This window comes from Burkholderia sola (assembly GCF_905400185.1).
Classification (GTDB): domain Bacteria; phylum Pseudomonadota; class Gammaproteobacteria; order Burkholderiales; family Burkholderiaceae; genus Burkholderia; species Burkholderia sola.
This window is the reverse complement of sequence record NZ_FR989677.1, coordinates 57383-286627: the sequence shown is the minus strand read 5'-3', so window position 1 is coordinate 286627 and position 229245 is coordinate 57383. Positions and strand designations below refer to the sequence as shown.

Genomic DNA, 229245 nt, shown 5'->3' with positions numbered 1-229245 from the left:
GCATTGATTGGGGGCATCGATACCGGCGGTATTCCATGGCCGCTCCGGTTGACGAGGTTTTGCCCGATCGGCGTGTCGTGCACGGATTGATCCACCGACCGTGCCGCACGCCCATCCTTTCTTCAGCGTTCGTAATAGATCGCAAGCCAGACGGTTTGCAATTCGTCATGCGTCCATGCGACACGATGACGGCAATGCGGCTCGATCAGTACGTAATCTCCGGCGCGCATATCGAGCCGCGTCGCATTCTCTTCGAATTCGAGCACGGCCGCGCCGGATAGCAGCACGACCCATTCGGCCCGCGGGTCGTCATACCAGAACCCGGCCGGGCTCGCATGCCCCATCGACACGATTCGCTCGACATTCACGCGCGAGTTCTCGACGAGCATGTCGATTCGCTCGTCGCCGCCGCGCCGCCCTTCGACGCTGAATAAATTACCGGTTTGAAGTTGCATGGCTTCGCCTCGTCGTTGATCTTCGGGTAAAGGATGCAGATTTAAACGCGACGGGGAAATAGTCGCTGCAGCCTGACGTCGCCCAGGTTTGCGCGTGCATCGTTAAAAACCGTATCAAAAAGATGAAGAATGACGGCGACTTCATCGGCGCAGATTCGTTGCGGCGGTAAAGCACGCATCGGGATTCTTTTAGCGACGTGCGCGCGCCGGGACACGTCATTTCGATAAAAGCCGGTCGACATCCTGCCGCCCTATGCAGCGTCGGGCCAGGGCCGGTTCACGCTAATGGCGGGCTTGCGAACGCGTCTCCGCCAACGCATTTTCCGTTCGCTGGCTGGCATGAGCAAGCATCGGCAAGACCATGCATTCTCTATTTCGATTCGAGATGGCGTCTGCCCCATAAGCGACAATATCGTCTTGGGCGTCGATATCGATAGCGAGCGTCGACGAAGTACCGGCCCCCGTCAAACCCGCCCCCTCAACCACCCCAACAACGCCGCCTGCGCACTCCCGTCCGCCACCGGCGCCGGCGTCAACAGGTAGTAATCCGATCCATCCTCGACGAACCCCATTGGCGCAACCAGCACACCGCTTTCGATGTCGTCGCGCACCAGGTGCCACGGCCCGATCGCTACCCCCAGCCCCGCGACGGCCGCTTGCAGACTGAAATAGAAATGATCGAACTTCTGCCCGTGCCCGTTCACGGCCGGCTGATTCGCCGCCCCCGCCCACGCGTTCCATGCGTCCGGCCGGGTCCGCGTATGCAGCAGCGCAGCGTCGGGCTTCAACGTGCGGCCGCCGCGCCGCGACGCAAACCACGCACCGACCTTGTCCGGCCGGCAAACCGGCGCCACCCGCTCGGCGAACAGATGCTCGGCGTGATATCCCGCCGGCCACGCGAAATCGTTGCGACGAATCGCCATGTCGACACCGCTGTCGAACGAGAACGGCCCGCCCGCGGCGGCCAGATGGATATCGACGCCCGCGTGCCGCGCCTGGAAATCCGGCCAGCGCGGGATCAGCCAGCGCATCAGGAGCGTCGGCTCGCACGACAGCACCGAACGCCGCGCACGGGCGGCCTCGGCGCGCAACGCGTGGGCGGCGTGACGCATCAGGCCCAGGCCGTCATGGACGGCCTGCGCGAGTGTGCGGCCCGCTTCGGTCAGGAACACGCGACGGCTGCGCCGCTCGAACAGCGCCACGCCCAGATCGTCCTCGAGCAAGCGCACCGCGCGGCTGACCGCGCCATGGGTCACGCACAGCTCGTCGGCCGCGCGACTGAAATGCTCGTGACGCGCCGCGGCCTCGAAACAGCGCAGCGCCATCAGCGACGGCAGGTTCGTCCGAATCGATAGTGATTCAGACTCACCATTCTGGTCAGAAATCATCGTTTTTCCTGATGAAGCACGGTCGATACGATTGTGCCATCAACCTATCCTTCGCAGGAACAACGCCATGACCGAATTGATAGTCGTAGTCACCATTACGCTGCTCGCCGTCGTCAGCCCGGGGCCGGACTTCGCGATGGTCACGCGCAACAGCCTGATGCTGTCGCGTCGTTCCGGCGTGCTCACCGCATGCGGGATCGGGCTCGGCGTGACGGTCCACGTGAGCTACACGCTGCTGGGCGTCGGGCTCCTGATCCGTCAGTCGCTGTGGCTCTTCGATGCCGTCAAGCTGATCGGTGCGATCTACCTGGTCTACCTCGGTGCAAAGATGCTCATGACGAAAGCCGGCAGCGTGCAAGCCGACACGAGCGTCGCGCCGCTGTCCGATCTCGCCGCGCTGCGCACGGGCTTCCTGACCAATGCGCTGAACCCCAAAACCACGGTGTTCATCGTCAGCCTGTTCATGCAGGCAGTCCGGCCCGACACGCCGTTGATCGTGCAGATCGGCTACGGCGCGTTCATCGCGGCCGCCCATGCCGGCTGGTTCAGCCTCGTGGCGATCTGTTTCTCGGCCACGGCTGTCCGCGATCGCCTGCTGTCGCTGCGGCACTGGATCGATCGCACGTTCGGATGCCTGCTGGTGGGCTTCGGCGTCGCGCTCGCCGTCGCACGCGGCGGGCGCTGACGCTCGACCCGCGCCGGGTGCACCGCGCCGGGTGCCCCACGCCAGCAACGTCAGAACGTCGGTGCGATCGCTCGTGCTTCGTCGATCGCCCGGCTCCGGTCGACCCGCCCGTCCGGACCGAACAACGTGCGCTCGACGACGATCCCCGTGATGTCCGTCACGCCCACGAACTTGAGCCACGTTTCCATGTAAGGGCGCTGCAGATCGAATTCGGCGGCCGGCGTAAACGAACCCGGCGACTGATAGGCAAGCCCGCGCGCGTAGACCACCGCCGCCTTTTTCCCGACCAGCTTGCCGGTGAAACCCGTTCCGTCGAACGTGAACAACACATCCTTCTGCGAGATCACGTCGATCAGCTGCTTGAGCTTGTACGGAATGCTGAGATTCCACAGCGGCACGCCGAACAGGAACTTGTCCGCTTCGTGGAACGGCGCCGCGAGCCGCTCGATCTGCTGCCACGCCGCCGCCTGCTCCGACGTCAACGCCGTGCCGCTCAGTCCGGCATATTTCGCGGCCAGCGCGGCGCCGTCGAATTCGGGCATCGGCAGATCCCAGATATCGAGCGTCCGGATCTCGTGATCGGGATGGGCCTGCCGGTACGCGTCGAGAAATGCATTGCACACCTCGATGGACGCCGAATAGGCCTTGTTGGGTGAGCCTTCGATATAGAGCACGCGTGTCATGGCGTCGGTCCTTGCCAAGAGTGACGACGGCGCGCCGGATGCGCGCTCGCCCACTTCGCTTCGAAGCCTATCGGGTCGTCCTATAATCCGGAAACGATATTAATTGATCAGATTAACCCGGATTGGTGATAAATGAATGCTCCCCTCGACACGGCGCTGCTTCATACATTCGTTGCGGTTGCCGACGTGCGCAGCTTCACCGGCGCCGGGCGTCGGCTGAACCTCAGCCAGTCCGCGGTCAGCGCGCAAATCCTTCGTCTCGAGGAACAGGTCGGCCAGGCGCTGCTCGTGCGCAACACGCGCAGCGTCACGCTCACCGGGCATGGCGAGACGCTGCTCGGCTACGCGCGCGCGATGCTCAATCTGAGCGAGGAAGCGCGGGCCAGGCTGGGAACGGGTGACGCCACCGACGTCAAGCTGCGGATCGGCGTGTCGGAGGACTTTGCAGGCGGCTGGCTGCCGGACCTGATGCGCCGCCATGGCGCCGCGCGGCGTGGCCTGCGGCTGGATCTGGTCGTCGACATCGGCGACAGCCTGTTCCGGCGGCACGCCAACGGCGAATTCGATCTCGTGATCGGCAGCCGGTGCGCGCACGCGGGCCACGGCGCGACGTTATGGCACGAGCCGCTCGTCTGGGCGTTCGCGCGCCACGAGCCGCTTCCGGAAGGCGACGTGCCGCTCGCCTGTTTCCCCGATCCGTGCCCGTATCGCGGCGCCGCCATCACGGCGCTCGCGCTGGCCGGCATGCGCTACCGGATCGCGTGCGAAAGCCCCAGCGTGACCGGCATCCGCACCTTCGCACGCGCCGGCATCGCGATCGCGCCGGTGCCGCGCAGCGCGATCGACGACACGCTTCGCGAACTGGGGTTGCCCGAAGGCTTGCCGGAACTGCCGGAGATGGAATTCGTGATGATGCACGACGCGCGGATGCCGGCGGCCGTCGAATTCGCGGCGACGATTCTGGACGAAACCGCTGCCCGCACGGGCGCGGGCAAGCGCAATCGGGTGTAGCGGTAGCGCGCGCGAGCGTATTACCGGGACGGGTACCGCGCCCCGCCGGGCTCGAATGGTTGCTGACGTGCTCCGTTCAAATCACCTCGAAGCGCAACCCGGCATGGCGCACCAGACGCTCGATATAGCGTTCGTCGAACATCGTCGCAGGTGTCCAGAACCCGCCACCGCGTCCGGTCTTCACGCCGTCACGGCTGCAATCGAGTGCGAGACTGATCGCGGCCTGACCGAGCATCTTGCCGGTGGAGCCATAGCCCGGATCGCGATCGCCGGTGACTTTCACACGCAAGGTTCGGCCGTCGTCGGCGCGGCCGAAGAAGCGCAAATCGTAGCGGCCGGCCTGCTGGGCATCCACGCTCGGCCCTTCGCCGGGCTTCGGCAGCAGGAAGCGCTCCATCAGGCCGCGCACCGGCCCGATGAGGACGCCGACCATGAATGCACCGAGGCCCGCCACCATCGTCAGCGCGGTCATGCGCCCCTTCAGGCCCGTGCCCGTCATCACGGCTTCGTCATAGGTAAAGCGGCTGCCGTACGCATGGCCGGCCAGCGCATTGGAGCGATGCACGACACGCTCGTTGATCGCCGCCATCACGAACGGCGCGATCCACGCATCGCAGTCGCGATCGAATTCGGCGGATCGAACCGCATGCTGCCGCACGGTGAAACCATGCCGTTGCGGGCACAACGAATAAGGATCGAGCAGTTCGCGGCGCAATGCCGGATCGGCCGCCGCTTCTCGCACCACGTTGATCACGCTGGCCACGGTGCCGCCCGATGCACCACCCTTCAGCGTTTTCACGCGCATCTTCACGTGAGCGGCCGGCACGCCCCACTGCTGCCGAGCCTGTTGCTGCAGGAAAAACACGCCCATGTCGGACGGCACCGAGTCGAAGCCGCAGCAATGCACGATGCGCGCGCCCGATTGGCGGGCCGCGGGCTCGTACTTGTCGATCATCCGCTTGATCCACTGCGTTTCGCCGGTGAGATCGCAATAGTCGGTGCCGGTCTGCGCGCAGACCCGGACCAGCGGCTCGCCGTACAGCGCGTAGGGGCCGACCGTGGACACCACCACCCGCGTTTGCGCGCACAGCGCCCGGAGTTGCGTCTCGTCGGCCGCGTCGGCGACGATGATCGGCACCGACTGCGCGGCCGCGCCGAGCGTATCCCTGACCTGCCTGAGCTTCGCGTCGGATCGTCCCGCGATCGCCCAGCGCAGCGTTTCGCCGGCACCGGCGTCCGACAGATAGTCGGACAGATAGCGGGCCAGGATCTGCCCGACGAAACTGGTGGCGCCGAATACGACGAGATCGTAGGTCGGTTGCGGCATGGACGACTCCTTCGGTGCGCGCACGTCGCACGCATCCGTATCGTTAGCGTGGCTTTCCGGGTTCATCGAAGGCCGTCAACGACGTCGGCAGATTGAGCACCAGTTGCGCATCCTTGACCACGTCGAGACGCATGATTGTGGATGCGCCGAGCCCGTCGAGCAACTGGCTGAGCGGCCCACCGTGCCGCACGAGTTCGACGTTGCGCGGCAACAGGCGCTGCGCGAACGACAGCATGTTGGTCTGCACCGACGCCTGATGCCATGCGCCGTCGATGCGGTTGACCATCGTCGTCGTGCCCATGTGCGATTGCGACGGCACGCTGGTCAGCACCGGCAGCGGCACGCTCAGGCTCAGATCGGGTCGGCCGCCCGGCCCCGCGACACGCGCGCGCGCCGTGGCGCCGATGTTCACGTCGGTATCCGCAAATCGGTCGTAGTACCCGCCCTCGGGCACGTCGACCGTGTGCGGCCCGAATTCGACCTGTGTAAAACGCCTGTCCATGTTCGTTGTCTCCCGTCGATGGTCGACCAGTGACAGGCGAGATCCGAAGCCTGCCGATTCACTGTCGTCGGCAAGCACTCTAAGCTTCAAGTCGACTTCAAGGTCAAGGCGACGAGTAGAGGAACCTGTCGAACTACGGCGGCGCACCTTTCAAGTCGGTCCTTTCGCGTATCAAACAGGACGATCATCGCGCATAGGGACGATCAGCCGCCGTCGGCAGCGTTGGCTTATAGTGCCGCTTGCCCATTCAACGAGGAGAACAGTCATGAAACTGCAGGCCAGCGGTCCGTTCGAGGTGAAGCTGAATCCGGAACCCCTGAGTCACGTCGCGGAAAGCAGCGGGCTCGGCCGCATGTCGCTGGACAAGCATTTTCACGGCGATCTGGAAGCCGTCAGCCAGGGCGAAATGCTCGCGTTTCGCAGCAGCGTTCAGGGTTCGGCCGGCTACGTGGCGATGGAAACCGTCAAAGGCGTGCTCGGCGGACGCAAGGGCAGCTTCGTCCTGCAGCACAGCTCCACCATGACGCGCGGGCAGCCGACGCAGTCGATCACGGTCGTGCCCGATTCCGGCACGGACGCATTGCTCGGGCTGTCCGGCACGATGCTCATCGATATCGATAACGGCCAGCACGCGTATCGCTTCGACTACACGTTGCCGGACGCACCGCAATAAGCGCACCCGTCACGCGAGCGCCGCTTCGCGCAGCCGGAACTGCGCGACCGCCGCGCTCAGCCGCGCGCCCTGTTCGTCGAGCGACAGTGCCGCGGCCGCCGCCTCCTCGACCAGCGCGGCATTGCGTTGCATCGTCTGCTCCATCTGGATCACCGCGGCGTTCACCTGCTCGATGCCCGACGACTGCTCGTCGAATGCCTGGCTGGTTTCGCCCATGATCGCATTGACGCGCTCGACCGCCGCGACGAGCTCGGTCATCGCCGAGCCGGCCCGTGCGACGAGGCCGCTGCCGTCTTCGACGCGTCGCGCGGAATGACCGATCAGCTCGCGAATTTCCTTCGCCGCCGCCGCACAGCGCTGGGCCAGCCCGCGCACCTCGGTCGCGACGACCGCGAACCCGCGCCCCTGCTCGCCCGCGCGCGCGGCTTCGACGGCGGCGTTCAACGCGAGGATGTTCGTCTGGAACGCGATGCTCTCGATCACGCCGACGATGCCGGAGATGCGCGTGGAGCTGGTCGAAATTTCCGACATCGTCTCGACGACGCGCTGCATCGCTTCGCCGCCGCGCGACGCGATGCCGGCCGCGCCCTCGACGTACGTGCGCGCATCGCGCGCGTTGTCCGCGTTCTGGCGCACGGCCGCCGTCAGTTGCTCGACGCTCGCGGCCGCCTGCTGCAGCGACACGGCCTGCTGCTCGGTACGCGCGGACAAATCGACGTTGCCGCTCGCGATCGTGCGCACGTCGCCGACGATCGTCTCGGTGCTCGCGCGCACCTGGCTCACGGTATCGACGAGGCCGTCCTGCATCCGCTTCAGCGCATTCAGCAGATACGCCATTTCATTGTCGCCCGGGACGACGACCGCGCCGGTCAGGTCGCCCTTCGAGATTTTCTCGAACTGGTCGACCGCGAGGTTGATCGGCTCGATGATCGCCTTCGCGAGTACGCGTTGCGCCACGAACCCGACGACGAGCGCCAGCGCCGCGACCGCGCCCATCCCCCACACGATCCGGTGGAAATTGACGCCGGCCGCCTCGTAGCGCGCCTTCTGGCGCGTGACCTGGAACGATTCGAGCGCATCGATCGCCGCCTGGTAAGCGGCGAACAACGCAGGCGGCGCCGTGCGCTGCGTATCGAGGAAGTTGAACGCGTCGTCGCCGTCGAGCTGCGACAGCGCCTTCAGGAACACGCGGTCGAGCAGCGCGCGACGGTGGTTCTGCAGCGTGTCGAACAGCGCCTGCTCGCTGGCGTCGCGCGCGTGCAGACGCGTGTACGCGTCCAGTTCGTCGTTGCTCTGCTTGAGCAGCGCGTGAAGTTGCGCGACTTCGTCCTTCGCGGGCTGGCCGGCACTGATGATCTGCGCGACGTCGCTCATGCGTTCGCGCAGCACCAGCATTCGCTCGGAGCTGGTCTTCAGGTGCAGCAGCGACGCGGTGTCGTCGCGGTACATCGCCTCGAGCGAGCCGTTGCCGACGTAGAGCGCCGCGATGCAGGCGCCGACCACCAGCACGAGCAGCACGGTATAGCCGGCGATGGTCGCGACGAGGCCACCACGGATAGTGAGTTGTTTTCGCATAACGTTCCCTTGAGCCGGCCGGGCACGGCCGGCGGCGGATGTGAATTCCGGAACACGAACGACGCGCGCCATCACGCAGTACGCGGCGCGGGAGCTGCGAACGGGTTAACGGCGCAGGGAACGGGCGGCTTTTATCCGCAAGCGACGCGAATCTTGACAATTGCGACAGGGGAAGGGGGAAGCAGCGCGGCTACCGGCCGCCGCCGAGCCTGGAGCGAATCTGCCGACAGGTCGCGCTGGTGCGTGGCGATCTGCCAAACGTTTCCGCACGCGTACTACCCCATTGCCCGCCTGTCGCCGTAGGGCATGTCGGCAGGCGGCTCCAGCGGGATCACCGGCATCGCGTCACGCGTCGGTCTCGTAAAACAGCCCGTATTCGCCGTTCGTTCGCCTGATTCGCGCGAACCCGAGCTCGCCCAGATGCATGCCGGCGATCAGCAGCCCTTCCGCGCTGACCCGATCCAGCAGCCGCGAGCGCGTGGTCGCCGCCTGCGACGCATCCTGGTCGAACGCAATCGACACATCCGGCCGCTTGATCTGGATATGCGGAAAATGCACGATATCGCCCCACACGAGCAGGCCCTGATCGCCGGATTCGAGCAGGTAGCCGGTATGTCCGTCGGTATGCCCCGGTAGCGGTATGGCAGCGATTCCGGGCAGCACCTCGCCTTCGTCGAAGGTCCGCAGCGCGTCGCCGTAAGCGTCGAATGCGTGACGCGCGATCCGGAAATTGCCGCGCGCGCGTTCGCTGGCGCGGCTCAGGTTGCCGTCGTCGCGCCAGAATTCGACCTCGCGTCGATGCGCGACCAGTTCCGCATTCGGAAACGCCGCGTGTCCGGCCGCATTCACCAGCCCGCCGACGTGGTCGGGATGGGCGTGGGTGAGCAGGACGGTGTCGATCGCGGCAGAATCGATACCGGCGAGCCGCAAATTGCCGTGCAGGCGGCCACCCCATTCCTTGATGCCGCCCGCTCCGGCATCGATGAGAATCGTGCGGCCCGCGCCGCGCACCACGTAGCAGTTGATATGCACGGCGGACGGCTGCTGCTGCCCGGCCGCGCGCTGCATCCCGGCAGCGTCGGTCGCGTCGATATTCGATAGGAAATCGAGGCTGGCCGTGAGGTAGCCGTCGCTGATCGCGGTGATCGTGAAATCCCCGACACGCCGGCCGGGAAACGTAACGTTGGACATCATGCTTCTCCGCAGCGACTAGTTACGGGCGTGAAGGTCCGGCGCGGCATGACCGAAGCAACGGATGCGCGCCGTCAGCCCCGTGCGGCGAACGATTGCTCGATCCAGCGCTTCCATGAACGCGTTCATGACCGCGGGCGGGCGAAACGACGCCACGCGATAGCGGATTTCCGCGAAAACGGGATGCCCGCAGCCGTGCCGGACCGCCACGTAAATGATGTGGACATTCCGCTGTTCCGCCTGAAGGACATCCGTACAGAGTTCGATGCAGTCGCCGGACAGTTCGGCGAGGCTTGCGTCAGGCGGCATGCGTTCCGCATCGATATGGAAAGTCACGTTAGGCATCGCGGGCGGCCTTCGTCAGTTGCTCGGTCATCGGTGCGTACAGATCGAGGTCGGCCGGCACGTTCCCGGCAAGCGGCGCATCGCTGTGCCGCAGGACCGCGAGCCAGCGGCGCGCCGGACACTGCTCCAGCGCGACGGCCTGCATGGCCAGCGGCTTCAGGCCCAGTTGGATCAGCGAGTCGGGCCCGCTGGCGCTCAGCACGAGCAGTTCGTCGGCATTGACCGCCGGCGCACGACCGATATCGCTATAGAGGTTGCGGTGCCAGTCGGTGATGTGCTGCTGCCACCGCGCGAAATTGCCGCCGCCCTTCTGCCGATATTCGTCGCCGGTCAGTACGTCGAGGCCGTCGATCGTGTGAACGGCCAGATAGACGGGGCAACCGTCGCTGATCGCGCTGAAACGCTGCGACGTGTGAAAACCGGCCACCGAGATGAGCGCCGGCAGCTTGTCGAGGTTGTAGAAGTCGTTCCATTCGGCTTCGCTGGCAGGGTCGGCGAAGCTGCATTCCACGGTGTAGATCATCGGCTTGTCCTTCGCTTCGAATGCGGGATATTCAGTGCAGTGACGTAATGCTAATCTGCGGCTTCCCGCGTAGATATCGACTTAAACTCAGCCTTCAGTGATATTTGATCAAGCTGACGGTCGAACGCACTCCCACCGGCGAGACCCCGATGCGACGCAAGATTCCGAGCAATTCCGCGCTTCTGGCCTTCGAGGCGGCGGCCCGACACGGCAGCTTCGCCCGCGCCGCCGACGAGCTGGCGCGCACCGAGGGCGCGGTCAGCCGCCAGATCGGCCGGCTCGAGGCGTTCCTTGGCGTGACGCTGTTCGAGCGCGTAGGCAACCGCGTACGGCTGGCGCCCAACGGCACGCGATACGCGGTACAGGTGCGCGAGATTCTGGATCGGCTCGAACGGGACAGCCTGTATCTGATGGGGCAGCCCGTCGAAGGCGCGAGCATCGATATCGCCGCGATTCCAACCTTCGCGACCCGCTGGCTGATCCCGCGGCTGAAGCGCTTTCAGGCGCGCCATCCGAACGTCACCGTGCATATCGCCGAACGGATGGAGCCGTTCCTGCTGGCCGGCAGCGGATTCGACGCGGCCATTCACTTTGCGCATCCGGCCTGGGCCGGCATGCATCTGCATCCGCTGCTGGAAGAGGTGCTGGTGCCCGTCTGCAGTCCGGCGCTGCTCGAACGCGCCGGCGCCAATCCGTCGCTGGATGCGCTGCCGCGCCTTCACCGGCGGCAGAATCCGGATGCGTGGCAGCGCTATGCGCAGGAGACCGGCATCGTGCTGACCAATTCGGCGGTCGGCCCGCGATACGATCTGCATTCGATGCTGATCGAGGCCGCGCTGGCCGGCCTCGGCGTCGCGCTGGTGCCGCGCCTTTACATCGGGGCCGAGCTCGAGCAGGAGCGTCTGGTCGCGCCCTGGCCCGACGGCAAGGCGGTGACGAAAAACTTCTGCCTCGTGCTGCCGGAGCCGATCGAATTGAGCGCGGCGCCGGTGCGGGCGTTTGCGGAATGGGTGCTTGACGAGGCGCGGGATTCGGCGTGTTGATGCAGTGCCCGACGTTCATCGCCACACGGATTCGGAAAATCCTGCCCTCCTCCGCTAATCGAGGTACGGCTCCAACACGCCCCCGATCCAGTCCATGAAAGCCCGCACGCGCGGCGAAAGATTGCGCCGATGCGCGACGACGAGCGACGCGGCAAGCGGCTCGGGCCGCAAGTCGGGCAGCACCTCCACGAGCGCGCCGCTTTCGATGTGATGCGCGAGCGCCGAATATCCGGCCTGGATCAGCCCGATGCCCGCCAGCCCCGCTGCGTGATAGGTCTGCACGCTGTTGACCTGCATCGCGCTGGGCAACGGCAGCCACGCATAGCCGTCGCCGTCCGGGTATTCCCATCCGGGATGCCGCGCGCCGAGCGTCAGCGTGTAGTGAATCATCTTGTGCCCCTGGCTGCGCAGATCGGCGAGCGTATGCGGCACGCCATGCCGCGCGAGATAGTCGGGGCTCGCCGCATTCGTCATGCGCAGTCTGCCAAGCGGCCGCGCGATCAGCGTCTCGTCGGCGATCGGGCCGAGCCGGATCACGCAATCGAACCCTTCCCGAACCAGATCGACACGCCGGTCGGTACTGGAAAGCTCCAGCTCCAGATCCGGATGCGCGGCCATCAGTTGCGGCAGCGCCGGCACCACGACGCTGCGCGCGAGTTCCGTGGGCATGTCCACGCGCAACCTGCCGCGCAGCGAGGTACCGCGCCCCGAGAACATCGACTGCAATTCCTGCACTTCGGCGAGCAAGTCGGTTGCGCGCGCATAGAACGCGCGTCCGTCTTCGGTGAGCTGCACGCGTCTCGTGGTCCGATGCAGCAGTGCGACACCCATGTCCCGTTCAAGCGCACGGATAACCGTGGATACCCGTCCTTTCTGAATGCCGAGGCTTTCGGCGGCACGCGTGAAGCTCGCCATTTCGGCGACACGGGCAAAAATCAAAAGCGCGTCAAGGTTCTGCATTGTTCATCCGGAAAGTAACAGAACGTTCAATCTGTCGTCGTTTATCACCCGATTGCGGCTCGGTAGAGTGGCTTCCCACGTCGTCTGAACGACAACCCGAACGAAAGGAAACCCTCATGGATCAACAACTCGACCCGCCGGTCAAAACGGTCGTCGTCTATCACTCCGGCTACGGCCATACGCAACGCATGGCCGCCGCTGCCGCGGACGGCGCCGGCGCCGCACTCGTCGCGATCGATGCCGACGGCAACCTCGCCGACGACGCGTGGCACACGCTGGCCGCCGCCGACGCAATCCTGTTCGGCTCGCCGACCTACATGGGCGGCCCGAGCTGGCAGTTCAAGAAGTTCGCGGATGCATCGTCGAAGGTCTGGTTCGAAAGCGGATGGCGGAACAAGATCTTCGGCGGCTTCACCAACAGCGCAAGCATCAACGGCGACAAGCTCAATACGCTCGAATACTTCTTCCTGCTGGCCGGACAGCACGGCGGCATCTGGGTCAGCATGGACATCAAGCCGGCGAATCTGAAAGCGTCGACGCGCGACGACCTGAACCGCATGGGCGCCTACATCGCGCCGATGGCGCAGACGCCGGCCGATGCGTCGCCGGAAGAGATGTCGCCGGGCGATCTCGAAACGGCCCGACGCTATGGCGCGCGCGTCGCGGGGATTGCCGGGCAGTTGCGGGCCGGCCAATCACGCGCCAACTAACATTCCGACGTTCATGCGGGGCGCCACCGGCCGACGCCCCGCATCGGGTCCGGCCGATTCTGAAGGGCGCTGCAATGAAATACAAGCAATTGGGCCGCACCGGCCTGTATGTGTCCGAGCTGTGCCTCGGCACGATGACGATGAGCGGCAACGCGGATGCCGGCATGTGGGCGGCGTGTCGGTCGCGCGGATCGCGCTCGCGTGGTTGCTCGTCAAGCCGGCGGTCACGAGCCTCATCATCGGCGCGAAGCGGATCGACCAGCTCGACGACAATCTCGGCGCGGTCGACGTCGTGCTGACCGACGATGAACTGGCGCGTCTCGATGCCGTGAGCGCGTTGCCGCCCTGCTATCCCGGCTGGATGATCGCGCGTCAGGAAGCCGGCAGGGTTCCCGCGCCGTTCACGCGCGGCGCGGCGCAACAGGATCGGCGGCGCATCACTTCGGAAACACGCCCTTGCTCATCGCATCGAGCTGCCGAACGATCTCCGCGCGCAATTCGGCCGATACGTCGACGCTGTCGAGCAACTCCGAAATCCACAACCCGTCGGCCGCGAGCCGGCAGATCATCAGCGTCGCGGCGCGCTCGAGCGGCACCGGGTCGGGCCGCGTCCATTCGCGCATCGGCACCGACCAGCGCGCGCGCGTGTCCTGCTCGGTGATCATCGACGCGACCAGCACGCGCAGCACCTCGATACTCGCGGCGGGATTGGCCGCATCGAGCACCGCATGCAGATATGCGCGCGCCGCCGCGCCGTCGCCGCGGAAATCGACCGCCAACCGCGCGGCCAGTTGCGCGCCGAACCGCTCGGTCGCCTGCCCGAACAGCGCATCCAGCAGCCCTTGCTTGTTCGCGAAGTGATATTGCAGCGCGCCCTTCGTCACGCCGGCACGATCGGCCACCGCGTCGAGCGTCAACGCGGCCACGCCGTGATGCGTCGCGATCTCCGACGCGGCCGCCAGCAATTGCGCGCGCACTTGGTCCGGCGCTTTTTTTCGCCGCACGCCGGCCACAGGTACGGCCGGCGCCGATGATCCTTCAGGCGCCCGTGCGTCGGGTGTTCCAGCCGGTTCGACGGGCGCGGACACGTCGCGCGGCGCGGGTTCGAGGCGTTTTTTCATGGTGCGGATGGTAGCATCCAGGCGTGTCGATATAAACATTCCGGCTGGATGGTATGATCCGCCGCATGAACAAAATGGCCCCCTCTCCCTGGTCCGCGCTCGACACTGCAATCGCCCGTGGACGCGACGCACTCGTACGCCTTCAGCAGCCCGACGGCAGCTGGTGTTTCGAACTCGAATCCGACGCGACGATCACCGCGGAATACATCCTGATGATGCATTTCATGGACAAGATCGACGACGTGCGCCAGGAGAAGATGGCGCGCTACCTGCGCGCGAACCAGCGGCTCGACACGCACGGCGCATGGGATCTGTACGTCGATGGCGCGCCGGACGTGTCGTGCAGCGTGAAGGCGTACTTCGCGCTGAAGGCGGCCGGCGACAGCGAACAGGCGCCTCACATGACCCGCGCGCGCGACGCAATCCTGAAGCTCGGCGGCGCGGCACGCTCGAACGTGTTCACGCGCATCCTGCTCGCGACGTTCGGCCAGGTGCCGTGGCGCGCGGCACCGTTCATGCCGATCGAATTCGTGCTGTTCCCGAAGTGGGTGCCGATCTCGATGTACAAGGTCGCGTACTGGGCGCGCACGACGATGGTGCCGCTGCTGGTGCTGTGCTCGCTGAAGGCGCGTGCGCGCAATCCGCGCAACGTGTCGATCCGCGAGCTGTTCGTCACGCCGCCGGAACAGGAGCGCGAGTACTTCCCGCCCGCTCGCGGCATGCGCCGGCTGTTCCTCGCGCTCGACCGCATGGTCCGCCCAGTCGAGCCGCTGCTGCCGAAGCGCTTGCGGCAGCGCGCGATCCGGTATGCGGAGACGTGGTGCGCGGAACGGATGAACGGCGAGGACGGCCTCGGCGGCATCTTCCCGCCTATCGTGTACAGCTACCAGATGATGCAGGTGCTCGGCTACCCGGACGACCATCCGCTGCGGCGCGATTGCGAAAACGCGCTGGAGAAGCTGCTGGTCACGCGGCCGGACGGCAGCATGTATTGCCAGCCGTGCCTGTCGCCGGTGTGGGACACCGCGTGGAGCACGATGGCGCTCGAACAGGCGCGCGGTGTCGCGGCGCCGGAAGCCGGCGAAGCGCCCGGCGCGCTGCGCGAGCTCGATGCACGCATCGCACGCGCGTATGACTGGCTCGCCGAGCGGCAGGTGAACGACCTGCGCGGCGACTGGATCGAGAACGTCCCGGCCGACGTCGAACCGGGCGGATGGGCGTTCCAGTATGCGAACCCGTACTACCCCGACATCGACGACACGGCGCTCGTCACCGCGATGCTCGATCGCCGCGGCCGCACGCATCGCGATGCGGACGGCACGAACCCGTATGCGGCGCGCGTCGCCCGTGCACTCGACTGGATGCGCGGGCTGCAATCGCGCAACGGCGGCTTCGCGGCGTTCGATGCGGACTGCGACCGGATGTACCTGAACGCGATTCCGTTCGCCGATCACGGCGCACTGCTCGATCCGCCGACCGAGGACGTATCGGGCCGCGTGCTGCTGTGCTTCGGCGTGACGAAGCGCGCGGACGACCGCGCGTCGCTCGCGCGCGCGATCGACTACGTGAAGCGCACGCAGCAGCCCGACGGCAGCTGGTGGGGCCGCTGGGGCACGAACTACCTCTACGGCACGTGGAGCGTGCTGGCCGGCCTCGCGCTCGCCGGCGAGGACAAGTCGCAGCCGTATATCGCCCGCGCGCTCGACTGGCTGCGTACGCGGCAGCATGCGGACGGCGGCTGGGGCGAAACGAACGACAGCTACCTCGATCCGAAGCTGGCCGGCACGAACGGCGGCGAGAGCACGTCGAACTGCACCGCGTGGGCACTGCTCGCGCAGATGGCGTTCGGCGACTGCGAATCCGATTCGGTGAAGCGCGGCATCGCGTACCTGCAGTCGGTGCAGCGGGAAGACGGCTTCTGGTGGCACCGCTCGCACAATGCGCCGGGTTTTCCGCGCATCTTCTACCTGAAGTATCACGGCTATACCGCGTACTTCCCGCTGTGGGCGCTCGCGCGTTATCGGCGGCTGGCGGGCGCGAAGGATGCGGGCGCAACCACGTCGTCCGCGTCCGGCGCACCCGCCGCACGCGCAACGGACAGCGCGCTCGCCTGAGCCGGAGCGCCGGCACGCGTGACGGCGTCCGGCGCGCTCAAAACGACTCCCGTCCCCTTCCTGCCTACGCGTCGCGCGGCGCCCGCATCCTCGCGAACGCATCGCGCAAATCCGCGCAAAACGCGTCGCCGATCATCGACAGCGGCTGCGACGCGGACGTCACCAGGTAGAAGTGATCGGGCACGGCCGGCTCGAACGGCTTGACGACCACGCGCGGGCCCGCGTATGCGGCGGTCACCGGATCGATCAGCGCGACGCCGGCGCCGTTCGCGACGAACGCGACGATCGTCCGCGACAGCTGCGCCTCGATCGACAGCACGCGCGACACGCCGGCTTCGACGAACACGCGGTCGATCGCGCTGCGCGCCTCGAAACTCGGCGGAAACGAGATGAACGATTCGTCGCGCAGGTCGGCCGGCTGCACGACGCGCTTGCGCGCGAGCCGATGCCCGCGCGGCACGACGCAGCACATCGCGCTTTCCGCGAGCCGCTCGCCGCGCACGGCCGGATGCGGGACGGGTTCGGCGATCAGCCCGACGTCGCATTGCCCCGACGCGACCTTGTCGACGACGGTGGACGCACTGTGCGCGAGCAGCGTGATGTCGACACCCGGATGCGCGTGCGAGAAGCGCGTGACGAGTTCCGGCAGCAGGTCGAGCGCGACGGCGGGCGAACCGGCCACGCGCAGCGTGCCGCGCCGCATCGCGCGGATCTGCTCGGCGGCCTGCGCGACGCGGTCGAGGCCGACGAACGCGCGTTCGACCTCCTCGTACAGCACGCGCGCCTGCGCGGTCGGCGTGAAGCGCCCCTGCTGCCGCTCGAACAGCACGAAGCCGATCCGCGCCTCGAGATCGGCGATCAGCCGGCTCACGGCCGGCTGCGAGATATGGAGATCGCGTGCCGCGCGCGTGACGGTATGGCGCTGCATCACCGCGCGAAACGCTTCGATCTGGCGAATCCTGAGCGAAGGCGTGGTCATAACACTGGATTATGGGTCGTTGATCAAGCTGTATTGGACAGCCCATTTTGCCTGTCCGAACATCGGTTCCGCAACGTACTGAAAGCAAGGAGCCGCGCCGCCATGGGATATAACACGCAACCGCCTCGCCCGCGACGCCGGAGCCGCGCATGACCGTGCGCTGCTTCGACGTGGTCGTGGCCGGCGGCGGTCTCGTCGGCATGGCCATCGCGTGGGGCATCGCGCGTCTCGGCCAGCGCGTCGCGGTGTGCGACGGCGACGACATCGCGTTTCGCGCGGCGCGCGGCAATTTCGGGCTCGTGTGGGTGCAGGGCAAAGGCGGCCGCTGCCTGCCGTATGCGCGCTGGTCGTGCGAATCGTCGGCGCGCTGGCATGCATTCGCCGCGCAGTTGCAGCGCGAAACGGGCGTGGACTGCGCGTTCGAACGCCCGGGCGGCGTCGAGCTGTTCGAGCATCGCGCGGAGCTCGACGGCGCGACCGAGCTGCTCGAATCGCTGCGCCGGCAGGACGCCGCGCTGTCGTACGAGGTGCTCGATCCCGCGGCGCTGCGGCGGCGCATTCCCGCGGCGTCGCCATCGCTGGCCGGCGCGCTGTGGTCGCCGAACGACGGTCACGCGAATCCGCTCTACACATTGCGCGCGATGCTGCACGCGTTCCAGCAGTGCGGCGGCGTCTATCTGCCGCGCAGCGAAGTCGCCGAGATCCGCCCGCGCGCCGGGCGCTTCGAGATCGACACGCGCGACGCGCAACTCGAAGCCGGGCGCGTGGTGCTCGCGGCCGGCCTCGACAACGCGCGGCTCGCGCCGATGGTCGACCTGCGCGCACCGATCTCGCCGTTGCGCGGCCAGATCATGGTCACCGAGCGCCTCGCGCCGTTTCTCGACTATCCGACGCTCGTCGTCCGCCAGACATCGGAAGGGTCGGTGTTGCTCGGCGACTCGGCCGAAGACGTCGGCTTCGACGACGGGCAGACGCGGCCCGCAATGGTCGACATCGCGCGCCGCGCGCGCACGGCATTCCCGGCGCTGGCCCATGCACGCATCGTGCGCGCATGGGGCGCGCTGCGCATCATGACGCCCGACGGCCTGCCCGTCTACGAGGCGTCGGCCACGTATCCCGGCGCGTTCGTCGCGATCTGCCACAGCGGCGTGACGCTCGCGGCAACCCACGCCGATCTCGTCGCGCCGTGGATCGCCGGCGGCGCCGCGCCGGCCGACCTGTCCGCCTTTACCACCGCGCGCTTCGCCGCGCCCACGGAAGCCCGGCATGTTTGAATCCCTCGTTCCCGCCGCCGCGACGCTCGAACGCGTGCGCATCCATATCGACGGCACGCCGCACGACGTGCCCGCGCACGACAGCGTCGCGGCCGCGATGCTCGCCGCCGGTTCGGCCGCGTGCCGCACGAGCGCGGTAAGCGGCGCGCCGCGCGGCCCGTTCTGCATGATGGGCGTGTGCTTCGACTGCCTCGTCGACGTCGACGGCGTGCCGAACGTGCAAGGCTGCATGACGCCCGTCGCCGACGGCATGCAGGTGCGCACGATGCACGGCAAGGCGAGGCTCGCATGACGCGCCGCCAGTGCGACCTGCTGATCGTCGGCGCCGGGCCGGCCGGCATGGCGGCGGCGACTGCCGCGCGTGCGACCGGCTTGTCGGTGGTCGTCGCGGACGAAGGGCGCGCGCCCGGCGGCCAGATCTACCGCAACGTGGCCGACGCGCCGGCGCCGCTCGCGCAATGGCTCGGCGCCGACTACACGGCGGGCCGCCCGCTCGTCGACGGCCTGCTCGCGAGCGGCGCGCATTACCTGCCGCGCAGCGTCGTGTGGCAAATCGCGTTCGAGCCGGAACCCGTCGCGATGCTCACGCAAAGCAGCCCGTCGCGCGGCACGCTCGAAATCGGCACACGTGCGGTGTTGATCGCGACCGGCGCGCAGGAGCGGCCGTGGCCGGTGCCGGGCTGGACGTTGCCCGGCGTGATGGGCGTCGGCGCCGCGCAGACGCTGCTGAAAGCGTCGGGCCTCGCACCATCGGCCGACGCCGTGCTCGCGGGGAGCGGCCCGCTGCTGTGGTTGTTCGCCGCGCAATTGCTGAATGCCGACCGGCGCGTGCGCGCGCTGATCGACACGACGCCGCGCGACGCGTGGCGCCGCGCGCTCCCGCATGCGCTGCCGGCGCTGCGCGGCGCCGACTATCTGCTCAAGGGCTGGCGCATGCTGCGCGCGGTGCGCGATGCCGGGATTCCCGTGTATCGCCGCGCGACCGATATTCGCATCGACGGCGACGACCGCGCCGAACGCATCCGCTTTCGCGACGCGCAGGGCGTCGTGCAAACGCTCGACACGTCGCTCGTGCTGCTGCATCAGGGCGTCATTCCGTCGACGCAGCTCGCGCGTTCGCTCGGCTGTGCGCACGCATGGGACGAATCGTCGGCGTGCTGGCGGCCACAGTGCGACGCGCGCGGCCGCAGCAGCGTGCCGCACGTGTGGATCGCGGGCGACGGCGCGGGCATCGGCGGCGCGCGGGCGGCGGCGCTCGCCGGCGAAGTGTCCGCGCTCGACATCGCCGCGCGACTCGGTGCACTCGACGCGCAACGGCAGGCCGCACGCGAACGTCCGGTGCTGCACGCGTTGCGCCGCCATCTCGCGGTGCGCCCGCTGCTCGACGCGCTGTACACGCCGCCCGCCGCGCTGCGCCGCCCCGACGACGACACGATCGTGTGCCGCTGCGAGGAAGTCACGGCCGGCGAAATCCGCCAGCTCGCGGCGCGCGGCTGCCAGGGGCCGAACCAGATGAAGGCGTTGACGCGCTGCGGGATGGGCCCGTGCCAGGGACGCTGGTGCGGCACGACGGTCGGCGAACTGATCGCCGACGTGCAGCAGCGCAGCGTCGGCGACGTCGGTCACTACCGGATTCGCGCGCCGATCAAGCCGGTCACCGTCGGCGAGATGGCCGACGCACTCGACCTGTCGAACGATTTTCAGCGCGGCGAATTTCCGAGCTGACGCGCCCGCCCACTCTTCCCCACACGAACGGAGCCTGACCATGAAGACGCGCCTCACGATTCTCCTTTCCGCCGCCGCAATGGCCTTCGCGTCGCTGGCGTCGGCGAAGGAATGGACGACCATCCGCATCGGCGTCGATCCGACCTACCCGCCGTTCGAGTCGACCGCGACCGACGGCAGCGTGAAGGGTTTCGACATCGATCTCGGCAACGCGCTGTGCGCGAAGCTGAAGGCGAAATGCGTGTGGGTGTCGAGCAGTTTCGACGGGCTGATTCCGGGGCTGCAGGCGCGCAAGTTCGACGTGATCCTGTCGTCGATGGCCGCGACCGAGCAGCGGCGCCAGCAGATCGACTTCACCGATCGCCTGTACCGCAACCAGACGCGATTGATCGCGCGTACCGGGTCGGGGCTGCTGCCGGACGCGGCGAAGCTCGCCGGCAAGCGCGTCGCGGTCGAACAGGGCACGATCCAGGAAACCTACGCGCGCGAGAAGTGGGCGGCCGCGAAGGTCGAGGTCGTGCCGTACCCGAGCTACGACCAGGCGTATGCGGATCTCGTCACCGGGCGCGTCGACGGCGTGCTGATGGATGCCGTGCAAGGCCAGCTCGGGTTCCTCGCGACACCGCGCGGCACGGGCTTCTCGTTCGCGGGGGGCGTGGTGTACGACGCGAAGATCATGGGCAACGGCGACGCGGCCGGCGTGCGCAAGGCCGACACCGACCTGCGCGACGCACTCAATCGCGCCATCGCGCAGATTCGCAGCGACGGCACGTACAACCAGATCCAGTCGAAATACTTCGACTTCGACATGTACGGGAACTGACGGCGAATACGGGCTCGGTTCGGTTAGCGTCGAACCGTCTCCAGGTTGAGCGGATAAGTCCTTTCAGGACATAATCTGTCAATCTTGAGTCCGATAAGGTCTGACATGCTCGACATCCGCCAGCTTCAGTACTTCATCGCGGTCGCGGAAGAGGAACACGTCGGCCGCGCCGCCGAACGCCTGCATATTTCGCAATCGCCGCTCAGCCGCCAGATCGCGCAGCTCGAGGAAAAGCTCGGCCTCACGCTGTTCGAACGCAGCCAGCAGCGCATTCGCCTGACGCGCGACGGGCGCACGTTCCTCAGCGAAGCGCACGCGTTCCTGCGCCACGCGAACCGGCTCGAATCGCTCGCGCGCCGGCTCGGTCGCGGCGACGAAGGCGGCCTGTGCATCGGCTACCTCGAAACGGCCACGCACTCGGGCGTGCTGCCGCGCGCGCTGAAAACGCTGCGCGCCGGGCGCCCGTCCGTTCACATCGCTTTGTACAACTATCAATCGGCCGCGCAGCTCGAAGGCTTGCGCGAGCGCAGCCTCGACATCGCGCTCGTCACCGAGCCGCCCGCGTCGGACGATCCCGAACTCGAATCGACGAAGGTGCTGGATGATCCGATGCTGCTCGCGATGCCCGACGGGCATCCGCTCGCGAAGAAAAAGACGCTCGTCGCCGACGATCTCGCCGCGCAGGCATGGATCGGCGTCACGCAGCAGGACAGTGCGCCGCGTCACGGCGCATTCGTCGCGGCCTGCGCGAAGGCCGGCTTCTCGCCGGACATTTCGGTGGAAGCGACCGAGCCGCTCGCGGCGCTCGGCCTCGTGGCCGCGGGGCTCGGCGTGACGATGATCCAGCAGAGCCTGCGTCACCAGGTGCCGGAAGGCGTCGTGCTGCGCGAGCTCCCGTGGTTCAGCTATCGCACGCCGCTGTGGGCCGCGTGGCACAAGGTCAACCTGCGGCCGCTGGTCGGCATCTTTCGCGAGATCCTGACCGGCGAGGAGGTCGTCGCGGCAGTCTGAAATTGAATCCATGAAAGCGCGGGGCGTTGTTGCAGCGCGACGCCTTGCGCGCCAGTGAAGACGGTGCCGATTGCTTCGCTACCCTGATCTTTGATGCGCGGTGCGCGACCCGTGATCGACGCGTGCCACAGATGCGACGCCTTCGCTCAGCGCGCTGGCCGGAATGTACGGCAACCAGCCGGGCAGCGACCCGAAGCCGCCGATCAGTTGCCAGACCGTGTCGGCCGACGCCGCGATCTCGATACCTGCATGGGCCTGCGCCATGTCGTCACCCTTCACGATCAACGCTCGGTCGGCAGCGGCGCATTGGCCGCGATCAGACCTTGTTCGCGCATCTCGCGCCAGAAGTCCGCCGGAATCGCCACGTTCAGCGCCGCCTGGTCTTCAGCGATTCGCTCCGGACGGCTCGCGCCCGGAATCACCGCGACGGTGGCCGGATGCGACATCGAGAACTGTAGCGCGGCAGCCTTGACCGGCACGTCGTAACGCGCGGCGATCGCCTTGATCCGGTCGACCTTCGCGAGGATGTCCGGCGACGCCTTCTGGTATTCGAAATGCGTGCCGCCCGCGAGCACGCCCGAGCTGTACGGGCCGCCGACGACGATCCCGACGTTCCGCGCGGCCGCCGCCGGCATCACGCGTTGCAGCGCGCGCTCGTGATCGAGCAGCGTGTAGCGGCCGGCCAGCAGCATGCCGTCCGGTTGCGGTTCGGCAAGGTCGAGCACCAGCTCGATCGGTTCGACGCGGTTCACGCCGAGACCCCATGCGTTGATCACGCCTTCCTCGCGCAGCTTGCCCAGCACGCGGAACGCGCCCTTGCGCGCCACTTCGAATTGCGCGAGCCATTCGTCGCCGTAGAAGTCCTGCGCGATGTCGTGCACCCACACGATGTCGAGGCGGTCGGTGCGCAGGCGCTTCAGGCTGTCCTCGATCGAGCGCAGCGTCGCGTCGGCCGAGTAGTCGTTGACGATGCGGTTCGGCCGGCCGTGTTCGAACAGGCCGCCCTTTTCGCCGAGATCGCGCGCCGACACGTCTTCGATTTCGTCGAGGATCAGGCGGCCGACCTTCGTGCTCAGCACGTATTCGTCACGCGGATGGTTCGCCAGCGCGTCGCCGAGGCGGATTTCCGCGAGGCCGGCGCCGTAGAACGGGGCCGAATCGAAATAACGGATGCCGTGTTGCCACGCGGCTTCGACGGTAGCCGCGGCTTCCGCGTCCGGGATGTTGCGGAACATGTTGCCGAGCGGGGCGGTACCGAAACCGAGGATCTTGTTGCCGGGCAGCTTGTCTTTGAGACTCACGATTTTCTCCAGGGAAAGATGGAAAGCGAGTTCAGTCTAGGCACGCGGGTTAAGTCTGTCCAAGACGGAATTCGACACAGTTGAGTCCCGCGAGGTCTGATTGGGCGATCAGCGGCCTGTTTCGATCCGCGGCTGCGGCGCGCTGTTCGGGCGAACGGCCCGACCGGCAAGGCTGCCGACCGAATTCACGTTCGATTCATGACTCAGGATCAAAAATGATTTGGCCGGGCGGCCATTTTTCCCGGCTGCCGCGATACCTATATTGGGTGCACTCGCAACGACATCGACGCGGTCGGCGTTGGTTGCGGCTCACTCAACCACACAGGTACCCATGATGAAAACGCTCGTTTCTTCCACCCTCGCCGCCCTGATCCTTTCCGCACCGGCGCTGTCGTTCGCGCAACCGGCCGACCATCAACCGACCCGTGCCGAAGTGAAGGCCGAGATGGCCCGCCTCGCGGCCGTCGGCTACACGCCGGCGCTGGATCACAACCAGTATCCGGCCGCGATCGTTGCCGCCGAAAAGCGCGTGCGCGAAAACGCCGTCGCGCAGGCAGCGCCGCACGCCGCCCCGCTCACCGATGAAACCGGTTACGGCAGCGAACCCCGCACCACCAGCGAATCCGGCCGCGCGATGATGATCAACGGCCGCGACTCGATCTATCGCGGTCATTGAGTCACGTCGGCGCGCACGAGAGCACGCCTTTCGATACGCGCACCCGCTCGTCCGTCCCCTCCGCATGGCCGGCCCGAATCGCCTGAACAGGCATTCGGGCCGCGCGCCGTCGCTGCACTTCCGCCCCCTTGCCCTGCTCCGCGAAACCGCTCGCGCGTCGCCGTTGCGGGCTGCGATTCGTGACTGCGCAGTACAAGTTCTTATGCCGCTTCATCGGTTTATCCGCCGCGCGCCGCACACGATACTTCGGACCGTCCGGCGCCATGCGCCTCACGAAGATCCCGATGCCTTTCATTCGTTGCTCCGGGAGCGAGACGGGCCATGCGGCGCACGTCCCGCGAGATGTCTTGCGTCGCAGTATCGATGGCCGGCGCCGGCGGCGGAAGGCGTGAATCACTCAAACAGTTTTGCGCGCGGCGGGATGATCGGCCGTGTCAGACGAATCCTTCTTCGACCAGCGTGCAGCCGTCGGCCGTGATCGCGTGCCGCTGGCCACGCGGCTCCAGCGCTCCGGTGCCCGGACACGCGCGTGCCAACGTTACCGCGCGTCGGCGTCGCCGAGCGACCCGAGAATCCGGTACGCGACCTTCACGCGATCCTCGATCGGCACATTGCCGTTCGCGAGCATCACGATTCCGATCCGCTTCGCGGGAATGAACGCGACGTACGTGCTGAAGCCGCCGGTCGACCCCGTCTTGTTGATCCAGGTCGCGGGGTTCGGCGCGAGCGGCGGCTGGATCGCGCTCGCCGGCACCGCATCGAACAGCATCTTCGGCGCGTTGCCCGCGAGCAGCGTCGGCAGTGCGACCGGGTATGGATACTGTTCCCAGATCAGATCCTGCGTGAGCGGCCCCGCGCGGAAATAGCCGGTGTGCGTGCGTTCGATCGCGCGCCGCAGGCGCGGCGCCGTCGGGATCATCTCCATGTTCGCCTGCACGAAGCGCAGCAGGTCGGCCGCCGTGGTCCGCACGCCGTACGCGGGCTGCCACAGCATGCCTTCCGTCATCCGCACCGGCTTGCCGTCCTTCGTGTAGCCCTGCGCATAGTCGGCCATGCGCGCGGCGGGCACGTCGATGGTCGTGTGCGTCATCCCGAGCGCGGCAAAGAGCCGCTGCGCCATCAGCGTCGCGAAATCCTGGTGCGTCGCCTTCGCGGTGAGCCAGCCGAGCATGCCGATCGCGACGTTCGAATACGTGCGGTGCGTGCCCGGCGCATACTCGGGCCGCCACGCGTCGAGATAGCGAATCAGGCCCGCGTCGTCGCGGATGCTGTCCGGCACCTGCAGCGGCGTCCCGCCGGGCGTATGCGTGCCGAGCTGGAGCAGCGTCACGACGCCGAACGGCCTGCCCTGCAGCTCGGGCAGATATTTGGCCACCGGGTCCGCGAGCGACAGTTCGCCGCCCTCCTGCGCGTCCGCGGCGAGCGTCGCGGTCAGCGTCTTGCTGACCGAGCCGATCTCGAACAGCGTGTCGCCGGTCACCGGCTTGCCGGTTTGCCTCGACATCACGCCGTAGTCGAACACGTACGGCTTGCCGTCGGCGACGATGCCGATCGCCATGCCAGGGATCGCGTACTGCTTCATCAGCGGCGCGACCTGGCGCGTGACGGTGTCGTGGAGCGCGTCCTGCGTGACGGCGGCCGCGCGACCGGCCGTGGCGGTCGCGCATGCGGCGACGAACAGGGTCGCGGCGAAGCGTGTCGCGTTGAATCGCATGGGTGCGGTTCCTTTCCTTTTCTAATGGTTGCATGGACAACGGATGCGGCCGCGCCGCGCGCAGCGCGCGTCGGCCGGCCTGTCGAAGCAGGACTATCCGCTACCGCCCGGCCGCCAACAATCGACGATATGTTGCGCGAGCCGAAAGAAAAACTTATGAGATACGCGGCAAGCAGGATGGGGCCGCGCCCCGCTCGGAGCCGCATGCCCGTTTTTCAGGAAAACCTGTCGGTTTCAACAGCATCGAATCCGGCCACCGAGTGGCGCCGTATCGAAAATCGACGAAAAAGAGATAAGTCTTGTCAGATCCGCGGGCGCCGGCCAGCGGCGCGATTGATTCATCCGCATGGATCGAAGTAGACTCGCGGAAGCAAAAAATAAAACCCATCCTGAGAGAAACAATGAATCGCCCTTTCCCGATCGCCCGCTCCCGCGTCGTCGGCTCCCGTGTGGTCGCGTGATTTTCACGCATCGACCGACCTGAACCGAAATACGCGACGCCGCCGCGTTGCTGCGCGCGCACGTTCGCCGTTTCGTCGTTGAGCCAGAAGAACCGCCAGGGTCCCGCGCACACCGCCTGCGCACGCCCTGCCCGACCGGAGAGTGAGCCCGTGACCGCAACCGTGGCCGCGTCGGCCTATCGGCCGCGCGATGTCGTCAATGCGCCCGACATCAAGGCGGCCATCGCGCGCCGCAGCGCCGAGCGCGGCGATCCGGCCGAGATCCTCGCGTGGCTCGGCAACCATTTCTTCCGCTGGGTCGTCGGGGCGTTCGAGCAGGCGCAGCCGCTCGCTTCGCTGGCCGATTACCGCGCGCTTGCCGGCGCCGACCGGCCGGCGCCCGAGTGGCTCGTGCGCCGGTTCCGCGCGCAATCGGCATCTCCGGCATCCGGCCCGACGCCCGATGCGGCGCTGCCGCCCGCCGCTGAACCGCCGCCGCTCTACTTCATCGATCCCGAGCACATGCTGCTGATCGACCGCGAACGCGTGCTGGTCGAATTCCTGCGCTCGCGTGCCGGCACGCGGCTCGCGCAGAAACTGCAACGCATCACCTGCGCGATGGCGCTCGACATGTGGGAGCGCGAGCACCAGCGGATGCAGGCGCGCCGCGACAAGGGCTGGGTGCCGAGCAGCGGCCTCGCGCTGCGCGAGGTGTTGCGCACGCCGAACGGGATCGTGTTCGAATTCGTCGGCGATCATCCGGCGCTGCGCGAGGAACTCGCGTACGAGTCGTACTACATGCAGCACTGTCTCGGCCAGTTCGCGGATCGCCGCCGGCTGCGCGGCGGCTACGGCGAGCAGTACGCGCAAGCCGCACGGGACGGCCGGCTGCGCCTCTTCACACTGCGCGGCGCGGGCAACCAGCCGCACGTGACGATCAGCCTGCAGGCGAGCGGCGACGGCCTGCGCATCGACCAGATCAAGGGCAAGCAGAACCGCCATCCGGTGCGCCGCTATGCGGACGACGTCCGCCAGTTCCTGCGCGCGCTCGCGCCGCGCGGCGAGCGTCATCCCGATTGCGAGGGCATGGGCCTCGTGTTCGAACCGGATGCGCCGGGTGCGGCCACCGGCGCGTGGACCTTCGTCACCGACGTGCGCTCGTCCGACCATCTGCTGAGCGTGATGAGCGAGAACTTCCACCTGATCGAGCATTTCGAGCAACCGCCGGCCGTGCTGCAATGGCTGCTGCTGCGCAATGCACCGTATGCGCTCGGCCAGTTGCGGCAGATCGATCCGGCCGTCGCGGCGGCCGCGCGCCATGCGTTGCCGGCCGATGCACTGCCGGCCGCGCGCGCACCCGACGCGCCGCCGGCCGCGACCGCATTCGAGATCGAAGGCATCGCGATCGATCCCGCGCTGTGCGCGGCGTTCGCGTTGCCTGCGCCGACGGACGGGAGCGCGTCATGCTGAAACTACTGCTTGGCGCGGCCGTGCTGGGGCTCGCGTGGTACGTGTGGCGCGCGTTCCGGGTCGCCGCACGGATGGTGCACGAAGTCGACGCCGACCAGGCCGCGGGCGCCGACAGCACGGTGCCGGTGCGCCAAACCGCGGCCGTCAGGCTCGCGCAGGCGCAGGCCGAGCAGGCGCCGCCGAACCGCCGCCGCTGGGCGCTCGCGCTCGCCGACATCCTGCTGATCCGCAACGGGCTGCGCTGCGATTGCGACGACCTCGTCCATGCGCTGCCCGACGCGCAGCGCGAACAGCTCGCGCGCCAGGTACGGCGCGAACTCGACCTGCCGGCCGACCTGCCCGAGTGGCAGATCGTGCAGCGCGTGCCGTCGATCCTCGCGGGCTGGATTCGCGGCGTCGGCCGCTCGCACGACGGCTTCTACGAACAGCTCGCCGCCGTCGGGCGCGTGCGCGACGCACTCGCGTTCGATTGCGCGCGCACCGCGTTTCTCGTGCGCTGCATCGCGCTGCTCGGCTGGGCGTCCGAACAGCACGCGTGGATCGTGCTGCTGCTCAATGCGCAGCGCGCGCAGGACAGCTTCGACAGCTGGGAAGACTTCGGGCTCGCGTATGCGCGGGCACGCCAGCAGTGGCTGCGCGGCAGCAGCCAGGACGGCCCCGCGTCGTCGCGCGCCACGCAGGAAGTGCGCGAATACCTGCGCAATCCGTCCGGAAACTGGCTTTCGCTGCCGTGGAAGCGCTACCGCATCTTCGACCCCCAACCCGTTTCGTCATGACCGCCGATACCGACATGTCCTCCGCTTGCGCCGACCTGATTCCGCCCGCGACGTCCCGCTGGTCCATTTGCGACGTCGACGCGCTGCTGCGCGCCGGCGACTATGCCGCGCTCGACGCGCAACTCGATGCCGCACTCGCCGCCAGCTTCGCCGATCGCACCGCCGAGGCGCGGTACGTCGACGCGCTGCCGGCCGACGTGCAGCCGTGTATCGACGCCGGCGCCGACGGCCTCGCGCGCCTGCGCGCATGGCAGGCCGCGAACCCGCGCTCCGCGCACGCGTGGCTGTGCGAAGCGCATTACTGGCACCACTGGGCCTACGAATACCGCGGCAGCGGCTGGGCCGAAACGGTGACCGAAGCCGGCTGGATCGGCGCGCATGCGTGCGCGACGCTGACGCTCGTCGCCGCGCTGCGCGCGCTGGTGCTCGCGCCGACGTTGTGGAGCGCGCCGATGGTGATCTTCACGAGCGTGTCGTCGTTCGGCGAACCCGAGTGGCTCGCGCAGCTCGTGCGCGAGCGCCGCTGGCCCGTCACCGAACTGCAGTTGAACGCCGGCGCCGACGACGCAGCCACGCGCACCGAACTGCAACGCATGTTCGCGCGTTCGGGACTGAACCCCGACGTGCCGGTCGCCTGCCCGCCGGAATTTCCGGACGCGCTGCCCGGCCCGGTCCAGGGCAAGAAGCTGCGCAAGGAGAAGTGGTACTGGATGGAAGCGACGCTGCACATCCACCCGAAGCTGTTCTTCCCGATGCGCACGTTCATCTGGTACATGCAGCCGCGCTGGGGCGGCTCGCACGATCACATCCGCGCGTTCGTCGCGTCCGACGCGTGCGCGCACCTCGATGCGGTCGAGAAGGACCGGCTGCTGCACGAGATCTGGCGCGACGACTACGCCGGCAATACGCTGGACGCGAATGACGACGACGACGATGCGCGCCACGCGATCACCGCGACGCTCGCGCGTGCGCAGGCGGCGCTGCATCCGTATCACCGTTGGGAAACGCTGAGCTGGCTCGCGCACAGCCATTACATGCGCGAGGACTACGAAAAAGCGTACGCCCGCCTGCAGGAAGCGGAACGCGACCAGCCGATCGACAACGACCAGAAGATGGCGATCGGCGTGCGACTGGCGCTCAGTCTCGATCCGCATGGCGACTGGCTGACCCGCGCGATCGAACGTGCATCGGACGCTCGCGCGTGCACGGCGGCAATGATCCTGCGCGGCTACGGACATCGTACCGGCACGTTCGGTTTCGCCCAGGACGACGCGCGCGGCGATGCATGGCTCGAAGCGGCACGCGTGAACGAGCCCGGCTCGCTCGCATGGAACCAGGTCGCCACCGCGCTGGAGTACGAAAACCGGCGCCCTGCCGATGCCGTCGCCGTCTGCAAGCTTGGCTACGAGGCAGGCGGCGATTCGTGCGATTACCTGCTCGGTTGCTTCTACAAGGACGGCACGCATGTCGAGGCCGACCCGTACCGCGCCGCCCACTACTTCCGCGAGTCGATGGAAGCCGGCGGCAACATGGCCGCGTATCGGCTCGGCTACACGTACTACCACATCGGGCAGACCAGCACGGACCGGGCCGAACGCGCGCGCATGCAGGTCGAGGCCGTCGAGGCCGCGCGCAAGGCGCACGAGATGGGGCATACCGACGGCCTCGAGTGCATGCTGATGTTCATCGGCGACATCGACGACTATCCGTCGCGCCATCGCTACGTCGACGAACTGCGCCGGCATGCCGAAGGCGGCCACCCGGCCGCAATGGCCGCACTGTCGTTCTTCCTTGCCGACGTCAACGACAAGTCGCTGTACGACTATCGCGAGAGCGTGCGCTGGATCATGGGGGCGCAGGCCATCGCGCCGGACGACGAGTACGTGCGCACCATCACGCGTGTCAGCCACGAGGACGGCATGCTCGGGAAGCTGCGCTACAAGCTGCAGCGCAAGCAGATCAAGGCGCACGAGATTCCCGGCGCCGACAACGCGATGGTCTGAACGCGGGCCGACGCACGCCGCCGCTCGTCCGCGGGCCGTGCGTCCTGCCCGCGTATCACCGTGGCAGCCGGTCGAGAAACGCCAGCATCGCCGCGTTGAACCGCGCGGGCCGCTGCAGCGGCGCGAAATGGCTCACGTCGGGCAGGATCGTCAGCGTCGCGCCCGGGATCGTCCGCGCGAGGTACGCCGCATGCTCGGGCCGGATGAATTCGTCGTGCTCGCCCTGCACGATCGCAACCGGCACGGCGATCGCCGCGAGATCCTGCGCGGTGTAATTCGGTTGCGTGCGCATCATTTCGCTGACGGCCGCGACGAACGCGTCGAACTGGTCCGGTGTCGCGGACAGTCGCGCATAGTCCTTCCGATGCCGCGCGAAACAGCGGTCGATCAGCGGACTCGGCGCCATCTCCTTCGTGCCGCCCGGATCCATGTTGCACGCGAAGAACAACACGCCGGCCGCGCGTTCCGGTGCGCGGGCAGCCAGCACGAGCGCGATGCATGCGCCGTCGCTCCAGCCGACGAAGCGTGCACGGTCGACGTGCAGCGCATCGAGGACGGCAAGCACGTCCGATGCCATGCGTTCGTACGAATAGGGGCGGTCGTCGCGCGTGCTGCGGCCGTGACCGCGGCTGTCGATCACGATCGCGCGGTAGCCGGCCGCGAGCAGCGCCGGCACCTGGTTGCCCCAGTTGCCGCCATGACCGAGGCCGCCGTGCAGCAGCACGACCGCCGGCCCCTGGCCGAACGACGCGTGCCAGATGCGCGCGCCGTCGTGGTCGAGCCATCCTTCGGCATCGGCTGCCGGCAGCGGCGTGCCGCCGTGCGCGTCGAAGCGAACGAGTTCGTCGTCGTCGAGTTCCGCGTTCATCGTTCAGCCGTCCTTGAGAGGGAGACGAACTGACGATTGTAATGCGTGCGGCCGACGCCGCCGCGGCCGCTCAGGCCTGCGTCGACACCAGCCCGCCCGACTGCGACCCGCCGGATTTTTCCAGCGCCGCGGCGAGTTGCGAGATCGCCGTCGCGAGCGCGGCCGAAATCGCGCTGGCTTCCGCGTTCAGCGACTGCTGCTCGACGGCCGCGGCCGGGTCGTCCTTGGCGCGCTGGGCCGCGGCGGCCATCTGCCGCTCCAAGGTCGCGAGCTGCTTCTGCAGCCGCTCGATCAGCGCCTTCAGCTGGGCGACCGCCGGGTCCTCCGACGATGCGCCGGCGGCGCCGGGCGTTGCGCCGGCGGCGCCGGTCGAATCCTTCGTGCCGGGAGTGCTCGACGTGCCAGTCACGGCGGTGGCGCCCGTTGGGCCAGTTGTGCCCGTCGTGCTCGCGGCATCCGTCGCGCCGCCGGTGGACGACGTCGCGGCCGGCGGGTTCGCGGCCACGCCGCTGTCAACGAGCGGCGATCGCGTGGTCGTGGAGAAATCGATCTGCATCGTGTCGGTCCGTGTGTCGGTAAACGAAGTCACAGGGGCGGAAATCGCCTTCCAGTCCGTTTACGGCATTCATCACACGAAACTTGAATATCGGGGTCGGGTGGATTGTCCGTTGATGATCGCAATTGATCGCGAAAGGGCCAGATTGGCAGCATGACGGCACTGGTAAAATCGCCGCTTCGCCGGCCGGATGCGCACGTCGGACGCCTCGTTCAGGCCCGACCGCGCGATGCCGCCGGCTCCGACTCCCGGACTTTCGAGGCACGGCATACAACGTATGCCGACGACGCCCTCGCAGCTTCCCCGAGTCGCCTTTTCCGTCTGCTTGCACGCGTACCGCACGGCGCTCACCGCCGAGCGGCGAACGCCGTGCGGCACGCATTCACTTCATTACGCATTCGAGGAACACACGATGGCCCGCATCGGCGCCTTCTGCATCACGACGTGGCTCGCCGCCGCGATTCTTTACTTCGGCCAGCACTCCGTCGCAATGATCGCGCTCAGCGGTGTCGTGGTATTCGGCGGGTTCGATCTGCTGCGTCCGTAACCGCGGTCGTGCGACCCGGTGCGGCCGTACCGCGCGCATCCCCGCGTGCGCGTCGCCGGCTCGCGTGCCCCTTCAACCCTTGAAGGGGCGCATGCCGCTCACGACCGAACGGCCCGCATCGTTCCGCGTGATCCGCGCCGCCGGCGTGCGCGGCTGACAACGCTTCGTCGAGCCGCGCGATGATGTTTTCCGCCATCTCGCAGCTGATCCGCAAGCCGCCGACCAGTCCCGCCAAGCCCGTCAGCGCGGCAACGTCCTCAACGAAGACGGCCCGCCCGTCAGCGCGATCCGCTTGCCCGTATCGCGCAGCTTGCCGCCATCGACCGCATACAGCGCAAGCTGCCGTTCGACGTTGAACTGCACGATCACGTGCCGGCTGTCGGCGGTAAACGCGATGCCCTGCGCGGCTTCGCCTCCCGGCACCTCGCTCACCTTCACGGCCTGCCCGTCGCGGATCTCGAACAGCAGCACCTTGCCGATCTTGTGGCGGCCCGGGTTGTCGGCCGTCAGGTTCGAGCCGTCCATTGCCTGCACGGCGATCCACTTCCCGTTCGGCGAAATCGCGACGCCTTCCGGCAGCGACGGCACCGTCAAATACTGAACCGTGCGGAACGGCACGCGCGACACGTCGATCAGCGCGACCGAATCGGCGTCGCCCGCGAGCGTGCCGGTATAGCCCGGCAGCCCGGCGAGCCCGACGTTGCTGACGACGGCCCAGCGGTTGTCGCTCGACACGTCGATCGTGTAAGGCGCGACGCCTGTACTCAGCCGCGTGCCGCTGTCGGTCACCTTGCCGTCGTCGACGTTCAGCACCGCGATGCCCTGCTCGTCGCGCAGCGACACGAGCGCGTGCTTGCCGTCGTGCGTGAAGCTGATCCCGGCCAGCCGCTTCTTGCCGATTTTCAGGTTGCCGTCGAGCGTCACCTGCGTGCCGTCGATGCGCAGGATCGATACGCTGCCGTCGACGTTGGCGACGATCGCGAGCCGGCCCGCGCGGTCGATCGCGATCCCTTGCGGATGCGTGCCGAGCTCGACGCGCGTGATCGCGGGCGGCGCGCTGTCGAGATTCACGACCTGCAGGAACGTGTCGAACACGAGCTGCTTCGCGGCCGTGTCGTAGCGCGTCGGCGCGCCGACCAGCGCGAGCTTCGCGTCGGGCGTGATCGCGACGGCCTGCGGCGGCCCCTGGATGCCGTTCTCGACGTCGACCTGCAAAGCAACCTTCGGCGGGAACGTGCTGGCGTCGAGCAGCGTCAGCGTGTCGGCGGGCGGGGCAGGCAGATAGGTGTCGCGGCCCTCGACGCGTTGATACTTGCCGTCGTTGCCGGACACGATCCAGTCGGCGGCGTGCACGGCAACGGCCGTCGTGGCGAGGGTCAGCGCGGCGAGCAGGCGCGCGCTGCGCAGGCGGAAGGGATTCGAATGCATGGCGGTCGGTTCTCCGGATCGGTTGCGGACGCAATGGATTGCCCGGCCCTGCTGCCCGACGGGCCGGCGCCATCGCATGATGCCCGAAAGCGCGCGCGCCCGGCGTCTCGCACCCGGTTCGGTTCCGTCAATCCGTGCGTCGCGTGCCCGACGACCACTCGACGATGTCGTCGAGCGGATACACCGGCCGCGCGAGCCGCTCGTAGCGAAACAATCCGTAGTCCGAGCTCGTCACGCCGCGGCTGTCGCATTCGACCAGCGCGGACGAAATCGGCACGAACACCGGCCGGCAATACATCCGCGACTTCAGCAACAGGAAGCGCGCGCGGCGCGGATCGACGCCGACGCTCTCGAACACGCCGAGATCCCACGGCTCCTGCGTGCGCTCGGTGACGACGAGCGTGGCCGTACCGATATCGAGCACGGCCGCGCGGCCCATGTACGCACGCTGCCCGGTATACGTCGGCCCGGTAATCACGTATTCGCCGTCGGTGATCGCGCGCACGATGCCCGTCGCGCGAAACGGTTTGCGCCGCACGCCGCCGTGCGACGGCAACCGGTTGCCGACCGGCACCGTGACGGTCGCGCCGACGCCCGCGTCGATCAGCGCCGCGACCGCTTCCGGGTCGCACAACGGCCCGCTGACGATTCCGTCGAGCCCGTGCGCGAGCGCGGCTTCGAGCAGGTCCATCGTGTCGCACGGGCCGCCCGACATGCAGTTGTCGCCGTGATCGAGCATCAGCACCGGGCGGTCCGCGCCGTCGGCGAGCGCCGCGGCCCGCGCGACCGATTCGGCGAGCGGCGCGCTGCGATAGACGAACGCGTCGCGCGCGTCCCAGATCTGCCGTGCGATGCGCTCGGCCACTGCGTCAGCCGCGGCGCGGTCGCCGTCGGCCACCACGACCACGCTGATGCACGGCGCGGGGATATCCGCGAGCGAGAAGCCGGGCAGGATCGACACCGCGAGCATGCCGTCCGCCTCGGCCGCGCGCGCGGCCTCCACCGCGCGCCGCATCGCGCCTTCGGCGCTCGCGCTGCGCAGCGTCGACGTCATCAGCGGCGGCTGCCGCCATGCGAGCACGGGCCGCGCGCGGCCGTGAATCCGGTCGAGCAACACGCGCGCCGCATGCTCGCCGGTCTCGACCATGTCGACGTGCGGATAGGTCTTGAAACTGACGATCACGTCTGCGTTGTCGATCAGCTTCTGCGTGACGTTCGCGTGCAGGTCGAGCGCGACCGCGATCGGCGCATCGGGCAGCGCCGCGCGCACGCGCGCGAGCAGGTCGCCCTCGCCGTCCGCGCTCTGCTCGGCGACCATCGCGCCGTGCAGGTCGAGCATCACCGCATCGCAGCCGGGCGCGGCGGCAACGATCGCGTCGCAGATCGCCGCATACGCGTCGGCCGCGACGGGCCCGCTCGGGTTCGCGGCCGCCGACACGGGCGTCACGATGTCCGCGCCTTCGCGCTCGGCCGCATCGATGAACGCGGCCATCGCGGTACGCATTCCGTGATTCGCGCGATACGCGTCGTCGCCCCAGTCGGGGCCGTGGCGGCCGAACGCGGCGAGGGGCGTCGGCACCGGCGAGAACGTGTTGGTCTCGTGGTTCATCCGGGCAATCAGGATCTTCATTGCGCGGCGCCCTCCGCGATCCCGGCCGCGCCCAGCATCGCGTGCAGCAGCACGTTGCAGCCGGCTTCCAGATGCACCGGATCGGCGTCCTCGATCTCGTTGTGGCTGATGCCGTCCTTGCACGGCACGAAGATCATCGCGGTCGGCGCGACGCGCGCGAGATACACCGCGTCGTGGCCCGCACCGCTGATCACGTTCATCGACGACAGCCCGAGTGCACGCGCGCCGGCACGGACCTGCTCGACCAGCGCCGGATCGAACGGCTGCGGCGGAAAGTACACGACCGGCTCGATGTCGATCCGCATCCCGGCCGCCGCACCCAGGTCCGCGCAGGCCGCACGCAGCTCCGCATCCATCGCCGCCAGCGTCGCGTCGTCGGCCGCGCGCAGGTCGACGGTCAGCGTCACGCGGCCGGGAATCACGTTGCGCGAATTCGGGTGCACGTCGACCCAGCCCACCGTGCCGCGTCCATGCGGCGGATGCGCACGCGCGATCTCGTTCACCTTGCGCACGAGATCGGCCGCGACCAGCAGCGCGTCGCGCCGCAGTTCCATCGGCGTCGGGCCCGCATGTGCCTCCATCCCGTGGACGGTCACGTCGTACCAGCGCTGTCCGAGCGCGCCCTCGACCACGCCGATCGTCGTGTCGTGCGCTTCCAGCACCGGCCCCTGCTCGATATGCGCTTCGAAATACGCGCCGACCGGATGCGCGCCGTGCCCGTCGTCCGCACTGCCCGCGTAGCCGATCGCGGCCAGCGCGTCGCGCACCGACACGCCGTCGCGATCGCATTGCGCGAGCGCATGGTCGAGCGTGAACGCGCCCGCGAACACGCCGGAACCCATCATCACCGGGACGAAGCGCGACCCTTCCTCGTTGGTCCAGACCGCCACCTCGAGCGGCGCGCGCGTGCGCACCCCGGCGTCGTCGAGCGTGCGCAGCACCTCGAGGCCGGCCAGCACGCCGTAGTTGCCGTCGAACTTGCCGCCCGTCGGTTGCGTGTCGATATGGCTGCCCGTCGCCACGGGCGGCAGGTCGTCCCGTTCGCCGGCGCGCCGCGCAAAGATATTGCCGATCGCATCGACGCGCACCGTGCAACCGATGTCCTGCGCCCACGCGACGAACAGGTCGCGCGCGTCGCGATCGAGTTCGGTGAGCGCGAGACGGCACACGCCGCCCTTGTCGGTCGCGCCGATCCGCGCGAGCCGCATCAGGCTGTCCCACAGCCGCGCGCCGTCGACGCGCAAGCCGGACGCCGCGACGCCCGGAGTCGAATCCTGTACTTGCATCGTTGCCATTCCTCGCATTGAAAGGGCACGGCTCATGCGACGCCGACGCCCAGGTAGCGGTCCTTCACGTCGTGATCGGCCGCGAACGCCGCGTTGCTGCCTTCGTAGACGATCACGCCCTGCTCGATCACGAAGTGGCGATCGGCGAGCTGCGTGCACACTTCGAGGTTCTGTTCGACGAGCAGGATCGCGACGCCGGCCGCCTTGATCCGCTTCAGTTGCTCGACGATTTCCTCGACGATCACCGGCGCAAGCCCCTCGACCGGCTCGTCGAGCATCAGCAGCCGCGGATGATTCATCAGCGCGCGACCGATCGCGAGCATCTGCTGCTCGCCGCCCGACAACTGCGCGCCGCCGTTGCGACGGCGCTCCTTCAGGCGCGGAAAGATCCGGTAGATATCGTCGAGCTGCCACGGCGAATCGCGACGCGCGCCGAGCCGCAGGTTTTCCTCGACCGACAGCAGCCGGAAGATCCCGCGATGCTCGGGCACGAAGCACAGGCCGCGCGCGGCGATCCGGTGCGCGGGCTGCCCGGACACCGGTCGGCCCGCGAACGTCACCGTGCCGCCGGTCGGCGCGACGACGCCCGCGATCGTCTTGAGCGTCGTCGACTTGCCCGCGCCGTTGCGGCCGAGCAGCGTCACTGTCTCGCCTTCGTTCACGTTCAGCGAAATGCCCTGCAGCACGTGGCTCTTGCCGTAGCACGCATGAACCTCTTTCACGTCGAGCATCATGCGCGGCCTCCGGTGATCATGTTGCCGAGATACGCGCTGCGCACGCGCTCGTCGCCGCGGATCGCTTCGGGTTTGCCTTCGACCAGCACGCGCCCCTGCTGCATCACCGTGATCGTGTCCGAGATGTCCATCACGATGCCCATGTTGTGTTCGATCAGCACGACCGTGTAGTCGTCGCGCAGGCCGCGGATCAGCGTCTTCATGTCGTCGAGATCGTCGATGCCCATGCCCGACGTCGGCTCGTCGAGAAAGATCGCGCGCGGCCGCGCCGCCAGCGCCATGCCGACCTCGAGCCGGCGCTGCTGGCCGTGCGACAGCACGCCGGCCGCGGTATCGGCGAAGCGCTGCAGGCCGAGCCGCTCGAGGACGTCGTCGACGATGCCGTCATGCGCGAGCGCACCGCGCGGCGGCGTCCACGGATTCAACGCCCGCCGCGATTCGACGCCCTGCGCGGCGACGCGCAGATTCTCGCGCACGCTCAGGTTCGGAAACAGGCTCGTGACCTGGAACGAGCGTGCGATGCCGCGCCGCACGCGCTTGTGATCGGGTTCGTGCGACACGTCGCGACCGTCGAACAGGATCGAGCCCGACGTGATCGGCAGCGTGCCGGTCAGCGTATGGAACAGCGTCGTCTTGCCGGCACCGTTCGGGCCGATCACCGAATGCACGGTGCGCGGCATGATGCGCAGATCGACGCCGCCCAGCGCGGTGAACTTGCCGTAGCGCTTGACGATGCCGCGCGCTTCGAGAATCGCTTCGCTCATTGCCGCTCCTTGACCGTGGCCGCCGCGCGATCGCTACGCCGCAGCGACGCCACGATGCGTTCGCCCAGCCCCCACAACCCACGCTGCATGACCAGGCTGACCGCGATCAAGACGAGGCCGAGCAGCAGCAACCAGCGCGGCCACAGCGTCGACAGCCAGTCCGCGAACAGCACGTAGAACGCCGCGCCGAGCACCGACGCGAACAGGTTGCCCGTGCCGCCGATCACCGTCATCACGAGGATCATCTCGCTCGTGTGGTAGTCGATGTTCGACAGCGGCGCGATGCCCGTCATCAGCGCGTGCAGCGCCCCGGCCAGGCCCGTGACCGCGCCCGAGATCACGAACGCCGCGAGCTTGAAGCGCTTCACGTCGTAGCCGGCCGCCGCCGCGCGCGCTTCGTTGTCGCGAATCGCGAGCAGCGTGCGGCCGAACACCGAGCGCGATACGCGCAGCAGCAGCCAGAACACCGCGACGAACAGCACCGCGACGAAGCCGTAGTAGCGCCACGGCGAAGCGAGCGACACGAGCGGTTGCCCGAATGCGGCGAGCGCCGGGCGCGGGATGTCGAGCAGCCCGTTGTCGCCGCCCGTCACGTTCGGCGTCGTATACGCGAGGAAATAGAACAGCTGCCCGAACGCAAGCGTCAGCATCACGAAATACGTGCCGCGCTGCCGGATCGAGAACCAGCCGACGAGTGCGGCCGCGACGGCACCGAGCACCGCGGCCGCGACCAGCGCGGCCGTCACGGACGCGACGCCGCGCGTCAGCACGAGCCCCGCCGCGTAGCTGCCGAGCCCGAAGAAGATGCCCTGCCCGAACGACAACAGCCCCGTGTAGCCGAGCAGCAGGTTGCAGCCGAGCGCGGCGAGCGCGAACACCAGCACTTCGGTCGCGAGCGAGCCCGAGCTCAGCACAAGCGGCAACACGCACGCGGCCACCACCGCGAGCCAGCCTTCCGGCCGCTGCAACACGCCGCGCCACGGCTGCGGGCGTTGCGACGCCGCCGCGCCCGGCGGCAGCGGTTTCGACGAATCGATCATGCAGCCCTCCCCAGCAAACCGTTCGGACGCAGCAGCAGCACGGCCGCCATCGCGACGTAGATCATCAGCCGCGCGCCTTCCGGCCACAGCGTGCTCATCAGGCTCTGCACGATGCCGACCAGCAGCCCGCCGACGAGCGCGCCGAGAAAATTCCCCATCCCGCCGACGACGACCACGACGAACGCGACGCCGAGCGCCTCGATGCCCATGAACGGATCGACGCCGCGGATCGGGGCGGCGAGTACGCCGGCCAGCGCGGCCGTCGCCGCGCCGAGCGCGAACACGAGGCTGAACACGCGGGTCACGTTGATGCCGAGCAGCGACACCATCTCCGTCGACTCGCTGCCCGCACGCACCGTACTGCCGAGCCGCGTGCCTTCGAGCACCCACCACAGCAACGCGGCGAGGACGGCCGTGAACGCGATCACGAACAGCCGGTACTTCGGGTAGACGAAGCCGCCCCAGATCACGACGCCGTTCAGCGCGTCGGGCGGCGGCACGTTGTCGCCGAGCGGCCCCCACGCGAGGATCGCGCACTCCTGCAGCACGAGCGCGAGCCCGACCGTCGCGAGGATGTGGAATTCATGCTGCTGCGCGTACACGTGGCGCAGCACCAGCTTCTCGACGATCCACGCGAACGCGCCGACGACGAGCGGCACGAGCGCGAGCGCGACCCAGAAATTCGCCGACCATTGCAGCGCCTGGTAGCAGAGGTACGCCCCGAGCAGGTAGAACGCGCCGTGAGCGAAATTCACGAAGCGCAGCAGGCCGAACACGATCGACAGGCCGACCGCGAGCAGGAAATACAGCATGCCCACGCCGATGCCGTTGACGATCTGCAGCAGATAGACGTTCATGGCTTCCGTGTCGGAAAGAAAGGTAACGGACGCCCGCGGCGCGCGATGCGCCGCGAACGCATGCACGGCGTCACGCGAGCTTGCAGCCCGTCTTGTCGAGCGGCAGGAACGACTGGCCGGCGCTGACGATGTCGGCATAGTCGTCCGCATTCTTCATCCGGCCCTTCGGCTTGCCCTTCAGCAGGTAGTAGTTCTTCAGCACCTGGTGGTCGCCCTTGCGGATTTCCTCCGGGCCCGTGAGGCCGTCGTACTTCATCCCTTCCATCGCCGCGACGACCTTCTTCGGATCGGCGCTGCCGGCCTTTACCATCGCGTCGATCAGGATCTTCGAGCAGATGTACGAACCCGCGAGGCTGTAGTTCGGGTTCGCCTTGAACGCGGCGTTCGCGCGCTTCACGAGATCGCGGTTCAGCGGCGAATCGATGCCGTGCCAGTACTGCGCGCCGAAATACACGCCGTCGCAGATGTCCGGCCCGAGCGCCTCGAACTGCTCGAGGCCCGATGCCCATGCGAGCAGGATCGTGCAGTTGCGCTTCATCCCGAAGCTGACGGCCTGGCGCAGCGTGTCAGACGATTGCGAGCCGAAGTTCAGGATCAGCAGCACGTCCGGCTGCGCGGCCGCCGCGTTCGTCAGGTAGCCGCTGAACTCCTTCTCGGCGAGCGAGTGGTAGCTGTTGCCGACGTGCTCGATGCCCTTCTCCTTGAAGACCGCCTTCGCGGCCGACAGCAGGCCGTCGCCGAACACGTATTGCGGCGTGATCGTGTACCAGCGCTTCGCCTTCGGCAGCATCTGGATCAACGGGCGCACCGTCTGCTCGATCGCGCCGAACGTCGGCACCGACCAGCGGAACGTCGCCGCGTTGCAATCCTTGCCGGTGATCTCGTCCGCACCGGCCGTCGTGATGAACACGCCGTCCGCCTTCTGGACTTCCTTGCCCATCGCCAGCGATTCGGACGACAGGATGCCGCCCGCGAAGAAGCGCACGCCCTTCTGCTGCGCGATTTCCTGCACGCGCCGCACGGCGGTCGCGGGCTTGCCCTCGGTGTCGAGCGCCGTATAGGCGAGCGGCGCGCCGAGCACCTTGCCGTATTGCTTGACGACGAGCTGCATGCCGAGATCGGCGTACTTGCCGTTGGCGGCGAACGGGCCGGACATCGGCACCGGGCAGGCAAGCTGGATGGGCGAGCCCTGCGCGAACGCGACCCGGGACGACATGCTGCCGAGCGCGCCCGGCACGGCCGACAGCGCGGCCAGTTTCAACAGTTCTCGGCGATTCAAGTTGAGCTCCTCATGAACGGGGACACACGCGATACGACCGACTGCCAAACCGTGCCCACGCCACTCCTGGATGCGCGCCGCCGGTTGATCCTATTTATCATGATAAATAGAATGAACCTGATGCTAGAGTTGATCAAAATTGGTGTCAATCAGGCAAAATTCCGTACCCGCGCCGGCACCGGTCGTCGACGATGACGCGGCGCGCAGCCACACAAAGGAGTCGTGAAGATGGTCATGGACCGAGCCAGGGCGGGCCTCGCGGTCGAAATCAAGCAGCCGAAGCGGGCCGATCTGGTCGCCGAGGAGATCAAGCGGCTGATCACCGAGAAGGACCTGAAGCCGGGTGACCGCCTGCCGCGCGAGGCCGAGCTGCAGCAGCTCTACGCGGTGAGCAAGAGCACGATCCGCGAGGCGCTGAAGTCGCTTGAGGTGCAGGGGCTCATCAAGGTCACGACGGGGCCGTCGGGCGGCGGGATGGTCGTCGAGGTGCCGCTCGACCGCACGCTTCAGCTGCTGCAGAACTACCTGTTCTTCAAGGACGTGACGATCGACGACATCTATACGGTGCGCAAGCTGCTCGAACCCGAGCTGGCCGCCGGCGCCGTGCCGCATCTAAGCGAGCGCGACTTCGCGGCGCTGGAGGCGAACATCGCGTGCTGCGACGGCGCGTCGAGCGTGCACGATCGCGGCCACATGCTGCGTCAGCGGCAGGAAGACACGACGTTCCACGACATCCTCGCGGCCGCGAATCCGAATCCGTTCCTGCGCTTCAGCTGCGAACTGATCAACGAGATGATCCGGCAGTTGATCGAGTTCCGGAACGACACGCCGCTCGTCGAGCACAAGCGCTTCGGCGAAGCGAACGTGTCGATCCACAAGGCGATCCTGCAGGCCGCGCGCGAGCGCGATGCCGAGCGCGTCCGGGCGCTGATGGTCGAGCACATGACCGAGGCGCCCAAGCACGTGAAGCGGATGAAAGGCAAGCTGCGCGGACGGTTGATCCTCGATTCCGAGATCCGCAGGCGCGCGGCCGCCGGTTCCGTTGCGGCACTCGATGCGGCCGCAACGGATCCGGAAGAACGCTGATCGGCGGCACACTCGCCGATGCGCTGCACCCGACCGAACGCACGCTGCGCCGTCGGCTCGACAAGGACGGCATCACGTTCCAGTCGCTGCTCGACGACGTGCGTCGCGACGACGCCGTGCGGTTGCTCGACGATCACGCGCTGACGGTCGCCGAGATCGCGGAGCGGCTCGGCGACAGCGAGCCGCGCAGCTTCCGTCATGCGTACCGGCGCTGGACCGGCAAGACGCCGCGCGAGACCCAAACAAACGGCAAATTGACGTAAATCGACTCGCGTAGAATGCCCCACCATCCATCCGAGCGGGGCCACGCTTCCATTCCACTCGCACCGGGCAATACCAACGACAACCGCGGCAATCGCGACGATCGTCGACCGACGAAGCCTTCATGAGCCAACCGATCCTGTACCTCCTCGCCGGCAACGGCAGCGCAGCCGACTGGTGGGACGACGCGCTGCCCCACTTCCGGCGCTATCGCCCCGTGCCGCTCGAACTGCCGGGCTTCGGCGATCATCCCGCGCCGCCGTGCGAGGATCTCGCCGCCTATGCGCAGGCGCTGCTGGACGCGACCGAACCCGGGCACGCGATCATGGCGGTCGGCGTGAATGCGCTGGTGGTCCTGCACGCGTTGCAGCGGCGCCCCGGCCACTTCGGCCGCAGCGTGCTGCTCGCCCCGGTCGGCGCGTTCCTGTGGGAGCGGCGCCTGCCGAAACTGATGGCGCCGAAGCCGCTGCGCAAGACCATCCACTGGCTGCTCGCGCACTACCCGGCGCTGTTCGCCCGCAAGTTCTCGAACCGGACCTGGACGTCCGCGCAGTATCGCCGCATGGGCGCCGGCTATGCCCGTTGCCGCGCGTTCGTGCCGCACTGGGATCTCGTGCGCGCCGATACCGCGCTGCCGCTGCTCGAGTGGGTCACCGATCGCATCGAACTCGTGTGGGGCGGCCAGGATGCGGTGCTCGGCGTCGGGCAGGCCGCCGCGTGGTCGGCGATCCTCGCGCGCGCCGACCTGACCGTCACGCTGGAGCCCGGCTGGGGACACTATCCGTGGATCGATGCGCCGGCGGCGTTCGCGCAGTGGCTCGAAGGAGACGACACGGGCTTCGTCGCGCATACCAAAGGCGGGCGCCTCGCGCTGGCCGCGATGGCCGGGCTGCCGGTGCCGCCCGCGCTGTCGCTGACCGCTGCCGACGATCCGCGCCTGCCCGGCTTTCTCGCGAGCCAGCCGGACGCCGAGTGGGCGATCCGGTCGTCGAGCCATGGCGAAGACCAGGCCGATGCGGCGAACGCGGGCCTGCACACGACGTTCCTGCGCGTACCGGCATCGCAAGCGGCCGCGCGCGTGGCCGAACTGCTCGACGGGGGCCTCGAGGAAGCCGTCGTGCAGCGCTTCATCACGCCCGTGCTGTCGGGTATCGCGTTCGTGCGCCATCTCGCGATCGAAGTCGAATGGGTCGAAGGTCACCTCGAAACGCTCGCCGACGGGCAGGCCAGCCCGCAGCGCGCGATTCTGTCGCGGCTCGGCGAGCCGTGGCAGCGCGGCACGTTCGCGACCGCGCACGGCCTGACCGCGCAGCAGCTGTGGGCGTTCCTGCAACGTGTGCTGCGCGCGTTCCATTACGTGCCGGGCGACGTCGAATGGGCGTGGGACGGTGAACAGCTGTGGCTGCTGCAGTACCGTCCGATCAGCACCTACGGCTGGCATCGTCACCTGACCGCCGCGAACATCGCGGAGATCCTGCCGCCGCAGCCGAGCCGGCTGGTCGAATATGCGCAACGGCGGGCGGCCGGCAGCATCCCGGCGATCATGGCGCGCTGGGACGCACGCGTGCTGCGCGACAACGAACCGTTCACCGCGCTCTACGGCGGCGCGTCGTACATCAACAACGACCTGTTCCTCGCGCGTCTCTCGGACTGGGGCGTGTCGGCCGCCCACTACAGCGGCGAGATCGGCGGTGCGACGCCGCCGCTGCGCTGGCGAGCGCTGCGCCTGCTGCGTGCGCTGCCGGTGTTCTGGCGGATGCTGCGCGTCGCGCGCGGGCACCTGCCGACGCTCGCGCGCGGCCTGGAACGCTTCGACCGGGAACTGGCGACGCTCGTCGAACGGCGCGCCGACGGCCAGCAACTGGCCGACTGGTTCACGCGCTTCTACGTATTCGTCGTGCAGGGCAACCTGTGCATCGCGTCATCGCTGGCGAGCAGCGGCGGCGCCCTGTGGGGGCGTCCGCCGACCGCGTACGGCCAGCTCGACGACAGCCCGCACCGCCTGCCGTGGGAAACCGATCCCGGCACCGCGCGGCCACCGGCCGCCGACCTGCCGCTGCAGCCGTTTCCCGACTGGCCGCTGCCGGTCCGCGTACTGCACGCGCTCGGCGCGCCCGGCATGCGCGGCTGGTATCTGCAGGTGCGCGAGTGGTATCGCGACAATCTGATGCGCGTGTTCTTCCGCCTGCATCACGCGATGCCGGCCGCCGACCGCGACACGTGGTTCGCACCGCACCCCGAGCGCCGCGATCGCAACGGCAGCTTCTGGCAGGACGGCAGCGAAGGCACCGACGAGGCCGCCGGCTTCATGATCTATCCGGGTGACACGCAGGGCGTGCTCGGCCGCGACATCCTGCTCGAAGACACGCTCGACCCGGGCCGGCACGCGCGGTACCAGGCCGCCCGGGCGGTGATCGCGCGCATGGGCGGCCGGCTGTCGCACGGCGCGACGCTGCTGCGCGAACTGCGCAAGCCGTCGGCCGTGCTGCCGCGCGTCGACGCGGCGTGGGTGGGGCGCGAAGTGCGGCTCAGCGACGGCCGGCTGACGCTCGTCGAATAGGACGCGCGCCGGCGTGGCGATCCGGCAACCGCATCGCACGTCGCGGTTGCCGCCTACCGAATCGGTACGCATCAGCGCAGCGGCGTGCGGATTTTCCCGTCGACCTTCAACGTGCGCCGGTCGCGCGCGACCTCGTATTCGACCGTCTGCGCGGGCGTGACCGCGCCATAGGACCGGCCGTTCACATAGACGACGCCGTCGCGCAACTCGACCCTGTCGCCGTTGACCGTCGCGGTGGCGCGGTCTCCCTGCAACACCGCGCCCGAACAGCCGGCGGTCGAGAAGCTGCGGACCGACGTGTCCGGCATCGCGGCGTTACCGCCGGCCTGATCCGCCGCATGCGCGGCGCTGCACGGCAGCGCGTCCATGGTGCCGGCCGCGTGGAGCGGCGCCGCCCCGATGCCGCTCCCGGCAAGCAACGCGATCGTCATCGGCAGCAGCTTGTTCATCAGTTGCTCCGAGAAACCCCGTCCTTCAGGACGGGGAGGAAAGGAGTGCAGTTGACAGGCAGCTTCTTCCACGGGTTAGGATCACTTGCATGATCCTTGTCTACCGCTACCGCGTGAAGTCGCTCAACGGACTGCTCAACAAGCAGAGCCGTGCGGTGAACTACGTCTGGAACTTCTGCAATGACACGCAGAAGCACGCGCTCAAGTGGGGCAAGAAGTGGCCGACGGGATTCGATCTGAACGTGCTGACGACTGGCAGCAGCAAGGAACTCGGCATCCACTCCGGCACGGTCAACGCGACGTGCGAGCAATATGCGAAGTCGCGCAGTCAGTACCGTCGGCCCTACCTGCGCTATCGCGGCAGGAAATCGCTGGGCTGGGTGCCGCTGAAGGGCCGCGACCTGAAGCGCGAAGGCGACGCGTTTCGCTTTGCCGGCAACACCTTCCGCGTGTTCAACAGCCGACCGCTTCCCGAAGGCAAGATCAAGGATGGAACCAACTTTGCGCAGGATGCGCGCGGCAATTGGTTCTTGAACATCGTGATCGAGATGCCGGATGTTCAGGCTCGTCCGATCCGTTCCGGCGTCGGCATCGATCTCGGCCTGAAAGACTTCGCCACACTTTCGACCGGCGAGAAACTGCCCAATGACCAGTTCGGTCGACGCGCGGCGGAAAAGCTGGCGAAAGCGCAACGGGCGCGAAAGCACAAGCGGCATATCGCGAAGCTGCACGCCAAGGTCGCGAATGCCCGTGCCGATTTTCAACACAAGCTCGCGCTCGATCTGGTGCGGCGGTTCGATTACATCGCGGTCGGCAACGTGTCGGCCGTCAAACTTGCCAGAACCAGGGTGGCAAAAAGCGTCTACGACGCGTCCTGGTCGTCCTTCCGGAACAAGCTCCGCTACAAAGCGATCGCGCACGGAGCCACGTTCGAGGAAGTGGACGAAAGCGGTTCGACCCAGTCCTGTTCGGCGTGCGGGTCGAAAGACAGCACGACGCGGCTGAAAGGTATCGCGGGACTGAGAATAAGAGAATGGACCTGCAGTGACTGTGGTGTCGAACATGATCGTGATATCAACGCTGCGCTGAACATTCTCCGATGCGGACGTGCATCGCCAGGTGTGGGAATCCTCTCCCTTTAGGGAGAGGAAAACGTCAACGTGATCTCCGTGGTCCGCGGTCGTCGATCGTGGGTCGATCGACACCCCTGTTCGCAGGTCGGCCCGCGCCGCCCAGTATGCGGCCACTTCGCCGCGTCGAAACAACCGATCCACGTGAAAATCGCCTTGCCCAAGTTGCGACCCGCAACTATTATTGATTGCGATACGCAACCGTTCGGGAGCAAACCATGGACCTCATCGACGCACCGGCCAAGCCGCGCGACGCAACCATCCTCGAGCTGCGCGACTTTTCGCGCAAACTGGTGCGCGAGCTCGGCTTCATGCGCGCGACGCTGGCCGACAGCGACTGGGCGCCGTCGGCCGTGCATGCGATCCTCGAGATCGGGATGGCGCCCGGCATCAACGCGAAGGATCTCGGCGCCATCCTGCGGCTCGACAAATCGAACACGAGCCGGCAACTCGCGCGGCTCGAAGCGGCCGGTATCGTGGAGCGGCGCGTGTCGACCGAGGATGCGCGTGCGATCGAGCTGTACCTGACCGCCGAAGGCAAAAAGCTCCAAAAAAGAATCGACACGTTCGCGACCGATCAGGTGTCGAATGCGCTGCGCCGCATGATTCCGGCCGACCAGCAGGCGCTGCTGCGTTCGCTCGCGCTGTATGCCGATGCGCTCGCGCAGGACAACGCGGCCAGGGCGAGCGTCGCGCCGGCCGATGCGCCGTCGGTTCGCGAAGGCTATCGGCCGGGCTGCATCGGCGACATCGCGAGCCTGCATGCACGCTTCTATGCGGAGCACTGGGGTTTCGGCGCGTTCTTCGAACAGCGGGTGGCGACCGAGCTGGCCGCCTTCGCGGGCGCGCTGCCGGCCGACGGCAAGGCGCTCTGGCTGTGCGAGGAAGACGGCCGGACGCTCGCGTCGCTCGCGATCGACGGCGACCCGGCGACGGGCGTCGCGCACCTGCGCTGGTTCATCGTCAACGACGCGTTGCGCGGCTCGGGCGTCGGGCGTCGGCTGATGACGCTGGCGATGCGTTTCGTCGACGAGCACCGGTTTCGCGAGACCTACCTGTGGACCTTCAAGGGGCTCGATGCCGCACGTCATCTATACGAGTCGTTCGGCTTTGCGCTGACGAGCGAATCCGCGGGCACGCAGTGGGGAACCGAAGTGGTCGAGCAGCGCTTCAGCCGGCCGGGGCCGGCTGGCGGTTGAGATCGGCGGACGTGATCGCAGCTGGCCGGACGGCGGACGCGAAACGGCGGGCAATGCGCGGAAACGGAAAAGGAAAGGAGAAAACGTCGATCCGGTACGGCGGCGAGGCCGGCGATGTCGCGATCAGGCCGGACACCGAATGAAAGACAGCCGGCCGGCCCGCCTGCGCGAACCGGCCGGCGCCGGATGGCCTTGCGGCGCGGCGGGCTTCAGCCCTGATCGTCGCCCGGCCACCAGGTCCTCGCCTCGCGGTCGACGGCGAGCGTGTCGAGATCCTTGCCTTCGAGCCATTTCGGCCGCGGGCCGCGCCCGGACCATGAGCGGCCGGTCGACGGATCGTAGTACTTGGCAGGCGCCTTGCGCTTGCGCTGGACGATGTAGCCGAGCGCGCTCAGCACTTCCTGCTGCGAAATTCCCAACAGTTCGACCTGTTCCTTGAAGGCCGCGAGCGCGGCTTGCTTCTCCTTCTGCTTCGCCTCTGACAGCTTGATGTTCAGGTCCCGAAGTTGTGCTTCGAGTTCCTGCAGGGCCTGGGTCATGTATTCATCCTCTTTGGGCATGTTTTTGCAAAAAGCTCCGATGGCCGAACCTACCACGAAGTTCCGCCTATAGGGGCTGTCAAATCGGTGAATCGTCCACCTGAGCCGGCATGATTTGCGCGACGCGCACCAAACGACGTCGTGCGTCACTGACAGGCAGGACCAGGCCGGCAACGGGCGGCACGCCGCGTACGCATGCACGGGACGAACGGCGGCGGCAAGTGATTCGCCGCCCCTGACACGGGCGCGGCATGGCGCGAATGATAGCAGTGCGCGGCGTCGTGTTGCAGAAGTCGCTGACCGGAGTCGATTCGGGCCCGACGGTTCAGCGGTTTTCGCTGCCGGCGTCCCATGCGATCCGGTCGAACAGCGTGCGCAGCTTCGCGCCGCGCGCCGCATTCAGCGCGGTCGCATGCGCGACGCGTCCGGCCAGATGCGCGCGAAAATCCGGATGCGCGTCGCGATTCTGCGACGCCGGGCCATGCCGGATGCAGTTGGTCAGGATGGCCTTCAGGCGATCGAACGCGTCGCGCGCCAGGTTCGGATGGCGGTTGACGAGCACGCCGGCCAGTTGCTGCCGCGTGCCGCGCGGCATCACGCGCGTCTTGCGCAATTGCAGCGCGAAGCCTTCCTCGAATGCGATCGCGGCGACCCGGATTTGCAGCCGCTCGACGTCGCGCGCCAGCGCATCGCCGCCGGAAAACGCGAGATCGTCCGCATAGCGCGTGTAGGTCGCATCGAGCGAACGCGCGAGCGCGGCGAGCCGCATGTCGAACCGGAACGCGCACAGGTTCGCAAGCGCCGGCGACGTCGGCGCACCCTGCGGCAGATGCCGTTCGCGATAGCGCTGGCGGCCGATCCAGTCGAACCGGTCGCGCAGGTCCGGCGCGAGCAGCCGTGCCGACGGCACGCGATTGGTGCACAGCCCGGTGAGCGTGCGCGCGACTTCGGCCGGATACCCGAGCGTCGCGAACAGCGCATGGACGCGCGCGGCGCGCACCGACACGAAGAAATCCGCGAGGTCGAAGCGCACGACGACGTCGCGATCCGCATGCGGCGCCGCGAACGACACGATCCCGTGCCCCTTGCGAAAACCGTGTACCGCGCCATGCGGCGCGATGCGATCGAGCAGCTCGTGCAGGATGCGGCGCTGCGCTTCGCGCAGCCGCCCTTTCGGGATTTCGACGAGGCGGCACCCGCCGCTGCGCTTGTCGACCGGGACGTACGTGTAGTGATGCAGCGGCGTGGCGCTGCCGCGCGCGTCGACGCGCCAATGATCGGACAGCCAGTCGAGTGACGGCGTGCTGATGCCGAGCCAGCCGGCGAGATCGCCGGGCGTCGGCCATTGCGGCACGTCGCAGCCGGCGAGCGGCGCCGGTGGCGGTCGCTGGACCAGCGGCCGGCGCACGATGCGAATCACCGCCGGCCGACGGTCGCCATACCATGCACGCACGAACGCGGGCGCGTCGGCAAGGACCGCCGCGAGCACGTCGGTGTCGGTATCGGCCCAGTTCGCGGCGAAGCGGACGAGCGCGACGTCCGCGCATTCGTACGTCCACGGCGACGCGTCGCCGAGCACGGCCGCCATCCGCGCGACGACGCCGTCGCGCTCGGGTGAACCGGCGAGCATCGCGTCGGCAATCGTACGGGTGGTGTCGCGCAGGGATGAGTGCATGGACGAAGGGGGGCGGGACGATGAGCCAACGTGGCTGGTACTGCGAGTGCAGTCGTTGCGCAACGCGCAACATGCGCACTTGCGACGCATCGGCGTATCGATCTGATCCACGGGGTAGCCCCGTAGTCCTGGAACATCGGCTGCCTGTTCCGGGCGTGTGCTTGACCCGCCGCCCCGCGTCGCGACTTTAATCGGCGACGACGCCAGGTGTCAAATCGAGCCGGACGACGCGCGATGCGCGGCGGCATCGCGATGCGGTCGCCCGATTTCCCGACGCGCCGGCCGAAGCGGCAAACGGCCCGCTCCGCCCAGCGCCACCCTGCTTCCCTACATGTTGCCCGCCAGATGAAACCGCGACGCCGGATGCCACAGCCTGACCGACGTGGCGACCTGCTCGCCGACCCACGTCCGGCGTCGCAGCAGCAGACACGGTTCACCGATTTCCATCACGAGATGCCGGCGCACCTGCGCATTGGGCTTCTCCGCGTAGATCTGGAACTCCGCACGCTGGATCGGCGCCAGTCGCACCATGTAATGGTTCGGCGTCTCGATCGTGAAGTCCTGCTCCAGATACGCGGGAAACAAGGCCGGATTGACGTAGCGATCCTCGAACTGGATCGGTTCGTCCTCCTCGTAATGCACGATCCGCGAATGAAACACGGGCCCCGCGCGCAGTCCGAGCGCGTCGATCGCATCCGGGTCGACGCTGCGCTCGATCATCAGCACGCGCGCACTGTGCCGATGGCCGCGCTCGGCGATCTCGTCCGCGATGTTGCGGATCTCCAGCACCGTCGATTCGTAATGCCGGCGCTCGACGAACGTGCCGGCGCCCTGGATGCGCGTCAGCACGCGCTCGGCCGTCAGTTCGCGCAGCGCGCGCGACACCGTCATCCGGGCCACGCCGAATTCCTTGACCAGTTCCGCCTCGGTCGGGATCGCGGCGCCGGGCTTCCAGTCGCCCTGCGCGATCCGCTCGACGACGTAGCGCTTGATCTGCTGATAGGCCGGCAGCGCCCGCGCCGGTACGGTGTCGACCGATGCCTTCGCAGGCCGTGCGGAAAGTCTGCGTTCCGTTTCGCTCATGCGCCCTCGACCGGATGAATGTGGGGTGATCGGCCCGTCCTCGACCGTCGTCACTGCAACGACGGCGGCGCACCGGCGACGATGCCGGCCGCGATCGCGATATCGTCCGCGAGCGGCCGGTCGTCGTGATACGCCGGCACGCGTTCGCGCACCTGCCGCCACAGCGCGTCGGTCGATGCGGCCCGCGCCGTTTCGGCCGGCTGCAGGTCGTACGCCTGCGCGGCGGCCAGCAGCTCGATCGCGAGCACGCGCGTCGTATTCTCGATGATGTCGAGCGCCTTCAGCGCGGCCGGCGTCGCGTGACACAGGTGATCTTCCTGCAGCCCCGACGTGATACCGCCGTCGAGGCTCGCCGGCGCGGCAAGCCGCTGATTCTGCGCGACCAGCGCGACCGCCGTGTACTGCGCGATCATGAACCCCGAGCAACTGCCGCCCGGCGCGGCAAGAAACGCCGGCAGCCCGCTGACGAGCGGATTCACGAGCCGGTCGAGACGCCGCTCCGCGATCGCCGCGACCTGGGCCATCGCCGCCGCGAGGCTGTCCATCGCGAGCGCGATGCCCGCGCCGACCGCATGCGCCTGCGAATGCACGGCCGGCGCCTCCCGCGTGCCGGCGACGATCGGATTGTCGGTGACGGACGCGAGTTCGCGATCGACGACCTCCGCCGTGACGTCGAACACGTCGCGCGCCGCGCCGTGCACGTGCGGAATCGTGCGCAGGCTGAGCGGATCCTGCGTATGCCGGCCGCTCGCCGCGACGAGCATGCCGCTGTCCGCCAGCAATGCACGCAAACGGGCGCCGACCTGCCCGATACCGGGCGAAATCCGCAGCGCGAGCGAAGCCGGATCGAATGCGGCGAGCTGCCCGCCGAGGTTCTCGAAACTCATCGCCGCGATCCAGTCGGCCCAGTCGAGCAACCGTTCGGCGCGAACCAGCGCGAGCGCGGCCAGCCCCGTGACGCACGGCGTCCCGTTGACGAGGCTCAACCCCTCCTTCGCACCGAGGACGAGCGGTTCGCGGCCGATGCGCCGCAGCGCCTCGTCGCCGCGCACGCGTTCGCCGCGATGGCGCGCGTGGCCGTGCCCGACGCAGACGAGCGCGACGTGCGCCATGTGGGTCAGGTACCCGACCGAGCCGTGCGCCGGCACTTCGGGCAGGCAATCGTGCTCCAGCAGCGCGACGAGCTGTTCGACGACGTCGGCCCGGACACCCGAATGCCCGTGCGCATAGTTGTTGATCGCGGCCGCGATGATCGCGCGCGTTTCGGCCGCGCCGAGCGGCATGCCGACGCCTACCGCATGACTCATCAGGATGTTGTGCGACAGCGTGCTCTGCTGGGCCGGCGATACGATCACGTCGCACAGCGCGCCGACGCCGGTATTGACGCCATAGGCGCGAATCCCGCGCGCGACGATCTCGTCGACGAGTTCGCGAGCGGCCACGACCCGCGCGCGCGCATCGTCGGCCAACGCCAGCGGCTCGCCGGCCGCCACCGCCGCCACCTGCCGCCAGTCAAGCGGCTGCGCCGCACGGAATACGGTCATGGCAGCCTCAGTTCGTGGTGCGGTCGTGGTGGCTCGACACGAATTGCCGGAAGCGCTCGGAGGTCTGCCCGCCGAACACTTCATTGGGCGTCCCGTCCGTATCGACCTCGCCCTGATGCAGGAACATCACGCGATTCGACACGTGGCGCGCGAAACCCATTTCATGCGTGACGACCAGCATCGTGCGCCCCTCTTCCGCCAGCGAGCGCATCACGCGCAGCACCTCGCCGACCAGCTCCGGGTCGAGCGCCGACGTCGGTTCGTCGAACAGCATCACCTTCGGATGCATCGCCAGCGCGCGGGCAATCGCGACGCGTTGCTGCTGGCCGCCCGACAGGTGTGCGGGATAGTAGCCGCGCTTGTCCGCGAGACCGACGCGTGCGAGCAGCGCCTCGGCCTCCTCCACCGCTTCCGCGCGACTGCGCTTCTGCACGCGCAGCGGCCCCTCGACGAGGTTGTCGAGCACCGTCATGTGCGACCACAGGTTGAAGTTCTGAAACACCATCCCGAGCTGCGAGCGAATCCGGTCGACCTGGCGCCGGTCGCTCGGATGCAGCTTGCCGTCGCGCGCGCGCTTCATCGCCAGCTCTTCGCCCGCGAGCGCGACGGAGCCGTCGTCGGGCGTCTCGAGCAGGTTCAGGCAGCGCAGGAACGTGCTCTTGCCCGATCCGCTCGCGCCGAGGATCGAGATGACGTCACCCTCGTGCGCGTCGAGCGAAATGCCCTTCAACACGTGATGATCGCCGAACGACTTGTGGATGTTTCTGACCGACAGCGCAACGGGAGCAGTGGTGTTCATCGGATTCTCTTTGAAAGGACGGGGCGCTCAGGAGGCGGCGCGCTGAGGATTGCGCGCCGCCGCGGCGGACGCACCGGACGGCTTCGGCGCACGCAGGTGCCCGGAGAGCCGCCATTCGAGCGCGCCGAGCAGGCGCACGACGATGAAGTTCAGGCCCAGATAGATGAGGGCCGCGCAGACGAACACCTCGGTCGTCCGGTAGGTTTGCTGAATGATCTGCTGCGCGACGCCCGTCACTTCCCACACCGTGACGAGGCTCGCCAGCGCGGTCGACTTGACGAGCAGCACGGCCTCGGTCGAGTACGCGGGCAGGCACTGGCGCAGCGCGATCGGACCGATCACGCGCCGCAGCAGCGCGAAGCCCGACAGGCCGATCGAATAGCCGGCCTCGATCTGCCCGACCGGTACGGCCATCAACCCGCCGCGCAGGATTTCGGCCGTATAGCCGGCCGTGCACAGCGCCAGCGACAGCACCGCGCAGACGTACGGCTCGCGCAGCACCGGCCACATGAAGCTGTCGCGGATCACGCCGAACTGGCCGAGCCCGTAATACACGAGGAACATCTGGATCAGCAGCGGCGAGCCGCGAAACACCAGGATGTAGGCGCGCGCGAAGCGGTTCGGCAGCCAGCTCGGCGACACGCGCATCGTGACGATCACGAGCGACAGCAGGCCGCCGAGCACGAGCGATGCGAAGAACAGGCCGAGCGTGGTCGGTACGGCCGCGAGCAGCTGACGCAGCGTATCGACGAGAAATGCGAAATCGATGGACATGCCCGTTCTCCGTCAGTTGCGCGCGAAATTGCGGCGGAACGACCGGCCGACGATCGCTTCCGCCCGGTTGAACACGCGGTTCGACAAGCCCGTCATCAGCAGATACAGCGCACCGCCCGCGACGAAGAACACGAAGTACTGGTGCGTCGAATTGGCGGCGATCTGGCTCGTGCGCAGCAGCTCGGCGAGACCGGTGACCGAGATCAGTGCGGAGTCCTTCAGGCTCAGTTGCCACACGTTGCCGATGCCGGGCAGCGCGAAGCGCAGCACCTGCGGCACCAGGATGCGCCGCAGCACCATGCTGCGCGGCATGCCGATCGAGCGCGCCGCTTCGAGTTCGCCCTTCGACACCGCGAGCACCGCCGCGCGATAGACCTCCGCCTGATAGGCGCCCGAGATCATCCCGACCGCGAGCGCGCCGATCACGAACGGCGGCACGCCGATGAAGCCTTCCGCGCCGAACCACTGGCCGACGGCCGTCACGAGCGTCGAGCCGCCGAAGTAGAACAGATAGATGACGAGCAGTTCGGGCACGCCGCGAAATACCGTCGTATACAGATCGCCGAGCAGGCGCAGGGTGCGGTAGCGCGACAGCTTCGCCGCCGCGATCGCCGCGCCGATCACCGCGCCGACCGCGAGCGCCGCGAGCGTCAGCGCGACCGTCATCAATGCGGCGAGAAGCAGCACACCGCCCCAGCCTTCGGTACCGAAGCCGAGCATTTCAAGAATCTCCATGCGTGCCTCCCTGCATGCGTTGAGTGAATCCGGCTGAATGCATGCCGCCGCGCGTCGTTCGACGACCTTACGCGGCGGCGACCGAACGTGCGCTTACGGCGTGACGTCGGTCTTGAACCACTTGTCGGCGAGCTTCTTCACGGTGCCGTCCGCGAGCGCCGCGGCGATCGCCGTATCGAACTTCGTCTTCAGGTCGGCATCCTGCTTGCGAAACGCGAGCCCCTCGCCCGGCCCCCAGATCGGGCCGCCGAGCTTCGGCCCCGCGAGCACGATCGATGCGTTGTCCTTCTTCGCGTTGTTCGCCGCGTAGTACGTGACGTCGTCGAACGATGCATCGATGCGCCCCGCGACCAGATCGAGATCGCGTTCGGGCGACGTCTTGTACACGCGGATCGACGCGATGTCCTTGAAGCTGTCGTTGATGAATTTCGTGTAGACGGTGCCCGACTGGATACCGATCGTCTTGCCCTTCAGCTGCTTGCGCAGCGTGTCGACGGTCGGCTTGTCCGCGTTGGCGTCGCCCGTCAGCTTGACGATCGGCGCGCCGGGCGCGGCCTTCGGCAGGATCTTCGTATCGGTGACGGCGAACGTCGCCGGCGTCGCCGCATACGGACGCGAGAACAGCAGGATCTTTTCGCGCTCCGGCGTGATGGAAATCGCATCCATCAGGATATCGAACTTGCCGGCCTGCAGGCCGGGGATCATCCCGTCCCAGTCCTGCGCGACCATGTTGCACTGCACCTTGATCCGCTCGCACACGTTGGCGAGCAGTTCCGGCTCGAAACCGCCGAGCTTGCCGCCCGGCAGCGTGAGGTTCCACGGCGCGTAGCCGCCTTCGAGCGCGACCGTCACCGTCTTCCATTCCTTGGCCTGTACCGGTGCCGCCAGAGTGGCCGCCGCAGCCGCGATGACGCCGATCGTCCTGATTGCCCACTTGATGCGCTTGCCGTTCACGAGATTTCTCCTTGCGTTGAGGTTCGCCATCCCTTCGGTGCAGCAAGCCGCCTCAGGAATTTGTCTATACAAGCATGCAAGAAGAAAAACAGCGAAGCAAGCCGTGGTCAATAAAAACCGCGGAAACGCGGGAAATCCCCTAATTTCAAGGGTCTAGCGTGCATCGTTGCGGGGAAATCCGGCACATGTTTGGTGCAATTCGACTGATCGAATCTCAAGGATGACTAGACAAATTTTGAATTCGATCGCCGCTGCGCTCGACCGTGAAACACGTCTGACGATCGGCGAGTGGATGTCGGCGAGGTATCGTGAGCCGTGAAGGACGCCGACCCTACCGCGCCTGCGGCGCATCGCGCAGCACGGACCGCAACGCAGTATCGAACGGCGTCGCGTAATCGATCCCGAGCGCGCGCACGCGCGCGGCATCCAGATGGCAGTCGTACGGGCGCGGCGTCGCGTCGGTCGGCTGGGCGATCGGCGCGAGCGACGCGTCGATGCCGAGCGCGGCCGCGATTCGCTGCGCGATGTCGTACTTCGTCATCGGCTCCTCGCTCGACCAATGGCGAATGCCCGTGACGGATTCACCCGCGAGATGGCGCAGCGTCAGGTCGCGGATGACCTGCGCAACGTCGGGCGTGTAGGTCGGGTAACGGATCGCCCATGCGTCCATGCCGACCGCGTCGGCGCCCGGCCGCGCCGACGCGACGACGGCCGGCACGAGGCTCGTGACGGCCGATTCGCTCCAGTCGGCGATCGGGCCGAAGAGCAGCGGCAGGCGCAGCACGCACGACAGCGGCGAGGCGGCCAGCAGCGCGGCCTCGCCTTCCAGTTTGGTACGGCCGTAGATGTTCAGCGGGTTCGGGGCGGCGTCCTCGCCGTAGGGGGCTGCCTTGCCGTCGAAGACGTAGTCGGTCGAGATGCCGAGCGTCCATGCGCCGTATCGCGCGGCAAGCGCGCTGACGCGGGCCGGTGCGGTGACGTTGATGGCGCGGGCGGCGGCCGGGTCGCGTTCGCAGACGTCGGGGCGGCGTTCGGCGGCGCAGAGAATCACCGCTGCCGGTCGGTGAGTTTCGAAAACGCGTTCTAGGGACGGCTGATCGAGAACGTCGAGCTCGGCGACGTTTTCCGGCGGCAACGCGAGCAGTTTCGCGCCGGCGGTTTGCGGGTTCCGGATGGTTGCCAGCAGCGTCAGCGACGATTCGCGAGCCAGGGTGGCCGCAACCGCGCGGCCGAGCAGGCCGGAGGCGCCGATGAGGAGGATGGTTTTGTGCAGGGTCGACGGAGATGGGTTTGGCATCGGTGCGATCAATCACGGGAAACGAATGGATTATCGAGCCTATTGAATCGCAGGAACGATCGCCGCGCAACGCTTCGGTCTACTGGCTCGCATCCGGTCGCGAACATATGCACCGATCTCTCCGTCGCCCGAAAAGGCAAAACCCGGCGCGCTCGCGCGCGCCGGGCTCCCGATACCGAACGGAAACGTCGCCCTGCGTTACTTCCGGTCGACCGAATACCGCCCCGGCCCGCTCAACGCGAGCAACAGCAGCCCGCCGACGATGCTCACGTTCTTGTAGAAGTTGATCATCGCCATGTACTGCTCCATTCCCTGCAGCGCCCAGTAGCGATGGCCGATCAGCGCGGTCGCGAGCGTATAGGCGGCGAACGCCAGCGCGAGCGGACGCGTATAGAAGCCGATCGCGATCAGCACGCCGCCCACCAGCTCGACCGCCACCGCGATCGCGGCCGCCAGCTCGGGCGCCGGGTTGCCGGTCGACGCCATGTACGCGACCGTGCCCGAGAAACCGGTCAGCTTCTGCCAGCCGAACAGCACGAACAGGATCATCATCAGCACGCGAGCGGCCAGCAGCAGCTCGTCCTTCTTCGACTCCAGCGAAACGTAACGCATAGCAATCACCCTTGAATTGACGGTTTGATGCGTCCGGTGCCGCTGCGCGCTCAATCGGCGCGCGATGCCGGCAACGGATCGCTCTTCGCGCAATCGGACGGCAAGCCATCTGGCCTGCCACCGAAGAATCCGTCCGGTGGGCGCCGCGACTGGCGGCACGCTCCGGACCGGTTCTGGCGAAGCACGGGTGCAGTCTACTGTCACGCCCGAAATCATCAATATGCCAAAACGTGATTCGCCGTCTCGAATTAGTGGACAATCGGCGAGGATCGATCCGTTGACCTGCCCCCAGCAAACAGGGCCAGCCGGAACCTAGTAAAGTTCGTTTTCGGAGAAGACGAACATGAAGAAACGCTTTTCGGAAGAGCAAATCATCGGCTTTCTGAAGGAAGCCGAGGCCGGCATGCCGGTCAAGGAGCTGTGCAGGAAGCACGGGTTCAGTGACGCGTCGTTCTACACCTGGCGTGCGAAGTTCGGCGGCATGGAGGTATCGGAAGCCCGTCGGCTCAAGGACCTGGAGAGCGAGAACGCGCGGCTCAAGAAACTGCTGGCTGAAGCGATGCTCGACATGGAAGCCCTCAAGGTGGTCGTGAAGGGAAAGCCCTGAGCCCACAAGCCAAACGCGAAGCAGTGGTGGCGATTCGGGAGAAGGTCAATATCTCCGAGCGCCGCGCCTGCCGGCTTGTCGGGCTTTCTCGCAGCGTGCTGCATTACGACGCGAAGCCAGATGCCGAGAATGAAGCGTTGATGGCGCGCTTGGTCGAACTGGCCCATGAACGCCGTCGGTTCGGCTACCGCCGACTGCATGCGCTGGTGGAGCGCGAAGGCATTCACGCGAACCATAAGCGGATGCATCGCCTCTACCGTGAGGCGGGACTGGCGGTACGGCGCCGCCGTCGGCGCCACGGGGTGATGATTGAACGCGAGCAGCTGAGTTTGCCGAGCGCGCCGAACGAGGTCTGGTCAATCGATTTCGTCATGGATGCGCTCTCCAATGGCCGCCGCTTGAAGTGCTTGACCATCGTCGATGACTTCACGAAGGAGTCGATCGATATCGTCGTCGATCATGGCATTTCGGGCTTGTATGTGGCTCGGGCGTTGGACCGAGCAGCGCGTTTCCGGGGCTATCCCAAGGCCGTGCGAACGGACCAGGGACCGGAATTTACGAGCCGTGCGCTCGACCAATGGGCCTACGCCAATGGCGTGACGTTGAAATTGATTCAGCCGGGCAAGCCGACGCAGAATGCGTATATCGAGTCGTTCAACGGCAAGTTCCGCGATGAATGCCTCAATGAGCACTGGTTCACAAGTCTCGGGCATGCTCGGGCGCTCATAGCGACGTGGCGCCAGGACTACAACGAGGAACGGCCGCATAGCGCGCTGAACTACCTGTCGCCAGCAGAGTTTGCTGCGAAACACCGGGCAGCAGTGGATGCTCCTGCCGCTTTCCAGGAGTTGGTTTAAAGGGACTTTGCTAGAAACCCATTGGCCCTATTGAAGGGGGCAGGTCACCGTCACACGACGTCTGCTGGTTCATCTCAAATAAAATCTAATCTGAAGCAAATAAATCTGAGCTTGCATTTTAAGACAATGAATATTGGTCCGAGCACTAGTCGCGGACACCCACAATGAGAAATAAATCTGTTCTCATACGACTAAATCATTGTAATTATTAGATGTTTTTTTGACATCAAACCAACCCCATTGACTGACTCAACGTGCTGACGAGGTGCTTCGCCTTCATGTTTGACGCTCGGATCACCTGCAGCCAAGAGAAGATGGTTCGAGACCTCCAGTAAAATCAACGGCTTCCGTTGTTTTTCGCAATAAAACATGGACTACACGTTCGCGTTTGCAAACAAAAGTTGTCCCGTGACATCCATCAAGATGGTTTTGTTGCGCTGAGCCCGAAACTTGCAATGTTTGTGTCTCGAAATGCGACCACCCGAAGAACCTTGAACTTACGACACATCGATACGGAGCAGGAGGTCTTAGTTTTGAATGGGATCACTCTATCGAACTCAGACCGTGACGTGTACTCGACGAGCAAAGAACAACTGTCTCTTCTCGTGGCGTCCCATTCCGGCTCGCAAGATCGACTGCCGGCCGGCGCTAGACAGTGACCACTCTCCTCCAATTCACCTCTAAGACTGTCGTGAAAGGCCTCAGCAATCGACGGCGTTTGCGAATATGCCAGCAATAGACTGACCCGACCGAGTTTGCCGACTGCCAGCCGATAGCGTTCTGGCGATTGTTCCAGATTGGATGCTTGATGCCGTCCAGTTCCCGTCGCGCGGCGGTTCTGTCGTCGAGCATGGGGCAGAACAGCCATTGCGCCTTCGGGACGGGCCCAGCCGTATCGCACAACCGTTGTACCAGCGCCGCGGCCAGTCCGCCGCCGGCACTTTGCCCTCCTATCGCGATTCGAGCGGGATCGACTCCGAGCCTCTGCGCCGCGGCAAGGAGCCACTGCCATGCGGACATGCAATCATCCAATGCGGCTGGATAAGGATGCCCTGGAGCCAGTCTGTAGCCCACGGAGACGACGACGATGCCCAACTCTCGGCAAACCGCAGTGCAACGTGCGTGGTCCTGAGCTGGCGCACCCACGACGTAGCCACCGCCATGAATCCAGACGAGCGCAGCGCCGCAGGCGTAATGGTCAGGCCGATAGACCCGCAAATTCAAGCTGCCTACGCGGATGAGTTCGAGCGTTCCTCCCTCGAATCCAGTCCGTCCGCCAAACCGGGACAGATTTCGAATGAGCCATCTTCCGCCTGCGTTCCCGTACGGCAAAGGCGGCATCCAGCGCACCAGGCTCCTTAGCTCGGGTGCTATCTTTTCGCGATTCACGCGCCTTCCTTCTATACGACGCCCGGTGAAGACGATCTTCCGACCGACTACCGGTGATTATCCAAAACCGATGAGGTTCTCGACATCTTTATTCAGCTGGCGTCAGGACATCTGGCTCCTGGTATGACGCGGTAATTTCATACTGATTCTCGCCTTCGCGACTCATCTGGCACCGCTCACATGTTCGGGTAATTCGGCCCGCCGCCGCCTTCCGGCGTGACCCACACGATGTTCTGCGTCGGGTCCTTGATGTCGCAGGTCTTGCAGTGCACGCAGTTCTGCGCGTTGATCACCAGGCGATCGCTGCCGTCGTCGTTCTGCACGAACTCGTACACGGCCGCCGGGCAGAAGCGCCCCTCCGGCCCCGCGTAGGTGCGCAGGTTCACGTTCACCGGCACGCTCGCATCCTTCAGCGTCAGGTGCGCCGGCTGGTTTTCCTCATGGTTCGTGTTCGAGATGAACACCGACGACAGCCGGTCGAACGTCAGCTTGCCGTCCGGCTTCGGATACTCGATCGGCGTGCATTGCGACGCCGGCTTCAGCATCTCGTGGTCCGCATGCTTGTGGTGCAGCGTCCACGGCACGTTGCCGCCCATCACCTTCTGCTCGAGCCCGACCATCAGCGTGCCGAGGTACAGGCCCTTCGCCATCCATTGCTTGAAGTTGCGCGCGCGGTACAGCTCCGTGTACAGCCACGATTGCTTGAACGCATCCGGGTACGCATTGAGCTCGTCCGACTGACGGCCGGCCTGCACCGCGTCGAATGCGGCGTCGGCCGCGAGCATGCCGGTCTTGATCGCCGCATGGCTGCCCTTGATCCGCGATGCGTTCAGGAAGCCCGCATCGTCGCCGATCAGCGCGCCGCCGGGGAACACCGTCTTCGGCAGCGACAGCAAGCCGCCGGCCGTGATCGCCCGCGCGCCGTACGACACGCGCTTGCCACCTTCCAGGAACGCGCGGATCGACGGGTGCGTCTTGTAGCGCTGGAATTCCTCGAACGGCGACAGGTACGGGTTCGTGTAGCCCAGGCCCACCACGAAGCCGACCACGACCTGGTTGTTGTCCATGTGATACAGGAACGAGCCGCCGTACGTATCGGACTTCAGCGGCCAGCCGGCCGTGTGGATCACGAGACCCGGTTTGTGCTTGGCCGGATCGATTTCCCACAGTTCCTTGATGCCGATCCCGTACGCCTGCGGATCGGCGTTCGCGTCGAGCTTGAACGTCGAGATCAGTTGACGGCCGAGGTGGCCGCGGCAGCCTTCGGCGAACAGCGTGTACTTCGCGTGCAGCTCCATGCCGAGCTGGAAGTTCTCGGTCGGCTCGCCGTCCTTGCCCACGCCCATGTTGCCGGTGGCGACGCCCTTCACGGAACCGTCGTCGTTGTAGAGGATCTCCGCAGCCGGGAAGCCGGGGAAGATCTCGACGCCCAGCGCCTCGGCCTGCTGGCCGAGCCAGCGGGTCACGTTGCCCAGCGAAATCACGTAGTTGCCGTGATTCTTGAAGTTGTCCGGCAGCGCCCAGTTCGGCGTCGTGACGGCGCTCTTCTCGGACAGGAACAGGAAGCGGTCTTCGCTCACCTCGACGTCGAGCGGCGCGCCGCGTTCCTTCCAGTCGGGAAACAGCTCGGTGATCGCGCGCGGGTCCATCACCGCGCCCGACAGGATGTGCGCGCCGATCTCGGAACCCTTCTCGAGCACGCACACGCCGATCTCGGTGCCTTTCTCGGCGGCCAGCTGCTTGAGCCGGATCGCGGCAGACAGCCCGGCGGGGCCGCCGCCGACGATCACGACGTCGTATTCCATCGATTCACGCGGGCCATGCCCTCGGTGATTCTCTTCCGCCATCCCCAATGTCTCCTCGGCTCCGTAACGTCGCCATGCTCGTCGGACTCTCGCCCTTCGAGGGCGCGATCAAGACGGGATCGCGTTCAGCGTCTCCCGCACTTGACAGCGCCAAGTATACATAAATGAATGTCGTGTAACAATATGAACGATCGAAGGTGTAACAACGGCACTGCGCGGTCGGGTATGTTCACATGGTTGTCGCCGGCTCAGAACGGTGCGCTTCGCAATACCCGAACATGCCGACGCCAACCGCGTTGCCGGCCCTGCAGTCAATCAGGATGAGCTATCCGCTCGCGATTTCTCGTAAGTGTCCGCGAGGCCAGGAAAAACCGCCCCGAAAGCAACGAAGCAGAACGGCGTACGCTATTGTCCAACGAGGTCGTATGCGGCGAGGGCCGCCACCTCCGTTACGCCACCGTCCACCGGCAAGCATGTGCCGGTGATGAACCGCGATTCATCGCTCGCGAGAAAGAGCGCGGCAGACGCAACATCCCACGCATCCCCTTCCAGTGGAAGCGGTGCAATTTTGCGGCGGCGCTCGCGCGCCGCTTCGTCGAGCATGCTGTGCACCATCGGTGTAAAGATATGCCCCGGCGCGATGGCGTTAGCGCGCACACGATCGCGACCATACATCACCGCCAACTCTCGCGTAAACGCAACCATACCCGCCTTCGACGAGCCGTACGCGGCTGACCCGTGACTGCGTATCCCGGCTACCGAACTGATATTGACGATCGCCCCGCCACCGCGCGCCACGATGTGCGGCACAGCGCCCCGGCTCATCAGAAACGCGCTCTTCAGGTTCACGTCCATCACGCGGTCCCAGGACGCCTCGTCGAGATCCTGCAACCGCCCCGGCGCGCCCGAAATTCCTACGTTGTTCACGAGTATGTCCAGCCCGCCATATCGGTCGACCGTCTCGTCGACGATACGCGCGCACACGTCCACATCCGTGATGTCGCCTGTACAGACGAAACCCTGCCCGCCGGATTCAGCGATCAATTCGAGCGTTTCGACCGCCCTTTGGTGCTGCTGATCGACGAGGCAAACCGAAGCACCCTCCGCCGCAAACAGGCACGCAATGGCTTTGCCCGTGCCGTAGCCCTGGCCGAGCGAACCGGCGCCGGTGACGATCGCGATCTTGCCGCGCAAACGCTGATAGAAAACTTTCGGAGAAGGCATGTGTAGTCGGTGATGTAGTCGCTCGCCACCGCAATGCGCTCGCGCGCACTGAGGCGACCGTGTCGATGGAGCTTAGTCTCTTGGGATCACCAATGCAACACGTAGTTGCATTAACGGCCTGCGTCTGTTCCGGCCCGGCCGTACCGTGACTCGATACCGGCGGATCGAAGCGCGCCGCGTAGACCGGGGTCGCAGCCCCCCCCCTCGATCGTCACCGGTAACGCCATGTCGTTCATCACAGCGGGTGCAAACGGGATTGCCCTCGCAATCGAGATTTGAAGGGCCGTACGATTCGTCGCACAAGGGGGCGCTCGGCCGCGACATCGGGAAAACCACACCTCATCGGTCGTTGCATATATTGAATGACGTGCATATAGTTGCCTTCATTCTCAGATACTTTTTTGGCAGGCAACTGATGAACCTCGCTGACGCACCCAGCCTGATTGATGGCATCGCCGGCACCGAACCAGCACGAGCGCTGACCCCGGAGGACTACCGAACGGAAGAAAGCGTGGCCTTCAAGATGAATCTGGTTCACCTGCTGCTCGGCAGCGAAATCGACCGAAAGCTCTCGGCCAGCGGGCTTTCCGCTCTTCAGTGGGGCATTCTGAAAGCGCTCTATGACGAGCGCGCGCGCACGCCGACCGCGCTCTGCCGCATCCTTCTCGCGGACAGCGGCGCGATGACGCGCAAGCTGGATTCTCTCGAGCGGCGGGGATTGATCGAGCGAATCCGAAGCATTTCCGACAGACGCAGCATCGAACTTGTCTTGAAGGCAAGTGGGCGGCAACTGCTGCGCGAAACACTGCCGCACATCGTTGAAACGAGCAACCGGCAGCTTCTCGGCTTCTCAGTGGACGAAGTCGCAACGGTCAAACGCCTTCTCGACCGAATGGTCGTCAACCTGAGCTGAGCAGCGACGGCCATGCCCGATTTGAGCAGCGGATCAGCCGGAGCTCAACGCTTACCTCAATTGAAAATGGAGCACTTCATGGAGCAGACCGAATCAATCGGAACGCAAAGCGGAACGCCGGCGCCTGAGAGCGCGCCGCTGTGCGTTCCTCACGTGTACCGCGGCCGCACGGTTACAGGAAGCGCGATCCGCCACGTATCACGAGATCTCGGGCAGGGCTTCTGCACGCCCTCGATCGAACTGGATGACCTCGTCTGGCCGCGTGCCGCATCGGGACCTGCGTTTGATTTACCGGTTGAGAAAATCGTGGATTTCCTCGTCGAACTCGGCCCTCGTCTGCATCTGGACGTCAATCCGCTGATGCAGGCGGCACTTGAATCGATGATTCAGGTGAGTCCCCTTGGACGCCGGATCCTTGAAAACTGCTATCGGGACATTCCGAACCTGTTTTTGCGCCACGTAATCGAGGACGAGTTGCGCGTGAGCCTTGGCGACGCGAGGCTCGTCGACGGCTGGGTGGAACGTACGCTGCGCAGTCGTCCAAGCCGTCTGCGCGCTTTCCCGCCGAGACTCGTTCATATTCTGGCAGGCAACTCGCCCATGGTAGCGGCCATGACGGTCATGAGAGCGGCGCTGACGAAGGGCGTGCACCTGCTCAAGCTGCCGTCGAACGACCTGTTTACGGCGACGGCGATTCTCCGGACGATGGCCGAAATCGACCCTCAACATCCCGTCACGCAGTCGTTCTCGGCAGCCTACTGGCGGGGGGGCGACGAAAGCGTGGAGTCCATCCTTTATCGCCCGCAATACTTCGACAAAATCGTCGTCTGGGGCGGTGACAGTGCGGTACGTCATGTCATGCGCTACGCCGGGCCGGGGCTTGAGCTGATTTCGTTCGACCCCAAGGTGTCCATATCGCTGATCGGCCGCGAGGCGTTCAGCTCCGACGAGGTGCTGCGTGAAGTCGCACGAGCCGGCGCCGCGGACGTATTGTCGTTCAACCAGGACGCATGCAACGCGAGCCGCTACCAGTACATCGAAGGCGACGAAGACGACGCCGACCGCTATTGCGAGCAACTCGCGCTCGCACTCGGCGAGGATTACCGATACGGCGACGGACAGGGACCGCTCGTGCCGAGCGAAATTCGCGAATCAGTGGACGTATTGCGCGAGATGGAGCCGATTTATCGCGTTTTCGGTGGCTACGAGGGTAAAGGTCTCGTCATTCGCTCGGACGAAATGGTCGACTTCCATCCGATCTGCAAGACCGTCAACGTCATTCCGGTGGGCAGTCTGCGCGACGGGGCACGTTACGCGACTGTCGCAACGCAGACTGTCGGGATTTATCCGCCGCATCGGGTAATCGAGGTGCGCGATGCCCTGGCATGCGCGGGCGTACAACGCATGGTCGCATTGGGCGAGTCGATTTCGGACGGCGTTGGCGGCTACCCTCATGACGGCATGTTCCCCATCCATCGATTCATGAAATGGGTTTCCGAGGAATCGGGTCCGAACCAGCATGAGGTACGATAATGCAGGCTCTTTCATCCCTTGTAAAACTCATCGATATTCAGGATCCCTTCAGAAATTTTCATGATGAACTCCACGCCGTTCAACTGCAGGCAGTCCGGGAACGCTTCGCACAGCGGCGTCAACAAATTCGCATTCTCGACAAGCGAGCTCGCGAGGCCGGCGTAACCGAACTGGGAGCGCTGGACGATGCAGTTCCGCTGCTTTTCGCCGACGCCGTTTATAAGAGCTATCCCGATTCCTTCATCGAAAGCGGCAAATGGCGTCATCTCACGGCATGGCTTCAAACCCTTACGACGAACAGGATCGACGGGCTCGACTACGGCAAGGTCGATAATCTCGACGACTGGATCAACGAGCTGCGTCGCAACGGACACTACGTGATGAGTTCGAGCGGCACCTCTGGCAAGCAGTCGTTCATCTACCAGAGTGAAACAGACCGTGAACTCGGTTGGCGCCTGCTCGACCAGGGCATTCGTTGGGCTGCGAGCGGCATGCGTGATCGGTCACGTCGCTATCCTGCTTATCTCTTGACGCCCTCTTCCGGCTCCTACACCGGCACCGAGCGCATGGCGAAGTTCGCCGAGTCCATTGCCCTGCCTGGCGATATTCACTACATGTCCGACGTGCCGCAAAGCGCTGCCCAAACCACGCGCATGGCGCGCGTGCGGCGGGCAATCGCCGACGGCACCGCGCTCCCCAGCGAGATCGCAGCCTTCCAGAGCGAGAATCGTGAGCGCACCGAGCGCGTGCAAGCCGACTTCCGGCGCTTCATCGACGAATTGCTCGAGCGGCGCCGCGAACCGATGTTCATCATGGGCATGATGGGCATGCTCTACCAGATCGTTGCCACGGCGCGCGAACGCGGCATTCCCGACGGCGCTTTTCATCCCGACACGATCATCAGCATCGGCGGTGGCAAAAAGGGGGCGAATTTGCCCGAAGATTTCCAGCAGCAGTGTGAACGCTTCTTCAATTTCAACCCGACCAATTTCAACGACGGCTACGGCATGGGCGAAGTATCGGGGTTCTGCCCGTGGTTCCATGAAGCGAAGGCGTGGACGGTGCCGCCGTGGCTCGTCCCGCTCGTACTCGACGCGACCGGCGAGCGGCTTCTGAATCCGCGCGACGGAACAGGCATCGTCGAAGGCAGGCTCGCGATAATCGACCTGCTTGCAGACGGCCGATGGGGTGGCGTCATCAGCGGGGACAAGGTCACCGTGGAGTTCGGTCACGGCATCGATGGGGTGCAGACGCCCATCATCCATAACGTGGTGCGCTACAAGGACCTTGCCGACGGTGACGACAAGCTGTCCTGCGCTGGCACGATCGACGCCTATGTCCGCGGAGAGATGGCGGACATGACCGAGGCGCGTACGGCCAAATAAGATAATTCTCCACAATCCTATGTAATCCTACCCACTCATGAGTGAGAAAATGACAAATCCAGCCGTTTGGTTCATCACGGGCGTTTCGTCCGGCTTTGGGCGGTCCCTTGCGGAAGCGGCCCTCGCACGCGGCGACAAGGTGGTCGGCACCGTGCGCAACACCGCGCAGCTCACGCCGTTCGAAAATCTCGCGCCAGGGCGAGCCTATGGCGTACTGCTCGATGTCACCGACACCACGTCGTTGCCTGGCGCCGTCGAGCAGGCCATTAGTCGCGCAGGCACGATCGACGTTCTCGTGAACAATGCAGGCTACGGACTGTTCGGTGCATTCGAAGAAATCTCCGATACCGAAGCTCGGCAGCTATTCGATACCAACGTGTTCGGCACGGCCAATGTGATCCGCGCCGTTCTGCCCCATTTTCGTGAGCGAAAGCGCGGGCACATCGTGAACTTCTCGTCGCTGGCCGGTGTAATCGGCATCACGGGTTGCAGCTTCTATTGCGCGTCGAAGCATGCAATAGAAGGCCTGTCCGAATCGCTCTCGCGAGAATTGAAGCCGTTTGGCATTCACGTGACCATCGTCGAACCCGGCGGTTTTCGCACGAATTTTTCGGGCGGCTCACTGAAGTGGAGCGAGATCGAATCCCCTGCCTACGCGGAAACCGTGGGCAAGATGCGCCAGATGATGCGTGGCTACCACGGCACGCAGGCAGGGGATCCAGCCAAGGCAGCCGCAGCCGTCGTGCGTGCGGTGACGTCAGAAAACCCGCCGCTGCGGTTGCCGCTCGGTCCGGATGCCGTCGACGCCGTCCAAAAGAAACTCGCGTCCGTACAGGACAATCTGGAAGCGTGGCTCGAAGTATCGAGTTCCACCGACTTCGATCGTTAACAGCGCAACTTCCAGTCCGAGGGCCGACATGTCCGCACTTGACCCATTCTATGCAATGCTTCGCGGTGACGCCGATCCATTCCGCGCTCACCCCCGGGATCTTCGCGATCTTCAACTCGCTGCCATGAAGGAGCGCTTCGCCGAGCGCAGCACCCAGATCAGGCTGCTGCGCCGCCGGGCGGACGATATGGGCGTTGAAACCATCAACCGCCACGCGGACATGATCCCTCTTCTGTTCGCGCATCAAATCTACAAGAGTTACCCGGAACAATTCATCGACAATGGCCGCTGGAAGCATCTGGCAACCTGGCTACAGACCCTCTCAAGCAACCCCGTAAGCGATATCGATATGACGGGCGTGGAAGATGTCGATGCCTGGATGGGGAAGTTGCGCGACGCGGGCCACTACGTGTTCAGCTCCAGCGGCACATCAGGGAAATGCAGCTTCATCAACCAGACGCGTACCGATCTCGACAGCGTCACCGAATCGTGTGTGAAGCTCGGTATTCACGGTAACGCGCTGCTCCACCGTGATTTCGGCAAGCGCCCTGTATTCCTGATGATGCCGCCTGCGGGTGCGCATCGCCATATCGAACCTGTGCTTCGCGCCGCGAAGCGACTCGGCGCCGAAAGCACGCTGATGTTCGACGAGCCGGTGCTTGCTTCCGCAACGATCGCGATGGGCCGCATGCGCCGCGCAATCGCCGACGGTTCCGCGAAACCCAGCGAAGTTGCCGCTCTGCAGGAACATGCAGCGGCACGGCAGCGCCATACCGGCGCCATGATCGACGGCTTTCTCGACAAGCTTGCTGCACGGCGCGACATCCCCGTTCTCGTGCAAGGCAACTGGTCACTGCACTGGACACTCGCGGAGCGCGCGCGTCAACGTGGCATCGATGATGGAATCTGCCACCCTGACACGGTGATCACGACCGGTGGCGGTTTGAAGGGCACGTCCGCGCCCGCCGACTATCGCGAACAGATCATGCGTTTCTACGGCATTCGCCCGGAGAACATTCAGAACAGCTACGGCATGTCTGAAATGATCGGGGCCGGCCCCTGGTCGGAGGTGGCGCAGGGCTACGCAATCTGCCCGTGGATCGTTCCATTCGTGCTCGACAAGACGGGGGAGCAACTACTGAACCCGTCGGACGGCCGCGGTGTTGTGGAAGGCCGCTTCGCATTTTTCGACCTGCTTGCCGACGGATACTGGGGCGGCTTCATCACCGGCGACAAAGTCACGGTGGACTTCTCGCCATCCGGCACTACCGACGGCCTCCAGGGACCGCTCATCAAACAGGTTGGCCGCTATGCCGACCTTGAAGAAGGCGAAGACAAACTCTCGTGCGCCGGCACGATGGAGTCGTACGTCCGTGGAATGATCAGCGTTTGATCCCTGCCTCGGGCACCGAGCCGCAGAGCATGGCATCATTGGCGCCCATTGGAGCGCATGAGTATACTGGTGCCTACTTCGTCATCCAATGCTCAACGATGTCCAAACCCATGGCAGTTCAGGCTCCCGCCGGAGCCTCGCGGCTCGCTGCAGCGGGCAAACCTCGAGCGGCCGGGCGGCCCAGCCACGAAGACGCACTCAAGTTGCGTGAGCGGCTGCTCGACGCCGCGAAATCGGTCTTCATGAGAGAAGGGTTCGGCGCCGCGCGGGTCGAAGAAATCGCATCGCTTGCCGGCGTCAGCAAAACGACCGTTTACCGCCAGTTCGGCACGAAGGAAGAGCTTTTTCGCGCCATCGTCTGGCGCGGGATGGCCGACTTGAGCGGCAAGATCGCCCAGCACCTGGAACCCGGCCGCGATTTTTCGACCAATCTGGCATCCCTTATCGATGCACTGGTCGAACACATGGCAACACCGGACAGCACGCACACTTCACGCATGGTCATTGGCGAGTCGATACGTTTTCCAGACGTCGCAAGGCAGTTCCTGCAGTTTGTGATGACGATGCTGGAGCCACTCACGAGCGCCCTCAAAACCGCGGCCGCGAATGGCGTGATCGATATCGACGATCCCGCGAACGCAGCGCACGATCTCCTTACGCTCGTCGCCGGCACAACTGAAGTGCTGCTCGCGATCCAAACCACGCGCTCGGAACGCAAGCGTCGGGCCGAGCGAGTTCATCGGATCCTGCTGATTGCGTGGAAGTATCGGGCGTCGCTGGACAAAGCCCGTGTCAAGTCAATGACGTAGCGTTTGCGGCCGGTGCGCCCCACGTGCGTTCCCGACATACTAGCCGGCAATTTCTCCCATCACCTGAAACTGCCCGGATGCCTGGGCGATGCACCTCGCATTGGCCCAGATCCGGCAATCCGAAAAAATCACGCGCTTCCCGGAACGCAGAACATCGACATGGGCCTCCACCCAGTCACCCGGCTCCGCGTTGCCCATGAAATTGACCGTCAAGCCCGTCGTCAACACCTTCACCGCCGGTTGACGCGAATACTTGCTTGCCCACGTAATAGCCGTATCCGCCAGCATGCAGACGGCGCCGCCGTGCATCATCTGGCCGAGGTTTCTGTGCGCTTCACGCACGTACATGCCGATGACGTGCCCGCGCTCGCTCTTGCGAAAGTACGTGGGACCGAACATCCGATGAAAGGGGCCGAACTCCGGCATCAATGAAAAACCCGCCGGAATGGGTTTTTCCCCGCTTTCTGCAGGCGCATCCACCGCCACTTCGTGTACTTGTTCCAATGCCATCCTCCTCTTAAGCGCCGCAACTAGCCAGGTGCCGATATTTCCTTTTTCATCAGCAAGACATGTCGTATCATTATACGCACACAAGTCACATATATGAATATACATGGACACTGGATCGCTCTTCACGCCTCTCGTTGTTCGAGACGTCACGCTCGCCAATCGAATCGTCATGTCACCCATGACGCGCGGTTTTTCCCCCGAAGGACTACCCGGCAATGACGTCGCGGCCTACTACAAACGGCGCGCCCAAGGCGAAACAGGCCTCATCATCACGGAAGGTGTCGGTGTCGATCATCCGGCAGCGCTCGGCGAAGCCGGGCTCGGCGAGGATTCAATTCCCGTGCTCGCCGGAGAAGAATCGGTGGCCGCGTGGCGGCGCGTGACTGACGAAGTTCATGCCAGTGGCGGCGTCATCTTTCCGCAGCTGTGGCATATGGGGCCAATGAAAGAGGCGAATACGGGCCCCTTTCCGGCCGCCGCTCCGCTGCGCCCATCGGGCCTATGGGGGCCGTCAGGGTGCACGACCTCGCTCAACGCGGGCTACATCGAGCGCGTCACGGCGCCAACGCGGCCAATGACAGACACCGAGATCGCGGACGTCATCGCTGCATACGGTCGAAGCGCACATCTTGCGCGGGCCGCAGGATTTGATGGCATTGCCATTCACGGTGGTCACGGCTATCTGATCGATGCGTTCCTGTGGGCCGAGACCAATCAACGCACGGACAACTGGGGCAAGGATCTCGCGGCACGCAGCCGTTTTGCCGTCGAAGTCGTGCGTGCGATACGCGAAGCGATCGGCGATGCGATGCCGATTACCTTCCGCTTTTCGCAGTGGAAACAGCAGGATTTCCGCGCGCGCCTCGCCAACGATCCGCACGAGCTCGAACAGATCCTCGCACCGATCGCGGATGCCGGCGTCGACATTTTCGAGGCGAGCACTCGTTATTTCAATCGAGCGGAATTCACGGGCTCGGAGATGAATCTCGCAGGCTGGGTAAAGAAAGTGACTGGCCGGCTTTCGATGACGGTGGGTGGAATCGGAATCAATAAGGGTTACTACGATTCAATGGCTGGAGCCGAGACATCGGCGCAGCCAGACCTCACACCGTTGCTGGATCGCTTCTCACGCGACGAATTCGATCTGGTTGGCGTAGGACGATCGCTTCTGCACGATCCGAACTGGGCGCGCCGCGCCCGCCTGGGGGAGCCGTTTCTCGGCTTCAGCAATGATTCGCTCGCACGCCTCACCTGACGAAAGGCGTTTTTGCAATTGACGCCTCTGCATCAGGCATCAGCTGCTGGAGATAGGCAATTCCTTAGTTCCGCCCGGTGACCGGAATCAACGTGCCGGTGACACCCGATGCTGCCTCCGAAGCCAGGAACAGAATAACGCTGGCGATTTCCTCGGGCCGCACCCAACGCGAGAAATCCGCGCCAGGCATGTCGTTGCGATTCTGCGGCGTATCGATAATGCCGGGCAGGACCGCATTGACGGTAATTGAACGATCCTTGAGTTCTTCGGCTAGCGCTTCCGTCAAGCGCATCACCCCCGATTTCGATGCCGTGTACGCGCCCATCCCCGTGGCGGCCTTGAGTGCGGAGCCGGCGCCGATATTGATGATGCGGCCGCCGCGTGTGCCACCGGCAAGATAGTCGAGCGCCGCTTTCGATGCCGCGGCCGCCGTGCGCACATTCATCTGGTACATCAGGTCCCACGTGTCGAGGCTACCGTCGGCCAGCGTCTCCCAGCGAAATCCCCCGGCCACATTGACGATCGCATCGAGCGCGCCGAGTTGCTCAACAGCCGCCGCCATCGCCGATCGCGCCGCGTCGAGGTCCGTCAGTTCGACGCCGCCGCGCCACCACGCCGCGTTCAGTTGCGCCGCATCTGCATCATCGGGAGCCGGTACCTTGTCGAGCAGCGCCACCTTCCAGCCGTTGTCAGAGAATACTCGGCCCACGGCCCGCCCCAATGTGCCAAAGCCACCGGTTACCACCACAACTCGTTGCATGTTCGCTCTCTCCGTCGCCGTATCCGGCGCAATAAGATCAACGACCCTTGAAAACCGGCTCGCGCTTCTCGCGAAACGCATTCACAGCTTCCTGATGGTCTTCCGTCAGATTCGACAGCGCTTCGTAGGCTATCGACGCATCGAGAATGGAATGCGCGAGTTGCTTGAGCCCGATGTTGATCGACGCCTTCGTCCATTGAATCGCACGCGCGGCTCCATTCGCCAGCCGCTTCGCCATGGCGTCGACAACGGCATCGAGATCTTCGGCAGGCACGGCATGATTGATGAGCCCGAGTCGCGCCGCCTCTTCCGCGATGAGGAGGTCACCCGTCAGGAGATACTCCTTGGCCTTCGCATAGCCCACGAGCTGCGGCCAGATCACCGCGCCACCATCGCCCGCCACAAAACCGACTTTCACGTGCGGATCGCCGATCTTTGCGTGATGAGCTGCATAGCTCAGATCCGAGAACAACGCGATCGTCGCGCCGAGACCAATAGCATGACCATTGATCTTCGCGATGACCGGCTTCGGACAATCGAGCATCGAAAAGACGATCTTCTTCGCGCGCTGCATGCCCTCGAGAAACAACGCAGGATTGTCGATGACCTGCTGCATGTGCTCGATATCGCCGCCCGCGCTGAACGCGCGCCCGGCCCCCGTCAGCACCACGACGCGGGTCTCGTCGTCCTCGGCGACATCGAGAAAGAGCCGCGACATCTCGATGTCCATCTGCTCGTCAAACGCATTCAACGTTTCGGGACGGTTGAACGTGACGGTGAGAATGCCGCCGTCGCGTTCGAGCAATAGCGCCTTATAGTCCGAAATATTCATGACCACCCTGTTCACAATGGAGAGGTTCAGCGGAGCGGCAATACGTCTCCCGCCTCCGCCGCCCGCAATGTTTGCCCGCTGCGTCAGTGCCGGCGGCACAACATCTGCCCCCCGGCATCCCGCACGACTTCGATTACACGTGCAGCGGAATGAACTTGCGGCCGTTGTCGTACATGATCTTGCGCGTGTCTTCTTCGCTGAGCCCGGCGCACGCTTCCGACGCGAAATCCTTCGGCTCCGGCACGCCTTCCGCGTGCGGATAGTCTGAGCCCATCAGAAGGAAATCCGACGAGCCGGTCTGGGCGATGATATTGCCAATGTCGTCTTCGGGATACGCGACCACAAACACGTTTTCCTTGAAGATCTGGCTCGGACGCATCTTCAGTTGACCGCACGGCCAATAGCCATTCTTCGCCATGCCCCGGCACTTGTCCATTTTCACGAGCATCGAAGGCACCCATTCGGCACCGTTTTCCGCGCTGCACAGCTTGACGCGCGGGAAACGCTCGAAGAAGTTGTAGAAAATGAACGACGACAGCGTTTCGACCACCGGTCGCTCACTGTAACCGTGCATCCAGATGAACGCTGTCTGACGCTGGCGCGACTGCTGCACCGGCTCGCCCCACACCGCCATGTGATCCTTCATGTAGATCGCTTCCGAAACGTGGAACGTGACACGCACGCCCGCCTCGTTGAGGATCGACCAGAACGGGTCGAAGTACGGGTCCGCCGGCGAGCGGCCATTGAATGGTCCCATCGGCATCAGGATCACCCGCACACCGTTCGCAACCAGCCATTTGGCCTCCACGATGGCTGCGTCGAAATCGTCGAGCGTCACGACCGGCGTCGTGTAGATTCGATCCTTGTAGTTGAAGCCCCAATCGTCGAGCATCCACTGGTTATACGCATGCAACACCGCATTGGCCGCGACGGGCTCATTCAGGTAGGAAATGCATGCGACCATTTCGCCGACGTACATCGTGCACGCTTCCACGCCGAATTCGTCCATCTTCTTCACGCGTGCGTCGCGGTTGAACATGTCCGGCGTCGGCGGAACACGCATGTCCACGTTATCCTTGCCGTCCTTCATCGCGCGCAGCCATTCATGCAGCTTGCCCGGCGGCGGTACGTGCCCCTCGGCCGAGACGTAGCCCTCGCTGATCTCCACCTTGCGATCGCCGACATACATGCAGCGGTTGCCATCCGCCGTGACACGGCTCGTGAACGACCAGTCCTTCTTGAACTTCTCGGGCAAGTGGCGGCTGTATGCATCCTCGACTTCGTAGAAGTGCGTGTCGGCGTCGTAGATCTTCCCTTGATACGTTTGCATGAACTCTCTCCTGATTGTGGGGAGCGCTGCTGGACGTGCGCCCTCGAGAGAAGTATCGGCTCAACCCATCAGCCCAAAAACTGCGATATCGAACCGGGAAACGTCGATATCGATTTGATATCGGTCGTCGCTGCCGCCGCTCCCGACGCCGGGATGATATTTTTTGAAAATATAGATACGAACATTGTTCGCATATGAGTATGCACGAAGGCGTGCATGAACTTGATACGTCAATCGCACGGGCGGGCGCAGGCTGTAACGCGGCCGCCCCGAGGGCTCACGATCGTGAGCCTTCTGTCGCAATGGCAACCTCGCCAACGCCACTCTTGTGCTCATTCGGCCCTGCCTTCGCGAGCACTCCGCCGTACAAGCAGATCGTCAAAACGGCGCACGTGCGGCAGAACAGGTAATGCAACAGGGCGCTCTACATCGTCTTCTCATGCTTCTTCGCGGTAGGCGCCCACGCGATATTCGCTCCACGCGGGACACGGCGGTGCGCCGTGCCCCGCCGACAGGGGAATGTTCGATATTCGTCTATCTACATCGCCTGGGGTTCGCTCACACGGCTGCTGTACGCTTCCATGCCGAAGCAGCACACCCCTTTTGATCGCCGTAGCGACCGATTCACTCGGCGCAGCATTGACGCGCCTTTCAACCGCGCGATACCCGCCACATACTGCAGCACACGCTTCGATATGTGACGGGCCGGCCAGTCACTCCACTTCGGCTTGGCCCAATGCCGACGCGCGTTGCGCCACCTTCATGATGTTCTGCTCGAGGTGCGGACGTTCGCGATCGAAACGCTCGAGTGGCGCGCCAATCGCCATCGCCGCGATCACGTTGCCGTTCGGCCCGAAGACCGGCGACGACACACCCGCCGAGTCCGGCAGCAGTTCGCCGCGGCTGACCGACAAACCGCTTGCAAGAATGCGGTCGAGTTCGTCACGCAGCGCCTTTTTCGTCACGATCGTCTGCGGTGTTCGACGCTCGAATTTGACCGTCTTCATGTAGTCGGCAACGAACGCGTCCGGTGCGTGAGCCAAGAGAACGCGACCGGCAGCGGTGCAATAAAGCGGGCGGCGCAAGCCGACGTGCATCGAGTAGCGCACGGATTGCTCGCTCTCGATCACGTCGACATAGGTAATTTCCTTGTGCTCGGCGTCGAGGACGCCGATGTACACGGTTTCATTGGTGCTCTTCGAGAGATCGATCAGGAACGGGCGCAGCATCTTCGAGAAATTCCATGCGGCCATCACACCCGCTGACAACCGGAAGATCGACGGCCCGAGCCGATAGCGGCCCGCGTCGTGCAACAAGAATCCTTCTGCGACCAAAGGTCTAAGCAGATTGAGCAGGCTGCTCTTCGGTGACTCCAGGGCGACATTCAGTTCTGCCAGCGACATCCCGTCCGGAGACTTCGCCAGTACATCGAACATTCCGAGGAGTCGGGTCAGCGAGCGCGGGCCGCTGACATCCCGGTCCGCCGGCGCCGAGGTCTCTTTCAGCATGATTTTCCCCATCAATTGACTATATGGATTATACGGAAAATTGTTCACATAGTTTTACAACGATCACGAGTCGGCACGCACTTGCGCCACACAAATTCGGGAATACGCTAGGGTACCCTCTGGCTCATGACGATATATAGTTGAACATCGTTCGTAAAATTGAAGCGATCGAGCGACGGTTTCCAAGCACGCACTCGGCACGCACGCGCGTCGAACAGCAGCGTCGACTCCACTTCCGGATCCCTCATGTATACGAAAAAACTAGCAGACAAGGTCGCCATCGTGACAGGAGGCGGGCAAGGCGTCGGACTCGGCATTGCCCGCTCGCTTGCCGCCGAGGGTGCGTGCCTGGTGTTGACGGGTCGCACGCAAAACAAACTTGCGCAGGCCGCCGAGGAATTGAGTGCCCTCGGTTCGCAAGTGCTCGTCGTGCCTGGCGATACGCGCGATCGTGCCAACGCCACGCGCACGGTCGAACGTGCGATCGAGCGATTCGGTCGCGTGGACGCGCTTGTCAACAACGCACAAAGCAGCAACCCGGGTGTTCCGCTCGAGTCGGTGAACGACGACGACTGGAACGACACGCTCGAGTCTGGCTTGTACGGAACGCTGTATTTCATGCAGGCCGTATTGCCGCGGATGAAGGCCCAGGGCCGCGGCACCATCGTCAATTTTGGCTCGCGCACTGGCATCGAAGGGCTCAAGGGATTCGGCGCCTACGCCGCAACCAAGGAAGGCATTCGAGGGCTTTCACGTGTTGCCGCGCGCGAATGGGGCGCATATGGCATTACCGTCAACGTCATTTGCCCGGCAGCGCTCACGCCAGCCGCTGAAGCGTACCTCGAAGCCAATCCCCAGGAACGCACGCGCTATCTCTCTGAGATCGCTCTTGGCCGCTTCGGGGATCCCGAGCGCGATATTGGTCGAACAGTTGCATTTCTGTGTAGTGACGATGCGAGTTTCATCACAGGGCAGACTATCAGTGTGGACGGCGGACAGTCAATGCTTTAGTACGTGTTCTTGAACACAGTGCAACTTCGGAAACGGAAAGTTGACATTCGCGCAGCCACAAACAATTTAATTGAACCAATGGTTGCATTATTGGGCTGCCGCGGAGAGCGGGCTCGCACCACGCGCATCAGGAAGAACGAGCGTGATCCGGTATTTCTCCTCCTGCACACTTCGCGAGAGCGTGTGGAGTTGTGGCCTTGGCTTCGGGACACCGAGCCAAGGTTTTTTTTTGCAACTCCAGCGGGGATCGCAGGCCAATCCGCGTGCAAGCGCAACCCGAACGGTTGCGCTTCGCCACCACTACAGAACTTTCTTCGTGCGCAAGGTCTCGATGTCGGACGGCGACATGCCCAGCAGATCGCGAAGCACCACGTCCGTATGCTGTCCGAGCATCGGCGGCGCGTCGTAAGCAGCGATCGGCGTGCCCGACATCTTGACCGGATTGGCGACCATGCGGACCGCCTCATCGGTCAGCGGATGTGCGACTTCGACGCACATCTCGCGCGCCTGGACATGCGGATCGGCGAACACCTGCTCCAGGTTGTTGATCGGCCCAGCGGGCACGCCCGCCGCATCGAGGGCCGCCAGCAGTTCATCGCTCCGCCATTCGGCGATCAGCGGCTCGAACACCTCGCCAAGCGCACGACGATGCTTCACGCGCAGCGCGATCTCGCTGAATCGCGGGTCGCCGGCGAGTTCGGGATGACCGAGCACGTTGCACATCCGCGCGTATTGCTCGTTGTTTCCGGCGACGATCATGATGTCGCGATCGGCACAGCGGAACATGCGGGACGGCATGCCGCCGTTCCCCTCCGTACCGCGCCGGATCGGAATCTGGCCCGAAACGAGGTACTGGCTCGCGTAATGCGATGTCGCGGCGATCATCGCGTCGAGCAATGCGAGGTCGATGTACTGCCCCTCGCCACTGCCGCCTTGAGCCGCGTCGCGATGGTAGAGCGCCGCAATGATCGCGGAAGCCGCATATTGACCACAGAGGATATCGGCAAGGCTCGGGCCGGTTTTCATCGGCCCGCCGCCCGGCACGTCGTCGCTGTTGCCGGTAACGCTCATCAGGCCGCCCATCGCCTGGAAAATCGAGTCGTATCCGGGGCGCGGGCTGTACGGGCCGGTTTGTCCGAAGCCCGTTATCGAGCAATAGATCAGGCGCGGATTGACGCGCTTGAGGCTCTCGTAATCGAGCCCATAACGCCCGAGGTCGCCGACCTTGTAGTTCTCGAGCAGCACGTCGCAGTGCGCGACCAGCGAGCGTATCAGCGCCTGGCCGTCCGGCGTCGATATATCGCACGTGATCGATTTCTTGCCGCGGTTGGCGCTGATGAAGAACGTCGACTCGCGCGTGACCTTGCCCTCCCGATCCATGAGAAACGGAGGGCCGAACTGCCGCGAATCGTCCCCCTTGCCCGGACGCTCGACCTTGATGACCTCCGCACCGAGATCAGCCAGCATCTGTGCGCCCCAAGGCCCCGCGAGAATGCGGCTCAGGTCGAGTACGCGAACCCCTGCCAACGCGCCTTTTGTCATATCAAACTGTCCCCTTGATTCTTGCCGGCCGCACCGCAAAACCCGCATCAGCGTCCGACGAACTTCGCCGCACGTTTTTCGATGAAGGACTGAACGCCTTCCCGTGCGTCTTCCGTGTTGTAGAGAAATTGCTGGGTCGACTGAATCGTCGCGTAGGCATCCTGCCACCCTTGCCCCAGAGAGACTCTCGCATTCTGCATCGTGGCTTGCACGGCGAGCGGCGCCTGCGCCGCGATTCGCTCCGCGATGGCGAGCGCGCGTGCGAATTCCTTGCCTGCCGGCACAACGTCCTGCACGAAATTCATATTCCGTGCTTCCTCTGCGGTGAACTCGTCGCCGGTGAGCAGCACCTTCATCGCGTTGCCCCAGCCGGCACGCTGGACCATGCGGAATGTCGCACCACAACCTGCCATGATTCCCCGCTTCACTTCAAGCTGGGAGAAACGGCAATTATCGGCAGCCACGGCCACTTCCGATGCAAGCATCAGTTCGACCGCGACCGTGAAGCAGATTCCCTTGAGCGCGATGACGACGGGTTTGGTCCGTAACGGCGCGCGCAAGTTGAATGGATCGACCTCGCCCTCCGGAAGCAAGGGTTTGCCCTCGCGGCGCAGCGGTGCGATTTTTGGCATGTCGAGCCCCGCCGTAAAGTGATCGCCCTCGGCGTAGACGAGCCCGCAGAACAGATCGCTACTCGTCTCGAGTCGCGTGTAAGCCCTGGCCAGTTCCGCGAACATCTTCGGCGTGAAGCCGTTGCGCTTTTCAGGCCGGTCGATCCCTATCAACAGCAGGTTGCCGCGCTGTTCGACGCGAATCTGTCCATCCTCGTGACGAGTCGTCATGCACTATCTCCTTGCGGGGTTTTCCGTTAGCCGATCTGACCATCGGCTCAATTGACAAAGCCATGCCACACATTCAGAATAATAAACGTCGTTCACAAAATTGGCAACGCGGAGCACAACCCCACGCCGCGAAGGCGGCGCGCCGCAGCCCCGGCGTCAGGCGATCGGATCCCAATGCTGGTTCAAGTGTTCACCCTGATTTCTGCGAGGAAAGACCATGGCCTACGAGACGATCATCGTCGAAATTCACGGCAAGACCGGCTTGATCAAACTGAACCGTCCGCAAGCCTATAACGCGCTGAACAACCAACTGACGGACGAGCTCACGGCCGCACTGGACGGCTTTGAGGCCGATCCCGCCATCGGCGCGATCGTGCTGACCGGCAGCGACAAGGCGTTCGCCGCCGGGGCCGACATCAAGATGATGAGCGAATGGACGTACATGGACGTCTACCAGAATCAGTTCATCACATCGAACTGGGAGCGCACGTCGCGTTGCCGCAAGCCGGTCGTTGCCGCTGTCGCGGGTCTTGCGCTCGGCGGTGGTTGTGAACTGGCCATGATGTGCGACTTCATCCTCGCCGCCGACAACGCCCGCTTCGCCCTGCCGGAGATCACGCTCGCGACCATTCCCGGCGCCGGCGGCACACAACGCCTCACGCGGGCGCTCGGCAAATCGAAGGCGATGGAAATGATCCTCACCGGCCGCAAGATGGACGCCGCCGAAGCCGAACGATGCGGGCTCGTAAGCCGCATCGTTCCCGTCGATACACTCGTCGACGAAGCGCTGAAAACAGCCGACGAAATCGCCCGCTACTCGCAACCGGTCGTCGCGATGGCAAAGGAATGCGTCAATCGCGCATACGAATCGAGCCTCGCCGAAGGCATCCTGTTCGAGCGGCGCATGGCGTATTCGACCTTTGCCACGGAAGACCGCAAGGAAGGCATGGCGGCCTTCGCCGAAAAACGCAAGCCGCAGTTTCGCGATTGTTGACGCGCCGGCAAAAGGCCACTTTCGCCATGGCGCGCCGAGCACACCAGACCGCGCACGTATAGCGCACCGCCTGGTACCCACATTCCCTACTCCGACTACAGGACAGACACGCGATGAAACCCTACGTCAATCGCATTATCGAATTGCTCGGGATTCGATACCCCATCGTTCAAGGCGGCATGCGCTGGGTGGCGCGGGCCGAACTGGCGGCGGCAGTGGGCAACGCGGGCGGACTCGGATTCATTTCCGCGCACACCCATGCAAGCGCCGATGCGCTCGCGCGCGAGATCGACAAGGTGCGCTCGCTCACGGACAAACCCTTCGGCGTCAACCTGACCGTTCTCGGCGCCAACGCCGGTCTCGATTACGACGGGTACGTGCGCACGATCGTGTCGCAGGGTGTTCAGGTGGTGGAAACAGCCGGCAGCAATCCAGCGAAATACATTGCCGAATTCAAGGCGCACGGCATCAAGGTCATTCACAAGTGCGTCGCGGTCCGGCACGCCGTGAAGGCCGAATCGCTCGGCGCGGACGCCGTCAGTATCGACGGTTTCGAGTGCGCGGGGCATCCCGGCGAAGACGATATCCCGGGACTGATCCTCATTCCCGCCGCGGCCGACAAGCTCAAGGTGCCGATTCTCGCCTCCGGCGGCTTTGCCGACGGGCGCGGCTTGATGGCGGCGCTGGCGCTCGGGGCGGATGGCATCAACATGGGTACACGCTTCATGCTCACGCAAGAGTCCCGGGTACACCCGGCGATCAAGCAACGTATGCTGGACGCAACCGAGCGCGATACGGTGCTGGTCGGTCGCTCGATCGGCGATTCGAGCCGCGTGATCAAGAACAGCGTGAGCCTGAGCGCGCTGGAACTGGAGCGCAGCGGGCACGTCGCGCACTCGGACCTTTACGCATTGACCGGCGCCAATCGCTGGATGGACGCGTTCGCCACGGGAGAAGTCGAGGGTGGCGCGTTCCCTGCCGGGATCGTGACAGGACTCATCCACGACATGCCGACCTGTGCGGAATTGATCGACCGCATCGTGAAGGAAGCGAGCGCGATCTCGCAACGCCAGCTCGGCTTCGGCGCCGCTCTCTCATGAAACTCGCCGGCCTCCGCGTGCTGGATCTGTCGCAGTTCATGCCGGGTCCGTTGCTCGCCGCCCATCTTGCGGATCACGGCGCGCAAGTGATCAAGATCGAACCGGTCACCGGCGATCCCACGCGCGGCGTGCCGGGGTCGGGCGACGCGTTCTTCGCCGCGCTAAACCGCGGCAAACACAGCATCGCGGTGGACTTGAAGCACCCGGACGGACGCGACGTAGCGCTCAAGCTGATGAATCAGGCAGATGTGGTCATCGAATCGTCGCGACCAGGCGTCGCCGCGCGCCTCGGCATCGACTACGAAACGGTGAGTCGCACGAACCCGCGACTCGTCTATTGCGCGCTGACTGCATTTGGGCAGCACGGCCCCCTCTCTCGACTGCCCGCGCACGATCCGGTGATTCAATCGTTCGCGGGAACGCTGCCCCGCGACAGCCGTGGGGCGCCAATCACGACAGGCACATCGCTCGCCGCGCTGGCCGGTTCGTTGACGGCATTGTCCGCTGTGTTGATGGCCCTCCTTCGCGCGCGAGAAACGGGACGCGGCGACTACGTCGACATCTCGCTGTTCGACGCGGCGCTGACGGCGCAGCCACACCTGAGCGGACGCCTGCTCAACGCGCCGTACGATCGATCGGCAGACGCAATTGAAGGCAACAGCGGCATCGCGCTGCTCAATGCCTATGAGACCGCCGATTCGAAGTGGCTCTGCCTCGGCGGACGGGAGTACACCTTCGCGACCAACCTGCTCACACCACTGGGCCGCCCGGATCTGATCAGCGATGCGATCGGCCCGGCCGGTGAAGGCCAGGCGCGCGTGCGGGAATTCCTCGAGCAAACCTTCCGGACCCGCACGCGCGATGACTGGCTGAACTGGTTCGAAGGACGCAACATCAGCGTCGCACCGGTACTCTCGCTCGCGGAAGCGATCAACCACCCGCATACGCGCGAGCGCGCAATGATTCAACGCGATCCATCGGGATGCAATCACCTTGCGAACCCGATTCATTTCCGCATGGAGCCTGCCTCGCCATCGCTCGCCGTTCCACACGTCGGCGAACACACCGAACGCGTGCTGCGCGATCTCGGCTACAGCGACGACCGGATCGCGGAACTCGTCTCGTCCGGTGCCGTGCGTGGGCCGTGCGGCGCGACCCCGGCCGTTGCGCAACCTATCCACTGACGCGAACCACACCATGCCCGTCCTGCTCGAGTCGAACTCGGTCGACTTCGCATCCATCGTTCGACCCGGTGATACCGTCACCTGGGGCCAGGCGAACGCAGAGCCCCTTCCGCTCACACAAAAACTCCTCGAGCAACGGCACGGCATCGGTGCATTTCGAGTGTTTCTAGGCGCGAGCAGTTTCGATACGTGCCGTCCCGAGCACGCCGACCGCATCGAGTTCGTTTCGTACTGCGGCACCGGCGCGAACCGCGCGTTGGCCAAGGCTGGCGCGCTCGATATTCTTCCGTGCCACTACTCGCAGTTTCCGCAGATGATGGAATCGGGCCGGTTTCCGATCGACGTCCTGTTGCTGCAATTGGCGCCGCCCGATTCACAGGGCCGCTACAGCCTGTCCATCGCGCACGAGTATTTGATTCCGGCACTCGAGCACGCCCGGATCGTCGTGGCGGAGGTGAACGAGCAGGCGCCGTGGACATATGGCGAGCGATACCTTCGTGACGACGAGATCGACTTCATCCTGCCGACATCGCGCGCGTTACCCGAAACCTCTCATGGCGCGGCGAGCGCGGCGGAACTGGCCATTGCACAGCACACGGCAGCGCTGATCGAAGACGGCGCGACGATTCAGCTCGGCCTCGGCGCGCTCCCTGAAGCCATCCTTGGTCGCCTCACCGATCGTCGAAACCTCGGCATTCATTCCGGCACGATCGGGGACAAAGTCGCCGATCTCATGCAATGCGGCGTGATCACCAACGCGCACAAGACCATCGACACGGGCAAGACCGTTGCGGGCGTGATCATGGGCGGTCGTCGCATTCACGCGTTCGCGCACCGCAACGATGCCATCGAGTTTCGTTCGACCCGCTACACGCACGACCCGGACGTACTCGCAGGCATCGATCGCTTCGTCGCCATCAACTCGGCGGTCGAAGTCGATCTGAGCGGTCAGATCAATGCCGAAATTGCAGGAGGCATCTACGTCGGCGCGGTGGGCGGCGCACTGGATTTCCTTCGCGGCGCGCGGCGCTCCCGTGGCGGCGTTCCCGTCATCGCACTGCCCTCGATAGCCGGCAAGGGCGGCAGCCGAATCGTCGCGTCGTTGAATGGCCCGGTCAGCACACCACGCAGCGACGCCGGCATCGTCGTGACGGAATATGGCGTAGCCGACCTGCGCGGACTGACGTTGCGCCAACGGCGCGAGCGCATGCTGGCGATCGCGCATCCGGACCATCGCGGCGCGCTCGATCAGATGGCGGGCGTGCCGTCATCCAGTCGCGCCTGAACTGCGATGCTCGCCACCTGAATCAGCACCTCGAAACCACGCAAGGAAATTTCCATGAAACGCGCAGCCATTGTCTCCCCTGTACGAACGCCCGTCGGCGCCTTTGGCGGAAGCCTGCGCGGCGTATCCGTCGAAGCACTCGGAGCACTCGTTGCGAACGAAACCATCCGGCGAGCGGGACTCGATCCCGCCCGCATCGACGACGTCGTTTTCGCACAATCGTATGCGAACAGCGAAACGCCCTGCGTGGGCCGCTGGATCGCGTTGCAGGCAGGCCTTCCCGTGGAAGTGCCGGGCATGCAACTCGACCGGCGCTGTGGCGGCGGCCTGCAGGCACTGGCCACCGCCGCAATGATGGTCCAGACGGGCGCCGCCGACGTGGTTCTGGCGGGCGGCGTGGAAAGCATGAGCAATATCGAGTACTACAGTACGGACATGCGCTGGGGTGCCCGTTCGGGCTCCGTGCAGTTTCACGACCGCCTGGCACGCGGCCGCGAGCGCTCGCAGCCCGAATCGCGTTTCGGCTACATCTCGGGCATGATCGAAACGGCGGAAAATCTCGCCACCGACTACGGCATCAGCCGCGAAGCCGCAGACGAATTCGCACTGCACAGCCATCGGCGCGCGGCGGCAGCATGGGAGTCGGGCCGTATGGCCGACGAGGTCGTGTCCGTCACCGTTCCGCAGAAGAAAGGCGAGCCCCTCCTCTTCTCCAGAGATGAAGGATTCCGCGCCGACGCCAGCATGGAAAGCCTCGGCAAGCTTCGCGCGTTGATGCCGGGCGGCACCGTCACCGCGGGCAACTCCAGCCAGCAGAACGACGCCGCGGCTGCGTGCCTCGTCGTCTCGGAAGATCGCCTCGAAGCGCTAGGGCTCGAACCCATGGCGTGGTTCACCGGCTGGGCTGCCGCCGGCTGCGAGCCATCGCGCATGGGCATCGGACCCGTGCCTGCGGTCCAGAAGCTCATGGCACGCACCGGCCTGTCGCTCGACCAGATGGATCTCGTCGAAGTAAACGAAGCGTTCGCATGCCAGGTGCTGGCCGTTCTCAAAGGCTGGAACTGGCACGACACCGACCGGCTGAACGTGAACGGCTCCGGCATCTCGCTCGGCCACCCCATCGGCGCCACGGGCGTGCGCATCATGACGACGCTCCTGCACGAACTGACGCGTCGAAAGGGGCGTTATGCACTCGAGACCATGTGCATCGGCGGCGGCCAAGGTATTGCCGCCGTATTCGAGCGCGCCTGATTCCATGTGCCGCGGCGCACGGCATGACGCCGTGCGCGTGCCGGCATCCTCAGACCTCCACCTCGACCATCACGAAGTCGGCCTTCGTCGCGCCGCACTCGGGACACGCCCAGTCATCCGGTATGTCTTCCCAGCGAGTGCCGGGCGCAATGCCCTCCGCAGGAAGCCCCGCTGCCTCGTCGTAATAAAAACCGCAAAACATACATTGCCACTTTTTCATGATTGCTCCATGAATCGTTGAGATGGGGTTGGTTCAAGGCGCGACGTCCCAGGCGAGCGGCAGATAGAGCATGCCATTGACCGAGCCCGAGCCGCAGCGTGGCTTGTCGCCCTCGCGAATGTGAAAATCCGGAATGCGTTTGAGCCATTCCTGCAGGAACACCTTGATCTCCGTGCGCGCGAGAAACGAACCCGGGCAACGATGCGGCCCGTTTCCAAAAGCCGCATGGATCACCGGCTTGCGCGTGAGATCGACGGCAAGCGGGTTGCTGAACTTGCGGTCATCGAGGCCGTGCAAGGCGTTCGGCAACTGGATCTGGTCGCCCTTCCTGAACCGGATGCCCTTGTATTCCATGTCCTGCGTGATGAGCCGCGCCGTGTTCGCCACGCCAAAGCGACGGATCAATTCGTCGACCGACGAAACCATCAGTTCGGGATTTTCGATAAGTTGCCGCCGGTGTGCCGGATTTTCGGCGAGGAACCGCGCGATGAAGCCCATCATCGAAGCAACGGTATCCAGTCCACCGAACAGCACGACGATGAACATGCCGAACATGCGTTCCTGGCTGATCAGCTTGCCTTCGATCTGCGCGTTGGCGATGAGACTGACGAGATCGCCACCCGCATCCGCCTTTCGCTTTTCCACCCACGTGGAGATATAGCCGACGAGCGCGCGCTGAGAGTCGTTGCGTCGCTCGAAATCGCCGCGCACGGCCCATTCCGCCCACTCCAGCAACTGCTCGCGGTCGCTCACCGGAAGTTCGGCCAGACGCAGAAAAATAACGATCGGAAGAATCTTCGCGAACTCCGCGACAAACTCGCATTCGCCTCGTGGAGCAATCTTGTCGAGCAGTTCGACGGCCAGGCTACGCACGTCATTCTCCAGTGACGCGATAGCTTGCGGCAGGAAGGCCGGGGTGATCAGGTTGCGGTACGCGGTATGCTCGGGCGGATCGAGCTCGAGCGGCACGATTTGCATTTCGTTGTTCGGAGGGATGTTGACGTTGCGATGCGAGAAGCGGGTATGGTCCTTTTGCATCGCCTCGATGTCCTCGCCGCGCGTGGCGATCCAGTGGCCACCATAGTACGGCGACCAGACGATGTCGGGCCCGGCGTGCAGCGACTTCCATGCCAGATGAACATCGTCCTGTGCGCCGGGGGGGGCCATATAGTCAAAATCGACCACGAGTTCTCGCGGGACATGGTCCGGCACGGTCCAGTCTTTCGCACGATTCATCTTTGTGTCTCCTTCCATATCGACGACTTCGAGGGAATGAATCGTCACGCTCGGCGTCACCGAGCTGACGTTCATATTATGCAACATCGTTCAGTTTTGCTATTATACCGAGGTGAGCTTCTCATACATCAACGCCTGTATCGAACGGAGACAAAAGTGAGCGATTTCGTCAAGGACAAGGTGGTAGTGGTAACGGGTGCGGGTGCCGGCATCGGTCGCGATTTCGCGCTGCAATTCGCGGCGAACGGCGCCAAGGTCGTCGTCAACGACCTCGGGCGCAATGCCGAAACCGGCGAATTCGCCGCGAAGCGCGTCGTCGGGGAAATCAAGGAGGCCGGTGGGCAAGCCGTTGCCTCGACGGACAGCGTCGCCGAGTGGGATTCGGCGCAGAAGATCGTCCAGGCCGCGCTGGACACCTTCGGCCGCATCGACTGCGTGGTGAACAACGCCGGCATCGTGCGGGACCGCATGTTCTTCAATATGAGCCTCGACGAGTGGAAGGCAGTGGTCGACGTCCATCTGAATGGGTCGTTCTTTGTCGCACGTGCGGCAGCGCCGCATTTCAAGGCGCAGAGCGGCGGCAGCTTCGTGCATATGACTTCCACGTCGGGGCTGATCGGCAATCTCGGGCAGGCCAACTACTCGGCCGCCAAGATGGGTGTCGTCGGCTTGTCGAAGTCGATCGCGCTCGACATGGCGAAATTCAATGTACGCTCCAACTGCATCGCGCCGTGGGCCTGGACCGCGATGACGGCGTCGATCCCGTCGGAAACGCCCGAACAGAAAGCGCGTGTCGAGATCCTCAAGCGCATGGAATCGCGCAAGATTGCGCCGCTCGCGGTCTATCTCGCGTCCGATCAGGCCGCCAAGGTGTCGGGCCAGATTTTCGGCGTGCGCGCCAACGAGATCTACTTCTTCAACCAGATCCGCATGATCCGCTCGCTGCATCGCGACGGCGGCTGGACACCCGACGCGATCGCGGAGCAGGTCATGCCGGCGTTCGAATCGAGCTTCTTTCCGAACGTGCCTTCCATGGCGCTCACCCCGTGGGACCCGGTGTAAGTTCAGTCGGACCCTGCCCGCGTCGCCGTGTTCAGCGGTGGCGCAGGCGGTGCGGCGGCCGCTCGTCGCACCGCTTATCCCTCGGCCGAGCCGTGCGTGCCTTCGGTCAAACCGACAATACGTCTTGCCTTGAGCAGGACCGGCAAGTCCACCATCCGCCCGTCCACGGACACTGCCCCGCCTGCTGCACGTTCGTATGCGTCTACAATGCGTCGAGCCTTGGCAATTTCATCGGCGCTCGGGCTGAATGCCGCGTTGACCGCGGCAACCTGGCGCGGATGAATGCACAGCTTGCCGCCAAAACCCAGCGACCGTGCCTTCGAAGAGTCCATTGCAAGCTGCTGTTCGTCGTCGATCGCAACCGTCACGCCATCCACCGGGGATTGAATTCCCGCCACGCGCGAGGCCAGTACGATGCACGAACGCGCGTGCAGCAACGCGTCCCATGACCCGTCGCAGTCCAGATCGAGCTCGAAATCCACGGAGCCGAAAATGAGGCGCTCGACACCGGGCATACGCGCCACCTCCCGCGCGTTCCAGACGCCGGTCGCGGATTCGATGATCGGCCATGCGGGTTTCGCCGTCGCGGCCGCAACGGCTGCCAACGCAGCCGTATTCTCCGCCTTGGGCAACACGACGCCATCGATACCTTCCGACGCCGCAAGGGAGAGGTCATCATCGAACCACGGTGTTCCGGCGCCATTGATGCGCAACAGCACACGAACCGGTGACGCCAGGAACGTTCGCGCCGCATCGGCGACATGAGCGCGCGCGGTTGCTTTCTCCGCGTCCGCCACGGCGTCTTCGAGGTCCACGATCACCGCATCGGCCCCCGCCGCGACCGCCTTGGCGAATCGCTCGGGCCTGTTTCCCGGCACAAAAAGAAACGAACGCATAAATCTCCAGTTCAAAGGCCGGTCCACCCGCGATCAGACGCCTTGGCGGACCGGATTCGACCCATCACACGAGCATGGCCGCTGCTTGCATGCGCAACGATCCGTCGCTGCCTGCAATCCACAGGCTCACCTTGCCCGGCTCCGATTCGTCCCGCTTCCCGCAGACATAAAAGGGTGATGTGTCCAGCACGGGCTTGATCGCGCGGAACGAGAATGATCCGACCCGTGCACTCGGAATTTCGGCGCTCAGTGAATCCATCAGGAGCGTGGCGAGCAGCGGCCCGTGCACGACGAGCCCGTCATACCCCTCTTCTCCGATCGCGTACGGCCGATCGTAGTGAATGCGATGACCGTTCAGAGTAAGCGCGGAATATCGGAACAGCAGCACCGGATCAGGGATGACCTCGCGCGCCCATTGGGCATTTGCAGGCGCTGCCTGTGACGCCGCCGGCTTTTCGCCTGAGGCGGGATGATCGCGATACACGATATCCTGGCGTTCGACGACCGCGACGCCGGCCGCATCGCTGACCTCGTGCTTGACGTTGACGAACACGAGATCGCCGGTGCGTCCCTGCTTATGCTCGACGCGCTCGATGCGCGAAAGCCGCGTGATCGCGCTGCCTGCCTTCAGCGGCCGTAGAAACTCGAGTTGGCTACCCGCCCACATGCGGCGGGGTAAGTCGACCGGCGGGAGAAAGCCTCCACGCTTCGGATGGCCGTCCAGCCCGATCATCGACTGACGAGGCACGGGCAGGAAATAAAGCCAGTGCCACAACGGCGGCAGGTCGTCGCCGGGCGCAGCGGGTGGGTCATCGCGATCGAGCAAGGCGCCGAGCGCATTCATCGGCACAACGGTGACCTGGTCGTGCACTTGCTCCGTGCGTCCGGTCCATTGCTGCAAATGCGCGATATCGATGACCATGATGGCGCTCACTCCAGGTCCAGCGCTTCGCGAATTGCAATCGCAATCGGCAGCAGCGGGTCTTCTTCCGGTGTGGTCGGGTTGAACAGCTTGTTATGGCAAATCGCCACCGCGAGCCCCGTATCCGGGTCTGCCCAGCCGATCGAATTTCCCTGTCCTGGATGGCACAACGCGCGCGGCGAACGAACCGTTGTCACCGGTGGATGGTTGCCGCCGAACCAGAAGCCGCCGATCGTGATCGGTATCGGGAAGCCGAACATCACGGGGTCGGGCTCGTCGCTGTTCGCACGCGGCGTATTGAGCGTGGCCACGAGCTCCCTGGAGAGTATCCTCACACCGTCCAGCTCGCCGCCGCACGCAAGCATTGCCCAGAAGCGCGCTTCACTGCGCGCATTGAAGATCCCGCCGACGCCGGCCACTTCCGCACGCTGCACGTCAGGACGCTCGAACACCTGCGGGGTCAATGCGACCTGTTTCGGCATCGAGCGCAGGAACAGGGGCGGCAGGTATTCCGCAGGTACGGGCACCATTGCATCGGTCAGTCGTGCGATGCGTGATTCGACTTCATCGGGAATGCCGATCCACAAGTCAGCGATACCGAGCGGCTTCGCGATTTCCTCCTGGACGAAGCGGCCCAGCGAGCGTTTCTCCGGATCCGCGCGACTCACCAGCTCGCCAACGATCCAGCCGAACGTCATCGACAGGTAGAGCGTCTTCGTGCCAGGCTCGGCGAGGGGCTCCAGGTTCGCGATGGCGCGCGTCATCCATTGCCAGTCGCACATCAGTTCCGGCGTCACGCCTTCCGGCATCTGCGGAATGCACGCGCGGTGAGTCAGAACGTCACGTACCGTCGTTTTGTCCTTCCCGTGTGCGCCGTACTCGGGCCAATAGCGCGTCACCGGCGCATCGTATTCGATGAGCCCGCGATCCACTAGAATGTGCAGCGCGGTGGCGGCAACGGCCTTCGTCACCGAATAGACGTTGAAGAGCGTGTCGCCGTCAACGAGGCGTCCCGTGGACGGATCGGCCACGCCGCTCCATGCGTCGATGACGAGCTTGCCATTCAGATAGGCCGCCACCTGCACGCCGATCTCGCCGCCTTCACGCGTGGCGCGGTCGAGCGCTTGTTGAACAAGCGTATTGCGCTCGGATAATGCTTGCACTGCGAGGGTCATGTCGTGTCTCCCATTCATGAGTGTGTCGCTTCGGGGAACTAGGTGTTGCCGGACTGTGCGGCAATACCGGCCAGCCCCTCGAGCGCGAGCCCATAGCCCAGTTCGTCGACCATGCGACGCTTGAAAGGCTGAACAAAGACCGCGCGGGTATGACGCAAGGTGTCGATCGGCTTGGCCGCGAGGCCGCGAGCGATTTCCCAGGCGCGATCGAGCAGCGCTTCGTGCGCGACGATTTCGCCGACCACGCCGAGTTCCCACGCGCGTTGCGCCGTCATGCGTTCGCCCGTGAGCAGAAAATGGCGTGCGCGGTTATGGCCGATCAACATCGGCCATACGATCTGTACGCCATCCGCCGGCGCGACACCGTGAACGAAGTGCGCCTGATCGGAAATTTCAGCGTGGCTGGACGCAAGCACGATGTCGGACAGCACCAGCAGCTCGGCGTGAATGAGGGCCGGGCCGTTGATCGCGCCGATGACCGGAACCGGTACGTCCAGCAACCGCATGAGCAGGTCTTGTCCCTCGCGCTGCAGGCGCGACCAGATTTTCGCAAGCGGTTCCGACGGCAGCTCGGCGGCGTTCATGGAATCGCAGAATGTATCGCCGGTGCCCGTCAGGATCACTGCGCGATTTTCCAGGTCGCGTGCGATCTGATAAAACGCTTCGCCCAGCTGACTGTGAATGCTGCCGTCGAGCGCCCCCCACTTGAGCGGGCCTTCATCCGTGTGCAGGCGCACTTGCAGAACGCCATCGCGTCGCTCGAAATCGATGTTCGCAAAGCGCCTGCCGTAGTCCTCGAGGCGGCTCATCGCGCATCCTCCAGGATCAGGCCGGCGGCGCGCCACGCCATCGCCATCATGGGGCCGTTGGTATTGCCGGAAATCATCGTGGGCGTCACGGAGAGATCCATCACACGCAGGCCTTCCACGCCCCGCACGCGCAGCCGCGAATCAAGCACCGCAAGCGGATCGGAGCCCATCTTGCAGGTGCCGCAAGCGTGGTAGCCGGACTGCCCTTCGCGCCGGAAGAGGTCGATAATCTCCCCGTCGGTCTGAACGGCGAGACCGGGACGCGTCTCTCCTTCCAGCAGGCTCGCCAGCGGGTCGGCGGCCAGCACGTTGCGCATGAGCCGGAATGCGTTGACGGACATCCGCTGGTCGTACGCATCGGCCAGGTAGTTCGCAACGACTTCGGGCGGCAAGCGAGGGTCCGGCGACTGAATCTTTACGTGCCCCTCGCTGCGAGGACGCAGCGGATAGCTGAAGAGCTGCATGCCCGGGAACGTCTCGAAAGCGTAGCTTGCGGCGCCGAAATCCATCGAGAACGGCGCCATCATCAGTTGCACGTCCGGGCGCTTCGCGTCGGGCGCCGTCTTGACGAAGCCCCCTACCTGGTACGAGCCGAGCGACATCACCCCGCTGCGGAACAGGAAATACTGCATCGCGTTGCGCCACAGGCGCAGGCCGCTGAACTGCCGGTTCTGCGAATCGCGCCAATGCCGCAGACGCGCCTGCACCATATACAGATAGTGCTCGCGCATATTGAGCCCGACACCCGGATTCGCGGCCACGACCGGAATGCCAAGCGAGCGCAGATGATCGGGATCCCCGATGCCCGACAACTGCAAAAGCCGCGGCGATTCGATCGCGCCCGTCGACAGGACGACTTCGCGACCCGCGCGGTAAACGATCTGCTGTCCCGCGCTTTCACACTGCACGCCAACCGCGCGCGACCCGTCGAACACGATTCGTACGGCCTGGGTGGCGGTAACGACGGTGAGGTTCCTGCGCGAGCGAGCCGGTTTCAGAAAGGCCTCCGCCGAACTCTGCCGCTGCCCGTTGCGTATCGTGTAGATCAGATATGCCATCCCCTCGTGATCGAGACGATTGATATCCTCTACCCGCCGAATGCCGAGCGACCGGCACGCTTCAAGGACGGCGTCGCCGATACGATTGCGCTGCGCGTATGGCGACACTTTCAACGGCCCGCCCGCCCCTCGCAATTCATCCGCACCGAGCGCGTGATCTTCGAGCTGCCGGAAACACGGCGCCAGATTCTGCCAGCCCCATCCCTCGACGCCGAGCTTGGTCCATCCGTCGTAGTCCTCGGGATGTCCGCGCATGTAAACCATGCCGTTGATGCTGCTCGAGCCGCCGAGCATCTTGCCACGGAGCCAGATTTCATTTCGGTGCCCGTTCCCGTCGTCGGGCTGAACGGGAATGAACCAGGCATGGGCAGGATCGCCCAGCAGCTTTCCGAATCCCTTGGGCATTCGGATCAACGGACTACGGTCCTCCGGCCCTGCTTCGATCAGCAGCACCGTGTGTCGTCCGCTTTGCGAAAGACGATTGGCGAGCACGCAGCCTGCTGCGCCGGCGCCAACCACGATAAAGTCGAACTCCGTCATCAATGCGTTCTCCACCGTCCGTGCGCGCGGTGCAACTCGACGCGGGAGCTGCCCGGCGGCACTTGTCTTGTCGGTCGGCCTCGTGTGCTGCGTTCGAGGCCGGCTTGGGTCTGGTTAGCCGAAGACGACGGGAATCGAATGCGGAACACGCATCATGATGCCGTTGATCTCTGGAGCCGGCGCGCCCGGGTCGAGGCGAAGATTGGGCAAGCGATCGAGAATCGCGTTGAGCGCGCGCGTCATTTCCACGCGTGCGAGGTGCTGACCAATGCACACGTGAGGTCCATACGCGAACGCAAAATGCCGGTGTGCCGGTTTGCGATAGATATCGAACTTGTCCGGATCGGGGAAGCGGCTGGGATCGCGATTGGCGCTGCCTGCCACCACGTCGAGAAATGCGCCCGCGGGAATCTCGACGCCACCGAGCGTGACGTCGCGCGTTGCCATGCGGGACTGCATCAACACGGGGCCGTCCCAGCGCAACGCCTCTTCGATCGCCTGCGCGACCAGCGTGCGATCGTTACGCACCGCTTCTAGCTGCTCGGGGTTGCGCAGCAATGCGAGCAGCAGCACGCTGGTCGCGCGATAGGTCGTGTCGCCACCGGCATTGACGAGTTGGCGCAGGAAGGAAATCACGACTTCGTCGGGCAGCCGCTCCCCTTCGACTTCGGCGGTCGCCAGCATGCTGACGAGATCATCTCCGGGGGTGCGCCGACGATCATCGATCAGTTTAGCGAAATAAGCGCCGAGCTTGGTCGACGCTTCCATGCCATGCGCGACGTCGATCGACACCAGCGTCTGGGCGATCGCCAGCTTGTGGAAAATCTTCACGTCTTCCGGCGGCAAGGCCAACTGGCGGTAAATGATATTGAACGGATAGTGAAGCGTGAACTCATTGACGAGATCCGCGTGCCCCCGATCCACGAACTTGGACATCAGTTCGCTCACCACGGGATCGACGAGCGTATCGCCCCACGCCGCCACGGTGTGCGGCAGAAACGCTTTCTGAAAAATGCGGCGGTAGCGCGGGTGCTCGGGCGCGTCCATCGTCGAGATGCTGCGTCCGAAGCTGATGCCGAGATTACGCTCGTACGACTTGTTCGAGAACGTGGCGGGATCGCCCAACACGTGCGATACCTCGTCGTACCCGAATACGCAGTAATGCGCGACGTCGGACATCGTCAGGTCCGCCGCACCGCCCATCAACACGCGATAGTCCCCTTCCTGGACCGTGCCTTTTTCACGCAGCTCGGCAATGCGCGGATACGGGTTGATGTCGGATCCGTAAGCGAGCGAATCCTCGAAAAAGGGGTTGAATGTCGAATCATCGAAGTCTTCGAGTCGCAGCGCGCCAGCCATGGTTCCTGTCTCCATTAGTCGTTCGATTGCAGGTACCGGCATTGCCAAAAGTACCTATATTTGAACTATGTTCGCTTTTGCACGATTGTGCAAGAACGTTTTATCATTCTGTGGAAGGAACCCCGGCCCTGACGGGCTTGCACCCGCAACGAAAGGGAAACCATGTCATCGAGGAATAACCAGGCCGCCGCGGCCCCGGCGACCGATCACAAGGCGCCCCGCGCTTCGGCTCGCAACACAACGCCCGAGCGCATTCTCGATACGGCTGAAAGACTGTTTGCGACGCATGGTTACTTCGGTACGTCGATTCGCGACATCATGCAGACCTGCGGCATGGAGCTGAGCCTCGCGCGCTACCACTTCGGCAGCAAGGACGCCCTGTTCCAGCAGGCAATCGGCCGCCGCGCGGCCATGATCAGCCAGCAAGTGATCGAATCGCTGGAGGCGGCGCTCGCTTCAACGCAAGGCAAGCGGCCGGATGTGGAAGCAATCGTGACCGCGCTTTCGGCGCCCGCCTTCGCGCATCTGAAAAGCGGCGACCCCGGGTGGCGAAATTACCTGCGCCTGCTGACCCAAAGCGGTTGCCTGCTGGAGCGCCCGGATCTCACGGCGCCGTTCTACGACCAATACGCGCCAGCGGCCGCACGTTACCGCGGCGCCTTCGCGAAGGCGCTCCCTCGCGCCACACCGGAGACCGTCGAACTCGTGCAGCATTTCGTCGAGTCCGTGTTTCACCTGGTACTCAACGAGCTGTATGCAAAGGAGGCCCGATCCGGAACGCGCGCACTCTCGGCACAACATGTCGAACGCATGCGCACCTACTTGATCCGCTTCGCGGTTGGCGGCATCGAGGCGATGGCCAACTCGGCGGCAGACCAACCCGGGGCCTTGGACAGAGGCCGGCAGCGCGGGGTTGACGAGCATTGACAGTCGCGCCAACCATCGTTCACACTTTAGAACATCATTCACAATAACTGAGGCCGCGGCGAATGCGGCCATGCGAGACGGAGTTCGCCTTATGACAGCTGTAGACGCTGAAAACACCGCGCTGATTGTCGGGGCGGGTCACGCTGCGGGAGAATGCGCGACCGCGATCCGCGAGCAGGGCTGGACGGGGCGCATCGTGATGGTGGGCGAAGAATCGCATTTGCCGTACCAGCGCCCCCCCCTCTCCAAGGCGTTCCTGTCGGGCGAGTCGACCGCCGAGCAGCTCTATCTGAAACCACTTTCGACTTACGACAAGGCACGCGTCGAGTTCATCCCGAATACGCGTGTGGAGCGCATCGACCGTGATGCGAAACGGGTCGCCCTCTCCAACGGCAGCGAAATCAGCTACGCGAAACTCGTTCTGGCCACCGGTGGCCGCGCGCGGCGTCTCGCGTTGCCGGGCATCGAAGCCATCGAGAAGTTGCCGAACTTTCACTACCTTCGCACACTCGATCATGTCGTGCACATTCGGAACCAGTTTCATGCTGGCGCGCGGCTCGTGATCATTGGCGGCGGATATGTCGGCCTCGAAGTGGCTGCCGTGGCCGTGAAGCGCGGCCTGCACGTCACCGTGCTGGAGGCACTGCCGCGGGTGCTCGCACGGGTGACCGCGCCCGAGCTTTCCACCTTCTACGAGAACGTGCACCGCGAGGCGGGAGTCGACATCCGCACGGATGCGATCGTGAGCGGATTCGAACTCGACGCGTCCGGCGACGCCGTCGCCGCCGTGTGCTGCGCGGACGGTACGCGCGTAGCAGCGGATCTTGTCATCGTCGGCGTTGGGCTGGAGCCGGCCACCGAGCTCGCGCAGGCAGCAGGTCTCATGGTCGATAACGGCATCTTGGTCGACGAACATACTCGCACCTCCGATCCGGATATTTTCGCGGTCGGAGACTGCACCAACCACCCGAACCCGACACTTGGCCGGCGCCTGCGTCTCGAGTCCGTGCCGAACGCGCTTGAACAGGCCCGCACCGCGGCAGCGTCGTTGTGCGGCAAGGAGCGCATCTATGACAGCGTGCCATGGTTCTGGTCCGATCAATACGATCTGAAACTGAAGATGGTCGGCCTGTCGCACGGTTACGACGCGTTCGTACTGCGCGGCAGTCCGGAAACGCGTTCGTTTTCGGCGTTTTATCTTAAGGACGGCGTCATGCTGGCGGCCGATACCGTGAACCGCGCGCCCGAATTCATGCTTGCCAAGCGATTCGTTGCCGAGAAAATTCCGGTCAGCGCTGCCGATCTCGCAGACGATTCGATCCCGTTGAAGAGTCTGCTTCCCCAGTCCAACTAATTTTTCAGAGGTCCAGAAGCCATGCCGCTCATTCGATTCATCCAGCCGGACGGCAGCGAAGCCAGCGTAAGCGCCAACGTTGGCGACTCCGTCATGCAAACGGCCGTGAACAACCAGATTCCAGGCATTCTTGGCGATTGTGGCGGAAGTTGCAGTTGCGCGACCTGTCACGCCTACGTCGACGCAGCCTGGACTGGTCACATGCCGCCGGCCGAGCCCTACGAAGTCGATATGCTCACCTGCGCAATGGACGTGCGTGAAAACAGTCGTCTGACGTGCCAGATCTTCGTGACGCCGGAACTGGACGGCCTGGTGTTGCGTCTGCCCGGCGCGACAGCTTGAGCGTCATGAGCACGAATATACCCCGCACGACCCTGATCACCGGCGCCGCTTCCGGCATGGGCGCCGCGCTCTCACGGCATTTGACGGCACTCGGCGAACGGGTGATCGGCGTGGATTTGAGCAACGCGGATATTTGCGCCGATCTGGCCGACCCGTCGCAGCGCGCAACGCTCGTCGCGCGAGTGGAGCAGATCACGCCGGCGGTGGACGCGGTGGTCGCATGCGCGGGTGTATCTCCGCCGGTGGCCGGCGATACGCTCGTATCGGTCAACTATTTCGGCGTCGCCGATCTGCTGCCGCGACTGTTGCCGCTCCTGCATCGAGCAACGCAGCCGCGCGCGGTGGTGATCTCCTCGCTGGCGTCGATCCATCCCGTCGACACACGCCTCGTCGAGATGTGCCTCGATGGCGACGAATTGGCCGCTCGACAACAGGCCGCGAAAATCGGCGCGCTATGCTATGCATCGTCCAAACGCGCGCTGACGCAATGGATTCGACGCACGGCAGTGCTGTCCGGCTGGGCAGACCAGGGCGTATTGCTGAACGGGATCGCGCCTGGCGTCGTGAAGACCCCGATGGTCGCACCGCTGCTGGCCAGCGCCGAGGGCCGCGAGGCGCTCGCCGCCGGCGTCCCCACCACCGTGCGTGACTATGCAAGCGCCGAGCAGATTGTTCCGCTCCTTGCATTTCTCGCTGGCCCGGCCAGCGGCTATATGGTGGGCCAGGTTCCGTTCGTCGACGGCGGCGCCGATGTGCTCTTGCGCGGGGAAACCGCGCTGTAACACAGCTCGCTCGGACAAGGCGCCTACGGCGCCTTCGTCAGCGCGTCTATGGTTTGCTGTCCGCTCGTGCCCCAGAACTCCGCCCACGTCGGAAAGCCTTGCGGAAGGCGCGGCTGGTACCGGTCGCCTTCATATTTGCCTGGCCAGTTCTGGAAGCGCGGCGCGCCGGGGCGTGTGAGCCAGTCCGTCGAATACCAGTGCTGTTCCTCGCGGCGCTCGAAGTACCATTGCCCGTCGCGCCGCACGTAGTGGTCGAAATAGCAGATCGCCATCACCACCCATGAGCCGTTGTCCTCGTGCTCCGCGCGGCAATAGACGCTTCCCGCCGCGTGGTCCGCATCGATGAAGTCGACGGCATGGCCGCAGATCTGGTGAATGCTGCGATAAAAGCTTCGCAGAATATGCTCGGAATCGTAGAACGTCTTCAACGCCGCGCGACCCATGCCCCATCGGCCGCAATCGACGTCTTCGTCGAACAATTGCACAAGGCTGTCCAGATCACGCGAATCAACCGCAAGCGCGTATCGAATCGGCAGTTGCTGAATGGCGAGCTGGGCCTCGATACGTTCGATACGCGCAAGAAGACTGGAATCCGTCGTCATGACATCCCCTTCGCCGCGTTAGCCGCGGCGGCAGCACGCGCGCGAATTTCGTCGGCATGGTACGGCTGGTGTGAAAGCAGTCCGCCGTCGACGTTGAACACTTGCCCGGTCACGAACGCCGCTTCATCCGACGCGAGATACACGACGGCATGCGCAATGTCCTCGGGCACCCCGAGGCGGGGCGTGAGATGGTGGCTCAACATCATTTCGCCCAGCTCGCCGGCGTAGTACGCGCGCGTCACCGGCGTGACGATCAGGCCCGGAGCGATCGCGTTGCAGCGTATGCCCTCCTTGCCGTACTGCGCGGCGATATAGCGCGTCAGATTTTCAATCCCGGCCTTGCAGACGCCATACGCGCTGTACCCGAGCGCGCCCGCCTGAGCGGCGCCCGAAGACGTATTGATGATCGAGCCGCCGCCGCGTGAGCGCATGAGCGGCAGCGCGCGCCGTGAAGCCAGCATGGTGCCGCGAAGATTGATGCGCATCGTGTCGTCCCAGACGGCGACATCGATTGCCTCGATCGCCGCATCGGCCGTACTGGACAGCGACGTGGCCGCAGCGTTGTTGTGCAGGATATCGAGCCCGCCCCACGTCTTGAGCGTGAGGTCGAACAACGCTTCGATCGAGCATTCGTCGCCGATATCGACACGCGCCGCCACCGCGTGGCCCCCCGAATCCGCAATATGGCGAACCTGCTCTTGCGCGCCTTCCAGATTCAGGTCCGCCACGACCACCGATGCGCCTTCGTGCGCGAGCCTCGCCGCGCAGGCAGCGCCGATACCGGATGCGGCGCCCGTTACGATGGCGATCTTTCCCTTCACGCGTTGCACGGCCTGCCCTCCCGGATCACGCCTCTACCGGCTTCCCGTTGCTTGCCGCAACGCGGTCGAGATGAAAATCGATATCGCCGAACATCTTCTCCATCATCGTCATCTTGCGGAAGTAATGGCCAACCGGATATTCCTCGGTGAGCCCCATTCCTCCGTGCAACTGGATGCCCTGCGCGCAAACGAAGCGATTGGCGCGCGCGGCAACCGCCTTGGCCGCCGAGATGGCGCGGCTACGTTCGGCTGCGGGCCGGTCGAGATGGGCGATTCCGCAGTACAACATCGAGCGCGCCTCCTGCGTGGCGACGAACATCTCGGCCATGCGGTGCTGCAGCGCCTGAAACTTGCCGATGGGCTGTCCGAACTGCGAGCGTCCCTTGATGTACTCCGCGGTGATTGCCATCACTGCTTCCATCATGCCGAGGCTCTCGGCCACGCTTGCGAGAATGGCAAGATCCGTTGCGTGCGTGAGCACGTCCAGTGCGCGGTCTGATCCGGCGATCAACGCATCGGCGCCGACCTCGACGTTGTGCAGGTCGATATCCGCGGCACGCGAGCCGTCGAGCAGGCGATACGATCGGCATGTGACGCCCGCGGCGCGGCGGTCGACAAGAAAGACGCCTGCGCCTTGCGACGCGCCTTCCATTCGTGCGGTCACGAGTAGTTGATCCGCGGATTCACCGGCGATCACCAACGTCTTCGCGCCGCTGATCAGGTAACCCGCGGCCGTTTTGCGAGCATGGGTTCGTGCATGGCAACCGACTGTGTATCGACTACCCGCTTCGCTATCCGCAAGCGAAAGCAGCAGCTTGCCTTCGATGACAGCGGGAAGCAGCGTCTCGCGCGGCGTCTTTGCATCGCCCCGCTCGACGAGCGTGGCGCAAAGCAGCGCCGTTTGCACGACCGGCTCGAGCACCATGCCGCGGCCGAGGGCCTCCATCAGGATCGCCATTTCGACAAACGAGCACCCGAGGCCGCCGACGTCCTCCGGCAGGGTCAGTCCGAGCCAGCCCAGCTCGGCGTACGCGCGCCAATGGTCGCGACTGAAGCCCTCTTGCTGCGCCGCGATGTGTGCGCGCGCCTCGAATCCATACTCCTGTTGGACATAGCGCTCCGCGCCATCCTTCAGCATCAGTTGTTCTTCGGAGAAGTTGAAGTCCATGGCTACAGTCCAAATGCCAGTTTGGCAATGATGTTCTTCTGCACCTCTCGCGCGCCGCCATAAATGGTGGACGCGCGAGCGATGAGATAGCCCGACGTGCGGCCACCCACGTAATCTGGCCAGCTTTCATCGATCGCCAGGTCGCCATGCTCGTCGGCGTGGTCGTCGAAGCGCACCACGCGGGGGCCGAGCGCATCCATCTGGAGCTGCGTCACACGCTGCTGCATTTCCGAACCGCTGATCTTGAGCGCCGACACGACGGCATCGAGGTTCCGCTCGCTCTTCTCTTCGGCGAGGATCCGCAGCACGGACCACTCAAGCGCCATGAGATCCGCTTCGATATCCGCGGCCTTGCGCGCAAACGCGGGCGTATCGATCAGCCGTACGCCGTCGACCATCTCCTGCGCGGCAATGTCCTTCGCGCGTTGCAACTCCCGTTTGTTGAAATACAGAAAGGCGCTTGCCGTGCGCTCCTTGTCGAGCAGATACTTCGCATAGGTCCACCCCATGCCGGCTTCGCCCACGAGGTGCGCCTTCGGAACGCGCACGTTCTCCAGAAATACCTCGTTCAGCCCCTTGCCGCCCTCGATCGAGACGATCGGCCGCACCGTGATGCCCGGCGTGTCCATCTTGACGAGCAGAAACGAGATGCCGCGTTGCGGCTTGACGGTCGTATCGGTCTTGACGAGGAAAAACCCCCAATCGGCGATCGTCGCGTCGCTGGTCCAGATCTTCTGGCCGTTGACGACGTATTCGTCGCCATCGAGCACCGCTGTCGTCTTGAGACCGGCCAGGTCCGAACCAGCGTTCGGTTCCGAAAAGCCCTGACACCAGAATTCGTCGCCACGCAGAATGGGGGCGAGAAAGCGTTCCCTCTGCCAGTCCGACCCAAACGCGATGATGACGGGCGCCACCATCTGCGTGGATTGCCAGCCGTAGTCCATGGCATCGGCGTTGTACAGCTCTTCCATGAATATGTGCTTGCGCAGCGCGCTCCAGCCGGTGCCGCCATGCTCGACCGGCCAATGCGGTGCACCCCATCCACGTTCGTACAGAATTCGCTGCCACCGGCGAATGTCGTCGCGCGCGGGCGGATGCACCCCGACGCGCCACCTGCGTGAAATATCGGCTGGAGCGTGCTCCGTGAAGAACTGCCCCACTTCTCGACGAAATTCTTCGTCTTCCTTACTGTAATCAAAATGCATGACTTGCTCCTGAAACTCTTGCGAACGCATATACCGCCCCGCCGGCACCTCGCGGCGCGCTGCCTCCGTCTAGCGGCCCTTGAAAGCAGGCGCGCGTTTCTCCTTCGCCGCCAGCCGGCCCTCCGCCGCATCTTCCGAATTCACTGCAAGTGCCACCGCGTTCAGTTCCTGAGCCAGAAACTCTTCCATGCTGCCGGTATTCAACCGGAACAACTGCTTCGTCAGACCGATCGAAAAGGTCGGGCCGGCAGCCAGTTCACCGGCCAGCTTCACCGCTGCCGTTTCGAGATCCCCGTCGTCGACGAAGTGACTGGCGAGGCCCATGTCGAACGCCTCCTTGCCAGTCAGCCTGCGATTCAGGTACATGATCTCCTTGGCGCGGAATTCGCCGCAATGGCGAGCCAGCAGATGCACCATGCCGCCCTCGGGTAGCGTCGCGCGCATCAGGAATGCGGGAATGAACTGCGCCGAATCGGAGACGATCAGCTGGTCCGCACAAAGCGCGAAGCTCCATGCGATCCCGACTGCAACTCCGCGTACCGCCGCGACCATCGGCTTGTTCAGGTTGTACAGCCTTAGCGCGATCTTCTGATAGACCGCCATCGACGCACGCGCATGCGCGACACTCATCCGCGGCGGCGCGGCGCCGCTGCCCTTGATGTCGGCGCCCGCGCAAAAGGCGCGGCCCGCGCCCGTGAGAATGACGGCGCGAATCTCCGCGTCCTGCTCGATGCGGTCGAGATAGCCGAGAATCAGCTCCAGCATCTCCGGTGTCAGCGCATTGAGCTTCTCGGGGCGGTTCAGGCTCAGCGTCGCAATCGCGCCGTTCAATGTGAGTTCAACGTCCATAATGTTCCGATCTTCGTTCGAGTGCCGTTCGTCAGTCGCCACGTGCGTGCAGGCGGATCATTCCATCGCCGAAAGGCTCGTCGCGTCGCTTGAGGGCTTCCTTGAGACCCACGGCCTCCATATCCGCCTTGAACTGCGCGCGGCGCGGCCCCTGGCTCTGATGGGCCCTGGAGTCGTTCTCGACAGCGAGCCGCTGGAGCGTGCGCGAACCGGACAACTCGAGCCCCAGGTTGACGATGCGCTTGTTGGCCGCAAGCAGATCGGCGTCGACAAACGACAGCCGGCGCGCCAGTTCGCCCACCTCCGCCTCGAGCTGCTCCGCGGGCACCGCATCCATGACTAGACCGATCTTCGCCGCGTCGCGTCCAGTGAGCGAATCGCCGGAAAGCAGCAGACGCTTCGCCCACTGCGGGCCGACGTGATAGAACCACATGTGCGCGGGAGGAGAACCGTTGGCGCGCGTGGCGGGAAAGCCGATTCTGGCGTTGTCTGCCGCGATCACCATGTCGCACGCAAGCGCGAGATCCGTTCCGCCTGCAAGGCAGTTGCCGTGAACCTGCGCGATGATCGGCTTGTGGATATCGGCCATCAGATTGACCGTCTCCGCCTGCCGCTCCATCGACCAGCAATCATCGTCGAAACTGCGAGTCGTGCCGCGATACTCGCCCGGATCGACGGCTTCCGCTGCCCGGTCCGTATATGTCGTCACGAGGTCGTACCCCGCACAGAAGTCGCGGCCCGCGCCCGCAAGCACGATTACGTTGACCGATTTCAGGTCGTCAGCCTCGAGCAACGCTGCCTTGAGTTCCTGCAGAAGCGGATTGTTGATGGCGTTGCGCTTGTCCGGGCGATTCAGCGTGATGCGCGCAACGCGCTCGGCGACGTCGAACTGAACGCACTCCGTACTCTTGAGCCATTTGGCCATGGTGAATTCTCTGTGATTGACGCGATTCCCGGTTCATCAGGCAAACTGCTTGCGCAGCATCACCTTGCTTATCTTTCCGGTTGGCAACCTCGGCAGTTCGTCGACGAACGCGATGGACTTCGGGCACTTGTAGCTCGCGATCAGCGCACGACAAAATTCGATCAGTTGTGCTTCGCTTGCTTGCTCGCCCCGGCGCAGCACGACGATTGCCTTCACGCATTCGCCCCACTGCGCATGCGGAACGCCGATCACGGCCACATCCACTACGGCCGGATGCTGCACCAGTACATCCTCGACTTCACGGCTGTAGATGTTTTCGCCGCCCGAAATGATCATGTCCTTTTTTCGATCGACGAGGAAAATGTAGCCGTCCTTGTCCTGGTAGCCCATGTCACCGGAGCGATACCAGCCGTCGCGCAGCGCTTCCACCGTCGCGACGCTGTTGTTCCAGTAGCCGCTCAGTTGCGTTTTCGAGCGCAGCCATACCTCGCCCGTCTGGCCTTGAGGCAATTCGTTGCCGTGGTCGTCGACGATCCGCAGATCGATACCGGGGCATGGCCGTCCGACCGATGCGAGGCGCCGGACCTCCTCCGGCGAACCATGCGGCTTTACCTCGTGAGCGGGCAACCAGCATGCGTTGCTTTCGGTCATTCCGTACTGGACGGAAAACACCGGGCCTAACGCATCAATGCCACGGGCCAGCAGCGGCGGCGGCACAGGGGCGGCCGCCGTGACGATGTTCTCGATGCTCGATACGTCGTAGGTCGACAGTTCCGGCACGTCGAGCACCGCCTGCAGCATGGCAGCCACCATGAACGTGAAGGTGATGCGCTCTTGCGCGATCGTCTCGAGCATCTGCTTGGGCTCGAAGCCGCGATGTACGACCGTCGTACCGCCCATCCATGCCACCGAATTGACGAAGCCGATGCCTCCGACATGGAACGCAGGTGTGGTTTGCAGCACGCGCGTGTTGCCTGAAAATTCCGAGACGAGCGCGCAGCTTTCGGCGGTCACGCACATCGCCTGCTGCGTGCGAACAACGCCCTTGGGGCGCCCCGTGGTACCGCTCGTGTACATCAGATACGCGTAGTCTTCAGGATTCGAGCGAATAGGCGGCCCTTCAACGGAACCCGCTTCCATGACCGCCTCGAATGAAACGGCCCATGCCGGCGTGTCGCCGATGCAGATGTACTGCTCGATTCCCGGCAATTGGGCTCGCAGCCCATCCACGACGGTGGCATACTGCGCCTCGAAGACGAGCGCCTTGGGTGCCGCATCCTGGAGGATATAAAGAATCTCCGCGGGCGCAAGCCGGAAATTGACGGTGGCCAGAATGAAGCCTGCCCACTCGCATGCCCGGTAAGTCTCATAGTACTCGGCGCAATTCATCGCGAGGATGGCGACCCGGTCCTGCCGCCGCAGGCCGTGCTCATACAGCGCGCCTGACAAGCGGCGCGCGCGCTCTGCCAGCTGAGCGTGCGTCGAGCGACGCTCGGCGTACACGAGCGCCGTGTGGTCGCCATGCAAGCGAGCGTTTCGCTCGATCATCTCGCCAAGGGTTCTCATCTCAGTCCCGCCGTTGTTTTGTCATATCGAATCTTCAGCCTGCGAGCGTCTGCGGATCGGCCAGCACGGTCCCGATGAAAGCGGTGAAGCGTGCCGCATCGGCTCCGTTGATGACGCGATGATCGTAGCTCAGCGAGAGCGGAAGCATCTTGCGCCAGCTGATCCCGCCGTCCTCTGCCGGCGCCGCCGCCAACCGCGCTTTGGTCACGCCGAGAATCGCTACCTCGGGCGCATTGACGATAGGCGTGAAGCCGGTACCCCCGAAGCCGCCGAGCGAGCTGATCGAAAAGCAGCCGCCTGACATTTCGGCCATCGAAAGGCCTTTTTCGCGTGCCTTTTGAGAAATCGCCGCGAGCTCGACCGCGAGTTCCTCGACGCTTTTCTTGTCGCAATCGCGCAGCACGGGCACGAGCAGCCCATGGCGGGTATCGACCGCGACCCCGATGTGGAAATACTTCTTGAGAACGATGTTCTTGCCGTCCCCATCGAGCGATGCATTGAATTGAGGAAAAGCCTGCAACGCTCGAACCACGGCCTTGATCAGAAGGACGAGCGGTGTGAGCTTCACGGCCGGGTTCGCGTCGTTGCGCGCGCTGCGCCAGGTTTCAACCGACGTGATATCCACGTCGTCGTGGTGCGTCACATGCGGAATCGTCAGCCAGTTGCGCGACAGGAAAGCCCCAGTGAGCTTCTGGATACGGGAAACCGGCTTGACCTCGACCTCACCGAATTCGGCGAAGTCGACCTGCGGCCAGGGCGGCAGGTTCGCACCGAACGCGGGCGTCGCGGTTTCGACTGGCCCGGCATTCGCATTGGCCTGCGGCCGGTTGGCGGATTCGATACTCATCGCGGATGCCCCTTCAAAGAGCCTTTGGATACTGGACGGCTTGCAGCCAATCAGACGATTTCCGCCAGCAGCGTGCCGACGGGATACACTTCGCCAACATGCGCGACGATACGCAGCGTGCCCGACGCCGGCGACTCGACCTCCTGAATCGACTTGTCGCTCTCCAACGCGTAGATAACTTGTCCTTCATTCACGGTAGCACCGTCTTCGGCCAACCATTCGGCCAGCGTGCCTTCGTTCATCGAAAAACCCAGTTTGGGAAGCAGAACTTGTGTGGTCATGGCCTTGCTCGATTGATGTTAAGAATTCGGTGAGGGGCGCGCCGCTGCTAGTCAAGCGTGGCGCGAACCGCCGCTTCGATGTCGGTCACGCTGGGAACGAACGCGTCTTCGAGCGGCTTCGAGAACGGCACGGGGCAGAATCGCGCACCCACTCGCTGCACCGGCGCCTTCAGTTCCCGGAACAGGGCTTCGTAAATGCGCGATGCGATTTCCGCGCCCACGCCGAACGGTTTCACCGCTTCATGCACGACGACCGCGCGCCGGGTCTTCGCCACCGACGTCAGGATCGTTTCGGTATCCAGCGGAGAAACCGTGCGCAAATCGATGACTTCACAGGAAATGCCGTCCTTCGCGAGCGCATCCGCGGCAACCATGGCGTCTTGCACCCGGCGGCTGTAGCTGATCACGGTCACGTCGGTGCCTGCGCGTACCACGTTGGCCTTGCCAAGCGGAATCGCCACGCCGCGCTCCGGCGCAGTTCCCGGATTCCAGTAGGACGGCATGTTTTCGATGAAAAGGCACGGGTCGTCGTCCCGGATACAGGACAGCATCAGCCCATAGGCATCGGCAGGGTTGGAAGGCGCGACGACCTTGATGCCGGCAACGTGCGCGAACCATGCCTCCAGGTAATCGGCGTGCTGGCCGCCCGTGCCGAATCCCGCCCCCGTCATCGTGCGGATGACGATCGGCACGTGGGTCTGCCCGCCCGACATGAAGCGCAACTTCGCGGCGTGATTGACGATCATGTCCATCGCCACCGTCGTGAAGTTCATCAGCATGATTTCGGCAACGGGACGCATGCCGACCATCGACGCACCGATCGCCGCGCCGACGATGGCCTGCTCCGAGATCGGCGTCGAACGCACGCGCGACGTGCCGTATTTCGAAGATAGTCCCTTCGTCACGCCGACGATGCCGCCTTCCTGGCCGTCGGCGACGTCCTCACCCAGCACGATAACGTTGTCATCGGCGCCCATGGCGTCGTCGAGCGCCAGATTGACGGCCTGGATGGTGTTGATGTTCGTGGGTGCCTGGCTCATGCAATCACCTCGTCCTTGAAGATGTCGCGCCCCAGTTCCGCCACATCGGGATATGCACTCGACAACGCGAATTCGACAGCCGCATCGATTCGCGCGTCGTGGTCGGATTCCATCGCGGCCAGTGTCTCTTCCGTCGCATGTTTCGCGTCGATGAGCCACTGCCGGAAGAGCGGCACCGGGTCCCTGGCGACCCAGGCCGCTTTTTCGTGCTCGTCCATGTACGCGTCGGGATCCCCGAACACGTGCCCGTGGAAGCGGAAGGTGTTCGCTTCGATGAGCGTCGGGCCGCCGCCGTTTCGCGCACGATCGACGGCGTCGCGTGCCGCCTTGTGCATCGCAATCGGATCGTTGCCGTTGACGGTGACGCCCGGCATTTGATACGCGACCGCGCGCTGCGCGATGTTCGCCACCGACGTGCCATACGCGTACTTGGTGTGCTCCGCATAGCCGTTGTTCTGGCACACGAAGATGACGGGCAGTTTCCAGACGGACGCCATGTTCAGCGATTCGTGAAATGCGCCGATATTCGACGCGCCGTCACCGAAATAGGCCACCGCGACCCGCGGCTCGCCACGAATCTGCGCGGCCAGCGCGAGACCATTCGCGATCGGCATCGAGCTGCCCACGATGCCCGTGGTCACCATGACACCGGAGGCGGGATGGGTGACGTGCATCGGGCCGCCCTTGCCCTTGCAGGTGCCCGTCACGCGGCCGGCGAGCTCCGCCCAGAGTTCGTTGAGCGGCACGCCCTTGGCGATCATGTCGTGCACGCCGCGGTAGATCGTGCAGATGTAATCGTCGTCGGTGAGGCACACCGACATCGCGGACGGGATCACCTCCTGGCCGCGCGGCGAGTAGTAAGGCATGACCAGCTTGCCGGACTTGATGACGGCACGAAAGCGCTCATCGTTCTGCTTGATGAGTGCCATGCGCCGGTATATGTCGACCAGGACTTCACTGCTGGGCGGCTGATAGGCATTCATTCGACTCTCTCCTGTCTCACCAGATTTTCGTCGCGCCGCTCGCATGCAGCGCCGCGATATAACCGAACACGAACGACGCGCCGATACTGCTTCCGGCACCCGGGTAGCAACGACCGACGACGGATGCCGTGCAGTTGCCGGTGGCGTACAGGCCCGGGATTCGCGACCCGTCCTCCTTGAGCACGCGCGCGTATTCGTCGGTCACGAGTCCGCCCGCGGTGCCTACGTCGCCGGGATACATGCGCACGGCGTAAAACGGCCCTTCCTCAATCGGCCCGAGATTCGGGTTCGGCTTGATGGTCGGATCGCCGTGACAGCGATCGAATGCGCGCGAACCGCGGCCGTAGTCTTCATCGACACCCGTCTTGCAGAATCCGTTGAAGCGCTTCACCGTTCCGAGCAGCCCCGCGCGGTCGATATCGCATTTCACCGCCAGTTCCTCCAGCGTGTCGGCCTTGATCATGTAGCCGCTGTCGAGCCATTTCTGCGGAATCTGCCCGGGCATCGCCGTGCCCCACGGGTAGTACTTGCGCTGCCGGCTGTCCATCACGACCCAGGCGGGCACGGCCTTGCCCGTCTCCTTGTGACGCTGGTACATGCGCTGGCCGATTTCCATGTACGCGCCCGCTTCATCGCAGAAGCGTTCGCCATCCTGATCGACCATGATCGAAAATGGCAGCGAGAGATCGAGGTGATGCATGAAGGGCAGCGGCGAACCGTCCGGCGCGCGCGCCCCTTCCGGCAATTCTTCATTGGGGCCGAGCGACGTCACGACCCACCACGCTTCCTCCATGCAGTCCACCGCGCCGCCGAGCGCGATGGCGGCTTGCAGGATTTCACCGGTATCGCCGGGATTGGCGTTTGTCCAATCCGCCGATGACGGTTGCGGCTGGTACTGGCGGCGCATTTCGGCGTTGCGCGAAAAGCCGCCGGTATTGAGCAGTACGCCTTCACGAGCCTGGATGCGCAATTCGCGACCATTGCGAACCGCGACGATGCCCGTCACATGCCCATCCTCGACAATGAGTTCACGCACCGGTGTCTCGGTCCAGATCGGCACATTCGCGCGCAGCGCCATCTGCAACATGCGGCCCTGAATCGCGGCGCCGTTGGAGACCAGCTCCTTGCCCGTGATCTTCTGATAGAGCATGCGGCCGCCGAGCTGCATCGCCTTGCGCTTGCCGCCCCACGTCCGCTTCATCAGAAAGAGTTGCGGATACTCGTCCGAATTGGCCGGCATCGAGGGGCCCTTATAGCGCGACAGGCGCGGCGCCCATTCGCCCAGTTCCTTCACATCGAACAGCTTTGCCAGCAGCGAACGGCCACGCGGCTCGCCGCCGGGCAACGTGTCGTAGTAGTCGGACCACCCATCGGCGTACACGAACTCCATGCCTTGCTGCTCGAGAAACTCGGCCATCTTCGGGCCGGTGCGCAAATACGCCTCACGCCGCGCCTCCGATGTGCCCGGCCCTTGATACGTCACCGCGGCGTCGAAGTACTGGCGTGCGCGCTCATACGAATCGCTGACGCCGTGGCGCTTCATCACATGGTTGTTCGGCAGCCACCACACTCCGCCCGAATAACCGGTCGAGCCGCCCACCTTCGGCTGCTTTTCGACGATGAGCGCTTCCTTGCCTGCGGACTTGCATGCGAGCGCCGCGCACATTGACCCGCCACCGCTTCCGACCACCACGAAATCGTAGGTTGCGTCCCAGGTTCCCGACATCACTCCTCCTGCGCGATGAATTCGCGGAGCGCGCGATGGAAGTTGGACACCGACGTTTCCTGCAGCGGATTCGTGCGCGAACCCTTGAACCCGCGCGACTTCATGCCCTGCTGCACGTTCGTCATGTTCTGGAAGTCCTGCCAGAGAATCAGGCCGAAATTCTCCTGTGCGTTCTCTTTCCAGTCGTCCACGCCGTAATAGAACTCGCGTTTCAGCGGCGGCTCCGCACCCGGCGCATAGCGCTGAAGCGACCAGATGTCGTAAATGCACGAGTCGGGGTTGTCGCCGTCCGGGCGCGCGCGATAGAACAGCGCACCGTCCGGGTACGGAAGAAACACGAGGTTCGGAAACACGTGCCAGTCCGCTCCCGCGCGGCCGAGCTGCTCGAACGTGATCTCGGGCCAACCGGCCCCTTCGGCGATGGCCGCTTCACGCTGGAACTCCATCGCCTTCGCCAGCACTTCGAACTGGTCGCCTGACGGCGACATTTCATGCATCAACCGCTTGGCCGCTTCATAGTCGCGAGCGGTGTTGATCGCCTTGAGCGTTTCTTCCATGACGCGGAAGAAGTTCACGAGGCCCTGGCGCACGTCCTCCGGCATCGGCTTGCCGGTACGCGACGAGGGCGCACCGATGATGCGCGTGGCCGACGAGTAGCCAAACATGCCGTGGCGGCCATACGCGAAGCTGCGCGTTACGTCGTCGCCGGCCACGTCGAGCAACTGGGGATGCGTTGCCGCCACGTGATAACCCTCGTTGAACGCTTCCAGGGCGACCTTCCAGTTGCACGGCAGGCGAATCGACTTGTACCAGCGGTAACGCATCTTCTCGAACTCGAAACAGTTCGTGATTTCCGGCACCGGATCGAGAAATTTGGCGAGCGGCTCGGCGTTCGGATCCATGTTGATGAACACGAAACCGCCCCATGTGTCCACCAGGACATCGGTGAGACGGAGATCGCTATCGCCCATCTCCGGACAGCCTTCCCAGTCTTGCCGGTCGAGCACGCGCGCCACGCTGCCATCCAGATTCCACTGCCAGCCGTGATACGCGCAATGGAATTTTGCGGCCTTGCCGCAACCATTGGTCAACCGGCGGCCGCGATGCTGGCAGACGTTGAAATAGGCCTTGATTTGTTCGGCCGACGTGCGCACGACGACGATCGACTCGCCCGCCACATCGAAGGTCACGTAATCGCCGATACCGGGAATCTCTTCCAGCCGGCAAGCAACCTGCCACACGCGCGGCCACAGGCGCTCGTTCTCCCGCTCGAGAAACTGCTTCGACAGGTAACTGTCCTTCGGGACAAAATCGAGCCTGACCGTGTATTCGCCCGAATCGGCACCTCTGTTACCCATTGATATCTCCTTGGTGATGTGGCCGGCGTAGGCGCCGGTTCCCGCTTTTTATCTGGCGGCCGCTCGACTCTCACTCTGACCGGCAACCAATATGCAACCATCTGTTCAATTTAATTGAACGGCGTTCAGATGCTAGGCTTACGCTTGGATTGCTGTCAATCCGGGCGACTATCAATCGAGTCCCGCAGTCAGCGCCGGTACCGCTTCGAAAAGATCCGCGGCGAGACCGTAGTCGGCCACCTGAAAAATCGGTGCCTCGCTGTCCTTGTTGATCGCAACGATGACTTTCGAGTCCTTCATGCCCGCAAGGTGCTGAATGGCGCCCGAGATGCCGACGGCGATATACAACTGCGGCGCGACGATCTTGCCGGTCTGGCCCACCTGATAGTCGTTCGGCACGAAGCCGGCGTCGACCGCCGCGCGCGACGCGCCGACGGCCGCGCCGAGTTTGTCCGCGAGTGCGTCGAGCAGCTTGAAGTTGTCGCCGTTCTGCATCCCGCGGCCGCCCGAAACGACGATATTGGCGGCGGAAAGCTCCGGACGACTCGATTTCGTCAATTCCTGTCCGACAAATCGTGTCCTGTCGGAGGCCGGAGCCGCTGCAACCGCGCGCGTGGGCGCGGCGCTCGATCCCGTGACCGCCGCATCGAACGCGGTCGGGCGAATCGTTATGACCTTGATCGCATCGCACGATTGCACCGTGGCGAGCGCATTGCCCGCGTAGATCGGACGCACGAAGATATCGGGCGCCTTGAAGGCGACGACATCGGAAATCTGCGCGCTGTCGAGCAACGCCGCGACGCGGGGCATGAAATTCTTGCCCACTGCCGTCGATGCGGCGATCACATGCGTATATCCGCTGGCCAGCGAGACAACGAGCGATGCGAGATTTTCCGGCAACCCGTGCGCGTATGCCGGCGAGTCCGCCACCAGCACCTCGGCGACACCGGCAACGTTCGCCGCCTGCTCCACCACTGCCGGAGCACCATGGGCAGCCACCAGCACATGAATGTCTCCGCCCACCGCGCCCGCCGCCGAAATGGCGTTGAGCGTGGCACGCTTGAGAGTTGCGTTGTCGTGTTCCGCAATAACGAGAATAGTCATGATCAGATCACCTTCGCTTCATTCCGAAGCTTGTCAATCAGCGCCGCGACATCCGGAACCATTACGCCGCCCTTGCGCGCCGGCGGCTCGGTCACCTCGAGAACCTTCAAACGCGGTGCGACATCAACGTTCAGCGCTTCGGGGCTCAGCGTCTCCAGCGGCTTCTTCTTTGCCTTCATGATGTTGGGCAACGTCACATAGCGCGGACTATTCAGGCGCAGATCGGTTGTGACGACCGCCGGCAGATCGAGCGCAACGCGTTCCAGGCCGCCGTCGATCTCGCGCGTGACGAGCAACTGCTGGCCGTCGACTTCCGTCTTGAACGCGAATGTCGCCTGCGGCCAATCGAGCAATGCGGCGAGCTTTTGGCCGGTCTGGCCGGCATCGTTGTCGATGGCCTGCTTGCCGAGCAGCACCAACTGCGGGTTTTCCCGCGCGGCCACGGCGCACAGCAGTTTTGCGACCGCGAGCGGCTGCAACTCGGCTTCGCTTTCGACGAGCACCGCGCGATCCGCCCCCATGGCCAGCGCCGTGCGCAGCACGTCTTGCGATTGCGCGGTTCCCGCCGATACCACGACGACCTCACTCGCGATACCCGCTTCCTTGAGGCGCACCGCCTCCTCCACCGCGATCTCGTCGAACGGGTTCATGGCCATCTTCACGTTGGCCAGGTCGACACCCGAACCGTCGGCCTTCACCCGCGGTTTGACGTTGTAGTCGATCACGCGCTTTACCGCGACCAGTATCTTCAATTTGACGCTCCGAACGCTTTGATGAACAATGTTCGATATTCTGAACTCATCTTTTTACGGCTGTCAACGAGAAGAATGAACAACGCGTGTTGCGACAGTAAATATGGCAGCCTCGTTCACCACCATGGAGACGACGAATGAAGCTCTATCGATGCGAACGGTTTGAAGGAATTTCAGGTCTGGCGTTACGCGAGGAACCGGATCCGTCGCCACCAGGCGTTCACGAGGTCCTGGTGCAGGTCAATGCAAGTTCGCTGAATTTTCGCGAGCTGTTGCTGATGAACGGTGCGTTTCGCGACTGGATGGCACCCAACTTCATTCCCGTCTCGGACGGCGCGGGCGTCGTGCTCGCGGTAGGCCCCAGCGTTCGGCGCTTCAAGCCCGGTGACCGGGTCATGGCGAACTTCGCGGAAAACTGGCACGGCGGCGCGCGCCCGCAACACGCTGACGTTCTCGGCCGCGGCGCGATCGTCGAAGGCATGCTGCGCGACAAGGTCGTATTGAGCGAGGAAGAATGGGTCGGCGTTCCGGCTCATCTCTCCGACGAAGAGGCAGCAACACTGCCCTGTGCTGCCGTCACCGCCTGGAATGCGTTATGCCAGCACGCACCGCTTCTGCCGGGTCAAACCGTCCTCGTGCAAGGAACGGGTGGCGTATCGATTTTCGCGTTGCAGCTTGCGCGCCTGTTCGGCGCGCGGGTCATTGCCACATCGTCGAGCGACGCGAAGCTCGAACGCCTCGCAGAACTGGGCGCCGACGCCACGATCAACTACCGCGAAGTGCCGCAATGGGACGCTGCCGTGCTGCAACTCACCGATGGACTGGGCGTCGATCTCGTCGTCGAGGTCGGAGGCGCGCAAACGTTCGGCAAGTCCGTCGCCGCCACGCGGGATGGCGGCCGGATCAGTGTCGTGGGACTGCTGACGGGCGCCCCTTCTCCAGGCGACGGGTTCTTCACGCGCGGGCTGTCGATCGCGCCGATTCGCGTTGGCTCCCGGCAGGATTTCGAAGCGATGAATCGCGCGATCGACCTGCACAAGCTTCGGCCGGTCATCGACTCGATCCATGATTTCGCGCAGGTGCCGGATGCGCTGCGGCACCTCGAAAGCCAGCGGCATTTCGGCAAGATCGTCATTCGCCACCCGCAGGCAGCCACCGCATGATCGATAGGAGTCGGACCATGAAACTGTTTTCACTGGAAGGCCAAATCGCACTCGTCACGGGCGCGTCGCGCGGTCTTGGCTTCGCCATGGCAGGCGCGCTGGCGTCGGCGGGTGCAACCGTCATTCTGTGTGCGCGATCCCGCGCAAGCCTCGAAACCGCCGCCGAATCCATTCGTGGAAGCGGAGGAAGCGTCGATATCGAACCGTTCGATCTCACCGATCAGGACGCGATCAGAAACGGCGTGCGTAACGTTCTCGCGCGTCACGGACGCATCGACATCCTGCTCAACAATGCCGGCATGTGCGAGTGGAGCGATTTTCTGCAGTCGAGCGTCGAGATGTGGCAAAGGACCATGGATACGAACGTCACGGCAGCGTACCTTCTCGCGCAGGAAGTCGCACGCCCCATGATCGAGCATGGGCACGGACGCATCATCAACGTGGGCTCTTATGTTTCGGTGCTCGGCCGCGAGAAACTTCAAGCGTACGTGGCCAGCAAGCACGCGGTCGCCGGGCTCACGAAATCGCTCGGCGCGGAACTCGGCCGGCACGGCATTCGCTGCAATGGCATTTGCCCCGGCTATTTCCTCACCGATATGGCCGAGCCCGTCGCGTCGAATCCGCAGATGAAGGAGATCGTGCGCTCGCATATTTCGGTCGGACGCTGGGGAAACCCCGAGGAACTGGGAGGTGTAGCCGTGTTTCTCGCCTCCGAGGCGAGCTCCTACATGAACGGCCAGATGCTGATGGTCGACGGCGGCGTCTCCGAGATCTTGAGTTTTTCCATGTCCGTCGTGTAGATTCGGCCTCCTTCGCGCGCGGGCTACGCCTGACTTCCAAACCAATCGGCCCGCCATCGTCACGGATGGCGGGCCGATTCATTCGCGCGGAACGTGGCGCCGCGCAAGGCGGCACACGCTACACGATCACGACCGCAGGGTCGCCTCGCCGCTGCAGGCTTCGGCGTTTGCCGAATCGGCGGACGCGTTCTTCGCCCCTGCCTTGCGCGAAATCCCTTGCAGAAGGAAATGTGACAGTGTCGGAATGAGGATCAGCGCACCGATCATGTTCCACAGGAACATGAACGTGAGCAGAATGCCCATATCGGCCTGGAACTTGATCGGCGAGAACGTCCATGTCACCACACCCGCCGCCAGCGTCACGCCAACCAACGCCACGACCTTGCCGGTGAACTGCACGGCATGGCGGTAGGCCACGCGCAGCGGCTGTCCGGTGCGCTGATACGCGAGCTGCACGCTCAGCAAATACAGCGCATAGTCGACCCCGATCCCCACGCCCAGCGCGATCACGGGCAGCGTCGCGACCTTCACGCCGATACCGAGCTTGACCATCAGCGCTTCGCACAGCACCGACGTGATGCCCAGCGGCACGACAGCCACCACCACCGCGCGCCAGCTGCGGAATGTGATGAAGCACAGCAGGATCACCGCCGCGTACACCATGAAGAGCATCGTGCGGTTCGCTTCCGCGACCACCACGTTCGTCACCGCGTCGATACCCGCTGAGCCGGCCACCATCAGGAACTGGTGGTCTGCATCGCTGTGCGTCTTCGCGAACTCCTCCGCCACGCTCATCACGCGGGAAAGCGTTGCCGCCTTGTGGTCCGTCAGATACGCGATTACCGGCGCGGTACCGCATGTCTGGCTGATCAGGTCCGGATGATCCAACAGAATCTGCCAGACCGTCTTGTTGATGATCGAGGGCACGCGGTCGATCGTGTACCACTTCGGATAGCCCTCGTAAAAGCCCGATGTCATCCAGCGCGCGAGGCCGCCGACCGACGTCGTCGTCTGCACACCCGGCACGCCGCGCAGTGTGGTTTCGAGTCGGTCCGCTTCCAGTGCGAGCGGGAAATTATTCGCGTCGCAGGTGCCGTGCGACGATTTGCCGATCACCACGAACAGATCGCTCGACAACCCGAAATGCGCATTCGTATAGGCATTATCGCGGTTGTAGCGTGAATTGGGCCTGAGTTCCGGCGCGCCGGAATCGAGGTCGCCGATCTGCAAATGCTGGCTGATCGACCAGCCCACCGCCGTAAGCAGAGCCGCGCACACGATCGCGCCCACGGCCCAGCGCCGCTCCGTGAAGCGGTCCAGCAGATTCCACAGCGCGCCGGCCGAGGAAGCTCCGGAGGCATCGCTCTGCTCGCCGCGCACGCTGCGCCGCGCGGCGGACGGGCTCACTCCGATGTACGAGAGCAGCACCGGCAGCAGCAGCAGGTTCGTGAAGACGAGCACGCCCACGCCCACGCTCGCCGTAAACGCCAGGTCCTTGATCACTGGAATGTCGATGACCATCAGCACGGCGAAGCCGACCACATCCGCGAGCAATGCCGTGAGACCGGCGAGGAAAAGCCGCCGGAACGTGTAGCGCGCCGCCACGTAGCGGTGCGTGCCTCGCCCGATGTCCTGCGTGATCCCGTTCATCTTCTGCGCGCCATGCGAGACGCCGATGGCGAACACGAGAAACGGGACCAGCACCGAATACGGATCGAGCACGTAGCCGAGCGTGCGGATGATGCCGAGCTGCCAGACCACCGCAATGAGCGAGCAAGCCACCACCAGCAGCGTGCTGCGATAGCAACGCGTGTAGAGAAAGATCACCCCGAGCGCGATCGCCGCGGCAACACCGAAGTACATCGCGACCTGCTTCAGGCCCTCGATGAGATCGCCGATCAGCCGGGCGAAGCCCACCACGTGCACCTTCACTTCTCCATGGCCTTCGGTCTTGATCACTTCGTCGATCTGATGCGAGAGCTTCGCATAGTCGAGCGACTTTCCGGTGTCGGCGTAATGGTCGAGCAGCGGCAGCTGGATCATGCTCGAATGCAGGTCGTTGGAGACGAGGCTGCCGACGATGTTTGCGCGCGCAACGTTCGTGCGGAGCTGAGCAATTGACTGCGCCGAACCGTCGAAACCGTCCGGCATGACCGCGCCGCCCGCGAAACCCTTCTCGGTGACCACGTTCCAGCGCACGATCGGCATCCACAGCGATTTCACGCCGGGTCGATCGACGCCCGGAATCAGGAACAGTGCGTCATTGATGCGGCGCAACGCCGCCAGGTACTTGGGATCGTAGATGTCGCCCGAAGGATTCTCGACGACGATACGCAGCGAGTTGCCGAGCCCCTTCAGGTCGGCCTTGTTCGCGAGATAGTTCTTGATATACGGATGCGAGAGCGGAATCATCTTCTCGAAGCTCGCATTCACGTCGAGCCGCATCGCCTGAAACCCGAGCACCGCGGTGATGATCGCGCAGATGACGATGAGCCAGGGACGCCGGTTGAAAATCAGGCGCTCGAGCGCATTGCCCGAGCGCAAATCGAACTGGGCAAGATCCGTCACAACAGGCATCTTGTCGAATTGGGCATTATTGCCGCCAGCCATGTCTGCTCTCCGTTATTTCGACTTCGCCAATCCGATTCGCGACAAGCCGGCTGCGCCGGCCAGCACCGCCGTGTCGTCGCGCAGCGACATCGCAAAGATACCGCCCGGCTGGCGCACGGCCAGTGCGTGAAACGTTGCGCCTTGATCGCTGCTTTCGAGCAGCTCGCCGGCCTCCGTGGCGAGCAGCACATGACCATTCGGGCGTTCTGCCGAAGCGAGAATGCTTGCGCTCGTCGGCAACGTGATCTTGGTCCAGGTGGCGCCGCCATCGGTGGAACGGTAGGCATTGCCGAGCAACCCGTACGCGATCATTGCGTTGCCAGCCGAAGCGAGTCCGAAGAGGCTGCCCTTCGACGGCGACGAGACCGCGACGAAGCGCTTCCTGTCGGGATCGAGTTTCAGGAGAAGGCCCTGCTCACCCACGATATAGAGCGTCCCGCCAATTCGGCGCATCGCATGCAGGTTCAGGGCTTCCGGATTGTCGACGCGGTCGAACCATGGAACCCAGCTGCGGCCGCCATCCTCGGTATGGAAAATGATGTTGAATGACCCGACGACCCAGCCCGAGTGCTCGTCGTCGAACCACACATCGAGGAACGGACGTCCGCCCCCATCGGCCACGAAGCGCTGAGCCTCCTCTCGCGACGCCTTGAGTGCGGCCGAATCGCCTTGCTGCTGCGCGTAATAGTCGGTCATCAGCTTCGCGGCCTGTTCGCCATCGAGCTGACGCACCCAGGTGCTGCCACCATCGGCCGTATGGAGCACTTCGCCGTCGTGGCCGACGGCCCAGCCCTGCGTTGCGGACTTGAAGGTCACCGCAACGAGATCCGAGCTCACCGGCACACTCGCCTGGCGCCAGTTCGCAGCATCATCGTCCGAGAAGAGGATGACACCGCGCGGCCCCACTGCAACAAGTCGTTGCCCGGCCCGGGCAACGGCAATCATGGGTTCGTGCGCGGCGCGCGGATTGACGACTGCCGGCGAGTGCATCGGGTCGGCGAACCCGGCGTAAACCGTACTGCTCGCGAGGCTTGCTGCCGCCGCCAACGCGAGACAACGAAACATGGTATGGCGCATTACGTCTCCTTCACAGTTACTGCCGACCAACTACACGAACAGTCCTGGACTTTATGTTTTTTTCACGCCGTGCCGGGTCGAGCCGGCGCGGCATACTCGGTGCGCTTACGGCATTACGCCAACTATCGAATACCGGTCGACCACATGTGCTTCGGCGCAATGCGGCCCGCACCCGCGGCCGAAGCATCCTGCCTGGCAAGACAGGCAGGATGCCGCCGGTTGTTTCAACCTGACATCGGCGGACAACTAGCGCACGCCGGAAGACTGCAAGCGCTCCGGGGTGAAGTACCCGGACGGGAAGCTCACATTGAACATGATCCCCGACGTCTCCGCAGGGTGGCTGCCGAAGATGTAGACACCGCTGTTGAAGTCGTAAAACCAGTTTCCGAGCGAGTACGGAATCTTGTAGTCGTAGGCGGGGACCGTCGTCTCGAATCCGCCGCGATACAGCTTGCCCGACTGGTCGTACGCGTCCATCATCCCGCCGCCACCGTCTTCGTCGAAATAAAGCGTCTTACGGCTATACACATGGCGCGCGCCTGCCTTCAGTTTCATGTCAACAACCCATACGCGGTGAAGTTCCCAGCGCACGTGATCCGGGTTGATGAAGTGCGGCGTGAGGATCTTGCTCGCCGGCGTTTCATATTGCTGCTTGTAGTCGTTGTACGGGATGTACATCTCCTTCTTGCCCACAAGCTTGGCGTCCCAACGATCGATGCGCCCATAGAACAGCTGGATATCATCCATCGTGATTGCCCCCGAATAACCGGGGTTCGGCGTATCGTATGCAAGATCCGGCGCCACCCGCACCCGGCGCTGCCCCGGATTGTATTCCCACGACTGCTGATCGTGATCCGCCGTATCCATGAAGTACCAGAACAGCGTCGTATCCCCGATCAATCGGGCCGGCGCCGCGTAGTCGTTGGCCACGTAATACCAGTTTGCGAGGCCGCCCTTCTTCCGGAATTCCTCCTCCTTCTTGGTATCGAAGTACGGGTAATACAGGGAACTCTTGAATTGCGCGGCAAGGATCGGCGTGCCGCGCGAGTCCACCAGCCATGTCTTCACGTTGTTGCGTTGCGCCGTACCGACGTATCGCAACTCCCAGTCCCACAACGCTTCCTGCCCGTTCTTCGGCACCGGAAAGGGCTTCCCGCCGAACGCCCCGGTCAGATAAAGGCCGTTCTTCTCGAGCTTCGCGGTTTGAGCGTTCTTGGTGGAGTTCTCGAGATACCAGTCGGGATAGGAAGCGCTGCGGTGTGTCGGGTAAACGTCCATCCGGTAGGTCGGATAGCGCTTGAATAATTCAAGTGAAGACGCACTCAACTTATCCGCGTATTGCTCGTAGTTTTGCGCGGTGATCTGCAGAACGGGCTTTTCACCGGAAAACGGATCGACCCACTTCCCCGAGTCCGGCTTGAAACCCGGCGGAGCTTGTGTGACTCCGCCGGTGTAGGCGGGAATTGACCCGTCCTTGTTTCCGGCCACCTCGGCACCAAAAGGCGTAACTTTGCTATCGGCGCCGAGCGTATATGGCGAAGCCCAGATTGCCGCAAGTACTGCAAGCACTTTAAGAAGCTTTGGGAATCTCTTCACAGCTGCCTCCATCTTTATCAAAACGTTGTCTGATACGTGATACCGAGCCAGGATTTGTCGCTGTAGGGCGCACCGAGCGCCGTCGCGGCACCTGCGCTCGAGTAGCCCCTCTTGTTCATGTAATACGTGTAGGTGATATCGATCTCGTGCTTGTTGTAGATGTTGAAATCGAGCCCGACCACGAACGTGTTCTGGCCTTGGGATTCCGCCGCAGGGCCGATAACCGGCGAATAGCCTTTCAGGTTGAGGTTGACGAAGAGCGGCATCGTCAGATCGACGCCCGGGAAAACTTGATACCACTGTGGCGTTGCACCGATGCCGAAGCCCGCCCAGAACCGCGTAGAGCAGTTGTTATACGGATTGTTGCCGCTCGCCGAACATTGGCCGGTCGTGTCGTAGCTCGAGTTGGCGACATTCCCTGGATGGGATTGCACGCTCAACAACCGGTTGAACGCGAATTCCGCCTGCAGGAACAGGTTGTCCCACAAGAAGGTCTTGCCCAGCGACTGCGTCACGTTCAGCAGCCCGTGCAGCGTGCGGCCGGTCGGTGCGTCGTTGACCGTCGTCGCGTTGACGGCGTTGAGGGGCATGTTCCAGCGGTAGGACAGTTCGCCGGCTACTGCGGCGCTGCCGACAGCGCCGTTGAAGCCCGCGCCGATCAGGTTGACGTTATTGCCGTACTTCGCCGTCACGCCGGGCAGATTGACCCCGGGAAAGAGCGCCGGCCCCGCGCCGGGCACCTGCACCGCCGCCCATGGCATCTTCATCGCGAAGTGACGGTACGTGAACTCAAAGGTCGTTGCGAGCGAGTCGACCCGCCACTTGCCGTCGAGGCCAAAATCGCCGATCTGGCCTTTGGTGGCCGCCACGCGCGGGATCGCCAACGTACCCAGGCCGGGAATCGTCGCATAGCTGGCCACCGGAGGACCGTACAGGATCGCGTCCGCGCCGCCGAAATACGTGCCGCCTTCAGGCACTCTGTCGTGGTTCCACTCGAAGGTGTACTGCGCGCCGAGGCTGATCGTATCGGTAATGTTCGCCGTCACGTCGGCCTGCGCCGTCGGCAGGACGATTTCCTTGAGCGATGCGCTCGGGCTCTGCGTCAACTTCATCAGGTCGAGCGGCTGCTGCCCGATCGCGACAGAGTTGGCACCACCGAGCGTGGCAAACGCGGACTGCCCCCAGGTGACCGCCGTCCGGCCAAGCTTGACGTTCACGGAGTGACCGCCGAGATCGAACGTGTTGAACACGAACGCATCACGCAGCTCCGCGCTCGGCCCCCCGTAATACTTTTTGATATAGCCCGTATATTGATTGTTGGGATAGTTCGGCGCAAACGCAGGATTGCTCGAATTGTGATTCTTGAACGTCGGGTCGTACCACGCGTCCATGCTCACGCGAAAGCCGGCCGTCTCCTTGTACTTGAAATCGAATTCGCTGTAGAGGTTCAGCATCGACTGAATCGTGCTGAACTTCGGCGTCGACAGGTCGCCTTCGTCGTAGGTCGGACTGTTCGTGTAGAAGTGGCTCGGGTTCTGCAGCCGGATGTCATAGTCGGCGCGCACCGTATTGTCCCAGTTCATTTCGATGTCCGGATTCGGCACATCGAAGCGGAAGGCGTTGGCGTTTGAACTCCACAACCCGCACGCCGCGGCGATGCAGGTCGCGTGTACGCCAAGGCTGATCGCACTTGGCTTCAGACTCGTCATTTTCATGTGTCTCCTCTTGTCTTTGTCGACGTGCCGCAGAAGCGGCTCTCGCCGTAGGGCCGCCACAGACATCTGGCAATGAAACGAAGCCGGCTTGCCTACCTCGTCAGCATCGCGTCCTGAACACCTTTCACGCCATCACCACAATACGAATGCTGTTCGCAAAGATAAACACTCGAAACACGACTGTCAACGCTCGCTCACCCCTAGGCGATACTTTTTTTGAACGTCGTTCACATGTTTGGGTAAACGCGGACGCGTAATCTGGATGGACGTCAAACGGCGTTGCACAAGCGGTACGCACGAGCGTCTACGGTGTGCGCGATGCGCTGCTCTGCGAATCTCTCCGAAGCACGCATCTGCGAGCGGCACGCATCGAATGAGCACCGGCAATACGGACGTTGGGCGATCTCCGCTCCCTTCGCCAGTCCGCGGCGCACGTCGATATACGTTCCGCACAATAGGAAGATTTCGCCCTGGCACGGTAGCGTTCCGCGTGATGGATGCAACGGCGCCTCGGCACCGAACCCGAGAGCAACCGGACTACGCACGGCGAAGAACGACATGCACACATGATCGGAACGATTTCCTCAGCAGTCCTTTCATATTCAAACGCCACGTACTCTGGCGGCGCGACCCGCTATCCCGTTTCCGTACGGAAGCGCATCTCCGGTTTTCGCGGAGCAGGCGGGAACACACGCCAGACTCCGTCGGCGTGCCGAAAGAAGAAAATGGAAAGGGATGTCGGAGAGGTGGATCTCCGCGCGAGCACACACCTGATGCGCGAATTGGCGAAGGTCAATCGGGTGATGTGCACCGGGGCGCTCGCGGAAGGCGCAAGCCACTTCTCGATCAGCGAACGCAAAGAACTTTCCTGAAGCTTCATGCCCTGCTCCTTCAACGGCCCAGTGCGCGCCTCGAGCAATCACATCACCCACGCAATAGGGAAACCTTGAGCGCGTGGCTCCGACACTTGCGCTTCGCATGCGCCAGCCTCGAACCCGGCTGGCTGGTGATCCGATACCACATGTTGAAAATGTGTCGGTTGACTAAATATTAGTAGTCGATCGACCCATTATCAAGACTGCCCGTACTAGGGAGAAATGCTGATATGGACAAGATCTCGCCCCGTTTTGGTAGCATACGCTGCGCGCGGGTGCGGGTTTGTCTCGCATTAATTGGTCGACTGACGTATTATTTATTCGTCACCTGACCAGCATCATCCGATCAATGCCGGCGCTGCTCCGGAGTCGACCGGTGCACTGATCAAGGTGGGGCTTGCCTGGGCTTACCCATCGTGAAGCGACACCGCGCGCGATGGAGAGCAAACGCCAATGGGGGCAGTGCAAATGAAAGACCTGACCATTTCTTCGGCAGATCTCGGCAACAAGGGAGCAGAAACGCCCAAGCGACGAGGCAACAGATCCACGCGCGTGCCCGCCATCATCGAGGTGGCAATCGAAGTGTTTGCGTCGGAAGGTAACGCTGGTTTCACCCAACGCCGCATAGCAAGCGATGCGGGGATCCTGCTGAGAACCTTGCAGCACTATTTCAGCACCCGCGAAGAGCTGTTGCGCGCCACGGTCGAGGCATTCACGAATCGCTACTTCCAGCACTATCAGACGATCGCCCAGGACAAGGCACGGCCACCAGAGGCCCGACTTGACACCATCGTCGACGAAGCATTCTCCGTGCTGACGTCGCCCGGCGGCAATCGCGTTTGCGCCTTTGTTCTGGAGTCGTGGAGCCTTGCCGAGCATGAGCCCTCCCTGCACGCGTTGATGGCGAAAACCACTGCCGATTTCCAGGATCTCCTGGCAAACCTGGTCTCGCAGATCAATCCAGACCTCGCATCGGCGGAATGTACGCTGCGCGGCGCCCTGCTGCTTTCACATCTGCAAGGGCTCGTGGTCTTTATTCGACGATGCGACGCAAACACACCTGATCTTGATTCGTTCCGCCACGCCATGAAGGTGGTCTGGCGCGCATTGAGCAAGGCATCCCCGTAAACCTGGTCAGCAGCCCACCGCGCCATGGCCGGGCCGGGATCGCGCGCTAGCTGTGAAGCTTCAATAGGTTGTATCGATGGTTCATCCGGACTGAGTCTGGGAGACTGTGACCTGAGACGTTTCTTGTAGCCATCCGGCAAGTGAGTTCTCTTTTATCCTAGGGACAAGGAGGACTCGATGAAGAAGCGATTTACCGACGAGCAGATCATCCGCATCTTGCGCGAGGCCGAGAGCCGGGATGAGCCGGTGAAGGATCTATGCAAGCGCCACAACATTTCGGAACAGACGTTCTATCGTTGGCGCAACAAGTTCGGCGGGATGGACGTGGCTGACGCTCGTCGGCTCAAGGAGCTGGAATCGGAGAACGATCGGCTTAAGCGCCTGATCGCTGAGCAGATGCTGGTAATCGATGGCCTGAAGGAGTTCAGCCGAAAAAAATGATCACCCCGACGGGCCGGCGCGAAGCGCTGGAAGTCCTGACTCGGCGGGGGCTCTCGCAACGCAAGGCATGTCGCTACCTGGGACTGAGCCGCCGAGTGGCGACCTATACGCTCAAGCAACCGGAGAAGGATCGGAGTTTGGGCGAGAGGCTGATGGCGGCCGCGCAAGAGGTGCCGCGCTTCGGCTATCGCCGGATGTCGGCCTGGCTGGCGTTGAGCGAATCGCGCGTGCGGCGAATGTGGCGAGCCCTTCAGCTCAACATTGCGCGCCGACGTCCGCGCCGACGTCGTTGCGGCGACGACATACGCCTGCCAGGCGCCACACAGCCCAATTCGGTTTGGAGCTATGACTTTGTGCACGATCAACTGGTGGATGGCCGGGCCTTGAAGATGCTATGCGTGATCGATGAATATACCCGCGAGTGTCTGGCGATCGAGGTTGGCGCCAGCCTGCGGTCGCAGGACGTGATCTTGACGCTATCGCGACTCATGCGGCTGTACGGCAAGCCCGCGTTTGTTCGGTCGGACAACGGCGCCGAATTTACCGCTGCCAAGGTCATGCGTTGGCTGCGAGACGCTGCAATCGGTCCGGCCTTCATTGCGCCTGGCAGTCCATGGCAAAACGGATTCGTCGAAAGCTTCAACGGCAAACTGCGAGACGAATTGCTAAACCGCGAATGGATCCGCAGCCGCGCCGAGGCCAAGGTGCTCATCGAGCGCTGGCGGCAGTTCTATAACGAGCGCCGGCCCCACAGCGCTCATCGCTACCAACCTCCGGCCACGGTCCGTCGAGCCTGGCTGGATTCCGATAATATCGACGCGAGACTCACTGCGTGACTGGCTACAAAATTCCGCCGCAGGTCAACTGGAAGTCGCCAAACACCCAACCTTCCAGGAACCCAGCCGGATGAACACCCATAAGAATGCCCGACTCACTTTCGCGCGTCGACTTGAGATGGTTCAGGAGATCACCGAATTCGGTTCGAGTGTGCAGCAGGCCGCAGCCGATCATGGCGTGACAGCGCCGACCGTGCGTAAATGGCTGGGCCGCTATTTGGTCGGTGGTGCACCAGCGCTGGCTGATGCCTCGTCGCGCCCGGCCCGCTCCCCGCGTTCAATCGCCCCGGCAACGGCCTTGCTGATCGTGGAATTGCGCCAGCAGCGCTTGCTGCAGCGCCAGATCACCCGACAGGCAGGCGTGTCTGCTTCGACCGTCAGCCGCGTACTGGCGCGTGCTGGGCTATCCCGGTTGAGCGACCTGCAACCGCGCGAACCCGTTCAGCGCTACGAACACGAGGCGCCAGGCGATTTGCTGCACATCGACATCAAGAAGCTCGGTCGAATCGCGCGTCCTGGCCATCGTGTCACCGGTAATCGGCGCGATACGGTGGACGGCGTGGGTTGGGAGTACCTCTTTGTCGCCGTGGATGACCACGCCCGGGTTGCCTTCACGGCGATGCATCCCGACGAGACAAAACGTAGTGCTGTGCAGTTCCTGCGTGACGCCGTTGCGTGGTACGCCGGGTTCGGCGTGCGTGTGCGCCGGTTACTGACGGACAACGGTTCGGCGTTCCGTTCGCACGAATTTGCTCGGGCCTGCCAGGAACTGGGTATCCGACACAAATTTACGCGGGCGTATCGTCCGCAGACCAACGGTAAAGCTGAACGCTTCATCCAATCGGCTTTACGTGAGTGGGCCTATGCATGGACGTACCAAAGCTCGGCTCATCGCATCGAAGCCTTGGCGAGTTGGCAGCATCACTACAACTGGCATCGAGCTCATAGCGCCATCGGCGGCATTGCGCCGATGGCGAGACTTCCTGCGTCGAGAAACAACCTCTTGACGCTTCACAGCTAGCCGCTTCCCATGCACCCCACCGCCTTCGACTGATAAACGCGGTGCGGCTCCCCGCCTGCAACCACCCGTCAGCGGGTTACTTTCCACACTAACGGCAAGTAGTACAACGTGCCGTTCACACCACCGTGAACCCCGGCTTTCGCACCCGGCTTGACTTGGAAATCCGGAATACGCTTGAGCCATTCCTGAAGAAAAACCTTGAGTTCCACGCGCGCGAGGAAGGAGCCAGGACAACGATGCGGGCCATTGCCGAACGTCGAATGAATCGGCGGCGTGCGGCTGAAATCGACGGTGAGCGGGTCTTCGAACTTTCTCTCGTCGAGGCCGTGCAGCGTGGTCGGCAAGATGATCATGTCGCCCGCCTTCAGTTGCACGCCTTTGTACTCGAAATCGTGAGTGATCCGCCGCCCTTGGTTAACCACTGGGAAGCGGCGCAACAGTTCGTCAACAGCCTTTTGAGTGAGTGCGGGATTGTCGATGAGCTGCTTGCGATGTGCGGGGCTGCCAGCCAGAAAGTTCGCGATGAATCCCATTGCGGACGCAACCGTATCGAGGCCGCCGATCAGCACGAGCCCGCACAGGCCGCGAACCTCATCATCGGTCAACGCACGCCCGTCGATTGTCGAATTCACGATCTTGCTGATCAGATCGTCGCCGGGATTCGCGCGCCGTTCGGCGATCTTCGCCCCCAGATACTGGAAGATCGCACCCAGCGCGGCAAGCTTCTCGTTAGCGTCCACAGGGCGCACCATCTTGTCGGCAAGGCCGAGCAGGTACTCGCGATCCTCGGCGGGAAGCGCCACCATGTTCATGAAAATGGCGATCGGCAGATGCTGCGCGAACCGCGAGACGAATTCCACCTCGCCCGCGGGGTAGAAGTCTTCAATCAGTTCGATCGCCAGTTCCCGCGCCTTCTCTTCCAGTTTGCCGATGGCCTGCGGCATGAACGCAGGCGCGATCAGCGCTCGATAGGCCGTGTGCTGTGGCGGATCGAAGAAGATCGGCGGCAACGGCTGATGCTCGACCAGCGGCACGGTGAGCTGCTTCGACGAAAAGTTCTCGTAGTCCTTCAGGATGTTATAAATGTCGTCGCCGCGCGTTGCGACCCAGTGCCCGCCGTTGCGGGGCGTCCAGAAAATGTCCGGAATACCTTCCGCGTGCAGTTTCTTGAGCGACAGATGGTAGTCGCCTTCGGCGCCCGGCGGGTGGTAGATATCGATGTCGAATACCCGTTCAGGCGAAACGTGCGAAGGTACCGGCGCCTGCTCCGGAGTCGCGCCATGGCCAACTGCTGACATAAGATTGTCTCCTTTCTTCGGATGGATCGGAACGCGCGGTCGAATCGGCCTTCCTTGGTGTGCCGCGCGATGGTTACAAAAACGCGCCGTATAGCTCGATGTGGTGCTCGGTATTTCCCCAGGTCATGTCGATACATGTAAGGCGCTTCACGTACCAGCCCACCGCCAGTTCGTCCGTCATGCCCATCCCGCCGTGAAGCTGTACAGCCTGTTGCGCGACGAAACGGGCGCTGCGGCCAACGAGCGCCTTTGCGGCCGTCACCGCCCGGTGGGCGGCGACGACGTCGTCTTCGCCAAGCTTCGCCGCGGCAAAGTAGACGATCGATTTCGCCTGCTCCACCGCGGTCAAGATATCGGCGGCGCGATGCTGGAGCGCCTGGAATTTTCCGATCGGCGAACCGAACTGCTTTCGAGTGCGCAGATACTCAAAGGTCAGATCGCTCAGCCGCGACATGGCACCCACGGCTTCGGCGCACAACGCGAACATGCCTTGATCAACGGTCCATTCGAGCAGCGGGTAACCCTGATCGATGGTGCCGACAACGCCCTGTGCATCGATGCGAACGCCATCGAGCACGATCTCGGCAACGCGCTGCCCGTCCAGCGCCGGAAATCCCTTGACGCTCACGCCTGGCAGCCGCGCATCGACAGCGAAGAGCGTGATCCCGTGCATGTCCGTCTGCTCGCCCGCGGTGCGTGCCGAAACCAACAGGAGGTCCGCGCTATCACCGTGCAGCACGACGCCCTTTCGTCCATTCAGGATGAACCCGTCACGCGTCGGCTCCGCCGTCGTCGCAACGTTCCACAAATCGAAACGCGCGCCGGGTTCGAGCGTCGCCAGCGCGGTCTTCAGGCTGCCGTCCGCGATACCGGCCAGCAGTTCCGCCTTGCGCGCCTCGTGCCCCGCGCGCGCAATGAGCCTGGCGCCCAGCACGGCCGACGAAACGAAAGGCTCGAGCACGAGCCCACGGCCGAATGCTTCCATCACGAGCATCGTCTCGACCGGGCCGGCGCCCAGTCCGCCATGGTCCTGCGGCACGTTCAGCGCGAGCACGCCCATCTCGGCGAGCGTGGACCAATGCGCATCCGACCAGCCTTGCGGCGTGGCGGCGAGACGGCGCCGCGCGTCGAACTCGTATTCCTTTTCGACGAAGCGGCCGACCACATCGGCCAGCATCTGTTCCTCTTCAACCAGCGTGAAGTCCATGGCGTGTCCTCAGATGCCGAGCGCCTGCTTGGCGATGATGTTCTTCTGCACTTCGGTCGAACCACCGTAGATCGAAATCTTGCGCCAGTCCAGGTAGTGCGCTGCGAGTGCGTTGAGCAGTTCGCCATTGGCGGTTTCACCCTGCCAGTCCGCCTCCAGCGCCTCGCTCACGAAAGGCACCGCATAGGGCCCCGCACATTCCATGATCAGTTCCGTCAGCTGCTGCTGAATCTCCGAACCGCGGATCTTCAGCACCGACGCTTCCGGTCCGATCGGACGCCCCGCGGTTTCGGCAGACACCACGCGCAGAAGCGACCATTCGTGAGCAATCAGATCGATTTCCACGCTGGCGATGCGATCGCGAAAACGCACGTCTTCGATCAGCGGCTTGCCATGCTTGCGCTCGGCGCTCGCAATCTCCTTGAGACGCCGCATGAAACGCTTGCAGTTGCCAAGGCCTGCAATATTGGTGCGCTCGTGTCCGAGCAGATACTTCGCGATCGACCAGCCGCGATGCTCGTCACCGACCAGGTTGCTCACCGGCACTTCCACATTGTCGAAGAACACCTCGTTGACGTCGTGGCCGCCGTCCAGCGTACGGATCGGCCTGACCGTGATGCCGGGCGTCGACATGTCGATCAGCACGAACGAGATGCCTTCCTGCGGTCGGCCGCTGCTGTCCGTACGGACGAGACAAAAAATCCAGTTCGCCCACTGCGCGAACGAGGTCCAGATCTTCTGGCCGTTGACGACGTAGAAGGACTGACCATCACGTTCGATGCGATCCGCACGGGTCTTGAGCGAGGCAAGATCGGAACCGGCACCCGGCTCGGAATAGCCTTGGCACCACCAGTCCTCCATCGAGACGATGCGCGGCAGGAAGCGTTCGCGCTGCGCGTCGGTGCCGAATTTCTGGATCACCGGTCCGACCATCGAAAGGCCGAACGGCATCTGGCGCGGCGCGCCGGCGGTGAAGCATTCCTCGTCGAAGATGTTGCGCTGGGCGGCAGTCCACGCGGCTCCGCCGAAATGCGCGGGCCATGCGGGCGCCCCCCAACCCTTCTCCGCCAGAATTCTCTGCCAACGCACATAGTCTTCACGTGGCACATGGCGGAAGTTCAACACGCGTTCGCGAATCTCGTCAGGCAGATGCGTGCGCACGAATTCGCGCACCGTGGCGCGAAATTCCTTCTCGGCGGGACTCTCTTTCAGGTCCATCGTCAGGCTCCAGTCGCCGCCCGGCAAGTCGCGTCGACACTGCCGGGCGCGGTATCAGGCAATTTCCACGATTCCGTTGTTCAACACCACCACGTCGCGCGCATCCACGCGCGCGCGCACGTGCTGGCGTGTATCGCTATCGCGCCAGAACTGGAAGCGCACTTCTTCGCCCGGGTAAACCGGCGAAGTCAGGCGCAACGCCAGGCGCTTCAAGCGCGTTGCGTCGTTGCCGGCCAACAGGCGAATTGCAGCGTAGCCCGCCATACCGTAAGTCGCGAGCCCGTGCAGGATGGGGCGACTGAATCCCGCTTTGGCCGCCACCTCGGGATCCGCGTGCAACGGATTGGCATCGCCCGAAAGACGGTAGATCAACGCGGCATTGGCGCCGGTCGACAATACGTACTCGGCATCCGGCGCACGTTCCGGCACCGGCGGGAGTGCTTCCGGCGGCGCATCGCTGACGCCCGACTCCGTACTGAACCCGCCGTCGCCGCGCAAAAACGACACTTGCCGCACTTCAGCGAGCTGCTCGCCCGTCGAAGCGTCGATGATGTCGCGCATGAGCTCGACGATCGCACCCTTGCCGGCGCCCTTGTCCGAGATGCGGCTCACACGCGTCTTGCTGACGATGGTGCCGGCCACCGGCATCGGCCGCACGAAACGGACGTCCTGCTCGCCATGCACGAGCTTCAGATAGTCGATGCCCGTACGCGGATCGCGCATCCATGACTTCGGCCATGCAAACGCGGCCGCGCAAGTCGGCATCGCCTGCAGGTTCTTCTCATACACGTAGCGCAATTGATCGGCGTCCATCGGGTCTCCGCCCAGGCCGAGGCCCAGCGAGTACAGCATGATGTCGCGCTCGTCGTACGTCTGCGTCACATCTTCGATAGGCCAGTTCTTGACGACTTCGTAGTTCAGCATGAGGGTTTCCTGTATGTACTCAGTAGTCCGTGAAGTTCGGTTTGCGCTTCTCGAGAAAGCTCGCCATGCCTTCCTTGTAGTCATCGCACTGGTTCGCGATCGGCATGTCGAGCCCGGCGGACATCACGGCCTCGTGCGGCGTCTGGAACGGCACTTCCCAGACTTGCTCCTTCATGATGCGCATCGAGCGCGGCGAACAGTACTCGGCCATGTCCCGCGCGTAGGCGTAAGTCTCTTCGACCAGCTTCTCGGCGGGGATGGCCCGATTGACGAGCCCCATACGTTCGGCTTCCCGCCCCTTGATCTTGCGGCCCGACAGTAGCAGATCGAGTGCGTGCGCCTGGCCTACGTGGCGCGCGAGGATCCATGCCATCCCGTATTCCGCGGTCAGGCCGCGGCGCGCGAACGCCGTCGTAATGGTCGCGTCTTCCGCCGCGAACCGGATATCGCAAAAGAGTGCGTGAATGAGGCCAATGCCGACGGTCGCGCCGTTGAGCATCGCGATGACCGGTTTAGGAATCGCCGGATAGTAGGAGCAACGCGTCTGCCAGTCAGCACGCTTTCGCATGTCGAACGGGTGCGGCAGCTTGGTCATGAGCGCCGCGGGGTCGCCACCGAAGCTGTGGATATCGCCGCCCGCGCAAAACGCCTTCCCGGCGCCGGTGAAAACGATGACCCGCACGCCGCGATCCGCGCCCGCCGCCTGCATCGCCTCGTAAACTTCCGTCGCCACCTGGTCGTTCCAGGTGTTCATGTGTTCCGGGCGGTTCAGCGTGATCGTCGCGATCCGATCCTTGACGTCGTACAGAATGGTCTCGAAGTTCATGGATTGACCTCGGTGTTCAGAAGGAACGCGGCAGATCGAGCACATGCTCGGCGACGTACGACAGAATCAGGTTCGTCGAGATCGGCGCGACCTGATAAAGTCGCGTTTCGCGGAACTTGCGCTCGACATCGTATTCACACGCGAAGCCGAAGCCGCCATGCGTCTGCAAGCAGGCATTCGCCGCCTTCCACGAAGCCGTGGCCGCGAGATGCTTCGCCATGTTCGCTTCGGCGCCGCAAGCCTGGTGGTTGTCGAACAGCTCGCAGGCTTTGTAGCGCATGAGATCGGCCGCGCGCACGTCGACATACGCCTCCGCGATCGGGAACTGGATACCCTGGTTCATGCCGATCGGGCGGTCGAACACGATACGTTCGCTCGCGTACTTGGACGCGCGATCGACGAACCAGTAGCCGTCGCCGATGCACTCGGCCGCGATCAGCGCGCGCTCGGCGTTCAGACCATCGAGGATGTACTTGAAGCCTTTGCCTTCCTCGCCAATCAGGTTCTCTTCCGGGATTTCCAGATTGTCGAAGAACAGCTCGTTCGTCTCGTGGTTGACCATGTTCGGAATCGGCCGCACGGTCAGGCCATTGCCGATGGCGTGGTGCAGATCCACGAGGAAGCAAGACAGTCCATCCGACTTCTTCTTCACGTCCGACAACGGCGTGGTGCGCGCGAGCAAGATCATCATGTCCGAATGCTGGACACGCGATATCCACACCTTCTGACCATTGACCACGTAACGGCCGTCCTTTTTCACGGCGGTGGTCTTCAGCTTCGTGGTGTCCGTGCCCGTGGTCGGCTCGGTCACGGCCATCGACTGCAGGCGCAGTTCCCCGCTCGCGATCTTCGGCAGGTACTTGCGTTTCTGCACTTCGGAGCCGTTACGCAGCAGCGTGTTCATGTTGTACATCTGGCCGTGACAGAACCCGGAGTTGCCGCCGTTGCGGTTGATCTCCTCCATGATCACGGACGCCTCGGTCAGTCCGAGCCCGGAACCACCATACTCCTGAGGAATCAGCGCGGCCATCCAGCCCGCCTTGGTCAACGCGTCGACAAACGCCTCCGGGTAGACCCGTTCGTGATCGATGCGGCGCCAGTACTCATCGGGATATTCTTTCGAGAGATCACGCAGCGCGTCGCGCAGTTCCTGATACGGGTCGGGAGTGGAAATTCGGCTCATGAGTGGTTTCCGTTTACTTGGCTGGCGCGGCTCACGCTGCTGCGTCGATCAGCCCGCCGGCATCGGCGAGCTGGGCGAGATGATGCTCGGTCGAGCCGAACTGGATATCGATGACACTGAGGCGTCGCAGGTAATGGCCGACCTTGCACTCCTCGGTCATCCCGATGCCGCCGTGCAATTGCACGCCTTGCTGGCCGACGAAGCGGCCCGAGCGCCCGATCTGCACTTTCGACGCGGCCATGCTGCGGTCGCGTTCCGCCGCATCCGGCTCGTCGGCCATCATGGTTGCGAAGAGCGCCATGCTGCGTGCCTGCTCGACCGCGACCAGCATGTCGACGGCGCGATGCTGGAGGGCCTGGAAGGAACCGATCGGCTGGCCAAACTGCTTGCGGACCTTCAGATACTCGACGGTCTCTTCGTGCGCGGCGGCCATCGCGCCGACGGCTTCCGCGCTCACCGCGGCAATCGCGTGCGCGACGACCGTTTCGATCAGCGGCAATGCGGCACCCGCGACGCCCAGTACGTCGCTATCCGGAACGCGCACGCCCGACAATTCGATGTCGGCCGCGCGCAGCCGGTCTTGCGTCGGATATCCGCGGCGGGTCACGCCCGCCGCGTCGCCCCTGACCACGAACAGTCCGATGCCGTCACGCTCGCGCCTGCTGCCCGACACGCGCGCCGACACCACGAGAAGATCAGCGCCGTCGCCGTGCAGCACGATGCGCTTCGCGCCGTCGATGATCCATGCGTCGCCTTCGCGCCGCGCGGTGGTCGCCACGTCCGCCAGGTCGTACCGCGCCTGCGCTTCGCCATGCGCGAAGGCCATCAGCAGCTCGCCCTGCGCGATCTTCGGCAGAATCGCCTCGCGTTGCGCAGCGTTGCCGCCAATGCGCACCAAGCCGCCGCCCAGTACGACCGTGGCCAGGTACGGCTCGACCGCGAGACCGCGGCCCAACGCCTCCATCACGATCATCGTTTCAACGGGGCCGCAGTTGCTGCCGCCGTACGCCTCGTCGAATGAAAGGCCCAGCAGCCCCATTTCCGCATAGCGCGCCCATTGCGCACGACTGAAGCCGTCGGCCTCCGCCAGGTACTTCGCGCGCTGCTCGAAGCCGTACTCGTCCTTGACGAGGCGCTCGACGCTGTCCTTGAGCATGCGTTGCTCATCGGTGAAATCAAAGTCCATAGCCCATGCTTCTCCGCTGTTCGACCGTCGCTCAAAGTCCCAATACCGACTTGGCGAGAATGTTCTTCTGAATCTCGTTGGAGCCGCCCACAATCGAAACGTGACGCGCAAAGTAATGGTTCGGCGCGATCGTGAGTGCCCATTCGGGCTCGCGAACCGCGTCGCCAAGACCGCGCAGGAAATCGACGTCGAGCGGCAGCGCATCCGGGCCCGCGACTTCGAGCAGCAGTTCGGCGGAAAGCTGCTGGAGCTCCGAACCCTTGATCTTGAGGATCGACGTCTTCGGGTCCGGCACGTGGTCGTCTCGCGCACTGCTTTCGGCAATCACGCGCATCTGCGTCATTTCGAGCGCTTTCAACTCGACTTCCACCGCCGCGATCCGCTCACGAAGGCGCGGGTCGTCCCACAGCACGCCGTCGCCGCACGGCACGCGCTTCGCGAGGTCCTTTGCGAGGCGCACGCGCATCTTGGAAACGCCCACGCGCGCAATCCCGCTGCGCTCGTTGCCGAGGAGGTACTTCGCGTAGTCCCAGCCCTTGTTTTCCTCGCCAATGCGATTGGCGACCGGCACACGCACGTTGTCGAAGAACACCTCGTTGGTCTCGTGGTGGCCGTCTATCGTGACGATCGGGCGCACCGTGAGGCCGGGCGTCTTCATGTCGATCAACAGGTAGGTGATGCCCTGTTGCTTCTTTCCGCTCGAATCCGTGCGCACGAGACAGAACATCCAGTCGGCGTGATGCGCCGTCGAGGTCCAGAGCTTCTGCCCGTTGATGACATAGTGGTCGCCGTCGCGAACCGCCTGGGTGCGCAGCGCCGCCAGGTCCGAACCCGCGCCGGGTTCCGAAAAACCTTGGCAGAACCAGTATTCGAGGCTCGCGATGCGTGGCAGGAAGTGGCGCTTCTGCTCGTCGCTGCCGAACGCGATCAGTACCGGACCGATCATGTTCACGTTGAACGACAGCGTCTCGGGCGCTGGCGCCATGTGCAACTCTTCCTTGAAGATGTATTGCTGCACGGCACTCCAGCCCGTCCCGCCCCACGCCTTGTCCCACGCCGGCGTCGCCCAGCCGCGCTCGTGGAGAATGCGCTGCCAGCGGCGCAGGTCGGCCGCCGAGTAGCGCTGCCCCAAGCTGGCCTTGCGTCGAATGTCGCCCGGCAGCGCTTCCTTGAAGAACGCTCTCACCTCGTTGCGGAACGCCAGCTCTTCGTCGGTATATCGCAGATCCATGAGTGTCTCGTCTCGTCTTTGTCCGGCATGCCTGCCGTGTGCCGTTCAGGCCAGCGTTCCCGCTTCCTTCAGCTTGCCAATCAGATCCGGTTCGAGCCACGCGGCGAGCGCGGCGTCGACCGTTGCGGCGCCGGGCGCTTCGGGCGCCGTCGGCTTCGCCGGCACGGTGGCGGAAAAGCGCGGCGCCGGAGCCGGCTGCACGATGCCGTCGACTTCGATGAACGTGCCGCGCGCCTTCAGATGCGCGTGCTCGGGCGCCTCCGTCCACGACAGCACGGGCGCAAAGCACGCGTCCGAATGCTCCAGCAGCGTCGTCCATTGGTCGCGCGTGCGGCTCTTGAACTTCAGCGCAAACAACGCACGCGCGGCTGCCCAATTTTTTTCATCGAGTTGCACACCTAGTGTTCGCGGGTCGATATCGAGCAGGCGCAACAGTTCGAGATAGAACTTGTCCTCGATGGGGCCGACCGTGATCCACTTGCCGTCCGCGCATTCGTATGCATCGTAGAAGTGGGATCCGGAGTCCGTGATGTTGGTCCCTCGCCCGTCGCGCCAGATTCCGGCGGCCTGCATGCCGAAGAAAGTGGTGGCGAGATTGGCCGTGCCATCGACGATCGCGGCATCCACGACCTGACCCGTGCCGCCGTTACGCGCGTGAATAATCGCCGAGAGGAGCCCCATCGCGAGATACAGCGAACCGCCCGCATAGTCGCCGATCAGGTTAAGCGGAATCGACGGCGGCTGATCGCGGCGACCGATGGCGTTGAGCACGCCGGTAATCGCGATGTAGTTCAGGTCATGCCCCGCGTACTGCGCAAGCGGGCCGTCCTGACCCCATCCCGTGATACGCCCATAGGCCAGCTTCGGATTGCGTTCGAGGCAAATCTGCGGACCGAGCCCCAAGCGTTCCGTCACGCCCGGGCGGAAGCCTTCGATCAAGGCATCCGCCCGCTCCACGAGGGAGAGCACGAGTTCCACGGCCTCCGGGTCCTTCAGGTCGAGCGCGATCGTCTTGCGGTTACGCAGCAGCAGGTTGAAGCGCAACGGGCGCTCGATGCCGAGCTTGACCGGTTGGCGACGCTCGATGCGCAACACGGTCGCGCCCAGATCGGCGAGCAGCATCGCCGCCATGGGGCCCGGCCCGATGCCGGCCAGCTCGACAATTCGAATTCCGTGTAGAGGACCCATCGTTCAGCCCTTGCGAGCATGGGCGCGCATGGCGTCCCATTGTTCTTCGGTCCAATCCTGCATGGCACGGAAGGTCGGCCCGCCAACGCCCTGCATCCAGCGGCCACCGTCGATCACGATCATGTCGCCGGTGATGTAGCCGGAGCCGTCCGACGCCAGATAGGCGTATAGATCGGCGAGTTCCGAGTGATCGCCGAAGCGCCGCAGCGGAACGGAGCGCTCCTGCGGTTCGACCTGCGAGCCGGGCGGATACAGCTGCTCCCACGCGCCGGGCGTCGGGAACAGCCCGGGTGCCACTGCATTCAGTCGAATCCCCTTCGGGCCCCACTCGACCGCGAGGCTTCGGGTCATCGCCAGGACACCCGCCTTCGCCGCGGCGGAGGGCACGGTAAAGGCCGAGCCCGTCATCGTGGGAGTCGACACCGTGCTGATCACGTTGCCCGCGTGGCCTGCGTCGATCCAGCGCTTGCCCGCCGCGATCGTGCAATAGAAGCTGCCGTGCAGCACGATGTCGAGCACGGCATCCACCGCGCGCGGCGAGAGACTCTCCGTGCGTGCGATGAAATTGGCCGCCGCATTGTTCAGCAGCACGTCGAGCGGACCGTCTCGCCAGATCGTATCCATCATTGCCTCGACGGATTCGGCGTTGCGCACGTCCGCTTGGACGGTCGTCACGCGTGCGCCTGGCACGTGGCCGCGAAATTCGTCGGCCGTCGACTTGAGCACTTCCTCGCGGCGACCGCAGATGACGAGATCGGCGCCCAGTTCGAGATAGCGTCGGCCGATGCTCTTGCCGAGTCCCGTGCCGCCGCCCGTGATCAGGATCCGTTTGTTCTTCAGCAGGTCAGACGTAAACATTCGCATTGAACTTCCAGTAGAGGCAAAAGGAACGGCGGTTTCACTCGCCCGTGAAAACCGGCTTGCGTTTTTCCATGAAGGCCTTCACGGCTTCGACGTGATCGCTGGTTTGACGCGTCAGCGGGTTGAGATCGGTCTCCAGACGGCAGGCGTCCTCGATCGAGTTGCCCGCATTGACGAGGCTCGCCTTCAGGAGCGCCAGCGTCACCGGCGGATAGCTCGCAAAGCGGGCCGCGGCCGCGATCGCTGCATCGCGCGCGTGTCCGCTCGCGCTCAGCTCGCTGACGAGGCCGATCCGCCGCGCCGTGGTTGCATCGATGACGTCGCCCTTGAGCATCAATTCACGCGCCTTGCCGCCGCCTACCTTTTGCGGCAGCGTCCACAGAATTCCGGTATCTGGCAGCAGGCCGACCTTGCCGAACGCACATGAGTATTTCGCCGTGTCGGCGCTGACCACGACGTCGCATGCCGCCGCCAGCGAGACGCCCGCTCCATAGCAGGAGCCTTCGACTGCCGCGACGACGGGCTTCGTGCCCGTATAAATCAGCTTGAAGAGCCGCACGCCCACCGCGATGCGCTCCCGCAATGCCAGCAACGGGGGCGTGCTCCCATGCATTTCGGACAGGTCGCCTCCCGCGCAAAAATGACCGCCGGCACCCGTCAGCACGATGGCGCGCGTGTCCGGGTCGTCGTTCATCAGCCGCTGAAAGACATCGGTCAGCGCCAGCCGCATCCTCATGGAGAACGCATTGCGTCGCTCGGGATAGTTCATCGTGACGACGGTCACGTCCCCTTCACGGTGGACCTGAACGATCTCGTCCGCACCCGCGGCCGTTTCCTTCTGCTCGTTACTCATCGGCTGGATCTCCGCGCTCACTCACCGGTGAAGACCGGCTGAGTCTTTTCCATAAATGCCTTGCAGGCCGCCTGATGGTCTTTCGACCGACGCAGAATCGGCTGATAGTCGATCTCGGCTCGCAGCGCGCCTTCCATCGTGGTCGCTGCGTTCGTGAGCGATTCCTTGAGCAGCGCCACGCCGAGCGGCGGCAATGCCGCGAGGCCCAGTGCAACTTCGATTGCCCTGGCGCGCGTCGCGCCCGACTCGACCACTTCGTTTGCCAGATCGATCGCGGCGGCCTGATTGCCATCGATCTCCGTGGCAAGCGACAGCATCTCGCGCGCGCGGGCCATGCCGATGCGCTTCGGAAGGGTCCACAGAATGCCGGTATCCGGAATCAGGCCGACGCGCAGAAACGCGGCGCAAAAGCGCGCGGTCGACGCCGCGACCACATAATCGGTCGCTACCGCGAGCGACAGTCCGGCGCCGAAGGCCACGCCTTCCACCGCCGCCACGACGGGCTTCGGCCCCGCCAGCATGTCGCGCACAACCGCGCACGATTCCGCCAGAATCTCGCGACTTTGCAGGATCGTGCGCTTCGTCATCTCGGAGATGTCCGCACCCGCGCAAAAATGCTCGCCCGCACCCGTGAGGACGATCGCACGCGATTCAGGGTCATCAATCATCAGGCGGTGGATCGTGTCGCGCAGCAACTGGCGCATATGGCGGCCCATCGCATTGCGGCGACGCGGATTGTTCAATGTCACGATCGCGACCGGCCCCTCGCGGGTCACCTCGATCAGCGATGCCGGTTCGGTCTCTACCGCTTGTCTTTCGCTCATGTTGGTTCCCCTCAGTCGGCCACGAAGACCGGCTTGCGCTTTTCCATGAAGGCGCTCACGGCCTCCTGGTGTTCGCGGCTACGGCGCAGGATGGGCTGCATGTTGACTTCGGCTTCGATGGCTTCGTCGAGCGTGCGGATGCCGGTTGCGAGCGCGGCCTTCAGGTACGCGGTGGCCACCGAGGGTAATTCCGCGTACTGCTGCGCCACCTTCAATGCCGCGTTCAACGCCTCGCCGGGCTCGACGACCCGATTGGCAAAGCCTGTCTCGCCGGCTTCGGCACCGTCGAACTCCCGTGCACTCAGCATGAGCTCACGTGCGAGGCCTCCACCCACGCGTTGCGACAGCGACCAGTAAAGGCCGGTATCGGGCAGCAACCCGACCTTGACGAACGCGCTCGCATATCGCGCAGCAGACGATGTAACGACGTAGTCGCAAGCCGCGGCGAGAGAGAGCCCGGCACCAAATGCGAAACCTTCGACAGCCGCGACAACCGCTTTCGGGCCTTCGACCATCAGTCTGAAGATATCGAGTGGCAACTCGTTGCGCTGCCGGTACTCGAGCACCTTGCGCGCCTGCATCTCCGAGATATCCCCGCCCGCGCAAAATGTATTGCCTGCGCCGGTCAATACGATTGCACGGCAGCTTTCTTCGTGATGCATCAGGCGATAAAGTTGCGCGTACAACGCTTCGCGCATCTTCAGAGAAAACGCGTTGCGCCGCTGGGGATAGTTCAGTGTGACGATTGCAATTGCGCCGTCCTGCCGGATCTGGACGATCTCAGCCGCATCGCTGCCGGTCTCTTCGCTCATCTGTCTGTCTCCTGTCGATCGGAGTTGGCGCTTTGGCGCTTGCTCCGATCTCATGCACTGCTATTGGCAACGGCCCTGACGGGCAGCCTGTCTTAAAGCGTTTCCTCGGTGCCGAGAATCACCGTGGCCTGGCTCGAGAGTACGCCGCCATTGCCGTGCGCGATGGCCAGCTTCGCGCCGGAGACCTGCCGCTCGCCGGCGCGGCCCGTCAGTTGCCGCATCGACTCTTCGATCAGGAACAGCCCATACATGCCGGGATGAACGCAGGACAAGCCGCCGCCATTGGTGTTCACCGCGAGCCGGCCGCCCGGCGCAATGGCGCCGTCGGCCACGAAGCGGCCACCTTCCCCCTTGGGGCAAAACCCCAAGTCTTCAAGGAACAGAATGGTGTTGATCGTGAATGCGTCGTAAAGCATCGCAATGTCGATATCGCTTGCGTTCACGCCCGCCATTTCATAGGCGCGCCGGCCCGATTGCGCCGCGGCGGTCACCGTGAGATCCGGCATGCTCGCGATCTCGCGATGCGAGGTGGCCGAGGCCGCGCCGAGCAGATACACCGGCTTGCCGGTCAGGTCGCGCGCGCGGTCGGCACGCACCATGACGACAGCTGCCGCGCCATCCGTCACCAGGCAGCAATCGCGTACGGAAAGCGGGTCGGATACGAGACGCGCACCCAACACGTCGTCGATCGACAAGGGCGTGCGCATGTATGCGTCCGGATTGAGTTGCGCCCACTTGCGCGCCGCCACCGCCACCTCGGCCAGATGCTCGCGCTTCGTGCCGAACTGGTGCATGTGTCGCGCCGCCGCAAGCGCATATGAAGACACCGGATTCATCGGTTTGTACGGGGTCTCCCACGGCGAAGGCCGCGACGACTGCACGAGTTTGCCCGCCGCGCTGCGCTGGTTGCTCCCATAGGCGATCAACGCGACGTCGATCTGGCCCGTACACAGCGCCATGGCGGCCGTGTGCACGTATATTTCAAAGGCCGAGCCGCCGCTTCGGTTGTTGTCGGTGAACTTCGGGTTAATACCGAGGTATTCGGCAAACGTCAGGCCGGAGAGCATGTCGTCCGGCGTGCACACGAACAGCCCGTCGACATCGCCCGGCGTGAGTCCGACCTGGGCCAGCGCATCGACGCTCGCACGCGCGGCAAGGTCCATCGACGACAGGCCAGGTGCTTCCCCGATCCCATAGGTGGCGCCCGCCACCAATGCAGTACGCCCGCGCAAGTTGAATTCCATTCGATCTACCTTTCATCAGAAGCGACCGGCGCTTGATAGCCGGTTGCAGGTTAGCGGGCGTCAGGCCGGTTCGAACACGAGCAGCGCCGCATCCCCCCGGTAGACGATCTTCGCCTGCACGGGCATGCCGATGCACACCGCCTCCGGCTCGATGCCCTCCACGCAACTCAGCATGCGCACACCTTCTTCCAGGTCGATCACGGCGACGTTGTAGCTCGGCGTGGGCGGCTTCTGGCGCACGACCGTGGTGGAATAAACCGTGCCCTTTCCGCAGGCTTCGACCCACTCGAGATCCCGCGCGCCGGTCACCGGCTCGGCAACGCGCGGATAGAACACATAGCGGCCGCTGCTCTGGCTGCGCTGAATCATCAAGCGGCCCTCGGCCAGAAATTTCTGATAGTCGACTTCAGGACAAAGAGACTCCATTCCCCGCTCCTCCAATCGTTTTGCCGGGCTCCGTCGAATCGAGCCGCCTCGCCAGACCAAATTGAACATATACCCGAACACTGTTCTAAATACTAAACGCACCATGGGCGCCCTGTCAACGGCTACAAACGCATGCCGCGCCCCGCCCCATAAGGCTGACACTACATCGCAGCGAAATTCCGTACACACCTCGTACAAACCCGCGCCGAGCGGTTTCAGCGCTTGACGGCTGCCAACCACGTCGTTTACTTTACCGAACATTGTTCGATATTATGAAGGCGCCGGATGATTCGGGTGTGGCGGCGAGGGCGACGGTTGCCCGCGCCATCAGACGAATCCGGGGCCGGCCCGGAAAACCGCCAGCAAGAGAGCTCGAAGTGACATATGAACTGACAGACGACCAGGTACAGATCCGTGATCTCATCCGTCGCGTCGCGAGAGAGCGCGTGGCGCCGCGCGCCGACGAGATCGATCGCACCGCCGAATATCCGCACGACATATTCGCACTGCTGAAGGAGCTCGGCCTCTTCACGTTGCCCTTTCCGGAAGCCTATGGCGGGGCCGGCAGCGTGATGTCCGCCTGTATCGCCGTCGAGGAATTCGGGAGGGTTTGCTACAACACCGGCTATTTGCTGGTCGTGCAATGGACGCCCTTTGGCGCCATTCTCGAAGGCGGCACGGAAGAGCAGAAGGCACGCCTTTTGCCTGGTCTCGCTTGCGGCGACTTGCGTGGCGCACTCTCCATTACCGAAGCCCAAAGCGGCTCCGACGTCTCCGGCATCCGCACCACGGCGCGTCGCAAGAACGGCGGCTATGTACTGAACGGTTCGAAGATCTGGTGCACGAATTCGCATATTGCCGACTTCATTCTCGTCGCCGCGAAGACGCTCGATGAGCAAGGTCAGCCGCTGGGCATCAATCTCTTCATCGTCGATCGCCACACACCGGGCCTCACCATCGGCAACGAAGAAGACAAGATGGGCGCGCGAGGCGTGCCGTCGTGCCCGCTCTATTTCGACGACGCCTTCATCCGTGCGGATGATCGTCTCGGGCCGGAAGGCAGCCAGGGATTCAAGGTGGCGATGGAAGCACTCAACACCAGCCGCCCCATTGTCGCGGCACGTGCGGTCGGCATCGCACAGGGTGCGATCGATCACGCCGTCAAATTCATTCAGGACCGCGTCGCGTTTGGCCAGGCCATCAGCGACTTCCAGGGCGTGCGCTGGATGATCGCCGACATGGTGACGCAGACCGAAGCCGCGCGCCAGCTCGTCTATCGCACCGCGTCACTGGTCGACGCGGGTGTGAGCGGACGTGAACTCGCTCCAATGGCTGCGATGGCGAAGATGTTCGCATCCGATGTCGCGATGAAAGTCGCGACCGACGCCGTGCAGTTGTTCGGCGCGGCAGGCATCTCCAACGAGTATCCGATCAACCGTTATTTCCGCGACGCGAAAGTGGTGCAGATCATCGAAGGCACCAACCAGATCCAGCGCAATATCGTCGCGGACAACGTGCTGGGCCGTATCAGGAAGAACCAAGAGCGACAGCCAGGCTGACGAGCGAGCGACAATCACCGAGGAACAGGCAATGGAAGAAATTGAAACGGTTGGTTTGGGTATCCACTGGGAGGATCTGCCCGTCGGACGCAAATTCAAGACGGTGGGCCGGACCGTTACCGAAACGGACGTCGTGAACTTCGTTTCCGTGACCGGCATGCTGGAAGTGCTGTTCACCAACACCGAGTTCCTGAAGGAGCAGTCCGCCATCAAGGGTCGCGTCGCGCCGGGCGCGCTCGTGTTTACGCTCATGGAAGGGCTGCTCACACAGGCCACCATGCAGGGCGTCGGCTTCGCGTTCCTGAACATGGAGCTGGATATCAAGGGTCCAACCTATGTCGGCGATACGATTCATGTCGAATGCGAAGTCATCGAATGCCGACCCAGCAAAGGGCGCCCCGGACTTGGCCTCGTACGCACGCGTAACCGCGTGATCAAGCAGGACGGCGAAGAAGTGATGGTGTACACGCCGCTCAGGCTCGTGAAGGGAAAAGAGTACAAGGCCTGAGCATGGAAAATCCACAACAACCCCTTGAACGGGCCACGGGCCCGTTAGCCGGTGTTCGCGTGATCGACCTGACCATCAACGTGCTCGGTCCGGTCGCCACGCAATTGCTCGGCGACATGGGCGCGGATGTCATCAAGATCGAACCGCCCGACGGCGATCAGAACCGCAAGAACGGCCCCGGCCATAACCCTGACATGGCCGTGTTCTACACGATCATGAACCGCAACAAGCGCAGTATCGTGCTGAACCTGAAGCAGGCCGAGTGCCGCGAAGCGCTGCTCAAGCTTGTCGAGACGGCCGATGTCATCGTGCACAGCATGCGACCGAGCGCGGCCGAGCGCCTCGGCATCGGCTACGAAGCCGTGCGCGCGCGAAATCCACGCATCGTGTACGCGTCGGGCGCGGGTTACCGCATCGATGGCCCCTACAAGGATCGCCCCGCGTTCGATGACGTGATCCAGGGCGAAAGCGGCATTGCCGCGATGAACCGCGACATCGACGGCTCACCGCGCTATTTCCCTACGGTGATCGTCGACAAGTTCTGCGGTTACGTGCTGGCGTCGTCGATCAGCATGGCGCTTTTCCATCGTGAGCGCACCGGCGTCGGTCAACTCGTCCACGTGCCGATGTTCGAGACGATGCTGCAGTTCAATCTCTTCGAGCATCTTTGGGAAGGCGCGCTCGGCTCCAATGATGGTACGGGTCTTGGCTATCCCCGCATGTTTTCGCCGTATCGCAGGCCCTATGCGACGAAAGACGGCCACATCTGCTTGCTCGCGGTAAACAACGATCAGTGGCGCCGCGTGCTATGCGCGATCGATGCGGCGCACCTGCTCGACGATCCGCGCTTCTGCCACATGACCGAGCGCATGCGCAACATCAACGAGCTGTACCGCATCGTCGGCGATGCCATCCGCAACAAGACCACGGCGGAATGGAATGCAATTTTCGCATCGGCGGACGTGCCGCACGGCCCCGTACGCGACCTCAAAGACCTGATGCACGATGCATACCTCAAGGAGACCGGCTTCTTTCAGCGTGTCGACCACCCGACCGAGGGTGAAATGGTCATGACGTCGATCCCGGTGCACTTCTCCGAGTCGCCCGGCAACGTTCGCTATCTGCCGCCGAATCTCGGCGAGCACAGCATCGAAGTGCTCATCGAGGCCGGCTATAGCGCAAGCGAAGCCAGCGCACTCGTTGCCCGTGCCACGGGAAAAAGCGAAACCGCCACCGAAGCGTTGAGCAAAGACTAACTGGCGCGCATGCGCGTCGCACATCACGGAGGGAATCAATGAAGGGGCTCAAGGAGAAGGTCGTCGTCGTCACCGGCGCCGCGGGCGGGATCGGAACCGCGATCAGCAAACGATTCGGCGAGGAAGGCTCGACGGTCGCGCTGTTCGACCTGAACGAAGAAGGCGCTGCGCGTGTCGCGGCGGAAATCGAGGCGGCAGGGGGCAAGGCGCGTGCGTACCGCGTCGACATCACGGATCACGAAGGCGTGCATGCCGCAGTAGCAAAAGTCGAGGAGGAACTTGGTCCGATCGACGTTCTCGTCAACAACGCCGGCTGGGACATGGGGGCTTTCTTCCTGCAAACCGAGAAACCGTTCTGGGACAAAGTCGTTGCGATCAATCTGTACGGTCCGCTGAACATGCACCATGCCGTGCTGCGGCGCATGGCCGAACGCGGTCGTGGCCGCGTCGTCAACATTTCGTCGGATGCCGGGCGCGTGGGCTCTTCGATGGAAGCGGTGTACTCGTTCTGCAAAGGCGGCCTGATCGCATTCACGAAGACGATGGCGCGCGAGATGGCCCGCCAGCAGATTCCCGTCAACGTCGTCTGCCCCGGCCCCACCGCCACCCCGCTGCTCGACAATCTCGCGCAAGGCGAGAAAGGCGAGCGCATCAAGGCCGCGCTCGTCAAGGCCGTACCGTTCGGCCGGATGGGCGAGCCTGGCGACATCCCCGGCGCGGTGGCCTTCCTCGCAAGCGACGACGCCGCTTTCATCAGCGGCCAAGTCATCAGCGTCTCCGGCGGTCTGACGATGGCCGGCTAATCACCGCGTCGGACCTCTTCAACAACCCACATCGGAATACGACATGGAATTCAAGGACATTATCTACAAGGAGGCGGATGGTGTCGCGACGATCACCATCAATCGCCCCAGCGTCTACAACGCATTCAACGCCAATACCTGCGAAGAACTCATCAAGGCCTTCGGTCTCGCCGGATGGAACAAGGATATCGGCGTCGTGGTGCTCACGGGTGCGGGCGAAAAGGCGTTCTGCACGGGTGGTGACCAGTCCGGCGACGGCTACAACGGGCGCGGCACCGTGGGTCTGCCGATCGAGGAACTGCAAAGCATCATCCGCGACATTCCGAAGCCGGTCATCGCACGTGTCAATGGCTACGCGATCGGCGGCGGCAACGTCCTCGTGACGATCTGCGACCTCGCCATTGCGTCGGAAACCGCGATCTTCGGTCAGGTCGGCCCGAAGGTCGGCTCGGTCGATCCGGGTTTCGGCACCGCGTACCTCGCACGCATCATCGGCGAGAAGCGCGCGCGCGAAATCTGGTATCTGTGCCGGAAATACAGTGCCAAGGAAGCGCTCGACTGGGGCCTCATCAATGCGGCCGTGCCGCCCGAGCAACTCGATGCGGAAACGAAGAAGTGGTGCGACGAGATTCTGCAGATGAGCCCCACCGCCATTGCGCTGGCAAAACGCTCGTTCAATATCGACACCGAGAATATTCGCGGCATCGGCGCGTTCGCGATGCAGGCGCTCGCGATGTATTACGACACGGACGAGTCGAAGGAAGGCGGCAATGCGTTCCGCGAAAAGCGCAAGCCGGAGTTCCGCAAGTACGTGAAATAAGATAAGGCAACAACATGGCGACAGGTGGGTAACCCGTCGCCATCCCAACGCATTTCAAACCTTGTGCTCGTGCAGCGATCCCGACGCACGGGCAGATCACGCGGGGAGACCGCGGCGCGCCCTATTCCGCGCCGCCGGCGGTCCGAATGTCCATCCGGTCCTGGTTGCGCGGCAACTGATCGGTGCACGTGCCGTCTTTCTGTTATTGATACCCGTGTTGATGCTTCCGATATTGGCCTAACCGGCGCGCGGTTGACATTCCCATATGGGAGGCAATGTGTACGCGCTCGAAGGAAAGCTATGGACCCGATCCACGATCCTGCGCAGCCGAGCGCAGACTACGACGCATTGCTGCGCCTGATATATGAAGGCCCGCTGGAACCCGAACCATGGCGCATATTTCTGCGCGAGATCAGACGGCGCCTGCAATGCGGCTATGCAAATCTGGCCTTCCACGGTGTGGCGCCCGCGCCGGCGGAAATCATCGGTATCGAGGACGCCGACTGGGATTGCTCGCCTCACGGGCGGCGCTATCAGGATGCCTACGCAAAGCTCGACCCACTTCCCTACCTCGCGATGCAGCCCGGTGAGCACTATCTGCTCGAGGATCTGCTGGCCAGCGCTGGCGCAGCGGGTGACCGGTTCTATCGAGAATTTCTGCAGCCCGCCGGTATGGACCGCATGATCATCCTGTACGTGGCCGAGCCGGGCGGAATGCGTGCATGGTTGAGCGTGGCTCGCAAGGAGCCCGCGCCGCCGTTCGCCGATGAAGAAAGCGCACTGATTCGCGCAATCGCTCCGCATTTGACCAGCGCCCTCAAACTGTTCGCGACGCTGACGAGAAAGGAGATCGAGCGCAGCGTCTACCGGGATGCCGTCAACCACTTTGCGATCGGTACCATCATCCTCGACCGCCTCACCAAGGTGATCGATGTCGATGACGTTGCCACCCGCGTCATGGCGGAAAATCCGGTTCTCACCATCCGCGGTGAGCAGCTGCAAATTGCCTCGGGCGAGTGACCTGCGGCGGAATTTTGTAGCCAGTCACGCAGTGAGTCTCGCGTCGATATTATCGGAATCCAGCCAGGCTCGACGGACCGTGGCCGGAGGTTGGTAGCGATGAGCGCTGTGGGGCCGGCGCTCGTTATAGAACTGCCGCCAGCGCTCGATGAGCACCTTGGCCTCGGCGCGGCTGCGGATCCATTCGCGGTTTAGCAATTCGTCTCGCAGTTTGCCGTTGAAGCTTTCGACGAATCCGTTTTGCCATGGACTGCCAGGCGCAATGAAGGCCGGACCGATTGCAGCGTCTCGCAGCCAACGCATGACCTTGGCAGCGGTAAATTCGGCGCCGTTGTCCGACCGAACAAACGCGGGCTTGCCGTACAGCCGCATGAGTCGCGATAGCGTCAAGATCACGTCCTGCGACCGCAGGCTGGCGCCAACCTCGATCGCCAGACACTCGCGGGTATATTCATCGATCACGCATAGCATCTTCAAGGCCCGGCCATCCACCAGTTGATCGTGCACAAAGTCATAGCTCCAAACCGAATTGGGCTGTGTGGCGCCTGGCAGGCGTATGTCGTCGCCGCAACGACGTCGGCGCGGACGTCGGCGCGCAATGTTGAGCTGAAGGGCTCGCCACATTCGCCGCACGCGCGATTCGCTCAACGCCAGCCAGGCCGACATCCGGCGATAGCCGAAGCGCGGCACCTCTTGCGCGGCCGCCATCAGCCTCTCGCCCAAACTCCGATCCTTCTCCGGTTGCTTGAGCGTATAGGTCGCCACTCGGCGGCTCAGTCCCAGGTAGCGACATGCCTTGCGTTGCGAGAGCCCCCGCCGAGTCAGGACTTCCAGCGCTTCGCGCCGGCCCGTCGGGGTGATCATTTTTTTCGGCTGAACTCCTTCAGGCCATCGATTACCAGCATCTGCTCAGCGATCAGGCGCTTAAGCCGATCGTTCTCCGATTCCAGCTCCTTGAGCCGACGAGCGTCAGCCACGTCCATCCCGCCGAACTTGTTGCGCCAACGATAGAACGTCTGTTCCGAAATGTTGTGGCGCTTGCATAGATCCTTCACCGGCTCATCCCGGCTCTCGGCCTCGCGCAAGATGCGGATGATCTGCTCGTCGGTAAATCGCTTCTTCATCGAGTCCTCCTTGTCCCTAGGATAAAAGAGAACTCACTTGCCGGATGGCTACAAGAAACGTCTCAGGTCACGAGGCCAACAAGGAGTTCGAGGCACTGATCCAGTCGGGCCTGGCTGCCGGGGCCCGCACGTTCTGCCGCGCGATGCGGCTTCCGCGGCATCCGCATTTGGGGTTGCTGGTACGCAGCGTCGACGGGCCATTACGTTGCATCAGCAACAGCGCGCCTGCGCTCGCCGTTCACATCAGCGACTCGCGTATGGAACGGACGGCGCCCGAACGCCAGCTGATGGCCCTGCTCGGGCTTTCGCGCACGGAGGCGGAGTTGGCCGTGCAGCTTTGCCATGGACGTACGCTGGTCGAGGCCGCCCAGGCCCTTGGCCTGACCGAGCAAACCGTCCGGACCTACTCCAAGCAGATCTTCGCCAAGACAGGCGCCCGACGACAGGCGGATCTCGTCCGTCTTATCCTCACCAGCGTCGCAACCCTCGCGGCCTAATGGTAGGGGTCGCGCTCACGGCGATGAAATCAGGGACTGTCCAATGATCCCGATTCCGCGGCGCTCGATCTTCGCCATGACGCCGTCTATGTCATGAGCTTGTTGAGCCGATTCGCAGATGCCACCGCGTCGTCGATCATCTCGTCGAAGATTGCCTCGACGCTCCTGACCGCATCGGCAAAGACCGCCGCATGGCCGTAGTCGATCATGCCCTTGCGGGTGTCGCCGGTCACGTACGCCTCGTGTGCAAGCGCGCCCATCACGTGGGGACGGAAGCGCTCAAACTCGGTCACCTGCGCGCGATCGAGTTCCAGAACCGCCTCGGCGCTCTCGTTGCGCAGCACGCGGTGGTGATCACGAATCGCCGACTTGACCACGACGCTCTCGCTGCCGTCGCCCTCAACGACCTTCGCCTTGACATCCGGATGAGTCCACAGCTCCTCGGCAACCAGCATGCGCGTGCCCATGATGACAGCATCGCCCCCCATCGCCAGAACACCCGCGAGTTGCCGCCCGGTACCGATGCCGCCGCCTATCACCACGGGCAAGTCAATTTCCCGCGGCGCCTGCGCGGCCTGAACGATGCTGCCGATCTGATAGATGCCGGGATGGCCGCCGCATTCGTTACCGACGACGATCACACCGTCGACACCCATGCGCATCGCCGTATGCGCGTAGCGCACGGCGGGCACCTTGTGCAGAACCTTGACGCCCGCTTCCTTCAGTAGCGGTACGATCGCTTCCGGGCTCGCGCCGGCCGTCTCGACGCAAACGACGCCCTCTTCGATCAGAATGCGGATCTGTTGCTTGACACGCTCCATGCCGCCCGCTTGCCGCGATATGTAGAGATTGACGCCAAATCGCTTCGCGCCGCTGAGTTCTCGACAGGTGCGCAACTCGTCGCGAAATTCGTCAGCATCGGGAAAGCCGGCACCGACAATGAACCCCATTCCGCCCGCGTTGACGACGGCGGCAACATATCGGGCGTCTGACACCCGCGGCCCGAGACCGCCGCAAAGAATGGGGTGACGAATGCCGAGCAGATCGGTAATTCGCGTCTTGAGCATCTGGGGGCGCACGTTGCCGACTCCTGGTTCAGGTTAGCGAAACGAGATCGTGTGGCCGCCGTCCACCGCGATCGTCTGACCGTTGATATAGCCACCCGACGGTGAAGCCAGCAGGACGGCAAGCCCGGCGATCTCCTCAACCTCGCCGAAGCGTTGCGAAGGATTGCGGCCACGGTACCACTCGACCATCGCGTCATCCTCCCATTGCGAACGCGCCATTTCGGTCTTGAAGGTTCCGGGCGCGATGCAGTTGGCCGTGATGCCCTTCGCGGCGAATTCAGTCGCGAGATTTCGCACCAGTTGCATGTCCGCGGCCTTGGTGAGCCCATACGTTCCCGTCACGGGGTCGCCGAACAGGCCGACCACCGAGGCTACAGAAATGAAGCGGCCATAGCCGCGCTCGATCATGCCGGGCATGGTCATCTGAGCGAGCCAGATATTGCTCTGCACGTTGACCTGCATGAACTTGTTGAACGTCTCGTCCTGCAGGTCGAGGACGGACCCGACCCACGGATGAATTGCTGCATTGGCCATCACGATATCGACTCTGCCCCACTCGCCGTTCGCTGCATCCACGAGATTTTGCAGCTCTGCCTTCCGCCCGATGTTGCAGGCAAACGGCATGGCCGCGCGGCTGCCGATCCTTTCGTTGATCGCTTGCGCGGCAGTTTCGCAGACGTCGCCATTGCGGCCCGAAATAACGACTTTCGCACCATGCTCGGCCATGCCGAGCGCGCTGGCGTACCCGATGCCACGACTCGATCCGGTGACGATGGCGACCTTGTCAGTCAAGTCGAAAAGCGAAGAGCGCATGTGTACTCCACACAAAATTGGCGGTGTGCCGATGAAAAAGGATCGCCGGGCAGAATCAGTCCTTGTTGCGTTTCTGCTGGGCGATGAAAGCCGATGCGATCTCGTGATGCTCGTTGCTGAGCGTCGCAGCAAGTTGCCGCGCAAGCGTCGTATCGAGCATCTGCGCCGCGCTGCGATGAAGGTGAAGATTCATCAGCTTCTTGGTTTCGCGCAGCGCTTGACGCGGTTGTTTGAGCAGTTTTTCGGCCAGCGCCAACGCCTCGTCCATCAGCTTTCCGGGCTCCACGACGCGATTGGCGAGGCCGTATTCAACCGCCTGGTGCGCAGTGATGCGATCGCCGGTGAAGATCAGCTCCTTCGCCCGCAGAAGGCTCGTGTAGAGCGGCCACGCCACGGAAATTCCATCGCCGACGACGAGACCGATGTTGATATGCGGCTCGGCCAGAAACGCCTTCTCGGACATCAGCACGATGTCGCACAGCGTAGCCATCGTCGCGCCCCAACCCACCGCGGGGCCGTTGACTGCCGCGATGATCGGGATCGGTACGTCGATGAAACCGTGTATGGTCTGGCGCGCGTTCTCTTGAACGCGCCGGGCAAAATCAGCGTCGTCGAGCGTCTTGACGAAGTGGTTCATGTCTCCGCCCGCGCTGAATGCCCGCCCCGCGCCGGTGAAAATGGCCACGCGTGCATCGGCATCTTCAGCGAGCGCGGCGAATAGCTTCGGATAGCTGAAAAGCATCTCCGATGTCGATGCGTTCAGATCGGCCGGCCGGTTGAGCGTGATGATGCGCAAGCCGCCGTCGGCTTTCACCTGAATATCGTCTGGAAGGCCGTAGAGATTTGTCATGTTGGTAGCCAACTTGGGGCGAAGTCGCTGGATGAGCGGGCGAGCCTGCGCCCGCGTTATGCGGTTTGTCTGGAAGGTCGGCTACTTCTGCACCTGCCACGCCATGCCGCCGCGTTGCCTTCGTTCCGCCAAAGCCTCTTTCTCGATACGCAATGCTTCTTCGAGCGTTGCCAGTGCACCCTGATCGATCACGCGCTTGACTGTTGCGACGAGATCGGGATCGCGGCTCGCAATCGTATTCGCTACCGCCGCGGCACGCTCCATCAACTGATCGTGCGCAAGCACCTCGTTGACGAGGCCGATGCGCAATGCCGTGGCCGCGTCGATCGGCTCGCTCGTGAAGCTGAACTGCTTGGCCCACCTTGAGCCCACGATATGCGGCAACCGCGCAGTCATTCCACCACCGGCAAGTGCGCCAATTTTCGTGTGCGTGTCGGCAAAGCGTGCGCGCTCCGACGCGATGATGAAATCGCACCCCATCGCAAGCTCGAGCCCGCCGGTGACGGCGGCGCCGTTCACAGCCGCGATGACGGGCTTGCTAATGCGCGCCCACATATCGATCATTTCCGCGACTCGCGCACGCGGCGCATCGGGGGCGGAGAAGTCATTCAGATCGAGTCCCGCGCAAAAGGCCGGATCGGCGCCCGTGACGATGAGCACACGCAGGCTTTCGTCGGCTTCGAACCGGTGGATTGCGTCGACGAGCGCTTCAGTCAACGCAAGGTTCAACGCGTTGCGGGCGTCGGGCCGATTCAGTGTCAGCGTGAGAACCACGCCCTCTTGCGTCAGGTCCAGCAAATCGGCTCGCTTTGCGTCCATGTCAGTGCCTCGATAGGGGTTCACGCAGCTGCAGCCAAGGCCTCGCGCTGGATCTGCCGGGCATAGCGATTCAGGTGATAGTCCATGTTGCCGAACAACGTGTCGAGCACGAGGTGGCGGCGATAATGATGGCCCACCTTGTATTCGTTGGTGATGCCGTAGCCGCCGTGCAGTTGGATGCCTTGCTGCGTGACGAACTTCGCGCTGCGAGTGGTCTGCGCCTTGCAGCCCGAAATTTCAACGCTTCGCTTTTCACTGTCCTCGCTGAGCGCGGCCAATGCACGATGCAGGGTTGCTCGCGCCTGCATTGCCTCGATCGCCATGTCGGCCATCCGGTGTTGCAGTGCCTGGAAGGTGCCGATTGCAACGCCGAACTGCTTGCGCGTCTTCAGGTATTCGGAAGCGAGTTCGATGGCGTCTTCCATATCGCCCACGAGCTCGGCGCAGAGCGCGACGATCGCTTCGTCAACCGCGCCCTGCAATCCTTCGAATGCACGACCAGCGTCGCCGACGACATCGGACTGCGCGACCATCACGCCTTCGAGCAGCAGGTCGGCCGACGGTGTGCCATCGAGCAGCTCATACGTCTTGAGCGTCACGCCGGATTGTTCTGGATCGACGAGAAACACGCCGATGCCGCCCGTGTCACTGACCGCCCCCCCGGTGCGAGCGACGACGAGCAGGCGATCGGCGACCGGCGCGCCGACCACGAGCGTCTTGTAACCGTCGAGACGCCAGGCGCCGTCTGACGTCTGGTTCGCCGTGGCCGTTACGTAATGCAGCTGGCCGCGCGCGTCACGTTCGCTATGCGCGACCGCGTAGACGGCCTCTCCGGAGGCGATCTCACCGAGAATCGTTTCGCGCTGCCCTTCGCGGCCACATCGCATCACGATCGACGCCGGAAGCACACCGCACATCACGTAGGGTTCCAACACCAGTGCGCGCCCGATCTGCTCGGCCACGATGGCGCTTTCCACCGGCGAGAAACCGAGCCCGCCCATCTCCTCCGGCACCGCGATGCCAAACCAGCCCATTTCCGCGAGCGTGTGCCACGTCTTGCGCGAAAAGCCGCCGCCTTGCGTAGCCAGATGACGGCGATATTCGAACGTATAGCTCTTTTGCACGAAGCGTTGCGCGCTTTCTTGCAACATCCGCTGTTCGTCGCTCAACTCAAAGTCCATGCTGCACCCTCTTTGTACCGGCAATTGATACGATCGCCCGCAATGGGGATCGACGGATAGTCGTGACTCGACGCGGCGTCACAGGTCGAACATCGCCTTCGCGATGATGTTGCGCTGAATTTCGGCCGTCCCGCCATAGATCGTGCAAGCGCGCCGATAGAAAACCTCGGCAGCGAGGCCGGGCGCATAGTCGGGTCCGATAAACGACATGTCGCGCAGTGCATGGTCTTCATTCGGATCCGGATAGAACACGGCACCGTAGTCACCAATCACTTCCAGCAGCATCTCCGTGAGCTTCTGATGAAGCTCCGAGCCTCGCACCTTCAGCATGGAGCCGATTGCCATGCCACCGCTGCGCTCGTCTATCCCCTGATGCAGAATCTTCTGCACTGCCATATCGATTGCGCGAACCTCGAGTTCATGCTGCGCGAGGCGCATCGCAAACGTCGGATCCTCGATCAATGGCTTGCCCGCCATGCGCTCACGCGACGCGTAGTGCCGGATCTTGCGCAGATAGCGCTTGAGCGCCGGCGCTTCGGCGCCGAGGAACGCGCGCTCGTTGAACAGCAGGAACTTCGTATATCCCCAGCCCTTGTTCACTTCGCCGATCAGGTTTTCAGCAGGCACGCGCACGTTGTCGTAGAACACTTCGGCCAGGTGATGGCAGCCGTCGAGCGACCCGATGGGCCGCACCGTAACGCCCGGCGATGCCATGTCGAGCAGCAGGAACGATATGCCCTTTTGTGGCTTCGCTTCGCTATCCGTGCGCACCAGTACGAAGTTCCATTGGCCATAGGCGCCGAGGCTCGTCCAGATCTTTTGTCCGTTGACGATGTAGTGGTCTCCATCGCGAACCGCCGTCGTACGCAGCGACGCGAGATCGGAACCCGAGCCCGGCTCCGAAAAACCCTGTACCCAGAACACCTCGCCGCGCTGAATAGGCGGAAGAAATCGCCGCTTCTGCTCTTCGTTGCCGAACTCGCAAATCACCGGGCCGACGAGCGATACACCCGCCTGATTCTGCGTGGGAGCACCGGCCAGATAACATTCTTCCTCGAAGATGTAGCGCTGCATCGCGGTCCAGCCCGTGCCGCCGTCGGCAACGGGCCAATGCGGCACCGACCAACCGCGTGTTTCATGCAGAATACGGGTCCAGCGCTGAGAATCGTCGTCGCCTGCGAGAAAGCCCTGCTGCCCACGGAATGCCATGTCAGCCGGCAGGTGATCTTTGAGGAATGCCCGGACTTCTTCACGGAACGCAATGTCCGCAGGGTCTACGCGAAAATCCATAGTGTTTAGCTTCCAGCGTTTTCGGTACGTTGAACTCGATTTGCGTCGGCTGCCGCTACGTTGCCGACGAGCGTACGTGGCGTCGGCGGCATGCGATATAGCTCTTCCACGACGCCACGACGCCGCTCGAGCACATTGCGTTGGCTGATCGCACTTTTCGCGCTCAGTTCACCGTTGTCGAGCGTGGGCTGCTCGCTCTCGAGCACGATGCGTGCGATTCGGGCGGAACTGCCCCCAGCACGCGACGCAAGCATGTCGACGCACGTCTGGAAGTGGGCCAGCACGCCGCGACTGTTGACGATCTGATCGGCACCAGGCGCCGGATCGTGAAGGTCGTCGCAAAGCCCGCGGCACGCTTCCACGTCGGGGAATACGAGTGCGGTCACGTAGTCACGGTCGTGCCCCGCAATAACGACGTCGCGCGCGTACGGTGCGAAAATTTTCAGCGCATGCAGACGCAACTCGGCAACGTTGACCCATGTGCCCGTGGACAGTTTGAAATTCTCGGCAATGCGGCCGTCGAAGCGCAGGCCGAGTTCGAGGCGGTCGGGGTCGATGAACGTTGCGGCGTCGCCGGAACGGAAATAGCCCTCCTCGTCGAACGCCGCAGCGGTGCGCTCGGGATCTTTCCAATACCCCGGCGTAACGCAGTCGCCAAGGAAGCGGATTTCCAGCTTGGCTCCGACCGGCGCCACCTTCACCTTCACACCCGGCACAGGCAATCCCGCAATCGCCTCGCGCCGCGGATCCCAGGCTGCCGACAACGGCGTGGGGCCCGCCTCCGTGCTGCCAATGCCCGACATGATGAGCACGCGCTGGCCTATCGTGCGCACGGCGAGTTCGTCGAGCTCGGCCCAGATGTACTCCGGCAGACTTGCGCCGCCGTAGTAGATCAGCGCGAGCTTGCTGAAGAATTTTTCGCGCAGGGCCTTGTCGGCTTGAAGATGCGGAATGAGTGCGGCCAACCCCTGCGGCGTGTTGAGGTAGACCACCGGCGCGATCTCCCGCAATGCCTGCACCGTCGGGCCAATTTCCTCCGGCGTCGGCTTGCCAGGGTCGAGGTAGTAAGTCCCCCCACCGTACAGCACCATGCCGAAGTTGTGCGTCCCGCCGAAGGTGTGGTGCCATGGAAGCCAATCAACGAGATCCGGCGGCCCGTCCTGAAGGAATGCGAACACTTGCGCGACCTGCTGTCGATTGCTGCACAACATCCGCTGCGGGTAAATGACGCCCTTCGGCGTGCCCGTCGTTCCCGACGTGAACATGATCTTGCCGACGGTATCCGGGCCGACTTCCTCGAACGCCTTTTCGACTTCGGCCGTAACTGGTGTCGTCAGCCATTCCGCGACGCGCGAACCAGCTCGTCCCTCCGGCAACGGACCGGCGACGACACATTCAACGTCGCCGAACACCTCGCGCAATGCGCGCCCATACAGAGCGCCGTCATCCGCGAAGACGAGGCCAGGCGTGCACACGGTCGCGAGTTGCTTGAGCTTCGCAAAGTCCTGCGATAAAAGCGAATACGCAGGCGTCACCGGAATATAAGGAACCCCGACGTGTAACGCGGCGAGCGCGAAGAGCGCGTGCTCGAAACTTCTATCCGAAAGAATCATCAACGGACGAGACGGAGACAAACCTCGATCGAGCAGCGCCTGCCCCAGTGCGCGTGCACCGTCGAGCGCCTGCTTATAGGTGAGGGACTCCCATGACTTGCCGTCCGGCGTGCGCCGTGCAAGCAACGCGCACTCTGGTGTAACGCGCGCCCAATGTTCGAGCCGCTCGGTCAAGCGGAGCGGATAGGGCTCGAGCGCCTCCTTCAGTTCATACACCACGCTCCCATCGGGCCTTCGCTCGACGTTGGCATCCATGCTGCCAAGGCGTATCGGGCGAAGCGGTACATCCATCAGGGCATCGTGCGAAGCCTTACCTGCATCCATCTAGATCGTCCTGTTGTCATCTGGCAAGCCACGTCCCGCAAGCGCTCGAATCCGCTTCCATCCGACGGAAATCCTGCGGGCCACGAATCGCCAATAATTGAACGTCAATCGTAATTTTGAACAAACATAGCGCGAAATCGAACTCGCGTCCATCCGTTTTCACCCACCGAGATTGCCTGATGCCGACCACGGGTTCCGGCGCGCATGTCCAACGAAATACGTGACACGGTCACCCCATTGCGCACCGCACAATCACGTGGACACCAGACCAAAAATACGCTACTTTATGAACGGTATTCATATTTCTAAACATCATACACTGATCATTGTCGATCGCCGAATCAAGGAGCCATCATGTCTGACGAGGTTGTCGTCACCGCGGCCGTTCGTACCGCCATAGGGGATTTCGGCGGTGCGCTCGCGAGTATTCCTCCCACGCAGCTAGGCGCGACCGTCGTGCGCGCGTTGCTCGATCGCACAAGTCTGCCCGGCGCGGATGTTGGTCACGTGGTATTCGGCAATGTGATCCATACCGATCCGCGCGACATGTACCTGGCGCGCGTCGCCGCGCTCGAGGGCGGCGTCAGCGCGGACGCTCCGGCGTTGACACTCAACAGGCTGTGCGGCTCTGGCCTCCAGGCCATTATTTCCGCCGCACAGGCTATCGCGCTCGGCGATACTGAAATTGCCATCGGCGCAGGTGCCGAGAGCATGACGCGGGCAGCGTACGTTGCGACTAGCGCGCGTTGGGGCTCGCGCATGGGCGATATCCGTCTGATCGATATGATGGTCGGTGCGCTGACCGACCCGTTCAGCGCTTGCCATATGGGTGTGACTGCCGAGAACGTCGCGAAAAAGTATGGTGTTTCGCGGGACGATCAGGATCAGCTCGCCGTCGAGTCGCACCGGCGCGCCGCCCGAGCCATCCATGATGGCCACTTCCGCGAGCAAATCGTGCCCGTGGCGCTCCGAACGAAAAAGGGCGAGAGCGTTTTCGATACCGACGAGCACGTGCGGCCCGGCACGAGCGTCGCGGATCTCGCCAAATTGCACCCGGCATTCGAGAAGGACGGCACGGTGACAGCCGGTAACGCGTCCGGCCTCAACGATGGCGCCGCGGCAGTGCTGCTGATGGCGCGTCGCACCGCCGAACAACGGGGTCTTCGCCCGCTTGCGCGACTCGTTTCCTGGGCACATGCGGGCGTCGATCCCCAGTACATGGGCATTGGCCCGGTGCCTGCGACTCGCAAGGCGTTGCAGCGCGCTGGCCTGACGGTGGCCGATCTCGACGTCATCGAAGCGAACGAAGCCTTCGCAGCACAGGCTTGCGCCGTTGCGAAGGAACTGGAATTCGACAGCGCCAAGGTCAATCCGAACGGGTCGGGTATCTCGCTCGGCCATCCGATAGGCGCAACCGGCGCCGTCATTGCCGTGAAAGCGATTCACGAATTGCACCGTTGCGGTGGCCGCTATGCGCTCGTGACGATGTGCATCGGCGGGGGTCAGGGCATCGCTGCGATCTTCGAACGCATTTGACACCGCGCGCGAGCTGCGGGAAGCGTCCTTCGTGCTGCATGACGCGCAGCACGAAGGACGGCTTCGCCATTGAAGTGCTGCCGGCACGACGTTCGACGCACGTGAGTTTCGCACTGACTCCATCGTCCTTGCCGGCAAAGCAACGGGTTTCGCCGATGCATGCGCTGCCGCAGACGCATCATGACGTGGCCCGGCCGCTGCCCCCTCACGTCGAGCGGCCAGGCGATCAGCACCGTCGCCATTTCGACTGAGTTCACGGCCGTTCAATACAAGCCGCCTGCAAGCGCGTGTCGGATCTCCGCGTACATGCAGGCGTATTCCAAACACGCCGACGACGCTCAGCGTTCTTCCGCGAACGCGGCCAGGCGACCGTGAATGAGCGCGCGCGCCTCGGCGACCATCCGGCTCACGAGTTGCTCGCAGGTGGGAATATCGTCGATGAGCCCGATCGCGAGACCGGCCGGGAACGTGCCGTCTTCCGTATCCCCGGTCTCGTACATGCGTTTGCCGCGCTCGCCGCTCACGAGCGGTTTGAGATCCGCGAACGTCGCACCTTCCTTGTGCTCGAGTTCGAGCACTTTCTCCGCGACCGAATTCCTGAAAATGCGCGAGGTGTTCTTCAGCGTGCGGAAAATCAATGCGGTGTTGCGTTCGTCGTTCTCGACCAGTCTGCGCTTGACGTTCTCATGAATCGGCGCCTCCTGCGTGGCCATGAATCGCGTGCCCATGTTGATCCCATCCGCGCCGAGCGCGAGTGCCGCGACCATGCCGCGTGCGTCGGCAATGCCGCCCGATGCAATCATCGGAATACGCAGTTTCGCGGCTGCAGCCGGCAACAGAATGAGGTTGGGGACGTCGTCTTCGCCGGGATGGCCGGCACATTCGAAGCCGTCCACGCTCACTGCGTCACATCCCAGCGCCTCCGCTTTCAGCGCATGACGCACGGAAGTGCATTTGTGGATCACCTTGATTCCCGCTGCCTTGAACGCGGGCATGTACGCCTTGGGATTGCGCCCCGCCGTCTCGACGATCTTCACGCCGTTCTCCACGATCGCGTGCACGTATTCATCGTACGGAACCGGTTTGATCGTCGGCAGTATGGTGAGGTTCACGGCGAAAGGCTGATCCGTCATCGATCGAACACGGCCAATCTCGTTGCGCAGTGCCTCGGGCGTAGGTTGCGTCAGTGCGGTAATGGTGCCCAGCGCCCCGGCGTTGGAGACGGCAGCGGCGAGTTCCGCGCGGCCGACCCACATCATGCCTCCCTGAACGATGGGATATCGAATCCCGAGCAGCTCTGTAATCCGCGTCTTCACGTCATGATCCTCCGAGGTAAGGGCAACCTGCCTTTCCAGCACGTCGCTTGTCGAGCACGCGCCGCCCGTTTACATTTACGAACTACGTGCAATTATATACACTTCATTCACGTTGCCCAACAAGAGCGCGACACATATGTGTGACGCGACGGATTGCGCGATGCATGGAGGATCAGGAGAGTTTATGAACAAACGTGACACCGAGATCGACGCTGCCCAAGCGCCGGCCCGCCCGACTCTGGATGAGGCGGAAGAAGCAGTTCGAACACTCATTCGATGGGCGGGTGACGACCCCGGAAGAGAAGGTCTCGTTCAAACACCGGCGCGCGTCGCGCGCGCGTATCGCGAATTCTTCGCAGGCTACGAAACCGACCCGATTCAGATTCTCGCGACGACGTTTTCCGAAGTGGACGGCTACGACGAAATGGTCGTGCTGAAGGACATCCGCTTCGAAAGCTATTGCGAGCACCATATGGTGCCGATCATCGGGCGCGCACATGTCGCCTACCTGCCGGATCACCATGTGGTGGGCATCTCCAAACTCGCGCGCCTCGTCGATGTCTATGCAAAGCGCCTGCAGATTCAGGAGAAGATGACCGTTCAAATCGCCGATGCGTTGAACACCGTGCTGAAGCCAAAGGGGGTCGCCGTCATTCTCGAAGCCGCGCATCAGTGCATGAGCACACGGGGCGTGCATAAGCCCGGCGCGTCGCTGGTGACCAGCCGAATGCTGGGTGCGTTTCGTGACGATCCCGCCACGCGCCGCGAATTTCTGTCGATCGTGGGCCACAGCACGATCATGCCGTTGCCGAATAGCTGAAAGCCAGTGTCGGCTCCTCGCCGACACTGGCTTTCAGACCTTCCCGATCGATTTTCCGCAAGCGCCTTATGACACTTATGCGAATCCCTGGACTTCGCTAGGCTGGCGCGTCGTGAGAGGCCACGCGTAAGAGACGTCTTCACCATTTCGTGAACTGACTGCATTGCTCATCAGAACTTCGCGCCAGGCAGCAGGCACTTCAGCTGGTGTAAGTTCATTGATCGCCTCCGAAACGCAAACGCGATCGGCAATCGCCCAGACACCATTACGCTTTTCGAAGCGGTCGATATAGCGCCCCACCGCAATTGTGTCCGGCTTGACGCGGTTCTCCCCGAAGAACAGCCAGTACGTTTCCCCGTATGCCTCTTCGCCCCTCAACTCGATACAGTGATTGAATACCATGTGGTGGTGCGATAGCTGATGCTCACTATGGTAAGCAAAGGCCCAGTCGACGAATTCCTCTGGATTGCCAACGAATGCACCGTGGTCGTCGACTGCGTCGGGGTGGTAGGCCGACAGCGTCAACTCACGATCCATGCGATCGATCCCGCGGCAATACCGGTGCACACATTCAAGTATGGCCTGTTTGTCCAACAGCGCTTCCACACGTGCTCTCAACTCATCGTTCATGGCTTCTATCGTTAGTAGATCATGGCGACAAAAAACACCACGGTGCCGATCACCGCACCGACGAAGCAATAACCCTCGCCTGTCGACGAGTCGTTTTCGCGGCCCCGCACGCGATTCGCGATCGCACATCCAGCGATGCCCGCGAATCCCGTCACACCGAGCACGGCAATCGTCATTACGATGTCGAATAGCGCGGAACGGCCCAGCTCTTCCATCTGCAGATCGCGCTGTAGCATCCAGACTGCACCGGCCAGGATCGACAGAAGCACGAGCGGCAGCCATACCCTGCGCGCTTCCCGGTTGCTCTCGCGAGGTAGCGTTCTCATCGTGCCTGTCCCTCCCTGCGCGTCTTGCCGAAGATGCGGGGCACTATCGCGCCCGGCTCACACGTTCCCCGGTCCGATTGCTTCGCGCGATCCGGATTGTCCAACGGGGGAGCATTCTTGCCGGCAAACTGACGACGATAGTGGAACGTGTAGTCCGCGATAGGACCACGCAAATCGCTGTCGAGAAGGTACATCGCATGTCTCCGATCAGACTCAAGTTCTTCGGGCTTTTTGTACAGCGCCTCTATGTGGACATCGTAGGTGACACCAAACCGTTATGCAACAACTCGTTCAATTAACTGCCTCGGTGTTTTCACTAGACTCGCCTGCAGTCAAAGGCTCGCATGTCAGCATCGGCCACGGGGCATCGCCTGCGGCTATTGCGGCACCAGGTAGCGTCGTGCGCCTTCGGCGAACAGTTGTAATGCGATGTTCAACCCGCGGATATCGGAACGATCCACCGTCGAGATGTACTGCTGCGTTGCCCTCAGGTAGGGCCCGCAACTTAAATCCGAAAAAGCGATCGTGGTCGAGGCCGCGAGCCATTTCACCCGCGAAGGCTGGCATCAAGAACGCGAACGGACGTGCGCTGTGCATACGGCTACGTGCGCGCAACCGGCCTATCGTCAAACGGGGGAAGCGATGAGCCGCCCGAAGCAGTTGCGCCGACGCGGTGTCGCGGCGCAAACAACGGGCGGCAAATGGGCGGTCAGGAAACCTGGAAGCCGCCGTCGACGGCCAGCAGCTGGCCGGTGACATAGTCCGACGCCGGCGATGCGAAGAACAGCACGGCACGCGCGATATCGAAGGGCAGGCCAATGCGCCCAAGCGGCATACGGCCGGGCTGTGTAATCGGCCCAGTTGCCTGATGCGCCTTGGTCGATTCAGCCGCGCCCTCGGTCGCCACGCCGCCGGGCAGCACTGCATTCACGCGAATTCGGTCTCCTGCGAATTCGAGAGCGGCGACCTTGGTGAGATTGTTGACGCCCGCCTTCGATGCACCGTAATCGCCGTTATCGAAAATCACGGGCTGCTGCGAAGCCACCGACGAAATATTGACAATGGAACCGCCGTTCCCCGTGGCTTGCATCCGCTTGATCGCTTCGCGCATGCAAAGAAAGGTGCCGCGCAGGTTCACGCCGAGAACCTTGTCCCACTTCTCCGCCGACGTTTCGACGAAATGCGTCTTGGGGTAGATGCCTGCATTGTTGACGAGAACATCAAGGCGCCCAAGCTTTGCCTGTACGGTTTCGTACATCGCAAGAATTGATGATTCATTGCCGATGTCCACCTTGACCGCGATCGCCTTACCGGAGGAAAGTTCGATCTGCTTGACCGTCTCCTGCGCCGCCTCCTCGTTCAGATCCGCCGCCACCACAGCCGCGCCTGCGGATGCGAGCAGCAACGCCGTTTCTCGGCCGATGCCCGAACCTGCCCCTGTCACCACGGCAACCTTCTGATCAAGACTGAATAGACTCGCCACATTCGTACTCACTGCGCCTCCTTTGGCTCGCCGAGCGAGCGGTTTATTTTCGAACGACATTCGTAAACGTAAACACCCGCTTTTCGGGTGTCAAGTTAACGCGATAACGAACGACGTCAGGAGCAACGAGAACGCAGTCAGTACGACGGTGCAACGGTTTGCATCACACCCCGGTCGGCAGTGCGATTTCGCGCATGATGTCGAGCATCGAGCGGTGCCAGGACTTTTGCGGCCGATCCGCCCACACAAGCGAGACTTCCATTTCGCTGGAGGCCGGAACGTCTTCAATGTCCACGTAGGCGACACCTTCTACCGGCAGGTATCGCGCGGAGTCCAGCATCAATCCGACGCCGAGTTCGTGCGCGACAAGGTTGAGCATCGTATAGGGGTGGCGGGCTTGCTGAGTCACGCGCGGCGACAGACCCTCCTCGCGTCGAGCGGCTTCGAATGCAGCGAACAGCGGTTGCGACATCTGTTGTGGAAATATGATCAGCGGATATCGGGCAAGATCCGCAATGCGAATCGACCGCTGCGCCGCGACGGGCCACTTCGCGGGAACCGCGGCCACGATGCGCAGACGCTCGATGACCACGCTCTCCAGGCCCGACACGTCCGCCGCGCTGGTGACCACCACGCCGAGGTCGATGCTACCGTTTTTCACGCTCGCGACAGTCAGCGCACTGCCTCGCTCGATCAATCGGACATCGACACCCGGCCATTGCCTGCGCAGCGCCTGAATGGCGAGCGGCATGATGCGTAGCGCGCACATCGGCACGAAAGCCACGCTCAGGCTAGCCAATTCGTCGGCGGCCTGGCGCACGCGCCGCTCGGCCAATTCCGCTTGCGCGATGAGCGGCTTGGCTTCCGCGAGCAGCGCGGCCCCGGCGGGAGTGAGGGAAACGCCGCGCGGCGTGCGTTCGAGCAGCTGGATGCCCAGCTGTTCTTCCAGCCGCATGATCGACTGGCTGAGCGGCGGTTGCGCCATACCGAGACGTGCGGCCGCACGCCCGAAGTGCTGGGTCTCCGCAACTGCCACGAAGTGTCTGAGATGCCGCAATTCCATGACGTGATATGACTTCGATATCGGATGCCGCCAGAATACCGCCTTTGTCCCATAGCGGTGCACTAGGTGCGAACCCTGCTCACATTTTCGAACGCATGCCCCGGCCGGTCGGGCCGTGCGAGCCCCGTCAAGCAGGGCAAGCCATGGAGCGGTCTCGTTACCTTCGCCTGCAAGGGTGGCGCGCTAGCGTGGGAAAGCGGATTGGCCGGCGTGGCGGCCGAGGTGCGCCTTCTCGCACGGCACACTTTCGGTCTGCATGCCTGCCCGCTTATTCGTTGCCCGCGCCGTGCCGACGATAGGCAGACGGACTCATCGAAACGTGTTTGTGAAAGGTGTTGCGAAACGCGCGCACATCCGAGTAGCCCACCATGACAGCGATCCGCTCGATGGAGACCTGCGTATTGCGTAGCATTCGCTTCGCTGCTTCGATACGCAATGAACATGCATAGTCCCGCGGCGTCATGTCGAGGCTTCGCGTAAAGCGCCGTAGCAACGTGGCGTGACTGACTGCCAGAACGTCCGCCAGTTCGCTGATCTTGAAGTCACGAGCGAAACGCTGTGCGAGCCAGAACTGCGCGCTGCTTACGAGTGGATCATTGCTCGACACGCGGCCTTCGTCGCGCGCGCCATCCGTTCCTGTCATCGATGCGAGCCATTGAGCGGTATGCGGTGAAATCGCACGATCAACGAGGCGCGCGACGAGTTGCCATTCGCTTGCCGGTACGGCACAGGTATATACGCCGTCGTGCTCGGCAATCGTGGCGCCCGCAGCCACGCGCACCTTCGGATAACGTGACCGCAGAAAGCCCCTGAGCACGTTCGGGACAGCAGCAGGCCCGCCGTCGAGAACGCCTGCCTGCGCGAGGAGCAATACCCCAGTGCCACTGGCCGCCAATACCGCGCCCCTGGCACGTTGCCAACGCAGCCACTCCGTTACCGGCTGCGCGTGATCGAGCAGCGTGGCGAGCGACTCTTCGCTGGCCACTGCAAAGGCCGGGATAAAAACGATGCTGTACTCGGCGCCGTCCAGCAAGTCGCCGTCGCAATCCATCTTTCGCCCGCCTGCGAATTCCAGGCCGCCCGCAGTCGCACTCAACAGTCGCACCTGCGTCTTCATCTTGTGCCGGTACGGCGGCGCGAATTGCGTAAACACGTGTCGCGCAATCAGCGCAAATCCGTCTACCAGCGCGCTCACGCTCGACAGGTAGCTGCCAGGCAGTACGAGCGCAGCAACGTCCTTCACCGGCTCACGCGGAACGGCAGGTTTGCGAATTTCGATCCCCTTATATGCAGAATTCGATCCTCTTTCGCGGCGATCTTAGCACGCATCATCGCCATCATTGCCACCGGAAAGAACGGCGTAGCCACTAGCCGCCATCAAAAGCCGCGCCATCGCGGCAAAACAGGAGACGCAAATGAAAAGCCTGGAAGACAAGCACGCCTATGGTTTGAAGGTATTCGGCGAAATCATGGGTGAAGACAAGGCCGCCGGCTTGCGCGCCGCAAGCGAGTCGGCCGGATTCGGCGCCGATATCTCACGCCTTGCCGTCAATTACGCGTTCGCGGACGTATGGGGCGACGACAAGCTCGAGCGCAAGCAGCGCAGTCTCGTGACGCTCGGCATCCTCATTGCCAGCCGGCAGACGCTCGAACTCAAGAATCACGTCCGCATCGCGGTGCGCAACGGCCTGAGTGCACGCGAACTGGAAGGTGTGCTTATTCAGGCGCTGCCGTATGCGGGCTTCCCGGCCGTCGCGTCCGCCACCACGGCCGTACTCGAGACGCTGCGGGAACTAGGCATCGACACGACCACGCGCACCTCGGAAGAACGCGGATTACTGTGAGCCGACATCGCAGCCCCCCCTTATAACAGAGGAGAAAATTTGTGAGCACACCAGTCGTGGATATCGTGGCGACGATGCACGAGTTCAACGTTTCGAACGACCTGCTCGGCAATCATGCGGCGCTGCAAAAACGGTGGGACGACGACGGCTATCTGTTCTTTCGTGACATGCTGGACCACGCGCCGCTGGAGCGCATGCGCGGTCTGTTGGTCGACCACCTCGACCGCCACGGTTTCGTGGACCGTAACGATCGGGCTGTACGATGGACCGGCAAGGAACGCGAAAATTTCAGCTTCTTTCCCGTGAAGGAGATGAATGAGCAGCGCGCCGCGCGAACCGTGATGGACGACCCCGCGATTCGTGCATTCTTTCAGCGGCTCTTCGACGTCCCCCTTTACTGGGTGCCGTTCACCGAATACCGCACATCGCCGCCCGCCATCGACAAAAGCCGCACACGCTTCGACTTCATTCACGAAGATGCGATCTACAGCGACCGCCTCGATTTCATCATTTGCTGGATCCCGCTCAGCGATATTGACGCGCAAGTCGGCGGGCTGGCCGTAGCAGAGGGGCTGCACAAACTTCCGTGCCTGCATCGCAAGGACGGCGACAAGATCATTCCCATCGAGCTCGCGAGCGTGCCCGAAAATGCATGGCGCCGCACGAACTATCGCCTCGGCGACGTCCTGTTGATGAGCCGACGCACGCCGCACTCGGGACTCAGCAATCATTCGGATCGGTTTCGCCTGTCGCTCGACACGCGCATCCTGCCGCATGGCGGTAGTTTCCCCTTCACGCCGCGGCTACCCTTTGTGGGCACGCTGACGTCTATCGCGCCAGATCAGATCGTTGTGCGCGACGCGGATGGCGAACATGTTTTGCGGCTCGATGAAACGAGCTATCTGCGCGGCTTCCAGGGCAATCGCGTGCGCGGCGACGAAATCGCCAGCGTCTATCAACCGGGCTGCGAGGTAATCGTCGCGCATGAAGGCGGCCTCGTTCAAACGCTCAGACCGCAACATTGATCATGCTGCCGGGCGGAAAGGCGAAGTCTCGTCTTTCCGTTTCGTGCTCCTTGACGCGCCGAATTCAGCCCACATATAATTGTGAACATCGTTCCTATATGAGAACAGCATGATTCCATGCGCTTCAACGGCGAGCTGCCACCTTGCCAGTGATTCGGTGCGCGATGGCGCCGAGCCACGATACCACTGATCTACCTCTACGGTTCAACCTCCGGGATACTCATGAGCGATTCATCCGACGCGATACTCGTCATTGGCGCTACTGGCGCGCAAGGCGGGACTACGGCTCGACACCTCCTTGAAGCCGGACGAACGGTACGCTTTCTGACCCGAAATCCGGACTCGCCGGCTGCGCGCGCTCTGGTCGAAATGAATGGCGAGGCCTTCGCAGGCGACCTGGACGATCACGCGTCGCTCGAAAAAGCGCTGGTGGGCGTCCGCGCCGTCTTTTCCGTTCTCCTGCCCGATTTCGATCAGAGCGATAGGGAGCGCCGCCAGGGTTTCGCGCTCGTCAACGCTGCGCGCAAGGCGGGTGTCCCGCAATTCGTTCATACCTCCGTCGCTCAGGCGGGCAACCATTTGACGTTTCCAGGCTGGCACGAAAAGCGCAGGCATCAATAATACTGGGCGGATAAATTCGAAGTCGAAGAAGCAGTTCGCTCCGCGGGTTTCGAATCGTGGACAGTCTTGCAACCGGCATTCATGATGGACAATCTCGCGGAACCAAAAGCGCGCGCAATGTTCCCGCACTTGCGCGACGGCCTGCTGCTCAGTGCGTTGCTACCCGACACACGGCTCGACTGGATCGCCGCCGACGACGTCGGTACGCTCGCAGCCAATGCGCTCAACGATGCGCAACGCTGGCATGGCGAAACCGTGCCGCTGGCTTCGGAGAAGCTCACGATGTCCGAAGTGGGAGATCGCCTCGGCCAGGTCCTTGGCACGACGATTCGCGTATCGCATGTCTCTCCGGACGAAGCGCGAGCAAAGGGACTCGCGGCGGGCTGGGTGAATGTACAGGAATGGATCAACGAGGTCGGGTATCGCGTCGATATCGATTCGGTGCGCGCAAGAGGGATCCAGCTGACCTCGATGGTGGACTGGATCGATGCAAATCGGGAGCACATTCCACGTGCTTGACGGTTGTGCGACGCAAACATCGAGCAATGGAACAAGCGCAATGAATGCCCGTGCCCTTTCCTGGTTCGATCTCGCAACGAGCCAGCCTCGCCGCTCCCACTTCGCCGAAAGCGACGGGGTTGCGGTGCACTATGTGTCGTGGAACGGCGCGGATACCAACAAGCCTCCGCTCCTCTTCGCGCACGGCTTTCTGGGACACGCGCATTGGTGGGACTTCATTGCACCGTTCTTCACCGACCGCTTTCGTGTGTTCGCTCTGGATTTCAGCGGCATGGGTGACAGCGGCCACCGGCGTGAATACAGCGCGGGCGTTTTTGCGCGCGACCTCGTGGCAGTCATGGATTCAATCGGCTCCGGCCCGTGCATCGCGGTCGGCCACAGCTTCGGCGGATCGCGTCTGCTGCACGCATGCGCGACTTTTCCCGATCGTCTGTCGCGTGCCATCGTGCTCGATTCGTTTTTCATGCTGCGTGGCGACAGCTTGCCTGCGGTGGAGCGACGCCCGCCACCGCGCCCCTATCCGGACGCGCATACCGCGGTCAGTCGCTTCCGGCTCATTCCTGAACAGGAATGCGAACCGTGGCTACTCGAACATCTCGCGCGGACATCGCTTCGTCAAACCACCGAAGGCTGGGTGTGGCGCTTCGACCCGAAGCTAAGGGATCTCCAGCCGGTTGAAGGCGAGGAGGACCTGCTGAGCCGCATCGCGGTTCCGGTCTGCTACGTTCACGCCGAGCGCAGCAGCGTGGTCAGCGCAGAGCGCGCGCGCCGCATCGCAGCGGCGATTCCCGGCGCGAAAGGGCCCATCACGATGCCACGCGCGGGCCATCATATGATGCTCGATCAGCCGCTTGAGCTGGTGAGCGTCTTAGGCACATTGCTGGCATGAGACGCAACATGCGCGAATCGACAACTGCGCCGCGCTTGAGCGATTCGCCTCTCTCGGCGCTGATCGCGCGCGGTGTCGCACGGCACGGCGCCACACCGCTTCATTTTCATACCCAGGGCGGCACCTATACGTGCACCACGCAGTCGCTGCTACGCGACGCGCGAGAAGTATGCAAGGCGCTGCGCGCGATCGGCCTGCGTCGAAGCGACGTAATCGCAGTACAGCTGCCCACGCAGCGCGAAACAGTGCTTCTGTATCTGGCCGCGCTTGAAATCGGCGCCGTGCTTGTGCCGATCGTCCACATCTACGGTCCGGCCGAAGTCGGCTTTATCCTTCGACAATCGCGCGCCCGGTTTCTTTGCGTCCCCGATTTCTGGTGCGGCACGGACTACCTCGAGCGCGTAGCCGCGCTCGGCGCCCCGCCGGATCTGGAGCGCGTCATCGTCGTCGGCGAGCGTGCGCCATCGAATGGCGTCACGTTCGATACGCTGCAACGACTCGCGGCAACAACGCACGATCGGCTTCCTGCTAAAGAGCCCGTGCCGGATGATGTTTGCCTGCTGCTGTACACCTCGGGGACAACGGCTTCACCCAAAGGTGTTCAGCACACTCATCGCAGCGTCGGCGCGGAATGGCAGATTCCATTCATCGACGGGCCAGGACCTTACCTCACGCCCTTCCCCGCCGGCCATATCGCGGGCTTCAATTTTCTGCTGCGCCCTTTCGTCACGGGCACCGAGATGGTCTTCATGGACCGATGGGACGCCCCGCTCGCCGCGCAACTGATCGAAGAATATCGCGTGCGCCTATCGGGCGGCACCCCGTTCCATCTTCATGGTCTTCTGGACGCCGCCCGCCGCGACGGCCGCAGCCTGGCGTCGCTCGTTTCTTACAGTTTGGGCGGCACGGGCGTCACGCCCGAGCACGTCGCGCTGGCCGATCGCACCGGGTTTGCGGGAACACGCGCGTATGGGTTGACCGAACACTCGACGGTGAGCGTCGGTTGGGCTGATTCCCCTTTCGACGTCCGGGCCAGTACGGACGGGCATGTTCAGCCCGGCTCCCAGGTGCGCATCGTCGACGAGCTGGATCGCGACGTACCCGCCGGACACGACGGCGAGATTCTCATCAAGGGGCCGGAATTGTTCGTCGGTTACACCGACGCGGCGCTCAATGCAGCGGCATTCACTCGCGACGGATGGTTTCGGACCGGCGACATTGGCCGTCTTGACGACGCCGGTTGCCTGACCCTCACGGACCGAAAAAAGGACATCGTGATTCGCGGCGGAGAGAACATTTCCTCACTCGAAGTCGAGCGCGTACTTGCCACCCATCCCGCAGTGCGTGATGTGGCCGTCGTGGCGCGACCCGACGCTCGATACGGCGAAAGAGTCTGTGCAGTAGTCGTGCTGCACGAACACGCGGCACTCGACCTGAGCGCGGTTCAGTCCCACTTTGCCGCCGCCGGCATGGCAAAACAAAAGACGCCCGAGCACCTCTGCATCGTCGAGGAATTGCCGCGTACGCCATCGGGGAAAGTGCGAAAAGGTGATCTGCGCAAGCAGTTTTCCACGTAGCGACTGTTCCCCCAAACGCTTATCGCGCGCCGCTGTCGTCGCGCGACTCGAAAAAGCAATCTCGTCGCCTCGAAACCTCGTCGGACGAGGCGAGTCGATCGTAAATCGCTCGCGCCGTGGCCAGGCCGGCCTCGAAATCGACCGACTCGGCGGCGGCGGCGATGGCATCCAGGCACTTGCCCCGTACGCCATCGTCACTGGCGAGACGTGCGCGCGCCTCAGCGATCAAGGAAAGTGGATCGTGATCCGGAAGTGGCAGCCGGCGTATCAATGGCAATGCAGAGTTACCGATGTTCTCCCGGGCCAGTTCAATCGCGAGGCGCAACACTTGCTGCTCATCGCCGTCGACGATTCGATCGAATAGCGCGGTTCCGGCAAACTCGCTGGCGGATACGATTTGCGCGCCGAGAATGAATTCGATCGACTGTGCCAGGCCCAACACTCTGGGCAAACGCTGCGTGCCGGACAAAGGAATCACACCAAGCTTGCACTCGGGCAAACCTATCTGCGCATTGCCCGCTACAAGCCGGTAGTGGCAGACCAGCGCGGTTTCCAGCCCGCCACCAATGGCGAATCCGTGGATCGCCGCGACAACCGGTTTCTCGCTCGCCTCGATAACCGGATGAACATCCAGAGACAGTGCTGGCAACGCGGCAGCAGCGGGCGTGCCGAATTCGCGGATGTCACCGCCCGCACAGAATCCGCGACCGCTGCCATTGAGCACGATTGCGCGAGCCCGCACATCGCGCCGCGCTGCTTCGAACGCGGCGACCAGTCCGCGTCGGACACCGAGGCACAATCTGTTGACCGGCGGATGGCTCATCGTGACGATGGCCACCTCGTCTTCTACGCGATACTCGACGTTGTCGAACCGTCTGCGCATCCCGTTTTGTCACTTATTGACCAGCCAACTCGGCATATCGGCAGGCCACGGATCGGCATACAGCGCGTGCACACCCATCGCTGTCGTGTAGACAAGATTCAATACATTGCAAAACGCAACGAAGGCTAGTACGCGCAACGCGGTGCGAAGCGCTGCATGACCATCCAGGCGATCAACGCCTCGTTCAATCGCCGTGTATCCGTTATTGTCGGCGCTCATCAGAAGAAACGCGGAAGCCACGAACACCGACGGGAACAGCAGGAATTCATAAACCGGAAATTGGTAGTAGTGACCGCCCCAGAAGGAAGCACGCTGAAACGCGCCCGGCCACGCGTCGAATCCCATGAAACGGCTAGCCGCGATATCAAGCATGCCCATCGTCATCCAGATGGCGGCGAAGCCCGCGAGCGTGAGTCGAACGTTGCCGGCGCGATGCCAACGCTTGCGGACTACACGCATTGCCCACAGCGCGACCACTGCCGTACCAGTGAACGTATAGAAATAACTTGGCGCGTCTATCAGAAGGGGCTCGGCAATGCGCGTATGCGACGATTGCCAGAACGGAATGAAACGGCACCAACAGCCAAAATTCAGCGCATAGGCGTTATACGTGAACATCGGCCTGAGGAAGTTCAGCCACGGATCGAGCCAGTATGCCGAGAGCCAACCGATCATCATGAGGCGCACCGCGTCGATGTTGCGGCTCTTGGCGATACCGAAGATGAACCAGATTGCGACCGGAATCAGTATCAGCACGCTGGCCCATTCGTAATGGTCGATCATGGATTTCACGGAATCCGGAACCGGATCCGCACCTAAATCGACGGGGCGGAAGTCCGCGGAACGAATCCATGCCACGTACGCGTAGCCTTGCGCAATTGCGAAAAGCGCACCGAGTGCAGCCCATGCGTACACCCTCTGCCAGGTCGTGCTTTGTCGAACGACAATCTCCGACATGCTTGCCTCCTCCAGATAATTGCCGTCGTTCATATATTAGAATCTCACTCACAAAACTGTACTACGAGGAGAGGACAGGGTCAAGCGCGGCTCGGAATACGCGACGTCAATCGCAGGTTCGGCGCACTGAACCAGCACAAAGGAAGGAGTCCCAGCAGCCGAGCTTTACCCCGATACCGACGAGTCGAAGAACGGCGGCAACGCGTACCGGGAGCAGTGCAAGCCGGAATTCAGGAAGTATGTGAAGTAGGCGGGACGGGGCCGCTTCGACCACGCAGCGGCCGCATTCCATCCGGCCATCGCAAGTCGAATACACCGGCAGAAATGACAATGTTCAAATGCGGTAGGCATCGAAATATCGGTTGACCGCTTTCAGCGCTGCATCGCGGTCCTGAGCAATCAATGCGCGTGCTATGGCAGCATGAGCGCGGCGAACGTAGTTCACCGTGTCCGATCGCTCCTTTTTTGTCGCGCGGTAGGGGGGTGCGGCTAGAATCTTGGACTGGTTTATGCCGCGAGCCCGAGGCGCTCCCGGTATTCGAGCGGACTCAGTGAGCCAAGCGAGATCTTAATCCGCTTGGCGTTGTACCAGCGGATGTAAGAATCGACCGCCTCGATGAACTGCTCGATGCTTGTAGCCTGCCAGGTCCGAGGATAGAACAGTTCCGTTTTCAATCGGCCGAAGAAACCTTCGCATGCCGCATTGTCGGGCGAGCAATCTTTGCGCGACATCGAGCGAATCAGCTTCGCATCGCGCATCCGTGAGAGCCACCCCGGCCAGCGATAGTGCGCACCGCGATCGGAGTGGACCATTGGCTGGTGTTGGCTGTTGGCCACTGTCTCGATCGCTGCGTCGAGCATGGTATTCACAAGCTCGGCGTCCGGACGCGTGCTGATCGACCAACTGACAACGAGCCCATCAAAGCAGTCGATCACGGGCGATAGATACACCTTGCCGGCTGGAATCTGGAATTCCGTAATGTCGGTGAGCCACTTTTTATTCGGCGCCGCCGCCCGGAAATCGCGATTGACGAGGTTTTCTGGCGCGGGACCTATTTCGCCTTGATAGGAGCCGTAGCGACGCCGGCGGGCACTGCCAGCGGTCAAGCCTTCTTGCCTCATCAAGCGTCGCACGACTTTCTCCGATATGAAGACCTGCTGCTTACCAAGTGCCGCGCGTATCCGGCGATAGCCGTAGCAACGGTAATTGAGTTCGAAGATGTCTGTGATGACGTGAGGCACGCGAGCATACTTGTCAGCAACAAGCAGTCGTGCACGATGGTAAAAGTAGGAACTGCGGGCAAGACCCAATACGGCGAGCAGTTCTGGCAGTGCATAGATTTGCCTCAGGGCATCAACCAGCGTCGTCTTCTCCCGATTGCTCAGGAGCCGCGGGTCGATGCCCAGGCCTTTTTTTAACAGTTCATTGGCCTTCTTCAGTATGTCGTGTTCGAGTTGCAGCTGCCGTATGTCGCGTCGAAGCGATTCCAGCTGCTGCTCCAGTTCTGCCCGCTCAGGAGCCGATGCCGGATTCTTATGGCGTTTCATGGATGCCGGAGCCTCTCGACCGAGTAGCTTATTTTTCCAGTTGTATAGCGTCGGCCTGCTCACGCCTATCTTTTCCGCGATCACACGTGCACCTTCGTCTCTGGTGCACAGCTCAATGACCGCTGCCTGCCTCAACACTGGCGACGACGGCAAATTCCGAGCATTGCTGACAAGACGTTTCCGAATATCGGGGCATAGCTCGTAGACCCACGCGGCCAGCACTGCGCGACACGGATACCCCAGTGCTCTCGTGGTCCCGGCAAAATTGCAGCCATGACTCAAATAATGCTCGACAGCGATTTGCTTCTGTTCGGTGGAGTAACGTGGCCTGGAGCGGCGATAGCCCGCCGGCAAATCGCCAACCTCAACGAACGCACGGTACCACCGTGCCAAGTTCTTGCGCGAAGGATATCCCAGCTCGCGAATAGTTGCCGCTGCGCTCCTGCCGTACTTGATGTAGAGCTGAACCGCTCGAACGCGGTCTTCGTATGAATACATGAACTACCTCCAAGGTAGTCCAAGATTTTGTCCGCACCCCCCTTCCGCCAGCTGCCACATTGCTTTCACACACCGACTTCGCCGACCAGAATTCGGCAGAAGTCAGTACGGAATACCGAGGCCCTCACCCATCGGCCGGGGTCGGCTTTGTGTTCGGGGGAACGGTCCTCGATACGGTTTGCCTGGATGGCCGGATTCGCGCTTACTCGCCGCGGCCCGAAACAAGGTTTGCATTGATCCACGATGCCACGTCGGTGACCGGAATGGCGTGGCGTTGGTTGAACGTCCCACGCTTGTCCCATGCGACACCCCGCCCTTGAGCAAAAGCCGCACGATACTTGCGCATCATATTGTTCGGGTCGCGCGCCAGCTCATCCAGCAAATACTGCTCGCTCCATACCGAACTGCTGAACGGCCGGCCGAGGCCCGCTTGCAGCTTGTCGGCAACCTCCCCGTAAGTCACGGTGTCGCCGGCCAGATACACGATCTCGTTCCGGATACGGGGCTGCGCGAACACGATCGCGGCGGTCAGCGCACCGATATCATCGGGCGTCGTCAGCGTCACTGCGGTGTCGAGGCTACCCAGCGCGTGGACGGCGTCGTTTTGCAAGTCGACGACACCGAAGTCCGGCTCGAACAGGTAGCTCATGAACATGCCGGTCGAGATGATGACCCACTCGGTCTCGTGCTGACTGCGCAGCAACTCGCGCACGTCCAGCTGTGCGTCGAAGATGTCCTGCGGACTGCCGCGGCCGATCACGTCGAAATCGACCCCGAACTGCCATGGAAAGTACCGCGGGATGCGCGCCTGCAACGCAGCCCGCGCCAACTTCATCGGCGTGTCGATTCCGGCTGCATAGCCCGCGCAACCGATTACCGTGTCATATCGCGCGAATACGACGGCGAGCTCATCGATGGAGCTCTTCACGAGATCGCCTACGACGATCTCGATCCCGAGATCTCGAATCTCCGCGATATCATGCCGCTTGGCTGGGGCGCTGGACTCGACGGCGCTGGCGCGCAGCAGCACGCTGATCTTCGCGCCTGCGATGTCCTTCGCTCGACGCGCAAGATTGCGCAGCACCGGTAGGCCGAGTTCGCCGGCACCGAGCACGAGAATGTTTTGAGACATAGCGTTAAGATCTGTCTGGTTCATCGTCTAGCCTGCTGAGGAATGTGTTGCACGCAGTCTAGCGGGACATGGACGTGGATGAAAGAAGGTACATGCGTGATACTGGGAGCCAGATAGTTGGATCGAGACGAACTTCTCCAATATTCGCAGACCGTGTGCGACGGCCTGCGAGACGATGATGACGCGCTGCGGCGGGAGGTGCTCGCACACGCCGGCAGTCGTTGGTCGCTCGGTGTCGTCCACACGCTCGGCGTGTACGGCAGGCTGCGCCATGCCGAAATCGGCGAGCGCATGCACGGGGTGACTCAGCGCATGTTGACGCGTACGTTACGACAACTCGAACGTGACGGCCTGGTGCTCCGTCACGATTTCGAAGAAGTGCCCCCTAGAGTCGAATACGAATTATCCGATACGGGCATGGACCTACTCGTTCGCATGGTCCCGCTGTGGACCTGGATCGTCGAGAATGCGGACCGCTTCCGGGAAGCGAGGCGGAGTTTCGACAGCCAGCACCGCGACGCGAACTCGTAGCTTGCCGGTTGTCGATTCGCATTCCCTACGTCCCTGACGGGGAGAAGGATTGGTGCCTCCGAGTGAGCGGCTTGTCGCGGCCGCGCAGGAAATGCCGCGCTTCGATTACGCGTATTTGTCACCCACCGTACTGCGAATCGGATGGGTGTCGTAGACGATGATCATCCGCTCGATGCGCCCGTCGTCGTCGAATTCGAAAACATCGACACACTCGAAACGCACCGCGAATCCATCTTTCAGCCCCCAGTCATAGACGAAGTAACCGGTCGCACGTCGAGCCCCCGTCGTGCTGACGCAGATGTCGATGGGCGTTATCTTGCTTGCTCCGGACGCGGCATTGACCTTCGCAAAGAATGGTGCGGCGTTCATCCAGCCGAGAAACGGCGAGAAGACCTGGGCGTCCGGCGTGAACAACGCACAGATCGCCGCGACATCGCCGCGCTCCAGCTCCGCGAGATAGTTGCGAACCTGCCGGGTGTATAGTGCTTCCGACGATGAGACCATCTTTTTTCTCCGATCATTCGTTGACAACGCCGCGCGTTCGGACGGACGCGCATCCGGTATAGGCAAGATAGCGATGCCCCGATGACCGAACAATCGAAAAATCCGCAACCCGGGTATGCAACCTATGCATACCCATTGGTCGACCTGACGCGGCCGCTGCCGCCGCTGACAGCGTTCCAGTCGTTCGTCGCCGCGGCGCAACTCGGGAGCATCAGCAGGGCCGCCGACCATCTGTGTCGAACGCAGGGTGCGGTGAGCCGTCAGGTCCAGCAACTGGAATCGCACTACCGGTGTGCACTTTTCGTGCGCCATGCGTCAGGGTTGACGCTGACGGCGGAAGGAAGCGAACTGTTGACCGTGGCCGTCAGCATACTCACGCAACTCGTTCAGCACGCAGACATTCACGCCAAGGCAGCGCCTGTCGTCACGCTGCGGTTGCCATCCACGTTTGCGCTTCGCTGGTTGCTTCCACGGCTGGCGGACATCAATCACGCGTTGCCCGGAACAGAATTTCGCATCTCCACCTCGGCGAACGACACGCCGGATTTCACGACACCCGACGTCGACGCCATCGTTGTGCGTGGAACCGGGCAGTGGCCGGGTATGGACGCGGTGCCGTTGTTTGCCGAGCGACTCACGCCGATGTGTACCAGCGAAATGGCCGCATCGCTTGGCTCGGCAGCCGACCTTGCTCATGTCACATTGCTCCATCCCGGACACGGCCACGAGGAATGGCGATGCTGGCTGGAAAGCGTTGGGGCACGGCAGATCGACGCGAGCCGTGGGCTCGTTTTCGATACCCTCGAACTGACGCTCTCCGCTGCGGCGGAAGGGCATGGAGTGGCAATCGGCGATCCCCGGATGGCGAGAGACCGCCTGCAGGCGGGGACACTGACGACGCCCTTTGCCGACGTGGCGCAAAAAGGCTTGTCGTACTTTATCGTCTACCCTTCCCAACGAGCCGCACAATCCAAGATTCGTGCCCTCGCTGACGTCTTGTTTCGGCTGGCGCAGGAAGACTGATCGTTATCGGGGAAAACGGTTCTGTACTGCGACTTCGCAGTTGCCAGGTGACGCGATCGCGAACACCGCCAATGCCAGCGTTCAAATCTTTGATGATCACGTTACGCGTCGCCAATCGGGCCGCCGAAGCAGGTCGACATGTTTCGACAGGGCAGAGTCTCATAGCTGAGCGGAACTGACGTTCGGAAGTCTGCCCGAGTGCGAGGTCGAACAATCGCAGGTGTCCGAGAGCAGCCGGACGCAGTCGGCCCCGGACGTCCCGCAACACTGCTTTCCCAGCATAGGTTACTGAGCTTGAGGCAGAGAGCGTCCCGCCTGAACTCAGCGCTTCGACCGGACGAGCGGTGCGTCGACAATCGGTCTAGAAATCAGGACGTTACCGCTGGAACGCTTGGTCCACAACGCGAGTTGACAAATTTAATGCGGGCGTTGGCGAATTGAAAACATTATTTTGGTGAGACCGTCAACAAAGTCGTCAACTCAGGCTCCAGATGCCTTGAAGCATATGGATTCTAGAGTGACAAAATTAATCTGCGCGGACCTCGTCGCACAAACCTGTGGCGCGCATCATCAGTATCCAGACGGTTTCATGCTGTTCCTGGGCACGATGTTCTCACCGATCCAGGATCGCGACGCGCCCGGCGGCGGATTCACGCATCACCTGGGCGATCGCGTCGCCATCTAGACGCCCATGCTCGGCGCACTCGTCAATACCGTGCGGCTTTGCACGGAAATTGCGCCCTGGACCTTCGGCGTGCGCGCCCTGTACGCCGAGCAGGCCACATGCGGCGTGCTCGGCGCCTGAAGCGGCGAGACTCGACGGGCAGCGGGCCGACGGCAAGGCCACGGCCCCGCAGCATCTGTGCGCGGTGGCGAGTCGTGATCGACGCAAGCCGTATCGATGCCAGGGGGCACCGGCCGGCGTTCATCCACGGCGCCGGGCCGTCACCGCTTATGAACGACCGAGTCGAGCACGAAGCTGGTCGTCATGTTCTGCACGCCGTCCAATGCGCTGATGGTCGCCCAGATGTCGCTGATGCGCTCATGCGTAGCCGCCTCTACCTGCACCAGCAAATCGACCTCGCCGCTGAGAACCGCGCAGTCGCGCACCTCGGCGATCCGCTCGATTGCGGCAAGCACGTCCGCGCCGCGCATCCGGTCCTTGCGATAGACGAGCATCACGGCACGCACGGGTGCGACATCGTCGGGCAACGCGAGCCGCACCGTATAGCCTGCAATGATCTTCAGCGCTTCGAGCCGGTCGATCCGGTGCCGGACCGCCTGCCTGGACAAACCGATCCTGTCGGCCAGCACCGCGAGCGGAATCCGCGCATCGGCACACAATGCGTCGATGATCTTCTGGTCCAGGCCATCGATCTTCATTGGCCGGACCCGGTGTGCCCGGCATTGCGCGCATCGACCGCGTCGCGCAATGCCGCGATGTGGCCGGGGCCGATTCCGCAACACCCTCCGACGATCTGCGCACCGAGCGCAAGCCACTGCTCCGCCCATTTCGCATAGCCGGGCGGATCGATATCGCCGCGCAATACGTCGAGTTCCTCGTTCGCACGCGCATCGGCGCGCTGCGGTGGAAAGGCGTTCGCATACGCGCCGATCATCAACGCCGCTCCCGCTCCCATTCCCGCGAGCGTACGCTGCACTGTCTCGATCGCCGCACCCATCGCCTCCGGCTGGCTGCAGTTGAACAGCAGCGCCCTCGCACGCGCGGACACGGCGGCGTCGATGGCTTCGTCGAGTGCCTGTCCCGATCGCAGTACCGGCCCGGCGCCCGTGTCGGCGCCGACATCGTCGCGCAGCGTGAACGACACCCAGAGCGGCTTCCGATTCGCACCGAGCGCGCGACGGACGGCGTCGATCTCGCCGGTCAGGCTCTGCGTCTCGGCCAGCCACAGGTCGACGTACGGATCGAGTCCATCGACGAGCGTCGCCAGAATCGCATCGGCACGCGCCGCGTCGAACAGGTCGGGCCGATACGAACCGCCGGTCGGCGGAAGCGATCCCGCGACGCGTACCGGCCGCACTGCGCGATCCGCGGCTTGCCGCGCGAGTTGCCCGGCAAGTGCCGCAAGCGCGACACCATCGCGACGGAACCGCTGCTCGCCAATATGGAACGGCACGACCGCATAGCTGTTCGCGGTGATCACGTCGGCGCCCGCCGCGATGAACGCGTCGTGCGCGAGGCCGACGTAATGCGGCGCTTCCATCAGCGCGAGCGCCGACCATTCCGGCTGCCTGAACGGCGCCCCCATCCGCGCCAGCTCGCGCCCCATGCCGCCGTCGAGTACCGTGATGCCATGCATATTCCGTGCTCCGTCGTTGCAACCCGGGCCGCTCGCGCCCGGATCGATTCAAAGGCCGGCGCGGCCCGTCCGATGCGTCGAACGGCCCCGCGCGCCGGTCCGTGTCAGATCTGCTCGAGCGCCTGCGCGATATCGGCTTTCAGGTCGTCGACATGCTCGATGCCGACCGAATAGCGGATGAAGTTGAGCGGGATGTCGGCCGCGCGCATTTGCTCCGCCGACATCGTGCCCGCCCACATGGATGCCGTATGGATCGCGAGCGAATCGACGCCGCCGAGATTGCCGGCATTCAGCGGCAAGCGCAGCGCCTCGACGAAGCGCTGCGCTTCGCCATAGCCGCCCCGCACGCCGAACGCGACCACGCCGCCGAAGCCACGCATCTGCCGGCATGCGAGTTCATGTTGCGGATGGCTGCGCAGGCCCGGATAGAACACACGCTCGATCTTCGCGTGCGCCTCGAGGAATTCGGCGAGCGCCTGGGCGTTCGCATTGATCCGCTCGACGCGCATCGGCAGCGTGCGCAGCCCACGCAGCAACAGCCACGCGTCCATCGGCGACAGCACCGAGCCGAGCGTGATGTGCGTATGCCAGATCTGCTCGGCGAGCACGCGGCTCGTGCAAATCACGCCGCCGGTCAGGTCGTGATGGCCGCCGAGATACTTGGTCGCGCTGTGCACGACGATGTCGACACCGAGCCGATGCGGCTGCTGGTTGACCGGCGACGCGAACGTGTTGTCCGCGAGTGTCAGGATGCCGCGCGCCCTCGCGACCTCGGTCACCGCGGCGATGTCGGTCACCAGCAGCAGCGGATTGACCGGCGACTCCAGCACGATCAGCCGCGTGTTCGGCCGGATCGCACGATCGAACGCGGCCGCGTCGGTCTGGTCGACGAATGTCACCTCGACGCCGAACCGGCGCAGCATATCGTCGAGCATTTTCGTCGTGCTCATGTAATGGCGCGTCTGGCCGATCACGTGATCGCCGGCCTTCACGACACTGAGGATCGCGGTCGCGATCGCGCCCATGCCGGACGCGGTGACGAGCGCGGTCTCGGTGCCCTCGAGCTCCGCCATGATCGCCTTCACGCGCTCGTGAACCGGATTGCCGTAGCGCGTGTAGTTGCGCGGATGCTGCGGCACGCTCGACATCTCCGCGAATTCCTCGCTGCCGGCCGCCTTGAACACGGCCGAATAGTGGATCGCCGGCGCGACCGACTTCTCGTCGGTCACGTCGCGGTCCGCAGCCAGAGCCAGCGTTTCAAGCTTGTATCCCATTTCGTCCTCGGATCGTTCGTTGTGTCGCGCTCATGCAGTGCCCGTCAAGCACGCACGCTACCCAGATGGCGATTCAGCCGCCCTTCGACGCGTTTGAGCACGGTCGACAGCACTGCCGTGATACCGACGTACACGATGCCGGCCAGCATCAGCGCGTCGGTCGTATAGGTTTCGATGGAGATGCGCCGCGCGACACCGGTCAGGTCGAGCACGGTGATCGTGCTGGCGAGCGCGGTCGACTTGAGCTGCAGCACGATCTCGTTGCCGAGCGTCGGCGCGACGATGCCGATCGCGCGCGGGACGACCACGAACCAGGTCAGCATGAAGCGGCTCATCCCGAACGCGAGCGCGGCTTCCTTCTCGCCGGCGGGCACGCCGGCTATGCCGCCACGAATGTCTTCCGCCATATAGGCCGCGAGGTTGAGCGTTAGCGCGCACAATGCGCACGAGAACGATCCGCCGACCAGCAGCCACAGCGGCGACGCGCGCACGATCGAGAACTGCGCGAGCCCGTAATACAGCACGAAAATCTGCACCAGCAGCGGCGTGCCGCGAAACACCGACATGAACAGGCGGCTCGGTACCGACAGCCACCGGCGCTCCGACGTACGCGCGACGGCAAGCGGCACCGCGAGTGCGAACGCGAACGTGCAAGACAGCACCAGCAGTTGCAGCGTGATCCATACACCGCGCGCGACGTCCGGGCCGGACTGCGCGATGAGGGAAAGGAAGTCGTTCATCGCATGGCCCTCGTCAGGTGCGTTGTGCGTAACCACGGCCCGCGATGCGCTCGAGCCACGCGAATACGGGGTTTGAAGCGGCGAGAAAGCCGAAGTAGACGATACCGACCGTCACGTAGAAGACGAATGGCTGCTTGGTGAATTGCGCGGCGATGTTGGCCTTGCGCAGCATGTCCTCGAGCCCGACGATCGACACCAGCGAGGTGTCCTTCAGCAGGTTCTGCCACATGTTGTTCAGGCTCGGCAGGCAGAGGCGCCACGCCTGCGGCAGGCGCACATGCCACAGTGTCTGCAGGCGTGACATTCCATACGCGCGCGCCGCCTCGATCTGTCCGGCCGGCACCGCGATGAACGCGCCGCGGAACATCTCCGACGCGTAGGCGCCGAACACCACGGCGAGCGCGATCACGCCGGCGGAAAACGGGCTGATGACGATGGCGCCATCGAATTGCGCGTTGAGCAGATGCGACAGCCCGAAGTAGCAGATCAGCAGGATCAGGAACTCGGGAATGCCGCGCAGGAAATTGGTCAGCGCAAAGGTCGCATGCGTAAGCCAGCCCACGCCCGACAGTTTTGCCGATGCACCGGCGATGCCGAGCAGCATGCCGACGCACAGCGCGGCGAGCGCGAGTTCCAGCGTGACGAGCGCACCCGCCGCGATCTGCGCGCCGTAGTTCACCAGAATGTCCATCGTGATATCGCTCCTTGTGAGGCCCGGATCGCGCAGGCCGCCGTGCTGCGGCCGCGCGGTCCCGATGCGCGGCTATTGCGGCGCGATGCTGAACGGGAAATAGCGCTTGTTGGCGGCGGCGAACGTGCCATCCGCCTGCACCTGCGCGATCCCCTTGTCGAACAGCGCCTTCAGCGGCGCGTCGCCCTTGCGTACCGCGATCGCCGTACCGTCGCCGAAGATCTCCGCATCGGCGATCGGCTTGCCGACGAAGTCGAAACCTTCCTTCCTGCCGGCCTTCGTCAGCCAGTCGTACGCGACCGTGTTGTCGGCAAGCACGGCATCGACACGTCCGGCCTCCAGGTCGAGCCAGGCCTCGTCGAGCGTTTGATAGACCTTCACGTTGATCCCCGACTTGCCCGCCGGCAGGCGGCGGCGCAGATAGGATTCGTGGGTCGACGCGGTCTGAACGCCGATCGTCTTGCCGCGCAGCGTGGCCGCGCCATCCGTGATACCCGAGCCCTGCTTCGCGACGAACTGCACCGGTGCCGTCGTGAAGATGCGCGTGAAATCGACCGACTGCTCGCGCTCGGGCGTCTTCGACATCTGCGCGAGCACCGCATCGATCTGCTTCGCCTTGAGCGCCGGAATCAGCGCGTCGAAATCCATCGTCACCCACTGGCACTTGACCTTCATCGTGTCGCACATCTTCTTGCCGATGTCGATCTCCATGCCCTGCAGCTTGCCCGATGCATCCTTGTATTCGAACGGCGCGTAATCGGCGAGCGTGCCGACGCGCACGACCTGCTCGGCATGCGCGACCGATCCGAGCAGTGCCGCGCCCACGCACAGCGACTGAAGCAGCTTCTTCATGGTTTCCCCTCCGGTTGGCATTGAATCCGCATCAGATGATGCTGGACAGAAACTTCTGGAAACGCGGCGATTTCTGGCTCGCGAATACCTCATCGGGACTGCCGTCTTCCTCGATTCGTCCCTGGTGAACGAAGACGACGCGGTTCGCGACTTCGCGTGCAAACCCCATTTCGTGCGTGACGACGAGCATCGTGCGTCCCTCGTCGGCCAGCGAGCGCATCACTTTCAATACTTCGCCGACGAGCTCGGGATCGAGCGCCGACGTCGGTTCGTCGAACAGCATCACGTCGGGATCGGTCGCGAGTGCGCGCGCGATCGCCACGCGCTGCTGCTGGCCGCCCGACAGCTGGTTCGGATAGTGCTCGCACTTGCCGGCGAGTCCGACCCGATCCAGCATCGCGATCGCCTTGTCGCGCGCATCGCGCTTCGACACGCCCAGCACGCGCACCGGCACGAACATCACGTTCTGCAGCACGGTCATGTGCGCCCAGAGATTGAACTGCTGGAACACCATCGCGAGCTTGCGGCGCACGCGCATCACCTGCTGCGCGTCGGCGGCGACCAGCGCGCCGTCGCGGCCCGCCGGCTTCAGCGCGAGCGTTTCGCCGTTCACGCAGATCCGGCCACGGTCGGGCATTTCCAGCAAGTTGATGCACCTGAGGAACGTACTCTTGCCCGACCCGCTGCTGCCGAGGATCGACACGACCTCGTGATTCCGCGCGGTCAGCGAGATGCCCTTCAGCACCTCGACACCGCCGAACGACTTGTGAATATCCTCGACCACCAGCGCGTCCGCCGCCGGTTTGCATGCAGGAATTGCTGCTGGCATCCTCGACTCCTTCTTCGATACGTTGCTCACCACACCGCTCCGGTTCGCGCCGGCCCGCCAGGCGCCGGCGCTTGCGCATCAGCTCGACAGCCGCCGGTTGCGCCTGAAGCACACCACCTTCGGCTGTGTCATTTCCGTCATCGCGAACCGAACGCCTTCGCGGCCCAGCGACCCATGCTTGAATCCGCCGAACGGCATGCCGTCGAAGCGGTAATCGGACGAATCGTTGATCATCACGCCGCCCGCCTGGAGTCGCTCGGCCGCGCCGAGCGCCACCTCCAGCCGGCTGGTGAACACGCCAGCATGCAGGGCGCTCTCCGACGCGTTGGCCGCGTCGAGCGCCTGCTGCAGGTCGGTGAATTTCTCGATCGTCACGACCGGGGCGAACACCTCGTCGGTCCATACGCGCGCGTCGTGCGGCACATCCGCCAACACCGTCGGTTCGTACAGCGCCCCGCGCCGCCGATGGCCGGTCAGCACCGTCGCACCGCGCGACACCGCTTCGTCGACCCAGCGTTCGACGCGGATCGCCTGTTCCTCGCCGATCATCGGCCCCATGTCGGTCGCATCGTCCAGTGGATCGCCCACGACCATCTTGCCGGTCAGCTCGACGAAGTAGCGGACGAACGGCTCGTACGCGGCGTCGGCGACGAAGATCCGCTGCGTGCCGATGCAGTTCTGTCCCGCCGCCCAGAACGCGCCCGACACGCATGCTTCGGCGGCATCCTTCAGGTCGGAGTCGGCCATCACGATCACCGGCGCATTTCCGCCGAGGTCCATCGCGATCTTCTTGAGTCCCGCCTGGCGCGTGATGGCCTCGCCAGTCTCCGGACCGCCGGTAAAGGTCACCATCCGGATCCGCCGGTCGCGCACCAGCGCAGACGCGATCTCCGCGCCGCCGTGCACGATCTGCAGCGCGTCGCGCGGCGCACCGGCTTCCCACAGAACCTCGACGAGCGCCTGCGCGGACAGCGGCGCAAGCAACGAGGGCTTCAGGATCAGCGCATTACCGGTCGCAATCGCCGGCCCGAGCTTGTGTGCAACGAGGTTCAGCGGGTCGTTGAACGGCGTGATCGCGAGAATCACGCCGAGCGGCTCCAGCGTGTAGTAGCCGCTGCGATCCTCGGAGCCGGGATAGCCGTCGAACGGGATCGTCTCGCCGGTCAGCCGTTTCGCTTCCTCGCCCGACAGGCGCAGCGTGTTCACGCAGCGCGCGACCTCCTTGCGGGCCTGCCGCAACGGCTTGCCCGCTTCGAGCGCGATCGTGCGTGCGAACGTCTCCGTGCGCGCCTCGACGATCGCTGCTGCGCGAAACAGGATGTCAGCCCGCCGGTTGCGCGGCATGGTCGCGGCCGCATGCGCCCCTTCGAGCGCGCGCTCGACGAGGCCCGGTGCCGCATCGAGGGGCGACAGCCGAACCTGGCCGACGATCGCGCCGTCATACGGCGACCGGACATCTGCCACGCCGGCCCCCGTGCAGCCGGTCATCACCGCATCGCGCGCGCTCATGCGGCCACCTCGTGCGACACGGCGCCGATCCTGTCGGCGAGTTCGATCAGGTCGGACAGGATCGCGAACGCCGTTTCCTCGCGCCCCGCACCGGGCCCGCTGATCGTCACGCCGCCGAGCACGTCGGTGTCGAACGTGATCGCATTCGTCACGCCGCTCGCGGCACGCAACGGATGGCCGGCAGGCAGCTTGCGCGGCTCGACACTCGCGGTCACGGTGCCGTGCGGATGGCGGACGGCCGAGCCGATCAACCGCCAGGACATGCCCTCCGCCGCCGCCGCGCGCACGTCGTGCTCGGTCAGCTCCACGATGCCGCGGCACGTCACGTCGCCACGCGTGAGGCCAGCGTTCCACAGCGCGTTCGCCAGAATCACGACCTTCAGCTGCACGTCCGACCCGTTGACGTCGGCCGCGGGGTTCGCCTCCGCATAGCCGCGTTGCTGCGCATCCCGGATCGCCGCATCGAAGCTCGCGCCGGCCTCGACCTCGCCGAGCACGTAGTTCGACGTACCGTTCAGGATGCCGGCGAAGCCGTTGATGTCGCAACCGCGCAGCGAGGTCGCAAGCTGCCGCAGCACCGGCGTGCCGCTCATCACCGTGCCCTCGTACATCACGCAAGCACCCGATTGCGCGGCGATCCGCGCCAGTGCCGGCTGCGCGAGCGCGATCGGCCCCTTGTTCGTCGTGATCACGTGCTTGCCGCATTCGAGTGCGGTACGGCAATGCGACAGCGCGGGCTCGCCGGTGTTCGGATCGGTGAAGGTCGCCTCGATGACGACATCCACGTGGTCCGACGCAATGGCCTTCAGCACGGCGCCGAGGCCGACGTCCGACGACACCAGCGTGCCGGGATCGCGGCGCAGCGCTTCGGCATCGACGCCCCGCCGAGCGGTTTCGTCGAGGACGTCCAACGAGATACCGCGAGGATTCGTCGCGATCCCGAGTCGCAGATCGGCGACCATCGTCACCGATACGTCGAGTTCCGCCGCACCCAGCATCGCGCGCTTCTTTTTGAGCAGTTCGACCAGTCCCTGATTGACTCCGCCGAAACCGACCAGTGCCAGTTTGAGTTCCATCTTGATCATCTCCTGTTCATTGACTACAGGAAACATGTTAGTTATGCGAATTGATCGACAAATTATGCGTTTCGACGGATTCGGGCAGTCACGCGTTGCGGTTTGTCACGCGGGACGGACGGATCGGCCGTCGCCGCGCGAACCGCGCTCGTCAGGCAGCGGACGGTGCGTCGTCGCCGTCCTTGTCGACCGGCACGAACAGCCCGACCTTGACCGCGCTCAGCACGACATTCGTATTGATCCGGCGAATCATCGGGTTGCTTTGCATGATCCGCGCGGACAGCCGGTCGTACGCCTCGACGTCGCGTGCAGTGATGATCGCGATCAGGTCGACGGAGCCGGTCACGTAGTAGATCTGCTGGATTTCGTCATGCGCCTTCGACCACTCGCGGAACCGGGCGACCGTCTCGTAGTTTTCGCGTTCGATCTCGATCGCCGCAATGAACGTCATCGGCCGGCCGACGGCCGCGCGATCGACCACCGCGATTTCCGCCGAGATGATCTTTTCGGTGCGCATGCGCTTCAGCCGCTTCTGCACGGCGGACGTGGACAGGCCGATCCGTTCGGCGATGGCGTCCGCAGTGGCGGTGCAATCGCGCTGGACGATATTCAGGATCTTGCGGTCGAAGGTGTCGAGTGGATCGGTCATGGCGTGGCTTGCCGGAGAACGGGGGCTTGCGTCAAAGATAGAAAGGGCGAGTCGACCTGAGCCCGACCAGATGCCGGACACTGTCGAACGCGGTGACGAGCGTTTCGCGCCACTGCGCCGCCGGGCCGCGGATGCATACGGGGGCGAAATGGATCGTGTCCACGCCCGCAGGAATACGGAACGGACGCTCGATGCCGTCGTCCGATTCGGTCACGAGTGCAGTGCCGTCGACTTCGGTCAGGCTCATCAACAAATGGACGGTGGCACTCGCACCAAACAGGTCGTGCAGGGGCGAATCGTTCGCGGACAACTGCTCGAGCAACGGCAGTTCGTACGCGCCGGGCCACCAGGCATCGTGCTCGTCGAGCCACGGGCCGACTGCCGGCATGCCTACCATCTCGAGGATCCGGTCCGCGCAGAGATGCGCATACGCGCGACATCGGCCGGCCCCATCGGTCGAAGAGCGCACCAGCGAGCCACCGTCGCTCGGGGCGGCGTCCGTCAACACGACGCTCGCAGGTTTTAGTCGGCCGAGCATTTCAGCCGTGCGTGCCATCGACCGGTGCCCTTCGCGGGAACTCTGTGCGTGATCCGGGACGATCCTGCATACCCACTTCGGACCATCCCGCATGGCGGTGGGAACGTCGCCGGCTCGGACTTGAGCGGTTCGCCTGCGGGCGTGTTCAACGATGACGATTGGCGTGTCCGGCATACAACTCTCTCGTGCTTGAGGGGCCGCGTCGTAGGGATGCTGGCGCACTTCGTGGATTGGCTGAGATGTTCGGGGCTGAGAAAATAATATCGCGGAGAAGCGACCGAAAAAATCTCAACAGCCGTAAATTTCGACGTAAAGCGTCAAAAAATCCGCACATCCGGCCGTTTGGCATCCAGTTCGGTCTCGACAGCTCCGGTCAGGGTACGGGCTGGAAGACGACGACCTCCTGGACGCAGGCCAACACGCTCGGCGGCCGCCCGATCGCGCGGGGCGAATCGGCTATCGGGCTCGGGTGACTCAAACCATGAAGCCCCCCCCAACGAGTACGGTGATTGCCTGAGCATCGGGTCGCCGAGGCAGCCCACAATCATGGAGGGAACGCGCCGCTTGCACCACCACGCTCAGTCGGGGATCGGATGATCGAGGGCTCACAGCAGGCCATCCATCGAGCATGCGTGTCGGCAATGAGTTGATACCCTATTCCGCTTACATCGATACGCTGAGCTAGATGCCTTCCTGCAGTTGCAAACCCACGATGCCCACGACAACGAGGGCAATGCAGAACAGCCGCCCGAGCAGGACGGGCTCATGGAACCAGACGATGCCGACCAACGCCGTTCCCGCTGCACCAATTCCTGCCCATACGGCGTAAGCGTCTCCCAGTGGGAGAATTTTTAATGTGAGACTCATTAGCCACACGCTCAGTACGGCCGCCACGATCGATATCCCGCCGGGCAGTGCTTTTGAGTAGCTGTCAGAAAGCTTCATCGTCACGGAGAAGACAACTTCCAATAAACCGGAAGCGACAACGATCGACCAGGCGGCAAGCGGACTAGAGACGACAAACATGGGGTCTACCTTCAGATTGGATGTTGTCAACAGGGCCACCTCCACCCTCATATGCGTCCAGACAAAGTCACATTGATCCAGACTGGCAGTTCGGCCGCCTCAATAGGCGGCGAAAAGAGATACCCTTGAGCGACTTGGTAGCCCCGTGCCTGAAGTATCTGTCGCTGAACGTCGGTTTCCACGCCTTCGGCAACGATCGTCAAATGTAGCTTGGCACAGATGTCGGCGACCGAGTTGACAAGCGATCTCGCATTCTCGCTGTTTTCAACGTTGCTGATAAAGCTCTTGTCCAGCTTCACCTCGTTCACAGGCAACCGCCGCAAATAGCTGAGGCTCGAGTACCCCGTACCGAAATCGTCGATCGCCATATTGACGCCGAGGGAATGAACGTCTTGAATAGTTGTCATTACGCTATCCGTCGCGTCGAGCAACACGGCCTCGGTGACCTCAAGCGTCAACTGAGAAGGCGCAAGTTTGTACGTCCCCAGCAGACTGCTTACCAGGGAAGCGAACGCAGGATCGCGAAACGCCGTGGGCGAAATGTTGACCGATATCCGGGGAACATCTAGACCGGCTTCGCACCATTGCGCCAATTGCCGGCACGCCTCGGTCAATACCCATCGATTGAACTCCGCAACCAGTCCGCACTCCTCGACAAGCGGGATGAAATGGTCCGGCGCCACGTTGCCAAAATCACGATGAAACCAGCGCGCAAGCGCTTCGACTCCGTACAAACTATCATCATCCAGACGCACCTGAGGCTGATAGTGAAGTTGCAACTCCCCCGCGACGAGGCTGTCGCGCAGTGCCAGCCCGAGCTTCCGGCGCGCCTCCCTCGCACGCATCAGTTCTGGCTCAAAGACTCGATACTCGTGGTGTCCGGCGAACTTCGCCTCATACATGGCCATGTCGGCATGCTGCATCAACGCACCAATGCTCTCGCCGTGCTGCGGAAAGATCGCGATGCCCATGCTCGCCGCGGGCGTCAGGTTCGTGTCACTAATCTGGACGGGCTGGCGCAACCTGTTCATCGTTCGTTCCGCAAAGTCGAGCGTCAGTTCAATGTCGGCCGGTGACAGAACGATCACGAACTCATCGCCCGACAGCCGACCGACAATATCCGTATCGCGCAGGTCAATCTTGAGGCGCTGTGCAACTTCGCTCAGCAAACCGTCTCCCGCCGCGTGCCCCAGCGTGTCGTTCACCTGCTTGAAGCTGTTGAGATCGACAAACATCACCGCGAACGAATGCTGACTCGCGACGGCGGCGGCAAGCACCGACTCCGCTTGACTCATCAGCAGCTGTCGATTAGGTAATCCGGTCAGGCCGTCATAGAAGGCGAGACGGCGAATGCGCTCCTTGCTTCCTTCTCGCTCCAATGCCAACGCGCACAAATTCAGACTGGCGTCCACAAGCTCCTGATGAAGCGCACTGGGTTGGTGTGACTCGCGATAGTAGAACGAGAGCGTGCCGAGCGTGCGCCCATCGGTAGACCGGATTGGATGCCACCAGCACGAAGTGAACCCAAACGAGATTGCGAGCGCGCTGTGCGATGCGTAGGCTTCGTCCGGCGATGTGGTGGGAAATACAATGTGTCTGCCGAACGGGCCCGCAGCGATCCGCTCTACGAAGTCGGGGGCGATACGCAACCCATCAATCGCCCTCGCATATTCCATCGGCAAGCTTGGTGCCGCGAGCGTCCATAGCTTACCGTCGTCATCGATTCGTCTGATCGATGCCGTCACGGCCGGCGCGATCCGCTCTGCTTCGTGGCACACAAGTGTCGTAACATTGGCCAAAGGCTCTTCCCGTGCCATCGCGCCCAGCACCTTGCGCTGAAGCTCCTCGTGTATTTTCGTACTGGTAATGTCAGTCCAGATTCCGACGACGTTCTTGCATACGCCCCTTGCGTCGAACACCGGATTGACTGTGGCCAGGATCCATAACGGGTGGCCGCTCTTGCTATAGACGAGAATCTTGGTCTTAAAGCTCAGGTGAGCGCCCACCTTCGCACGAATATCACTGACCGTGCCGAAGTCCGAATAAGGCCCGACCACGAAGTCGGTCGGACGTTTGCCGAGTATCTCCGACATCTTGTACCCCAACATCTGCGTGAATCCCTCGTTCGCGTATACGACCCGGCCGTCCGGTGTGGTCACGACTGCGGCGCTATCGGTGTGATTCAATGCAAGCGACAGCAGGTTCAGTTTCTCCCTTCGTCTGGCGACGACGAACGCAATCGCGGTCGCGGCGAGAAGGATCGCCATGACACTTGAGGCGATTCCAAGAAGGCGGAAACGCTCGTGCATTGCATACACCGAAACCGCGCCGACAACCCTGCCGTATTGCAAGAATTGACGCTCTTCATTAAGGAACGCAGCCTGCACATCCTGTGTCGGCTGCTCGAGGAATCCATGCAGGTCGCCCGACTGAATGTATTCAACGAGCTGGGTCAACGCTCTACTGTATCGGTAGTATGCGTCTATCAGTGACCGGCTCCGTACACGGCCCTCCACGCTGTCATTTGAGCCGTGTTTGCGCAATGCATTTAGGAAAATCAAGAAAGAGCGGTCGGCTGCATCGATTTCGTTACGCGCGTGCTGCACGAAGGAAGACGGCACAGTGCCGGATAACGCCCACCGGGTAGCCGCTCGTGAAAGCGTAATGCGTGCGTCCGACAGGTGCTCGGTCGTTTGCATGATCGCGTCAACCTCGGTAATCGTCACATTCGACATAAATTCCACGTTTTCCCAGGTACGCGACAGAATCCAGCAACTGGCTCCGAGCGTAAGCAGTTGCAGAACAAAAATCGAAATCAAAACTAACCGGCGTGACAATCTGATACGGTTAAACATCAGAGGATTCCTTATGATTCGAAATATTTTTCAACTGCTTCCTCGATCGCATTTCATAACCCATTTCCCGATCTGAGACAGGTTTGATCAGTTGAATCAACCCACACATGCGAACCTCCTCTGACTACGCGTATTTCTCGTCCAGCGTACTTCGAATCGGATAAGTATCGTAAGAGGTCAGTTCAATCGCCGATATGACCTTGTCGCACAGGGTCAGCGCCAATTCGCACCAAAGTCGGCAGAACACGCGCGCAGCGGGACGACCAACACTAGAACCCTCGACCGTGCCGCCTGTTTATCCAGTGATGAAGCAGTTGCGGCAGCCGGTTCGACGAGCGCGGCTGTCTGCAGAACACCTGCGTTCATTTGTGCCACGACTTGCTACCGGTGTTGCGGCTATGGCTAGCGCAATTGCGCCCGGTAACAACGCGAGCTGAGAAAAAGCCGCATTCATGTCGTCGTAAAGAAATCCTGTACCGACCCACCATGCCCAGCCTGGAATGGCGACAGCATCCTGGAGTTTCGGCTCCACATCCGCGTCCGGACTGCGCATAATCACTACATCGACGAGCACGACATGCGCCCTTGCCATCCCGGCGCGGTAAACCTCCCTATCGGTCAGGCCGTCGGTGGTGCGGCCTCCCTTGGCACGGGTTCCAATGAACCTGACGCTCGAACGCATGAAATTGATGCCGTCGGAAGTGGCAACCCAGTAGTAGCCTCTCATATCCGCGTCGAGCGCTGACAATGCAGCTTTTGCCTGTTGCTGCGCCTGATCCTGAGTGAGCACACCAATCGTCTGCAACGCGCGGCACGAATAAGGAAGCTGTTCGCCCTCCATCAGAAGATCAATAGTCTCTTCGCGACAACTGTCGATCATCGCGTCGTACAGTATGTGCAGCGACATGCCACCAGCGACAGCGACAAGCGCCAGCAGTTTCGCGGACAAATCCACGCGGGGCCTCACGCCGTTAACCGTTTAGTTCGTATATCGACTGAGGTGGTCTAAACTTGAGCCGCATCTCATCAATAGTTAGCGTTTATGCGGACACTGCCGTTCCGCCGTCGATCGACCAGCGGCGTCAAATCGCACTAGACTCCCCTCTATCGCACTTGATCATTTGCTCCGGCGCCCCTCCGGTCGTAACCTCCAGTCCGGAATGCGAGCTCGCGATACCGTCTCCGCTTCGGTTGCACCGGTGTCGCGATTGCGCGAGCGTGATCGATGAGGACACCCGCGAGTGTGTGTCGATCGAAGCGGCCGTCGGCCTCTGCTCTGAGGACGTGATCCTACCGCCGTCGCGACTCATGTGAGCGATTCATAGACATCGGTTCAACTAAAATGAAACGATGTCTGTGAATCGCACAGGTCATCCCACGAGACCGTCATCTTCCGACGCGCCGTCTTCACACGACTACCCTTCCAATTTCCGCATCATGACCTCGTAAACAACGCGGCCGCGCCTTTCACGTCGACGTCCTAATCGCGATCCGCTCCAGTCGATAACCGTATCCGTAGATCGATGAGAGGCGGTAACCACTTTCCGGCCGCAAGCCCAGTTTCGTGCGCAGCGTCGAAATATGTGTGTCGATCGTTCGAGAAGAGACATCGGTCACCTGGTTCCACACGGTATCGATAATGTGTGCCCTCGACAGCGGGCTATCGACGCACTGGAACAACAGCAGTGCAAGATCGAACTCCTTCGGCGTGAGATTCGCTGCCCTACCGTCGACATACGCCTGCTTTTGCTTCATATCGAAACGGAAATGGTCGAATTCACGAGTGATGATCTCAACGCCGACCGAATACGCGCGTCGCAACAGCGAACCGACGCGAGCGCACAGGATTGTGCTCGACGCCGGCTTGACAACATAATCGTCCCCGCCGGCGTTCAGGATATGCGCAATCTCCGATTCCTCCCCCCGGCAAGTCATGAAGATGATCGGCAATCTGACACTGGACTGATTTGTGCGGACCCACCTCAGCACGTCCTCCCCAGACATGTCGGGCACGTTCCAGTCGAGTACCAGTAAATCAAACGTCTCTCTCTGCAAGCACCGCATTAATGCCTTTCCACGTGTAAATACATAGCACGTATGACCGGCCTCCCTAAGTGCTTGACTTACGAATTCCGCGTGAATCAACTCGTCATCGAGAATGGCAATTCTCATAGCATCTTTACAGTTTATTTTTTATCATATTTTTCAAAATAGAAACTGAATTGAAAATGGCAAATCCAACTCCAAAACGTATCCGGCCTTTTTAGTGACATCAGTCGTCAGCATGTTTGGCGCCATTCACCGGAACCCGATACCGTTCCCGGTCCTTACCAGCCATCCAGAGCGGCGTACGGCCTCGCCCGCACCATGTTTGCCCTGTTTCAGGATTCCAATACTTTGGCGTCAGCTTTTTTCTCTTTTGCGGTTCCTGCACTGCGCGCGGAGCAACGTCGATATCGAGGTGAAACTCCGCGAAGACTTGCCGGACGCGTTCAATCACGAGATTCACGAGACGTTCAGTTTCCACCGCTCTCTCCCGCTCGATCTCCTGGGTCAACTGCTCGTATTGTTCGAGCAACTTCTGATAGCGGCTCATGGTACCTCCCATTCTTCCACGATAGCGGATTCCTAACTATTCGACGCTTCGATATTCCATGACAATCCGCCGCGTTGTGAGGCGACCGGATCGTCGCTCGCCGTACGGCGTATCCTGCTTCGCCTACGATCCAGTCAAGTCGACTCCCATTGCCCAATATTCGATTTTCCGGGGATGACGGGAAAGCCCCCGCGCACTGGACGTCTTGCCTCTTCTCCATCAAGAACTTTCACCCCGTCCGTCCATCGTGACCCGCGAACACTGCATTAGCGCACTGCTGAGCGCGGAGAAACCGACCGCCACCGTAGTCTCTCGTCCAGCTTCGCAATTGAGCCGGTGTCGTTGACACGGTGGTGTTGCATAAAAAGGAGGATCGCACCTACGGCAGGATCCTCAACCTCAGACTCTCGCCGGAACGCACGAGGAATACATCCGGCGGTGGGTGTGGTCCGAGGACGGCCAGAAGTTACATCTCGGGCAGGACAATCTCGACGCGACGATTCTGTGCACGGCCTAGCGCCGTGTTGTTCAACGCGACGGGGCGTTCCGCCCCGTATCCGTGGATCTCAAATCGCCTCGCATTCAGTCCGTGTGCTTGCAGATAGCTCGCCACGGCCTGCGCACGCTGCTCTGATAACCGACGGTTGTAAGTGTCCGTGCCGAGCCCATCGGTATAGCCGCTGATGCCGACGGTTCCGAAAGTCATGCCCTTCCCGTTCGCGATCACCTTGTCGAGCTGCTGCATCGCCGCCGGCGTCAGTATCGCCTGGTTGAAGTCGAAGTTCGCGTCGCCTGACAGCGTCACTCGTTTCGGTATCGGCGCACCAACGGCGGCCGGAGGCGGCGCACCCGTGTCCACGGTAGATGCCTGTGCATTCCCGTCGCCGCACTGGAACACGAGCGTCGCGGGATCGGATTTGTCGCGCAGTGCGCGGGCCGAGTCGACGGCGCGCACGGGCTCTTCGCCGCAAATCTTGCGGGCGGCCTTCATGCAGGTTTGCGGGCCCGACAGCAGGCCGTGGCAGTCCACCTGGAAGGTGCGCACGCCGTCGCGCGGCTGCAGTTCGGAAGCGCTGAAGGTCGGGCCGGATGCGGTCGAGCACGCGGCGAGGGCCGTTGCGGAGAGTGCGAGCGCAAGAGCGAGTTTGTTCAAGGTTACATCCTCAATGCTTGGGTTGACTGAAGCCCGCCACGAGTGGCGCGGCGGGCTCGTCCGGCCGTCGGGGCCGCCGCGGGCCGTCCGGCTGGCGAGCCGGGCGGCCTGGCGGCGCGACGCGTTACTTCCACTGGTACAGCATGCCGGCGCCGATCACCTTCTGACCGCCGCTGAAACCGCCGTTGATCGACGCCTTCAGGTTTTCCGTGATGCGGGCCTGCATGTTGACCGCCATTGCCTTCTGGCCGAGGAAGGTCGACGTACCCACGCCCATCCCGAAGTTGGCGTCGCGATCGAGCTGCGGGATCGACGCCATCGCGCCGACGGCCGCGATACCCTGCTTCGCCATCTGGTCGGTCTGCTGCAGTTGCGAACCCAGCGAGTTGATCTGCGCCTGCTGGCCCGACAGTGCCGTCGACAGCGTCGTCTGCACCTGCGTCAGCTGGTTCACGTTCACCGCGTCGGTGCCTTGCGTACCCGGCGCGACGTTCGTGATCTGGCGCTGCTGCGTGTCGTTGCCGACCGACACCACGTTCGAGCGGCCGCCGTCGTTGGAGCCTGCGCCGATCGCCACCGAGTTCGAACCCGTGGTGACGGTTGGGACGTCGGTGCCCTTGCCGTTCATGTCGGCCGCGATGCCGTTGTTGTTGGCGGCGCGCGTCGTGTTGTTGTTGATCGTCGTCGACAGCGAGTTCAACGTGTTGTTGATGTTGTTCACGCCGGTCGACAGCGAGGCCACGTTGCTGTTCGTCGTGCTCAGGCCGGTGGACAGCGAGCCGATGCCGGTCGACGTCGACGTCGACAGCGAGTTGACGTTGCTGTTCGTCGTGCTCAGGCCCGTCGACAGCGAGTTGATCGCGGTCGAGGTCGACGTGGACAGCGACGACACCGAGCTGTTCGTGCTGCTCAGGCCGGTGGACAGCGAGTTGATGCCCGTCGACAGCGACGCGACGTTCGACGCGGTGGACGTCGACAGCGTGTTGATCGCATTGTTCGTCGCGTTGAGCTGGCTGCCGTTGATCGCGTCCGTGCTGCTGGCCGAGATCCGGCCTGCGGCGACGTTCGTGATCTGGCGTTCCTGGCCCGGTGCGCCGACGCTCACCACGCCGACCGGCGAGCCGCCTGCGAAGGGGTACGTGACGCCGCCGATCGTGGCGCTCGACGTCGGGTTCGCGGCACTCGTGACCGAGTTCGCGCCGAGTGCGATCGAGTTGGCGACGTTGGCCTGCGCGTTCGTGCCGAAGGCGAGTGCGTCGGCAGCGGTTGCCTGCGCTGCCGATCCGTACGCTTGCGCGCCGGTGGCGCTTGCCGTGGCCTGGTTGCCGAGCGCGATCGTGTTGTCCGCGGTGGCCTGGTTCGAGCTGCCGAGTGCAAGTGCGCTCGCGCCGTTGGCAGTGTTCGCGTTGCCGAGCGCCACTGCGCCGTTGCCGGTCGCCGTGTCGTTCGCGCCCATCGCCACCGCGCCGGTACCCGTTGCGATGCTCGGGTCGCCGATTGCGACCGCGCCGTCGCCGGTTGCCGTGTTGCCGGAGCCGATCGACACGGCCTTGCCGCCCGTTGCCGATGCGCTCTGGCCGATGGCGACCGCGCCTGCCGACTGCGCGTTCGAACCGTCGCCGACCGCGACGCTGCTGGCGCCTGCCGCGCTGGCGTTCACGCCGGCTGCCAGGGCGTTGGTGCCCGTTGCACCCGTGTTGTCGTAGTTGGCTTGCTGCACGCCGTTGTCGTTGACGCTGTAGTAGTGCGTCTTCGCGGCGTTGATCGCGGTCGAGGTCGAGGTCGACAGCGACGTCACCGAACTATTCGTCGAGCTGAGGCCCGTGGACAGCGAACCGATCGAGCTGTTAGCCGACGAGAGGCCGGTCGAGGTGGAAGTCGACAGCGACGTCACCGAACTATCCGTCGAGCTGAGGCCGGTGGACAGCGAACCGATCGAGCTGTTGGCCGACGAGAGGCCGCTCGAGGTCGAGGTCGACAGCGACGTCACTGAACTATCCGTCGAGCTGAGGCCCGTGGACAGCGAACCGATCGAGCTGTTGGCCGACGAGAGACCGGTCGAGGTCGAGGTCGACAGCGACGTCACCGAGCTATCCGTCGAGCTGAGGCCCGTGGACAGCGAACCGATGGAGCTGTTTGCCGACGACAGACCGGTCGACGTGGAAGTCGACAGCGAAGTGATCGAGCTGTTTGCGGAAGACAGGCCCGTCGAGGTCGAAGTCGAGAGCGACGTGATCGAGCTGTTGGCCGACGAGAGGCCCGTCGAGGTCGAAGTCGACAGCGAAGTGATCGAGCTGTTTGCCGAAGACAGGCCCGTCGAGGTCGAAGTCGAGAGCGACGTGATCGAGCTGTTGGCCGACGAGAGGCCCGTCGAGGTCGAAGTCGACAGCGACGTGATCGAACTGTTGGCCGACGAGAGACCCGTCGAGGTCGAAGTCGACAGCGAGCTGATCGAGCTGTTCGCCGACGACAGGCCGGTCGAGGTCGAAGTCGACAGCGACGTGATCGAGCTGTTCGCCGACGAGAGGCCGGTCGACGTCGACGTGGACAGCGACGTGATCGAGCTGTTCGCCGAGGACAGGCCGGTCGACGTCGACGTGGACAGCGACGTGATCGAGCTGTTTGCCGACGAGAGGCCCGTCGAGGTCGAAGTCGACAACGACGTGATCGAACTGTTGGCCGACGAGAGACCCGTCGAGGTCGAAGTCGACAGCGAGGTGATCGAGCTGTTGGCCGACGAGAGGCCCGTCGAGGTCGAAGTCGACAGCGACGTGATCGAGCTGTTGGCCGACGAGAGGCCCGTCGAGGTCGAGGTCGACAGCGAATCGATCGAGCTGTTAGCGGTGGACAGACCGGTCGAGGTCGAGGTGGACAACGACGTGATCGAGCTGTTCGCCGAGGACAGACCCGTCGACGTCGAAGTCGAGAGCGACGTGATCGAGCTGTCAGCCGAGGACAGGCCGGTCGAGGTCGAAGTCGACAGCGAGGTGATCGAGCTGTTAGCCGAGGAGAGGCCGGTCGAAGTCGAAGTCGACAGCGAGGTGATCGAGCTGTCAGCCGACGACAGACCCGTCGAGGTCGATGTGGACAGCGAGGTGATCGAGCTGTTGGCCGACGAGAGACCCGTCGAAGTCGAGGTCGACAACGACGAGATCGAGCTATCAGCCGACGACAGACCCGTCGACGTCGAAGTCGACAGCGAAGTGATCGAGCTGTTAGCCGACGACAGGCCCGTCGACGTCGAAGTCGACAGCGACGAAATGGCGCTGGTCGCGGTACCAACCTGTTGGGCGACCGAATACAGCTGGCTGCCGTTGACCGCGTCGGTACTGGTCGACGTCACCTGGCCGGCGGCGACGTTGGTGACCTGTCGTTCCTTGCCGGCGCTGCCGACGCTAACGGTACCGTCCGGCGAGGCACCCGCAAATCCGCCAAACGTGACGCCGCCGACGGTCGCGCTGCTCGTGCCAACGGCCGGGCCGGTCTGCGAATTGGCGCCGAGCGCCACGGAATTGTTGGTGCCGGCGACTGCCCCGGTGCCGATGGCAACGGCGTCGGCACCGGTCGCGGTGCTGTCGGCGCCGGTCGAGTTCGCGTGGAAGTACTTGATGCCCTGGCTGTTGATGTTGTTGATCGCCGCGCCGACGCTGTTGGCGGTCGACGTCGTGCCGTTCGCGTTGTAGGTCGTGTATGCCGGCGCGGAGACCGTCCCGGTCGTCGGGTCGTACGTGGAACCGCCGCCGAGCGCCGATGCCGTGCTGGTGCCAAGGTTGTCCGTCTTGACCGTGACCGTGCTCAAGCCAGTGGACAGCGAACCGATCGAGCTCGTGGCCGTCGACAGACCCGTCGAGGTCGACGTGGACAGCGACGAGATCGAGCTGTTAGCCGACGACAGGCCGGTCGACGTGGAAGTCGACAACGACGTGACCGAGCTGTTTGCCGAGCTGATACCGGTGGACAACGAGTTGATGCCGGTCGAGGTCGACGTGGACAACGACGTGATCGAGCTATTTGCCGAGGACAGACCCGTCGACGTCGAAGTCGACAGCGAGGTGACCAAGCTATTGGCCGAGCTGATACCGGTGGACAGCGAGTTGATGCCGGTCGAGGTCGACGTGGACAGCGACGAGATCGAGCTGTTGGCCGACGACAGGCCGGTCGACGTCGAAGTCGACAACGACGTGATCGAGCTGTTTGCCGAGCTGATACCGGTGGACAGCGAGTTGATACCGGTCGAAGTCGAAGTGGACAGCGACGTGATCGAGCTGTTAGCCGACGACAGACCCGTCGACGTGGAAGTCGACAGCGAGGTGACCGAGCTGTTGGCCGACGACAGGCCGGTCGACGTGGAGGTCGACAGCGAGGTGACCGAGCTGTTTGCCGAGCTGATGCCGGTGGACAACGAGTTGATGCCGGTCGAGGTCGACGTGGACAGCGACGTGATCGAGCTATTGGCCGACGACAGGCCAGTCGAGGTCGAGGTCGACAGCGAGGTGATCGAGCTGTTCGCCGAGGACAGACCGGTCGACGTGGAGGTCGACAACGAATCGATCGAGCTGGTGGCCGACGAGAGGCCCGTCGACGTCGACGTGGACAGCGACGCAATCGAACTCGTTGCACTCGACAGCCCGGTCGACGTCGACGTCGACAAACGATTGACTGCGGTGTTAGTTGCGAACAATTGTGAACCGTTGACCGCGTCCGTACTTGTTGCCGAAACCCGGCCGGCCGCCACATTCGTTACTTGACGCTCCGCGCCCGGCGCTCCGACGCTCACCACGCTCGAGGGCAACGTCCCCGCATAACTGTATGCCACTCCGCCGATCACCCCCGCCGCAGTGGGATTCGACACTGCCGAAACCGAACCGGAACCCAGAGCCACGTCGCCTGCATCGTTCGCCACCGCACTCGGACCGATTGCGACCGAATCGGTGCCCAGCGCCTGGCTGTCAGGTGCTGTCGAGGTCGTGTGGAAATACTTGATGCCCTGGCTGTTGATGCTGTCAATCGCTGCGCCAACGTTGTTGACCGTGCTCGTTGTGCCGTTTGCGTTGTATGTCGTGTAGGACGGCGCCGAAATCGTACCGGTTGACGGGTTGTATGCCGCACCGCCCCCCAATGCTGTCGCCGTGCTTGTTCCAAGGTTGTTGGTCGTGGTCGACAGCGACACGATGCTGGTCGACGTGGCAGTAGACAGCGATGTCACCGCACTGTTCGTTGTCGACAGACCAGTCGACAACGACCCGACACCGCTCAGCGCCGTGCTGATCCCTGTCGACGTCGATGTCGACAGCGAGGCGATCGAGCTGTTAGCCGACGAAATGCCGGTGGAGGCCGACGTCGACAGCGACGTAACGGAACTGTTGGTCGCAGACAGACCGGTCGACAGTGAACCGACACCGCTCAGCGCCGTGCTGATGCCCGTCGACGTCGACGTCGACGTCGACAAGCTCTCAATGCTCGATGTCGTCGTACTGGCAACCGCGTAGAGCTGACTGCCGTTGATCGCGTCCGTGCTGGTCGCGCTCACCAAACCCGCGGCAACGTTCTGAATGCGCCGCTCCGACCCTGGAGCACCAACGCTGACCACTCCAGCAGCCGAACTTGCACCGGCATAAGTGCCGAAAGTCTGACTTCCGACCGTCGTGCTGCTGACGGTACCCGTACCGCCCGTTACAGTATTCGCCGCACCGGTCGTTATCGCATTCTGACCCAGTGCGACTGAACCCGTCACAGTCGCTTGAGCCCCGGTACCAACTGCAATGCTTGATACGGCCGACGCTGTGGCCGCTCCAACTCCGCCATTTTGATTGGTTCCGCCAATCGCAATCGAACCGGTACCAGAAGCAGTGGATCCATAGCCGAACGCGCTTGCTCCGATGCCGCTTGCCGTCGCATCCAGCCCAAGGGCCGATCCCCATTGTCCGGCCTGTGCGCTCGTCCCGAGCGCAACCGCCCCGTTTCCGGTTGCCGTCGTGAACGAACCGAAGAGAGTCACACCGAGATAGAGCGCCCCTCCTCCGTTTGCACCGCATCCCGCAACCGACGACCAGGCGCCATTCCCATTGATTGGTGCACCCCCGGCGGGGAGTGCCCGCGCACCATCAGGACTGGTAGCGGCCGGGCTGGTACACGTATCACTCCCCGTATATGTTCCGGCATAGCTAAACTGCACCACTCCAAGCAGCAGAAGGCTAGCGAGAATTCTGACAGAAGCCGAACGATTGCCCTTGCCACGCGCGGAATCGAGCTCCGATGCAGCTACCCAGGCCCCGAGGGATTCGTTCCAAACAGTACGGTATGTGCGATTCATAGCGACTCAATGATCCAAACGACGTTGGCCGAAGGGCGCGTCAATTTTCCAAGATCGCTATTGCTTTAGAACTGAGGGATTCCAGGTCACCACGGAATTTCCCACTCCATTTCTTCTATAAACAATAGCAGTCCAAACTAATATTCGTTGATTAAGATATTGTGAGAAAATTTTCTACTTCACATACTCATCAGCACTGCACCCACCTGACTCCGACATCCCGTACAAGCTGCAGATCAACATCACCTTCTGCGCCAATCACCACGACGTCCCTTGCAATGTTCGCAGCCAGTTCCACCAAACGCCGAAGTCTCCCCAACGCACGGTCATTGCGACGTGCCGCGGAGATGAATGTTGGTGCGATCTTCACGATATCGGGGTCCGGAATTTCCATGCCCGCGGCATTTCCGTAAGTCAACCCGTATTGATCAATCGCAATAAGACATCCGGCTGCCTTGAGCCTCGCAAGAAAAACCCGAGCACACCCAGCACACTCAACTTCGATTTCAGCACTCTCGGCAATCACTACCACGAGCCGCGCAGCCAAGTCAGGCGATGCAGAAAGCTGATCGAATAAATCTTCCCAGTGCAATCCAACCACGAGACTCTGACCTGTCAGATTCACACCGATACGCAGTTCCGGTGAACGTTTCAACAGGTCGAGAACGCGCCTGAGCACGTAGCGGTCCAAATGGCACATCAGCCCAACGCGGGTGGAGCTCGGCAGATAGGCGTGCGGCGGTGACATGCGGCCGCCGAGCGCACGGCACCACGGCGAACATTCGAAATACAACACGTCGCACCCGTCGTCGACCGAGTAAACAGGCGACATCACGAGCGTGCACGCATCAGTAGCGATCGCGCGCAGTACATGCCCGGCAATCGCGAAATCGGTGCGCGTCGGCGCATCAACACCCGGCCGCATGAGCCGAATGGCAACCGACGGGGCGAATCCCTGCTCACCCAATTCGCACTCAGCTCGGCGAGCCAAGTCGCGCGCTAACCCGCATCCCCTCGCCCCCCTGGTCACCAGCTCGGAATTCAGCAGATTACCGCCGCAAATCGCCTGCACCCTGCCGCATACACCGAAGAACTGCCTTGTACGCTCGGCCAGATCTACATCGACCGCATCGCCAAACATGTGCCCAAAACACCGCTCCAGCGCGGAGCTATTCGCGACTTCGACGAGCAACTTGGATTTCATCCCCAAGATCTCCATTCACGCCACTTCGCTGCGGGTGCCAGCAACCCTTGGGGGACAAAAAGGAAGGTTTGCAGCAAAGTTACAAAAAACGAAATGATCTATGTAACTCCTTGATTCGTAAGAGTGGCAAAATTGCAACCCTTATCAGACACAAACGTTCCTTTGTGTCCAGTAAACTTTCAACATCAACCGAAGATTTGACGATGGTTTGCATTATTACGGCCGTCGGCGTGTCACGACGGCGCTGATGCACTCGTCTCTTTGTCTACTGGAAGCGCCGCTTGAGAAGCAAAAAACACCGTGCAATCAAATACTAGTGAGCGTCACCGATGTCCTTCATCGCGTCGAGCCGTCGTCTGGCAATGCCGTCACCGTCGTCAGGCGTCAAGCGTCATGGCGGTGAAGTTATGTGTGTCTGTCCGCATACACCAACACATACCTGACACTTCTTGCGGAGCGCGCTCATGAAGATCGGGTACGCGCGCGTGTCTACCGACGAGCAAAGCCTAGGCCTCCAGATCGATGCCCTCACACGGGCGGGCTGCGACGTCGTTTTTTCAGACCAGGGAATTTCGGGGGGCGACTTTCACCGCCCGGGCCTCGATGCGGCCCTCGCGAGAATCGAAAAAGGAGACGCGCTTGTCGTCTGGCGTCTCGACCGGCTGGGCCGGTCGCTGAGTAAGTTGATAGATCTGGTCAATCACCTAGCTCGACGCGGCATCGACTTCACGTCGCTCACCGAATCGATTAATACGGCCTCTCCCGGCGGGCGGCTCGTCTTCCACATGATGGGTGCACTCGCCGAATTCGAGCGCAGCCTCATCAGCGAACGCACACGCGCGGGATTGGCCGCCGCGCGAGCACGGGGCAAGAAGAGAGGACGACAGCGACTAATGACGCCCGACCGATGCGCACATGCCCGCGTCCTGCTCAAAACCAGCACGATCACCGAAGTCGCCGCCCATTTCAACGTTCATCCCCGAACGGTCAAGCGCGCACTCGCTGCATCGACCGGTTGAATCCACCACGCCTCGGAGCCAACCGCATTGGCAACATCGCGGAAGGTTTCCAACGGCCGCATGCCACAGGCGACCTGATTCCTCCCGATCAACTCCACGTGAGGTGCTCTATAAGCGTCCGGTAAAGCCATCTTTAGCTATCCTGAATGGCCTGGGAATATCGTGTCCCCTTAAAAAGGTTCTTCGCAGGAAGCCGTGGAGGGTTTGAGGGCGATTGCGTAACCTGACGCCTGACTTTAGGAGGTCAGAAGGAAGAATTGCTCGATCGCACGACACTTCAAGCGCTGGGTTGCTGGTCTGGCTATCGGTTAGCAGGTCGTTGAATTACTGTCGGGCCGGACGCATTTTCCCTTTGGCCGTTCGCGGCGATCATTGGCTGTCCCGGATTGCGAACGCCAGCCTCATTCGATCCATGTCGCGAAAAGCCTGCTCACCAGACAATGCTGCCTGCGAAGGCTTCTTCGGAAGGCTGAAGACCGAAATGTTTTACCCTGGCAATTGGCGTTCGACGACCATCGCGGAATTCGTTGAGGCACTGGATGCCTATATCCGCTGGTATAACGAAAAGCGGATCAAGGGCTCCCTCGGCTATCTCAGCCCCATCGAGTACCGTGAAAGCCTTGGGTTAACAACGTAAATCAGTCCAAGAAAATGGCCGCATCCCCCGATGGCGATTTTTTCTTGCGCCGTGCGCCCACGGCGCTTCGGTGCGGTCAAAATTTCGATGCTTTCCACGTAATGACTAGGCTTACTAATAGGCGCAAGACTATCCCCTATTTTATGAGAGTCCTCGTGTCCTCAGATATGTGGGGCCGCTCCACTTTTTGTGGTGGGAGTGTATCCGTACGAACACTTCGCCCCAGAGTTTCCGACCCTTTTTGAGTTGATCCACTTTACATCCGAGAAGCATCGATACAGTCGTCCCGATCGCACAAATTCTCAGCTCCGGCACGAGATATCGACGATTTCGGTGCTCCCACATAAATTGCAATGCGGCTTAAATCTTCAACGCTAGGAACGTCGGGCGGGCCATCGATAGCGAAGACTGTTGGCCCTAGACTAGCAGGCTGTTGAAATTCGGAACGGTGTAAACGGGCGTTGCGAGCGGTGCGTTAGAGATATCGTGTTCATGACCTTGGGCAGATAAGAGCGATGCGCGGAATGGACGAGATGCAGGAACCGCTGTTCACGACGGTGAAGCTGGAAGATTTCGTGCCGGCCGATCACCCGTTGCGGCCGCTCCGGCTGCTGGTCAATCAGGCACTGAAGCGGCTCAACGGGTTGTTCGGCACGATCTACGCGGACAGCGGCCGCGCGTCGATTGCACCGGAGAAGCTGTTGCGTGCGTTGTTGCTGCAGGTGTTCTACTCGGTACGCAGCGAGCGCATGCTGATGGAGCAGATGCGCTACAACCTGCTGTTCCGCTGGTTCGTCGGCTTGGCCATCGAAGACGCCGTGTGGGACCACTCGGTGTTCTCGAAGAACCGGGATCGACTGCTGGAGCACGACGTGGTCGAAGCGTTCTTTACCGAAGTCATGAGCCTGGCCGACAAGCAAGGGCTGCTGTCCAGAGAACACTTCTCGGTCGATGGCACGCTGATCCAGGCTTGGGCCAGCCACAAGAGCTTCCGGCCCAAGGACGGTTCGGACGATCCGCCAGCCGGCGGTGGCCGCAATGTCGACACCGACTGGAAGGGCAAGCGGCGCAGCAACGACACGCATGAATCGAGCACCGATCCGGATGCGCGCCTGTTCCGCAAGGGGCGGCAAAGCGGAGCCATCCTTTGTTATCAGGGGCACATCCTGATGGAGAACCGCTCGGGCTTGGTGGTCGGCGCAGTGGTCAGCCACGCTGATGGTTTCGGCGAACGCGCGAGTGCGTTGCGCCTGCTCGATTGCGTGCCGGGTCGTCACGCCAAGACGCTCGGCGCCGACAAGGGTTACGACATGCGCGACTTTGTGCGGGATTGCCGAGCGCGCAAAGTGACGCCACACGTCGCGCGCAACGACACGCATCAAGGCGGCAGTGCGATCGACGGCCGCACCTCGCGGCACGCCGGTTATGGCATTAGCCAAGTGATTCGCAAACGCATCGAAGAGCACTTCGGCTGGGGCAAGACCGTCGGCAGGATTCGACAGACCGCGTATCGCGGCCTCAAACGGGTCGACCAGCACTTCAAGCTGACGATGCTGGCGAGCAATCTGACTCGAATGGCGCGAATGCTGACGGTGGTGCCGCCGCAAGGAGCGGTGCAATGAGCCGCCCAAGCGCGGCCGTCGTACGGCAACGCGCCGGCTGGATCGCTCGCGAACGGTCCAGCTTCGGCGATTCGTTGGCAACTCGGCAGCCAAGCGCATACGAAATCCTTTTAAACAGTGCCCCAGTCATCAAAGCGAGGCGCTTTTCAACAGCCTGCTAGTGAGGGGCGACGGACTACCGACCGGATTTTGTTTGCAACACCGGCTCTTGTCTGAACGCTCGCCGAAACAGATTCAATTGCGTCTCAAACATTCCAACACCCAACCCATCCCAACAAAATCAAATAGTTACGAACAAATCCAGATCAAATTTCGTTTCCAAACGCCCACTGCTGGCCATGCAAACCGCCGCCTCCGTCTGTCAGCAAGTTGAAGCTTCTTTACGTTACGGAATCAGTTGATAGTCGACACCGCGCTCGCGGATCGCGGGCGGTTCGCGTTCGTGATGGGGTGAATGGCCGTCGAATGACAGCCGGCGGTACGGCGGCGCAGCGGTATGACGGTACGCGTTGCCGCCACCGGCGTGATGGGAATCGCGATGTTTGGATGGCGCCGCGATTGCGACGCATCGTGCAAGACGGATCGTTCCAGCAGGCAACGAGCGTGCCGGCCACGTGCTCAGCACGCGATGCGATCGCGTGCCACGCCACTGGCGTGACACGCGTCCTCCGTTACAACGCAGCGATCCGCCGGCGGAAATGTTCGGTACCGGCGACGATCTTGTCGAGCACCGCGTCGAGCGCCCAGAAGCGTTCGCGCACGTCGTAGTCGATCGCCCGGCACTTGATCGACCCGAACGTGCCGATCCGCTGGTGATACAGCTTCGCGAGCGCCGGGTAGCCCAGCGCCTCCGAGACCGCCGAGACGACGAGGAACGTCGACAGTTCGTCGGCGAGCGCCGGATTCGACTCGCCTTGCGTGCGCAACCACCGGTAGAGATCGGGATGGAAGTTCGTGAACACGCCGTTGAAACCGGCGGAGCCGGCCTTCATCGCGTCCCACGCGATCGCGGCGTTCGCGTTCAGGATCTTCAGCGGCGATCCCTCGGCAAGCGCGACGCGCCGCTTCACCGTCGCGAGATCGCAGCTCACGTCCTTCAGCATCACGAACCGACCCGTGTCGATGCACGCGCGCAGTTCGTCATCCGACAGAAGCCGCCGGTAAGGCGCCGGACATTCGTACAGGCCGAGCGGGAGATCCGACGGCAGTCGCGCGAGCAACCGGTGCAGATGGTCGAGCAACGCGGCGCTGCCCTTGCGTTGCGGATCGAGCCGGTTGGTCACGAGCACGACGCCCTGCGCGCCCGATTCGGCCGCCGCGCACAGTTCGGCGACCTGCGCGTCGAGATCGTCGCTGATGTGGCCCGACGCGACGACCGGCACGCGCCCGGCCACGCGCTCGACCACGAAGCGCGCGAGCGCCGCGCGTTCGGCCAGGCTCAGGAACTGCATCTCGCTCGATTGCGCGACCGCGAACAACGCATCCGAGCCGTGCGCCAGATACCAGTCGATGAGCCGCTCGAGCCCGGCGTAGTCGATCGCACCGGCGTCGTCGAACGGCGTCAGCATCACCGGCACGATCCCCTCGATGGTCACGTTCGATTGCTGCGGATGTTGCATCGGTTTCTCCTTCCTTCAGTGAATGCGAATGCAGGCTGCACGATCACGCCGGCAACGGTCCGGGCGCGGCGTTCGCGGCCTGTTCGGGAATCGGCTTGCGCACGAGCAGCAGATAGGCCATCGCGCCGGCGAACGCGATCGCCGCCGCGGTGAGCAGCGCGGGCACGAACGACCACTTCTGCGCGATGATGCCGGTCAGGATCGGCGCCAGCGCACCGCCGATGAAGCCGCCGAAATTCTGGATTGCGCCGAGCGACGCGATGCGGCTCGGCGGTGCGGCCGCCGTCGCGAGCGCCCACGAGCACGCCGACGCCGCGTTCGCGAGAAAGATCACGACCGAAATGCATGCGAGCGCAACCGTATTGCTCTGCACGAGCGCGGCCGGAATCGTGAACGCGACCATTCCGAGCATCGCGGCCACCACCGCGTTGCGCCGGCTCACGACCGGCGACCGGCTGCGGCGCGTGACGAAATCCGACAGCCAGCCGGCGACGAGCGAACCGACGAACCCGCACAGGAACGGCACCGATGCGGCGAATCCGGTACGAATCAGGCTCATGTGCCGCTCCATCGTCAGGTAGCCCGGCAGCCAGGTGAGGTACACCCAGTTCAGGTACACGGAGCCGAAGAAGCCGATCAGCATCCCCCAGGTCGTGCCGTGCGAGAACAGGCTGCGCCATTCGACGAAGGTCAGTTTCGGCGCGGCGGCGACGCTTTGCGCATCGGCATCGAGATAATTGCGCTCGGCGGTAGATAGTTGCGCGCGCACCGGATCGCGATACAGCGCGAACCACACGACGGCGACGACGAGACCGAGCGCCCCGGTCACGACGAACGCCCAGCGCCAATGGAACGAGGCCACGAGAACCGACAGCAGCAGCGGCGCAAGCGCGGTACCGAGCGGCGACGCGGCATTGAAAATGCCGGTCGGCGTGCCGCGCGCCCGCAGCGGAAACCAGTTGCTCACCACGCGCGCTGCCGACGGGAATTGCGGCGCCTCGCCGATGCCGAGCACGATGCGCGCGACGATGAACCACCCGAACGTGGACACGAGGCCGCCCGACGCCTGCGCGAACGACCAGACGATCAGCCCGATGCCGAGCAGCCGGCGCGGGCCGATGCGGTCGACCAGCCCGCCGACCGGAAACTGGCACAGCGCATAGCTCCATGAGAAGGCCGACAGCAGCAGCCCCATCTGCGCGAGCGACAAGCCGAGATCGCCGCGGATCGCCGAACTTGCGACGGCCAGCGTGCCGCGATCGAGATAGTTGACGATCCCGCTCGCCATCAACAGCGCGAGCGCGATGCGTTGACCGCGCCGGATCCGGGGCGGCGCGTGCGGAACAGATGGGTTGTCGTTCATGTCGATTGTCTCCATGTCACTGATAGGGGCCGGGTTCGGCCGTTCCGTCGCATGCGGAATTCAGGTGTCCGACCGTATGACCTCGTCGCGCGTCGGGATCGACGTCTGCGCGCCGTGGCGCGTGACGCTGATCGCGGCCGCCCGCTGGCCGAAGCCGATTGCGTCGTCCATCGACGCGCCGCCGGCCCGCGCGGCTGCAAACCCGCCGACGAACGTGTCGCCGGCCGCGGTCGTATCGACGGCCGCCACCGCGATCGCACGATGATGGCCGCTGCCTGCGCTGCCGCGCCAGCAGACGCCGCGCGCGCCGAGCGTGACCAGCACGTTGCCGGCGCCCTTCGCGCACAGCGCCTCGGCGGCGCGCGCGGCCGACACGTCGTCCCCGACGGCGATGCCGGTCAGCGACTCGGCCTCGGTTTCATTGACGACGAGATAGTCGACCCGCGCCAGCAATGCATCGAAGAGCGGCTGCGCGGGCGCGGGATTGAGCAACACCGGCGTGTGGTGCGCGCTGGCGCTGGCAATCGCGCGCGCCACGGTGGCGACCGGCACTTCGAGCTGGCACACGAGCAGCGCGGCCTCGGCGATCGCGTCGCGCGCCGCGTCGATCCGGTCGGCATCGACGCACGCGTTCGCGCCCGGCACGACGACGATGCTGTTCGCACCGCCGTCGTCGACCGTGATCGTCGCGACGCCGGTCGCCGTGCCGCCGATCCGGTGCAGGTGCGTCACGTCGATGCGCTCCGCCGCCAGCGCGGCGTGCAGGCGCGCACCGAACGCGTCGTCGCCGACGCAGCCGATCATCGCGACCGACGCGCCGAGGCGCGCGGCCGCCACCGCCTGGTTCGCGCCCTTGCCGCCGTGAACGGTCTCGAACGTCGTGCCGAGCAGCGTCTCGCCCGGCACCGGCAGGCGCGGCGCGCGCGTGACGAGATCGATGTTGACGCTGCCGACGACGGCGATACGCGGTGACGGGATGCCGTTCATTGCTTGATGTAACCGCTTACATTTGAGACCGACAAAATGACTGAAAAGGCCGTCGTCTCGGAAAATTTCGCCATACGGATTGGAAAAGTGTCTGACATAATAGGGAATCAGCAGCAAGATAGCGCTTACATTCTGGCAGGCTCGATCGAGAATGCAAGCGGGCCATCATGAATCGAGGGTAAACAATGACGCCAATGACGCTTCTGACGGCACACGGCAGCGGCACGGTCGCCACGTGCGGAGGCAACCGATGAGCACGCCCCGCGCACGCCGCGGCAGCGGCCGCTCGGTGCTCGGCGACGTCGCGAAACTGGCCGGCGTGTCGACCGCGACCGTCTCGCGCGTGTACAACGATCCCGGCAAGGTGTCGGCCGACGTGCAGCAGCGCGTGCGCGACGCGGCGCTCGCGCTGAACTGGATCCCGAATGCGGCCGGCCGCGCGCTCGCGTCCACGCGCACCCACATCACGGGCGCGATCATTCCGACCCTTGACGATCAGGTGTTTGCGTCGCAGGTCGCCGGCATGCAGACGGTCATGGCCGAGCACGGCATCACGCTGTTCCTCGGCTGCTCGAACTACGACCCCGCGCAGGCGCTCGCGCAGGTGCGCGCGATGCTGTCGCGCGGCGTCGAAGCGGTGTCGCTGGTCGGCGAAGCGTATCCGCCGGAACTGTTCGAACTCCTTGCGATGCATCGCGTGCCGTACGTCGTCACGTATGCGTACCGCGACGACAGCCCGCACTGCTGCATCGGCTTCGACAACCGCGCGGCGTTCGCGCGGCTCACCACGCACCTGCTCGATCTCGGTCATCGCGATTTCGCGATCATCATGCAGCCGTCGACAGACAACGACCGCGTGCAGGCCCGACTGCGCGGCATTCACGACACGCTGGCCGCGCACGGGCTCGCGGTGCGCCCCGTGCATCAGCACGAAGGCGCGGCCACGATCGCGTTCGGGCGCGCGAGCCTGCGCGCGATCGCCAGCAGCGACGCGGCGACGCGGCCGACCGCCGTGATCTGCGGCAACGACGCGCTCGCGCTAGGCGCGCTGCTCGAAGCGCAGGCGCTCGGCATCGACGTGCCCGCGCAGTTGTCGATCACCGGGTTCGACGACATCGCGCTCGCGCGCGAGATCCAGCCGCCGCTGACGACGATGTGGGTCGACACCGACGCGATCGGGCGTCAAGCTGCGCATGCGTTGCTCGACGCGCTCGAAAACGGCGCCACGGGGTCCGGCCATGCGGTCCAGCCCGAGTTGCGCATACGGGAATCGGCGGCGCCGCCGGCGCGGACGCAGGCGCGCGCGGCGCGGAAGAACAAGACGTAGCGGGGCAGCGCCCTGTTTACTGCGTCACGTCGATCGGCAGCGTCTTGTCGAGATTGTCGTGCCACGCGTTGATCGTCTTCGGCACCGTTTTCTTCCACGCGGGCACGTTCGAGTAGTAACGCATCCGGACGTTGTTCTTCGCATCGAACACGAGCAGCCCGATCCACAGATCGGTGCCGCGGCGCATCACGATCGCCGCGTTCGTCGTCGCGATGCCGCGCACCCAGTACGACGTCACGTGTGCGTTGAGGCCATCGAGGTCCTTCTCGTCGGCGCTGAGATTGACCACGTCGACGAGCGTCTGATAGTCGGCGCCGAGCAGTTTGTGCGCGGCCGCGTTCTGCTGTGCGTCCGCGACGACCTTGAGGCTCAGCAGGTCGGCCGGCGGCTTTGACTGCGACTGCGCGGCGGTCACGTAGTTGCCTGCGTACATGACGCCCATACCTGCGTCGCAATCGACATCGGCACCCTGCTGCGTGACGCGGATGCGTCCGCCCTTCCGGTCGAAGTCAAGCCGGCATTTGTCCCGGCGATAGGTTCCGCTGTCACCGTGCAGCACGATGTTGCCGTCGAGCCCGCCATCATGGGCGCCGTTGTTGGCGCTCAGCTCGAAATGCAGGCGCGGCACCGTGCCGGTAAACGTCAGCACACCGCCGAACGATGGGTTGTCGCTGTCGAGATACCACGTCTGCTGCCAGCGATCGGCGGCCAGCGGCATGCCGTTCAGGCTCGCGAGCCGTTCGCGGTAGCGGTCGCCCAGGCACGACGCATCGCTGCCGCACTGGTCGCGTTGCTTGAGCCACTTCAATTGCGCGGCCTTCAGCGCGGCCGTATCGCCGCCCTTCGCGAGCGCCCGCTTCCACGCTGTCGACAGATCGCCGTCGAGCTTCGACAACGCAGTGTCCGCACAGATCGTTTTTTCGGTCGGCGACGCGGCCTTCGCGCAGTCGAAGCCGGCCGCATACGCGACGGGCGGCAGCCACATCAGCAGCACGGCCGCCGCGACGGATAACAGGTACGTGCTCCGCTTGCCGCTTGCGCAACGTGCAGCGTGTGCGCGCGGATTCGATCGGTTGTGAATGGTCATCGGCTTGATCGTCGCTGGGTCGCGCATCCGTAGAAGCTACGTGCACGCGACATTCGAGGTAAAAACGCCCGGCCCGGCATGCGACGCACGGCGCCGCCCGGCGAAGCGTAACCCGAATGCGCGACGCCGATCAATCGACGTTCGATGTTGTCGCAACTATCTCGACGCCCGCGCCGCAGTGCACGATACCGTCGCGCAGCGCAGCTTTCGTCGCGCGATCGACGATCCCGATGAACACGATCGCGCGAGCGCCGTCACCCCTGATCGGCCCGCCGTCTTCCATCGACGAGAACCGGATGCGCCGCAACCTGCCACACACGTCTGGCAATCGCACCGGCTGCATCGGCCACGCACATGACGCCTTTCGCGCGCAGGACGAGACGAGCCGGCAATGACGTCAGCCGTCGAACGGCACCAGCTCATAACTCGTGCTCCGCCCGCCGGACGCCGAGCGCCGCAACATGCGCTGCTCGACGAGCGCCGTGATGTCGCGCAGCGCCGTGTCTTGCGAGCATTTCGCGAGAGCGGCCCACTTGGTGGTCGTCAGCTTCCCTTCGAAGCCGTCGAGCAGGCGATTCATGACCTTGACCTGGCGTTCGTTCAGCGCGACGCCCGCGCATCGCTGCCAGAAGCGCGCCTTGATCAGCACCGCATCGAGCGTCGTGTGCGCATGATCGATGGCTCGACCCAGCGTGTCCAGAAACCACGCGAGCCACTCGGTGACGTCGAGCGAGCCGCGCTGCGTGCGCTCCAGCACGTCGTAATACGCGTTGCGCTCGCGCTGGATCTGCGCGGACAGGCTGTAGAAACGCTGCGGGCTTCGATCCGCGCGCGCCAGCACCAGATCGCCGAGCGCGCGCGCGATACGACCGTTGCCGTCGTCGAACGGGTGGAGCGTGACGAACCACAGATGGGCGAGCCCGGCCCGGATCAGCAACGGCTCGGCCGGCGGCGCGTTGAGCCACGCGAGAAAGCGCTCGATCTCGTGCGTCAGGCGTACGGCCGGCGGCGCCTCGAAATGCACGCGCTGCCGGCCGATCGGCCCGGAGACCACCTGCATCGGCCCGCTCGCATCCGTGCGCCATTCGCCGACCGTGATCCGCGACAGCCCCGAATAGCCGGTCGGAAACAGCGCGGCATGCCACCCGAACAGCCGCGCTTCGGTGACCGGTGCGGCCGAATGGGTCGTCGCATCCAGCACCATGTCGACGACGCCTTCGACGTGGCGATCGACCGGCGCCAGCGCGCCGATGTCGACCCCGAGCCGGCGCGCGATCGACGACCGGACCGATGCGACATTCAGGTTCTCGCCCTCGATCGCGCTGGTCTTGACGACGTCCTCCGTCAGCGCGGCCAGGCTCGCCTCGTCGCGCAATGTCAGGCCGACATCCGCCAGTCGGCCGACCAGCATGCCTTGCGCACGGCTGACGTCGGCAAGCGGCGCGGCGAGGGCCGGAAGGTCGAAGCGCCATGCCGGCCAGTCGGCCGATTCCCAGATGAAGGTGTAATCTCCGCTCATGATGCGGAGATTATCCACCCATTCGCCGCAGCACTCAATAATCTCCGCAAATTCTGCAGAGATTACGCGCCCCATTCACTGCACGCGGCCGGCTACCGTACCCGGCCCGCCGCGCTCGCCTCCGCCCCGGCCGGCTCCCCGAGCCGTTCCGCGAGAAACCCGATGAACGTGCGCAGCGTGACGAACCCTTCCCGGTGCTGCGGAAACACCGCATTGAGCGTGATCGGCGGCGGCACGTACGCGTCGAGCACCGGTACGAGCGCGCCGCTGTCGAGCGCCGCGCCGACGATGAAGTGCGGCAGCAGCGCGATGCCGAGCCCCGCGATCGCGGCGTCGCGCACCACTTCGCCGTTGTTCGCGACGAGCGGCCCCTGCACGTCGAACGTGCGCGCCGCGCCGTCGACGCGGAACTCCCAGCCGACCCGCCGCTCGCGCCCGTACAGCACGCACGTGTGGCCGGCGAGATCGGCCGGCGTCTGCGGCGTGCCGTGCCGCTTCAGGTAAGCGGGGCTCGCGCACGCGATCATCCGCCACGCGCCGAGCGGACGCGCGATCAGCGTCGAATCCTCGAGCGAGCCGATCCGCAGCACGAGGTCGAAACCCTCGCCGATCAGGTCGACGCGCCGGTCGGTCAGGTCGAGGTTCAACCGCACGGCCGGGTGCGCGGACAGGAATTCGGCGATCAGTGGCGACACGTGCGTGATCCCGAACGACAGCGGCGCGCTGATCTTGAGCGAACCATGCAGCTCGGTGCTGCGCACCGACATCGCCTGCTCGGCGTCGGCGATCTCCGCGAGGATCCGCTGCGCGCGCGCATAAAACTCCTGCCCCGATTCGGTCACCGCGAGATTGCGGGTATTGCGATGCAGCAGCCGCACGCCGAGCGACGCCTCCAGCGCCATCGTGCGCCGGCTGACGAACTGCTTGGACAGCATCAGCTGATCGGCCGCCGCCGTGAAACTGCCTGCGTCGACGGTCGCGACGAAGATCCTCAGGTCGTTGAGTTCCATATTGTCCACTCCAGAGCGACAGTCATTATCTCTGCAGCGATTTATTTGTCAAATCGATTGACCTAAGATTCATCTCAACGAACAGCCGAGCCCACTTCCGAGGTCCGGCGACTTCAAGGACAAAAATCATGATCGATATCCGTGCAGCAAACCAACGTGGCCGTGCGGAGCATGGCTGGCTCAGCTCCCGTCATACGTTTTCGTTCGCGAATTACTACGATCCGAAGCAAGTCGGCTTCTCCGACTTGCTCGTGATCAACGACGACCGCGTCGCCCCGGGCCGCGGCTTCGGCACGCACCCGCACCGCGACATGGAAATCCTGTCGTACGTGCTCGACGGCGCGCTGGAACACAAGGACTCGATGGGCACCGGTTCGGTGATCGTGCCGGGCGACGTGCAACTGATGAGCGCCGGCACGGGCGTGCGCCACAGCGAGTTCAACCACTCGCCGGACACGCCGGTCCACTTCCTGCAGATCTGGGTCGGGCCGGCCGAAAAGGGCGCCGAGCCGCGCTATCAGCAGACGAATGTCGCGGCCGACGACAAGCGCGGCAAGCTCGCCCTCGTCGTGTCGCCGAACGGCGATGCCGGTTCGCTGAAGATCCGGCAGGACACCCGGATTTACGCGGGCCTGTTCGACGGCGACGAAAGCACTACGCTGGAACTTGATCCGAGCCGCTTTGCCTACGTGCACGTGGCGCGCGGCAGCGTGACGGTCAACGGCGTGACGCTCGGCGAAGGCGACGGCGCACGCATCCGCGGCGAACAGGCGCTGACGATCGCCGACGGCAAGGACGCCGAGGTGCTGGTGTTCGATCTGCGTCCGGTCGAAGTGACGGCCGAATGGGCGTGATGCCCGTTCGGGAAACCGGGCCCCGCTGACCGCGGGGCCCTTTTAATCGGAGATTCGCAACATGGCCAAGGTTCTCGTTCTGTACTACTCGTCCTACGGGCACGTCGAAACGATGGCGCAGCACATCGTCGAGGGTGCGAAATCGGTGCCCGGCGTCGAGGTCACGCTCAAACGCGTGCCGGAAACGATCCCCGTCGACCAGGCCCGCGCGATCGGCGTGAAGGTTAACCAGGCCGCGCCGGTCGCCACGGTGGACGAACTCGCCGACTACGATGCGATCATCTTCGGCACGCCGACCCGCTTCGGCAACATGGCCGGCCAGATGCGCACGTTCCTCGACCAGACCGGCGGCCTATGGATGAAAGGCGCGCTCGTCGGCAAGATCGGCAGCGTGTTCGCGTCGACCGGCACGCAGCACGGCGGCCAGGAAACGACGATCACGTCGTTCCACACGACGCTGCTGCATCACGGGATGGTGATCGTGGGCGTGCCGTATGCGTGCAGCGGCCTCGTCAACATGAACGAAATCACCGGTGGCACGCCGTACGGCGCGACCACGCTCGCGGGCGCGGACGGCAGCCGCCAGCTGAGCGCGAACGAACTCGACATCGCGCGCTACCAGGGCAAGCACGTGGCGGAACTCGCGAGCAAGCTCGCGTCGTAACGCGGCGGGCTCGCGGGCCCGCCGTCCTGCTGTCCCGCCCTTCCGCAGATGAACGAACGGCGCCGGTTCGACCGGCGCCGTTCGTGCTGTGCCACGCGTTCGACCGTTACTGGCCCGAAGCCGGCGCGGCCGGCGCCGCGTTCGTCGCGGGCGCCTTCTGCACGGCATTCTGCGGATAGTTGCTCTGATCGCCGGTCAACCGGTAGCCGCTGCCGGTGCCGATCGCCTTCAGGTCCGACGCGTGCCGCGCGCGGGCCGCCTTGCGCGCCGCCTTCTTCTGCGCCTTGGCGAGCTGCTTCTGCGTCGGCGCGGACGCCGCCGCGTCCTGCGCGTATGCCGCCGGCGCGGCGGTCAACGACAGACCGAACGACGCCGCTACTGCTACTGCCACCGAAACCACGCGAGACTGCTTCATGGCCGATCTCCTTGTCGATTGTTGAGTGTGGGTCGGACACCGGCGTGCACGCGATGGCTTGCGACAACGGCGCCGATGCAACGTTAGCCGATCGGCGCGCAAATGTCCGTGTGCGTTCCTGAATTGTCCTGATAACGTCAACGATACATGCGCGCCGGGTGCGCCGCCCTTTCGGCGTGCCGTCCGCGCCATCGGGGAAACCGATACCCGGGGCGGGCGCGGGCCGACGCTCAGATCCAGCGCGACAGCACCGGCAGCAGGACCGGTACGACGAATGCCGTCAGCACGCCGTTCAGCCCCATTCCGAGCCCAGCGAACGCGCCGGCTTCCTCGCTGACCTGGAACGCGCGCGCGGTGCCGATCCCGTGCGACGCGACGCCGAGCGCGAAGCCGCGCACGGCCGGCTCGTCGATCCGCAGCAGATTGAGGATGCCGCGCGCGCACACCGCGCCGAAGATCCCGGTCGAGATCACGAGCACGGCGGTGAGCGACGGAATGCCGCCGATCTCGGCGGCGACGGCCATCGCGATCGGCGTCGTCGCCGATTTCGGCGCGAGCGACGCGATCGTCTGGTGCGACGCCCCGAACAGCGCGGCGATGCCGACCGCCGACACGATCGCCGTCAGCGAACCCGCGAGCAGGCCGACGAGCAGCGGCAGCGCGCTGCGCCGCAGCTTCGACCACTGGCGGTACAGCGGCAGCGCGAGCGCGACGGTCGCGGGGCCGAGCAGGAAATGGACGAACTGCGCACCTTCGAAATACGTCGGATACGGCGTATGCGTGAGCGTCAGCAGCACGACGATCATCGCGACCGCGATCAGCACCGGATTCGCGAGCGGATTGAAACGCGCCCGCGCATAGACGGCCTGCGCGAACAGATACGCGACCAGCGTGATGGTCAGGCCGAGCAGCGGGCTCGCGGCGAGATAGACCCAGATCGCGCCAAGCTTCGGGAACGCCGTCATTGCGCACCCTCCGCGGTGCCGCCCGCGCGGCGCTGGCGCCGCAGCAACGCGCGCGTGACGAGCGCCGTCACCGCGATCGCGAGCGTGGTGCTGACGGCCAGCGCGACGACGACCGCGGCCGCGTCGCCGCGCACGCGGTCGGCCGACACCATGATGCCGACGCCGGCCGGCACGAACAGCAGCGACAGGTGACGCAGCAGCTCGAGCGCGGTCGGCTCGATCGCATCGGCCGCCTGCGGGCGCAGCATCACGAAGCCGAACAGCAGCAGCATGCCGATCACGGGGCCCGGCACCGGCAAGCCGAACAGATAAGACACGCCTTCCCCGAGACACTGGAAGATCAGCAAGACCGCGAACGCCTGCAACATGAACCGCTTCTCCCGAACGTGGCCGCGCTGCCGTGCAAGCGCGGCCGATGAGCCGGCGGCTGGCGACGCCGGCGTGAACGATACGCGCGATCGTACCAACAATGCCGGCGGCCGGGCGCGATTGGGTGATCGACACGCTGCCGGGCATGAACGAAACGCCCGCACGCAAAAACGGCGGGCAACGTGCCCGCCGTCCTGTCGTTCAAGTTCGAATGGCCGTCGACCGCGTTACTTCAGCCGCGTCGCGATTTCATTGGCCATCGCCTTCGTCGCGGCCTTCGTCGGCGCATCGTCGGCCAGCGCGTTCAGCAGGCCGAAATCATGGATCGTGCCGTCGTAGCGCGTGGTCGTCGCGTCCACGCCGGCCGCGTCGAGCTTGCGGCCGTACGCTTCGCCTTCGTCACGCAACACGTCGAACTGCGCGACCTGGATCAGCGCGGGCGGCAGCCCCTTCAACTGCGCGACGCTCGCGCGCAGCGGCGATGCGTAGATCTCGTTGCGTTGCGCTTCGTTCTTCGTATAGGCGTCCCAGAACCACTTCATCAGCGGCCGCGTCAGGAAGTGGCCTTGCTGATACGCGTTGTACGAACCCGTGTTGAAATTGTGGTCCGTGACCGGCCACATCAGCCCCTGGAAGCGGATCGCGGGGCCGCCCTTGTCCTTCGCCATCAGCGCGACGACGGCCGACATGTTCCCACCGACGCTGTTGCCGACCACCGCGAGGCGGCTGCCGTCGACGCCGATCTCCGCGCCGTGCGCGGCCACCCACTTCGTCGCCGCATACGCCTGGTTGATCGCGACCGGATAACGCGCTTCCGGCGACGGCGTGTAGTTCACGAATACCGCGACGGCGCCCGACTGCACGACGAGATCGCGCACGAGGCGCTCGTGCGTCGGGAAATCGCCGAGCACCCAGCCGCCGCCGTGGATGAACACGAATACCGGCAGCGTGCCCGTCACACCTTGCGGGCGCACGATCGTGACCGGCACCGACAGGCCGTCCTGTTCGATCGTGCGGTTCGACACGTCGATGCCGGACAGATCGACCTTCACGCCGTTCTGCGCGTCGACCAGCACCTGGCGCGCCTTCGCGGGGCTCAACGTTTCGAGGCCCGGGCCCTTCTGGCCGTTCAGCGCGGCGAGGAACGCGCTCGTCTTCGCATCGGGACCGACGGCATCGGCGGCGAACGCGGCAGGCGCGGTGGACAGGGCGGCTGCAACGGCGGCGGCGATCAGCAGCGGCTTGACGATCTTCATGGTGCGACTCCTTGGTCGAATCTTCGAATGGCGATGAATGGTTGGCAATGCGACTTATTGGACGAGCGTGAGCGTGACGTCGATGTTGCCGCGCGTCGCGTTCGAGTACGGGCAGACGACGTGCGCGCGGTCGATCAGCGTTTGCGCGATGTCGCGATCGAGGCCCGGCAACGAGATCTTCAGCTCGACTTCGATGCCGAAGCCGTTCGGGATCGCGCCGATGCCGACGCTGCCTTCGATCGCCGCGTCCGCGGGGATCGCGATCTTGTCGCGCGCCGCGACGAACTTCATCGCGCCGATGAAGCACGCGCTGTAGCCGGCGGCGAACAGTTGTTCGGGGTTCGCGCCCGCACCGCCCGCGCCGCCGAGCTCGCGCGGCGTGGTCAGCTTCAGGTCGAGGCCGCTTTCGGGCACCGTCGCACGGCCGTCGCGGCCGCCGGTGGCTTTTGCATGGGCGCGGTACAGCACTTTTTCGATCGACATGACAGACTCCTTTTCAGCAAGTGAATGAAACACCCTTCGAACCGGGGACGGCGTGCCGGCGGATTCCGCATCGGCGTCGCATTTGTTTATCTACTCATAGATAGACAAACATCCCCAAAAAATGCAGCCGAATGATCCCGCCTGCGTCAGATTATCTATCTACTACATGATAGACAACGAGATTCAATAAAAAGGCGGCGAACCGCCTCCCTGCTTGCGCCGTCCGTCAGGACCGCGTTTTCCAGACGGACTCGACGTCCTCGAGACGCGCCCGCGTGTGAAACAACCGGCTGGCCAGCACGCTGCCCTGGAACGCCGCATACAACGTGCGCGCCGCGGTTTCCGGCTCGCCGCTGAACTGCAGCGTGCCTTCCTTCGCGCCTTGCGCGAGCAATTCCGCAAGCCAGCTTTCGTTGGCCTTGAAGAACGCCTGCACGGCCTGCCGCACGTTCTCCGGCAAGGTTTCGATGTCGGACGCGAGCATCCCGCACAGACAGATCAAATTGCCGTCGCCGAGCGTGCGGCCGAACATCTTCGTGTACAGGCTCAGCTTCACGTCGGCCGGCAACGCCGGATCGATCGCCCGCACGGCCGCGAGGACTTCGTCGCTGTAGGCCGCCACCGCTTCCAGCACGAGATCGTCCTTCGACGGGAAGTAGTAGTGGATGCTCGACGTCTTCACGCCCACCAGGTCGGACAGGTCTCGATAGCTGAAGCCGTTGTAACCGCGCTGCATCATCAGCGTGATCGCGTGGTCGAGAATCTGTTCGCGGACGGTCGGTTTCGTTTCCATGGATCGAACTTTATCTACTCATAGATAGATAGTCAAGGATTTTTTTAGGGGCGTGATGACCATGCCCCGGGCGCGATCCCGATGCGCAAGCACGGAGGAAGCGGTCGCACGGCCGGGGCGGCTTACAACCGGCCTGCAGCGCGATCGAATCGATGCGACACTTCACGCCGGGCCACGCGAATCGCGGCGCAACGTCCATCGGCTGGAACGATGGGTCGGCACACGATTGCCGCCTCGCATCCGGCCCGGTATCGTCGGCCCGCCCGCCGCGTCGGGCCGCATAAGGAGAACAAGTCGATGTATTCGTGGTTTGAACGGCGCCTGCCGACTTTCCCGCTCGAAGATCCCGTCACGCCGCCGAAGGGATTCTTCTCGTTCGTCTGGGCGTGCACGAAAGGCGCGCGCGGCTGGATCCTGCTGATCGCGCTGACGTCGGCCGCGCTGGCCGCATACGAAGCCGCGCTGTTCGCGATGATGGGGCACGTGGTCGACTGGCTGTCGTCGTCGACGCCGGCCGGATTCGGCGGCCGCCACTTCGGCACGCTCGCCGGTTTCGCGGCGATTCTCGTCGGCAGCGCGCTGCTGATCGCACTGCATACGATGGTCAAGCACCAGGTGCTCGCGATCAACTTTCCGATGCGGCTGCGCTGGCTGTTTCACCGGCTGATGCTCGACCAGAGCCTGTCGTTCTACGCGAACGAGTTCGCGGGCCGCGTGACGACCAAGATCATGCAGACGGCGCTCGCGGTGCGCGACGCGCTGTTCATGTCGGTCGACGTCGTGATCGGCGTCACCGCGTACCTGATCGGCATCCTCGTGCTCGCCGCGAGCTTCGACTGGCGGCTGATGATACCGCTCGCGCTGTGGGCGCTCGGCTACGGCGCGGCATGCGCGTATTTCGTGCCGCGCCTCGGCGCGGTCGGCAGCCGGCAGGCCGACGCGCGCGCGCTGATGACGGGCCGCATCACCGACGCGTATTCGAACATCACGACCGTGAAGCTGTTCTCGCATACGCGGCGGGAAGCCGACCACGCGCGCCACGCGATGGAGGCGTTCAAGGCGACCGGCGACGCGCAGATGCGGCTCGTCAGCGCGTTCGAGATCGTCAACCACCTGCTGTCGACGCTGCTGCTGGTCGGCTCGGCCGGGCTCGCGCTGTCTCTGTGGATGCACGGCGAGGCGAGCGCGGGCGTCGTCGCGGCCGTGATCGCGATGGCGCTGCGCCTGTCGAGCTACTCGCACTGGATCATGTGGGAAATGACGGAACTGTTCGAGAACGTCGGCACGATCCAGGACGGCATCAACACGCTGACGAAGGTGCGCAGCGTGGTCGACGCGCCCGATGCGAAGCCGCTTACGGTGCAGCGCGGCGAGATCGTGTTCGACAACGTGCAGTTCGCGCACGAGGACAACGATCGCGCGGTATTCGACGGGCTGAACCTGACGATCCGGCCGGGCGAGCGGATCGGCTTGATCGGCCGCTCGGGCGCCGGCAAATCGACGCTCGTGAACCTGCTGCTGCGCTTCTACGACGTGGGCGGCGGCGCGATCCGGATCGACGGACAGGACATCGCGCACGTCACGCAGGACAGCCTGCGCGCCGCGATCGGGATGGTCACGCAGGATACGTCGCTGCTGCACCGGACGATGCGCGAAAACCTGCTGTACGGCCGCCCCGACGCGACCGAGCGCGAGATGCAGGACGCGGCCGTGCGCGCGGAAGCGGCCGAGTTCATCGACCGGCTGCGCGACCGCCACGGCCGCAGCGGCTACGACGTCGAAGTCGGCGAGCGCGGCGTGAAGCTGTCGGGCGGCCAGCGCCAGCGCGTCGCGATCGCGCGCGTGATGCTCAAGGATGCGCCGATCCTCGTGCTCGACGAAGCGACCAGCGCGCTCGATTCCGAGGTCGAAGTCGCGATCCAGCGCAGCCTCGACACGCTGATGAGCGGCAAGACGGTGATCGCGATCGCGCACCGGCTGTCGACGATCGCCGCGATGGACCGGCTGATCGTGCTCGACGAAGGGCGCATCGTCGAGGAAGGCACGCACCAGCAGTTGCTGCAGGCGGGCGGCATCTACGCGGCGCTGTGGGCACACCAGAGCGGCGGGTTCCTCGGCGAGACGGCGGACGCGGAAAGCGTCGAGCAGTGAGCAGGGCAGCCATGGCAACATGGCGGCACTTCGATCATCGCCGGTCGGACGAACCGGGGGCACAATGCGTGCCCCTCCGCCGCCCGGTCAATGTAACGTCGCGAACAGCAGGTTCAGTCCTTCCGAAACAATCGGATGCCCGATGATCGCATCGCGCACCGCCGTGTACGGCAGGCCGCCGAGCATCGCCATCTGGACCGCGGTCGTCACATCGCCGGCGCCCGTGCCGACCATCGTGAACCCGAGAATCGCGCCGGTGCCCGGATGCACGAGCGCCTTCATGAACCCGCGCGTGTTGCCGTCGGTGCGCGCCCGCGGCACGGAAGCCATCGGCAGCTTCGCGACCCCGACGTCGATCTGTCGGGCATTCGCGTCCGCTTCGTTCAAGCCGATTCGACCGAGTTCCGGGTCGATGAACAGTGTATAAGGAATGACGCGCTCCGCGGTGTTCGCCGGACGGCCTTCGATACCGGCTTTCAGCACACGGTAGTCGTCGAACGACGCATGCGTGAACATCGGCGTGCCCGCGACTTCGCCGATCGCCCACGTGCGCTCCGCCGTCGTCGCGAGCCGGTGGTCGACCTTGATGAACCCGCGCTCGTTCGTCTCGACGCCGGCGAGCTCGAGCCCGATGCCGGCCGTCTGCGGCGTGCGCCCGGTTGCCACGAGCACGTGCGAACCTTCGATCGCACGGCCGTCGGCCAGCCGCACCGTGACGCGCTCGCCGCTTTTGCCTTCGACGCCGACGAGCCGCGCGGCGAGTTCGAGGCGAATGCCGTCGTCGGTCAGCGCCTGCTGGATGACCGTGCTGACGTCCTCGTCTTCGCGCATCGCGACGCGCGGCGTATCGCTGACGAGCGTAACCGCGCTGCCGAGCCGCCGAAACGCCTGCGCCATCTCGAGCCCGATATAACCGCCGCCGATGACAACCAGATGCCCGGGAAGCGTCGTCAGCCGCAACGCCTCCACGTGCGTGAGCGGCTGCGCATCGCGCAGCCCCGGCACGTCCGGGATCGACGCGACCGTACCCGTGTTGATGTAGACGTTCTCGCCCTCGTAGATCGTTTCGGCCCCGTCGGCGCCGCGCACCGCGACGGTGCGCGGCGCGACGAACCGCCCCGTCCCGATCACGAGTTCGAGTCCCGACTGCTCGAATGCGCGGCGATTGACGTCGACCATCCCGTTCACGACCGACGCGACATACGCGGAAACGCCCGCCATGTCGGCCATCACGTCTTCCCGTTGCACCGCATCCCGCCACGCATGCGTCGCGCGCGCACGGCGTATCAGTGCCTTGCTCGGGATGCATGCGACGTTGATGCACGAGCCGCCGATCATCCCGCGCTCGATCACCGCGACGCGCTTGCCTTGCCGGGCCATCTCCATCGCAAGCGATTTCCCGCCCTTGCCGCCGCCCAGAAACAGGTATTCGACCCGTTTGACCTCTGCCATGCTGCTCTCCAGGTTCCGTTCGTCCCGCTCGAATTGTGTGAGTCGCGCAAGTTCCCGCGTCAAGACTGCAAAAAGGCGAGCAGATCCGCATTGACGCGATCGGCATCGACGACGCACATGCCATGCGATGCGCGCTCATACACCTTCAGCGTCGCGTGCTTCACGATCTGCGCGGACAGCCGGCCTGCATTGTCGATCGGCACGATCTGGTCGTCGTCGCCGTGCAGGATCAGCGTGGGCACGTCGATCTTCTTCAGATCATCCGTGTAGTCGACTTCGGAGAATTCGCGGATGCACTGGTACTGGCCGTGGATGCCGCCCGTCATCCCCTGCGCCCAGAATGCGTCGACGGTGCCCGCCGACACGGTCGCGCCCGGCCGGTTGAAGCCGAAGAACGGCACCGCGAGATCGCGATAGAACTGGGACCGGTTGGCGGCCACGCCGCGTCGAATGCCGTCGAACACGTCCAGCGGCAAGCCGCCCGGATACGCATCGGTCTTCAGCATGATCGGCGGCACGGCGCCGATCAGCACGGCCTTCGCGACTCGTTTCGTCCCGTGACGGCCGATGTAACGCGCGACCTCGCCGCCGCCCGTCGAATGGCCGACCAGCGTGGCCTCGCGCACGTCGAGCGTGTCGAGGAGTGCCGCGAGATCGTCTGCATACGTGTTCATGTCGTTGCCGGCGAACGGTTGCCCCGAACGGCCGTGACCGCGCCTGTCGTGCGCGATCACGCGGTAGCCGTGCTGCACGAGGAACAGCATCTGTGCGTCCCATGCATCGGCGTTCAGCGGCCAGCCGTGCGAGAACACGACCGGGCGACCGACGCCCCAGTCCTTGTAGAAAATCCGGGTGCCGTCGTGCGTGGTGATGGTGGTCATGGTGATTCCGTTGGAATGGTAGCGGTGTGCGCTCAGAAGCCTTCGAGCACGATCTTGCCCTTCGCGCGGCCGCCTTCCAGCAGCGCATGCGCGCGCCGCAGGTTCTCCGCGTCGATCTTGCCGAGGTGCTCGCCGACGGTGCTCTTGAGCACGCCGTCGTCGATCAGCGTCGCCACGCGCGCGAGCAGCGCGTGCTGACGGTCCATGTCGGGCGTGCGGAACATCGAGCGCGTGAACATGAATTCCCAATGCAGCGAGATGGCCTTGCGTTTGAGCGGCATCGCATCGAGCGTGTCCGGATCGTCGATCAGCGCCAGCTGGCCCTGCGGCTTCAGTACGTCGACGATCTGCGCGTAGTACGCGTCGGTATGCGTGAGGCTGATCACGTGGTCCACGTAGTCGATGCCCAGTGACTTCAGTTGCGGTTGCAACGGCTGGCCGTGATCGATCACGTGGTGCGCGCCGAGCTCGGCGACCCACGCGTGCGTGGCCGGCCGCGACGCCGTGCCGATCACCGTCAGCTCGGTCAGCCGGCGCGCGAGTTGCACGAGAATGGACCCGACGCCGCCGCCCGCGCCGATCACCAGCACGCTCTGCCCGGCGCCGCCGCGCTCGGTGATCTTCAGCCGGTCGAACAGCAGTTCCCACGCGGTAATCGCAGTCAACGGCAGGGCCGCGGCGTCGGCAGCGCCCAGTGTCGTCGGGCGGCGGCTCGCAATCCGCTCGTCGACGAGACCATATTCCGCGTAGCTGCCGGGCCGCGTGATGTCGCCCGCATACCAGACCTTGTCGCCCGGCGCGAACAGCTCGACGTCGGCGCCGACCGCCTCGACCGTTCCGGCCGCGTCCCAGCCGAGAACGCGCGGGCCGCTCGGCTGCACGCCGAGCCGCAGCTTCGAATCGACCGGGTTGACGGCAATCGCGTCGATCCGCACGAGCAGATCGCGCGGGCCAGGTGTCGGCACGGGCAGCTCCGTGTCGTACAGCGACGTCGGATCGTCGATCGGTACGCCGGCCTTTGCATATACGATGGCTTTCATGGTGAGCTCCTTGAAGGGGTCGGCGACGCGTTCACGCGCCGCGCAGGAATTCCGCGACGTGCGCGACATACGCACTCGCATGCTGGAACAGCGCGCCGTGGCCTGAATCCGGATAGACGATCAGCGTCGCATTCGGCAACCCCTGCGCGAGCACGAAGCTGTTCGCGGTGGGGATCATGCGGTCGTCGTTGCCGTTGGTGACGAGGGCCGGCTGCTTGATCCCGCCCAGCTTGCCTGCCACGTCACCGCTCCAGTTCGCCCACGCGATCATCGCCTGCAGCTGGGCGGACGCGACTTCGGGGCCGGCCGGCAAATCGGGCTCGGCGGTGCGCGCGGCGAGGCGGTCGACGAATGCGGCGGCGGCCGTCTGGCCTGCGGGCGTTGCCGGGAAAAACAGCCGCTTGAGCTTTTCGCTCATCGGCATCTCGCCGTCCGTGTAGATCGCGAGCAGTTCCGGCCGGTCCATCCCCGCGCCTTCGCCACCTTCAGGCGCGGTGCCGGACAGGATCATCCGCTCGACCAGCTCCGGTCGCGCGATCGCAATGTCCTGCGCGAGAAAGCCGCCGAGCGAAAACCCGAGGATATGCAGCCGGTCGATCGACAGCGCGTCGACGAAGTGCAGCACGTGCTGCGCCATGTGCGCGATCGACGTCGGAACCTGTCCGCCGGAGCGGCCGACGCCGGCGTTGTCGAACAGGATGATTTCGCGATCGCGGGCCAGCACGTCGACGATCGCCGGATCCCAGTTGTCCAGCGTGCCGGTGAAGTGCTGAAGGCACAGAAGCGGCCGCTTACCCTTTTCGTTGCCGAAGCGGCGATACGCGTAGCGCACGCCGGCTGCATCGACGTAGCGGGTCGGAGCGGCGGATGATGCAGATTGCGTCATGATGAGTTCCCTCGATGGGCGCGCGACGCGCGCCGTGGTTCGCGCTCAGCTCAGCGCGATGTCGTGCAGGTCGATCGAGACGACGAGCGGTTCCGGCACGGCCTGCC

General features: G+C 63.8%; 213 protein-coding genes and 7 pseudogenes (1 of these 220 running past the window's edge). 74 read left to right on the top strand and 146 right to left on the bottom strand.

What is annotated here, in order from left to right:
• Positions 1-122 precede the first annotated feature (122 nt).
• On the bottom strand, positions 123-455 hold the full coding sequence (locus KR541_RS31360; RefSeq protein ID WP_050013599.1) for a cupin domain-containing protein: 333 nt from the start codon (positions 453-455) through the stop codon (positions 123-125).
• A 464-nt stretch (positions 456-919) separates the two neighbouring features.
• Positions 920-1843 carry a LysR family transcriptional regulator gene (locus tag KR541_RS31355; protein ID WP_089490115.1) on the bottom strand — a complete coding sequence of 308 codons (924 nt, stop codon included), beginning with the start codon at positions 1841-1843 and terminating at the stop codon, positions 920-922.
• Between the two features lie 67 nt (positions 1844-1910).
• Here KR541_RS31355 and KR541_RS31350 point away from each other — a divergent pair, with 67 nt between their 5' ends.
• On the top strand, positions 1911-2528 hold the full coding sequence (locus KR541_RS31350) for a LysE family translocator (RefSeq protein ID WP_089490116.1): 618 nt from the start codon (positions 1911-1913) through the stop codon (positions 2526-2528).
• Positions 2529-2578: 50 nt separating this feature from the next.
• On the opposite strand, the gene KR541_RS31345 is transcribed toward KR541_RS31350, so the two are convergent.
• Entirely contained in the window at positions 2579-3211 is a 633-nt protein-coding gene (locus KR541_RS31345) for an FMN-dependent NADH-azoreductase (RefSeq protein ID WP_216090042.1), read from the bottom strand.
• 132 nt (positions 3212-3343) lie between these two features.
• Between KR541_RS31345 and KR541_RS31340 the strand changes: the two genes are divergently transcribed.
• A complete protein-coding gene (locus KR541_RS31340) occupies positions 3344-4222 on the top strand; it encodes a LysR substrate-binding domain-containing protein (RefSeq protein ID WP_175975996.1) in 879 nt (292 codons plus the stop codon).
• A 76-nt stretch (positions 4223-4298) separates the two neighbouring features.
• Here KR541_RS31340 and KR541_RS31335 read toward each other — a convergent pair whose 3' ends face one another.
• Together KR541_RS31335 and KR541_RS31330 are read right to left on the bottom strand one after the other, a co-directional pair.
• Positions 4299-5549, bottom strand: coding sequence for a saccharopine dehydrogenase family protein (locus tag KR541_RS31335; RefSeq protein ID WP_124637450.1), 1251 nt, complete (start codon positions 5547-5549; stop codon positions 4299-4301).
• Positions 5550-5592: 43 nt separating this feature from the next.
• A pseudogene (locus KR541_RS31330) lies at positions 5593-5973 on the bottom strand (acetoacetate decarboxylase); the annotation flags it as partial.
• 343 nt (positions 5974-6316) lie between these two features.
• On the opposite strand from KR541_RS31330, the gene KR541_RS31325 reads away from it, so the two are divergent.
• Positions 6317-6724, top strand: a complete 408-nt coding sequence (locus KR541_RS31325; RefSeq protein ID WP_050013605.1) for a DUF3224 domain-containing protein — start codon at positions 6317-6319, stop codon at positions 6722-6724.
• A gap of 9 nt (positions 6725-6733) precedes the next feature.
• Here KR541_RS31325 and KR541_RS31320 read toward each other — a convergent pair whose 3' ends face one another.
• The 4 genes from KR541_RS31320 to KR541_RS31305 form a co-directional block, all read right to left on the bottom strand.
• Positions 6734-8299, bottom strand: a complete 1566-nt coding sequence (locus tag KR541_RS31320; RefSeq protein WP_050013606.1) for a methyl-accepting chemotaxis protein — start codon at positions 8297-8299, stop codon at positions 6734-6736.
• A 345-nt stretch (positions 8300-8644) separates the two neighbouring features.
• On the bottom strand, positions 8645-9490 hold the full coding sequence (locus KR541_RS31315; RefSeq protein WP_216090214.1) for an MBL fold metallo-hydrolase: 846 nt from the start codon (positions 9488-9490) through the stop codon (positions 8645-8647).
• 18 nt (positions 9491-9508) lie between these two features.
• Positions 9509-9835 carry a hypothetical protein gene (locus KR541_RS31310; protein WP_124592592.1) on the bottom strand — a complete coding sequence of 109 codons (327 nt, stop codon included), beginning with the start codon at positions 9833-9835 and terminating at the stop codon, positions 9509-9511.
• Positions 9828-10358: a hypothetical protein gene (locus tag KR541_RS31305; RefSeq protein WP_050013608.1), complete on the bottom strand. Its 531-nt coding sequence runs from the start codon at positions 10356-10358 to the stop codon at positions 9828-9830. Before KR541_RS31305 ends, KR541_RS31310 begins: the two co-directional genes overlap by 8 nt.
• Before the next feature lie 149 nt (positions 10359-10507).
• On the opposite strand from KR541_RS31305, the gene KR541_RS31300 reads away from it, so the two are divergent.
• The gene (locus KR541_RS31300) at positions 10508-11401 is read left to right on the top strand and encodes a LysR substrate-binding domain-containing protein (RefSeq protein WP_176015867.1); all 894 of its coding nucleotides are present in this window, start codon (positions 10508-10510) and stop codon (positions 11399-11401) included.
• 54 nt (positions 11402-11455) lie between these two features.
• Here the strand turns inward: KR541_RS31300 and KR541_RS31295 are convergent, their stop codons facing one another.
• Positions 11456-12361, bottom strand: coding sequence for a LysR family transcriptional regulator (locus KR541_RS31295; protein ID WP_050013609.1), 906 nt, complete (start codon positions 12359-12361; stop codon positions 11456-11458).
• Between the two features lie 116 nt (positions 12362-12477).
• Between KR541_RS31295 and KR541_RS31290 the strand changes: the two genes are divergently transcribed.
• Positions 12478-13071 (top strand): flavodoxin family protein, encoded by a 594-nt coding sequence (locus KR541_RS31290; protein ID WP_050013610.1) that lies wholly within the window; start codon positions 12478-12480, stop codon positions 13069-13071.
• 172 nt (positions 13072-13243) lie between these two features.
• Positions 13244-13492 (top strand): annotated as a pseudogene (locus tag KR541_RS31285) (aldo/keto reductase); the annotation flags it as partial.
• 16 nt (positions 13493-13508) lie between these two features.
• Here the strand turns inward: KR541_RS31285 and KR541_RS31280 are convergent.
• Positions 13509-14192: a TetR/AcrR family transcriptional regulator gene (locus tag KR541_RS31280; protein WP_216090041.1), complete on the bottom strand. Its 684-nt coding sequence runs from the start codon at positions 14190-14192 to the stop codon at positions 13509-13511.
• 53 nt (positions 14193-14245) lie between these two features.
• Here KR541_RS31280 and shc point away from each other — a divergent pair, with 53 nt between their 5' ends.
• Positions 14246-16306, top strand: coding sequence for a squalene--hopene cyclase (shc, locus tag KR541_RS31275; RefSeq protein ID WP_124592587.1), 2061 nt, complete (start codon positions 14246-14248; stop codon positions 16304-16306).
• A gap of 64 nt (positions 16307-16370) precedes the next feature.
• On the opposite strand, the gene KR541_RS31270 is transcribed toward shc, so the two are convergent.
• Positions 16371-17285 carry a LysR substrate-binding domain-containing protein gene (locus KR541_RS31270; RefSeq protein ID WP_089490124.1) on the bottom strand — a complete coding sequence of 305 codons (915 nt, stop codon included), beginning with the start codon at positions 17283-17285 and terminating at the stop codon, positions 16371-16373.
• Between the two features lie 149 nt (positions 17286-17434).
• Between KR541_RS31270 and KR541_RS31265 the strand changes: the two genes are divergently transcribed.
• The 5 genes from KR541_RS31265 (at position 17435) to KR541_RS31245 (ending at position 22118) form a co-directional block, all read left to right on the top strand.
• Positions 17435-18559, top strand: coding sequence for an NAD(P)/FAD-dependent oxidoreductase (locus tag KR541_RS31265; RefSeq protein ID WP_216090040.1), 1125 nt, complete (start codon positions 17435-17437; stop codon positions 18557-18559).
• The gene (locus tag KR541_RS31260) at positions 18552-18851 is read left to right on the top strand and encodes a (2Fe-2S)-binding protein (protein ID WP_050013615.1); all 300 of its coding nucleotides are present in this window, start codon (positions 18552-18554) and stop codon (positions 18849-18851) included. The genes KR541_RS31265 and KR541_RS31260 overlap by 8 nt, the downstream gene beginning before the upstream one ends.
• A complete protein-coding gene (locus KR541_RS31255; protein WP_216090039.1) occupies positions 18848-20284 on the top strand; it encodes an FAD/NAD(P)-dependent oxidoreductase in 1437 nt (478 codons plus the stop codon). Before KR541_RS31260 ends, KR541_RS31255 begins: the two co-directional genes overlap by 4 nt.
• 40 nt (positions 20285-20324) lie before the next feature.
• Positions 20325-21107, top strand: a complete 783-nt coding sequence (locus KR541_RS31250; RefSeq protein WP_124592584.1) for an ABC transporter substrate-binding protein — start codon at positions 20325-20327, stop codon at positions 21105-21107.
• 105 nt (positions 21108-21212) lie between these two features.
• Positions 21213-22118: a LysR family transcriptional regulator gene (locus KR541_RS31245; protein ID WP_050013619.1), complete on the top strand. Its 906-nt coding sequence runs from the start codon at positions 21213-21215 to the stop codon at positions 22116-22118.
• Between the two features lie 78 nt (positions 22119-22196).
• On the opposite strand, the gene KR541_RS31240 is transcribed toward KR541_RS31245, so the two are convergent.
• Entirely contained in the window at positions 22197-22397 is a 201-nt protein-coding gene (locus KR541_RS31240) for an SRPBCC family protein (RefSeq protein ID WP_373452515.1), read from the bottom strand.
• A 2-nt stretch (positions 22398-22399) separates the two neighbouring features.
• The gene (locus KR541_RS31235) at positions 22400-23419 is read right to left on the bottom strand and encodes an aldo/keto reductase (protein WP_050013622.1); all 1020 of its coding nucleotides are present in this window, start codon (positions 23417-23419) and stop codon (positions 22400-22402) included.
• A 331-nt stretch (positions 23420-23750) separates the two neighbouring features.
• On the opposite strand from KR541_RS31235, the gene KR541_RS31230 reads away from it, so the two are divergent.
• Positions 23751-24095 carry a DUF4148 domain-containing protein gene (locus KR541_RS31230; protein WP_176015977.1) on the top strand — a complete coding sequence of 115 codons (345 nt, stop codon included), beginning with the start codon at positions 23751-23753 and terminating at the stop codon, positions 24093-24095.
• Position 24096: 1 nt separating this feature from the next.
• Here the strand turns inward: KR541_RS31230 and KR541_RS31225 are convergent, their stop codons facing one another.
• The 3 genes from KR541_RS31225 to KR541_RS31215 all read right to left on the bottom strand — a co-directional run bounded on the left by KR541_RS31225 (position 24097) and on the right by KR541_RS31215 (position 26332).
• On the bottom strand, positions 24097-24390 hold the full coding sequence (locus tag KR541_RS31225) for a hypothetical protein (RefSeq protein ID WP_050013623.1): 294 nt from the start codon (positions 24388-24390) through the stop codon (positions 24097-24099).
• A gap of 243 nt (positions 24391-24633) precedes the next feature.
• Positions 24634-25809 (bottom strand): class C beta-lactamase, encoded by a 1176-nt coding sequence (gene ampC, locus KR541_RS31220; RefSeq protein WP_050013624.1) that lies wholly within the window; start codon positions 25807-25809, stop codon positions 24634-24636.
• Positions 25810-25963: 154 nt separating this feature from the next.
• On the bottom strand, positions 25964-26332 hold the full coding sequence (locus KR541_RS31215; RefSeq protein ID WP_216090038.1) for a hypothetical protein: 369 nt from the start codon (positions 26330-26332) through the stop codon (positions 25964-25966).
• An 88-nt stretch (positions 26333-26420) separates the two neighbouring features.
• On the opposite strand from KR541_RS31215, the gene KR541_RS31210 reads away from it, so the two are divergent.
• Genes KR541_RS31210 through KR541_RS31200 form a run of 3 tightly spaced genes read left to right on the top strand, consistent with a single transcriptional unit; the run spans position 26421 to position 30498 of the window.
• Positions 26421-27719, top strand: coding sequence for a hypothetical protein (locus tag KR541_RS31210; protein ID WP_050013625.1), 1299 nt, complete (start codon positions 26421-26423; stop codon positions 27717-27719).
• The gene (locus tag KR541_RS31205; protein WP_050013626.1) at positions 27713-28495 is read left to right on the top strand and encodes a DUF1266 domain-containing protein; all 783 of its coding nucleotides are present in this window, start codon (positions 27713-27715) and stop codon (positions 28493-28495) included. The genes KR541_RS31210 and KR541_RS31205 overlap by 7 nt, the downstream gene beginning before the upstream one ends.
• Before the next feature lie 14 nt (positions 28496-28509).
• Positions 28510-30498 (top strand): DUF4034 domain-containing protein, encoded by a 1989-nt coding sequence (locus KR541_RS31200; protein WP_244137967.1) that lies wholly within the window; start codon positions 28510-28512, stop codon positions 30496-30498.
• A 55-nt stretch (positions 30499-30553) separates the two neighbouring features.
• Here the strand turns inward: KR541_RS31200 and KR541_RS31195 are convergent, their stop codons facing one another.
• Both KR541_RS31195 and KR541_RS31190 read right to left on the bottom strand, forming a co-directional pair.
• The gene (locus KR541_RS31195) at positions 30554-31366 is read right to left on the bottom strand and encodes an alpha/beta fold hydrolase (RefSeq protein WP_089490129.1); all 813 of its coding nucleotides are present in this window, start codon (positions 31364-31366) and stop codon (positions 30554-30556) included.
• A gap of 70 nt (positions 31367-31436) precedes the next feature.
• Positions 31437-31871, bottom strand: coding sequence for a hypothetical protein (locus KR541_RS31190; RefSeq protein WP_235356206.1), 435 nt, complete (start codon positions 31869-31871; stop codon positions 31437-31439).
• Between KR541_RS31190 and KR541_RS36840 the strand changes: the two genes are divergently transcribed.
• The gene (locus tag KR541_RS36840; protein ID WP_235356207.1) at positions 31765-32079 is read left to right on the top strand and encodes a hypothetical protein; all 315 of its coding nucleotides are present in this window, start codon (positions 31765-31767) and stop codon (positions 32077-32079) included. The genes KR541_RS31190 and KR541_RS36840 overlap by 107 nt on opposite strands.
• Positions 32080-32199: 120 nt before the next feature.
• Positions 32200-32469: a hypothetical protein gene (locus KR541_RS31185; protein WP_176015849.1), complete on the top strand. Its 270-nt coding sequence runs from the start codon at positions 32200-32202 to the stop codon at positions 32467-32469.
• A gap of 240 nt (positions 32470-32709) precedes the next feature.
• Here the strand turns inward: KR541_RS31185 and KR541_RS31180 are convergent, their stop codons facing one another.
• From KR541_RS31180 to KR541_RS31145, 8 genes are all read right to left on the bottom strand, one after another.
• Complete coding sequence (locus KR541_RS31180; protein WP_124630044.1) at positions 32710-33897, bottom strand: beta-propeller fold lactonase family protein; 1188 nt, start codon at positions 33895-33897, stop codon at positions 32710-32712.
• Positions 33898-34024: 127 nt separating this feature from the next.
• Positions 34025-35527: a M81 family metallopeptidase gene (locus KR541_RS31175; protein WP_216090037.1), complete on the bottom strand. Its 1503-nt coding sequence runs from the start codon at positions 35525-35527 to the stop codon at positions 34025-34027.
• Positions 35524-36813: a Zn-dependent hydrolase gene (locus tag KR541_RS31170; RefSeq protein ID WP_089490192.1), complete on the bottom strand. Its 1290-nt coding sequence runs from the start codon at positions 36811-36813 to the stop codon at positions 35524-35526. The genes KR541_RS31175 and KR541_RS31170 overlap by 4 nt, the downstream gene beginning before the upstream one ends.
• Before the next feature lie 32 nt (positions 36814-36845).
• Positions 36846-37547, bottom strand: coding sequence for an ABC transporter ATP-binding protein (locus tag KR541_RS31165; RefSeq protein ID WP_050013633.1), 702 nt, complete (start codon positions 37545-37547; stop codon positions 36846-36848).
• Complete coding sequence (locus tag KR541_RS31160; protein WP_089490131.1) at positions 37544-38311, bottom strand: ABC transporter ATP-binding protein; 768 nt, start codon at positions 38309-38311, stop codon at positions 37544-37546. The genes KR541_RS31165 and KR541_RS31160 overlap by 4 nt, the downstream gene beginning before the upstream one ends.
• Positions 38308-39351 carry a branched-chain amino acid ABC transporter permease gene (locus tag KR541_RS31155; RefSeq protein WP_089490132.1) on the bottom strand — a complete coding sequence of 348 codons (1044 nt, stop codon included), beginning with the start codon at positions 39349-39351 and terminating at the stop codon, positions 38308-38310. The genes KR541_RS31160 and KR541_RS31155 overlap by 4 nt, the downstream gene beginning before the upstream one ends.
• Positions 39348-40208 (bottom strand): branched-chain amino acid ABC transporter permease, encoded by an 861-nt coding sequence (locus tag KR541_RS31150; protein WP_050013636.1) that lies wholly within the window; start codon positions 40206-40208, stop codon positions 39348-39350. The genes KR541_RS31155 and KR541_RS31150 overlap by 4 nt, the downstream gene beginning before the upstream one ends.
• Before the next feature lie 70 nt (positions 40209-40278).
• On the bottom strand, positions 40279-41487 hold the full coding sequence (locus tag KR541_RS31145; protein ID WP_050013637.1) for an ABC transporter substrate-binding protein: 1209 nt from the start codon (positions 41485-41487) through the stop codon (positions 40279-40281).
• Between the two features lie 228 nt (positions 41488-41715).
• On the opposite strand from KR541_RS31145, the gene KR541_RS31140 reads away from it, so the two are divergent.
• The 3 genes and pseudogenes from KR541_RS31140 (at position 41716) to KR541_RS31130 (ending at position 45394) form a co-directional block, all read left to right on the top strand.
• Positions 41716-42573: a FadR/GntR family transcriptional regulator gene (locus tag KR541_RS31140; protein WP_089490193.1), complete on the top strand. Its 858-nt coding sequence runs from the start codon at positions 41716-41718 to the stop codon at positions 42571-42573.
• An 11-nt stretch (positions 42574-42584) separates the two neighbouring features.
• Positions 42585-42836 (top strand): annotated as a pseudogene (locus tag KR541_RS31135) (helix-turn-helix transcriptional regulator); the annotation flags it as partial.
• Between the two features lie 122 nt (positions 42837-42958).
• Complete coding sequence (locus KR541_RS31130; protein WP_216090036.1) at positions 42959-45394, top strand: PEP-utilizing enzyme; 2436 nt, start codon at positions 42959-42961, stop codon at positions 45392-45394.
• 71 nt (positions 45395-45465) lie between these two features.
• Here KR541_RS31130 and KR541_RS31125 read toward each other — a convergent pair whose 3' ends face one another.
• A complete protein-coding gene (locus KR541_RS31125; protein ID WP_216090213.1) occupies positions 45466-45843 on the bottom strand; it encodes a S26 family signal peptidase in 378 nt (125 codons plus the stop codon).
• 89 nt (positions 45844-45932) lie between these two features.
• Between KR541_RS31125 and KR541_RS31120 the strand changes: the two genes are divergently transcribed.
• Entirely contained in the window at positions 45933-46985 is a 1053-nt protein-coding gene (locus tag KR541_RS31120) for an RNA-guided endonuclease InsQ/TnpB family protein (RefSeq protein WP_216090035.1), read from the top strand.
• A gap of 206 nt (positions 46986-47191) precedes the next feature.
• Positions 47192-48172 (top strand): bifunctional helix-turn-helix transcriptional regulator/GNAT family N-acetyltransferase, encoded by a 981-nt coding sequence (locus tag KR541_RS31115; protein WP_124630042.1) that lies wholly within the window; start codon positions 47192-47194, stop codon positions 48170-48172.
• A gap of 209 nt (positions 48173-48381) precedes the next feature.
• Here KR541_RS31115 and KR541_RS31110 read toward each other — a convergent pair whose 3' ends face one another.
• The 10 genes from KR541_RS31110 to KR541_RS31065 all read right to left on the bottom strand — a co-directional run bounded on the left by KR541_RS31110 (position 48382) and on the right by KR541_RS31065 (position 58184).
• Positions 48382-48711, bottom strand: coding sequence for an H-NS histone family protein (locus KR541_RS31110; protein WP_050016590.1), 330 nt, complete (start codon positions 48709-48711; stop codon positions 48382-48384).
• Between the two features lie 325 nt (positions 48712-49036).
• Positions 49037-50386: a reverse transcriptase family protein gene (locus KR541_RS31105; protein WP_124592568.1), complete on the bottom strand. Its 1350-nt coding sequence runs from the start codon at positions 50384-50386 to the stop codon at positions 49037-49039.
• Between the two features lie 327 nt (positions 50387-50713).
• The gene (hutC, locus tag KR541_RS31100; RefSeq protein ID WP_050016586.1) at positions 50714-51469 is read right to left on the bottom strand and encodes a histidine utilization transcriptional repressor HutC; all 756 of its coding nucleotides are present in this window, start codon (positions 51467-51469) and stop codon (positions 50714-50716) included.
• Positions 51470-51519: 50 nt separating this feature from the next.
• Positions 51520-53013 (bottom strand): HAL/PAL/TAL family ammonia-lyase, encoded by a 1494-nt coding sequence (locus KR541_RS31095; RefSeq protein WP_050016584.1) that lies wholly within the window; start codon positions 53011-53013, stop codon positions 51520-51522.
• A 7-nt stretch (positions 53014-53020) separates the two neighbouring features.
• Entirely contained in the window at positions 53021-53812 is a 792-nt protein-coding gene (locus tag KR541_RS31090; protein WP_050016582.1) for an ABC transporter ATP-binding protein, read from the bottom strand.
• Positions 53813-53839: 27 nt separating this feature from the next.
• On the bottom strand, positions 53840-54586 hold the full coding sequence (locus tag KR541_RS31085; RefSeq protein ID WP_050016580.1) for an ABC transporter permease: 747 nt from the start codon (positions 54584-54586) through the stop codon (positions 53840-53842).
• Positions 54587-54598: 12 nt separating this feature from the next.
• A complete protein-coding gene (locus KR541_RS31080) occupies positions 54599-55321 on the bottom strand; it encodes an ABC transporter permease (protein ID WP_050016578.1) in 723 nt (240 codons plus the stop codon).
• Positions 55322-55414: 93 nt separating this feature from the next.
• The gene (locus tag KR541_RS31075) at positions 55415-56275 is read right to left on the bottom strand and encodes a transporter substrate-binding domain-containing protein (RefSeq protein ID WP_050016577.1); all 861 of its coding nucleotides are present in this window, start codon (positions 56273-56275) and stop codon (positions 55415-55417) included.
• 331 nt (positions 56276-56606) lie between these two features.
• Positions 56607-57572 (bottom strand): dTDP-4-dehydrorhamnose reductase family protein, encoded by a 966-nt coding sequence (locus KR541_RS31070; protein WP_216090034.1) that lies wholly within the window; start codon positions 57570-57572, stop codon positions 56607-56609.
• A gap of 198 nt (positions 57573-57770) precedes the next feature.
• A complete protein-coding gene (locus KR541_RS31065) occupies positions 57771-58184 on the bottom strand; it encodes a DoxX family protein (protein ID WP_050016574.1) in 414 nt (137 codons plus the stop codon).
• A gap of 343 nt (positions 58185-58527) precedes the next feature.
• Here KR541_RS31065 and KR541_RS31060 point away from each other — a divergent pair.
• Positions 58528-59648, top strand: a protein-coding gene (locus KR541_RS31060; protein WP_150123397.1) for an IS3 family transposase whose coding sequence is annotated in 2 segments (ribosomal slippage) — positions 58528-58786 and positions 58786-59648 — 1122 coding nt in all. Because the reading frame shifts where the segments join, the coding sequence is not laid out codon by codon here.
• Positions 59649-60296: 648 nt separating this feature from the next.
• On the opposite strand, the gene KR541_RS31055 is transcribed toward KR541_RS31060, so the two are convergent.
• From KR541_RS31055 to KR541_RS31045, 3 genes are all read right to left on the bottom strand, one after another.
• The gene (locus KR541_RS31055; RefSeq protein ID WP_080334350.1) at positions 60297-60989 is read right to left on the bottom strand and encodes an alpha/beta hydrolase; all 693 of its coding nucleotides are present in this window, start codon (positions 60987-60989) and stop codon (positions 60297-60299) included.
• Positions 60990-61213: 224 nt separating this feature from the next.
• Entirely contained in the window at positions 61214-62884 is a 1671-nt protein-coding gene (locus KR541_RS31050; RefSeq protein WP_050016573.1) for an electron transfer flavoprotein-ubiquinone oxidoreductase, read from the bottom strand.
• Positions 62885-63247: 363 nt separating this feature from the next.
• Positions 63248-64066, bottom strand: coding sequence for an SDR family NAD(P)-dependent oxidoreductase (locus KR541_RS31045; RefSeq protein ID WP_012337383.1), 819 nt, complete (start codon positions 64064-64066; stop codon positions 63248-63250).
• 415 nt (positions 64067-64481) lie between these two features.
• Here KR541_RS31045 and KR541_RS31040 point away from each other — a divergent pair, with 415 nt between their 5' ends.
• The 6 genes from KR541_RS31040 to KR541_RS31015 all read left to right on the top strand — a co-directional run bounded on the left by KR541_RS31040 (position 64482) and on the right by KR541_RS31015 (position 70988).
• A complete protein-coding gene (locus tag KR541_RS31040) occupies positions 64482-64979 on the top strand; it encodes a MarR family winged helix-turn-helix transcriptional regulator (RefSeq protein WP_012337382.1) in 498 nt (165 codons plus the stop codon).
• Positions 64980-65057: 78 nt separating this feature from the next.
• Complete coding sequence (locus KR541_RS31035) at positions 65058-66512, top strand: acyl-CoA reductase (protein ID WP_050016595.1); 1455 nt, start codon at positions 65058-65060, stop codon at positions 66510-66512.
• A complete protein-coding gene (locus KR541_RS31030) occupies positions 66512-67897 on the top strand; it encodes a hypothetical protein (RefSeq protein ID WP_050016571.1) in 1386 nt (461 codons plus the stop codon). The genes KR541_RS31035 and KR541_RS31030 overlap by 1 nt, the downstream gene beginning before the upstream one ends.
• A 49-nt stretch (positions 67898-67946) precedes the next feature.
• Positions 67947-68786 carry an oxidoreductase gene (locus tag KR541_RS31025; protein WP_050016564.1) on the top strand — a complete coding sequence of 280 codons (840 nt, stop codon included), beginning with the start codon at positions 67947-67949 and terminating at the stop codon, positions 68784-68786.
• Positions 68787-68814: 28 nt separating this feature from the next.
• Positions 68815-70179, top strand: coding sequence for a hypothetical protein (locus KR541_RS31020; protein ID WP_012337378.1), 1365 nt, complete (start codon positions 68815-68817; stop codon positions 70177-70179).
• 110 nt (positions 70180-70289) lie between these two features.
• Positions 70290-70988, top strand: coding sequence for a TetR/AcrR family transcriptional regulator (locus KR541_RS31015; protein ID WP_226248660.1), 699 nt, complete (start codon positions 70290-70292; stop codon positions 70986-70988).
• A gap of 39 nt (positions 70989-71027) precedes the next feature.
• Here the strand turns inward: KR541_RS31015 and KR541_RS31010 are convergent, their stop codons facing one another.
• On the bottom strand, positions 71028-71498 hold the full coding sequence (locus tag KR541_RS31010) for a PaaI family thioesterase (RefSeq protein ID WP_085966532.1): 471 nt from the start codon (positions 71496-71498) through the stop codon (positions 71028-71030).
• A 103-nt stretch (positions 71499-71601) separates the two neighbouring features.
• Between KR541_RS31010 and KR541_RS31005 the strand changes: the two genes are divergently transcribed.
• Complete coding sequence (locus KR541_RS31005; RefSeq protein ID WP_050016562.1) at positions 71602-72753, top strand: NADH:flavin oxidoreductase; 1152 nt, start codon at positions 71602-71604, stop codon at positions 72751-72753.
• Between the two features lie 64 nt (positions 72754-72817).
• Here KR541_RS31005 and KR541_RS31000 read toward each other — a convergent pair whose 3' ends face one another.
• From KR541_RS31000 to KR541_RS30985, 4 genes are all read right to left on the bottom strand, one after another.
• On the bottom strand, positions 72818-73513 hold the full coding sequence (locus tag KR541_RS31000) for an SDR family NAD(P)-dependent oxidoreductase (RefSeq protein ID WP_012337374.1): 696 nt from the start codon (positions 73511-73513) through the stop codon (positions 72818-72820).
• Positions 73514-73550: 37 nt separating this feature from the next.
• Positions 73551-74345 (bottom strand): enoyl-CoA hydratase/isomerase family protein, encoded by a 795-nt coding sequence (locus KR541_RS30995; RefSeq protein ID WP_012337373.1) that lies wholly within the window; start codon positions 74343-74345, stop codon positions 73551-73553.
• Between the two features lie 133 nt (positions 74346-74478).
• Positions 74479-75675, bottom strand: coding sequence for an amidohydrolase family protein (locus tag KR541_RS30990; RefSeq protein WP_050016560.1), 1197 nt, complete (start codon positions 75673-75675; stop codon positions 74479-74481).
• 713 nt (positions 75676-76388) lie between these two features.
• On the bottom strand, positions 76389-77183 hold the full coding sequence (locus tag KR541_RS30985) for an IclR family transcriptional regulator (protein WP_012337371.1): 795 nt from the start codon (positions 77181-77183) through the stop codon (positions 76389-76391).
• Positions 77184-77429: 246 nt separating this feature from the next.
• Here KR541_RS30985 and KR541_RS30980 point away from each other — a divergent pair, with 246 nt between their 5' ends.
• Positions 77430-78194 (top strand): SDR family NAD(P)-dependent oxidoreductase, encoded by a 765-nt coding sequence (locus KR541_RS30980; protein WP_012337370.1) that lies wholly within the window; start codon positions 77430-77432, stop codon positions 78192-78194.
• A 300-nt stretch (positions 78195-78494) separates the two neighbouring features.
• Here KR541_RS30980 and KR541_RS30975 read toward each other — a convergent pair whose 3' ends face one another.
• Positions 78495-79736: a CaiB/BaiF CoA transferase family protein gene (locus KR541_RS30975; RefSeq protein WP_012337369.1), complete on the bottom strand. Its 1242-nt coding sequence runs from the start codon at positions 79734-79736 to the stop codon at positions 78495-78497.
• 47 nt (positions 79737-79783) lie between these two features.
• Complete coding sequence (locus KR541_RS30970; RefSeq protein ID WP_050016559.1) at positions 79784-80578, bottom strand: crotonase/enoyl-CoA hydratase family protein; 795 nt, start codon at positions 80576-80578, stop codon at positions 79784-79786.
• A 217-nt stretch (positions 80579-80795) separates the two neighbouring features.
• Here KR541_RS30970 and KR541_RS30965 point away from each other — a divergent pair, with 217 nt between their 5' ends.
• From KR541_RS30965 to KR541_RS30945, 5 genes are all read left to right on the top strand, one after another.
• A complete protein-coding gene (locus KR541_RS30965; RefSeq protein WP_012337367.1) occupies positions 80796-81572 on the top strand; it encodes an enoyl-CoA hydratase in 777 nt (258 codons plus the stop codon).
• A gap of 113 nt (positions 81573-81685) precedes the next feature.
• Positions 81686-82672, top strand: a complete 987-nt coding sequence (locus tag KR541_RS30960) for an NAD(P)H-dependent flavin oxidoreductase (RefSeq protein WP_012337366.1) — start codon at positions 81686-81688, stop codon at positions 82670-82672.
• Positions 82669-83856, top strand: coding sequence for a CaiB/BaiF CoA transferase family protein (locus KR541_RS30955; RefSeq protein ID WP_012337365.1), 1188 nt, complete (start codon positions 82669-82671; stop codon positions 83854-83856). Before KR541_RS30960 ends, KR541_RS30955 begins: the two co-directional genes overlap by 4 nt.
• Positions 83857-83869: 13 nt before the next feature.
• A complete protein-coding gene (locus tag KR541_RS30950) occupies positions 83870-85141 on the top strand; it encodes an acetyl-CoA hydrolase/transferase family protein (protein ID WP_012337364.1) in 1272 nt (423 codons plus the stop codon).
• A gap of 54 nt (positions 85142-85195) precedes the next feature.
• Positions 85196-86392, top strand: coding sequence for an acetyl-CoA C-acetyltransferase (locus KR541_RS30945; protein ID WP_012337363.1), 1197 nt, complete (start codon positions 85196-85198; stop codon positions 86390-86392).
• Between the two features lie 49 nt (positions 86393-86441).
• Here the strand turns inward: KR541_RS30945 and KR541_RS30940 are convergent, their stop codons facing one another.
• Together KR541_RS30940 and KR541_RS30935 are read right to left on the bottom strand one after the other, a co-directional pair.
• Positions 86442-86612 (bottom strand): rubredoxin, encoded by a 171-nt coding sequence (locus KR541_RS30940; protein WP_012337362.1) that lies wholly within the window; start codon positions 86610-86612, stop codon positions 86442-86444.
• 33 nt (positions 86613-86645) lie between these two features.
• The gene (locus KR541_RS30935) at positions 86646-87848 is read right to left on the bottom strand and encodes a cytochrome P450 (protein WP_041492367.1); all 1203 of its coding nucleotides are present in this window, start codon (positions 87846-87848) and stop codon (positions 86646-86648) included.
• Positions 87849-88004: 156 nt separating this feature from the next.
• On the opposite strand from KR541_RS30935, the gene KR541_RS30930 reads away from it, so the two are divergent.
• The gene (locus KR541_RS30930) at positions 88005-88910 is read left to right on the top strand and encodes an SDR family NAD(P)-dependent oxidoreductase (RefSeq protein WP_050016556.1); all 906 of its coding nucleotides are present in this window, start codon (positions 88005-88007) and stop codon (positions 88908-88910) included.
• A 74-nt stretch (positions 88911-88984) separates the two neighbouring features.
• Here the strand turns inward: KR541_RS30930 and KR541_RS30925 are convergent, their stop codons facing one another.
• The 6 genes from KR541_RS30925 to KR541_RS30900 form a co-directional block, all read right to left on the bottom strand.
• Complete coding sequence (locus KR541_RS30925) at positions 88985-89806, bottom strand: HpcH/HpaI aldolase/citrate lyase family protein (RefSeq protein ID WP_050016554.1); 822 nt, start codon at positions 89804-89806, stop codon at positions 88985-88987.
• 64 nt (positions 89807-89870) lie between these two features.
• The gene (locus tag KR541_RS30920) at positions 89871-90728 is read right to left on the bottom strand and encodes an HTD2 family dehydratase (protein WP_012337358.1); all 858 of its coding nucleotides are present in this window, start codon (positions 90726-90728) and stop codon (positions 89871-89873) included.
• 8 nt (positions 90729-90736) lie between these two features.
• A complete protein-coding gene (locus KR541_RS30915; protein WP_012337357.1) occupies positions 90737-91903 on the bottom strand; it encodes an EstA family serine hydrolase in 1167 nt (388 codons plus the stop codon).
• Positions 91904-91941: 38 nt separating this feature from the next.
• The gene (locus tag KR541_RS30910) at positions 91942-92712 is read right to left on the bottom strand and encodes an enoyl-CoA hydratase/isomerase family protein (protein ID WP_050016552.1); all 771 of its coding nucleotides are present in this window, start codon (positions 92710-92712) and stop codon (positions 91942-91944) included.
• Positions 92709-94310 (bottom strand): GMC family oxidoreductase, encoded by a 1602-nt coding sequence (locus tag KR541_RS30905; RefSeq protein ID WP_050016550.1) that lies wholly within the window; start codon positions 94308-94310, stop codon positions 92709-92711. The genes KR541_RS30910 and KR541_RS30905 overlap by 4 nt, the downstream gene beginning before the upstream one ends.
• A 114-nt stretch (positions 94311-94424) precedes the next feature.
• On the bottom strand, positions 94425-95669 hold the full coding sequence (locus tag KR541_RS30900; protein ID WP_012337354.1) for a cytochrome P450: 1245 nt from the start codon (positions 95667-95669) through the stop codon (positions 94425-94427).
• A 162-nt stretch (positions 95670-95831) separates the two neighbouring features.
• Between KR541_RS30900 and KR541_RS30895 the strand changes: the two genes are divergently transcribed.
• The 4 genes from KR541_RS30895 (at position 95832) to KR541_RS30880 (ending at position 99074) form a co-directional block, all read left to right on the top strand.
• Entirely contained in the window at positions 95832-96596 is a 765-nt protein-coding gene (locus KR541_RS30895) for a TetR/AcrR family transcriptional regulator (protein ID WP_012337353.1), read from the top strand.
• Positions 96597-96687: 91 nt separating this feature from the next.
• On the top strand, positions 96688-97950 hold the full coding sequence (locus tag KR541_RS30890) for an NAD(P)/FAD-dependent oxidoreductase (protein ID WP_012337352.1): 1263 nt from the start codon (positions 96688-96690) through the stop codon (positions 97948-97950).
• A 21-nt stretch (positions 97951-97971) separates the two neighbouring features.
• Positions 97972-98292: a 2Fe-2S iron-sulfur cluster-binding protein gene (locus tag KR541_RS30885; protein ID WP_012337351.1), complete on the top strand. Its 321-nt coding sequence runs from the start codon at positions 97972-97974 to the stop codon at positions 98290-98292.
• A 5-nt stretch (positions 98293-98297) separates the two neighbouring features.
• A complete protein-coding gene (locus KR541_RS30880) occupies positions 98298-99074 on the top strand; it encodes an SDR family oxidoreductase (RefSeq protein ID WP_050016548.1) in 777 nt (258 codons plus the stop codon).
• Between the two features lie 23 nt (positions 99075-99097).
• Here KR541_RS30880 and KR541_RS30875 read toward each other — a convergent pair whose 3' ends face one another.
• The 15 genes from KR541_RS30875 to KR541_RS30805 all read right to left on the bottom strand — a co-directional run bounded on the left by KR541_RS30875 (position 99098) and on the right by KR541_RS30805 (position 114301).
• Positions 99098-99676 (bottom strand): nuclear transport factor 2 family protein, encoded by a 579-nt coding sequence (locus KR541_RS30875; RefSeq protein ID WP_012337349.1) that lies wholly within the window; start codon positions 99674-99676, stop codon positions 99098-99100.
• Entirely contained in the window at positions 99673-100506 is an 834-nt protein-coding gene (locus KR541_RS30870) for an SDR family oxidoreductase (protein ID WP_012337348.1), read from the bottom strand. The genes KR541_RS30875 and KR541_RS30870 overlap by 4 nt, the downstream gene beginning before the upstream one ends.
• Before the next feature lie 16 nt (positions 100507-100522).
• Positions 100523-101665, bottom strand: coding sequence for an acyl-CoA dehydrogenase family protein (locus KR541_RS30865; protein ID WP_012337347.1), 1143 nt, complete (start codon positions 101663-101665; stop codon positions 100523-100525).
• Positions 101666-101667: 2 nt separating this feature from the next.
• Complete coding sequence (locus KR541_RS30860; RefSeq protein ID WP_050016547.1) at positions 101668-102870, bottom strand: acyl-CoA dehydrogenase family protein; 1203 nt, start codon at positions 102868-102870, stop codon at positions 101668-101670.
• A 69-nt stretch (positions 102871-102939) separates the two neighbouring features.
• Positions 102940-103761: an enoyl-CoA hydratase/isomerase family protein gene (locus KR541_RS30855; protein ID WP_235356270.1), complete on the bottom strand. Its 822-nt coding sequence runs from the start codon at positions 103759-103761 to the stop codon at positions 102940-102942.
• Positions 103751-104644, bottom strand: a complete 894-nt coding sequence (locus tag KR541_RS30850; RefSeq protein WP_050016545.1) for a crotonase/enoyl-CoA hydratase family protein — start codon at positions 104642-104644, stop codon at positions 103751-103753. Before KR541_RS30850 ends, KR541_RS30855 begins: the two co-directional genes overlap by 11 nt.
• Positions 104645-104680: 36 nt before the next feature.
• Entirely contained in the window at positions 104681-106210 is a 1530-nt protein-coding gene (locus tag KR541_RS30845) for a class I adenylate-forming enzyme family protein (protein WP_050016543.1), read from the bottom strand.
• Positions 106211-106244: 34 nt separating this feature from the next.
• Complete coding sequence (locus KR541_RS30840; RefSeq protein ID WP_050016541.1) at positions 106245-107057, bottom strand: 2-oxo acid dehydrogenase subunit E2; 813 nt, start codon at positions 107055-107057, stop codon at positions 106245-106247.
• 50 nt (positions 107058-107107) lie between these two features.
• Positions 107108-107338, bottom strand: a complete 231-nt coding sequence (locus KR541_RS30835) for a biotin/lipoyl-containing protein (protein ID WP_050016539.1) — start codon at positions 107336-107338, stop codon at positions 107108-107110.
• Between the two features lie 47 nt (positions 107339-107385).
• Positions 107386-108378, bottom strand: a complete 993-nt coding sequence (locus KR541_RS30830) for an alpha-ketoacid dehydrogenase subunit beta (protein ID WP_012337340.1) — start codon at positions 108376-108378, stop codon at positions 107386-107388.
• Positions 108375-109361, bottom strand: coding sequence for a thiamine pyrophosphate-dependent dehydrogenase E1 component subunit alpha (locus KR541_RS30825; protein WP_012337339.1), 987 nt, complete (start codon positions 109359-109361; stop codon positions 108375-108377). The genes KR541_RS30830 and KR541_RS30825 overlap by 4 nt, the downstream gene beginning before the upstream one ends.
• Positions 109362-109377: 16 nt before the next feature.
• Positions 109378-111087 (bottom strand): FAD-binding protein, encoded by a 1710-nt coding sequence (locus tag KR541_RS30820; protein ID WP_012337338.1) that lies wholly within the window; start codon positions 111085-111087, stop codon positions 109378-109380.
• Positions 111087-112445, bottom strand: coding sequence for an aromatic ring-hydroxylating oxygenase subunit alpha (locus KR541_RS30815; RefSeq protein WP_216090033.1), 1359 nt, complete (start codon positions 112443-112445; stop codon positions 111087-111089). Before KR541_RS30815 ends, KR541_RS30820 begins: the two co-directional genes overlap by 1 nt.
• A gap of 171 nt (positions 112446-112616) precedes the next feature.
• Positions 112617-113549: an electron transfer flavoprotein subunit alpha/FixB family protein gene (locus tag KR541_RS30810; protein ID WP_012337336.1), complete on the bottom strand. Its 933-nt coding sequence runs from the start codon at positions 113547-113549 to the stop codon at positions 112617-112619.
• A gap of 2 nt (positions 113550-113551) precedes the next feature.
• Positions 113552-114301, bottom strand: a complete 750-nt coding sequence (locus tag KR541_RS30805; protein WP_012337335.1) for an electron transfer flavoprotein subunit beta/FixA family protein — start codon at positions 114299-114301, stop codon at positions 113552-113554.
• 137 nt (positions 114302-114438) lie between these two features.
• On the opposite strand from KR541_RS30805, the gene KR541_RS30800 reads away from it, so the two are divergent.
• Both KR541_RS30800 and KR541_RS30795 read left to right on the top strand, forming a co-directional pair.
• Entirely contained in the window at positions 114439-115464 is a 1026-nt protein-coding gene (locus KR541_RS30800; RefSeq protein ID WP_012337334.1) for a zinc-dependent alcohol dehydrogenase family protein, read from the top strand.
• Between the two features lie 17 nt (positions 115465-115481).
• Positions 115482-116264, top strand: a complete 783-nt coding sequence (locus tag KR541_RS30795) for an SDR family oxidoreductase (RefSeq protein ID WP_012337333.1) — start codon at positions 115482-115484, stop codon at positions 116262-116264.
• Between the two features lie 126 nt (positions 116265-116390).
• Here KR541_RS30795 and KR541_RS30790 read toward each other — a convergent pair whose 3' ends face one another.
• The 4 genes from KR541_RS30790 to KR541_RS30775 form a co-directional block, all read right to left on the bottom strand.
• Positions 116391-118874 (bottom strand): efflux RND transporter permease subunit, encoded by a 2484-nt coding sequence (locus KR541_RS30790; RefSeq protein ID WP_050016534.1) that lies wholly within the window; start codon positions 118872-118874, stop codon positions 116391-116393.
• 12 nt (positions 118875-118886) lie between these two features.
• Positions 118887-119951: a WD40/YVTN/BNR-like repeat-containing protein gene (locus KR541_RS30785; protein WP_012337331.1), complete on the bottom strand. Its 1065-nt coding sequence runs from the start codon at positions 119949-119951 to the stop codon at positions 118887-118889.
• A gap of 246 nt (positions 119952-120197) precedes the next feature.
• Positions 120198-121559 (bottom strand): DUF1329 domain-containing protein, encoded by a 1362-nt coding sequence (locus KR541_RS30780; protein WP_012337330.1) that lies wholly within the window; start codon positions 121557-121559, stop codon positions 120198-120200.
• Positions 121560-121564: 5 nt separating this feature from the next.
• On the bottom strand, positions 121565-123256 hold the full coding sequence (locus KR541_RS30775; RefSeq protein WP_226248655.1) for a DUF1302 domain-containing protein: 1692 nt from the start codon (positions 123254-123256) through the stop codon (positions 121565-121567).
• Between the two features lie 572 nt (positions 123257-123828).
• Between KR541_RS30775 and KR541_RS30770 the strand changes: the two genes are divergently transcribed.
• The 4 genes from KR541_RS30770 (at position 123829) to KR541_RS30755 (ending at position 127563) form a co-directional block, all read left to right on the top strand.
• Positions 123829-124134 carry a hypothetical protein gene (locus KR541_RS30770; RefSeq protein ID WP_160300527.1) on the top strand — a complete coding sequence of 102 codons (306 nt, stop codon included), beginning with the start codon at positions 123829-123831 and terminating at the stop codon, positions 124132-124134.
• Between the two features lie 471 nt (positions 124135-124605).
• Positions 124606-125265 (top strand): TetR/AcrR family transcriptional regulator, encoded by a 660-nt coding sequence (locus KR541_RS30765; protein ID WP_041492362.1) that lies wholly within the window; start codon positions 124606-124608, stop codon positions 125263-125265.
• A gap of 177 nt (positions 125266-125442) precedes the next feature.
• Positions 125443-126542, top strand: a protein-coding gene (locus KR541_RS30760) for an IS3 family transposase (protein ID WP_150123351.1) whose coding sequence is annotated in 2 segments (ribosomal slippage) — positions 125443-125695 and positions 125695-126542 — 1101 coding nt in all. Because the reading frame shifts where the segments join, the coding sequence is not laid out codon by codon here.
• A gap of 70 nt (positions 126543-126612) precedes the next feature.
• Positions 126613-127563 (top strand): IS481 family transposase, encoded by a 951-nt coding sequence (locus tag KR541_RS30755; RefSeq protein ID WP_012337325.1) that lies wholly within the window; start codon positions 126613-126615, stop codon positions 127561-127563.
• A gap of 68 nt (positions 127564-127631) precedes the next feature.
• Here KR541_RS30755 and KR541_RS30750 read toward each other — a convergent pair whose 3' ends face one another.
• The 15 genes from KR541_RS30750 to KR541_RS30680 all read right to left on the bottom strand — a co-directional run bounded on the left by KR541_RS30750 (position 127632) and on the right by KR541_RS30680 (position 142844).
• Positions 127632-128861, bottom strand: a complete 1230-nt coding sequence (locus tag KR541_RS30750) for a cytochrome P450 (RefSeq protein WP_012337324.1) — start codon at positions 128859-128861, stop codon at positions 127632-127634.
• Between the two features lie 73 nt (positions 128862-128934).
• Positions 128935-130068, bottom strand: a complete 1134-nt coding sequence (locus KR541_RS30745; RefSeq protein ID WP_050016531.1) for an acyl-CoA dehydrogenase family protein — start codon at positions 130066-130068, stop codon at positions 128935-128937.
• 9 nt (positions 130069-130077) lie between these two features.
• Positions 130078-131286, bottom strand: a complete 1209-nt coding sequence (locus KR541_RS30740; RefSeq protein ID WP_050016529.1) for an acyl-CoA dehydrogenase family protein — start codon at positions 131284-131286, stop codon at positions 130078-130080.
• A gap of 54 nt (positions 131287-131340) precedes the next feature.
• Positions 131341-132210, bottom strand: a complete 870-nt coding sequence (locus KR541_RS30735; RefSeq protein ID WP_012337321.1) for a MaoC/PaaZ C-terminal domain-containing protein — start codon at positions 132208-132210, stop codon at positions 131341-131343.
• 19 nt (positions 132211-132229) lie between these two features.
• The gene (locus tag KR541_RS30730; RefSeq protein ID WP_012337320.1) at positions 132230-133036 is read right to left on the bottom strand and encodes an enoyl-CoA hydratase; all 807 of its coding nucleotides are present in this window, start codon (positions 133034-133036) and stop codon (positions 132230-132232) included.
• Between the two features lie 16 nt (positions 133037-133052).
• A complete protein-coding gene (locus tag KR541_RS30725; RefSeq protein ID WP_012337319.1) occupies positions 133053-134219 on the bottom strand; it encodes an acyl-CoA dehydrogenase family protein in 1167 nt (388 codons plus the stop codon).
• A 31-nt stretch (positions 134220-134250) separates the two neighbouring features.
• Positions 134251-135516 carry an acyl-CoA dehydrogenase family protein gene (locus KR541_RS30720; RefSeq protein WP_235356269.1) on the bottom strand — a complete coding sequence of 422 codons (1266 nt, stop codon included), beginning with the start codon at positions 135514-135516 and terminating at the stop codon, positions 134251-134253.
• Positions 135437-136636 (bottom strand): acyl-CoA dehydrogenase family protein, encoded by a 1200-nt coding sequence (locus tag KR541_RS30715; RefSeq protein WP_012337317.1) that lies wholly within the window; start codon positions 136634-136636, stop codon positions 135437-135439. Before KR541_RS30715 ends, KR541_RS30720 begins: the two co-directional genes overlap by 80 nt.
• A gap of 45 nt (positions 136637-136681) precedes the next feature.
• Positions 136682-137824 (bottom strand): CaiB/BaiF CoA transferase family protein, encoded by a 1143-nt coding sequence (locus KR541_RS30710; protein WP_012337316.1) that lies wholly within the window; start codon positions 137822-137824, stop codon positions 136682-136684.
• 3 nt (positions 137825-137827) lie between these two features.
• On the bottom strand, positions 137828-138682 hold the full coding sequence (locus tag KR541_RS30705; RefSeq protein ID WP_041492307.1) for an SDR family oxidoreductase: 855 nt from the start codon (positions 138680-138682) through the stop codon (positions 137828-137830).
• Between the two features lie 40 nt (positions 138683-138722).
• The gene (locus tag KR541_RS30700) at positions 138723-139538 is read right to left on the bottom strand and encodes an enoyl-CoA hydratase/isomerase family protein (RefSeq protein WP_012337314.1); all 816 of its coding nucleotides are present in this window, start codon (positions 139536-139538) and stop codon (positions 138723-138725) included.
• Positions 139539-139555: 17 nt separating this feature from the next.
• Complete coding sequence (locus KR541_RS30695) at positions 139556-140362, bottom strand: enoyl-CoA hydratase/isomerase family protein (RefSeq protein ID WP_012337313.1); 807 nt, start codon at positions 140360-140362, stop codon at positions 139556-139558.
• A gap of 11 nt (positions 140363-140373) precedes the next feature.
• Entirely contained in the window at positions 140374-141174 is an 801-nt protein-coding gene (locus tag KR541_RS30690) for an enoyl-CoA hydratase/isomerase family protein (RefSeq protein ID WP_012337312.1), read from the bottom strand.
• 92 nt (positions 141175-141266) lie between these two features.
• The gene (locus KR541_RS30685) at positions 141267-142418 is read right to left on the bottom strand and encodes a thiolase (RefSeq protein WP_012337311.1); all 1152 of its coding nucleotides are present in this window, start codon (positions 142416-142418) and stop codon (positions 141267-141269) included.
• 60 nt (positions 142419-142478) lie between these two features.
• Complete coding sequence (locus KR541_RS30680) at positions 142479-142844, bottom strand: Zn-ribbon domain-containing OB-fold protein (protein ID WP_012337310.1); 366 nt, start codon at positions 142842-142844, stop codon at positions 142479-142481.
• Positions 142845-143221: 377 nt separating this feature from the next.
• Here KR541_RS30680 and KR541_RS30675 point away from each other — a divergent pair, with 377 nt between their 5' ends.
• The 6 genes from KR541_RS30675 (at position 143222) to KR541_RS30650 (ending at position 148810) form a co-directional block, all read left to right on the top strand.
• Positions 143222-144403 carry an acyl-CoA dehydrogenase family protein gene (locus KR541_RS30675; RefSeq protein WP_012337309.1) on the top strand — a complete coding sequence of 394 codons (1182 nt, stop codon included), beginning with the start codon at positions 143222-143224 and terminating at the stop codon, positions 144401-144403.
• Between the two features lie 31 nt (positions 144404-144434).
• Positions 144435-144911, top strand: a complete 477-nt coding sequence (locus tag KR541_RS30670) for a MaoC family dehydratase (protein ID WP_012337308.1) — start codon at positions 144435-144437, stop codon at positions 144909-144911.
• A gap of 2 nt (positions 144912-144913) precedes the next feature.
• On the top strand, positions 144914-146167 hold the full coding sequence (locus KR541_RS30665; RefSeq protein WP_012337307.1) for a CaiB/BaiF CoA transferase family protein: 1254 nt from the start codon (positions 144914-144916) through the stop codon (positions 146165-146167).
• 38 nt (positions 146168-146205) lie between these two features.
• The gene (locus KR541_RS30660; protein WP_012337306.1) at positions 146206-146970 is read left to right on the top strand and encodes a glucose 1-dehydrogenase; all 765 of its coding nucleotides are present in this window, start codon (positions 146206-146208) and stop codon (positions 146968-146970) included.
• 43 nt (positions 146971-147013) lie between these two features.
• Positions 147014-147790: an enoyl-CoA hydratase-related protein gene (locus KR541_RS30655; protein WP_012337305.1), complete on the top strand. Its 777-nt coding sequence runs from the start codon at positions 147014-147016 to the stop codon at positions 147788-147790.
• Positions 147791-148090: 300 nt separating this feature from the next.
• Positions 148091-148810 carry a hypothetical protein gene (locus KR541_RS30650; RefSeq protein ID WP_050016515.1) on the top strand — a complete coding sequence of 240 codons (720 nt, stop codon included), beginning with the start codon at positions 148091-148093 and terminating at the stop codon, positions 148808-148810.
• Positions 148811-148834: 24 nt separating this feature from the next.
• On the opposite strand, the gene KR541_RS30645 is transcribed toward KR541_RS30650, so the two are convergent.
• Positions 148835-149934, bottom strand: a protein-coding gene (locus KR541_RS30645; RefSeq protein ID WP_150123351.1) for an IS3 family transposase whose coding sequence is annotated in 2 segments (ribosomal slippage) — positions 148835-149682 and positions 149682-149934 — 1101 coding nt in all. Because the reading frame shifts where the segments join, the coding sequence is not laid out codon by codon here.
• Positions 149935-149978: 44 nt separating this feature from the next.
• On the opposite strand from KR541_RS30645, the gene KR541_RS30640 reads away from it, so the two are divergent.
• Positions 149979-150431: a helix-turn-helix transcriptional regulator gene (locus KR541_RS30640; RefSeq protein WP_050017702.1), complete on the top strand. Its 453-nt coding sequence runs from the start codon at positions 149979-149981 to the stop codon at positions 150429-150431.
• 86 nt (positions 150432-150517) lie between these two features.
• On the opposite strand, the gene KR541_RS30635 is transcribed toward KR541_RS30640, so the two are convergent.
• The 7 genes from KR541_RS30635 to KR541_RS30605 form a co-directional block, all read right to left on the bottom strand.
• A complete protein-coding gene (locus KR541_RS30635) occupies positions 150518-151510 on the bottom strand; it encodes an NAD(P)H-dependent flavin oxidoreductase (protein ID WP_050017703.1) in 993 nt (330 codons plus the stop codon).
• A gap of 21 nt (positions 151511-151531) precedes the next feature.
• The gene (locus KR541_RS30630) at positions 151532-152311 is read right to left on the bottom strand and encodes an SDR family NAD(P)-dependent oxidoreductase (RefSeq protein WP_012337302.1); all 780 of its coding nucleotides are present in this window, start codon (positions 152309-152311) and stop codon (positions 151532-151534) included.
• A 55-nt stretch (positions 152312-152366) separates the two neighbouring features.
• A complete protein-coding gene (locus KR541_RS30625) occupies positions 152367-153161 on the bottom strand; it encodes an enoyl-CoA hydratase/isomerase family protein (RefSeq protein WP_050017704.1) in 795 nt (264 codons plus the stop codon).
• Between the two features lie 81 nt (positions 153162-153242).
• On the bottom strand, positions 153243-153980 hold the full coding sequence (locus tag KR541_RS30620) for an enoyl-CoA hydratase (protein WP_012337300.1): 738 nt from the start codon (positions 153978-153980) through the stop codon (positions 153243-153245).
• A gap of 20 nt (positions 153981-154000) precedes the next feature.
• On the bottom strand, positions 154001-155161 hold the full coding sequence (locus tag KR541_RS30615; RefSeq protein ID WP_050017705.1) for an acyl-CoA dehydrogenase family protein: 1161 nt from the start codon (positions 155159-155161) through the stop codon (positions 154001-154003).
• Between the two features lie 78 nt (positions 155162-155239).
• Positions 155240-156451 carry an acyl-CoA dehydrogenase family protein gene (locus tag KR541_RS30610; protein WP_012337298.1) on the bottom strand — a complete coding sequence of 404 codons (1212 nt, stop codon included), beginning with the start codon at positions 156449-156451 and terminating at the stop codon, positions 155240-155242.
• 5 nt (positions 156452-156456) lie between these two features.
• The gene (locus tag KR541_RS30605; RefSeq protein ID WP_080334390.1) at positions 156457-158388 is read right to left on the bottom strand and encodes an AMP-binding protein; all 1932 of its coding nucleotides are present in this window, start codon (positions 158386-158388) and stop codon (positions 156457-156459) included.
• 354 nt (positions 158389-158742) lie between these two features.
• On the opposite strand from KR541_RS30605, the gene bktB reads away from it, so the two are divergent.
• Both bktB and KR541_RS30595 read left to right on the top strand, forming a co-directional pair.
• Positions 158743-159924 (top strand): beta-ketothiolase BktB, encoded by a 1182-nt coding sequence (bktB, locus tag KR541_RS30600; RefSeq protein WP_050017708.1) that lies wholly within the window; start codon positions 158743-158745, stop codon positions 159922-159924.
• Positions 159925-159962: 38 nt separating this feature from the next.
• Positions 159963-160175, top strand: coding sequence for a hypothetical protein (locus KR541_RS30595; RefSeq protein WP_012337295.1), 213 nt, complete (start codon positions 159963-159965; stop codon positions 160173-160175).
• 87 nt (positions 160176-160262) lie between these two features.
• Here the strand turns inward: KR541_RS30595 and KR541_RS30590 are convergent, their stop codons facing one another.
• Complete coding sequence (locus KR541_RS30590; protein WP_012337294.1) at positions 160263-161240, bottom strand: NAD(P)H-dependent flavin oxidoreductase; 978 nt, start codon at positions 161238-161240, stop codon at positions 160263-160265.
• Between the two features lie 184 nt (positions 161241-161424).
• Here KR541_RS30590 and folE point away from each other — a divergent pair, with 184 nt between their 5' ends.
• Positions 161425-162060, top strand: a complete 636-nt coding sequence (gene folE / locus KR541_RS30585) for a GTP cyclohydrolase I FolE (RefSeq protein WP_012337293.1) — start codon at positions 161425-161427, stop codon at positions 162058-162060.
• Positions 162061-162135: 75 nt separating this feature from the next.
• On the opposite strand, the gene KR541_RS30580 is transcribed toward folE, so the two are convergent.
• The 6 genes from KR541_RS30580 to KR541_RS30555 all read right to left on the bottom strand — a co-directional run bounded on the left by KR541_RS30580 (position 162136) and on the right by KR541_RS30555 (position 166805).
• Positions 162136-162690 (bottom strand): nuclear transport factor 2 family protein, encoded by a 555-nt coding sequence (locus KR541_RS30580; RefSeq protein WP_050017710.1) that lies wholly within the window; start codon positions 162688-162690, stop codon positions 162136-162138.
• Positions 162691-162701: 11 nt separating this feature from the next.
• Positions 162702-163016, bottom strand: a complete 315-nt coding sequence (locus KR541_RS30575; RefSeq protein ID WP_050017711.1) for a hypothetical protein — start codon at positions 163014-163016, stop codon at positions 162702-162704.
• Positions 163013-163210, bottom strand: coding sequence for a hypothetical protein (locus KR541_RS30570; RefSeq protein WP_012337290.1), 198 nt, complete (start codon positions 163208-163210; stop codon positions 163013-163015). The genes KR541_RS30575 and KR541_RS30570 overlap by 4 nt, the downstream gene beginning before the upstream one ends.
• Before the next feature lie 515 nt (positions 163211-163725).
• The gene (locus tag KR541_RS30565) at positions 163726-164511 is read right to left on the bottom strand and encodes an SDR family NAD(P)-dependent oxidoreductase (protein WP_124631775.1); all 786 of its coding nucleotides are present in this window, start codon (positions 164509-164511) and stop codon (positions 163726-163728) included.
• Between the two features lie 151 nt (positions 164512-164662).
• Entirely contained in the window at positions 164663-165562 is a 900-nt protein-coding gene (locus tag KR541_RS30560) for a LysR family transcriptional regulator (RefSeq protein WP_012337288.1), read from the bottom strand.
• Between the two features lie 268 nt (positions 165563-165830).
• Positions 165831-166805 (bottom strand): GlxA family transcriptional regulator, encoded by a 975-nt coding sequence (locus KR541_RS30555; protein WP_124631774.1) that lies wholly within the window; start codon positions 166803-166805, stop codon positions 165831-165833.
• A 172-nt stretch (positions 166806-166977) separates the two neighbouring features.
• Here KR541_RS30555 and KR541_RS30550 point away from each other — a divergent pair, with 172 nt between their 5' ends.
• The 5 genes and pseudogenes from KR541_RS30550 to KR541_RS30530 all read left to right on the top strand — a co-directional run bounded on the left by KR541_RS30550 (position 166978) and on the right by KR541_RS30530 (position 172037).
• Positions 166978-167406, top strand: a complete 429-nt coding sequence (locus KR541_RS30550; RefSeq protein WP_050017712.1) for a carboxymuconolactone decarboxylase family protein — start codon at positions 166978-166980, stop codon at positions 167404-167406.
• A gap of 41 nt (positions 167407-167447) precedes the next feature.
• The gene (locus tag KR541_RS30545) at positions 167448-168431 is read left to right on the top strand and encodes a phytanoyl-CoA dioxygenase family protein (protein ID WP_012337285.1); all 984 of its coding nucleotides are present in this window, start codon (positions 167448-167450) and stop codon (positions 168429-168431) included.
• A 222-nt stretch (positions 168432-168653) separates the two neighbouring features.
• Positions 168654-169571, top strand: a pseudogene (locus KR541_RS30540) (NmrA/HSCARG family protein).
• Positions 169572-169611: 40 nt separating this feature from the next.
• Positions 169612-170460: an alpha/beta fold hydrolase gene (locus KR541_RS30535; RefSeq protein WP_050017714.1), complete on the top strand. Its 849-nt coding sequence runs from the start codon at positions 169612-169614 to the stop codon at positions 170458-170460.
• Between the two features lie 8 nt (positions 170461-170468).
• On the top strand, positions 170469-172037 hold the full coding sequence (locus KR541_RS30530; protein WP_226248652.1) for an AMP-binding protein: 1569 nt from the start codon (positions 170469-170471) through the stop codon (positions 172035-172037).
• Between the two features lie 19 nt (positions 172038-172056).
• Here the strand turns inward: KR541_RS30530 and KR541_RS30525 are convergent, their stop codons facing one another.
• The 4 genes from KR541_RS30525 to KR541_RS30510 all read right to left on the bottom strand — a co-directional run bounded on the left by KR541_RS30525 (position 172057) and on the right by KR541_RS30510 (position 177079).
• A complete protein-coding gene (locus tag KR541_RS30525) occupies positions 172057-172920 on the bottom strand; it encodes an enoyl-CoA hydratase-related protein (RefSeq protein WP_216090031.1) in 864 nt (287 codons plus the stop codon).
• A gap of 9 nt (positions 172921-172929) precedes the next feature.
• Positions 172930-173910, bottom strand: a complete 981-nt coding sequence (locus tag KR541_RS30520) for a spirocyclase AveC family protein (RefSeq protein WP_012337280.1) — start codon at positions 173908-173910, stop codon at positions 172930-172932.
• Between the two features lie 474 nt (positions 173911-174384).
• Positions 174385-175923, bottom strand: coding sequence for an IS3 family transposase (locus KR541_RS30515; protein ID WP_216090030.1), 1539 nt, complete (start codon positions 175921-175923; stop codon positions 174385-174387).
• Positions 175924-176125: 202 nt separating this feature from the next.
• Positions 176126-177079 carry an aromatic alcohol reductase gene (locus KR541_RS30510; RefSeq protein ID WP_050017717.1) on the bottom strand — a complete coding sequence of 318 codons (954 nt, stop codon included), beginning with the start codon at positions 177077-177079 and terminating at the stop codon, positions 176126-176128.
• A gap of 93 nt (positions 177080-177172) precedes the next feature.
• On the opposite strand from KR541_RS30510, the gene KR541_RS30505 reads away from it, so the two are divergent.
• Positions 177173-177586 (top strand): winged helix-turn-helix transcriptional regulator, encoded by a 414-nt coding sequence (locus tag KR541_RS30505; RefSeq protein ID WP_050017718.1) that lies wholly within the window; start codon positions 177173-177175, stop codon positions 177584-177586.
• Between the two features lie 105 nt (positions 177587-177691).
• Here KR541_RS30505 and KR541_RS30500 read toward each other — a convergent pair whose 3' ends face one another.
• Complete coding sequence (locus KR541_RS30500; protein WP_050017720.1) at positions 177692-178090, bottom strand: nuclear transport factor 2 family protein; 399 nt, start codon at positions 178088-178090, stop codon at positions 177692-177694.
• 81 nt (positions 178091-178171) lie between these two features.
• Here KR541_RS30500 and KR541_RS30495 point away from each other — a divergent pair, with 81 nt between their 5' ends.
• Positions 178172-179113, top strand: coding sequence for a LysR substrate-binding domain-containing protein (locus KR541_RS30495; RefSeq protein ID WP_012337275.1), 942 nt, complete (start codon positions 178172-178174; stop codon positions 179111-179113).
• Positions 179114-179648: 535 nt separating this feature from the next.
• A pseudogene (locus tag KR541_RS30490) lies at positions 179649-179918 on the top strand (fumarylacetoacetate hydrolase); the annotation flags it as partial.
• Positions 179919-180058: 140 nt separating this feature from the next.
• Here KR541_RS30490 and KR541_RS30485 read toward each other — a convergent pair.
• From KR541_RS30485 to KR541_RS30395, 19 genes and pseudogenes are all read right to left on the bottom strand, one after another.
• A complete protein-coding gene (locus KR541_RS30485; RefSeq protein ID WP_050017721.1) occupies positions 180059-180496 on the bottom strand; it encodes an Lrp/AsnC family transcriptional regulator in 438 nt (145 codons plus the stop codon).
• Complete coding sequence (locus KR541_RS30480; RefSeq protein ID WP_012337273.1) at positions 180493-181434, bottom strand: homocysteine S-methyltransferase family protein; 942 nt, start codon at positions 181432-181434, stop codon at positions 180493-180495. Before KR541_RS30480 ends, KR541_RS30485 begins: the two co-directional genes overlap by 4 nt.
• Before the next feature lie 104 nt (positions 181435-181538).
• Positions 181539-182708 (bottom strand): trans-sulfuration enzyme family protein, encoded by a 1170-nt coding sequence (locus KR541_RS30475; RefSeq protein WP_012337272.1) that lies wholly within the window; start codon positions 182706-182708, stop codon positions 181539-181541.
• Positions 182709-182752: 44 nt separating this feature from the next.
• The gene (locus KR541_RS30470) at positions 182753-183448 is read right to left on the bottom strand and encodes an ABC transporter permease (protein WP_012337271.1); all 696 of its coding nucleotides are present in this window, start codon (positions 183446-183448) and stop codon (positions 182753-182755) included.
• 13 nt (positions 183449-183461) lie between these two features.
• The gene (locus tag KR541_RS30465) at positions 183462-184139 is read right to left on the bottom strand and encodes an ABC transporter permease (RefSeq protein WP_050017722.1); all 678 of its coding nucleotides are present in this window, start codon (positions 184137-184139) and stop codon (positions 183462-183464) included.
• 72 nt (positions 184140-184211) lie between these two features.
• Positions 184212-184991, bottom strand: coding sequence for an ABC transporter substrate-binding protein (locus KR541_RS30460; protein ID WP_012337269.1), 780 nt, complete (start codon positions 184989-184991; stop codon positions 184212-184214).
• A 31-nt stretch (positions 184992-185022) separates the two neighbouring features.
• Positions 185023-185820, bottom strand: coding sequence for an ABC transporter ATP-binding protein (locus KR541_RS30455; RefSeq protein WP_012337268.1), 798 nt, complete (start codon positions 185818-185820; stop codon positions 185023-185025).
• 78 nt (positions 185821-185898) lie between these two features.
• Positions 185899-187329: an aldehyde dehydrogenase family protein gene (locus KR541_RS30450; RefSeq protein WP_050017724.1), complete on the bottom strand. Its 1431-nt coding sequence runs from the start codon at positions 187327-187329 to the stop codon at positions 185899-185901.
• Positions 187326-188405 (bottom strand): homoserine dehydrogenase, encoded by a 1080-nt coding sequence (locus KR541_RS30445; protein WP_050017732.1) that lies wholly within the window; start codon positions 188403-188405, stop codon positions 187326-187328. The genes KR541_RS30450 and KR541_RS30445 overlap by 4 nt, the downstream gene beginning before the upstream one ends.
• 151 nt (positions 188406-188556) lie before the next feature.
• Complete coding sequence (locus tag KR541_RS30440) at positions 188557-189054, bottom strand: Lrp/AsnC family transcriptional regulator (RefSeq protein ID WP_050017725.1); 498 nt, start codon at positions 189052-189054, stop codon at positions 188557-188559.
• 31 nt (positions 189055-189085) lie between these two features.
• Positions 189086-189766 carry a hypothetical protein gene (locus KR541_RS30435; RefSeq protein WP_012337264.1) on the bottom strand — a complete coding sequence of 227 codons (681 nt, stop codon included), beginning with the start codon at positions 189764-189766 and terminating at the stop codon, positions 189086-189088.
• Between the two features lie 507 nt (positions 189767-190273).
• A complete protein-coding gene (locus KR541_RS30430; RefSeq protein WP_012366583.1) occupies positions 190274-190618 on the bottom strand; it encodes a DMT family transporter in 345 nt (114 codons plus the stop codon).
• Between the two features lie 47 nt (positions 190619-190665).
• Positions 190666-193473 carry an EAL domain-containing protein gene (locus tag KR541_RS30425; protein WP_050017727.1) on the bottom strand — a complete coding sequence of 936 codons (2808 nt, stop codon included), beginning with the start codon at positions 193471-193473 and terminating at the stop codon, positions 190666-190668.
• A gap of 379 nt (positions 193474-193852) precedes the next feature.
• A pseudogene (locus tag KR541_RS30420) lies at positions 193853-194428 on the bottom strand (cache domain-containing protein); the annotation flags it as partial.
• 512 nt (positions 194429-194940) lie between these two features.
• Positions 194941-195645 carry a response regulator transcription factor gene (locus KR541_RS30415; protein WP_050017729.1) on the bottom strand — a complete coding sequence of 235 codons (705 nt, stop codon included), beginning with the start codon at positions 195643-195645 and terminating at the stop codon, positions 194941-194943.
• A 100-nt stretch (positions 195646-195745) separates the two neighbouring features.
• Complete coding sequence (locus tag KR541_RS30410) at positions 195746-196069, bottom strand: H-NS histone family protein (protein ID WP_160300533.1); 324 nt, start codon at positions 196067-196069, stop codon at positions 195746-195748.
• A 466-nt stretch (positions 196070-196535) separates the two neighbouring features.
• Positions 196536-197222 carry an OmpA family protein gene (locus KR541_RS30405; RefSeq protein WP_050017731.1) on the bottom strand — a complete coding sequence of 229 codons (687 nt, stop codon included), beginning with the start codon at positions 197220-197222 and terminating at the stop codon, positions 196536-196538.
• A gap of 124 nt (positions 197223-197346) precedes the next feature.
• Positions 197347-203535 carry an ESPR-type extended signal peptide-containing protein gene (locus KR541_RS30400; RefSeq protein WP_216090212.1) on the bottom strand — a complete coding sequence of 2063 codons (6189 nt, stop codon included), beginning with the start codon at positions 203533-203535 and terminating at the stop codon, positions 197347-197349.
• Positions 203536-203725: 190 nt separating this feature from the next.
• Positions 203726-204739: an EAL domain-containing protein gene (locus KR541_RS30395; protein ID WP_160300517.1), complete on the bottom strand. Its 1014-nt coding sequence runs from the start codon at positions 204737-204739 to the stop codon at positions 203726-203728.
• A 464-nt stretch (positions 204740-205203) separates the two neighbouring features.
• On the opposite strand from KR541_RS30395, the gene KR541_RS30390 reads away from it, so the two are divergent.
• From KR541_RS30390 to KR541_RS30380, 3 genes and pseudogenes are all read left to right on the top strand, one after another.
• Positions 205204-205758, top strand: a complete 555-nt coding sequence (locus KR541_RS30390; protein WP_050014710.1) for a recombinase family protein — start codon at positions 205204-205206, stop codon at positions 205756-205758.
• A gap of 373 nt (positions 205759-206131) precedes the next feature.
• Positions 206132-206395: pseudogene (locus KR541_RS30385) on the top strand (transposase); the annotation flags it as partial.
• A gap of 524 nt (positions 206396-206919) precedes the next feature.
• The gene (locus KR541_RS30380) at positions 206920-208017 is read left to right on the top strand and encodes an IS5-like element ISButh6 family transposase (protein WP_080334439.1); all 1098 of its coding nucleotides are present in this window, start codon (positions 206920-206922) and stop codon (positions 208015-208017) included.
• A 671-nt stretch (positions 208018-208688) separates the two neighbouring features.
• On the opposite strand, the gene KR541_RS30375 is transcribed toward KR541_RS30380, so the two are convergent.
• The 3 genes from KR541_RS30375 to rbsK are packed head-to-tail and all read right to left on the bottom strand — an operon-like array spanning position 208689 to position 211986.
• Entirely contained in the window at positions 208689-209636 is a 948-nt protein-coding gene (locus KR541_RS30375) for a dihydrodipicolinate synthase family protein (protein ID WP_050015574.1), read from the bottom strand.
• Positions 209637-209679: 43 nt separating this feature from the next.
• Entirely contained in the window at positions 209680-210999 is a 1320-nt protein-coding gene (locus KR541_RS30370; protein ID WP_050015698.1) for an MFS transporter, read from the bottom strand.
• A gap of 60 nt (positions 211000-211059) precedes the next feature.
• The gene (gene rbsK, locus KR541_RS30365) at positions 211060-211986 is read right to left on the bottom strand and encodes a ribokinase (protein WP_050015576.1); all 927 of its coding nucleotides are present in this window, start codon (positions 211984-211986) and stop codon (positions 211060-211062) included.
• 250 nt (positions 211987-212236) lie between these two features.
• Between rbsK and KR541_RS30360 the strand changes: the two genes are divergently transcribed.
• Positions 212237-213313, top strand: coding sequence for a LacI family DNA-binding transcriptional regulator (locus KR541_RS30360; protein ID WP_050015578.1), 1077 nt, complete (start codon positions 212237-212239; stop codon positions 213311-213313).
• A gap of 16 nt (positions 213314-213329) precedes the next feature.
• On the opposite strand, the gene KR541_RS30355 is transcribed toward KR541_RS30360, so the two are convergent.
• On the bottom strand, positions 213330-214400 hold the full coding sequence (locus KR541_RS30355; protein ID WP_080334320.1) for a lysozyme inhibitor LprI family protein: 1071 nt from the start codon (positions 214398-214400) through the stop codon (positions 213330-213332).
• Positions 214401-214516: 116 nt separating this feature from the next.
• On the opposite strand from KR541_RS30355, the gene KR541_RS30350 reads away from it, so the two are divergent.
• Complete coding sequence (locus tag KR541_RS30350) at positions 214517-214795, top strand: hypothetical protein (RefSeq protein WP_050015580.1); 279 nt, start codon at positions 214517-214519, stop codon at positions 214793-214795.
• Positions 214796-214797: 2 nt separating this feature from the next.
• Here the strand turns inward: KR541_RS30350 and KR541_RS30345 are convergent, their stop codons facing one another.
• On the bottom strand, positions 214798-215919 hold the full coding sequence (locus KR541_RS30345) for a Fic family protein (RefSeq protein ID WP_208458936.1): 1122 nt from the start codon (positions 215917-215919) through the stop codon (positions 214798-214800).
• 92 nt (positions 215920-216011) lie between these two features.
• Positions 216012-216929, bottom strand: coding sequence for a LysR family transcriptional regulator (locus KR541_RS30340; RefSeq protein ID WP_089490136.1), 918 nt, complete (start codon positions 216927-216929; stop codon positions 216012-216014).
• 128 nt (positions 216930-217057) lie between these two features.
• Between KR541_RS30340 and KR541_RS30335 the strand changes: the two genes are divergently transcribed.
• Both KR541_RS30335 and wrbA read left to right on the top strand, forming a co-directional pair.
• Positions 217058-217783, top strand: coding sequence for a pirin family protein (locus KR541_RS30335; protein ID WP_050015583.1), 726 nt, complete (start codon positions 217058-217060; stop codon positions 217781-217783).
• Positions 217784-217844: 61 nt separating this feature from the next.
• A complete protein-coding gene (gene wrbA / locus KR541_RS30330; protein ID WP_216090029.1) occupies positions 217845-218447 on the top strand; it encodes an NAD(P)H:quinone oxidoreductase in 603 nt (200 codons plus the stop codon).
• A gap of 106 nt (positions 218448-218553) precedes the next feature.
• Here wrbA and KR541_RS30325 read toward each other — a convergent pair whose 3' ends face one another.
• The 6 genes from KR541_RS30325 to KR541_RS30300 all read right to left on the bottom strand — a co-directional run bounded on the left by KR541_RS30325 (position 218554) and on the right by KR541_RS30300 (position 222728).
• A complete protein-coding gene (locus tag KR541_RS30325) occupies positions 218554-218862 on the bottom strand; it encodes a hypothetical protein (RefSeq protein WP_050015587.1) in 309 nt (102 codons plus the stop codon).
• A gap of 230 nt (positions 218863-219092) precedes the next feature.
• Complete coding sequence (locus KR541_RS30320) at positions 219093-219827, bottom strand: LrgB family protein (RefSeq protein WP_050015589.1); 735 nt, start codon at positions 219825-219827, stop codon at positions 219093-219095.
• The gene (locus tag KR541_RS30315; RefSeq protein WP_089490138.1) at positions 219824-220195 is read right to left on the bottom strand and encodes a CidA/LrgA family protein; all 372 of its coding nucleotides are present in this window, start codon (positions 220193-220195) and stop codon (positions 219824-219826) included. Before KR541_RS30315 ends, KR541_RS30320 begins: the two co-directional genes overlap by 4 nt.
• Positions 220196-220423: 228 nt before the next feature.
• On the bottom strand, positions 220424-221452 hold the full coding sequence (locus KR541_RS30310; RefSeq protein WP_050015592.1) for an alpha/beta hydrolase: 1029 nt from the start codon (positions 221450-221452) through the stop codon (positions 220424-220426).
• Between the two features lie 54 nt (positions 221453-221506).
• Positions 221507-221935: an organic hydroperoxide resistance protein gene (locus KR541_RS30305; RefSeq protein ID WP_050015594.1), complete on the bottom strand. Its 429-nt coding sequence runs from the start codon at positions 221933-221935 to the stop codon at positions 221507-221509.
• Between the two features lie 226 nt (positions 221936-222161).
• The gene (locus tag KR541_RS30300; RefSeq protein WP_050015596.1) at positions 222162-222728 is read right to left on the bottom strand and encodes a TetR/AcrR family transcriptional regulator; all 567 of its coding nucleotides are present in this window, start codon (positions 222726-222728) and stop codon (positions 222162-222164) included.
• Positions 222729-223025: 297 nt separating this feature from the next.
• On the opposite strand from KR541_RS30300, the gene KR541_RS30295 reads away from it, so the two are divergent.
• A complete protein-coding gene (locus KR541_RS30295) occupies positions 223026-224879 on the top strand; it encodes an ABC transporter ATP-binding protein (RefSeq protein WP_216090028.1) in 1854 nt (617 codons plus the stop codon).
• Positions 224880-224966: 87 nt separating this feature from the next.
• Here the strand turns inward: KR541_RS30295 and KR541_RS30290 are convergent, their stop codons facing one another.
• The 5 genes in view from KR541_RS30290 to KR541_RS30270 are tightly spaced (at most 59 nt apart) and all read right to left on the bottom strand, a layout consistent with a single transcriptional unit that may run on beyond the window.
• A complete protein-coding gene (locus KR541_RS30290; RefSeq protein WP_050015600.1) occupies positions 224967-226331 on the bottom strand; it encodes an FAD-dependent oxidoreductase in 1365 nt (454 codons plus the stop codon).
• Positions 226332-226390: 59 nt separating this feature from the next.
• On the bottom strand, positions 226391-227212 hold the full coding sequence (locus KR541_RS30285; protein ID WP_050015602.1) for an alpha/beta fold hydrolase: 822 nt from the start codon (positions 227210-227212) through the stop codon (positions 226391-226393).
• A gap of 32 nt (positions 227213-227244) precedes the next feature.
• Complete coding sequence (locus tag KR541_RS30280) at positions 227245-228252, bottom strand: zinc-binding alcohol dehydrogenase family protein (protein WP_050015702.1); 1008 nt, start codon at positions 228250-228252, stop codon at positions 227245-227247.
• Positions 228253-228283: 31 nt separating this feature from the next.
• Positions 228284-229138: an alpha/beta fold hydrolase gene (locus KR541_RS30275; protein WP_050015604.1), complete on the bottom strand. Its 855-nt coding sequence runs from the start codon at positions 229136-229138 to the stop codon at positions 228284-228286.
• A gap of 45 nt (positions 229139-229183) precedes the next feature.
• Positions 229184-229245, bottom strand: partial view of a hypothetical protein gene (locus KR541_RS30270; protein ID WP_050015605.1) — the 3' portion only. It continues 658 nt past the right edge of the window; the window shows 62 of its 720 coding nt (coding positions 659-720); the start codon falls outside the window, past its right edge; it ends in the stop codon at positions 229184-229186.

Bases quoted from the DNA above. Each gene is read 5' to 3' on its own strand.
- KR541_RS31160 (WP_089490131.1), bottom strand. From the start codon at position 38,311: ATGAGCGAAGCGATTCTCGAAGCGCGCGGCATCGTCAAGCGCTACGGC.
- KR541_RS30640 (WP_050017702.1), top strand. From the start codon at position 149,979: ATGGCTACAAGAAACGTCTCAGGTCACGAGGCCAACAAGGAGTTCGAG.
- KR541_RS30550 (WP_050017712.1), top strand. From the start codon at position 166,978: ATGAAAAGCCTGGAAGACAAGCACGCCTATGGTTTGAAGGTATTCGGC.
- KR541_RS31200 (WP_244137967.1), top strand. From the start codon at position 28,510: ATGTCCTCCGCTTGCGCCGACCTGATTCCGCCCGCGACGTCCCGCTGG.
- KR541_RS31315 (WP_216090214.1), bottom strand. From the start codon at position 9,490: ATGTCCAACGTTACGTTTCCCGGCCGGCGTGTCGGGGATTTCACGATC.
- KR541_RS30825 (WP_012337339.1), bottom strand. From the start codon at position 109,361: ATGAATGCCTATCAGCCGCCCAGCAGTGAAGTCCTGGTCGACATATAC.
- KR541_RS30610 (WP_012337298.1), bottom strand. From the start codon at position 156,451: ATGGATTTTCGCGTAGACCCTGCGGACATTGCGTTCCGTGAAGAAGTC.
- KR541_RS31320 (WP_050013606.1), bottom strand. From the start codon at position 8,299: ATGCGAAAACAACTCACTATCCGTGGTGGCCTCGTCGCGACCATCGCC.
- KR541_RS30695 (WP_012337313.1), bottom strand. From the start codon at position 140,362: ATGAGCGAAAGACAAGCGGTAGAGACCGAACCGGCATCGCTGATCGAG.
- KR541_RS31310 (WP_124592592.1), bottom strand. From the start codon at position 9,835: ATGCCTAACGTGACTTTCCATATCGATGCGGAACGCATGCCGCCTGAC.
- KR541_RS30865 (WP_012337347.1), bottom strand. From the start codon at position 101,665: ATGGACTTCAACTTCTCCGAAGAACAACTGATGCTGAAGGATGGCGCG.
- KR541_RS30715 (WP_012337317.1), bottom strand. From the start codon at position 136,636: ATGGATCTGCGATATACCGACGAAGAGCTGGCGTTCCGCAACGAGGTG.
- KR541_RS30885 (WP_012337351.1), top strand. From the start codon at position 97,972: ATGCCGCTCATTCGATTCATCCAGCCGGACGGCAGCGAAGCCAGCGTA.
- KR541_RS30425 (WP_050017727.1), bottom strand. From the start codon at position 193,473: ATGTTTAACCGTATCAGATTGTCACGCCGGTTAGTTTTGATTTCGATT.
- KR541_RS30965 (WP_012337367.1), top strand. From the start codon at position 80,796: ATGGCCTACGAGACGATCATCGTCGAAATTCACGGCAAGACCGGCTTG.
- KR541_RS30880 (WP_050016548.1), top strand. From the start codon at position 98,298: ATGAGCACGAATATACCCCGCACGACCCTGATCACCGGCGCCGCTTCC.
- KR541_RS30995 (WP_012337373.1), bottom strand. From the start codon at position 74,345: ATGAATATTTCGGACTATAAGGCGCTATTGCTCGAACGCGACGGCGGC.
- KR541_RS30705 (WP_041492307.1), bottom strand. From the start codon at position 138,682: ATGTTTACGTCTGACCTGCTGAAGAACAAACGGATCCTGATCACGGGC.
- KR541_RS30340 (WP_089490136.1), bottom strand. From the start codon at position 216,929: ATGGAACTCAACGACCTGAGGATCTTCGTCGCGACCGTCGACGCAGGC.
- KR541_RS30725 (WP_012337319.1), bottom strand. From the start codon at position 134,219: ATGAGCCGAATTTCCACTCCCGACCCGTATCAGGAACTGCGCGACGCG.
- KR541_RS30355 (WP_080334320.1), bottom strand. From the start codon at position 214,400: ATGACCATTCACAACCGATCGAATCCGCGCGCACACGCTGCACGTTGC.
- KR541_RS31255 (WP_216090039.1), top strand. From the start codon at position 18,848: ATGACGCGCCGCCAGTGCGACCTGCTGATCGTCGGCGCCGGGCCGGCC.
- KR541_RS30660 (WP_012337306.1), top strand. From the start codon at position 146,206: ATGAAGGGGCTCAAGGAGAAGGTCGTCGTCGTCACCGGCGCCGCGGGC.
- KR541_RS31185 (WP_176015849.1), top strand. From the start codon at position 32,200: ATGCCGACGACGCCCTCGCAGCTTCCCCGAGTCGCCTTTTCCGTCTGC.
- KR541_RS31125 (WP_216090213.1), bottom strand. From the start codon at position 45,843: ATGAACAAGCTGCTGCCGATGACGATCGCGTTGCTTGCCGGGAGCGGC.
- KR541_RS30275 (WP_050015604.1), bottom strand. From the start codon at position 229,138: ATGACGCAATCTGCATCATCCGCCGCTCCGACCCGCTACGTCGATGCA.
- KR541_RS31280 (WP_216090041.1), bottom strand. From the start codon at position 14,192: ATGAAAAAACGCCTCGAACCCGCGCCGCGCGACGTGTCCGCGCCCGTC.
- KR541_RS30785 (WP_012337331.1), bottom strand. From the start codon at position 119,951: ATGCGCCATACCATGTTTCGTTGTCTCGCGTTGGCGGCGGCAGCAAGC.
- KR541_RS31050 (WP_050016573.1), bottom strand. From the start codon at position 62,884: ATGGCGGAAGAGAATCACCGAGGGCATGGCCCGCGTGAATCGATGGAA.
- KR541_RS30920 (WP_012337358.1), bottom strand. From the start codon at position 90,728: ATGGTCATCGATATCGCGCATTTGCAGCAATGGACCGGACGCACGGAG.
- KR541_RS31325 (WP_050013605.1), top strand. From the start codon at position 6,317: ATGAAACTGCAGGCCAGCGGTCCGTTCGAGGTGAAGCTGAATCCGGAA.
- KR541_RS31335 (WP_124637450.1), bottom strand. From the start codon at position 5,549: ATGCCGCAACCGACCTACGATCTCGTCGTATTCGGCGCCACCAGTTTC.
- KR541_RS31110 (WP_050016590.1), bottom strand. From the start codon at position 48,711: ATGACCCAGGCCCTGCAGGAACTCGAAGCACAACTTCGGGACCTGAAC.
- KR541_RS30935 (WP_041492367.1), bottom strand. From the start codon at position 87,848: ATGAATCGTGCGAAAGACTGGACCGTGCCGGACCATGTCCCGCGAGAA.
- KR541_RS31340 (WP_175975996.1), top strand. From the start codon at position 3,344: ATGAATGCTCCCCTCGACACGGCGCTGCTTCATACATTCGTTGCGGTT.
- KR541_RS30450 (WP_050017724.1), bottom strand. From the start codon at position 187,329: ATGAGCGCGCGCGATGCGGTGATGACCGGCTGCACGGGGGCCGGCGTG.
- KR541_RS30655 (WP_012337305.1), top strand. From the start codon at position 147,014: ATGGAATTCAAGGACATTATCTACAAGGAGGCGGATGGTGTCGCGACG.
- KR541_RS30905 (WP_050016550.1), bottom strand. From the start codon at position 94,310: ATGACGGAGTTCGACTTTATCGTGGTTGGCGCCGGCGCAGCAGGCTGC.
- KR541_RS30280 (WP_050015702.1), bottom strand. From the start codon at position 228,252: ATGAAAGCCATCGTATATGCAAAGGCCGGCGTACCGATCGACGATCCG.
- KR541_RS31155 (WP_089490132.1), bottom strand. From the start codon at position 39,351: ATGATCGATTCGTCGAAACCGCTGCCGCCGGGCGCGGCGGCGTCGCAA.
- KR541_RS30900 (WP_012337354.1), bottom strand. From the start codon at position 95,669: ATGGCTGGCGCGCTGCGACTCGAAGACTTCGATGATTCGACATTCAAC.
- KR541_RS30515 (WP_216090030.1), bottom strand. From the start codon at position 175,923: ATGTATTCATACGAAGACCGCGTTCGAGCGGTTCAGCTCTACATCAAG.
- KR541_RS31020 (WP_012337378.1), top strand. From the start codon at position 68,815: ATGTCCGCACTTGACCCATTCTATGCAATGCTTCGCGGTGACGCCGAT.
- KR541_RS30415 (WP_050017729.1), bottom strand. From the start codon at position 195,645: ATGAGAATTGCCATTCTCGATGACGAGTTGATTCACGCGGAATTCGTA.
- KR541_RS31010 (WP_085966532.1), bottom strand. From the start codon at position 71,498: ATGGCATTGGAACAAGTACACGAAGTGGCGGTGGATGCGCCTGCAGAA.
- KR541_RS31130 (WP_216090036.1), top strand. From the start codon at position 42,959: ATGAGCCAACCGATCCTGTACCTCCTCGCCGGCAACGGCAGCGCAGCC.
- KR541_RS30495 (WP_012337275.1), top strand. From the start codon at position 178,172: ATGACCGAACAATCGAAAAATCCGCAACCCGGGTATGCAACCTATGCA.
- KR541_RS30305 (WP_050015594.1), bottom strand. From the start codon at position 221,935: ATGTCGATCGAAAAAGTGCTGTACCGCGCCCATGCAAAAGCCACCGGC.
- KR541_RS31260 (WP_050013615.1), top strand. From the start codon at position 18,552: ATGTTTGAATCCCTCGTTCCCGCCGCCGCGACGCTCGAACGCGTGCGC.
- KR541_RS30460 (WP_012337269.1), bottom strand. From the start codon at position 184,991: ATGAAGAAGCTGCTTCAGTCGCTGTGCGTGGGCGCGGCACTGCTCGGA.
- KR541_RS30530 (WP_226248652.1), top strand. From the start codon at position 170,469: ATGCGCGAATCGACAACTGCGCCGCGCTTGAGCGATTCGCCTCTCTCG.
- KR541_RS31035 (WP_050016595.1), top strand. From the start codon at position 65,058: ATGGAGCAGACCGAATCAATCGGAACGCAAAGCGGAACGCCGGCGCCT.
- KR541_RS30290 (WP_050015600.1), bottom strand. From the start codon at position 226,331: ATGGCAGAGGTCAAACGGGTCGAATACCTGTTTCTGGGCGGCGGCAAG.
- KR541_RS30835 (WP_050016539.1), bottom strand. From the start codon at position 107,338: ATGACCACACAAGTTCTGCTTCCCAAACTGGGTTTTTCGATGAACGAA.
- KR541_RS31265 (WP_216090040.1), top strand. From the start codon at position 17,435: ATGACCGTGCGCTGCTTCGACGTGGTCGTGGCCGGCGGCGGTCTCGTC.
- KR541_RS30840 (WP_050016541.1), bottom strand. From the start codon at position 107,057: ATGAGTATCGAATCCGCCAACCGGCCGCAGGCCAATGCGAATGCCGGG.
- KR541_RS30770 (WP_160300527.1), top strand. From the start codon at position 123,829: ATGATCGGAACGATTTCCTCAGCAGTCCTTTCATATTCAAACGCCACG.
- KR541_RS30845 (WP_050016543.1), bottom strand. From the start codon at position 106,210: ATGAGAACCCTTGGCGAGATGATCGAGCGAAACGCTCGCTTGCATGGC.
- KR541_RS30745 (WP_050016531.1), bottom strand. From the start codon at position 130,068: ATGGACTTCACGCTGGTTGAAGAGGAACAGATGCTGGCCGATGTGGTC.
- KR541_RS31150 (WP_050013636.1), bottom strand. From the start codon at position 40,208: ATGAACGTCTATCTGCTGCAGATCGTCAACGGCATCGGCGTGGGCATG.
- hutC (WP_050016586.1), bottom strand. From the start codon at position 51,469: ATGAGCGAAACGGAACGCAGACTTTCCGCACGGCCTGCGAAGGCATCG.
- KR541_RS31070 (WP_216090034.1), bottom strand. From the start codon at position 57,572: ATGCCAAACCCATCTCCGTCGACCCTGCACAAAACCATCCTCCTCATC.
- KR541_RS31025 (WP_050016564.1), top strand. From the start codon at position 67,947: ATGACAAATCCAGCCGTTTGGTTCATCACGGGCGTTTCGTCCGGCTTT.
- bktB (WP_050017708.1), top strand. From the start codon at position 158,743: ATGTCTGACGAGGTTGTCGTCACCGCGGCCGTTCGTACCGCCATAGGG.
- KR541_RS30325 (WP_050015587.1), bottom strand. From the start codon at position 218,862: ATGAAGCAGTCTCGCGTGGTTTCGGTGGCAGTAGCAGTAGCGGCGTCG.
- KR541_RS31170 (WP_089490192.1), bottom strand. From the start codon at position 36,813: ATGCAAGTACAGGATTCGACTCCGGGCGTCGCGGCGTCCGGCTTGCGC.
- KR541_RS31065 (WP_050016574.1), bottom strand. From the start codon at position 58,184: ATGCGTTACGTTTCGCTGGAGTCGAAGAAGGACGAGCTGCTGCTGGCC.
- KR541_RS30440 (WP_050017725.1), bottom strand. From the start codon at position 189,054: ATGACCGATCCACTCGACACCTTCGACCGCAAGATCCTGAATATCGTC.
- KR541_RS30680 (WP_012337310.1), bottom strand. From the start codon at position 142,844: ATGGAGTCTCTTTGTCCTGAAGTCGACTATCAGAAATTTCTGGCCGAG.
- KR541_RS30915 (WP_012337357.1), bottom strand. From the start codon at position 91,903: ATGACCCTCGCAGTGCAAGCATTATCCGAGCGCAATACGCTTGTTCAA.
- KR541_RS30815 (WP_216090033.1), bottom strand. From the start codon at position 112,445: ATGGGTAACAGAGGTGCCGATTCGGGCGAATACACGGTCAGGCTCGAT.
- KR541_RS30890 (WP_012337352.1), top strand. From the start codon at position 96,688: ATGACAGCTGTAGACGCTGAAAACACCGCGCTGATTGTCGGGGCGGGT.
- KR541_RS30765 (WP_041492362.1), top strand. From the start codon at position 124,606: ATGAAAGACCTGACCATTTCTTCGGCAGATCTCGGCAACAAGGGAGCA.
- wrbA (WP_216090029.1), top strand. From the start codon at position 217,845: ATGGCCAAGGTTCTCGTTCTGTACTACTCGTCCTACGGGCACGTCGAA.
- KR541_RS31000 (WP_012337374.1), bottom strand. From the start codon at position 73,513: ATGCAACGAGTTGTGGTGGTAACCGGTGGCTTTGGCACATTGGGGCGG.
- KR541_RS30925 (WP_050016554.1), bottom strand. From the start codon at position 89,806: ATGCGTTCGTTTCTTTTTGTGCCGGGAAACAGGCCCGAGCGATTCGCC.
- KR541_RS30730 (WP_012337320.1), bottom strand. From the start codon at position 133,036: ATGAACTTCGAGACCATTCTGTACGACGTCAAGGATCGGATCGCGACG.
- KR541_RS30445 (WP_050017732.1), bottom strand. From the start codon at position 188,405: ATGGAACTCAAACTGGCACTGGTCGGTTTCGGCGGAGTCAATCAGGGA.
- KR541_RS30400 (WP_216090212.1), bottom strand. From the start codon at position 203,535: ATGAATCGCACATACCGTACTGTTTGGAACGAATCCCTCGGGGCCTGG.
- KR541_RS30985 (WP_012337371.1), bottom strand. From the start codon at position 77,183: ATGCTGAAAGAGACCTCGGCGCCGGCGGACCGGGATGTCAGCGGCCCG.
- KR541_RS31245 (WP_050013619.1), top strand. From the start codon at position 21,213: ATGCTCGACATCCGCCAGCTTCAGTACTTCATCGCGGTCGCGGAAGAG.
- KR541_RS30755 (WP_012337325.1), top strand. From the start codon at position 126,613: ATGAACACCCATAAGAATGCCCGACTCACTTTCGCGCGTCGACTTGAG.
- KR541_RS30345 (WP_208458936.1), bottom strand. From the start codon at position 215,919: ATGAGCGGAGATTACACCTTCATCTGGGAATCGGCCGACTGGCCGGCA.
- KR541_RS30740 (WP_050016529.1), bottom strand. From the start codon at position 131,286: ATGGACCTGAAAGAGAGTCCCGCCGAGAAGGAATTTCGCGCCACGGTG.
- KR541_RS31360 (WP_050013599.1), bottom strand. From the start codon at position 455: ATGCAACTTCAAACCGGTAATTTATTCAGCGTCGAAGGGCGGCGCGGC.
- KR541_RS30775 (WP_226248655.1), bottom strand. From the start codon at position 123,256: ATGACGAGTCTGAAGCCAAGTGCGATCAGCCTTGGCGTACACGCGACC.
- KR541_RS30670 (WP_012337308.1), top strand. From the start codon at position 144,435: ATGGAAGAAATTGAAACGGTTGGTTTGGGTATCCACTGGGAGGATCTG.
- KR541_RS30975 (WP_012337369.1), bottom strand. From the start codon at position 79,736: ATGACAAAAGGCGCGTTGGCAGGGGTTCGCGTACTCGACCTGAGCCGC.
- KR541_RS30980 (WP_012337370.1), top strand. From the start codon at position 77,430: ATGTATACGAAAAAACTAGCAGACAAGGTCGCCATCGTGACAGGAGGC.
- KR541_RS30435 (WP_012337264.1), bottom strand. From the start codon at position 189,766: ATGCCGGACACGCCAATCGTCATCGTTGAACACGCCCGCAGGCGAACC.
- KR541_RS30850 (WP_050016545.1), bottom strand. From the start codon at position 104,644: ATGGCCAAATGGCTCAAGAGTACGGAGTGCGTTCAGTTCGACGTCGCC.
- KR541_RS30710 (WP_012337316.1), bottom strand. From the start codon at position 137,824: ATGGGTCCTCTACACGGAATTCGAATTGTCGAGCTGGCCGGCATCGGG.
- KR541_RS30410 (WP_160300533.1), bottom strand. From the start codon at position 196,069: ATGAGCCGCTATCAGAAGTTGCTCGAACAATACGAGCAGTTGACCCAG.
- KR541_RS30560 (WP_012337288.1), bottom strand. From the start codon at position 165,562: ATGGAATTGCGGCATCTCAGACACTTCGTGGCAGTTGCGGAGACCCAG.
- KR541_RS31120 (WP_216090035.1), top strand. From the start codon at position 45,933: ATGATCCTTGTCTACCGCTACCGCGTGAAGTCGCTCAACGGACTGCTC.
- KR541_RS30320 (WP_050015589.1), bottom strand. From the start codon at position 219,827: ATGACGGCGTTCCCGAAGCTTGGCGCGATCTGGGTCTATCTCGCCGCG.
- KR541_RS31095 (WP_050016584.1), bottom strand. From the start codon at position 53,013: ATGACCGTATTCCGTGCGGCGCAGCCGCTTGACTGGCGGCAGGTGGCG.
- rbsK (WP_050015576.1), bottom strand. From the start codon at position 211,986: ATGAACGGCATCCCGTCACCGCGTATCGCCGTCGTCGGCAGCGTCAAC.
- KR541_RS30910 (WP_050016552.1), bottom strand. From the start codon at position 92,712: ATGAGCCGCCTCGAGGACTACGGCAGGCGCTTTGCGAACATCGATTTC.
- KR541_RS31295 (WP_050013609.1), bottom strand. From the start codon at position 12,361: ATGCAGAACCTTGACGCGCTTTTGATTTTTGCCCGTGTCGCCGAAATG.
- KR541_RS30700 (WP_012337314.1), bottom strand. From the start codon at position 139,538: ATGAGTAACGAGCAGAAGGAAACGGCCGCGGGTGCGGACGAGATCGTT.
- KR541_RS31040 (WP_012337382.1), top strand. From the start codon at position 64,482: ATGAACCTCGCTGACGCACCCAGCCTGATTGATGGCATCGCCGGCACC.
- KR541_RS30300 (WP_050015596.1), bottom strand. From the start codon at position 222,728: ATGGAAACGAAACCGACCGTCCGCGAACAGATTCTCGACCACGCGATC.
- KR541_RS30430 (WP_012366583.1), bottom strand. From the start codon at position 190,618: ATGTTTGTCGTCTCTAGTCCGCTTGCCGCCTGGTCGATCGTTGTCGCT.
- KR541_RS30615 (WP_050017705.1), bottom strand. From the start codon at position 155,161: ATGGACTTTGAGTTGAGCGACGAACAGCGGATGTTGCAAGAAAGCGCG.
- KR541_RS30735 (WP_012337321.1), bottom strand. From the start codon at position 132,210: ATGCTGAACTACGAAGTCGTCAAGAACTGGCCTATCGAAGATGTGACG.
- KR541_RS31105 (WP_124592568.1), bottom strand. From the start codon at position 50,386: ATGCACTCATCCCTGCGCGACACCACCCGTACGATTGCCGACGCGATG.
- KR541_RS30820 (WP_012337338.1), bottom strand. From the start codon at position 111,087: ATGTCGGGAACCTGGGACGCAACCTACGATTTCGTGGTGGTCGGAAGC.
- KR541_RS31090 (WP_050016582.1), bottom strand. From the start codon at position 53,812: ATGAACACCACTGCTCCCGTTGCGCTGTCGGTCAGAAACATCCACAAG.
- KR541_RS31225 (WP_050013623.1), bottom strand. From the start codon at position 24,390: ATGAAAGGCATCGGGATCTTCGTGAGGCGCATGGCGCCGGACGGTCCG.
- KR541_RS30360 (WP_050015578.1), top strand. From the start codon at position 212,237: ATGAGCACGCCCCGCGCACGCCGCGGCAGCGGCCGCTCGGTGCTCGGC.
- KR541_RS31180 (WP_124630044.1), bottom strand. From the start codon at position 33,897: ATGCATTCGAATCCCTTCCGCCTGCGCAGCGCGCGCCTGCTCGCCGCG.
- KR541_RS30630 (WP_012337302.1), bottom strand. From the start codon at position 152,311: ATGCGCTCTTCGCTTTTCGACTTGACTGACAAGGTCGCCATCGTCACC.
- KR541_RS30315 (WP_089490138.1), bottom strand. From the start codon at position 220,195: ATGTTGCAGGCGTTCGCGGTCTTGCTGATCTTCCAGTGTCTCGGGGAA.
- KR541_RS31205 (WP_050013626.1), top strand. From the start codon at position 27,713: ATGCTGAAACTACTGCTTGGCGCGGCCGTGCTGGGGCTCGCGTGGTAC.
- KR541_RS30375 (WP_050015574.1), bottom strand. From the start codon at position 209,636: ATGCAACATCCGCAGCAATCGAACGTGACCATCGAGGGGATCGTGCCG.
- KR541_RS30310 (WP_050015592.1), bottom strand. From the start codon at position 221,452: ATGAAGATCGTCAAGCCGCTGCTGATCGCCGCCGCCGTTGCAGCCGCC.
- KR541_RS31030 (WP_050016571.1), top strand. From the start codon at position 66,512: ATGCAGGCTCTTTCATCCCTTGTAAAACTCATCGATATTCAGGATCCC.
- KR541_RS30395 (WP_160300517.1), bottom strand. From the start codon at position 204,739: ATGAAATCCAAGTTGCTCGTCGAAGTCGCGAATAGCTCCGCGCTGGAG.
- KR541_RS30945 (WP_012337363.1), top strand. From the start codon at position 85,196: ATGAAACGCGCAGCCATTGTCTCCCCTGTACGAACGCCCGTCGGCGCC.
- KR541_RS31045 (WP_012337383.1), bottom strand. From the start codon at position 64,066: ATGCCTTCTCCGAAAGTTTTCTATCAGCGTTTGCGCGGCAAGATCGCG.
- KR541_RS30455 (WP_012337268.1), bottom strand. From the start codon at position 185,820: ATGCCAGCAGCAATTCCTGCATGCAAACCGGCGGCGGACGCGCTGGTG.
- KR541_RS30750 (WP_012337324.1), bottom strand. From the start codon at position 128,861: ATGTCAGCAGTTGGCCATGGCGCGACTCCGGAGCAGGCGCCGGTACCT.
- KR541_RS30810 (WP_012337336.1), bottom strand. From the start codon at position 113,549: ATGACTATTCTCGTTATTGCGGAACACGACAACGCAACTCTCAAGCGT.
- KR541_RS30285 (WP_050015602.1), bottom strand. From the start codon at position 227,212: ATGACCACCATCACCACGCACGACGGCACCCGGATTTTCTACAAGGAC.
- KR541_RS30470 (WP_012337271.1), bottom strand. From the start codon at position 183,448: ATGAACGACTTCCTTTCCCTCATCGCGCAGTCCGGCCCGGACGTCGCG.
- ampC (WP_050013624.1), bottom strand. From the start codon at position 25,809: ATGCGATTCAACGCGACACGCTTCGCCGCGACCCTGTTCGTCGCCGCA.
- KR541_RS30380 (WP_080334439.1), top strand. From the start codon at position 206,920: ATGGACGAGATGCAGGAACCGCTGTTCACGACGGTGAAGCTGGAAGAT.
- KR541_RS30625 (WP_050017704.1), bottom strand. From the start codon at position 153,161: ATGACAAATCTCTACGGCCTTCCAGACGATATTCAGGTGAAAGCCGAC.
- KR541_RS30620 (WP_012337300.1), bottom strand. From the start codon at position 153,980: ATGGACGCAAAGCGAGCCGATTTGCTGGACCTGACGCAAGAGGGCGTG.
- KR541_RS30690 (WP_012337312.1), bottom strand. From the start codon at position 141,174: ATGAGCGAAGAGACCGGCAGCGATGCGGCTGAGATCGTCCAGATCCGG.
- KR541_RS30950 (WP_012337364.1), top strand. From the start codon at position 83,870: ATGCCCGTCCTGCTCGAGTCGAACTCGGTCGACTTCGCATCCATCGTT.
- KR541_RS31115 (WP_124630042.1), top strand. From the start codon at position 47,192: ATGGACCTCATCGACGCACCGGCCAAGCCGCGCGACGCAACCATCCTC.
- KR541_RS30580 (WP_050017710.1), bottom strand. From the start codon at position 162,690: ATGAACGATGAGTTGAGAGCACGTGTGGAAGCGCTGTTGGACAAACAG.
- KR541_RS31250 (WP_124592584.1), top strand. From the start codon at position 20,325: ATGAAGACGCGCCTCACGATTCTCCTTTCCGCCGCCGCAATGGCCTTC.
- KR541_RS31175 (WP_216090037.1), bottom strand. From the start codon at position 35,527: ATGAAGATCCTGATTGCCCGGATGAACCACGAGACCAACACGTTCTCG.
- KR541_RS30520 (WP_012337280.1), bottom strand. From the start codon at position 173,910: ATGAACGACGGCAATTATCTGGAGGAGGCAAGCATGTCGGAGATTGTC.
- KR541_RS30535 (WP_050017714.1), top strand. From the start codon at position 169,612: ATGAATGCCCGTGCCCTTTCCTGGTTCGATCTCGCAACGAGCCAGCCT.
- KR541_RS30575 (WP_050017711.1), bottom strand. From the start codon at position 163,016: ATGAGAACGCTACCTCGCGAGAGCAACCGGGAAGCGCGCAGGGTATGG.
- KR541_RS30500 (WP_050017720.1), bottom strand. From the start codon at position 178,090: ATGGTCTCATCGTCGGAAGCACTATACACCCGGCAGGTTCGCAACTAT.
- KR541_RS30595 (WP_012337295.1), top strand. From the start codon at position 159,963: ATGACGCGCAGCACGAAGGACGGCTTCGCCATTGAAGTGCTGCCGGCA.
- KR541_RS31005 (WP_050016562.1), top strand. From the start codon at position 71,602: ATGGACACTGGATCGCTCTTCACGCCTCTCGTTGTTCGAGACGTCACG.
- KR541_RS30480 (WP_012337273.1), bottom strand. From the start codon at position 181,434: ATGCATGGCATCACGGTACTCGACGGCGGCATGGGGCGCGAGCTGGCG.
- KR541_RS31345 (WP_216090042.1), bottom strand. From the start codon at position 3,211: ATGACACGCGTGCTCTATATCGAAGGCTCACCCAACAAGGCCTATTCG.
- KR541_RS30990 (WP_050016560.1), bottom strand. From the start codon at position 75,675: ATGCAAACGTATCAAGGGAAGATCTACGACGCCGACACGCACTTCTAC.
- KR541_RS31195 (WP_089490129.1), bottom strand. From the start codon at position 31,366: ATGAACGCGGAACTCGACGACGACGAACTCGTTCGCTTCGACGCGCAC.
- KR541_RS30685 (WP_012337311.1), bottom strand. From the start codon at position 142,418: ATGGAATTCAACTTGCGCGGGCGTACTGCATTGGTGGCGGGCGCCACC.
- KR541_RS30960 (WP_012337366.1), top strand. From the start codon at position 81,686: ATGAAACCCTACGTCAATCGCATTATCGAATTGCTCGGGATTCGATAC.
- KR541_RS31015 (WP_226248660.1), top strand. From the start codon at position 70,290: ATGGCAGTTCAGGCTCCCGCCGGAGCCTCGCGGCTCGCTGCAGCGGGC.
- KR541_RS31300 (WP_176015867.1), top strand. From the start codon at position 10,508: ATGCGACGCAAGATTCCGAGCAATTCCGCGCTTCTGGCCTTCGAGGCG.
- KR541_RS30605 (WP_080334390.1), bottom strand. From the start codon at position 158,388: ATGGATGCAGGTAAGGCTTCGCACGATGCCCTGATGGATGTACCGCTT.
- KR541_RS30790 (WP_050016534.1), bottom strand. From the start codon at position 118,874: ATGGCTGGCGGCAATAATGCCCAATTCGACAAGATGCCTGTTGTGACG.
- KR541_RS30510 (WP_050017717.1), bottom strand. From the start codon at position 177,079: ATGAACCAGACAGATCTTAACGCTATGTCTCAAAACATTCTCGTGCTC.
- KR541_RS30780 (WP_012337330.1), bottom strand. From the start codon at position 121,559: ATGGAGGCAGCTGTGAAGAGATTCCCAAAGCTTCTTAAAGTGCTTGCA.
- KR541_RS30875 (WP_012337349.1), bottom strand. From the start codon at position 99,676: ATGACGACGGATTCCAGTCTTCTTGCGCGTATCGAACGTATCGAGGCC.
- KR541_RS30465 (WP_050017722.1), bottom strand. From the start codon at position 184,139: ATGGACATTCTGGTGAACTACGGCGCGCAGATCGCGGCGGGTGCGCTC.
- KR541_RS31085 (WP_050016580.1), bottom strand. From the start codon at position 54,586: ATGTCCATCGATTTCGCATTTCTCGTCGATACGCTGCGTCAGCTGCTC.
- KR541_RS31290 (WP_050013610.1), top strand. From the start codon at position 12,478: ATGGATCAACAACTCGACCCGCCGGTCAAAACGGTCGTCGTCTATCAC.
- KR541_RS30390 (WP_050014710.1), top strand. From the start codon at position 205,204: ATGAAGATCGGGTACGCGCGCGTGTCTACCGACGAGCAAAGCCTAGGC.
- KR541_RS31270 (WP_089490124.1), bottom strand. From the start codon at position 17,285: ATGACCACGCCTTCGCTCAGGATTCGCCAGATCGAAGCGTTTCGCGCG.
- shc (WP_124592587.1), top strand. From the start codon at position 14,246: ATGATCCGCCGCATGAACAAAATGGCCCCCTCTCCCTGGTCCGCGCTC.
- folE (WP_012337293.1), top strand. From the start codon at position 161,425: ATGAACAAACGTGACACCGAGATCGACGCTGCCCAAGCGCCGGCCCGC.
- KR541_RS30650 (WP_050016515.1), top strand. From the start codon at position 148,091: ATGGACCCGATCCACGATCCTGCGCAGCCGAGCGCAGACTACGACGCA.
- KR541_RS30830 (WP_012337340.1), bottom strand. From the start codon at position 108,378: ATGAGCCAGGCACCCACGAACATCAACACCATCCAGGCCGTCAATCTG.
- KR541_RS30800 (WP_012337334.1), top strand. From the start codon at position 114,439: ATGAAGCTCTATCGATGCGAACGGTTTGAAGGAATTTCAGGTCTGGCG.
- KR541_RS31350 (WP_089490116.1), top strand. From the start codon at position 1,911: ATGACCGAATTGATAGTCGTAGTCACCATTACGCTGCTCGCCGTCGTC.
- KR541_RS31355 (WP_089490115.1), bottom strand. From the start codon at position 1,843: ATGATTTCTGACCAGAATGGTGAGTCTGAATCACTATCGATTCGGACG.
- KR541_RS31080 (WP_050016578.1), bottom strand. From the start codon at position 55,321: ATGGAGATTCTTGAAATGCTCGGCTTCGGTACCGAAGGCTGGGGCGGT.
- KR541_RS30485 (WP_050017721.1), bottom strand. From the start codon at position 180,496: ATGAAGATCGATGGCCTGGACCAGAAGATCATCGACGCATTGTGTGCC.
- KR541_RS31055 (WP_080334350.1), bottom strand. From the start codon at position 60,989: ATGCCGCCTTTGCCGTACGGGAACGCAGGCGGAAGATGGCTCATTCGA.
- KR541_RS30860 (WP_050016547.1), bottom strand. From the start codon at position 102,870: ATGCATTTTGATTACAGTAAGGAAGACGAAGAATTTCGTCGAGAAGTG.
- KR541_RS30475 (WP_012337272.1), bottom strand. From the start codon at position 182,708: ATGGGATACAAGCTTGAAACGCTGGCTCTGGCTGCGGACCGCGACGTG.
- KR541_RS30665 (WP_012337307.1), top strand. From the start codon at position 144,914: ATGGAAAATCCACAACAACCCCTTGAACGGGCCACGGGCCCGTTAGCC.
- KR541_RS31140 (WP_089490193.1), top strand. From the start codon at position 41,716: ATGGTCATGGACCGAGCCAGGGCGGGCCTCGCGGTCGAAATCAAGCAG.
- KR541_RS30970 (WP_050016559.1), bottom strand. From the start codon at position 80,578: ATGACGACTCGTCACGAGGATGGACAGATTCGCGTCGAACAGCGCGGC.
- KR541_RS30370 (WP_050015698.1), bottom strand. From the start codon at position 210,999: ATGAACGACAACCCATCTGTTCCGCACGCGCCGCCCCGGATCCGGCGC.
- KR541_RS31230 (WP_176015977.1), top strand. From the start codon at position 23,751: ATGATGAAAACGCTCGTTTCTTCCACCCTCGCCGCCCTGATCCTTTCC.
- KR541_RS30350 (WP_050015580.1), top strand. From the start codon at position 214,517: ATGCGCGACGCCGATCAATCGACGTTCGATGTTGTCGCAACTATCTCG.
- KR541_RS30795 (WP_012337333.1), top strand. From the start codon at position 115,482: ATGAAACTGTTTTCACTGGAAGGCCAAATCGCACTCGTCACGGGCGCG.
- KR541_RS30335 (WP_050015583.1), top strand. From the start codon at position 217,058: ATGATCGATATCCGTGCAGCAAACCAACGTGGCCGTGCGGAGCATGGC.
- KR541_RS30295 (WP_216090028.1), top strand. From the start codon at position 223,026: ATGTATTCGTGGTTTGAACGGCGCCTGCCGACTTTCCCGCTCGAAGAT.
- KR541_RS30955 (WP_012337365.1), top strand. From the start codon at position 82,669: ATGAAACTCGCCGGCCTCCGCGTGCTGGATCTGTCGCAGTTCATGCCG.
- KR541_RS30895 (WP_012337353.1), top strand. From the start codon at position 95,832: ATGTCATCGAGGAATAACCAGGCCGCCGCGGCCCCGGCGACCGATCAC.
- KR541_RS30525 (WP_216090031.1), bottom strand. From the start codon at position 172,920: ATGCGCAGACGGTTCGACAACGTCGAGTATCGCGTAGAAGACGAGGTG.
- KR541_RS30570 (WP_012337290.1), bottom strand. From the start codon at position 163,210: ATGTACCTTCTCGACAGCGATTTGCGTGGTCCTATCGCGGACTACACG.
- KR541_RS30940 (WP_012337362.1), bottom strand. From the start codon at position 86,612: ATGAAAAAGTGGCAATGTATGTTTTGCGGTTTTTATTACGACGAGGCA.
- KR541_RS31305 (WP_050013608.1), bottom strand. From the start codon at position 10,358: ATGATCTACACCGTGGAATGCAGCTTCGCCGACCCTGCCAGCGAAGCC.
- KR541_RS31165 (WP_050013633.1), bottom strand. From the start codon at position 37,547: ATGATGCTCGACGTGAAAGAGGTTCATGCGTGCTACGGCAAGAGCCAC.